Annotated in this window: 211 protein-coding genes, 3 tRNA genes and 1 riboswitch (2 of these 215 only partly in view); of the genes, 113 read left to right on the top strand and 101 right to left on the bottom strand. The window is 72.6% G+C overall.

The window, feature by feature from the left end; translation table 11 throughout:
• A protein-coding gene (locus ACY0MR_RS19805; protein WP_388801643.1) for an NADP-dependent oxidoreductase crosses the window boundary here: on the bottom strand, positions 1-183 show its 5' end (the start). The gene continues 759 nt to the left of window position 1, outside the view; the window shows 183 of its 942 coding nt (coding positions 1-183); the start codon lies at positions 181-183; its stop codon lies off the left edge, out of view.
• Positions 184-334: 151 nt separating this feature from the next.
• Between ACY0MR_RS19805 and ACY0MR_RS19800 the strand changes: the two genes are divergently transcribed.
• Complete coding sequence (locus ACY0MR_RS19800) at positions 335-2,221, top strand: serine/threonine-protein kinase (protein WP_404085999.1); 1,887 nt, start codon at positions 335-337, stop codon at positions 2,219-2,221.
• A 73-nt stretch (positions 2,222-2,294) separates the two neighbouring features.
• Here ACY0MR_RS19800 and ACY0MR_RS19795 read toward each other — a convergent pair whose 3' ends face one another.
• On the bottom strand, positions 2,295-3,578 hold the full coding sequence (locus ACY0MR_RS19795; protein ID WP_361856546.1) for an adenylosuccinate synthase: 1,284 nt from the start codon (positions 3,576-3,578) through the stop codon (positions 2,295-2,297).
• Between the two features lie 142 nt (positions 3,579-3,720).
• On the opposite strand from ACY0MR_RS19795, the gene ACY0MR_RS19790 reads away from it, so the two are divergent.
• Positions 3,721-4,518, top strand: a complete 798-nt coding sequence (locus ACY0MR_RS19790; RefSeq protein WP_473554456.1) for a diacylglycerol kinase — start codon at positions 3,721-3,723, stop codon at positions 4,516-4,518.
• 145 nt (positions 4,519-4,663) lie between these two features.
• Here ACY0MR_RS19790 and ACY0MR_RS19785 read toward each other — a convergent pair whose 3' ends face one another.
• The 18 genes from ACY0MR_RS19785 to ACY0MR_RS19700 all read right to left on the bottom strand — a co-directional run bounded on the left by ACY0MR_RS19785 (position 4,664) and on the right by ACY0MR_RS19700 (position 24,732).
• Complete coding sequence (locus tag ACY0MR_RS19785) at positions 4,664-5,851, bottom strand: cytochrome P450 (RefSeq protein ID WP_473554453.1); 1,188 nt, start codon at positions 5,849-5,851, stop codon at positions 4,664-4,666.
• A 204-nt stretch (positions 5,852-6,055) separates the two neighbouring features.
• Positions 6,056-6,718 (bottom strand): response regulator transcription factor, encoded by a 663-nt coding sequence (locus ACY0MR_RS19780; RefSeq protein ID WP_361856555.1) that lies wholly within the window; start codon positions 6,716-6,718, stop codon positions 6,056-6,058.
• Positions 6,715-8,028 (bottom strand): sensor histidine kinase, encoded by a 1,314-nt coding sequence (locus tag ACY0MR_RS19775; RefSeq protein ID WP_404083724.1) that lies wholly within the window; start codon positions 8,026-8,028, stop codon positions 6,715-6,717. The genes ACY0MR_RS19780 and ACY0MR_RS19775 overlap by 4 nt, the downstream gene beginning before the upstream one ends.
• A gap of 86 nt (positions 8,029-8,114) precedes the next feature.
• Positions 8,115-10,337, bottom strand: a complete 2,223-nt coding sequence (locus tag ACY0MR_RS19770; protein WP_451059423.1) for an FG-GAP repeat domain-containing protein — start codon at positions 10,335-10,337, stop codon at positions 8,115-8,117.
• 91 nt (positions 10,338-10,428) lie between these two features.
• Positions 10,429-11,298 carry an alpha/beta hydrolase gene (locus ACY0MR_RS19765; RefSeq protein WP_473554450.1) on the bottom strand — a complete coding sequence of 290 codons (870 nt, stop codon included), beginning with the start codon at positions 11,296-11,298 and terminating at the stop codon, positions 10,429-10,431.
• Between the two features lie 114 nt (positions 11,299-11,412).
• The gene (gene kynU, locus ACY0MR_RS19760) at positions 11,413-12,702 is read right to left on the bottom strand and encodes a kynureninase (protein WP_473554448.1); all 1,290 of its coding nucleotides are present in this window, start codon (positions 12,700-12,702) and stop codon (positions 11,413-11,415) included.
• The gene (locus tag ACY0MR_RS19755; RefSeq protein ID WP_473554446.1) at positions 12,695-13,552 is read right to left on the bottom strand and encodes a tryptophan 2,3-dioxygenase family protein; all 858 of its coding nucleotides are present in this window, start codon (positions 13,550-13,552) and stop codon (positions 12,695-12,697) included. Before ACY0MR_RS19755 ends, kynU begins: the two co-directional genes overlap by 8 nt.
• A gap of 119 nt (positions 13,553-13,671) precedes the next feature.
• A complete protein-coding gene (locus ACY0MR_RS19750; protein ID WP_473554444.1) occupies positions 13,672-14,601 on the bottom strand; it encodes a DUF3152 domain-containing protein in 930 nt (309 codons plus the stop codon).
• Positions 14,602-14,712: 111 nt separating this feature from the next.
• Positions 14,713-15,126, bottom strand: coding sequence for a DUF3151 domain-containing protein (locus ACY0MR_RS19745; protein WP_361856576.1), 414 nt, complete (start codon positions 15,124-15,126; stop codon positions 14,713-14,715).
• A 57-nt stretch (positions 15,127-15,183) separates the two neighbouring features.
• Positions 15,184-16,638, bottom strand: a complete 1,455-nt coding sequence (locus tag ACY0MR_RS19740; RefSeq protein WP_473554442.1) for an MFS transporter — start codon at positions 16,636-16,638, stop codon at positions 15,184-15,186.
• Between the two features lie 190 nt (positions 16,639-16,828).
• On the bottom strand, positions 16,829-18,016 hold the full coding sequence (locus ACY0MR_RS19735; protein ID WP_473554439.1) for a MalY/PatB family protein: 1,188 nt from the start codon (positions 18,014-18,016) through the stop codon (positions 16,829-16,831).
• A gap of 86 nt (positions 18,017-18,102) precedes the next feature.
• Positions 18,103-19,125 (bottom strand): class II fructose-bisphosphate aldolase, encoded by a 1,023-nt coding sequence (gene fbaA, locus ACY0MR_RS19730; RefSeq protein WP_187621791.1) that lies wholly within the window; start codon positions 19,123-19,125, stop codon positions 18,103-18,105.
• Between the two features lie 222 nt (positions 19,126-19,347).
• Positions 19,348-19,887, bottom strand: coding sequence for an orotate phosphoribosyltransferase (pyrE, locus tag ACY0MR_RS19725; protein WP_473554436.1), 540 nt, complete (start codon positions 19,885-19,887; stop codon positions 19,348-19,350).
• A gap of 23 nt (positions 19,888-19,910) precedes the next feature.
• A complete protein-coding gene (locus ACY0MR_RS19720; RefSeq protein ID WP_473561854.1) occupies positions 19,911-20,696 on the bottom strand; it encodes an aldose epimerase family protein in 786 nt (261 codons plus the stop codon).
• Positions 20,697-20,720: 24 nt separating this feature from the next.
• The gene (locus tag ACY0MR_RS19715; protein ID WP_473554434.1) at positions 20,721-21,701 is read right to left on the bottom strand and encodes an SRPBCC family protein; all 981 of its coding nucleotides are present in this window, start codon (positions 21,699-21,701) and stop codon (positions 20,721-20,723) included.
• 119 nt (positions 21,702-21,820) lie between these two features.
• Complete coding sequence (locus ACY0MR_RS19710) at positions 21,821-23,494, bottom strand: polyamine aminopropyltransferase (protein ID WP_473554432.1); 1,674 nt, start codon at positions 23,492-23,494, stop codon at positions 21,821-21,823.
• A gap of 75 nt (positions 23,495-23,569) precedes the next feature.
• Positions 23,570-24,088: a DUF2617 family protein gene (locus ACY0MR_RS19705; protein ID WP_361856279.1), complete on the bottom strand. Its 519-nt coding sequence runs from the start codon at positions 24,086-24,088 to the stop codon at positions 23,570-23,572.
• Positions 24,089-24,483: 395 nt separating this feature from the next.
• Positions 24,484-24,732 (bottom strand): hypothetical protein, encoded by a 249-nt coding sequence (locus ACY0MR_RS19700; protein WP_404083746.1) that lies wholly within the window; start codon positions 24,730-24,732, stop codon positions 24,484-24,486.
• Between the two features lie 100 nt (positions 24,733-24,832).
• Here ACY0MR_RS19700 and ACY0MR_RS19695 point away from each other — a divergent pair, with 100 nt between their 5' ends.
• Positions 24,833-26,002 (top strand): pyridoxal phosphate-dependent aminotransferase, encoded by a 1,170-nt coding sequence (locus ACY0MR_RS19695; RefSeq protein WP_404083749.1) that lies wholly within the window; start codon positions 24,833-24,835, stop codon positions 26,000-26,002.
• Positions 26,003-26,081: 79 nt separating this feature from the next.
• Here the strand turns inward: ACY0MR_RS19695 and ACY0MR_RS19690 are convergent, their stop codons facing one another.
• Positions 26,082-26,615, bottom strand: a complete 534-nt coding sequence (locus ACY0MR_RS19690) for a type III secretion system chaperone family protein (protein WP_361856286.1) — start codon at positions 26,613-26,615, stop codon at positions 26,082-26,084.
• A gap of 107 nt (positions 26,616-26,722) precedes the next feature.
• Here ACY0MR_RS19690 and ACY0MR_RS19685 point away from each other — a divergent pair, with 107 nt between their 5' ends.
• Positions 26,723-27,175 carry a hypothetical protein gene (locus tag ACY0MR_RS19685; protein ID WP_392868071.1) on the top strand — a complete coding sequence of 151 codons (453 nt, stop codon included), beginning with the start codon at positions 26,723-26,725 and terminating at the stop codon, positions 27,173-27,175.
• Between the two features lies 1 nt (position 27,176).
• Here ACY0MR_RS19685 and clpB read toward each other — a convergent pair whose 3' ends face one another.
• Positions 27,177-29,768 (bottom strand): ATP-dependent chaperone ClpB, encoded by a 2,592-nt coding sequence (gene clpB / locus ACY0MR_RS19680; protein WP_404083753.1) that lies wholly within the window; start codon positions 29,766-29,768, stop codon positions 27,177-27,179.
• Positions 29,769-29,890: 122 nt separating this feature from the next.
• Here clpB and ACY0MR_RS19675 point away from each other — a divergent pair, with 122 nt between their 5' ends.
• Entirely contained in the window at positions 29,891-30,295 is a 405-nt protein-coding gene (locus ACY0MR_RS19675) for a pyridoxamine 5'-phosphate oxidase family protein (protein WP_361856295.1), read from the top strand.
• Positions 30,296-30,409: 114 nt separating this feature from the next.
• Here the strand turns inward: ACY0MR_RS19675 and ACY0MR_RS19670 are convergent, their stop codons facing one another.
• Both ACY0MR_RS19670 and ACY0MR_RS19665 read right to left on the bottom strand, forming a co-directional pair.
• Complete coding sequence (locus tag ACY0MR_RS19670) at positions 30,410-30,730, bottom strand: Rieske (2Fe-2S) protein (RefSeq protein WP_030323603.1); 321 nt, start codon at positions 30,728-30,730, stop codon at positions 30,410-30,412.
• Positions 30,727-31,038: a hypothetical protein gene (locus ACY0MR_RS19665; protein WP_473554426.1), complete on the bottom strand. Its 312-nt coding sequence runs from the start codon at positions 31,036-31,038 to the stop codon at positions 30,727-30,729. The genes ACY0MR_RS19670 and ACY0MR_RS19665 overlap by 4 nt, the downstream gene beginning before the upstream one ends.
• Before the next feature lie 107 nt (positions 31,039-31,145).
• Between ACY0MR_RS19665 and ACY0MR_RS19660 the strand changes: the two genes are divergently transcribed.
• Both ACY0MR_RS19660 and ACY0MR_RS19655 read left to right on the top strand, forming a co-directional pair.
• A complete protein-coding gene (locus tag ACY0MR_RS19660; RefSeq protein ID WP_361856302.1) occupies positions 31,146-32,150 on the top strand; it encodes a helix-turn-helix transcriptional regulator in 1,005 nt (334 codons plus the stop codon).
• Positions 32,151-32,193: 43 nt separating this feature from the next.
• Positions 32,194-32,667, top strand: a complete 474-nt coding sequence (locus ACY0MR_RS19655; protein ID WP_388801700.1) for a hypothetical protein — start codon at positions 32,194-32,196, stop codon at positions 32,665-32,667.
• Between the two features lie 137 nt (positions 32,668-32,804).
• Here ACY0MR_RS19655 and ACY0MR_RS19650 read toward each other — a convergent pair whose 3' ends face one another.
• From ACY0MR_RS19650 to dnaK, 4 genes are read right to left on the bottom strand one after another with little or no spacing between them, the layout of a single operon-like run.
• A complete protein-coding gene (locus tag ACY0MR_RS19650; RefSeq protein ID WP_015034631.1) occupies positions 32,805-33,248 on the bottom strand; it encodes a heat shock protein transcriptional repressor HspR in 444 nt (147 codons plus the stop codon).
• Between the two features lie 4 nt (positions 33,249-33,252).
• Positions 33,253-34,437: a molecular chaperone DnaJ gene (dnaJ, locus tag ACY0MR_RS19645; protein WP_388801703.1), complete on the bottom strand. Its 1,185-nt coding sequence runs from the start codon at positions 34,435-34,437 to the stop codon at positions 33,253-33,255.
• Between the two features lie 57 nt (positions 34,438-34,494).
• Entirely contained in the window at positions 34,495-35,148 is a 654-nt protein-coding gene (grpE, locus tag ACY0MR_RS19640) for a nucleotide exchange factor GrpE (protein ID WP_388801706.1), read from the bottom strand.
• Entirely contained in the window at positions 35,148-36,995 is a 1,848-nt protein-coding gene (gene dnaK / locus ACY0MR_RS19635; RefSeq protein ID WP_388801709.1) for a molecular chaperone DnaK, read from the bottom strand. The genes grpE and dnaK overlap by 1 nt, the downstream gene beginning before the upstream one ends.
• A 254-nt stretch (positions 36,996-37,249) precedes the next feature.
• Between dnaK and ACY0MR_RS19630 the strand changes: the two genes are divergently transcribed.
• Complete coding sequence (locus ACY0MR_RS19630) at positions 37,250-37,738, top strand: sugar transferase (RefSeq protein ID WP_361849680.1); 489 nt, start codon at positions 37,250-37,252, stop codon at positions 37,736-37,738.
• 129 nt (positions 37,739-37,867) lie between these two features.
• Positions 37,868-40,144, top strand: coding sequence for a (Fe-S)-binding protein (locus ACY0MR_RS19625; RefSeq protein WP_388801713.1), 2,277 nt, complete (start codon positions 37,868-37,870; stop codon positions 40,142-40,144).
• Between the two features lie 88 nt (positions 40,145-40,232).
• On the opposite strand, the gene ACY0MR_RS19620 is transcribed toward ACY0MR_RS19625, so the two are convergent.
• Positions 40,233-41,063 carry a hypothetical protein gene (locus ACY0MR_RS19620; protein ID WP_473554420.1) on the bottom strand — a complete coding sequence of 277 codons (831 nt, stop codon included), beginning with the start codon at positions 41,061-41,063 and terminating at the stop codon, positions 40,233-40,235.
• A 225-nt stretch (positions 41,064-41,288) separates the two neighbouring features.
• Between ACY0MR_RS19620 and ACY0MR_RS19615 the strand changes: the two genes are divergently transcribed.
• Positions 41,289-42,182, top strand: a complete 894-nt coding sequence (locus ACY0MR_RS19615; RefSeq protein WP_388801719.1) for a Yip1 family protein — start codon at positions 41,289-41,291, stop codon at positions 42,180-42,182.
• Positions 42,183-42,270: 88 nt separating this feature from the next.
• Here the strand turns inward: ACY0MR_RS19615 and ACY0MR_RS19610 are convergent, their stop codons facing one another.
• Positions 42,271-42,768 carry a phosphoribosyltransferase gene (locus ACY0MR_RS19610; protein ID WP_015034639.1) on the bottom strand — a complete coding sequence of 166 codons (498 nt, stop codon included), beginning with the start codon at positions 42,766-42,768 and terminating at the stop codon, positions 42,271-42,273.
• Positions 42,769-42,781: 13 nt separating this feature from the next.
• A complete protein-coding gene (gene dcd, locus ACY0MR_RS19605) occupies positions 42,782-43,357 on the bottom strand; it encodes a dCTP deaminase (RefSeq protein WP_017240230.1) in 576 nt (191 codons plus the stop codon).
• A gap of 400 nt (positions 43,358-43,757) precedes the next feature.
• Between dcd and ACY0MR_RS19600 the strand changes: the two genes are divergently transcribed.
• The 3 genes from ACY0MR_RS19600 (at position 43,758) to ACY0MR_RS19590 (ending at position 45,336) form a co-directional block, all read left to right on the top strand.
• Positions 43,758-43,828 (top strand) — tRNA-Gly (locus tag ACY0MR_RS19600).
• 222 nt (positions 43,829-44,050) lie between these two features.
• Complete coding sequence (locus ACY0MR_RS19595; RefSeq protein WP_473554416.1) at positions 44,051-44,791, top strand: hypothetical protein; 741 nt, start codon at positions 44,051-44,053, stop codon at positions 44,789-44,791.
• 47 nt (positions 44,792-44,838) lie between these two features.
• On the top strand, positions 44,839-45,336 hold the full coding sequence (locus ACY0MR_RS19590; RefSeq protein ID WP_473554414.1) for a zinc finger domain-containing protein: 498 nt from the start codon (positions 44,839-44,841) through the stop codon (positions 45,334-45,336).
• Between the two features lie 127 nt (positions 45,337-45,463).
• On the opposite strand, the gene ACY0MR_RS19585 is transcribed toward ACY0MR_RS19590, so the two are convergent.
• The 5 genes from ACY0MR_RS19585 to ACY0MR_RS19565 all read right to left on the bottom strand — a co-directional run bounded on the left by ACY0MR_RS19585 (position 45,464) and on the right by ACY0MR_RS19565 (position 49,656).
• Positions 45,464-46,630: a helix-turn-helix domain-containing protein gene (locus tag ACY0MR_RS19585; protein WP_473554411.1), complete on the bottom strand. Its 1,167-nt coding sequence runs from the start codon at positions 46,628-46,630 to the stop codon at positions 45,464-45,466.
• Complete coding sequence (locus ACY0MR_RS19580) at positions 46,620-47,423, bottom strand: hypothetical protein (RefSeq protein ID WP_473554409.1); 804 nt, start codon at positions 47,421-47,423, stop codon at positions 46,620-46,622. The genes ACY0MR_RS19585 and ACY0MR_RS19580 overlap by 11 nt, the downstream gene beginning before the upstream one ends.
• 184 nt (positions 47,424-47,607) lie before the next feature.
• On the bottom strand, positions 47,608-48,759 hold the full coding sequence (locus ACY0MR_RS19575; protein ID WP_473554407.1) for a tyrosine-type recombinase/integrase: 1,152 nt from the start codon (positions 48,757-48,759) through the stop codon (positions 47,608-47,610).
• Entirely contained in the window at positions 48,759-48,977 is a 219-nt protein-coding gene (locus tag ACY0MR_RS19570; protein ID WP_473561852.1) for an excisionase family DNA-binding protein, read from the bottom strand. The genes ACY0MR_RS19575 and ACY0MR_RS19570 overlap by 1 nt, the downstream gene beginning before the upstream one ends.
• 184 nt (positions 48,978-49,161) lie before the next feature.
• Positions 49,162-49,656: a helix-turn-helix domain-containing protein gene (locus tag ACY0MR_RS19565; protein WP_473554404.1), complete on the bottom strand. Its 495-nt coding sequence runs from the start codon at positions 49,654-49,656 to the stop codon at positions 49,162-49,164.
• A 298-nt stretch (positions 49,657-49,954) separates the two neighbouring features.
• On the opposite strand from ACY0MR_RS19565, the gene ACY0MR_RS19560 reads away from it, so the two are divergent.
• From ACY0MR_RS19560 to ACY0MR_RS19510, 11 genes are all read left to right on the top strand, one after another.
• Positions 49,955-51,178, top strand: coding sequence for a DUF3631 domain-containing protein (locus ACY0MR_RS19560; protein ID WP_473561850.1), 1,224 nt, complete (start codon positions 49,955-49,957; stop codon positions 51,176-51,178).
• 187 nt (positions 51,179-51,365) lie between these two features.
• Complete coding sequence (locus tag ACY0MR_RS19555) at positions 51,366-52,169, top strand: DUF2637 domain-containing protein (protein WP_473554402.1); 804 nt, start codon at positions 51,366-51,368, stop codon at positions 52,167-52,169.
• Positions 52,170-52,438: 269 nt separating this feature from the next.
• Positions 52,439-52,885 (top strand): plasmid mobilization relaxosome protein MobC, encoded by a 447-nt coding sequence (gene mobC / locus ACY0MR_RS19550; protein WP_473554399.1) that lies wholly within the window; start codon positions 52,439-52,441, stop codon positions 52,883-52,885.
• Positions 52,886-54,544 carry a relaxase/mobilization nuclease domain-containing protein gene (locus tag ACY0MR_RS19545; RefSeq protein ID WP_473554396.1) on the top strand — a complete coding sequence of 553 codons (1,659 nt, stop codon included), beginning with the start codon at positions 52,886-52,888 and terminating at the stop codon, positions 54,542-54,544.
• 56 nt (positions 54,545-54,600) lie between these two features.
• The gene (locus ACY0MR_RS19540) at positions 54,601-55,470 is read left to right on the top strand and encodes a hypothetical protein (protein WP_473554394.1); all 870 of its coding nucleotides are present in this window, start codon (positions 54,601-54,603) and stop codon (positions 55,468-55,470) included.
• Between the two features lie 300 nt (positions 55,471-55,770).
• Positions 55,771-57,000, top strand: a complete 1,230-nt coding sequence (locus tag ACY0MR_RS19535; protein WP_473554391.1) for a helix-turn-helix domain-containing protein — start codon at positions 55,771-55,773, stop codon at positions 56,998-57,000.
• Positions 57,001-57,055: 55 nt separating this feature from the next.
• Positions 57,056-57,502 carry a hypothetical protein gene (locus tag ACY0MR_RS19530; protein WP_473554389.1) on the top strand — a complete coding sequence of 149 codons (447 nt, stop codon included), beginning with the start codon at positions 57,056-57,058 and terminating at the stop codon, positions 57,500-57,502.
• Positions 57,499-57,714 carry a hypothetical protein gene (locus ACY0MR_RS19525; protein WP_473554386.1) on the top strand — a complete coding sequence of 72 codons (216 nt, stop codon included), beginning with the start codon at positions 57,499-57,501 and terminating at the stop codon, positions 57,712-57,714. The genes ACY0MR_RS19530 and ACY0MR_RS19525 overlap by 4 nt, the downstream gene beginning before the upstream one ends.
• 115 nt (positions 57,715-57,829) lie before the next feature.
• On the top strand, positions 57,830-58,387 hold the full coding sequence (locus tag ACY0MR_RS19520; protein WP_473554384.1) for a hypothetical protein: 558 nt from the start codon (positions 57,830-57,832) through the stop codon (positions 58,385-58,387).
• Positions 58,384-59,064 (top strand): phytanoyl-CoA dioxygenase family protein, encoded by a 681-nt coding sequence (locus tag ACY0MR_RS19515; RefSeq protein ID WP_473554383.1) that lies wholly within the window; start codon positions 58,384-58,386, stop codon positions 59,062-59,064. Before ACY0MR_RS19520 ends, ACY0MR_RS19515 begins: the two co-directional genes overlap by 4 nt.
• Before the next feature lie 44 nt (positions 59,065-59,108).
• On the top strand, positions 59,109-59,534 hold the full coding sequence (locus ACY0MR_RS19510; RefSeq protein WP_341622932.1) for a hypothetical protein: 426 nt from the start codon (positions 59,109-59,111) through the stop codon (positions 59,532-59,534).
• Between the two features lie 33 nt (positions 59,535-59,567).
• Here ACY0MR_RS19510 and ACY0MR_RS19505 read toward each other — a convergent pair whose 3' ends face one another.
• Positions 59,568-60,824, bottom strand: coding sequence for an MFS transporter (locus tag ACY0MR_RS19505; protein ID WP_473554380.1), 1,257 nt, complete (start codon positions 60,822-60,824; stop codon positions 59,568-59,570).
• Between the two features lie 87 nt (positions 60,825-60,911).
• Here ACY0MR_RS19505 and ACY0MR_RS19500 point away from each other — a divergent pair, with 87 nt between their 5' ends.
• Entirely contained in the window at positions 60,912-61,766 is an 855-nt protein-coding gene (locus ACY0MR_RS19500; protein WP_473554378.1) for a serine/threonine-protein kinase, read from the top strand.
• 50 nt (positions 61,767-61,816) lie between these two features.
• Here the strand turns inward: ACY0MR_RS19500 and ACY0MR_RS19495 are convergent, their stop codons facing one another.
• Positions 61,817-62,575: a hypothetical protein gene (locus ACY0MR_RS19495; protein ID WP_473554375.1), complete on the bottom strand. Its 759-nt coding sequence runs from the start codon at positions 62,573-62,575 to the stop codon at positions 61,817-61,819.
• 546 nt (positions 62,576-63,121) lie between these two features.
• Here ACY0MR_RS19495 and ACY0MR_RS19490 point away from each other — a divergent pair.
• Positions 63,122-64,321 carry a PP2C family protein-serine/threonine phosphatase gene (locus ACY0MR_RS19490; RefSeq protein WP_473554372.1) on the top strand — a complete coding sequence of 400 codons (1,200 nt, stop codon included), beginning with the start codon at positions 63,122-63,124 and terminating at the stop codon, positions 64,319-64,321.
• A gap of 33 nt (positions 64,322-64,354) precedes the next feature.
• On the opposite strand, the gene ACY0MR_RS19485 is transcribed toward ACY0MR_RS19490, so the two are convergent.
• Together ACY0MR_RS19485 and ACY0MR_RS19480 are read right to left on the bottom strand one after the other, a co-directional pair.
• Positions 64,355-64,525 (bottom strand): hypothetical protein, encoded by a 171-nt coding sequence (locus ACY0MR_RS19485; RefSeq protein ID WP_473554371.1) that lies wholly within the window; start codon positions 64,523-64,525, stop codon positions 64,355-64,357.
• Positions 64,526-64,555: 30 nt separating this feature from the next.
• Positions 64,556-64,912 carry a PRC-barrel domain-containing protein gene (locus ACY0MR_RS19480; protein WP_055642603.1) on the bottom strand — a complete coding sequence of 119 codons (357 nt, stop codon included), beginning with the start codon at positions 64,910-64,912 and terminating at the stop codon, positions 64,556-64,558.
• A 345-nt stretch (positions 64,913-65,257) separates the two neighbouring features.
• On the opposite strand from ACY0MR_RS19480, the gene ACY0MR_RS19475 reads away from it, so the two are divergent.
• The 4 genes from ACY0MR_RS19475 to ACY0MR_RS19460 all read left to right on the top strand — a co-directional run bounded on the left by ACY0MR_RS19475 (position 65,258) and on the right by ACY0MR_RS19460 (position 66,726).
• The gene (locus ACY0MR_RS19475; protein ID WP_473554368.1) at positions 65,258-65,812 is read left to right on the top strand and encodes a DUF5994 family protein; all 555 of its coding nucleotides are present in this window, start codon (positions 65,258-65,260) and stop codon (positions 65,810-65,812) included.
• Positions 65,813-65,816: 4 nt separating this feature from the next.
• Positions 65,817-66,044 carry a hypothetical protein gene (locus tag ACY0MR_RS19470; RefSeq protein WP_473554365.1) on the top strand — a complete coding sequence of 76 codons (228 nt, stop codon included), beginning with the start codon at positions 65,817-65,819 and terminating at the stop codon, positions 66,042-66,044.
• A 101-nt stretch (positions 66,045-66,145) separates the two neighbouring features.
• Positions 66,146-66,412, top strand: coding sequence for a hypothetical protein (locus ACY0MR_RS19465; RefSeq protein ID WP_473554364.1), 267 nt, complete (start codon positions 66,146-66,148; stop codon positions 66,410-66,412).
• A 41-nt stretch (positions 66,413-66,453) separates the two neighbouring features.
• Positions 66,454-66,726 (top strand): hypothetical protein, encoded by a 273-nt coding sequence (locus tag ACY0MR_RS19460; RefSeq protein ID WP_473554361.1) that lies wholly within the window; start codon positions 66,454-66,456, stop codon positions 66,724-66,726.
• Between the two features lie 170 nt (positions 66,727-66,896).
• On the opposite strand, the gene ACY0MR_RS19455 is transcribed toward ACY0MR_RS19460, so the two are convergent.
• A complete protein-coding gene (locus ACY0MR_RS19455; RefSeq protein WP_473554359.1) occupies positions 66,897-67,727 on the bottom strand; it encodes a hypothetical protein in 831 nt (276 codons plus the stop codon).
• 312 nt (positions 67,728-68,039) lie between these two features.
• Positions 68,040-68,873 (bottom strand): L-threonylcarbamoyladenylate synthase, encoded by an 834-nt coding sequence (locus ACY0MR_RS19450; RefSeq protein WP_403315085.1) that lies wholly within the window; start codon positions 68,871-68,873, stop codon positions 68,040-68,042.
• A gap of 260 nt (positions 68,874-69,133) precedes the next feature.
• Between ACY0MR_RS19450 and ACY0MR_RS19445 the strand changes: the two genes are divergently transcribed.
• The 4 genes from ACY0MR_RS19445 (at position 69,134) to ACY0MR_RS19430 (ending at position 73,014) form a co-directional block, all read left to right on the top strand.
• Entirely contained in the window at positions 69,134-70,144 is a 1,011-nt protein-coding gene (locus tag ACY0MR_RS19445; RefSeq protein ID WP_388801746.1) for an aldo/keto reductase, read from the top strand.
• Between the two features lie 39 nt (positions 70,145-70,183).
• Positions 70,184-70,603, top strand: coding sequence for an SRPBCC family protein (locus tag ACY0MR_RS19440; protein WP_404083772.1), 420 nt, complete (start codon positions 70,184-70,186; stop codon positions 70,601-70,603).
• A 191-nt stretch (positions 70,604-70,794) separates the two neighbouring features.
• A complete protein-coding gene (locus ACY0MR_RS19435; protein ID WP_473554355.1) occupies positions 70,795-71,739 on the top strand; it encodes an RNA polymerase sigma-70 factor in 945 nt (314 codons plus the stop codon).
• An 81-nt stretch (positions 71,740-71,820) separates the two neighbouring features.
• Positions 71,821-73,014 carry an NAD(P)/FAD-dependent oxidoreductase gene (locus ACY0MR_RS19430; protein WP_473554353.1) on the top strand — a complete coding sequence of 398 codons (1,194 nt, stop codon included), beginning with the start codon at positions 71,821-71,823 and terminating at the stop codon, positions 73,012-73,014.
• 75 nt (positions 73,015-73,089) lie between these two features.
• On the opposite strand, the gene sigJ is transcribed toward ACY0MR_RS19430, so the two are convergent.
• Positions 73,090-74,022 carry an RNA polymerase sigma factor SigJ gene (sigJ, locus tag ACY0MR_RS19425; RefSeq protein ID WP_473554351.1) on the bottom strand — a complete coding sequence of 311 codons (933 nt, stop codon included), beginning with the start codon at positions 74,020-74,022 and terminating at the stop codon, positions 73,090-73,092.
• A gap of 150 nt (positions 74,023-74,172) precedes the next feature.
• On the opposite strand from sigJ, the gene ACY0MR_RS19420 reads away from it, so the two are divergent.
• The 6 genes from ACY0MR_RS19420 to ACY0MR_RS19395 all read left to right on the top strand — a co-directional run bounded on the left by ACY0MR_RS19420 (position 74,173) and on the right by ACY0MR_RS19395 (position 77,415).
• Positions 74,173-74,646, top strand: a complete 474-nt coding sequence (locus tag ACY0MR_RS19420) for a hypothetical protein (RefSeq protein ID WP_473554348.1) — start codon at positions 74,173-74,175, stop codon at positions 74,644-74,646.
• Positions 74,647-74,788: 142 nt separating this feature from the next.
• Entirely contained in the window at positions 74,789-75,199 is a 411-nt protein-coding gene (locus ACY0MR_RS19415) for a VOC family protein (protein WP_361849703.1), read from the top strand.
• A 31-nt stretch (positions 75,200-75,230) separates the two neighbouring features.
• Positions 75,231-75,671 (top strand): helix-turn-helix transcriptional regulator, encoded by a 441-nt coding sequence (locus ACY0MR_RS19410; protein WP_404083782.1) that lies wholly within the window; start codon positions 75,231-75,233, stop codon positions 75,669-75,671.
• 99 nt (positions 75,672-75,770) lie between these two features.
• Complete coding sequence (locus ACY0MR_RS19405; protein WP_388801768.1) at positions 75,771-76,262, top strand: iron chaperone; 492 nt, start codon at positions 75,771-75,773, stop codon at positions 76,260-76,262.
• Between the two features lie 453 nt (positions 76,263-76,715).
• Positions 76,716-76,919, top strand: coding sequence for a cold-shock protein (locus ACY0MR_RS19400; RefSeq protein WP_361849709.1), 204 nt, complete (start codon positions 76,716-76,718; stop codon positions 76,917-76,919).
• A gap of 127 nt (positions 76,920-77,046) precedes the next feature.
• A complete protein-coding gene (locus ACY0MR_RS19395; protein WP_473554345.1) occupies positions 77,047-77,415 on the top strand; it encodes an SCO5918 family protein in 369 nt (122 codons plus the stop codon).
• Here the strand turns inward: ACY0MR_RS19395 and ACY0MR_RS19390 are convergent.
• Positions 77,400-77,759, bottom strand: coding sequence for a hypothetical protein (locus ACY0MR_RS19390; RefSeq protein ID WP_388801774.1), 360 nt, complete (start codon positions 77,757-77,759; stop codon positions 77,400-77,402). The genes ACY0MR_RS19395 and ACY0MR_RS19390 overlap by 16 nt on opposite strands.
• Positions 77,760-77,798: 39 nt before the next feature.
• Entirely contained in the window at positions 77,799-78,398 is a 600-nt protein-coding gene (locus ACY0MR_RS19385) for an MBL fold metallo-hydrolase (protein WP_361849713.1), read from the bottom strand.
• A gap of 218 nt (positions 78,399-78,616) precedes the next feature.
• Between ACY0MR_RS19385 and ACY0MR_RS19380 the strand changes: the two genes are divergently transcribed.
• The 4 genes from ACY0MR_RS19380 to ACY0MR_RS19365 all read left to right on the top strand — a co-directional run bounded on the left by ACY0MR_RS19380 (position 78,617) and on the right by ACY0MR_RS19365 (position 82,787).
• Positions 78,617-79,579, top strand: a complete 963-nt coding sequence (locus ACY0MR_RS19380; RefSeq protein WP_473554342.1) for a GlxA family transcriptional regulator — start codon at positions 78,617-78,619, stop codon at positions 79,577-79,579.
• Positions 79,580-79,855: 276 nt separating this feature from the next.
• Entirely contained in the window at positions 79,856-81,319 is a 1,464-nt protein-coding gene (gene gadC / locus ACY0MR_RS19375; protein WP_473554340.1) for a glutamate/gamma-aminobutyrate antiporter GadC, read from the top strand.
• Positions 81,316-81,753, top strand: a complete 438-nt coding sequence (locus ACY0MR_RS19370) for a hypothetical protein (RefSeq protein ID WP_361849721.1) — start codon at positions 81,316-81,318, stop codon at positions 81,751-81,753. The genes gadC and ACY0MR_RS19370 overlap by 4 nt, the downstream gene beginning before the upstream one ends.
• Positions 81,754-81,827: 74 nt before the next feature.
• Complete coding sequence (locus ACY0MR_RS19365) at positions 81,828-82,787, top strand: D-2-hydroxyacid dehydrogenase family protein (protein ID WP_404083803.1); 960 nt, start codon at positions 81,828-81,830, stop codon at positions 82,785-82,787.
• A gap of 82 nt (positions 82,788-82,869) precedes the next feature.
• Here the strand turns inward: ACY0MR_RS19365 and ACY0MR_RS19360 are convergent, their stop codons facing one another.
• Together ACY0MR_RS19360 and ACY0MR_RS19355 are read right to left on the bottom strand one after the other, a co-directional pair.
• Positions 82,870-83,226 (bottom strand): GntR family transcriptional regulator, encoded by a 357-nt coding sequence (locus tag ACY0MR_RS19360; protein ID WP_473554336.1) that lies wholly within the window; start codon positions 83,224-83,226, stop codon positions 82,870-82,872.
• Between the two features lie 2 nt (positions 83,227-83,228).
• Positions 83,229-84,221, bottom strand: coding sequence for a hypothetical protein (locus ACY0MR_RS19355; protein ID WP_473554333.1), 993 nt, complete (start codon positions 84,219-84,221; stop codon positions 83,229-83,231).
• Positions 84,222-84,585: 364 nt separating this feature from the next.
• On the opposite strand from ACY0MR_RS19355, the gene abc-f reads away from it, so the two are divergent.
• The gene (gene abc-f / locus ACY0MR_RS19350) at positions 84,586-86,205 is read left to right on the top strand and encodes a ribosomal protection-like ABC-F family protein (RefSeq protein WP_473554330.1); all 1,620 of its coding nucleotides are present in this window, start codon (positions 84,586-84,588) and stop codon (positions 86,203-86,205) included.
• Here abc-f and cobN read toward each other — a convergent pair.
• The gene (gene cobN / locus ACY0MR_RS19345; protein ID WP_473554328.1) at positions 86,202-89,816 is read right to left on the bottom strand and encodes a cobaltochelatase subunit CobN; all 3,615 of its coding nucleotides are present in this window, start codon (positions 89,814-89,816) and stop codon (positions 86,202-86,204) included. The genes abc-f and cobN overlap by 4 nt on opposite strands.
• A gap of 58 nt (positions 89,817-89,874) precedes the next feature.
• Positions 89,875-89,968: riboswitch (cobalamin riboswitch) on the bottom strand.
• A gap of 115 nt (positions 89,969-90,083) precedes the next feature.
• Between cobN and ACY0MR_RS19340 the strand changes: the two genes are divergently transcribed.
• From ACY0MR_RS19340 to cobJ, 3 genes are read left to right on the top strand one after another with little or no spacing between them, the layout of a single operon-like run.
• Positions 90,084-91,424 carry a cobalamin biosynthesis protein CobG gene (locus tag ACY0MR_RS19340; protein WP_473554325.1) on the top strand — a complete coding sequence of 447 codons (1,341 nt, stop codon included), beginning with the start codon at positions 90,084-90,086 and terminating at the stop codon, positions 91,422-91,424.
• Complete coding sequence (locus tag ACY0MR_RS19335) at positions 91,421-92,074, top strand: precorrin-8X methylmutase (RefSeq protein ID WP_361856619.1); 654 nt, start codon at positions 91,421-91,423, stop codon at positions 92,072-92,074. Before ACY0MR_RS19340 ends, ACY0MR_RS19335 begins: the two co-directional genes overlap by 4 nt.
• Positions 92,071-93,564, top strand: coding sequence for a precorrin-3B C(17)-methyltransferase (gene cobJ / locus ACY0MR_RS19330; protein WP_388801808.1), 1,494 nt, complete (start codon positions 92,071-92,073; stop codon positions 93,562-93,564). Before ACY0MR_RS19335 ends, cobJ begins: the two co-directional genes overlap by 4 nt.
• Positions 93,565-93,630: 66 nt before the next feature.
• Here the strand turns inward: cobJ and ACY0MR_RS19325 are convergent, their stop codons facing one another.
• Together ACY0MR_RS19325 and ACY0MR_RS19320 are read right to left on the bottom strand one after the other, a co-directional pair.
• Complete coding sequence (locus ACY0MR_RS19325; RefSeq protein WP_473554323.1) at positions 93,631-95,193, bottom strand: serine hydrolase; 1,563 nt, start codon at positions 95,191-95,193, stop codon at positions 93,631-93,633.
• A 73-nt stretch (positions 95,194-95,266) separates the two neighbouring features.
• Positions 95,267-95,992 carry a cobalt-precorrin-6A reductase gene (locus tag ACY0MR_RS19320; RefSeq protein ID WP_403315123.1) on the bottom strand — a complete coding sequence of 242 codons (726 nt, stop codon included), beginning with the start codon at positions 95,990-95,992 and terminating at the stop codon, positions 95,267-95,269.
• Here ACY0MR_RS19320 and ACY0MR_RS19315 point away from each other — a divergent pair.
• The gene (locus ACY0MR_RS19315; RefSeq protein WP_388801817.1) at positions 95,987-97,132 is read left to right on the top strand and encodes a cobalt-precorrin-5B (C(1))-methyltransferase; all 1,146 of its coding nucleotides are present in this window, start codon (positions 95,987-95,989) and stop codon (positions 97,130-97,132) included. The two genes, ACY0MR_RS19320 and ACY0MR_RS19315, sit on opposite strands and share 6 nt — an antisense overlap.
• 94 nt (positions 97,133-97,226) lie before the next feature.
• On the opposite strand, the gene ACY0MR_RS19310 is transcribed toward ACY0MR_RS19315, so the two are convergent.
• Positions 97,227-97,904, bottom strand: coding sequence for a hypothetical protein (locus ACY0MR_RS19310; RefSeq protein WP_473554320.1), 678 nt, complete (start codon positions 97,902-97,904; stop codon positions 97,227-97,229).
• A 98-nt stretch (positions 97,905-98,002) separates the two neighbouring features.
• Here ACY0MR_RS19310 and ACY0MR_RS19305 point away from each other — a divergent pair, with 98 nt between their 5' ends.
• Complete coding sequence (locus tag ACY0MR_RS19305) at positions 98,003-98,077, top strand: 50S ribosomal protein bL37 (RefSeq protein WP_383431233.1); 75 nt, start codon at positions 98,003-98,005, stop codon at positions 98,075-98,077.
• Between the two features lie 103 nt (positions 98,078-98,180).
• On the opposite strand, the gene cobM is transcribed toward ACY0MR_RS19305, so the two are convergent.
• Positions 98,181-98,930, bottom strand: a complete 750-nt coding sequence (gene cobM, locus ACY0MR_RS19300) for a precorrin-4 C(11)-methyltransferase (RefSeq protein WP_404083834.1) — start codon at positions 98,928-98,930, stop codon at positions 98,181-98,183.
• The gene (gene cbiE, locus ACY0MR_RS19295) at positions 98,927-100,153 is read right to left on the bottom strand and encodes a precorrin-6y C5,15-methyltransferase (decarboxylating) subunit CbiE (RefSeq protein WP_388801826.1); all 1,227 of its coding nucleotides are present in this window, start codon (positions 100,151-100,153) and stop codon (positions 98,927-98,929) included. The genes cobM and cbiE overlap by 4 nt, the downstream gene beginning before the upstream one ends.
• A gap of 171 nt (positions 100,154-100,324) precedes the next feature.
• Here cbiE and ACY0MR_RS19290 point away from each other — a divergent pair, with 171 nt between their 5' ends.
• The 4 genes from ACY0MR_RS19290 to ACY0MR_RS19275 all read left to right on the top strand — a co-directional run bounded on the left by ACY0MR_RS19290 (position 100,325) and on the right by ACY0MR_RS19275 (position 102,960).
• Complete coding sequence (locus ACY0MR_RS19290) at positions 100,325-101,413, top strand: LLM class flavin-dependent oxidoreductase (RefSeq protein WP_361856595.1); 1,089 nt, start codon at positions 100,325-100,327, stop codon at positions 101,411-101,413.
• 4 nt (positions 101,414-101,417) lie between these two features.
• A complete protein-coding gene (locus ACY0MR_RS19285; protein ID WP_388801829.1) occupies positions 101,418-102,041 on the top strand; it encodes an FMN reductase in 624 nt (207 codons plus the stop codon).
• 61 nt (positions 102,042-102,102) lie between these two features.
• Positions 102,103-102,537 carry a universal stress protein gene (locus ACY0MR_RS19280; RefSeq protein ID WP_361856622.1) on the top strand — a complete coding sequence of 145 codons (435 nt, stop codon included), beginning with the start codon at positions 102,103-102,105 and terminating at the stop codon, positions 102,535-102,537.
• 51 nt (positions 102,538-102,588) lie between these two features.
• A complete protein-coding gene (locus ACY0MR_RS19275) occupies positions 102,589-102,960 on the top strand; it encodes a VOC family protein (protein WP_361856589.1) in 372 nt (123 codons plus the stop codon).
• 58 nt (positions 102,961-103,018) lie between these two features.
• Here ACY0MR_RS19275 and ACY0MR_RS19270 read toward each other — a convergent pair whose 3' ends face one another.
• The 7 genes from ACY0MR_RS19270 to ACY0MR_RS19240 all read right to left on the bottom strand — a co-directional run bounded on the left by ACY0MR_RS19270 (position 103,019) and on the right by ACY0MR_RS19240 (position 109,513).
• Positions 103,019-103,882, bottom strand: a complete 864-nt coding sequence (locus ACY0MR_RS19270) for an ABC transporter permease (protein ID WP_361856587.1) — start codon at positions 103,880-103,882, stop codon at positions 103,019-103,021.
• Positions 103,879-104,913 (bottom strand): ATP-binding cassette domain-containing protein, encoded by a 1,035-nt coding sequence (locus ACY0MR_RS19265; RefSeq protein ID WP_388801834.1) that lies wholly within the window; start codon positions 104,911-104,913, stop codon positions 103,879-103,881. Before ACY0MR_RS19265 ends, ACY0MR_RS19270 begins: the two co-directional genes overlap by 4 nt.
• 155 nt (positions 104,914-105,068) lie before the next feature.
• Positions 105,069-105,473 (bottom strand): hypothetical protein, encoded by a 405-nt coding sequence (locus tag ACY0MR_RS19260; RefSeq protein ID WP_388801838.1) that lies wholly within the window; start codon positions 105,471-105,473, stop codon positions 105,069-105,071.
• Between the two features lie 122 nt (positions 105,474-105,595).
• Positions 105,596-106,024 carry a RidA family protein gene (locus tag ACY0MR_RS19255; RefSeq protein WP_392867983.1) on the bottom strand — a complete coding sequence of 143 codons (429 nt, stop codon included), beginning with the start codon at positions 106,022-106,024 and terminating at the stop codon, positions 105,596-105,598.
• Entirely contained in the window at positions 106,021-107,427 is a 1,407-nt protein-coding gene (locus tag ACY0MR_RS19250; RefSeq protein ID WP_473554314.1) for an MFS transporter, read from the bottom strand. Before ACY0MR_RS19250 ends, ACY0MR_RS19255 begins: the two co-directional genes overlap by 4 nt.
• 49 nt (positions 107,428-107,476) lie before the next feature.
• Positions 107,477-107,950 (bottom strand): RrF2 family transcriptional regulator, encoded by a 474-nt coding sequence (locus ACY0MR_RS19245; RefSeq protein ID WP_392207082.1) that lies wholly within the window; start codon positions 107,948-107,950, stop codon positions 107,477-107,479.
• Between the two features lie 216 nt (positions 107,951-108,166).
• Positions 108,167-109,513 (bottom strand): aminotransferase-like domain-containing protein, encoded by a 1,347-nt coding sequence (locus ACY0MR_RS19240; protein ID WP_473554311.1) that lies wholly within the window; start codon positions 109,511-109,513, stop codon positions 108,167-108,169.
• Between the two features lie 195 nt (positions 109,514-109,708).
• Between ACY0MR_RS19240 and ACY0MR_RS19235 the strand changes: the two genes are divergently transcribed.
• The 8 genes from ACY0MR_RS19235 to ACY0MR_RS19200 all read left to right on the top strand — a co-directional run bounded on the left by ACY0MR_RS19235 (position 109,709) and on the right by ACY0MR_RS19200 (position 117,802).
• On the top strand, positions 109,709-110,551 hold the full coding sequence (locus ACY0MR_RS19235) for an alpha/beta fold hydrolase (protein ID WP_388801850.1): 843 nt from the start codon (positions 109,709-109,711) through the stop codon (positions 110,549-110,551).
• A gap of 37 nt (positions 110,552-110,588) precedes the next feature.
• Positions 110,589-111,020 carry a DUF7144 family membrane protein gene (locus ACY0MR_RS19230; protein WP_361858314.1) on the top strand — a complete coding sequence of 144 codons (432 nt, stop codon included), beginning with the start codon at positions 110,589-110,591 and terminating at the stop codon, positions 111,018-111,020.
• A gap of 13 nt (positions 111,021-111,033) precedes the next feature.
• Positions 111,034-111,471 carry a hypothetical protein gene (locus ACY0MR_RS19225; protein ID WP_361858311.1) on the top strand — a complete coding sequence of 146 codons (438 nt, stop codon included), beginning with the start codon at positions 111,034-111,036 and terminating at the stop codon, positions 111,469-111,471.
• 4 nt (positions 111,472-111,475) lie between these two features.
• On the top strand, positions 111,476-112,588 hold the full coding sequence (locus ACY0MR_RS19220; RefSeq protein ID WP_388801856.1) for an endonuclease/exonuclease/phosphatase family protein: 1,113 nt from the start codon (positions 111,476-111,478) through the stop codon (positions 112,586-112,588).
• A gap of 18 nt (positions 112,589-112,606) precedes the next feature.
• Positions 112,607-112,843 (top strand): DUF2630 family protein, encoded by a 237-nt coding sequence (locus tag ACY0MR_RS19215; RefSeq protein ID WP_319315630.1) that lies wholly within the window; start codon positions 112,607-112,609, stop codon positions 112,841-112,843.
• 108 nt (positions 112,844-112,951) lie between these two features.
• Positions 112,952-114,913: an FUSC family protein gene (locus tag ACY0MR_RS19210; protein ID WP_473554308.1), complete on the top strand. Its 1,962-nt coding sequence runs from the start codon at positions 112,952-112,954 to the stop codon at positions 114,911-114,913.
• Between the two features lie 197 nt (positions 114,914-115,110).
• Positions 115,111-116,586 carry an APC family permease gene (locus ACY0MR_RS19205; protein ID WP_388801862.1) on the top strand — a complete coding sequence of 492 codons (1,476 nt, stop codon included), beginning with the start codon at positions 115,111-115,113 and terminating at the stop codon, positions 116,584-116,586.
• 226 nt (positions 116,587-116,812) lie between these two features.
• Positions 116,813-117,802, top strand: a complete 990-nt coding sequence (locus ACY0MR_RS19200) for a hypothetical protein (protein WP_361858299.1) — start codon at positions 116,813-116,815, stop codon at positions 117,800-117,802.
• A gap of 37 nt (positions 117,803-117,839) precedes the next feature.
• On the opposite strand, the gene ACY0MR_RS19195 is transcribed toward ACY0MR_RS19200, so the two are convergent.
• Positions 117,840-119,906: a PhoX family protein gene (locus ACY0MR_RS19195; RefSeq protein ID WP_473561847.1), complete on the bottom strand. Its 2,067-nt coding sequence runs from the start codon at positions 119,904-119,906 to the stop codon at positions 117,840-117,842.
• Between the two features lie 257 nt (positions 119,907-120,163).
• Between ACY0MR_RS19195 and ACY0MR_RS19190 the strand changes: the two genes are divergently transcribed.
• From ACY0MR_RS19190 to ACY0MR_RS19180, 3 genes are all read left to right on the top strand, one after another.
• Positions 120,164-122,188, top strand: coding sequence for a VWA domain-containing protein (locus ACY0MR_RS19190; protein WP_473554304.1), 2,025 nt, complete (start codon positions 120,164-120,166; stop codon positions 122,186-122,188).
• Between the two features lie 234 nt (positions 122,189-122,422).
• A complete protein-coding gene (locus ACY0MR_RS19185) occupies positions 122,423-123,610 on the top strand; it encodes a 4-hydroxybenzoate 3-monooxygenase (RefSeq protein ID WP_388801868.1) in 1,188 nt (395 codons plus the stop codon).
• A gap of 318 nt (positions 123,611-123,928) precedes the next feature.
• Entirely contained in the window at positions 123,929-125,647 is a 1,719-nt protein-coding gene (locus ACY0MR_RS19180) for a methyltransferase (protein WP_473554301.1), read from the top strand.
• Positions 125,648-125,675: 28 nt separating this feature from the next.
• On the opposite strand, the gene ACY0MR_RS19175 is transcribed toward ACY0MR_RS19180, so the two are convergent.
• Together ACY0MR_RS19175 and ACY0MR_RS19170 are read right to left on the bottom strand one after the other, a co-directional pair.
• Positions 125,676-126,782, bottom strand: coding sequence for a HAMP domain-containing sensor histidine kinase (locus ACY0MR_RS19175; RefSeq protein ID WP_473554299.1), 1,107 nt, complete (start codon positions 126,780-126,782; stop codon positions 125,676-125,678).
• Positions 126,779-127,435, bottom strand: coding sequence for a response regulator transcription factor (locus ACY0MR_RS19170; RefSeq protein ID WP_388801876.1), 657 nt, complete (start codon positions 127,433-127,435; stop codon positions 126,779-126,781). The genes ACY0MR_RS19175 and ACY0MR_RS19170 overlap by 4 nt, the downstream gene beginning before the upstream one ends.
• Positions 127,436-127,523: 88 nt before the next feature.
• Here ACY0MR_RS19170 and metG point away from each other — a divergent pair, with 88 nt between their 5' ends.
• Positions 127,524-129,128: a methionine--tRNA ligase gene (metG, locus tag ACY0MR_RS19165; RefSeq protein ID WP_473554297.1), complete on the top strand. Its 1,605-nt coding sequence runs from the start codon at positions 127,524-127,526 to the stop codon at positions 129,126-129,128.
• A gap of 69 nt (positions 129,129-129,197) precedes the next feature.
• Here metG and ACY0MR_RS19160 read toward each other — a convergent pair whose 3' ends face one another.
• From ACY0MR_RS19160 to ACY0MR_RS19145, 4 genes are all read right to left on the bottom strand, one after another.
• A complete protein-coding gene (locus ACY0MR_RS19160; RefSeq protein WP_388801882.1) occupies positions 129,198-129,548 on the bottom strand; it encodes a DoxX family protein in 351 nt (116 codons plus the stop codon).
• Positions 129,549-129,645: 97 nt separating this feature from the next.
• Positions 129,646-130,212 (bottom strand): Uma2 family endonuclease, encoded by a 567-nt coding sequence (locus tag ACY0MR_RS19155; RefSeq protein WP_361850649.1) that lies wholly within the window; start codon positions 130,210-130,212, stop codon positions 129,646-129,648.
• Between the two features lie 167 nt (positions 130,213-130,379).
• Complete coding sequence (locus ACY0MR_RS19150) at positions 130,380-130,589, bottom strand: DUF397 domain-containing protein (protein ID WP_388801887.1); 210 nt, start codon at positions 130,587-130,589, stop codon at positions 130,380-130,382.
• Complete coding sequence (locus ACY0MR_RS19145) at positions 130,586-131,461, bottom strand: helix-turn-helix domain-containing protein (protein WP_473554293.1); 876 nt, start codon at positions 131,459-131,461, stop codon at positions 130,586-130,588. The genes ACY0MR_RS19150 and ACY0MR_RS19145 overlap by 4 nt, the downstream gene beginning before the upstream one ends.
• Before the next feature lie 154 nt (positions 131,462-131,615).
• On the opposite strand from ACY0MR_RS19145, the gene ACY0MR_RS19140 reads away from it, so the two are divergent.
• The 9 genes from ACY0MR_RS19140 (at position 131,616) to ACY0MR_RS19100 (ending at position 140,959) form a co-directional block, all read left to right on the top strand.
• Entirely contained in the window at positions 131,616-132,047 is a 432-nt protein-coding gene (locus tag ACY0MR_RS19140; protein WP_388801893.1) for an ATP-binding protein, read from the top strand.
• Between the two features lie 318 nt (positions 132,048-132,365).
• Positions 132,366-133,268, top strand: coding sequence for a helix-turn-helix domain-containing protein (locus tag ACY0MR_RS19135; RefSeq protein ID WP_473554290.1), 903 nt, complete (start codon positions 132,366-132,368; stop codon positions 133,266-133,268).
• A 180-nt stretch (positions 133,269-133,448) separates the two neighbouring features.
• Entirely contained in the window at positions 133,449-133,868 is a 420-nt protein-coding gene (locus tag ACY0MR_RS19130; RefSeq protein ID WP_473561845.1) for an SseB family protein, read from the top strand.
• Positions 133,865-134,512, top strand: coding sequence for a hypothetical protein (locus tag ACY0MR_RS19125; protein ID WP_473554288.1), 648 nt, complete (start codon positions 133,865-133,867; stop codon positions 134,510-134,512). Before ACY0MR_RS19130 ends, ACY0MR_RS19125 begins: the two co-directional genes overlap by 4 nt.
• Positions 134,512-139,209: a putative T7SS-secreted protein gene (locus tag ACY0MR_RS19120; RefSeq protein WP_473554286.1), complete on the top strand. Its 4,698-nt coding sequence runs from the start codon at positions 134,512-134,514 to the stop codon at positions 139,207-139,209. Before ACY0MR_RS19125 ends, ACY0MR_RS19120 begins: the two co-directional genes overlap by 1 nt.
• Positions 139,203-139,670 carry a hypothetical protein gene (locus ACY0MR_RS19115; protein WP_473554283.1) on the top strand — a complete coding sequence of 156 codons (468 nt, stop codon included), beginning with the start codon at positions 139,203-139,205 and terminating at the stop codon, positions 139,668-139,670. Before ACY0MR_RS19120 ends, ACY0MR_RS19115 begins: the two co-directional genes overlap by 7 nt.
• A 129-nt stretch (positions 139,671-139,799) precedes the next feature.
• Complete coding sequence (locus ACY0MR_RS19110; RefSeq protein WP_473554281.1) at positions 139,800-140,240, top strand: hypothetical protein; 441 nt, start codon at positions 139,800-139,802, stop codon at positions 140,238-140,240.
• Between the two features lie 28 nt (positions 140,241-140,268).
• Entirely contained in the window at positions 140,269-140,553 is a 285-nt protein-coding gene (locus ACY0MR_RS19105) for a hypothetical protein (protein ID WP_473554278.1), read from the top strand.
• Positions 140,540-140,959 (top strand): Imm50 family immunity protein, encoded by a 420-nt coding sequence (locus tag ACY0MR_RS19100; RefSeq protein ID WP_473554276.1) that lies wholly within the window; start codon positions 140,540-140,542, stop codon positions 140,957-140,959. The genes ACY0MR_RS19105 and ACY0MR_RS19100 overlap by 14 nt, the downstream gene beginning before the upstream one ends.
• A gap of 67 nt (positions 140,960-141,026) precedes the next feature.
• On the opposite strand, the gene aspS is transcribed toward ACY0MR_RS19100, so the two are convergent.
• Entirely contained in the window at positions 141,027-142,835 is a 1,809-nt protein-coding gene (gene aspS / locus ACY0MR_RS19095; protein WP_392206796.1) for an aspartate--tRNA ligase, read from the bottom strand.
• Positions 142,836-143,006: 171 nt separating this feature from the next.
• On the opposite strand from aspS, the gene ACY0MR_RS19090 reads away from it, so the two are divergent.
• A complete protein-coding gene (locus tag ACY0MR_RS19090) occupies positions 143,007-145,136 on the top strand; it encodes an ATP-binding SpoIIE family protein phosphatase (protein ID WP_473554273.1) in 2,130 nt (709 codons plus the stop codon).
• A 57-nt stretch (positions 145,137-145,193) separates the two neighbouring features.
• Here the strand turns inward: ACY0MR_RS19090 and ACY0MR_RS19085 are convergent, their stop codons facing one another.
• The 4 genes from ACY0MR_RS19085 to ACY0MR_RS19070 form a co-directional block, all read right to left on the bottom strand.
• Positions 145,194-147,434, bottom strand: a complete 2,241-nt coding sequence (locus ACY0MR_RS19085) for an FG-GAP repeat domain-containing protein (RefSeq protein WP_473554270.1) — start codon at positions 147,432-147,434, stop codon at positions 145,194-145,196.
• Positions 147,435-147,705: 271 nt separating this feature from the next.
• On the bottom strand, positions 147,706-148,797 hold the full coding sequence (locus ACY0MR_RS19080) for an AI-2E family transporter (RefSeq protein ID WP_473554268.1): 1,092 nt from the start codon (positions 148,795-148,797) through the stop codon (positions 147,706-147,708).
• Between the two features lie 520 nt (positions 148,798-149,317).
• Complete coding sequence (locus ACY0MR_RS19075) at positions 149,318-150,280, bottom strand: pirin family protein (RefSeq protein WP_361861884.1); 963 nt, start codon at positions 150,278-150,280, stop codon at positions 149,318-149,320.
• A 138-nt stretch (positions 150,281-150,418) separates the two neighbouring features.
• The gene (locus ACY0MR_RS19070) at positions 150,419-150,922 is read right to left on the bottom strand and encodes an SseB family protein (protein WP_361861887.1); all 504 of its coding nucleotides are present in this window, start codon (positions 150,920-150,922) and stop codon (positions 150,419-150,421) included.
• Between the two features lie 208 nt (positions 150,923-151,130).
• Between ACY0MR_RS19070 and ACY0MR_RS19065 the strand changes: the two genes are divergently transcribed.
• The 4 genes from ACY0MR_RS19065 (at position 151,131) to ACY0MR_RS19050 (ending at position 155,970) form a co-directional block, all read left to right on the top strand.
• Positions 151,131-151,562: a hypothetical protein gene (locus tag ACY0MR_RS19065; RefSeq protein WP_392867924.1), complete on the top strand. Its 432-nt coding sequence runs from the start codon at positions 151,131-151,133 to the stop codon at positions 151,560-151,562.
• A gap of 5 nt (positions 151,563-151,567) precedes the next feature.
• Positions 151,568-153,349 carry an alpha/beta hydrolase gene (locus ACY0MR_RS19060; protein WP_403315181.1) on the top strand — a complete coding sequence of 594 codons (1,782 nt, stop codon included), beginning with the start codon at positions 151,568-151,570 and terminating at the stop codon, positions 153,347-153,349.
• Positions 153,349-153,918, top strand: coding sequence for a hypothetical protein (locus ACY0MR_RS19055; RefSeq protein WP_473554264.1), 570 nt, complete (start codon positions 153,349-153,351; stop codon positions 153,916-153,918). Before ACY0MR_RS19060 ends, ACY0MR_RS19055 begins: the two co-directional genes overlap by 1 nt.
• Before the next feature lie 222 nt (positions 153,919-154,140).
• Entirely contained in the window at positions 154,141-155,970 is a 1,830-nt protein-coding gene (locus ACY0MR_RS19050) for an acyl-CoA dehydrogenase (protein ID WP_388801933.1), read from the top strand.
• 209 nt (positions 155,971-156,179) lie between these two features.
• Here the strand turns inward: ACY0MR_RS19050 and ACY0MR_RS19045 are convergent, their stop codons facing one another.
• The gene (locus tag ACY0MR_RS19045) at positions 156,180-156,755 is read right to left on the bottom strand and encodes a YciI family protein (protein ID WP_388801935.1); all 576 of its coding nucleotides are present in this window, start codon (positions 156,753-156,755) and stop codon (positions 156,180-156,182) included.
• 88 nt (positions 156,756-156,843) lie between these two features.
• On the opposite strand from ACY0MR_RS19045, the gene ACY0MR_RS19040 reads away from it, so the two are divergent.
• Both ACY0MR_RS19040 and ACY0MR_RS19035 read left to right on the top strand, forming a co-directional pair.
• On the top strand, positions 156,844-158,151 hold the full coding sequence (locus ACY0MR_RS19040; RefSeq protein ID WP_403315185.1) for a M18 family aminopeptidase: 1,308 nt from the start codon (positions 156,844-156,846) through the stop codon (positions 158,149-158,151).
• A 73-nt stretch (positions 158,152-158,224) separates the two neighbouring features.
• Positions 158,225-158,569 carry a hypothetical protein gene (locus ACY0MR_RS19035; RefSeq protein ID WP_388801941.1) on the top strand — a complete coding sequence of 115 codons (345 nt, stop codon included), beginning with the start codon at positions 158,225-158,227 and terminating at the stop codon, positions 158,567-158,569.
• On the opposite strand, the gene ACY0MR_RS19030 is transcribed toward ACY0MR_RS19035, so the two are convergent.
• Positions 158,570-160,378, bottom strand: a complete 1,809-nt coding sequence (locus ACY0MR_RS19030; RefSeq protein ID WP_392867914.1) for an NHL domain-containing thioredoxin family protein — start codon at positions 160,376-160,378, stop codon at positions 158,570-158,572.
• Between the two features lie 57 nt (positions 160,379-160,435).
• Here ACY0MR_RS19030 and ACY0MR_RS19025 point away from each other — a divergent pair, with 57 nt between their 5' ends.
• Positions 160,436-160,927: an LURP-one-related/scramblase family protein gene (locus ACY0MR_RS19025; protein ID WP_361848773.1), complete on the top strand. Its 492-nt coding sequence runs from the start codon at positions 160,436-160,438 to the stop codon at positions 160,925-160,927.
• Between the two features lie 32 nt (positions 160,928-160,959).
• Here ACY0MR_RS19025 and ACY0MR_RS19020 read toward each other — a convergent pair whose 3' ends face one another.
• Positions 160,960-162,270 carry a trans-sulfuration enzyme family protein gene (locus ACY0MR_RS19020; protein WP_473554260.1) on the bottom strand — a complete coding sequence of 437 codons (1,311 nt, stop codon included), beginning with the start codon at positions 162,268-162,270 and terminating at the stop codon, positions 160,960-160,962.
• Between the two features lie 63 nt (positions 162,271-162,333).
• On the opposite strand from ACY0MR_RS19020, the gene ACY0MR_RS19015 reads away from it, so the two are divergent.
• The 5 genes from ACY0MR_RS19015 to ACY0MR_RS18995 all read left to right on the top strand — a co-directional run bounded on the left by ACY0MR_RS19015 (position 162,334) and on the right by ACY0MR_RS18995 (position 167,482).
• Positions 162,334-163,818 (top strand): aminotransferase-like domain-containing protein, encoded by a 1,485-nt coding sequence (locus ACY0MR_RS19015; RefSeq protein ID WP_473554258.1) that lies wholly within the window; start codon positions 162,334-162,336, stop codon positions 163,816-163,818.
• A 115-nt stretch (positions 163,819-163,933) separates the two neighbouring features.
• A complete protein-coding gene (locus tag ACY0MR_RS19010; protein ID WP_361848782.1) occupies positions 163,934-164,377 on the top strand; it encodes a hypothetical protein in 444 nt (147 codons plus the stop codon).
• Positions 164,378-164,391: 14 nt separating this feature from the next.
• Positions 164,392-165,849, top strand: a complete 1,458-nt coding sequence (locus ACY0MR_RS19005; protein WP_392206780.1) for a hypothetical protein — start codon at positions 164,392-164,394, stop codon at positions 165,847-165,849.
• 115 nt (positions 165,850-165,964) lie between these two features.
• Positions 165,965-166,573: a hypothetical protein gene (locus tag ACY0MR_RS19000; RefSeq protein WP_361848788.1), complete on the top strand. Its 609-nt coding sequence runs from the start codon at positions 165,965-165,967 to the stop codon at positions 166,571-166,573.
• Between the two features lie 60 nt (positions 166,574-166,633).
• A complete protein-coding gene (locus ACY0MR_RS18995; RefSeq protein WP_361848791.1) occupies positions 166,634-167,482 on the top strand; it encodes a histidine kinase in 849 nt (282 codons plus the stop codon).
• Positions 167,483-167,531: 49 nt separating this feature from the next.
• Here the strand turns inward: ACY0MR_RS18995 and ACY0MR_RS18990 are convergent, their stop codons facing one another.
• The gene (locus tag ACY0MR_RS18990) at positions 167,532-168,329 is read right to left on the bottom strand and encodes a carbon-nitrogen family hydrolase (RefSeq protein WP_392867904.1); all 798 of its coding nucleotides are present in this window, start codon (positions 168,327-168,329) and stop codon (positions 167,532-167,534) included.
• A gap of 155 nt (positions 168,330-168,484) precedes the next feature.
• Between ACY0MR_RS18990 and ACY0MR_RS18985 the strand changes: the two genes are divergently transcribed.
• A complete protein-coding gene (locus ACY0MR_RS18985) occupies positions 168,485-169,312 on the top strand; it encodes a maleylpyruvate isomerase family mycothiol-dependent enzyme (RefSeq protein WP_388801963.1) in 828 nt (275 codons plus the stop codon).
• Between the two features lie 112 nt (positions 169,313-169,424).
• On the opposite strand, the gene ACY0MR_RS18980 is transcribed toward ACY0MR_RS18985, so the two are convergent.
• The 5 genes from ACY0MR_RS18980 to pdhA (ACY0MR_RS18960) all read right to left on the bottom strand — a co-directional run bounded on the left by ACY0MR_RS18980 (position 169,425) and on the right by pdhA (ACY0MR_RS18960) (position 175,120).
• Complete coding sequence (locus ACY0MR_RS18980) at positions 169,425-170,741, bottom strand: MFS transporter (RefSeq protein ID WP_361848800.1); 1,317 nt, start codon at positions 170,739-170,741, stop codon at positions 169,425-169,427.
• Positions 170,738-171,379: a GntR family transcriptional regulator gene (locus ACY0MR_RS18975; RefSeq protein ID WP_361848803.1), complete on the bottom strand. Its 642-nt coding sequence runs from the start codon at positions 171,377-171,379 to the stop codon at positions 170,738-170,740. The genes ACY0MR_RS18980 and ACY0MR_RS18975 overlap by 4 nt, the downstream gene beginning before the upstream one ends.
• A 138-nt stretch (positions 171,380-171,517) precedes the next feature.
• A complete protein-coding gene (locus tag ACY0MR_RS18970; protein WP_473561843.1) occupies positions 171,518-172,927 on the bottom strand; it encodes a dihydrolipoamide acetyltransferase family protein in 1,410 nt (469 codons plus the stop codon).
• Between the two features lie 31 nt (positions 172,928-172,958).
• Positions 172,959-173,939 (bottom strand): alpha-ketoacid dehydrogenase subunit beta, encoded by a 981-nt coding sequence (locus ACY0MR_RS18965; protein WP_361848805.1) that lies wholly within the window; start codon positions 173,937-173,939, stop codon positions 172,959-172,961.
• Positions 173,940-173,941: 2 nt separating this feature from the next.
• Positions 173,942-175,120 carry a pyruvate dehydrogenase (acetyl-transferring) E1 component subunit alpha gene (gene pdhA, locus ACY0MR_RS18960; RefSeq protein WP_451060696.1) on the bottom strand — a complete coding sequence of 393 codons (1,179 nt, stop codon included), beginning with the start codon at positions 175,118-175,120 and terminating at the stop codon, positions 173,942-173,944.
• Positions 175,121-175,459: 339 nt separating this feature from the next.
• Between pdhA (ACY0MR_RS18960) and ACY0MR_RS18955 the strand changes: the two genes are divergently transcribed.
• The 3 genes from ACY0MR_RS18955 to ACY0MR_RS18945 all read left to right on the top strand — a co-directional run bounded on the left by ACY0MR_RS18955 (position 175,460) and on the right by ACY0MR_RS18945 (position 177,882).
• On the top strand, positions 175,460-176,119 hold the full coding sequence (locus ACY0MR_RS18955) for a response regulator transcription factor (RefSeq protein ID WP_361848811.1): 660 nt from the start codon (positions 175,460-175,462) through the stop codon (positions 176,117-176,119).
• 179 nt (positions 176,120-176,298) lie between these two features.
• Positions 176,299-176,751: a pyridoxamine 5'-phosphate oxidase family protein gene (locus ACY0MR_RS18950; RefSeq protein WP_361848814.1), complete on the top strand. Its 453-nt coding sequence runs from the start codon at positions 176,299-176,301 to the stop codon at positions 176,749-176,751.
• A gap of 132 nt (positions 176,752-176,883) precedes the next feature.
• Positions 176,884-177,882 carry a phosphotransferase gene (locus tag ACY0MR_RS18945; protein WP_388802095.1) on the top strand — a complete coding sequence of 333 codons (999 nt, stop codon included), beginning with the start codon at positions 176,884-176,886 and terminating at the stop codon, positions 177,880-177,882.
• Positions 177,883-177,918: 36 nt separating this feature from the next.
• Here ACY0MR_RS18945 and ACY0MR_RS18940 read toward each other — a convergent pair whose 3' ends face one another.
• Entirely contained in the window at positions 177,919-179,532 is a 1,614-nt protein-coding gene (locus ACY0MR_RS18940) for a protein kinase domain-containing protein (protein ID WP_473554250.1), read from the bottom strand.
• A gap of 275 nt (positions 179,533-179,807) precedes the next feature.
• Here ACY0MR_RS18940 and ACY0MR_RS18935 point away from each other — a divergent pair, with 275 nt between their 5' ends.
• The 6 genes from ACY0MR_RS18935 (at position 179,808) to ACY0MR_RS18910 (ending at position 187,833) form a co-directional block, all read left to right on the top strand.
• Entirely contained in the window at positions 179,808-181,466 is a 1,659-nt protein-coding gene (locus ACY0MR_RS18935) for a protein kinase domain-containing protein (protein ID WP_473554247.1), read from the top strand.
• A gap of 406 nt (positions 181,467-181,872) precedes the next feature.
• The gene (locus ACY0MR_RS18930; protein ID WP_473554246.1) at positions 181,873-182,550 is read left to right on the top strand and encodes a hypothetical protein; all 678 of its coding nucleotides are present in this window, start codon (positions 181,873-181,875) and stop codon (positions 182,548-182,550) included.
• A gap of 96 nt (positions 182,551-182,646) precedes the next feature.
• Positions 182,647-183,372 (top strand): PadR family transcriptional regulator, encoded by a 726-nt coding sequence (locus tag ACY0MR_RS18925; protein WP_473554243.1) that lies wholly within the window; start codon positions 182,647-182,649, stop codon positions 183,370-183,372.
• A gap of 219 nt (positions 183,373-183,591) precedes the next feature.
• Complete coding sequence (locus ACY0MR_RS18920; protein ID WP_148003398.1) at positions 183,592-184,326, top strand: ABC transporter ATP-binding protein; 735 nt, start codon at positions 183,592-183,594, stop codon at positions 184,324-184,326.
• Positions 184,323-187,187, top strand: a complete 2,865-nt coding sequence (locus ACY0MR_RS18915; RefSeq protein WP_473554240.1) for an ABC transporter permease — start codon at positions 184,323-184,325, stop codon at positions 187,185-187,187. The genes ACY0MR_RS18920 and ACY0MR_RS18915 overlap by 4 nt, the downstream gene beginning before the upstream one ends.
• 97 nt (positions 187,188-187,284) lie before the next feature.
• Complete coding sequence (locus ACY0MR_RS18910; RefSeq protein ID WP_017240334.1) at positions 187,285-187,833, top strand: bacterial proteasome activator family protein; 549 nt, start codon at positions 187,285-187,287, stop codon at positions 187,831-187,833.
• Positions 187,834-187,945: 112 nt separating this feature from the next.
• Here the strand turns inward: ACY0MR_RS18910 and ACY0MR_RS18905 are convergent, their stop codons facing one another.
• The 7 genes from ACY0MR_RS18905 to pdhA (ACY0MR_RS18875) all read right to left on the bottom strand — a co-directional run bounded on the left by ACY0MR_RS18905 (position 187,946) and on the right by pdhA (ACY0MR_RS18875) (position 196,325).
• Positions 187,946-188,932, bottom strand: coding sequence for an NAD(P)H-quinone oxidoreductase (locus ACY0MR_RS18905; protein ID WP_473554237.1), 987 nt, complete (start codon positions 188,930-188,932; stop codon positions 187,946-187,948).
• A 37-nt stretch (positions 188,933-188,969) separates the two neighbouring features.
• Positions 188,970-190,055, bottom strand: a complete 1,086-nt coding sequence (locus tag ACY0MR_RS18900) for a potassium channel family protein (protein WP_388801987.1) — start codon at positions 190,053-190,055, stop codon at positions 188,970-188,972.
• On the bottom strand, positions 190,052-191,512 hold the full coding sequence (locus ACY0MR_RS18895) for a molybdopterin molybdotransferase MoeA (protein ID WP_473554234.1): 1,461 nt from the start codon (positions 191,510-191,512) through the stop codon (positions 190,052-190,054). The genes ACY0MR_RS18900 and ACY0MR_RS18895 overlap by 4 nt, the downstream gene beginning before the upstream one ends.
• Positions 191,509-192,549, bottom strand: a complete 1,041-nt coding sequence (locus ACY0MR_RS18890; RefSeq protein ID WP_473554232.1) for an NTP transferase domain-containing protein — start codon at positions 192,547-192,549, stop codon at positions 191,509-191,511. The genes ACY0MR_RS18895 and ACY0MR_RS18890 overlap by 4 nt, the downstream gene beginning before the upstream one ends.
• Before the next feature lie 136 nt (positions 192,550-192,685).
• Positions 192,686-194,101 (bottom strand): dihydrolipoamide acetyltransferase family protein, encoded by a 1,416-nt coding sequence (locus tag ACY0MR_RS18885; RefSeq protein WP_473554230.1) that lies wholly within the window; start codon positions 194,099-194,101, stop codon positions 192,686-192,688.
• Positions 194,101-195,165: an alpha-ketoacid dehydrogenase subunit beta gene (locus tag ACY0MR_RS18880; RefSeq protein WP_388801999.1), complete on the bottom strand. Its 1,065-nt coding sequence runs from the start codon at positions 195,163-195,165 to the stop codon at positions 194,101-194,103. The genes ACY0MR_RS18885 and ACY0MR_RS18880 overlap by 1 nt, the downstream gene beginning before the upstream one ends.
• A complete protein-coding gene (pdhA, locus tag ACY0MR_RS18875; protein ID WP_473561841.1) occupies positions 195,165-196,325 on the bottom strand; it encodes a pyruvate dehydrogenase (acetyl-transferring) E1 component subunit alpha in 1,161 nt (386 codons plus the stop codon). Before pdhA (ACY0MR_RS18875) ends, ACY0MR_RS18880 begins: the two co-directional genes overlap by 1 nt.
• A 177-nt stretch (positions 196,326-196,502) precedes the next feature.
• Here pdhA (ACY0MR_RS18875) and ACY0MR_RS18870 point away from each other — a divergent pair, with 177 nt between their 5' ends.
• On the top strand, positions 196,503-197,093 hold the full coding sequence (locus ACY0MR_RS18870) for an Lrp/AsnC family transcriptional regulator (protein WP_361853534.1): 591 nt from the start codon (positions 196,503-196,505) through the stop codon (positions 197,091-197,093).
• Between the two features lie 57 nt (positions 197,094-197,150).
• On the opposite strand, the gene ACY0MR_RS18865 is transcribed toward ACY0MR_RS18870, so the two are convergent.
• Both ACY0MR_RS18865 and ACY0MR_RS18860 read right to left on the bottom strand, forming a co-directional pair.
• Complete coding sequence (locus ACY0MR_RS18865) at positions 197,151-197,741, bottom strand: TetR/AcrR family transcriptional regulator (RefSeq protein WP_388802003.1); 591 nt, start codon at positions 197,739-197,741, stop codon at positions 197,151-197,153.
• On the bottom strand, positions 197,738-199,357 hold the full coding sequence (locus tag ACY0MR_RS18860) for a 3-hydroxyacyl-CoA dehydrogenase (RefSeq protein WP_473554227.1): 1,620 nt from the start codon (positions 199,355-199,357) through the stop codon (positions 197,738-197,740). Before ACY0MR_RS18860 ends, ACY0MR_RS18865 begins: the two co-directional genes overlap by 4 nt.
• 124 nt (positions 199,358-199,481) lie before the next feature.
• On the opposite strand from ACY0MR_RS18860, the gene paaN reads away from it, so the two are divergent.
• On the top strand, positions 199,482-201,179 hold the full coding sequence (paaN, locus tag ACY0MR_RS18855; protein ID WP_392867869.1) for a phenylacetic acid degradation protein PaaN: 1,698 nt from the start codon (positions 199,482-199,484) through the stop codon (positions 201,177-201,179).
• A gap of 91 nt (positions 201,180-201,270) precedes the next feature.
• Here paaN and ACY0MR_RS18850 read toward each other — a convergent pair whose 3' ends face one another.
• From ACY0MR_RS18850 to ACY0MR_RS18840, 3 genes are read right to left on the bottom strand one after another with little or no spacing between them, the layout of a single operon-like run.
• Positions 201,271-201,948: a TrmH family RNA methyltransferase gene (locus tag ACY0MR_RS18850; protein WP_148003386.1), complete on the bottom strand. Its 678-nt coding sequence runs from the start codon at positions 201,946-201,948 to the stop codon at positions 201,271-201,273.
• Positions 201,945-203,240, bottom strand: coding sequence for an HTTM domain-containing protein (locus ACY0MR_RS18845; RefSeq protein ID WP_392867865.1), 1,296 nt, complete (start codon positions 203,238-203,240; stop codon positions 201,945-201,947). The genes ACY0MR_RS18850 and ACY0MR_RS18845 overlap by 4 nt, the downstream gene beginning before the upstream one ends.
• Complete coding sequence (locus ACY0MR_RS18840) at positions 203,237-204,190, bottom strand: DUF5819 family protein (protein ID WP_473554223.1); 954 nt, start codon at positions 204,188-204,190, stop codon at positions 203,237-203,239. Before ACY0MR_RS18840 ends, ACY0MR_RS18845 begins: the two co-directional genes overlap by 4 nt.
• Before the next feature lie 112 nt (positions 204,191-204,302).
• Between ACY0MR_RS18840 and paaA the strand changes: the two genes are divergently transcribed.
• The 6 genes from paaA to ACY0MR_RS18810 all read left to right on the top strand — a co-directional run bounded on the left by paaA (position 204,303) and on the right by ACY0MR_RS18810 (position 209,238).
• Complete coding sequence (paaA, locus tag ACY0MR_RS18835) at positions 204,303-205,370, top strand: 1,2-phenylacetyl-CoA epoxidase subunit PaaA (RefSeq protein WP_473554221.1); 1,068 nt, start codon at positions 204,303-204,305, stop codon at positions 205,368-205,370.
• Positions 205,367-205,654 (top strand): 1,2-phenylacetyl-CoA epoxidase subunit PaaB, encoded by a 288-nt coding sequence (paaB, locus tag ACY0MR_RS18830; RefSeq protein ID WP_148003385.1) that lies wholly within the window; start codon positions 205,367-205,369, stop codon positions 205,652-205,654. The genes paaA and paaB overlap by 4 nt, the downstream gene beginning before the upstream one ends.
• A complete protein-coding gene (gene paaC / locus ACY0MR_RS18825) occupies positions 205,651-206,391 on the top strand; it encodes a 1,2-phenylacetyl-CoA epoxidase subunit PaaC (protein WP_388802021.1) in 741 nt (246 codons plus the stop codon). Before paaB ends, paaC begins: the two co-directional genes overlap by 4 nt.
• On the top strand, positions 206,385-206,882 hold the full coding sequence (gene paaD, locus ACY0MR_RS18820) for a 1,2-phenylacetyl-CoA epoxidase subunit PaaD (protein ID WP_388802024.1): 498 nt from the start codon (positions 206,385-206,387) through the stop codon (positions 206,880-206,882). The genes paaC and paaD overlap by 7 nt, the downstream gene beginning before the upstream one ends.
• Complete coding sequence (locus ACY0MR_RS18815) at positions 206,883-207,986, top strand: 2Fe-2S iron-sulfur cluster-binding protein (RefSeq protein ID WP_473554217.1); 1,104 nt, start codon at positions 206,883-206,885, stop codon at positions 207,984-207,986.
• 118 nt (positions 207,987-208,104) lie between these two features.
• Positions 208,105-209,238 carry an acyl-CoA dehydrogenase family protein gene (locus tag ACY0MR_RS18810; RefSeq protein ID WP_388802030.1) on the top strand — a complete coding sequence of 378 codons (1,134 nt, stop codon included), beginning with the start codon at positions 208,105-208,107 and terminating at the stop codon, positions 209,236-209,238.
• Positions 209,239-209,302: 64 nt separating this feature from the next.
• Here the strand turns inward: ACY0MR_RS18810 and ACY0MR_RS18805 are convergent, their stop codons facing one another.
• The 5 genes from ACY0MR_RS18805 to ACY0MR_RS18785 all read right to left on the bottom strand — a co-directional run bounded on the left by ACY0MR_RS18805 (position 209,303) and on the right by ACY0MR_RS18785 (position 215,213).
• Complete coding sequence (locus ACY0MR_RS18805) at positions 209,303-209,647, bottom strand: rhodanese-like domain-containing protein (RefSeq protein ID WP_055599075.1); 345 nt, start codon at positions 209,645-209,647, stop codon at positions 209,303-209,305.
• A 57-nt stretch (positions 209,648-209,704) separates the two neighbouring features.
• Positions 209,705-210,568 (bottom strand): J domain-containing protein, encoded by an 864-nt coding sequence (locus ACY0MR_RS18800; RefSeq protein ID WP_473554214.1) that lies wholly within the window; start codon positions 210,566-210,568, stop codon positions 209,705-209,707.
• A gap of 231 nt (positions 210,569-210,799) precedes the next feature.
• Positions 210,800-212,293 (bottom strand): DUF2252 domain-containing protein, encoded by a 1,494-nt coding sequence (locus tag ACY0MR_RS18795; RefSeq protein WP_473561839.1) that lies wholly within the window; start codon positions 212,291-212,293, stop codon positions 210,800-210,802.
• Positions 212,294-212,593: 300 nt separating this feature from the next.
• Entirely contained in the window at positions 212,594-213,253 is a 660-nt protein-coding gene (locus tag ACY0MR_RS18790) for a response regulator (RefSeq protein WP_148003380.1), read from the bottom strand.
• A 37-nt stretch (positions 213,254-213,290) separates the two neighbouring features.
• Complete coding sequence (locus ACY0MR_RS18785) at positions 213,291-215,213, bottom strand: sensor histidine kinase (protein WP_473554211.1); 1,923 nt, start codon at positions 215,211-215,213, stop codon at positions 213,291-213,293.
• A 50-nt stretch (positions 215,214-215,263) separates the two neighbouring features.
• On the opposite strand from ACY0MR_RS18785, the gene ACY0MR_RS18780 reads away from it, so the two are divergent.
• Positions 215,264-215,337, top strand: a tRNA-Met gene (locus ACY0MR_RS18780).
• Between the two features lie 154 nt (positions 215,338-215,491).
• Here the strand turns inward: ACY0MR_RS18780 and ACY0MR_RS18775 are convergent.
• Positions 215,492-215,578 (bottom strand) — tRNA-Leu (locus ACY0MR_RS18775).
• A gap of 797 nt (positions 215,579-216,375) precedes the next feature.
• Here ACY0MR_RS18775 and ACY0MR_RS18770 point away from each other — a divergent pair.
• The 6 genes from ACY0MR_RS18770 (at position 216,376) to pknB (ending at position 224,538) form a co-directional block, all read left to right on the top strand.
• Positions 216,376-217,236 carry an FhaA domain-containing protein gene (locus ACY0MR_RS18770; protein ID WP_388802038.1) on the top strand — a complete coding sequence of 287 codons (861 nt, stop codon included), beginning with the start codon at positions 216,376-216,378 and terminating at the stop codon, positions 217,234-217,236.
• 10 nt (positions 217,237-217,246) lie between these two features.
• A complete protein-coding gene (locus ACY0MR_RS18765; RefSeq protein ID WP_473554210.1) occupies positions 217,247-217,768 on the top strand; it encodes an FHA domain-containing protein FhaB/FipA in 522 nt (173 codons plus the stop codon).
• Between the two features lie 179 nt (positions 217,769-217,947).
• On the top strand, positions 217,948-219,429 hold the full coding sequence (locus ACY0MR_RS18760; protein WP_361847427.1) for a Stp1/IreP family PP2C-type Ser/Thr phosphatase: 1,482 nt from the start codon (positions 217,948-217,950) through the stop codon (positions 219,427-219,429).
• Positions 219,430-219,455: 26 nt separating this feature from the next.
• Positions 219,456-220,877: an FtsW/RodA/SpoVE family cell cycle protein gene (locus ACY0MR_RS18755; RefSeq protein ID WP_392045642.1), complete on the top strand. Its 1,422-nt coding sequence runs from the start codon at positions 219,456-219,458 to the stop codon at positions 220,875-220,877.
• The gene (locus tag ACY0MR_RS18750; RefSeq protein ID WP_392045639.1) at positions 220,874-222,340 is read left to right on the top strand and encodes a peptidoglycan D,D-transpeptidase FtsI family protein; all 1,467 of its coding nucleotides are present in this window, start codon (positions 220,874-220,876) and stop codon (positions 222,338-222,340) included. The genes ACY0MR_RS18755 and ACY0MR_RS18750 overlap by 4 nt, the downstream gene beginning before the upstream one ends.
• A 155-nt stretch (positions 222,341-222,495) precedes the next feature.
• Positions 222,496-224,538, top strand: a complete 2,043-nt coding sequence (pknB, locus tag ACY0MR_RS18745) for a Stk1 family PASTA domain-containing Ser/Thr kinase (protein ID WP_473554207.1) — start codon at positions 222,496-222,498, stop codon at positions 224,536-224,538.
• 170 nt (positions 224,539-224,708) lie between these two features.
• Here pknB and ACY0MR_RS18740 read toward each other — a convergent pair whose 3' ends face one another.
• On the bottom strand, positions 224,709-225,247 hold the 3' portion of the coding sequence (locus ACY0MR_RS18740; protein WP_473554205.1) for a class E sortase. Its footprint extends 136 nt past the window's final position; only the last 539 of its 675 coding nucleotides appear in the window; the start codon falls outside the window, past its right edge — the gene reads right to left on this strand; it ends in the stop codon at positions 224,709-224,711.

Raw genomic sequence — 225,247 nt, 5'->3', positions numbered from 1 at the left:
CTTGAGCGCACCGACCGCGTCGGCGTAGAGGCCGGCCCGGATCCGCAGGTCCGCCTGGTTCACACCGACGGCCTTGAGCCGCACCCGCACCCGGCCGGGCACGTCCCCGGCCACCGGCTCGGGCCGGCGCGCCATTCTGAGGACCTCGGGTCCGCCGTAGGCGGTCACTTCGACGACACGCATGGGGTTCTCCTCAGACTGAAGGCCCCCTCGTGGCCATTACACCCACGCTCCCCGGCACCGGCAACCTCTGATGGGCCGCCCGCGCCGGGCCCCCGGGACGGCGGGCGAACGGGCGGGACGGCCGTCCCGAGGTCTGGCATGCTCTGACGACGTGGAGCCATTGAACGCGGAAGACCCGGTCAGCATCGGCCCGTTCCGTCTGCTCGGCCGCCTCGGCGTCGGGGGAATGGGCCGGGTGTTCCTCGCGCGATCGGCCGGCGGACGGACGGTCGCGGTGAAGGTCGTGCACGCGGAACTGGCCGCCCAGGACGAGTTCCGGCGCCGCTTCGCCCGCGAGGTCGCGTCCCTGGAGCGGGTCGGCGGCACGGGCACCGCGCCCGTCCTCGGCTCGGACACCACGGCCGGCGCCCCGTGGGTGGCGATCGGCTACGTCCCGGGCCCGTCCCTGCGGACCGTGGTCGGCGACGAGTTCGGGCCGCTGCCGCCCGCGACCGTGAAGGCGCTGGCCGCGGGCCTGGCCCGCGCCCTGGTGCACATCCACGCGGCCGGGCTCGTCCACCGCGACCTCAAGCCGTCCAACGTGCTGCTCACCGTCGACGGCCCGCGGATCATCGACTTCGGCATCGCACGGGCCGTCGACACCGTCGCCGAGGGCGGCAACCTGACCACCACCGGCGCGGTCGTCGGCTCCCCCGGCTTCATGTCGCCCGAGCAGGTGCGGGGCGACCGGCTCACCCCCGCGTCGGACGTCTTCTGCCTCGGCTCGGTCCTCGCGTACGCGGCGACCGGCCGCTCCCCCTTCGGGACGGCGGACAGCGGGGTGCACGCGACCATGTTCCGCATCGCCCACGACGAACCCGACCTGACGGATCTGGCACCCGAGCTGACCGGGGTGATCCGGGCCTGCCTCGCCAAGGACCCGGAGGCCCGGCCGACGGCCGCCGAGATCGCGGAGACCCTGCCGGTCCCCGACCCCTGGCTCCCGGCGGACGTCCTCGCCCGGCTCGGCCGCCACGCGGCGCGGCTCCTGGAGGCGGAGACGGAGAGCACCACGGGGACCGGCGGCGCCGTCCGGGCCGCCGGCGACCCGACCCCGGCGACGCCCCTCCCGTCCACCGCCTCCACGGCGTCCGGGCCGCGGCCCGGACGCCGGCGCCGGACGGCCCTCGTCGCCGGTCTCGCGGCGCTCGCGGTGGCGGCCGCGGCCTCCGTCGCGTACACCTTCCGCCCCGACCCGGACGTCGGCCGGGACGACCAGCGCAACCGCGCCCCGGGCAGCACCGGCGACACCGCGGCCCGCCCCGCCGGCATCGTCCCCGCCGCGTTCCTCGGCGCCTGGGAGGGCGTCGTCCAGGGCTCGCAGGACCACCCGCGGGAGACGGCCCGGTTCGAGATCGGCCAGGGAGCGGTGGGCGCCAAGAGCGCGGTCTACGTCCAGGTCACCGAGAACCGTCTGTGCATGGGCCGCTCCCGGCTGGTCTCCGCCGACGAGGACAAGGTGGTCCTCGGCGAGTCGGACGTGACGACCAGCGTGCCCGCCGAACGCTGCGTGCCCGCCCCCCACCAGACGCTCACCCTGCGCTCCCCCGACGTCCTGGAGTGGACCTCGGGCACCGCGAAGGCCACCTTCCGCAAGGCCCCCACCGGCACGGAGGTCGTCCCCGCCCGGTTCCTCGGCTCCTGGTCGCGGATCCCCGCCCCGGAGGTCTACGGGGAGAACGACGACCGCTACACCTCGCAGGTGACGATCACCCAGGGCCCGGTCGGGTCCCCCGTGATCAGCGTCCTCGACGGCTATCCGCGGACCGTCGACGGGGTCCTGATGGACGAGGACTGGTCCTGCGGCACCACGGCCGTCCTCGCGGGCGTCGGCGACCTGCTGGTCGTCGGCCCCGCCACCCGGGACACCAACGCCTGGGACCGGGAGTGCCAGGAGGGCCTCTCCCGCTACCTCCGCGTCGACCGGCTGAACGGCAAGGAGCGGCTGCTCGTCTACCCGATGCTCGACGGCGAACCGAACGAGTACTACCGGTCGTAGTGCCGGACGGGGCCGTGAAACCGCCGTGGGCGGCCCCCCGAGGGGGACCGCCCACGTCCAGTGCCGCTGACCGCTAGAGGAACGAGTTGATCTCGATCGTCTCGGTGCGGCCGGGGCCGACGCCGATCGCGGAGATCGGGGCGCCCGACATCTCCTCCAGGGCCTTCACGTACGCCTGCGCGTTCTTCGGCAGGTCGGCGAAGGTCTTCGCCTTGGTGATGTCCTCGGACCAGCCCGGCAGCATCTCGTAGACCGGCTTCGCGTGGTGGAAGTCGGTCTGCGAGTACGGCAGCTCCTCGACGCGCTTGCCGTCGATCTCGTACGCGACGCAGACCGGGATCTGCTCCCAGCCGGTCAGCACGTCGAGCTTGGTGAGGAAGAAGTCCGTCAGGCCGTTGACCCGGGTCGCGTACCGCGCGATGACCGCGTCGAACCAGCCGCAGCGGCGGTCGCGGCCGGTGGTGACACCGCGCTCGCCGCCGATGCGGCGCAGGTCCTCGCCGTCCTGGTCGAACAGCTCGGTCGGGAACGGGCCGGCGCCGACGCGGGTCGTGTACGCCTTGAGGATGCCGATGACGCGGCTGATCTTCGTCGGGCCCACGCCGGTGCCGGTGCAGGCGCCGCCCGCCGTCGGGTTCGAGGAGGTGACGAAGGGGTACGTGCCGTGGTCGACGTCGAGCAGCGTGCCCTGACCGCCCTCGAACAGGACGACCTTGTCCTCGTCGAGCGCGTTGTTCAGGATCAGCGTGGTGTCCGCGACGAACGGCTTGATCTGCTCCGCGTACTGGAGCATCTCCTCGACGATCTGCTCCGCCTCGATCGCCCGGCGGTTGTACAGCTTGGCGAGCAGCTGGTTCTTGCCCTCCAGCGCCGCCTCGACCTTCTGGGTGAGGATCGACTCGTCGTACAGGTCCTGGACCCGGATGCCGACGCGGTTGATCTTGTCGGCGTAGGTCGGGCCGATGCCGCGACCCGTGGTGCCGATCTTGCGCTTGCCGAGGAACCGTTCCGTCACCTTGTCGAGGGTGACGTTGTACGGGGTGATCAGGTGGGCGTTGCCGCTGATCAGGAGCTTCGACGTGTCGACGCCGCGCTCGTTCAGTCCCCTCAGCTCGGAGAGCAGGACCGCCGGGTCGACGACGACACCGTTTCCGATCACCGGGGTGCACCCCGGCGAGAGGATTCCGGAAGGGAGAAGATGCAGCGCGTACTTCTGGTCGCCGACGACGACGGTGTGGCCGGCGTTGTTGCCGCCCTGGTAGCGCACTACATAGTCAACGGATCCACCGAGGAGATCGGTGGCCTTTCCCTTGCCCTCGTCACCCCACTGAGCACCGAGCAGCACAAGTGCGGGCACAGGCGTACACCCCTTCCGGGTGGGGCATGTCCAAGGTCAGGGGCCGAGGCCGCCTCACCGGTGTGCCCCGGAATAGACGAAGCCCCTGGCGCAATAGCGCAAGGGGCTCTTGCACAAAGATGCTACCCGAGGAAGGACCGAGGTGTCGGATCACGACCAGCTGCTGGTCATCGTCGACCCGGTCGCCCGCCGAAGTGACGGCGAGTCCGTGCGGATCGCGAAGGATGTGCTGTCCGCGGGCGCGGAGGCGAAGATCTGCCTGCCGGGCAGCCCGGAGGAATTCGCCCGCGCCCTGGCCCGGCGGGGCTCCCGCCGTCCCGTGGTGCTCGGCGACGACCGCGCGCTGCTGCGCACGGTGGCCCTCCTCCACCGGGAGCGGGAGCTCGCCGCGGGCGCCCTCTCGCTCGTGCCGATCGGGGCGCCCGGCGCCCTGGAACTCGCCCACGGGCTCGGCGTGCCGCGCGCCACCCCGGCGGCCGCCCGGGCCGTCCTCGACGGGTCCGTGCACCGCCTCGACCTGCTGGTCGACGACAGCGACGGCGTCGTCCTCGGCGACCTGGAGGTGCCCGCCCCGGTCGCCTCCGCGGCGGGCTCGCCGACCGTCTGGGGCACCTGCCGCTCCCTCGTCCGCACCCTGGTCCGCCCGGCGCCGACGACCCTCGCGGTCCGCACCCACCGGCTGCGGGTGGAGGCGGACGGGGTGCTGCTCAGCGATGTCGACACCCCGCTGGAGAACCTCACGGTCCGGTCCGTCGGCGGGGCGGCCGAGGTGGTCGTCCACCCCCCGGCGGCCCCCGCCCGGCACGCGACCGCCCGCATCCTCACGGTCTCGGGCCCGGACTTCCGCTACCGGGCGGACGGCCGCGTCACGGGCCCGGTCCGCCGCCGGACCTGGACGGTCCTGGAGAAGGCGTGGGGGCTGACACTGCCCCGGGGCTGACACCGACACGCACCACGGGAGGAAGGTTCCCGCGCGCGTCCGCCCGGCGACCCGGGGGTCCTGGCGAGCTCGTCCTCGCCTCCCCGGGCACGCGCGGGCACGCGGGAGTACGCCGACCTCGCCGACCGCCTCGCGGCGGCGGTCCTCACACCTCCACCAGCAGCTCCTCGAACCCCCTGATCACGTACCCGGGCTTCCGTACGGGTTCCGCCGCGAGCCGCAGGCCCGGGGCCCGGCGGAGCAGTTCGTCGAAGACCGTCGTCAGTTCGAGGCGGGCGAGCGGGGCGCCGAGGCAGTAGTGGATGCCGGCGCCGAAGGTGAGGTGGGGGTTGTCGGCGCGGGTGAGGTCGAGGGTGTCCGCGGTCGGGCCGAAGCGGGCGGGGTCGCGGTTGGCGGAGCCGAAGAGCAGCGCGACCTCGGAGCCGCGCGGGATGACCCGGCCGCCGACCTCGACGTCGTCGAGGACCCAGCGCTCGAACATCTGGAGCGGTGTGTCGTAGCGGAGGAGTTCTTCCACAGCTGTGGACAACTTTCCGGGATCCGGGCGGACGCCGTGCTCCAGGAGGGTCCGCCAGCCGTTGACCGTCGTGTTCACCGTGGCCTCGTGGCCGGCGTTCAGGAGCAGGACGCAGGTGGAGACCGTCTCCTGCTCGGTCAGCCCCTCGACCGCGACCAGCGAGGAGATCAGGTCGCCCCCCGGTTCCCTCCGCCGCCGCGCGATCAGCTCCCGCAGGTAGTCGGAGAACTCGACGGAGGCCCGCACCGCCCGGCGGGCCGTCTCCTCCGAGGGGTTCAGCTCGAACATCCCGCAGATCGCCGCCGACCAGGGCCTCAGCAGCCCCCGCTCCTCGTCTGCCTCGGGCACGCCAAGCATCTCGGCGATCACCGCGACCGGCAGCGGCTCCGCCACCGCGGCCTGGAGGTCACCGCCGCCGGCCGCCACCAGTTCCCCGACCAGGTCGGCGGCGAGGCGGCGCACCGTCGGCGCCAGGTCCTCCACGGTCCGCGGGGTGAACGCCTTCGACACCAGCCGCCGGATGCGGCCGTGGTCGGCGCCCTCCAGATCGAGGAGCCCGTGGTCGTTGAGGGTGTGGAAGGGCTCGTGCGCGGCGTCCGGAGCCTCCCGCCCGAACTCCTCGTGGGTGAAGCGGTGGGTGTACGTACGGCCGAGGCGGCGGTCCCGGAGGAGCGCGGACACGTCCTCGTGGTGCGGGATCAGCCACTGGCGCGTGGGCTCGTACCAGTGGGCCCGGCCGGCGGCGCGGAGCCGGGCGTAGGCGGGGTAGGGATCGGCGACGAACTCCGGGGACCAGGGGTCGAAGGCAGCGTCCATGACCGGACGCTACCCGCGTCTCCGGAAGGCTTCCAGGCCCTGCCGCCGGGACGGGCTCCGGGGGCAGCGGGAGGCTCTCCCAGGGCCTGCCGCCGGGCTCCGGGGAGCGGGAGGCTCCCAGGGCCCCGCCGGGCTCCCGCGTCTCCGGGACGCTCCCAGGGCCCTGCCGCCCGGCGCCCCGCCCGCCCCGCGCCTCCGGGGCTCCTAGCCGCCGACGCGGACCAGGCCCGCCTCGTAGGCGAAGACCGCCGCCTGCGTGCGGTCCCGGAGTCCCAGCTTCACCAGGATGCGGCTCACGTGCGTCTTGATCGTCGACTCGGCGACCACGAGGTGCTCGGCGATCTCGGAGTTCGACAGGCCCTGCGCGATCAGCACCAGGACCTCCGTCTCCCGTTCCGTCAGCTCTCCTATCTGCGCCATCGCGGGCGGGCGGGGGGAGCTTCCCGGGGCCTTCGCGAACTCGTTGATGAGCCGCTTGGTGACGGTCGGCGCGAGCAGCGCCTCGCCGGCCGCGACGACCCGCACCCCGTCGGCGAGCTGCCGGGCGGAGGCGTCCTTGAGCAGGAAGCCGGAGGCGCCGGCGCGCAGCGCCTGGTAGACGTATTCGTCGAGGTCGAAGGTGGTCAGGACGAGCACCTTCGCCTCCGCGTCGGCGGCGACGATCTCCCGGGTGGCGTCGATGCCGTTCAGCTCGGGCATCCGGATGTCCATGAGGACCACGTCGGGGTGGAGGGCGGCGACCTGTGCGACGGCCTCCCGGCCGTTGACGGCCTCGCCGACGACCTCGATGTCGGGCATCGCGCCGAGCAGCACGGAGAAGCCCTCGCGGACCATCACCTGGTCGTCGACGATCAGGACGCGGATCACTGGTCACTCTCCTCGCGGGTCACGGGGACGAAGGCCGTCACCTCGTAGCCACCGTCCTCGGTCGCCTCGGCCGTCATCTCCCCGCCCAGCATCGTCACACGCTCCCGCATGCCCGTGATGCCGTGGCCGGCGCCCGGGGAGGGCTTCACGAGCCCGCGCGCCGGACCGTTGGCGATGCGCAGGCCCAGCCCGCCGAGGACGTAGCTGACCTCGACCTTCGCGGCGGCGCCCGGCGCGTGCCGCAGCACGTTCGACAGGGCCTCCTGGACGATCCGGTACGCGGAGAGCTCCACGCCCTGGGGCAGCTCGCGCACGGCGCCGGTCACCGTCTTCTCGACGACGAGCCCGGCCTCCTGCACGTTGCGGACGAGCGAGTCGAGGTCGGCGAGGGTGGGCTGCGGGGCGTCGGGGGCCTCGTAGTCCTCGGCGCGGACGACGCCGAGGATGCGGCGGAGCTCGGTGAGGGCGGCGACCGCGTTCTCGCGGATGGTGAGGAAGGCCTGCTCCAGCTCCGGCGGCGGGTTCTCGACCCGGTAGGGGGCGGCCTCGGCCTGGATGGCGACCACCGACATGTGGTGGGCGACGACGTCGTGCAGCTCGCGGGCGATGGTGGTGCGCTCCTCCAGGAGGGTCCGCCGGGAGCGCTCCTGCGCCGTGACGGTCTGCTGGGCGGTGACCTCGCGGTCGGCCTGGCGGCGGACCTGGAGGACGGTGACGAAGAGCAGGAGGAGGGCGGCGACGAAGAGCAGCGGGACGGAGTCGGAGCTGCGCCCCACCCCGAGCGCCATCTCGGTGAAGAGGCAGAAGGCGGCCGTCACGAGCCACATCCAGGCCGCGGTCCGGGGCCGGGTGCGGGCGGCGACGACGCCGAGGACCACCAGGTGGGAGAAGAAGGTGATGTGCGACCAGGGCCAACCCGCGTCGAAGCCGGTGAGGTAGCCGATGACCGGCGCGGAGACCAGCGAGGCCCAGAAGGCGAGGACGGGCCGTACCAGGGTGAGGAGCACGATGGCGGGCGGGACGCAGGCCACGAGCAGCGCCAGCGGCGCGAAGCCGGCGTCGAACTCCTCGTACGCCATGGCGAACACGATCAGGGCGAGGAAGCCGACGACGGCGTGCGGGAACAGGCCGAGGTGGGGGCGTATCCCCTTCGGCGCGAAGCGCGCCACCTTGGGGTTCACCGCGATCGGCTGGAGCGGCCGGTAGGCCGACGCGTCACGGAAGAGTTCCTGCCGCAGCCCGCCGAGGACGACCTGGACCAGGTGGAACTCGGGGGCGCGACTCGTCTCGGGGGTCTGTGTCTGGGTCACCCGGACAACGGTACGGGCGGCGGGGAACCCGGTCGTCCCGCTCGATGCGGATCCTTCCGGGTCCCCCTTGAGGATGAGGTGGGTCCTCAGACCACGCTGGTGAACGTGCTGCCCTGGCCCTGGTACAGGTCCGTGGTCAGGCGGGTGAAGGGGGCGGTGGCGGAGCCGGTGGAGTGGTAGACGTACGTGCCGCCCGCCCCGTACGCGACGAGGTCGGGGCGGCCGTCGGCGTCGACGTCGCCGGCGCCGACCAGCTGGGAGAAGGCGCCCCAGCCGCCGCCGACCCGCACCCGGCCCGCGAACGTGCCGTCGCCCTTGCCCTGGTAGAGCCAGAGGACGCCGGTGGTGTCGCGGGCGACGAGGTCGCCGGCGGCCGAGCCGGCGATGTTCCCGACGGCGGTCAGCTGGTTGTAGACGTCCCAGCCGCCGCCCACGCGGACGCGGGTCGCGAACGGCTTCGCGGCGTCGCCCGTGCCCTTGTAGAACCACAGCACGCCGGAGGTGTCCGCGGCGAGGAGGTCGGTGCGGCCGTCGCCGTCGAGGTCCGAGCCGCCGGTGAGCTTGTTGTAGACGCCCCAGCCGCCGCCGACCTTCACCCGGCCGGCGAAGGTGCCGTCGCCCTTGCCGAGGTAGTGCCAGAGCACGCCCGTGCCGTCGAGGGCGACGAGGTCGGCGACCTCGTTGCCCGCGAGGTCGCCGACGGCCTCGATCTGCTTGTACGTGTTCCACCCGGCGCCTACCCGGGTGCGCCCGGCGGTCTCGACGCGGCCGTTCACCGGGCGGTCCCGCAGGTCGTCGCGCCAGAGCACGCCGGCGGCGTCCCGGGCGAGGACGTCGGTGGAGCCGTTGTTGGTGTAGTCGTGCGTGTTGACCGTGCGGACGACGTCCATGCGCCAGCCCTGGTAGACCGGGTCGCCGGTGCCGTCGAGCAGCATCGCCTCGGCCTCGACCGCGTACGAGCCGTTCGGCGCGTCCGCCCCGTCGATGACGGCGTCCCAGGTGAAGGTGAAGCGGTTGCCCTCGGCGGGGGCGTACACGCGGGTGCGGTAGACCTGCTCCGTGAGCATGTGCGTCAGGGTGACGTCCACGTAGGCCTCGCGGTGCGACAGGGTCCAGCCCAGCGTGACCTGGCCGCGGGTCTGGTCGAGGTTCACCCGGTCGGGGACGTGGACCTGCTCGATCTCCAGGTCGACCAGCGGGGCCTCGTCGGCCGTCTTGGTGACCTTCGGGGCGCCGTCCTCCGCGATCTCGACCCGGAACAGTCCCTTGCCGTCCGCGGCCGTCGCCCCGCGCACCACGCCGGTGCCGTCGCCGGGCGAGCCCGCGCCGGTGCCGGAGTCCATGAGCCGGCGGGTCTCGCCGGTGGCCAGGGAGACGGCCCGGACGGGGTTGGAGGGGTTGCCGTAGACCAGCCAGTCGCCGACGAGCGTGGAGAACCACTCGCCGTCGTGGGCGCCCAGGACGGTCCGCTTCTCCTGCCGGGTGGCGCGGTCGACGGACGCGATGTACCCGCCGGTGCCGGCCTCGTAGGCGTACCAGGTCACGTAGTCGGCGTTGAACTCCAGGCCGCCGAAGCCGTATCCGGACTCGGGGGAGGCATAGGTCTCGACGGCCTGGCCGGCCGCCAGGTCGATCACGGCCCGGCCGCCGGTCCGGGCGCCCTGCGGTCCGGTCTCGTAGCCGACGAGGACGGACCCGTCGTGGGCCGTGGAGCCGAAGTAGTCGGTGGCGCCGGCCGGCAGCCCCGCGATCTTGCGGCTGCTGGTGGTGGTGCCGTCCTTGGTCACGACGTGGAGCTCGGACTGTCCGACCGCGTTCGTCACCTGCGCGAGGACGCTCGTCGGGCTCAGCACGGCCACGTAGCTGCCGTTCAGCGCGCCGAGGTCGATGGTGACGCCCGGGGCGGCGGGGGTGGCCATGTTCCGCAGGGTGAGCGACCGCATCTCGGCCGTCCAGTTGGCGTCGCCGAGGACGACCACGTCCCCGGCGCCGATGGTCCAGCCGCCGTGCTCGGGCGTCTGGAGGGAGGTCGCGGCCCCGCCGTCGTACGGCGTCCAGAGCAGCTTCCTCGTGGTGTCCTCGGCGAAGGAGTAGGTGAGGAAACCGGAGGTGCCCAGGCCCGCGAGGTCCATGCCCTCCGGGTAGACGGGAAGGACGGCGTCGTTCTGCTGGGCCGGGGCCGCGACCGCGGCCGGGGCTGCCGCGAGGGCCGCCGGTGCGGTGGCCAGGGTGCCGGCGCCGAGGGCGGTGACGGCGAGGACGACCGTGACGGCCGTGCCGAGGCGGGTGCCGGTGGAACGGAGCTGCAAGGTGAAACCCCCACGAGGATCAGCGGACACGGGAGTGCCGTGCCCGATCAGACCCCCCACCCCGTCGAATGGTTGTACGGATGTGCGTGGCTCACCAGGCCAGTTGGGCGATCTCCTCCGCCACCACCGCGCACGCGTCGGCCGCCGGGTCGATCAGCGGGAAGTGGCCGACCTCCTCCAGGAGCGTCACGCCGACCGTCTCGCCCGCCTTCGCGGCCGCGTCGGCGTAGGCGTCGGCGACGGCGTACGGCACGTCGACGTCCGTACGGCCCTGGACGACGGTGGTCGCGATCCCGGTCGGCAGCAGCACCGCGGGGTCGGTGTGGGCCGCCCGCTCCTCGTACGAGGAGGCGCCGCCGAGCAGTTCGGCGACCGCGCCGCCGCACACCCCCAGCTCGACCGCGCGGCCGAAGTGGGCGATCGGCGCGAGGGCGACGACCCCGCGCAGCGCCGGCGGGGCCGGCAGCCGCCACGGGGAGCCGGGCGGCAGCACGTGCCGGGCGGCGGCCCAGAGGGCGAGCTGGCCGCCCGCCGAGTGACCGGTGAGGACGATCCGGCCGACGTCGGCCCGCGGCAGGTGGGCGGTGGCGAGTCCGGGCAGGGCGTCGAGCGCGGCCGCCACGTCGTCGAAGGTCTCGGGCCAGCGCCCGGCGACCGGGGCGGCACCACCCTGCCGGGGGATGTCGCTGCCACGCCGGTACTCGACGTTGGCCACGGCGAAGCCGCGCCGGGCCAGGTAGTCCACGAACGGAGTCAGGTGCTGCCGGTCGTACGGCGCCCGCCACGCCCCGCCGTGCAGCGCGACGACGAGCGGCGCCCGGGTCCGCCCGTCGCGCGGGGCGTAGAAGTCGATCACCTGGTCCGGGTGCCCGCCGTACGCGGCGGAGGCGTCCGGGGGGACGGCCGGGTGCGAGAAGGCCGACGCCTCTTCGGCGGCCGCGCGCGCGGCGGGATCCGGCATGCTGTTCCACCCTCTCGGATACGCGGCCTACTCGGCCTGACCTGCGGGGACGGTACCAGGACCGGAGCCCCCGCAGATCAGGCGATCATCGGACCGTACGCGACCGCCGGAGCCTCAGGCGGACAGGTCCGCCAGCACCTCGGAGAGGACCCGCGCCGCCCGCTCCGCGTCCGCGAAGCCGACGTACAGCGGGGTGAAGCCGAAGCGCAGGATGTCGGGGCGGCGCAGATCGCCGACGACCCCCCGCTCGATCAGCTCGGCCATCACGGCGGGCGCGTTCGCGCAGGCGAGCGCGGCCTGGCTGCCGCGCTCCGCGTGCGCCTCCGGCGTCACCGAGGTGACGCGGCCCGCCGGGACGTAGGCGCGCACGCACTCCAGGAAGAAGTCCGTCAGCGCCAGCGACTTGGCCCGCACGACCTCGACGTCGACCCCGTCCCAGACGTCGAGCGCCGCCTCCAGCGCCAGCATCGAGAGGATGTCGGGCGTCCCGACCCGGCCCCGCACGGCGCCCGCGGCCGCCTCGTACCCGGGGGTCATCGCGAACGGGTCGCTGTGCGAGTTCCAGCCGGGCAGCGGCGAGTCGAACGAGGCCTGGTGGCGCTCGGCGACGTACAGGTAGGCCGGCGAACCGGGCCCGCCGTTCAGGTACTTGTACGTGCAGCCGACCGCCAGGTCGACCCCGTGCGCGTCGAGCCCGACCGGCAGGGCGCCCGCGCTGTGGCACAGGTCCCAGACGGCGAGCGCGCCCGCCGCGTGCAGCGCGGCCGTGATGCCGGGCAGGTCGTGCCGCCGGCCGCTGCGGTAGTCGACGTGGTTGACGAGCGCGGCGGCCGTCCGCGGGCCGGCCGCCGCGGCCATGCCCGCCGGGTCGACGGGCACGATCCGGTGACCCGTCATCCGCGCCGCGGACTCCGCGATGTACCCGTCCGTGGGAAAGGTCGTCGCGTCGACGAGGATCTCGTCGCGGTCGCCGTCGCTCAGCCGGGCCGCCGCGACGACCGCCTTGAAGACGTTCACGCTGGTCGAGTCGCCGACCACGATCTGGCCCGGGGCGGCACCGACGATCGGGGCGATCCGGTCGCCGATCCGCTCGGGCGCGGTCCACCAGCCGGACTCGTCCCAGGAGCGGATCCGCAGTTCGCCCCACTCACGGGTGATGACGTCGGCCATCCGGGCGGGGACGTGGGCGGGCAGCGCGCCGAGCGAGTTGCCGTCGAGGTAGACGGTCCCGGCGTCGAGGGCGAACTTCTCCCGGTGCCTGCCGAGTTCGTCGGCGGCGTCGAGGGCGCGCGCCCGCTGGGCGAGGTCGGTCCTCACGTCGGTCGTCACGTCGGTCGTCACATCGGTCGTCACGTCGGTCGTCACGTCGGTCGTCACATCGGTCGTCACGTCGGTCTCAGACATGGCTGCGCGCCGTCCACAGCTCGGGGAAGACGTTCTTCTGGGCCCGCTTCTCCAGCCAGGCCACTCCGGCGGAACCGCCGGTGCCGGTCTTGGAGCCCATCGCGCGGCGGGTCGCCACCAGGTGGTCGTTGCGCCAGCGCCAGACCAGTTCGGCGACGTCGCTGAGCGCCTCGCCGAGCCGCACGAGTTCGCCGTTCTGGTCGGACTCGGCGTAGATCCCGGCCCAGACCGCCTCGACCTCGGCGGAGGGCTCGTAGCGCTGCGCCAGGTCGCGGCCCAGGACCGCGGCCGGCACGGGCAGGCCGCGGCGGGCGAGCAGCCCCAGGACCTCGTCGTACAGGCTCGGCTCGGTCAGCGCCTTCTCCAGCTCGGCGTGGACGCGGGGCGCGCCCCGGTGCGGGACGAGCATGGACGCGGACTTCTCGCCCAGCAGGAACTCCATCCGCCGGTACATGGCGGACTGGAAGCCGGAGCCCTCGCCGAGGGCGGCCCGGTAGGCGTTGAACTGGGCGGGGGTGAGCTGGGCGAGCGGCCGCCACGAGTGGTTGAGGGCCTCCAGCTCGCGCACGGAGCGCTTGAGCGCGTCCATGGCGACGGGGACGCGGTCCTCGCGCAGGGCGCGGCTCGCCGTCTCCCACTCGTGGACGATCACCGTGAACCACAGCTCCATGACCTGGGTGGTGACCAGGAAGACCATCTCGCCGGGGTCGTCCGAGCGGAGGTGCTGGAGATGGGTGAGGACGTCCGCCTGGACGTAGTCCTCGTAGGGCGTCGTGCCGGCGAAGTCGAGGTTCGGGGCGGCGGCGGCCGAACCTGCTCCGGAATCGGGAGAACCCGGGGAGAGTGACATTGCTGTCTCCTCGATGCGAACTACCGGGTAGCGGTCTGCTCCACCGCACGCACGTCGAGTGCCACGGGAGCCCCGGTCCCCTCGGGAGGCGGGCTTCGTCGCGCGCCGTCCCAAGCGCATCATGACACGATCGGCCCGGTGATGTAGCTCCCGTCTTCGTCATACGGAAATGCGTTCGACCGGCATCCGTCGAGGCCCTTGATCTGCTGCATCATCGCGGGCGCGAGCCTGCCCGGTCCCGGGCAGCCCATGTGCTGCCGCATGCCGATCTCGTGCCCGACCTCGTGGTTGATGATCAGGTGCCGGTACTCGGCGGGCTCCCCCGCGAAGGTCGGCGAGCCCAGCATCCACCGTCTGAGGTTCACCACGACCCCGTCGGTGGTCTCGCAGTTCAGCTCGCCCCCCGTGTCCAGGCCCTGCCGCAGGCAGAGCGCGTCGGCCGTGTCCGGGGTGGCGATCCGGACGACGAAGTCCGCCTCCTCCTCCGCGACCAGCTGGAAGCGGCCCCGGCCGTGCGCCGCCCAGCCGCGCGGATGCGCCAGGATCCGCTGGATCTCGGCGGCCGCCTCGCGCGCCGACAGCGCGATGCCCTCCTCGACCTGCACCCGGTAGCGGCGCAGCTCGCCGCCCTCGCCGACCGGTGCGCCGGAGGCGTCCGCGGTGACGAAGGTCCCGGCACCCGACCTCGGCACGGCGGGCGGCTCCTTCGGGTCCGCCTTCGACGCGGGCGGCTTCCCGGTGGTCGCCCTCGGTCGCGGCGGCGGGGTCGTCGCCCTCGGTTCCGGCGACGGCGGTTCCGGCCGTGCCGTCGTCGGCCGGGGTGCGGGCGCGGACGTCCTCGGCGGCGGGCTCACGGTGGTCTCCACCGGCACCGGAGTGGCCGCCGGGGCCGCCGCGACCTCGACGGGCGAGCCGTGGAAGTGGGCGAGGGCGACGCCCGCACCGAGCGAGCCCGTCACCAGGACCAGCACCGGCAGCGCGAACCCGCGTCCGGACCTGCGTCTCCCGCGGGTGCGTCGCCGTCCGGCCGTCACGCCTCGCTCGCCCACGACAGACCCCCCCCTCGGGTCCTGCGGTCCCGGGGATCGTACCGGCGAATCGAACGCCCTTTCACCCGTACGGGCGAAAGGGCGTGCGTCGGGTACGAGGGTCGGGCAGCGTCAGCCGAGCGTCTCCGCCGCGGTCTCCGAGGAGTCCCGCAGGAAGGTCGTGCAGCGCTCGTACTCGTCCTTCTCGCCGATCTCGCCGGCCGCGCGGGCGAGCGAGTGCAGGGCGCGCAGGAAGCCGCGGTTCGGCTCGTGCTCCCACGGCACCGGGCCGTGGCCCTTCCAGCCGTTGCGGCGCAGCGCGTCGAGGCCGCGGTGGTAGCCCGTACGGGCGTAGGCGTACGACTCGACGACCGAACCGCGCTCGTACGCGTCGTCAGCGAGCTGGGCCCAGGCGAGCGAGGAGGTCGGGTACTTCGCGGCGACGTCCGCCGGCGCGGCACCGCTCGCGAGCAGGTCGCGCGGACCCGGGTCGTCGGGCAGGTGGGTGGGGGCCGGTCCCCCCAGCAGGTTCTCATGCATGGCCATGGGGCCAGTCTGCCTCAGTCCCGCCGGCCCCAGGGCCCGCGGCGGACGGCGGGCAGCTCAGGCCGACGTGTCCGACCGCCCCGGGTCGAGCGGCGGGGCGGACACCCCGCAGTGCACCTTGCACTCCGGGTGGCAGCCCGCGGTCGGCGGCGTCCGCATCGTCGTCCAGGCCAGCACCGCGCCGACCACCAGGATCCCCGCGCACATCGGCATCGCCCGCCGGAACGTCGCCCCGAACTCCTCCGCCGACAGGTACGCCCCCGGCCCCATCCCGGCCAGCATCGGCAGCGCGGCCACCGCGAGCAGCCCGGCGGCCCGCGCGGCCGCGTTGTTGATGCCGCTGGCCAGACCCGCCCGGGACACGTCCACCGAGGCGAGGACGGTCGCGGTCAGCGGCGCCACCAGGGCCGTCATCCCGAGGCCCAGCACCAGCAGGGCCGGCAGCACGTCACGGACGTACGAGGCGTCCGCACCGACCCGCAGCATCAGGAGCATCCCCGCGGCGCACAGCAGCGGGCCCACCGTGAGCGGGATCCGGGGGCCGATCCGCTCCCCCAGCTCCCCCGACCTCGCCGACAGCAGCAGCATCAGGACGGTGGTGGGCAGCAGGGCGGTACCGGCGCCGAGCGCCGAGTAGCCGGCCACCACCTGGAGCTGGAGCGCGGCCAGGAAGAAGAAGCCGCCGAACGCGGCGTACACGCACAGCGTGACCAGGTTGACCGCGGTGAACATCCGCGACGTGAAGATCGACGGCGGCACCATCGCGCGCTCGCCGCGCCGCCGCTCCACGACCACGAACCAGGCGCCGACGAGGACCCCGGCCGCCCCGGCCCACCAGGCCTCGCCGATCAGCGCATAGGTCACGAGCGCGAGGGCCGCGGCGCCGAGCACCGCGCCGAGCACGTCGAAGCGTCCGTGCGCGGTCTCGTCGCGCGATTCGGGGACGTGCCGCAGCGCCACCGGGACGCAGAGCGCGGCGAGCGGCACGTTCAGCAGGAAGACCCACCGCCAGCCCGGCCCGTCCACCAGCCAGCCGCCGACGAACGGTCCGATCGCCGCCCCCACGCCGCCGAAGCCGGACCACAGCCCGACCGCCCTGGCCCGGTCGTCCTCGTGGAAGCTCGCCTGGATCAGCGCCAGGGACCCGGGGGTCAGCAGCGCCCCGCCCACGCCCTGGAGGGCGCGGGCGGCGATGAGCACCCCGGCGTTCGGGGCCAGCCCGCACAGGAGCGAGGCGAGCGCGAACCACACGACGCCGATCACGAAGACCCGGCGCCTGCCGAACCGGTCGCCCAGCGATCCGCCGAGCAGGATCAGACCCGCCAGGGTGAGCATGTAGGCGTTCACCGTCCACTGGAGGACGGCCAGGTCGGCATCGAGATCGGCACCGATGTGCGGCAGGGCCACGTTGACGACGGTGGAGTCGAGCAGCGCCATGCCGGAGCCGAGGACGGTCGTGAACACGATCCATCGCCCGGCCCTCGATGCCATCCGCACATCGCGCACGCCCATGCCAGCCATCGTCCTCGCGGAGACGGCCGCCTGCACCCCGGTGCGCGCATCCGCGCCGGGCGGCGCGCCCGCACGGCGCGGCACCGGGCCTCCGCGCCGGGCCGTACGCGACCGCGGGCCGCCCCGCGCGGCGGGCGGTTCTCCGTACCCGGCTCGGACCCGCCCCCACACGCACCCGCCCGCGTCCGCGTCAGGCGGTGCGCAGCCGTCCCGCCGCCCGGACCAGCGCGGCCACGCCCCGCTCGGCCTTCGCCCGCGGGCAGCCCACGTTCAGCCGGACGAAGCCGGGCGTGCCGTACACCCCGCCCGGCATGATCGCGACCTTCTCCACCCCGATCAGCTCCTCCTGCAGCCGGGTCTCCTCGATGCCGAGGGGCCGCAGGTCGATCCAGGCGAGGTAGCCCGCCTGCGGAGGCGCCCAGTCGACTCCGGGAAGGCCGTCGGCGAGCTGTTCCCGGACCGTGCTCATCGTGCCCGCCACATAGGCCCGCAGCGCGTCCAGCCAGGCCGCGCCCCGCCGGTAGGCGGCGATGTGCGCGGTCAGCGAGAGCACCGCCGGGGAGGCCAGCCCCTCCCCGGTCTCCATGCGCCGGACGAAGGCCTCGCGTTCGTCGGGGTCGCCGATGATCCCGTACGAGCCGGAGAGCGCGGGGAAGTTGAAGGCCTTGGTGCCCGAGGTGATCAGCGCCCAGCGGCGGCCCCGGCCCCGCTCGGCGATCCGGGTCCACGGGACGTGCCGCAGGCCCTCGACGGTGAGGTCGGCGTGGATCTCGTCGCTGACGACGGCCGCGCCGTGGCGCTCGGCGAGCGCGGCGAACTCCCCGAGCTCGTCCTCCGTCCATACCCGGCCGGTCGGGTTGTGCGGGGAGCAGAGCAGCAGCATGGTGCTGTCCGGCCGGGCCAGCTCCCGTTCCAGCGCCTCGGTGTCGCCGACCGGGACACCGCGCAGCTCGCGCCCGAGGCCGGTCACGGCCTTGCGGAAGCCGTCGTAGGTGGGGGTGTGGACGACCACGCCGTCGCCGGGCTCGGTCCACATCCGGAGCAGCTGGGAGAGCTGGTTGAGCACCGACGGCGCGTACACCAGGGAGTCCGGGTCGATCGCGGCGCCGTACCGGGTCGCGTACCAGTGGCGTATCGCCTCGCGGAAATCGCCGAGCCGCCAGTCGGTGTAGCCGAAGACACCGTGGTCGACGCGCTCATGCAGGGCCGCGAGGACCTCGGGCGGAGAGGCGAAGTCCATGTCGGAGATGGTGAAGGGGAGCAGGTCGGGGACGCCGAAGCGGTCCGCGATCCCGTCCCACTGGACGGACCAGGTCCCCTGCCGGTGCGTCTCCCGGTCGAAGTCGTACGTCGTCACCGCTGCCTCTCCTCCGGACATCCCTCTCCTCCCGACATGCCGAGGGCCCGGCACCCCCGCACCAGGGCGGGGGTACCGGGCCGCTCGTCCAACGCCTGACTCGGCGCTTACTTCAGCTTGGTGCCGGTCGAGCGCAGCGCCGCGCACGCCTCGGTCACGCGGACGGCCATGCCGGCCTCGGCCAGCTTGCCCCAGGTGCGGGGGTCGTAGGTGGACTTGATGCCGACCTCGCCGTCGACCTTCAGGACACCGTCGTAGTTCTTGAACATGTGGTTCGCCACCGGACGCGTGAAGGCGTACTGGGTGTCGGTGTCGAGGTTCATCTTCACGACGCCGTTCTCCAGGGCGGTCGCGATCTCCTCGGCCGTGGAGCCCGAGCCGCCGTGGAAGACGAAGTCGAACGGCGAGGCCTTGCCGTACTTCTCGGCGACGCCGGCCTGGAGGTCCTTGAGGAGCTCCGGGCGGAGGACGACGTTGCCCGGCTTGTAGACGCCGTGCACGTTGCCGAAGGAGGCGGCGAGCAGGTAGCGGCCCTTCTCGCCCAGGCCCAGGGCCTCGGCGGTGCGGAGCGCGTCGTCGACGGTGGTGTACAGCTCGTCGTTGATCTCGTGGCTGACGCCGTCCTCCTCGCCGCCGGTCGGGGTGATCTCGACCTCAAGGATGATCTTGGCGGCGGCGGCCTTCGCCAGCAGCTCCTGGCCGATGGCCAGGTTGTCGGCGAGGGTCTCGGCGGAGCCGTCCCACATGTGCGACTGGAACAGCGGGTTCTCGCCGCGGGCGACGCGCTCGGCGGAGACGTCGAGCAGCGGACGGACGTAGCCGTCCAGCTTGTCCTTCGGGCAGTGGTCGGTGTGCAGCGCGACCGTGATGTCGTACTTCGCGGCGACGATGTGCGCGAACTCGGCCAGGGCAACGGCGCCCGTGACCATGTCCTTGTTGTACTGGCCGCCCAGGAACTCGGCTCCGCCGGTCGAGATCTGGATGATGCCGTCGCTCTCGGCCTCAGCGAAACCGCGCAGGGCGGCGTGCAGGGTCTGGGACGAAGTCACGTTGATGGCCGGGTAGGCGAACTTGCCTGCCTTCGCCCGGTCGAGCATCTCGTTGTAGACCTCGGGGGTTGCGATGGGCATTCGTCCGCTCCTTGTGATGTGCGGGGTGTGTGCGTTGCTGTCCCTGACCTGGGGGCGACGTCATCGTCGACTCCCATCCTTCCAGACTCTCCCCCGGGCTCCCACGGGCCCGGCACGCCAAGGGGCGGGGTGTTTCACGTGAAACACCCCGCCCCTTGGTAAAAACGCAGGTCAGGACGGCAATCACCACTGTCCGGGACCTAAGTCACGACTTCGCGGCGGTTACGCCAGGTCGAGATCGGCCAGCTGGTAGCCCGTGAGGTAGGCCAGGCCCGCCCCGGCGATGGCCTCCGCGGCGCCCCGGTCGACGATCGTCGCCACGGCGACGACCTCGCCGCCGGCCTCACGGACGGCCTCCACGGCGGTCAGCGGCGAACCGCCGGTCGTCGAGGTGTCCTCGACGACCAGGCAGCGATGGCCCTTGACGTCGGCGCCCTCGATGCGGCGCTGCATGCCGTGCGCCTTCTGCGCCTTCCGCACCACGAAGGCGTCGAGGCGCTGCCCGCGCGCGGCCGAGGCGTGCAGCATCGAGGTCGCCACCGGGTCGGCGCCCAGGGTCAGACCGCCCACGCAGTCGAAGTCCAGGTCGGCCGTCAGGTCGAGCATGACCTGACCCACCAGCGGCGCGGCCTCGCCGTCCAGCGTGATCCGGCGCAGGTCGATGTAGTAGTCGGCTTCCAGACCCGAGGAGAGGGTCACCTTGCCGTGCACCACGGCCTTGTCCTTGATCTGCTGGAGCAGCTCAGCGCGTACGTCAGTCATGCCCCGAGCTTAAAGGCCGCCGCTCAGAGGCGGCGCCAGCGCCAGGTGCTCTCGACCTCCAGGGGGTCGATCGGGGTGACCAGGCGGGGGAGGGTGTTGAGCCCGTTGGGCGGGCCGGACTGCGGCTCGACGCAGACGGCCTCCTCCTGCTCGTCGTAGATCACGACCCACTCGGCGCGGCTGGTGACCTTCAGCTCCAGCTCCTCCGGCCAGGTGAGGGTGGCGTCGACGCCTCCGGGCATGCCGAAGCAGTCGTCCCAGGGGCCGGGCACGGGGTCGATCCGGCGCCCGGTCGGGAGGTGGTCGTCCCCGCGCTCCTCCTGCCAGGCGGGCACGAAGTCGAGCACCGCGTCCCGGCCGCCCCGGCCGAGGTTGCGCAGGAACCAGGGGTGCCAGCCCGCCTGGGCCGGGAAGGAGTCGTCGTAGGTCTCGACGCCGAAGCGCAGGGTGAGGGCGTCCTCGGTCAGCTCGAAGACCTGGGTGACCTTGCCCTTGTACGGCCACGGGTCGCCGAGGTCGCAGGTGAAGACCGCCTCGGTCGCGGAGACCCGCGCGGTCTTCCAGGCGAGGTCGCGGACGGTGCCGTGGATGGCGTGCGGGGGTGCGTTGACCGGCAGCTGGTGGCTGGTGGCCCCGTTGCGGAAGCGGCCGTTCTCGGTCCGTCCGCACCAGGGCACCATCGGGAAGGCCCCGAACCGCTCGCCCTGGCGCAGCAGCTCGATGCCGCCGATCCGCAGGCTCTCGATCCGGCAGCCGTTCTCGGGGGTGATGGTCAACTCGGCGTCGCCCGCCGTCAGTCGCGTCTGCATGCTCACGCCCCGACCCTAATCGTGTCAGCGGCGTCGGCGCAGGGCGCGGCCGACGACCACGGCGGAGGCGAGGGCGAGGGCCGCGGCCGGTGCGACCCAGCGCAGGGTGGCGCCGGCGCTCGACGCCTGCGGTGCGGGCACGGGGGCGTACCGGCCGCGCGGCGGCGCGTGGTCGACCTCCTCGGCGCTCCGTCCGATCATGGTCCGACGGGCGTGGGCGGCCTCGGCGGCGGGCTGCGGAGCGGGGAACTCGATGGGCGTGTCGCCGAAGTCCCCGCCGAGGACCGGGTCGAGGGAGGGCGGCGGGACGGGCGCGTCGAAGACGGAACCCCGGCGCGGCTCCTCGGCCCCGTCGTCGATCCCGTCGTCGATCCCGTCGTCGTCGGAGTCGAACGCGACGACGGAGTCGGAGTCGGAGGTGGGGTCCGCGCCGTCGCCGGACTCGGCATCGGCATCGGCATCGGCATCGGCGTGGGCGTCGGCTCCGGTGCCGCGGGCGGCCTCGGCGGCGGCGGTGCCGTGGCTCGGCCGTCCCGGCGCGTCCTGCTCCGCCGCCGCCGACTCCAGCCCCGCCACGAACCTGCCGAGGATCTTGGCACCCGCCGCGGCCCGGTCCTCCTCCGTCACCTCGGCGAGCCGGCCCGCCGCCGTCAGAGCGCCGGTGAAGGTCAGCCGGGTCCCCTCGGCCACCGGAGTGAGGACGACGGTGAGCGACAGCTCCGCCGTGCCCTTGCCGCGGGCCTCGGTCCCCTGCCCCTCGTACGTGATCGCGTCGTCCCGCTCGACGATCCGCAGGGCGCCCCGGTAGGTGATGGTGTGGCCGCCGACCCGCACCTTGAGCCGGCCGGTGAGCGCGCCCTCCTCCCGGGCCGCCCCCTCGGACGGCGCCGCGGCCTCGCCGGCGTCCCGCTGAAGGCCGGGCACGCAGCGCACCACCCGGGCCGGGTCCCTGAGCGTCGCACGCAGAACCTCGGCCGGGACCGGGACGAACACCTCATGCTCCATGGAAGCCGAGCCTACTCAGACGGGACGGCGGCGTCGCCCGTTCGGCGCGGATCCCGGCGCCCGCGCCGCCCGGCCGTGGGGCGCCCGCCCCGCCCCGTCGGGTCCCCCTGCCGAAACCTTCAGTCTCCGTACCGCGGGTGGACCAGCGTCGACGGGGGCAGGGCCGTCCCCCGCGCGCGCTCGGCGCGGCGGGCCGCGGCCGCCAGGGTGTCCTCGCCGAGCGAACGCAGCCGCGGCGCGTCGGGGGCGAGACCGAGGGCGGGCGGGCGGCCGCCCGGTGCGGCCAGCAGGAAGCCCCAGTCGCCGGGCCCCCGCCCCGTGGCGGCGGTCCGGTCGGCACGGTCGGGTCCGGCGGCGAAGCCCGGGGTGCGGCCGCTCGCGCTGTAGGGACGCGTCGCGAAGCCCGCGGCCCGCAGGGTGGCGTCCACGGTCCAGTAGGTGCGGGGCCGGTCGGCGACGGAGCCCGCGTGCACGGCGAACCGCCCGGCGGGCGTGAGGACCTGGGCGACGAGCCCGTAGAACTCCTGCGCGTACAGCTTGGCGCTGGGGGTGATCCCGGGGTCGGGCAGATCGGAGATCACCACGTCGTACCGTTCCTGCAGACGGCCGGTGGCGCCCCGGAGCCAGTGGAAGGCGTCCGCGTGGACCACCCGGACGCGCGGGTCGCGGAACGCCTGGGCGTTGAGCCCGGCGAGCGCCGGGTCCGTCCGGGCGAGGCGGACGACCCCGGGGTCGAGCTCGACGACGGTGACGGAGCGGACGCCGGGGTAGCGCAGGACCTCGCGGGCGGCCATGCCGTCCCCGCCGCCGACGATCAGCACGCGGCCGTGGCCGCCGTTCATCGCGGGGTGGACCAGGGCCTCGTGGTAGCGGTACTCGTCCCGGCCGGCGACCCGCAGGCGCCCGTCGAGGAACAGGTCGGGCGGGCCCTCCGGGCTCCCCGTCACGACGATCTCCTGGAGGTCGGTGTGGACGGCGACCCGCACCCGCTCCCCGTACACCGCGCGGCGCGCGGCCTGCTCGAAGTCGTCGACGAGCACGGTCGCGGTGGCGAGGACCGCGAGCACCGCCACGTTCACCGCGACGAGCAGCGCCCGGGAGCGGGCGGTCAGGTCGCGGCGGAACACCCAGAGGACGAGGCCGCCGCCCGCCACCGCGTTGACCGCGCCGGTGACCAGGGCGCCGGTGAGCTGGCCCAGCCAGGGCAGCAGCAGGAAGGGGAAGGCGAGGCCGCCGACGAGCGCCCCCACGTAGTCGGCGGCGAAGAGGTCGGCGACCGTCCCGGCGGCGTCGTCCTGCTCGCCGAGCGAGGCCTTCCGCCCGGACCGGCCCGAGCGGTCGCCCCGCTGTATGAGCGACATGAGGAGCGGGATCTCCGCCCCGACGAGCACCCCGATGGCGAGGGAGAACGCCACGAGGACGTACCGCGACTCGCCGAACCAGGCGAAGGCCGCGTACAGCACCATCGCCGAGGTGCCGCCGACCAGCGCGAGGCCGGCCTCGACCAGGCCGAAGCCCACGGCGGCGCGGCAGCGCAGCGCCTTGGCGAGGAGCGAGCCCACCCCCATGGCGAAGACCATGACGGAGAGCACCACGGAGGCCTGGGTGACCGAGTCGCCGATCAGGTAGGAGGCGAGGGCGACCAGTTCGAGCTCGTAGACCAGGCCGCAGGCGGCGCAGACGAAGACCACCGCGAGCACCGGGAACCGGACCGTTCCGCCCGGTGGATCGGGCCGCCGCGCGGGCGCCCGCCGCACCTCCTTGGGTGGCATGGTCACGGTCGGCTCGATCATGACCGTAACGCTACGTCACGGCTCGGACGCTCCCTGTCACCCACACGAGTGGATCTGGGGCGCCGAGAGGGCGTATCAGAGCGTTGCGGGCATACGTACGCCGATACGCGTCCTGGTCACCACCAACTGCCCCTCCTGCGGGTAGGCGTGCCAGGTCCGCCAGCGCACCTGGCCCTCGTGGCGCTGCGCCAGCATCGCCGTGAAGGCGTGCGGGGAACCGGGGAAGGTCCCCGCCAGCCCCTGGGGATGGTCGGCGACGAGCGCCAGCAACTCCTGCGCACGGCCCGCGAAGGAGCCGTGCGAGAGCGTCTCGACGCGGGCGGCGAACTCGTACTCCCATCCGCCGACGCGCTTGGAGACGCCGAGCGGCAGCGGGGTGCTGCTGCCGGGCATGCAGGCCACCGTCTCCGAGCAGCTGCCGCCGTCCTCTTCCAGGAGCACCTGATGAGAGGCACCGAGCAGCCTCAACTGCAGTTTTGCGCCCGTGAGTTCGAGGTCGAGCACGGCCAGGGCGGGAAGCGGCTCGCGCCCGAGGGCCCAGGCGAGGTCGGCCGCGCGGGTGTCGGTGTAGGAGGTCTTCAGGGTGGTGAGCATGGGTCGGCTCCGCAAACACGGTTTGACGGGTGGGCCGGGGGCGCCCCGGAGAATCCACGGAAGTGGGGAATCGCAGGCTCGGGTCCACACACGGTCCGAGGGCTGTCTCTGTCAGGAGCGAGAGAACCACGGACCCGGACGACTCGCAGCGTTTTTACCCAACTTGCTGTGTTTTCCAACCCCTTCGGGGAGCCCACAGTTCACTTGTTCAAACAGAACCGGTCGACGGGCAGCGGCCGCTTGCCCACGTCACGTGCCACACGCCTGCGGCCCCGCCGGCCTACGGGGCGCCGCCGCCCGGCGACGAGCCGACCGACGCCGCCGCCCGGCCCCCGCCGCCCGGGCGGTTCGGATCGTGGTGACGACCGCCCGGCCCGCCGCCCGCCCGGCCCCGCTCAGCTGCCGCCGCCGCAGCCGCCGCCCCCGCAGCTGGACGAGCCGCCGCCGCAGGAGCTGGAACCCCCGCCGCAGCCGTGTCCGCCGGAACCGCCGTCCACCCAGGCGCCGCCGCTGCTCGCCCCGGCACGCCGTCCGCGCGACCGGGACCGCGACCGCGACCGACCGCTCCCGCCGCCGAGACCGCCCCGCACGGCCATGACGACCGCCGCGACGACCAGGACCCCCATGACGATGAAGAATTCCATCTGTACTACCCCCGTTCGGTTGTGCGAGGGGGATTCCCGTCCCGACACCCCGTCAAAGCGCACTTGAGGAACTCCAGAGCTTCGCCGCAGGATGGCCGTCATGACACGACCGCCGCTCAACCGCCGCCTCGCCGAGTTCGGGACGACGATCTTCGCCGAGATGTCCGCGCTCGCCGCCAGGACCGGGGCGATCAACCTCGGCCAGGGCTTCCCCGACACCGACGGCCCCGAGGAGATCCGGGAGGCGGCGGTCCGCGCGCTGCGGGACGGCCGCGGCAACCAGTACCCGCCCGGCCCCGGCGTCCCCGAGCTGCGGTCGGCGATCGCCGACCACCAGCGGGACCGGTACGGCCTCGGGTACGACCCGGACACCGAGGTGCTCGTGACCGCGGGCGCCACCGAGGCGATCGCGGCGGCCCTGCTCGCCCTCGTCGAGCCGGGCGACGAGGTCGTCGCCCTGGAGCCGTACTACGACTCGTACGCCGCCTGCGTCGCCATGGCCGGCGGCACCCGGGTCCCGGTCACCCTCCGCCCGCACGAGGGCGCGTACGTCCTGGACCTCGACGAACTGCGGGCCGCCGTCACCGACCGGACCCGGCTGATCCTGCTCAACACCCCGCACAACCCCACCGGCACCGTCCTCACCCGGGCCGAACTGACGGCCGTCGCCGAGCTCGCCGTCGAGCGGGACCTGCTCGTCGTCACCGACGAGGTGTACGAGCACCTGGTCTTCGACGACGCCGAGCACGTGCCGATCGCGAGCCTGCCGGGCATGCGGGAGCGCACGGTCACCATCGGCTCGGCCGGCAAGACGTTCTCCTTCACCGGCTGGAAGGTCGGCTGGATCACCGCGAGCCCCGAGCTGACCTCGGCGGTCCGCGCCGCGAAGCAGTTCCTCACCTACGTGTCGTCCGGCCCGTTCCAGTACGCGATCGCCGAGGCGCTGCGCCTCCCCGCCGCCTACTTCGACACCCTCCGCGCCGAGCTCTCCGCCAAGCGGGACCTGCTCGGCGAGGGCCTCGCCCAGGCCGGCTTCGCGGTCTACAAGCCCGCCGGCACCTACTTCGTCACCACCGACATCCGCCCCCTCGGCGCCGAGGACGGCTTCGCCTTCTGCCGCTCGCTGCCCGAGCGCGCCGGCGTCGTCGCCATCCCGAACGCCGTCTTCTACGACCACCGCGAGGCCGGCGCCCCCTTCGTCCGCTTCGCCTTCTGCAAGCGGACCGAGGTCCTGGAGGAGGCCGTCTCCCGCCTGAAGCGCCTGGGCTGAGTCCGCGCCGCGCACCCGGACACGCGAAAGCCCGGCCCCCGTGAGGGGGGCCGGGCTCCGGTGGTGCCGTGGGGGAGGCTCAGGCCTCCTCGTCGCCGGCCTTGTCCTCGGGGGACTCCAGGCCGAACTGCTCGACGATCCACTTGTCGAACTCGATCGAGGCGCGGACCCAGCTCACCGTGGAGGACACGAAGTGCTCCAGGGCGACGCCGGTGCCGATCAGCATCTGGGCCTCGCCGATGAGGCGGAGGGTGGCGGAGCCGTCCTCCTCCTCGTGGAGGTGGGTGTAGACCTTCGGCCACAGGGTGCGGCGGTTCCAGTCGTCGATCGCGTCGAGGATCTTGGCGCGGTCGTCGGCCGAGTGCGGACGGTCGTAGAACGTCCGGACCGAGAAGACCTGCTGCTCGTCCTCGCCGCGGAACATGAAGTACGTGCGGAATTCCTCCCACGGCGCGGCGAGGTCACCCTCGTCGTCGATGACGTACTTCAGTTCCATCTGCTCGAGGAGCTGCTTGACGAGGTCCTGGTCGGGGACGACGGGGCCCGCCGGTCCTGCGGCCTGAGGCTGGGGCTGGCCCCCGAAATTCGGAATCGAGGACGGGTCGATGCTCACCGTGTATTTCCCTTCGTACGGATGCTCGCCATCCTCCCCCATGCCGGGCGGTACGTGGCAAGTCCCGCCTCCCGCGATCCGCTGCGGGCTGACAAGATCTGGTCCTCATGGGGGAGACATCAGGGAAGAAGGCCGGTCCGGTGAAGCCGCGGGCGTGGACCTGGGTGTGGGTCTCGGCGGCGGTGACCGTGTTCTGCGGCGGGCCCGCGGCCGTGCTGGTCTGGGGCGCGACGGCCTGGAGCGAGATCGGTGAACCGGAGCAGGTGGACTGCGCCGAGGTGATGACCTTCGCGCGGGGAAGCCTCCCGGCGAGCGCCGAGGACGCCCGCTGCACGGCGGCCCACTGGCAGGAGACCGTGGCGGAGGCCGAGTTCCGGATGCCCCGCGACGAGGTCGGGGGGTGGCTGGAAGCGACCTACCCGGCCGGGAAGCCCGCCTTCTCCTGCGAGCAGGACCGGTGCGTGGACGTGTCCTTCGACGAGGCGCTGTTCGTGCACCTGCGGGTCACGTACGAGGACGGCGGCACCGCCCTCGTACGTGTCCGGGCCTTCGACACCTGAGCTACCGCGCCGCCCCCACGATCAGGCCGTCCTCGACGCGGTCCACCCGGACGGTGTCGCCGTCCCGGATCTCGCCCGCGAGGATCTCCCTGGCGAGCCGGTCGCCGATCGCCGTCTGGATGAGACGGCGCAGCGGCCGGGCGCCGTACGCCGGGTCGTTGCCCTCCTCGGCGAGCCACTCCAGGGCCTCCGGGGAGACCTCCAGGGTGAGCCGCCGGTCGGCGAGCCGCCGGGCGAGGCGGTCGATCTGGAGCCGGGCGATCCGGCCCAGCTCCGCCCGGTCGAGGGCCGAGAAGACGACGAGGTCGTCGAGGCGGTTGAGGAACTCCGGCTTGAAGCTCGCCCTGACCACGTCCAGGACCTGCTGCTTCTTCACGTCCGCCGGGGTCAGCGGGTCGACCAGGTACTGGCTGCCGAGGTTCGACGTGAGGATCAGGATGGTGTTGCGGAAGTCCACCGTCCGGCCCTGCCCGTCGGTGAGCCGCCCGTCGTCCAGGACCTGGAGCAGGACGTCGAAGACCTCCGGGTGCGCCTTCTCCACCTCGTCGAGCAGCACCACGCTGTACGGGCGGCGGCGGACCGCCTCCGTGAGCTGGCCGCCCTCCTCGTACCCGACGTAGCCGGGGGGCGCGCCGACCAGCCGGGCGACGCTGTGCTTCTCGCCGTACTCCGACATGTCGATGCGGATCATGGCCCGCTCGTCGTCGAAGAGGAAGTCCGCGAGCGCCTTCGCCAGCTCCGTCTTGCCGACACCCGTGGGGCCGAGGAAGAGGAAGGAGCCGGTGGGACGGTCGGGGTCGGCAATGCCCGCGCGGGTGCGACGGACGGCGTCGGAGACGGCCTGGACGGCCTCGGACTGGCCGATCAGGCGCCGGCCGAGCTCGTCCTCCATGCGCAGCAGCTTCTGCGTCTCGCCCTCCAGGAGGCGGCCCGCCGGGATGCCGGTCCAGGAGCCGACCACGTCCGCGATGTCGTCGGGCCCGACCTCCTCCTTGACCATGGTGTCCTTCGAGGACTCCTGCTGCGCCTCGGCCTCGCTCGCCTCGGCCAGCTCCCGCTCCAGGGCCGGGATCTCCCCGTAGAGCAGCTTGGAGGCGGTGTCGAAGTCGCCGTCACGCTGGGCGCGCTCGGCGCGGCCGCGGGTCTCGTCCAGGCGCTCCTTGAGCTCGCCGACCCGGTTGAGGGACTGCTTCTCCTTCTCCCAGCGGGCGGTGAGGCCGCGCAGCTCCTCCTCGCGGTCGGCGAGGTCGCGCCGCAGCTTCTCCAGGCGCTGCCTGCTCCCCGCGTCGGTCTCGTTCTTGAGGGCCAGCTCCTCCATGCGGAGCCGGTCGACCGAGCGCTGGAGCTCGTCGATCTCGACCGGCGAGGAGTCGATCTCCATGCGGAGCCGGCTCGCGGCCTCGTCGACGAGGTCGATGGCCTTGTCGGGGAGGAAGCGGGAGGTGATGTAGCGGTCGGAGAGGGTCGCGGCGGCCACCAGCGCGGAGTCGTTGATCTGCACCTTGTGGTGGGCCTCGTACCGGCCCTTCAGTCCGCGGAGGATCGCGATGGTGTCCTCGACGGTGGGCTCGGCGACCAGCACCTGCTGGAAGCGGCGCTCCAGGGCGGGGTCCTTCTCGATCCGCTCGCGGTACTCGTCGAGGGTGGTCGCGCCGACCATGCGGAGCTCGCCGCGGGCCAGCATGGGCTTGAGCATGTTGCCCGCGTCCATGGCGGAGTCGCCGCCGGCGCCCGCGCCGACGACCGTGTGCAGCTCGTCGATGAAGGTGATGATCTGGCCGTCGCTCGCCTTGATCTCGGAGAGCACGGTCTTCAGCCGCTCCTCGAACTCGCCGCGGTACTTCGCGCCGGCGACCATGGCGCCGAGGTCGAGCGAGACCAGCCGCTTGTTCTTGAGGGACTCGGGCACGTCGCCCTTCACGATCCGCTGCGCGAGGCCCTCGACGACGGCGGTCTTGCCGACGCCGGGCTCGCCGATGAGGACCGGGTTGTTCTTGGTGCGGCGGGACAGCACCTGCACGACGCGGCGGATCTCGTGGTCGCGGCCGATGACCGGGTCCAGCTTGCCCTCGCGCGCGGCGGCGGTGAAGTCCGTGCCGAACTTCTCCAGCGCCTTGTACTGCCCCTCCGGGTCGGGTGTGGTCACCCGGCGTCCTCCCCTGCTCTTCTCGAACGCGTCGAGCAGCTTCGAAGCGCTCGCGCCCTGCGCGTCGAGGATCTCACCGGCCTGTCCGCCCTTGGCCGCGATCGCGACGAGGAGGTGCTCGGTGGACAGGTAGTCGTCGCCGAGCTCCTTGGCCTGCCGGTCCGCGTCGGCGATGACGGCGAGGAACTCGCGGCTGGGCTGCGGGGGCGCGACCGTGGACCCGGTGACGCTGGGCAGGGCGGCGAGCAGCCGCTCCGCGCCGGCCCGCACGACCGCCTGGTCGGCCTCGACGGCGGCGAGCAGGTCGGTGATGTTCTCGTTGTCCTGACCGGTCAGCAGCGCGAGCAGCAGGTGCGCGGGGGTCAGGTCGGCGTGCCCGAGGGACACGGCGCGGCTGCTGGCCGCGTTGATCGCGTCCCGGCTCCGGTTGGTCAGTTCGGCGTCCACGTGCGGTGCTCCTCCTGGATCGTTCGGGGTCCTCTCCCTTTATGACTCTTCCAGCGTACACAAAGTTGAGTCGATTGCGCTCAAGGTGTCGGAGGGAGCTCCGCCCCCGGTACGTTCCGTGCATGGCGACCGACCCGAGGAACCCCTCCGACTCGTACCTCAGCTTCTGGCGCGAGTACCACATGTGCACCCTGACCACCCCGCGCCCGAACGGCACCCCTCACGTCGTGGCGGTGGGCGTCACCTACGACCCCGAGGGCGGTTTCGCGCGGGTCATCACCAACCGGCACAGCCGGAAGGTGGCCAACGTCCTGGCGGCGGGCGCCGCGGGCGCGCGGGTCGCGGTCTGCCAGGTCGACAAGGGGCGCTGGGCCACCCTGGAGGGCGTCGCGCGCATCCGCACGGAGCCCGAGGTGGTCGCGGACGCGGTGGCGCGCTACGCGGAGCGCTACGGGCGCACGCCGGCCGAGAACCCGGACCGGGTGGTCGTCGAGATCACCCTGACCCGGGCGATGGGGCGCGCCTGAGGGAGGCCCCCGATCGTACGGGGGCAGCACAGCGGCGCCATCGCGTTTCAGGTCCGCGATGGCGCCGCTGTGTGGGGGAAGTGCCGGAGCGATCTACAACGACGGGGGAATCGCTCAGGCACTGCGGGGGGTGGCGGTGATGGTCTCGGGTTCGATCAGCTGGTGGTCCCGCTGGTCGAGGTTGACGAAGATCATGCCGTACCGGATGGCACAGCGGATGGGCTGTGGGGCGCCGCGGGGACGGCGGAGGCAGCGGTAGGCGCGGACGTCCTCGTCCTGCTCCCGTGCCACCACGATCGGCTCTCCGAAGAGGGTGATCTTCAGCGCGTCGCCACGGTGGGGGATGGCCGTGGCGAGGTCGACGAAGTGCCACCCGGACCGGTAGGCCGAAGCCATCTCCCGGCGGAACCTGGGGTCGTCCGGCGGCACGGTCACGCCCCCGCGCCCCTCGAATCGATCTCCCAGGACGGCTCGTAAGGAGCAGCGAGCACGACGTCCCGGGGAGAGCTCTCCCACGAGGGTTCGCCGGGTCCCGCGACCACCTCGTGCGCCGGGGTGCTCTCCCACGAGGGCTCGTCCGGCCCTGCCACGGAGTGCGCCGGGGTGCTCTCCCACGAGGGCTCGTCCGGCCCTGCCACGGAGTGCGCCGGGGTGCTCTCCCACGAGGGCTCGCCGACGGCGAGTGCGCCGAGAGCAGCCGCCGCAACGGCTATGGCGCTAAGTGCACGAACCATCCTGGTCATGGCCGATCTCCACCTCTTTTGATCACTACCTCCCCCCCGCGAGTAAGACGATGGCTCACTCCCGACCCTTTCCACCAGCCAACCCGGGCATCATGTTCCTGTAATTCATGACCCTGAGGGGGGTGCAAATGAGGCGAGAATGCGACGAGTCCGTTCATAAGCACAGTCACGGTGAACTATGCGACGTGGGCAAGGAGCTCTATGCGAGTGCCCTCCGCACCGGCCGCATAGCCCGTGCGGACGCCGAAGCCGCCCCCTGCCTGAGGGAACTCTCCCTCCTGCACCCGGACCCGGACGACAGCGAGTGCCTGCGTCCCGTGCCGCCCTCGATCGCCCTGAACCAGCTCGTGCACCCCATCGAGCAGGAGATACAGGTCCGGCGCCAGCACGCGCTGGCCCTCGCGGACGCTTTCGAGCCGTTCATGGCCATCCACACCCAGGACCCCACCGGCACCCAGGCCATCACGGTCCTCGAAGGCCTCAGCGTCATCAACGCCGCGCTCGACCGCGCCATCAACGAGTGCACCGAGGAACTCCTCACCATCCAGCCCGGCAGCGGCCGCCGCCCCGAGACCCTCGAAGCGGCCCTCCGCCGCATGGAACCGCTGCTCGACCGCGGGGTCCGGATGCGGACGCTCTACCAGCACACCGCACGGCACCATCCCGCCACCCTGGCCTACGTCGAACGCGTCGCGCCGTACGGGCTCGAACTGCGCACCCTCGAGGAGATCGTCGACCGGCTGATCATCGTCGACCGCAAGGTCGCGTTCGTGCCCGCGCGCAGCGACCGCCAGGTCGCCCTCGAACTCCGCCACGAGGGCCTCGTGCAGTACCTCGTCGGCGTCTTCGACCAGTTCTGGCTGCACGGGGTGCCCTGGGAGGACGAGATCCCCTACAGCCCCTCCGTGGACGGCATCGGCGGCGTCCAGCGCTCGATCGCCAAACTCCTCGTCGAGGGCCACGTGGACGAGGCCATCGCCCGCCGCCTCGGCATGAACGTGCGCACCTGCCGCGCCCACATCGCCAAACTCGCCGCCGCCCTCGGCAGCGGCAGCCGGGCCCAGCTCGGCTACCTGATCGCGCAGTCGGGCATCCTCGAGGGAGACACCTGACCACCGGACACCTGACCAGCGCCGAACGGGACAACTCACCACCGTGTACGTACAGATCGACCTCGACGGGCCCGCCGGGACCCTCCGCGTCTCCGGGCACGACCTGCCCACCGTGGAGCTCGTACGGGCCCCCGGGACCCGCCCGGACACCCATACGCCGATCGGCACCCGCAAGCCCGCCCTGCTCGCCCTGACGGTGGCCGGGGAACCCGCCGTCATCAAGCCGGCCCGCGCGCGGCTACTGCGCCGCTCCTACCGGGTGGACGTCCGCGTGGACGGCCTCCGCTACCGGCTCGTCCCCAGCTCGTACGTGGACAGCCGGTTCACCCGGAACGGGAAGGCGCTCGGGACCCTGGAGTCCAAGGGGGACGGCACGGTGTACCCCGACTGGGACCCGGCCGCCGCCCCGACCCCGCTCGACCACGCCGTCGGCACCGCCCTCGCCGCCGCGTTCGGCACGGGCGCGTCGCCCTGGTGGGAGACCGTCGGCGACATCGTGGCGGAGCTCATCCCGTAGCGGCGGGGTCCCGGGCCGCCGACCGCCCCGGGTCCCCGCCGCCGGCCCCGTACACGCCGAAGCCCCCTCCACGACCGTGGAAGGGGCTTCACGCGTCCAGGGGCGCCCGGCGCGGGGCCGGGCCGCCGGACGGGGGCCTACTCGCCGCGCTTGGGACGCCAGACCACCAGGGCGCTCGCCTGCTGCACGTCCTGGTACGGCACCAGGTCGCGCCGGTACGAGGCGTGCACCTGGGCCTCGCGCTGCCGCATCGCCGCCGCCGCGCCGTCGACGGCCGCCGACAGCTCCGCGATCCGGCTCTGCAGCGCCGCGACCTGGTTCTCCAGCTCGATGATGCGCTTGATCCCGGCCAGGTTGATGCCCTCGTCCTGCGACAGCTGCTGCACCTGCCGGAGCAGCTCGATGTCACGGGCCGAGTAGCGCCGGCCACGGCCCGCCGTGCGGTCCGGGGAGACCAGACCGAGGCGGTCGTACTGACGGAGGGTCTGCGGGTGCAGACCGGAGAGCTGGGCCGCCACCGAGATGACGTACACCGGCGACTCGTCGGTCAGCTCGTACGGATTGCGTCGGCGCCCGTCCACCGGGTCACGCTCCCTTCGCTGCCTGGAACAGCTCCGCCCGCGGATCGTCGGAGGCGGTCGCCTCGCGATAGGTCTCCAGGGCGTCCCGTGCCTTGTCGTCCAGCTCCTTCGGCACCGCGACCTCGACCGTCACGAGGAGGTCGCCGCGGGTGCCGTCCTTGCGGACCGCGCCCTTGCCGCGGGCGCGCATGGTCCGGCCGTTCGGCGTGCCCGCGGGCAGCTTGAGGGTGACCGCGGGGCCGCCGAGGGTCGGCACCTTGATCTCGCCGCCGAGCGCCGCCTCCGTGAAGGAGACCGGCACCGTGACGGTGAGGTTGTCGTCCTTGCGGCCGAACACCGGGTGGGAGTCGACGTGCACGACGACGTACAGGTCGCCGTTCTGCCCGCCGCGCTCCCCCGGCGCCCCCTTGCCGCGCAGCCGGATCTTCTGGTTGTCGGAGACCCCGGCCGGGATGCGGACCTGCATGGTGCGGGAGGACTTGGCCCGGCCGCTGCCCTTGCAGACCTCGCAGGGGTTCTCGGCGATCAGGCCGCGGCCCTTGCAGTCCACGCAGGGGTCGGTGAGCGAGAAGCCGCCGCCGCTGCCGCGCGAGACCTGTCCGGTGCCGACGCAGGTCGGGCACACCCGGGGGGTGCCGTTCTTGTCGCCGGTGCCCGAACACGCCGTGCACGGCTGCTGGCTGGACATCCGCAGCGGTACGGTCGCGCCCTCGATGGCCTCGGTGAAGCTGAGCGTCACCTCGGACTCGATGTCCTGGCCGCGCCGGGGCTGGGTGCGGGCACCCGCGCCGCCGCCGCGGTTGAACAGGCCGCCGAAGACGTCCCCGATGCCGCCGCCGCCACCGCCGCCGAAGCCGCCGCCCGCGCCGCCCTGGGCGCCTCCGAAGAGGTCGCCCAGGTCGAAGTTGAACGAGCCGCCCGCCCCGGGACCGCCGGCCCGGAAGCCGCCGTTCCCGAAGAGGGCGCGGGCCTCGTCGTACTCCTTGCGCTTCTTGGGGTCGCCGAGGATGTCGTTCGCCTCGGAGATCTCCTTGAAGCGCTCCTCGGCCTTGGCGTCGTTCTTGTTGGCGTCCGGGTGGTTCTCGCGGGCGAGCTTCCGGTACGCCTTCTTGATCTCGGCCTCGGTGGCGTCCTTGGGGACGCCGAGAACCTTGTAGTAGTCCTTCTCGACGAAGTCCTTCGTGCTCATCGACGTCCCTCCTTCCGGACTGCTCCGGGGTCTGTCACCGCTGTGCGGCCGGTCGCGCTACCCCTCCTCGGGGGCACCGCTCTCCTCGTCCGTGGACGACTTCGCGTCGTCCTTGGCCGGTGCCGCGCCCGGCTGGGGCTCGGCGACGGCCACGCGGGCGGGCCGGATGGTCCGCTCGCCGATCCGGTACCCCGGCTGCAGGATCGCCACGCACGTCGTCTCGGTGACGTCCGGCGCGTACGAGTGCATCAGGGCCTCGTGGATCGTCGGGTCGAAGGGCTCGCCCTCCTTGCCGAACTGCTGCAGACCCATCTTGGCGACGACGGTCTCCAGCGATTCGGCCACCGACTTGAACCCGCCCACGAGCTCGCCGTGGTCCCGGGCCCGGCCGACGTCGTCGAGCACCGGGAGCAGGTCGCTCAGGAGGCTCGCGACGGCGATCTCCTTGACCGTGACCCGGTCCCGCTCCACGCGGCGGCGGTAGTTCTGGTACTCGGCCTGGAGCCGCTGGAGGTCCGCGGTGCGCTCCTCGAGCGCCTTGCGGGCCTGGTCCAGCTGCGCCAGCAGAGCCACGTCAGTCGTGTCCCCGGCCGGGGCCGCCCCCTCCGCCTTGTCGGCGGAGGCGGCGGCAGCGGCGGTCTCGGGCTCCTCGGGCGTGCCGTCGGCGGGGACTTCGGGCTTCTCCTCGAAGCCCGGGGTCTCCTCCGACATCAGGCAGCGCCGCCCTTCGGCTTGTCCTCGTCGACGATCTCGGCGTCGACGACGTCGTCGTCGGCCGGGGCCTGCTGGCCGGCGCCGGCGTCGCCGCCCGCGGCCTGCGCGCCCTGGGCGTCGGCGTAGAGCGCCTGGCCGAGCTTCTGCGAGACGGCCGCGACCTTCTCGGTGGCGGTGCGGATCTCGGCGGTGTCCTCGCCCTTGAGCTTCTCCTTCAGCTCGCCGAGCGCGGCCTCGACCTCGGCCTTGACGTCGCCGGGGACCTTGTCCTCGTTGTCCTTGAGGAACTTCTCCGTCTGGTAGACGAGCTGCTCGCCCTGGTTGCGGGACTCGGCGGCCTCGCGGCGGCGGTGGTCCTCGTCCGCGTACTGCTCGGCCTCCTGGCGCATGCGGTCGACCTCGTCCTTCGGCAGCGAGGAGCCGCCGGTGACGGTCATCTTCTGCTCCTTGCCGGTGCCGAGGTCCTTCGCGGTCACGTGCATGATGCCGTTGGCGTCGATGTCGAAGGCGACCTCGATCTGCGGGACGCCGCGGGGCGCCGGCGGCAGACCGGTCAGCTCGAACATGCCGAGCTTCTTGTTGTACGCCGCGATCTCGCGCTCGCCCTGGTAGACCTGGATCTGCACGGACGGCTGGTTGTCCTCGGCCGTCGTGAAGATCTCGGACCGCTTGGTCGGGATCGTGGTGTTGCGCTCGATGAGCTTGGTCATGATGCCGCCCTTGGTCTCGATGCCGAGGGACAGCGGGGTCACGTCGAGGAGCAGGACGTCCTTGACCTCACCCTTGAGGACACCGGCCTGGAGCGCGGCGCCGATGGCGACGACCTCGTCCGGGTTGACGCCCTTGTTGGCGTCCTGACCGCCGGTCAGCTCCTTGACGAGCTCGGCGACGGCCGGCATACGGGTCGAACCGCCGACGAGGACGACGTGGTCGATCTCGGAGAGGTTGATGCCCGCGTCCTTGATGACGTTGTGGAACGGCACCTTGCAGCGGTCGAGCAGGTCCGAGGTCAGCTGCTGGAACTGGGCCCGGGTGAGCTTCTCGTCCAGGTGCAGCGGGCCCTCGGCGGAGGCCGTGATGTACGGCAGGTTGATGGAGGTCTCGGTCGAGGACGAGAGCTCGATCTTCGCCTTCTCCGCGGCCTCGCGGAGACGCTGGAGAGCCATCTTGTCCTTGGCCAGGTCCACGCCGTGGCCGTTCTGGAACTGCGTCACCAGGTAGTCGACGACGCGCTGGTCCCAGTCGTCGCCACCGAGGTGGTTGTCACCGTTGGTGGCCTTCACCTCGACGACGCCGTCACCGATCTCCAGGAGGGACACGTCGAAGGTGCCGCCACCGAGGTCGAAGACGAGGATCGTCTGGTCGTCCTTGTCGAGGCCGTACGCGAGGGCGGCCGCGGTGGGCTCGTTGACGATGCGCAGGACGTTGAGGCCCGCGATCTCACCGGCCTCCTTGGTGGCCTGGCGCTCCGAGTCGTTGAAGTACGCCGGCACGGTGATGACCGCGTCGACGACCTTCTCGCCCAGGTAGGCCTCGGCGTCGCGCTTCAGCTTCTGCAGGATGAAGGCGCTCATCTGCTGCGGGTTGAAGTTCTTGCCGTCGATCTCGATCTTCCAGTCGGTGCCCATGTGGCGCTTGACCGACCGGATGGTCCTGTCGACGTTGGTGACGGCCTGACGCTTGGCCACCTCGCCGACGAGCACCTCACCGTTCTTCGCGAAGGCGACGACGGACGGCGTGGTCCTGGCGCCCTCGGCGTTGGTGATGACGGTGGGCTCGCCGCCTTCCAGAACGCTGACGACGGAGTTAGTCGTGCCCAGGTCGATGCCGACCGCACGTGCCATTTCGATTCCTCCAGCTGACGTACTTGAGTGGATCTGACTCAAGGATGCACGACGACGCCGATCGCGTCAACAGACCTGAGTGGAGAGGGCTCAACTCTTCGACCTTTATCTCACTCATACGGGGGCGGGGGCGCGTCGATCCCGGGTCGGGGCGGGGAGCGCGTGAGAGAGTCCGGATGCCCCTTGCCGGGCAAAGCAGGCATATCCCACGAATATCCCATGATGCTCACACGGTCCCTCGGAAGGGTGTGGGAATGACGGCCAAGCGCACGTTCGACCTCATGGGCGGGCTCGCCCTCCTGCTCGCGCTCTCCCCGCTCCTCGCCGCCGTCGCCCTCTCGGTCGCCCTCGGCTCGGCGACCCCGGGCCGGGGCGTGCTGCGCCGGCGTACGGTGGCCGGCCTGGAGGGGCACCCCTTCACGATGCTGACCTTCCGCACCCGCGGCCCGCTGGCCGCCCTGCCCCTGCTGCTGCATGTCGTCGAGGGGCGGATGTCGCTCGTCGGACCCTGCCCCCTGTCGCCGTCGCACCGCGAGTGCGCGGGCGAGGGGCGCCGCCGGCTCTCCGTCCGCCCGGGACTCACCGGACCGTGGCAGATCAGCGGACGCTCGGACCTCCCGTGGGAGGAGCGGGAGCTGCTCGACCTCCACTACGTGGACCACCACTGGCTGGGGATGGACCTGCGGATCCTTGCGCGTACGCTTCCAGCAGTCCGCAGACGGCGCGCGGCAAGGTTTGCCTGAGCGACACAGATCACCGCGAGCGCCGCTGCATCACGAGGCCCCGAACGGGTAATCTCAGCACGGACTAGATAAGTTACCGCTTAGTAGGCTCGGCTCAGGCACTGAGCGGGCCCGCCCGAGGAGCCCGTCATGCAACTCGCCGCGATCATTGTGTCGCTGACGCTGACCGTGGTCGGCGTTGCCCTGCTCGCTCGCGCCGTCGGCCAGTTCGTCTCGTACTTCAAGCTCGGACAGCCGGTCCCGGCCGGGAGCCGTACCGACAACCCGTACCAGCGGAGCGTGACGCTCGTCCGGGAGTTCCTCGGCCACACGCGCATGAACCGCTGGGGCATCGTCGGCTTCGCCCACTGGTTCGTCGCCGTCGGCTTCCTCACCCTGCCGCCCACCCTGGCCCAGGCCTTCGGCCAGCTCTTCCAGGCCGACTGGACGCTGCCGGTCATCGGCGGCTTCCTCCCGTTCGAGCTGTACATCGAGTTCATCGGCGTGATGACGATCCTCGGCATCGCCGTGCTGATCGTCATCCGCCTGCTGAGCCTCCCGGGCCGGGCCGGACGCAAGTCCCGCTTCGCCGGCTCCAAGGCGGGCCAGGCGTACTTCGTCGAGTACGTCATCCTCACCATCGGCCTCGCCATCTACGTGCTGCGCGGCCTCGAAGGCGCGATCCACCACGTCGAGCACTACGAGGCCGCGTACTTCGCCTCGTACCCCCTGGTCCTGGCCTTCAAGGGCCTGAGCGTCCCCACCCTCCAGACGCTCATCTACTTCACCGCCATGGTGAAGATCAGCACCTCGTTCATCTGGATGATCGTCGTCTCGCTCAACACCAACATGGGCGTCGCCTGGCACCGATTCCTCGGCTTCCCGAACATCTGGTTCAAGCGGAACGCCGACGGCTCCACCGCCCTCGGCGCGCTCCAGCCGATGACGACGGCCGGCAAGGAGATCGACTGGGAGGACCCGGCCGAGGACGCCGTCTTCGGCGTCTCCCAGGTCGAGCAGTTCTCCTGGAAGGGCATCCTCGACTTCTCCACCTGCACCGAGTGCGGCCGCTGCCAGTCGCAGTGCCCCGCCTGGAACACCGGCAAGCCCCTCTCCCCCAAGCTCCTCATCATGTCGCTGCGCGACCACGCGCACGCCAAGGCGCCGTACCTGCTCGCCGGCGGCGGCAAGGACATGGAGGGCAACGAGAAGGCGACCGAGGAGCAGCTCAAGGACGTCCCCGCGTCGGCGATCGCCGAGGCCGAGCGCCCCCTCATCGGCACCGCCGAGGAGAACGGCGTCATCGACCCCGACGTCCTGTGGTCCTGCACCACCTGCGGCGCCTGCGTCGAGCAGTGCCCGGTCGACATCGAGCACATCGACCACATCGTCGACATGCGCCGCTACCAGGTGATGATCGAGTCCGCGTTCCCGTCCGAGGCGGGCACGATGCTCAAGAACCTGGAGAAGAAGGGCAACCCCTGGGGCCTGGCCAAGAAGCAGCGCGTCGAGTGGACCAAGGAGGTCGACTTCGAGGTCCCGATCGTCGGGAAGGACGTCGAGGACCTCTCCGAGTTCGACTACCTGTACTGGGTCGGCTGCGCCGGCGCCCTGGAGGACCGGGCCAAGAAGACCACCAAGGCCTTCGCGGAGCTCCTGCACATGGCGGGCGTCAAGTTCGCGATCATGGGCGGCGACGAGAAGTGCACCGGTGACTCCCCCCGCCGCCTCGGCAACGAGCCGCTGTTCCAGCAGCTCGCACAGGAGAACGTCGCGATGCTGAACATGGCGTTCGGCGAGTCCCTCGACGAGGACGGGGGCGTGGACGAGTCGACGAAGAAGCCCAAGTCGGCCAAGAAGATCGTCTCCACCTGCCCGCACTGCTTCAACACCATCGCCAACGAGTACCCGCAGCTCGGCGGCGAGTACGAGGTCATCCACCACACCCAGCTGCTCCAGCACCTCATCGACGAGGGCAAGCTGGTCCCGGTGACCCCGGTCGAGGGCCTGATCACCTACCACGACCCGTGCTACCTGGGCCGTCACAACAAGGTCTACACGCCGCCGCGCGAGATCATGTCCGCCGTCCCCGGCCTGCGCCAGCAGGAGATGCACCGCCACAAGGAGCGCGGCTTCTGCTGCGGCGCCGGCGGTGCCCGGATGTGGATGGAGGAGCGCATCGGCAAGCGCATCAACAACGAGCGCGTCGAGGAGGCCCTGTCCCTCAACCCGGACATCGTCTCCACCGCCTGCCCGTTCTGCCTGGTCATGCTGACCGACTCGGTCAACGGCAAGAAGAACGACGGCAAGGCCAAGGAGTCCGTCACGGTCGTCGACGTGGCGCAGCTGCTCCTGGAGTCGGTGAAGACCCCGGTGGACCCGGAGCCGGAGCCCGCCGAGGAGCCGGAGCCGGAGCCGGCGAAGTAGCACCACCCGGTACGTGAGAGAGGGCCGCCCCGCACACGCGGGGCGGCCCTCTCCGTGTGCGGGGGCGTCGTGCGTCGGGCCGGCCCGGTCAGGCCTTCGTGGCGACGTACGTCCCGACGAGGCTGCCCCGGAGGTCGTAGACCCAGCTGCCGGCGCCCTGGCGGGGGGTGTCGATCGCGGCGAGCCGGTAGTGGTGCCGGCCGTCGTCGACGAGCCGGTACGTCCAGCCGTGGTGGACGGCGGCCGGGTGTCCGGCGTCGAGGGTGCCGAGGCGGCGACCGTCCTTCCCGGTGAGCTCGACGTGGGGGCGGCCCGTGCCGGTGAAGAACCGGGCGACGTCCCCGGCGGGGAGGGTGACCTTGGCGTCGGGGAGGACGCCCTTGGCGTCGGCCTGCCGCGCCGTGTGCTTCCGCTGGTCCGGCGCGGGCTTGGGGGCGGGCTTCGGGTCCGGCTTGGGGGTGGGCTTCGGCGTGGGCTTCGGGTCCGGCTTCGGCGCGGTCTCGGTCCAGGAGCGGACGGTGCCGTCGGGCCGGAGGACGACGTGGAGGCCGTTGTGCTGCCCGTACGCGGGCCGGCCGCCGGTGCTGACGAGGGTGTCGACCAGGGAGCCGCCGGCGTAGATCTCGGCGGAGAAGCGGCCCGGGCCGTCCTGGTAGACCCGCGCGAGCGAACCGTCGGCGAGGTCGACGTTCCGCCAGAAGACCGACTGGTCGCCGCCGGCCGAAGTGGCGTCGTCCGAGGCGACACCGGTCCGGGCGGTGGCGGCGGGGGTCGCGTCGGCGGTGGCGGTGGTCGCGTCCGCGGCGGGCACGTCGGGGGCGGGGCCGGCGGCGAAGGCTCCCGCGGCCGGCAGGAGGAGGGCGGCGACGGCCCCGGTGGCGACGGCTGCGGTACGGGCGGAACGACGGGTGACACGCATCGGAGGGACTCCTTGCTCGACTCGCTGACGTCTCCGAAGCTACGAGTCCGACATTGAGGTGATACGTCGGATTTGTAACGGCGACCGCGCGTCTGTCCGCCGGCCGTGTCACACCACACAGGTCCCGGCCCGACCGGCGCGACACCCCCTAGGGGATGTCACAGCTCAGTGGCAAGGACAGGTCCGGGGAGCGCCCGGACGGCGGAAGCGGGTACGTTCGACGACGTGGCTGGATTCAGGAACGGACGCGGCCGGGACAACCGCCCCCCGCACAATCAACCGCAGCAGGCGCCGTACGGGTACAACGCGGCCCCGCCGCCGCACCCGCAGCAGCAGTGGCAACAGCAGCCACCGCAAGGGCAGCAGGGGCAGCAGGGGCGCCAAGGACCCCACGGGCACCAGGGGCAGCAGCCCTACGGCGAGCCCGAGTACTTCGGCGACCCCTACGGCCAGCCGCAGCACCCGCACGCGGCGACGGCGAACAACCCGGGCCACACCCAGATGTTCAGCGTCGACGACCCCTACCCGTACGGCGACGCCGCGACCCACCACGCCGGTGCCGCGCCCGTCCCCACGGGCCCCCGGCTGCCCTGGAAGGGCCTCCTGAGCGGCATCGTGCTGCGTCCGGCGGACACGTTCCTCCGGATGCGCGACCACGCCGTGTGGGGCCCGGCGCTGATCGTCACCTTCCTCTACGGGCTCCTCGCGATCTTCGGCTTCGACAAGGCGCGCGACGAGGCGATCAACGCGACCCTGTCGACGGCGATCCCGTACGTCCTGATGACGGCCCTCGGCTTCGTCGTCGGCGGACTGATCCTGGGCTCGGTGACGCACACGCTGGCGCGCCAGCTGGGCGGCGACGGGGCGTGGCAGCCGACGGTCGGCCTGTCCATGCTGATCATGTCGATCACGGACGCCCCGCGGCTCGTCTTCGCGCTCTTCCTGGGCGGCGAGAACGGCCTGGTGCAGGTGATCGGCTGGCTGACCTGGCTGGCGGCCGGGGCGCTCTTCACGATGATGGTGAGCCGCTCGCACGACCTGCCGTGGCCGAAGGCGCTCGGCGCGTCGGCGATCCAGCTGGTGGCCCTGCTGAGCCTGATCAAGCTCGGCACGCTCTGACGGCCGGGCGAGCGGAACGCGAGGAGGCCCCCACCGCATGCGGTGGGGGCCTCCTCGCGTACGGGCGCGGCGCGCGGGCCGCACGGGGTCAGGCGTCGAGGACCTGGCCCTCGCGCTTGACGACGGGCGGCTCGACCGACCAGGGGAAGTTGATCCACTCGTCGGTCTTCTTCCACACGTACTCGCACTTCACGAGGGAGTGGGACTTCTCGTAGACGACGGCGGAGCGGACCTCGGCGACGTGGTCCACGCAGAAGTCGTGGACCAGCTTGAGGGTCTTGCCGGTGTCGGCGACGTCGTCGGTGATCAGCACCTTCTTGTCGCTGAAGTCGATCGCGTCGGGGACGGGCGCCAGCATGACCGGCATCTCCAGGGTGGTGCCCACGCCGGTGTAGAACTCCACGTTCACGAGGTGGATGTTCTTGCAGTCCAGGGCGTAGGCCAGGCCGCCGGCGACGAAGACGCCGCCGCGGGCGATGGAGAGCACGATGTCGGGCTCGTAGCCGTCGTCGGCGATGGTCTGCGCCAGCTCGCGGACGGCCCGCCCGAATCCCTCGTACGTCAGGTTCTCGCGTACTTCACTCATGCCTGCGACCGCCTCACACCTGGGTCCGATGGAAGTTCATGAAGGAGCGGGAGGCCGTCGGCCCCCGCTGGCCCTGGTACCGGGAGCCGTACCGCTCGCTCCCGTACGGGAACTCGGCGGGCGAGCTCAGCCGGAACATGCACAGCTGCCCGATCTTCATACCCGGCCAGAGCTTGATCGGCAGGGTGGCGAGGTTCGACAGCTCCAGGGTCACGTGCCCGGAGAAGCCCGGGTCGATGAAACCGGCGGTCGAGTGCGTCACGAGCCCGAGCCGCCCGAGGGAGCTCTTCCCCTCCAGACGGGACGCGATGTCGTCCGGGAGGGTGATGACCTCGTAGGTCGAGGCGAGCACGAACTCGCCGGGGTGGAGGATGAAGGCCTCGTCACCCTCCGGCTCGACCTCACGGGTCAGGTCGAGCTGCTCGACGGCGGGGTCGATGTGGGGGTAGCGGTGGTTCTCGAACACCCGGAAGAAGCGGTCGAGCCGCACGTCGATGCTCGAGGGCTGCACCATGGATTCGTCGTACGGGTCGATGCGCACCCGGCCGGCGTCGATCTCGGCCCGGATGTCCTTGTCTGAGAGAAGCACGCCCCCACGATACGCAGAGGGCGCGGACCTGCCCCAATCGGCAGGCGTCCGCGCCCCGGGCGCCGGTCAGCGCCGTCCGGTCTCCACCGGTACCGCGTGCCGCAGCCGCGCACACCGCGGACACCGGATGAGCCGCCCCGGCCCGATCCGCCCGGCCCCGAGCTGCTGCAGCGGGAACGAGGCGGTACTGAACACATGCCCTTCGGCACAACGGACGACGGTGCGCTCCATAGGACCCATCAAGTCCCTTCCCCTACACATGCGGTGGACGGGAAGCCACATTAGGGGATGAACGGGACACCTCGCAGGCGGCACTCCGCCACGAAACCCCGAAGCTCCGCCGGGGGTGGGCCATGGGGTACAGTGTGCAACGATGCGGCACCGTTCACCGGCCCGCTGTGCGGATGTAGTTTAATGGTAGAACATGAGCTTCCCAAGCTTATAGCGCGGGTTCGATTCCCGTCATCCGCTCTTGAGAGAAGGCCCTGGTCAGTGACCAGGGCCTTCGTCGTTGTCTAGACCTCGCAACGGCTGCCGTGCCCTCCGCATGCCCCATCTCACACGAATGCCCTGTTCGGAGGGCACGTGCGCACCATCTCGCACCACCTGCGCCGGAGTGCCTGCCGAGAGGGTCGCCGCCTGTCTTGGGAATCGCCCCCTACGCGGCGGACCGGGTGGCTAGCGTGTGGCCTCATGACCGACGCCGCACCCTCCGGGGCGGACCTCCTGACGTATCTGAATCGTCTGGAGTTACGTTTCGACTCGTCCGCTTCCCTGGTCGCATCCGATGCCCACGACGATCCCGCAACACTGCAATGGCGCTGCCGCGCTGTCCTGCCCCTGTGGGAGTCGGACGACGAGGAGGCCATGGCCGACAACGCTCGGCTTCTGGCCCCTGGCATATCGCTGGCCCAGTCATCCCGGAGTGAGCGCGAGGAGTTGACGATCCTCACCATGTCCGGCCTCACGCTGGACCTGTGGCGCATCCGGAACGTCTACGAGTCGCTGGACTCGCGCGACGCCGACTACGAGCACTTCGCACCGCTCTTCGACAAGTCGGGGGATCTCGGCCTGCACTCCGATCTGGAGGAGTGCCTGGTGAGCGGCGACCAGGTCGTCATCATCGACCGGGTGCGGATCGCGCCTGCTTGGCGTGGGCTGAGCGGGGCAGGCCGGCTACTGATCGGCCGCCTGCTCCGCTGGGTGGCCGTCCGAGCGGCGCTCGTGGCGACACATCCGTACCCGATCGACATCCCTGTCGACGAACGGGAGGACACAGCCCGGGAGGCGCGGGAGAAGGCTGTGGTGCAACGCACTTGGCGATCCTTGGGGTTCGAGCCCTTCCGTGAGGACGTATGGGTGATGCAGCCGCATCTGAGGGCCCACGAAGACGCCGTCAAGCGCCTGGAGACCACATTCACTCAGCACCTCTGAGCCCGCCCCGTACGGCCACACCAGAAGAGAGGACGAACAGGACCACAATGCGTGAGTTCACCAACCACAGGGCGCGTTCCCAGCTCAACGCTCTTTGCCGCTTCTACCTGGAGACCCAGGTTTTCTCAGAGACACATCCAGGGGCAACGCTGGACGACTTCGAGCGGCACCTGCTTCAGCAGATTGACGGTTTGAAGGCAGAGCTGGAAGCCGGTGAAGCAGCCGCCGAGACTGCCGTTGTCACCAAGACCCTGTCGGGACCTCTCGCAGACCCCGAACGCCAGCGTTCATTCCGTCTTCGGCAGGAATCGCAGCCGCCTGCAACGGGCCACGAGAGGGAAGCCTGGTGGAACCAGCGCAGGGCTGTGATGGCCGAGATCGAGCAGCAAGGGCTGGCGGAAGCCCTGGACTGGGAGTGCCGCGATTGCGGCGCTTCGATCGGAGTAGCCTGCAGGACGGCTGGCGGCAGGCCCAAGAAGGAGCCGCACTTCCTCCGGGCCACCGATGCCCGGGCCCCCTACAACCACGCGTACGGTCTGCGCTGAAAGCCACTGGATGATGCTGGGACGTTAAGCAGCGTCCCCACCCACAGATCCATACCCGTCGAACTAGCAGGCTGGTAGCAGTCGCTGGGGAGAGGAACGGCGAGTCCTTCACCTCCCCAGCGACTCGTCAGACAAGTCTCAGCACAGGGCGGCTGTCCGGCATCCCCAGCAGCTCACGCACCCTCGCAGGCTTCCAAGCAAGTTCCGCAGCAAGCGCGCGGATCGTCAGTCCAGTGTCCTGTTCCGCCAGCTCGAATGCCTTGCGAAGCATCACGGGCTGTTCCCCCGGGTATCCGCGGACGGATTCCGGGGCGAAGCCCGGCTGTCCGCTGAGGCCCCGAAGTCGCTGGTACGCGCGGCTGATCGTCGCGTCTGAAACGAGCCCGAGTTCCCGGTACCGGTAGATGAGCGAACTCACCGACACGCCCCAGGTCTGGGACAGACCGGCCAGCTGCGCCAGGTCCACCCGCCGCGACAGCAGAGGAAGGATCGATTTCTGAGGGGTGAGGAACTCGGCGGCAAAAGCGTCTGCCTCCCGTTCCAGACGGCTGTCACCGGTGGCACCTGCGTGGAGAACCAGGTGCCCAAGTTCGTGGGCCGCGCTGAAGCGATAACGGTAGACATCATCAGCCCGATTGGGCGTGAGCACGACGACAGGCCGCAGCAGGCCCGAGCTGGAGAAGGCGTCGACCTTGGACGCCGCCTCGTCGGCCTCTACAGGTGCCACCACAATGAGGCCGTGTGACTCCATCCGACGTGCCAGGTGGCGCACAGGCCCGTCACCCAGTCCCCAATGACGCCGGAGCGCTCGCGCAGCGCCCACGGGATCGTCAGGCAGATCGATCCCGGGGTACACCTCGCCACCCGTGAAACCCGGAAGGTTCACGGGGGGAAGCTGCACCCGCTTCTCCAGAGCATGGGTGAGTTCCCATACCTGCTCGACGAATCCGAGGGCTCGTTCTCGCTGGGCCCCAGAGGTGGAACGCAGGGCCCGGAAGTGCGCCATGGAGGTATCGACCTTGCCCATCGGCCGGCCGGCGACGAAGAACTGAATCGGCACGTCCAACACTTCAGCGAGCCGAGGAATCAGTTCAGGGCGGGGGCGGTTGGTGCCCGCCTCGTACTGGCCGACAGCAGCCGCAGACACCCCGATACCGTCTGCGACCTCGCGCTTCGTGAGCCCGGCGAGACGTCGCGCCTGTGTCAGTCGGGGAGCGTGGAAGCCGTCCCAGACCGCTCTCGGCGACGTACCGCCCAGGCTCGTCCCTGGGAGTATTGGTTGCTCAATCTTCATTGTCCTCAGCAGCGCTCACGAACGCGTCGTACTCGGTCTCACTCTGTGGCGGAGTTCCCATGGCACGGGCAGCCTCGCTGCGCGTGGACAGCGTCACCTCGGGAAGATCACCAGAGGCGAAGTCATCCCCCGCACGCTGGTCCGGCACAACGTAGAGACGGCTCTCGGCACCAGTCGTGAGGAGGGACTTCTCGGTCACCCACTGAAGGTTTCCGGCCTCGTCCAGGAGATTAGCCTGTCCCCACCAGGCTCGTTGCAGGCCGCTCATGTTCATCTCGTACGGGATGAGGACCAAGCCGGGGCGCGGGTCCCGCTCGGCCAGATCGGCCAGGGATCGCCGGAGCACGAGCTCCTCGCCTTCCACCTTCAACAGCGGATCGGCGACCCAGCGTGGCCTCGGCGCGTCAGTGACCGCGAACAGTTCCCGCATCACGCGCGACAGCTTCTTCGGCCACTTGTCACTCGGCTCGAAGCCGTCGACCGACTCCACCCGGTAGGGGCAGAGGAGGGTGTTGTGCACCAACACGAGTTCGTAGAAGGTGCCCGGCTTGATCAGCTCAGTGCCCGGGATGCCGAGGTCAAGCACGTGCTCGGCGATCCGGTCGTACTGATTGGTCATGCGCGCCGCTCCTGCGGCGAACTTGTGCTTGGAGCGACCTGCCACGTGTGACTCGAGCATCGCCGACTCGGTGTCGAGAAGCCCCATCTGGATCGCCAGTCGAAGGCCAGCGACATCTTCCCCGAAGCGAGTACTGGCCCAGGCCGGCAACGGCCCGTCGACGTTCGCGTCCACGCACAACTCCGATCCACGACAGCTTGCGTTCCTTGAAGGAGGCTACCGCAGAAACTTTAGTTGATCTCGCTTTTCTTGCATATCTGCTACTTCTCGGCGACAAGTCGCCGCCACTCCAACCACGACCTCCAGCTCGTGTGGCTCGGTGGGCGTGCGGCTCAGCGCCGCACGCCCACCGGCCCCCTCAGGCTTCGCGCGTCAGAGGCGGCTTGACGGCCGCCCGCTGTCGAGCGCCACGGACCTTGGCGTCGATGCCTCCGGCGACCTCCTGCTGGCGGGCGTCGTCGGAGTGCTGATAGATCATCGCGGCCTTCTCCGAGGACTGGCCGGCGCGGACCATCGTGTCCTTGAGCGTGGCGCCGGACTGGGTGGAGAGGGTGTGGCCCGTGTGCCGGAGGTCGTAGAAGCGGAAGTCCTTGGGCAGGCCCACCGCCGCGCGGGCCTTCGCCCACTTCCGGCCGAAGGTGGTCCGTCGGAAGGGCGCTCCCTTCTCCCCCACGAAGAGCAGCCCATCAGGCTCCTTCTCGGCGAACCAGTCCAGGTGCCGCTTGACCTCGATGGAGAGGAAGGCCGGCAGGTGGATGGTCCGGACGCCAGCCGCGGACTTGGTGTCGCCCTCGGCACGGCGGCCGGTGTTCAACTCCGGGGCGGCCTCCGTGACCCGTACGGCCAAGGGGTCGAGGGTGATCGAGGTCCGGCGCAAGGCCGCCAACTCTTCCGGGCGCATCGGGCCGTAGGCGCCGAGGTACACCATCAGGCGCCAGCGGATGCCTATGACCTCGGCAAGGGCGTCGACCTGCTCGACCGTGGCCGTCGAGCGTTCCTTCGCCCTTTCGGTTCCCGCTCCCCTGATCCGGCACGGGTTGCGGCGGATCAGCTCGTCGTCCGCCGCCGTCTCCATGATCGCCTTGAGGAGGCGGTAGGACTTGGCGACGGTCGTGGCTCCGGTGGCGGCCAGGCGCTCCGCGCGCCAGGTCCGCACCGTCGGCGGGGTGATCGTGTCGAGGTCCGCGTCCCCGAAGAAGGGCAGGAGGTGCAGCCGCAGCAGGCGACGGTACAGCTCGTCCGTGGTGGCGGACAGGCCGCGCTCCGCCACCCACTTCAAGGCGTACTCCTGAAAGTTGACCGCTCCGGCCTCCGGGTCCACCCAGACGTTGCGCTGGATGTCGGCCTGCGTGAGGACGAGCCAGTCCTGGGCATCCGTCTTCGTCGCGAAGGTCTCGGGTGCTGTGCGCCGTGCACCGTCCGGTGCCCAGTAGCGGGCCTGCCAGCGGCCGGAGGGAAGCTGCCGGACGCTACCGAACTCGCGCCGCCGCTGCGGTTTGCGGGCCGCCATCAGGCCGCCTTCCCGAAGCGGGAGCGGGCTTCGCGGAGCGTGGGGACGGTGCGCTCCTCTACGTACGTGGTCAGCACGCTGTCGGCGATGCGGACGTGCTTGCCGAGCTTGACGTAGCGGATCCGGCGTTCCTGGATGAGCCGACGGATGAAGCGGACGCCGGTGCCGAGGCGTTCGGCGGCCTCGTCGACCGTGAGCAGGCGGTCGTCGCTGTTCACCTCCTTCGCCGTGCGGGGGTGGGCGGAGGCATGGGGTATCGCCGTCTGGCGCAAGCAGGGTCCTCTCCTGGCCTCGGCTGATGGGGCGGCAACCCCGGCCGGGCCTGGTCGTTCAGGGATGGGATGGGCGGGTGTGGCTGGCCGGGGCCTAGGGTTTGCGGTCCAGGGCGGCCGGAGGAGCGGGCTACGGCTGGGGCGGCGGCCCGAACTCCTCCTGGTTGATCTTCATGGTGTTCTCCGCGATGGCGTTGCTGACCATCACGTCGGCCTCCTCGCGGATGTCCGGGTGCTCGTCGAGGTAGGCGGCCAGGGCGTTGGTCGCCCGGCGCCACGCGTGCTGGGCTCTCTGGGCGGCCAGGTTGGCGGCCACGACGGTGTCGATCAGCTCCATGGCGCGGCCGGCGGCGGCCAGGGCCGGCGGGCCGACGAGGTTGGACAGCGAGACCCCGAAGACCTCGGCGAAGCCGATGGCCTCGTCGAGGTTGATGCGGCGCTTGCCGTTCTCGATCCGCCAGACCGCTGACGGGTTCATCTCGTAGCCGGCCTCGTTGAGACGTTCGGAGAGCGTGGTGGTGCTCCAGCCACGGTTCTCGCGCTCGGCCTTGATCCGCTTGGCGGCGTTGTCCTCGCCTTTGAGCAGGACGCCTTCCGGCGCCTCATCGTGCTCGTCGTCCGACATCGGCTCCCTCCTTCCTGTCGCAGCGTGCCGCTGCAGTCCGCAGGGCCAGTAAAGACAGTACATCATCCTCTGCTGCTTGCAAAGCACCTCTGCGTAGTGCATAGTGATAGACGTGCCGCACCGCTGCGATCCGCTGGAGACCGCCATCACCTAGCCCGACACACAGAAAGCCCCCCGGTGCTGAAGACACCGAGGGGCTCAAAGCGCAAACCTCACGCCGCCCATCCCTGAACGACTAGCTGCAGAGCCGGGATTGCCGTCCCGTATGGCCCGCAGATTGAGGAGCTCGATGTCCAGTATGGACGAAGCCACCCCGAAGACGCCATCGCTTCCCGTCGCGTGGCCGCCGGTCGCCAGCCCCGGCCAGCCCACTGCACCTGAGCCGGAGCCCGTTCCGCCGTCCGAGGGCGAGCAGGTCCTGTCCGACCTGCGGATACAGTTCCGGCGGTACGTGGTGCTGCCGAGCGAAGACGCACTCACAGCGGTGACGCTGTGGGTGGCGGCCACCCACCTCCAGACGGCGTGGCAGCACGCGCCGCGCCTCGCCGTCGTCGGCCCGGCGAAGCGGTGCGGCAAGTCGCGGCTCCTGGACGTGGTCACCGAGACCGTCCACGACCCGCTCATCACGGTCAACGCCTCGGCCGCCGCCGTCTTCCGGTCGATCACCGAGAAGCCTCCGACGCTGCTGGTCGACGAGGCCGACACCCTCTTCGGGTCGGCGAAGGTGGCGGAAAAGAACGAGGAGATGCGCGGCCTGCTCAACGCCGGTCACCAGCGCAACCGCCCGACTCTGCGGGTCTCCGGACCGAACCACGAGGTGTCGAAGTTCCCCACCTTCGCGATGGCGGCCCTCGCCGGGATCGGGGACCTGCCGGACACGATCATGGACCGGTCGGTCGTCATCCGGATGCGGCGCCGGGGACCCGGCGAGAAGGTCGCCGAGTTCCGCACCGTACGGGACACCCCCGCCCTGCACGCCGTACGGGACCGGCTCGTGGCCTGGCTCGGGCCGCTCCACGACACGGCCATGGGCCTCACCCCACCCATGCCGGTCGAGGACCGGGCCGCCGATACCTGGCAACCTCTCGTCGCCGTCGCCGACCTCGCCGGCGGCACCTGGTCCGAGGCCGCCCGTGCTGCCTGCCTCGCGATGACGAAGCACGAGGCCGAACAGGACCAGGACAACAGCGCCCTGAACCTCCGGCTCCTCGCCGACGTCCGCCGCGCCTTCGCCGCCGAGGGGAACCCAGCCCTCCTCCGTACCGGCCGCCTGCTCGGCATCCTCAACGAGGACACCGAATCGCCCTGGCCGGAGTACAAGGACAAGGGCCTGACCGCACGCGGCCTACAACTCCTGCTGAAGGACTACGGGATCAGCGCGTCCAGCCACCGCTTCCCCGACGGCTTCCAGGCCAGGGGTTTCGCCCGCGAGCAGTTCGCCGACGCCTGGGCCCGCTACTGCCCCGAGCCCGCACCAGCCGCCGAGCCGCTGCTCCTGCCCGGTCCCACGACCGGCGCCTGACCCGGCACCACCCGTCCCGACCCGTCCCCTCGCAGGTCAGGGCCGGGACGGGTCACCCGCCCGTGACGGGTCGACCCGACGTCACCGCCCCCACCCGTACCTGCGCTGACCAGGCATGCGACGAGTGGCGACGGGTCGCACCCGCCACCGGCCGCCTCACCTCCCCGAGCTTCCGGAGCACCTTCCCTTGATCCCGCCCAGCACCACCGCCCCACCCACCTCCCTCCCGGTCCTGATCCGCACAGGCGTCGCCCTCCTCGCCATGGCCGCCTTCGCGCTCTCGTACGACGCCCTGCGCCAGATGGCCGCCGCCAGCCACATCCACCAAGTCCTCACCTACGCCTTTCCCCTGGTGATCGACGGCTTCATCGCCATCGGCATCGGCGCCCTCCTCGTCCTGCGCACCGCGCCCCTACGGCCCCGCCTGTACGTCTCGGCCCTGGTAGGCATCGCCACCGCCACCAGCATCTGGGCCAACGTCCTGCACGCCGTCCGCCTCAACCAGCAGACGCTGCGAGGCGGGCTCGCGCTCGACGACATCACCGTCGGCGTCATCTCCGCCATCGCCCCGCTCGCCCTCGCCGGCGCCGTCCACCTCTACCTCCTCGTACAGCGCCGTCCCGCCCATGCAGACCCCTCCCCTGAGATCCGCCGCAACACAGCGGCCACGCCTCCGGAACCCGGCACACCAGCAGCCACAGAGGAGCCAGTGCCCGCCGAACACGTGGCTGAGGACGCCGACGAGCAAGTGGCTGAGCCTGAGGCCCCGCCTGCCCCTGACGGCGGCCAGCCGCCGATCGCCACGTACGAGCAGGTGATCGCCATCGGACGCACCGCTCCCCAGGGACGTGACGGCCGCGTCTCCCGCCGCCGCATGGAGACAGCCATCCGCGCCCAGGGCCTCAGGCCCGGCGGACGCGAACGCCTCGAAGAGGCCAAGGCCGAGCTCCAGGCCGAGCTGGACCGACAGCCCACCAAGGCCACCGCGTAGCCCCGGCTCCGCCGACAGGCCGCTCGCCTCGGGACCCTCCGGGGCGAGTACCGCTTGCACCCTCCCCTGCCTGATCAGAGAGTCCGCCCATGCCCGAACAGCCCACTACCGCTTCCCTGCACACCGCCCAGCAGTCGACCACCCACCCAGCCCCGGGCGGAGCAAGGTATGGCGTTGGACCGTCCAAGGGCCGGTCCCTCGCGGAAGCCTCCGCCCCAGGGGTGGTGGAGGCAGATCCCCGGCGCGAGGGCGCACCGGGGACTGGGGGTGTGCGCGCCGCCGACGAAGCCGCGCTGCACCGTGTCGCCCGCCGTCGCGCCCGCCAGGACGTGCAGCGTAAGGAGCGCGTCGACGTCCGTTACAGCATCACCGAGAAGCAGGCGATCGTCGACGAAGCCCGTCGCCTCGGCCTGGCCGGCGCACACCTTGTCGGCGCCATCGTCATGGCCCACCTGAGCGACGACCTCGCCCTGCCCGCCGAGCGCACCCCCAACGACGACCTGATCGACGAGTACGCCGCCCTGCGTACCGAGCTCTCCAGGATCGGCACGAACGCGAACCAGATCGCCCACCGCCTCAACGCCGGCGGCGATGCACACCCTGTGGACACCGCCGTGCTCGCAGAGGCCCGACGGCTGGTGGCTGTGGTGAAGCAAACGATCACCGTGGTCGACACCGCCGCGGATGTGGCCGCCACAAACCATCGGGCGGCCTGATTGATCGCGAACATCGTCAAGCCCGGCCACAAGACCCGAGGCGTCCTCAACTACCTCTACGGACCCGGCCGCGCCAACGAGCACACCGACCCCCACCTCGTCGCGTCCTTCGACGGCTTCGCCCCCGACCCCAGCCGCGACCCCGACGCCACCCTCGCCCAGCTCGCCGACGTCCTCGACCTGCGGGTCAAGCAGGCCGGCCACAAGGCGCCGAAGAACCACGTCTGGCACTGCTCGATCCGCGCCGCCCCAGAAGACCGCCACATGTCCGACGAAGAGTGGGCCGCCATCGCCCGCCGTGTCCTTGACGCCACCGGCATCGCCCCGGCCGGGGACCCCGACGCCTGCCGCTGGGTCGCCGTCCGCCACGCCGACGACCACATCCACATCGTCGCCACCAAGGTCCGAGGCGATCTCCGCCCGCCACGGAACTGGAACGACTTCCTGCGCGCCGACAAGGAACTCGTCGCCATCGAGAAGGAGTACGGGCTCCGCCAGGTCTCGCGTGGAGACCGCACCGCAGCCAAGCGCCCCACCCGTGCCGAGCAGGAGAAGACCGCCCGCGCGGGGAACGCCCGGACCTCCCGTGAGCACCTGCGCACCATCGTCCGCACCGCCGTCGCGGCAGCCACGACCACCGAGGAGTTCTTCCGGCTCGTCGAAGGGGCCGGCGCTCTCATCGATGTCCAGTGCTTCCCTTCCGGTGACGTCCGCGGCTACAAGGTCGCCCTCGACGACGACACCAACGCCCAGGGCGAGCCGGTGTGGTTCTCCGGCTCCACCCTCGCCCCCGACCTCTCCTACCCCAAGATCGCCTCACGCCTCACGGCCACCGAGACCGCACCGATGGAGCGGACCATCGCCCCGGCCTGGCGACGACTCTCCATCGCCATCGACCGGACACCCGACCACCTCGCGCACGACGAGGACGAGGCCGGACAGGCTCGCATCACCGTCCTCGCCGAAGCCCTCGACGCGCTCCCTCTGGTCGCCCCCGCCCGCCTCCGACCGCAGCTCGTCCAGGCCGCCACGGTCTTCGAGCGCGCTGCACGGTCCCGTATCCGCGCCCAGCACCAAGCGGCCCGGGGCACCCGCCGGGCGGTGAAGGCGATCCTGCGTGAGCCCGCCCCGAAGGACGGAGCCATCCTCGCGGCCGTCCTCGACGCCCTGCTGCTCGCGGTCATCGCCACCCAGCACTGGCACCGCACCCGCGACCACACCCAGCAGGCCGAAGCCGCCCGCCAGGCCGCCGCACACCTCCGCGCCGCCTACCAGGCCCAGGCCACCGAGCCACTGGCCGCGCTCCGACAGCGAGGAACACGGCTGGCCGAGTCACTGCGACGGCGGCAGGAGTTCACCCTGCGCCGAGCCCTTCCCGAACTGGCCGACCAGATCCTCGCGGAGCCCGGCTGGCCTGCTCTCGCCGCCATCCTCGACCGAGCCGAAGCCGCCGGCCACAAGCCCGCCGCTCTCCTCACCGAGGCCACCGCCCGACGGGAGACCGACACCGCCACCAGCGTCAGCGAAGTCCTCACCTGGCGACTCCACCGCCTCGCCGACCTGACCGCCATCACCACCACCAGCAGGGCCTCGGCACCCCAGTCGGCCACCTACCGCCCGACCAACACCGCCACCAGCCAGCAGCGCCGCACGCGCTGAACGTCACCCCCAAGGAGCACCCCCTGAAGGTCCACCCCGCCGCCGACATCTTCCCGATGCTCGACCCCGACGAGCTGCTCGACCTTGCCGAGTCCATCAAGACCGAGGGCCTGCGCAAGGACATCGTCCTCGACACGGACGGCGTCCTCCTCGACGGCCGCAACCGGCTCGCCGCCTGCAAGATCGCCGGTGTCGAACCCCGTTTCACCACTTACACCGGTGACAACCCGCGAGCGCTGATCTTCTCCGCCAACGTCGTCCGCCGGCACATCACCAAGGGCCAGCAGGCGATGATCACCGCCATGGCGTGTTCCTTTTCGGGACACTCCCTGCGCGGCCTGGCCAAGACCCACGGCCTCAGCCGTACCCGCCTCTCCGCCGCCAAGGTCGTCCTCCAGCACTCCCCCCACCTCGCCGAACAGGTACGCATCGGCGCCTTCCCGCTTGACGCCGCCTACGACATCGCTCGCGAAGTCAAGGCACAGGCCGAAGCCCTCCAGCAGAAGCGCGACCACCTCACAGAGAACGCCCCCGACCTCGCCAAGCAGGTCACCGAAGGCCACCTCACCCTCGACGACGCCATCACCACGCTGGAGGAACGACAGGAACAGACCCGCATCCGAAAGCAGATCGCCGAGGCCGACGAACTCCGTCTCGCCGACGGTCACACCACCCCGCCCCTGAACCGGCTCGCCGAGCAGGGAGACATCACCTGGCACCAGGCCCACCAGCAGGCCGAGCAGTACCTCACCCACCGCCGGTCCGCCATCCACCACACCCAGCAGGCCATCGAACAGGCCGCCGAGCACTGGACCACGATCCGGCCCGCCATAACCCGCCCCGACACCGCCTTCGCCCGCGAAGTCCACGCCGGCCTCTCGCCCGAAGCCCAGGAACTGGCCGCCCACCTCACCCCACTCAGCTGACACGAATCGCTCCTCGGGCCCAGATCCACGAGGTCTGGGCCCGATCCGCGTCGTCATCACCCTGCGGAGGAGAGCTCCGCCGCACGTCGTGTCCCGAGAGTGGACGTTCCCTCACTGGACATCCGCCTCGTTCCCCAAGGGAACAAGGCGGCACCGATGAGTCGAAAGCATGGCGCGTCCACCCCGCCCGGCAACTCCCTCACGCGCAGGCGGTGTCCTCGGTACCGTGCTGGTGACGAACTCTGTACGGACAGACCGGCGCACCCCGCGCGGAGGTCCGACGGTTGGGGAGGTGTCCTGATGCTGGAGGAAGCCGAGGAGATCGGCCGGCGCGTCCGCAGGGCGAGGCTGCGTCTCGGGATGCCACAGGCGGACCTCGCGACAGCGCTGGGCAAGTCGCAGGGCTGGGTGTCCAAGATGGAGCGGGGCCTGATCGAGCTGGACCGTGTCGGGCTGCTCAACCAGGTCGCCGCCGAGCTGCACGTCCACCCGAACGACCTGATCGGGCGCCCGTACAGCAGCTCCCCCGACGACAACCAGTGGCAGGTCGCCGCCTCGTCGATCCTGCGTGAACTGCGCCGCTACGACCTCTCCCCGGTCTTCGACGGGACGCCGCGGCCGACCTCGCAGTTGTGGCGAGAGGTGACCCGGCTCCACCGGCTCCGGGACACCGCTGCCAACGTGGCGATCCTCCGCGTCCTGCCGGACCTGTTCCGCGAGGCGCGGGCCTTGGCGGAGGTGTCGGAGGGGCACGAGCGGGAGGAGGCGTACGCGATCTACGCCGTGTGCTGCAAGTTCGCTCACACTGCCGCCCACTCGCTCGGCCACCCCGAGCTGGTAGCGATGGCCTGTGAGCGGGCGGCGTGGTCGGCCCGTCTGTCTGGGGACCCGGTACTGCCGGCGGTCGCGGACTGGATGCGGGTATGGGACATGTGGGCGACGGCCGACTGGGCAGACGCGCTGACGCTCTCGGACAAGGCGATCGGGTCGGTGCAGCAGGCATACGAGGACGGTGACCCGCTGGCTGTACGGGCCTGGGGTACGCTCCAGCTCCGGGCGGCGGTCTCGGCCGCCCGCGCGAGCCGCGCGTCCGAGGCGGAGGACCGGATCGGGTACGCGAAGGACGCGGCCGAGCGGATGGACGCCTACGTCGGGGCTCCGGTGTACGACCGGCACTCGCTGACGTTCTCCGCCGGGAACGTGCAGATCCACGCGATCAGCGTGGCCCTGGAGATGGGCGAGCAGGGCAAGGCTCTGGAGATAAACCGCCGCACGAGCCCGGAGCTGGTCGGCGCCCTGCCCAACTCCCGTCAGGGGCATCACCACATGGACATCGCGCGGGCGTGGCTGTGGGACGGCAACCGGGGCCAGGCTCTCGTCGAGCTGGAGACCGCCGAGCGGATCGCACCCCAGCTCGTGAGGAACCACCCCATCGCCCGCTCCACGCTGCGCAGCATCGTCTACGCCGAACGGGCAGCCACACGTGAGAAGTTGCGGCGCATGTCCGACCGCTTCCACCTGGACGGATAGGGGTCGTATTCCTCCGGCTCATATTCGGGGGCACGGCCGTCCCTAACTTCGGAGCATGACCGGACGACGCCTTCCCCATCTCCCCTCCCAGGGAGCCGAGTTAGGAACAGCGGCTCCCTTCTTCCCCCAGCTCGGGGACCTCGCCGCCGACACCGCCCGTAGCGGCCGGGTCGGCGTCGTGGTCACCCTCCCCGGCGAGGACTCCGCCACCACCTATCACCTGCGACCGCCCGGCGGCGGCCCCGCCTGGTCTGCGCCGGCGGACGGCACGACGCTGCGCCCGGTGCCGGCGCAGGTCACCCACGCCACTCTGCTGCCCGGCCGTGACGCGGTCTACGACCCGCGCGCCCGCCAGGGCTCGGTGCCCGTGGAGTTCCACCTGGAGGACGGATCCACCCGCGAAGGGGCCCTCGTCCTCACCGCAGTCGAGTTCGAGCGGCTGTACGCGCAGACCTGCCGCCTCCTCGACAGGCACGAGAACGTCCTCGGCGAGGAGTCGTGAGCAAGGCCCGCCATCGCTTCCCGCGCCCCACGCCCTTCGTACGGGCGGATCGCAGCGGCCGAATCGCCCTGACGTTCCTCACCTTCGCCGGTCTGGTCGGTCCCGCCTGGGCGTTGCGTACACACGCCGACCAGCTTCTCGGCACCGCCGGCCACCGAGTGGCCGTGACCACGCCGGACGCCGTGCCGCCGTCCCTCGCCACCGGCCACTGAACGGCCCTCCGTCGAGGAGACCCGGAGCCTCCCAGCACCGCTCCCGCACCACTCGGCGGAGGGCGACCAGTCCCGTACTCGTCCTCTTACTCCCGACACGCGAACGGTGAAGGTAGTGACCACCTCCCTAGAACCGACCACTACTGGCCGAGAGCCGGACAGGCTCCTGGGGCAGCCGCTCCTCCTGCGCACCCCGCGCGGTCTCGTCTACGCCGACGAGCGCGACGAGGACCGCTCGGTCGAGGGCGTACTCCTGAGCAGGGTCAACGCACATGCCGTGTCCGACTGGGCGGCCATGGAGGGGCTGCTGTGCCGGGACTGCTCCGTGCCAGCCGTACGGACCAACGCAGGCGTCCTGTGGCTGCTGCCGCTCCCGGCGAGCGTTCACCGGTGGGACGGCTGGCCCGAGGGCACCCTGACCACCGAGCCGCCGGTGTGCCTCCGGCACTCCGCCCCGCCCCGGTCGGGCATCGGACACCGGGCCTTCTTCGCCGCCGAGGCCGAGATCGTCGGGGTCCACGGAACGCTCCACCCGGCGCCGAGGCTCCTGGCCTCCCCGGTCGAGCGGATGCTGCGCTTCAGCGACCCGCGGATGCCGTGGATGGTCGCCACCCACTTCGTACGGCAGCTGGGGCGGCTCACCCCGGCCGACAAGCAGGGAGAGGCACGGTGACCGGCCCTGGGCCGCTCGGCCCCGACGGAGTCCGCAGGGTCAGGGGCTGGGCCACGCGGGCCGCCGCCACCGCCCGCGCCGTCCACCTGACCGCCGGCTACCGGGCCGACGGCACGGAAGTCGTCCGCAATCCGCACCTGACCGCCGAGTGGGCCCGGCACACCGTCCACTCCCCGGCCCTTCTCAGCGCCGTACGCCGGGCCATCGGGCCGGACATCGCCGTGGAGAACACGTTCCTGGTGATCAAGTGGCCCGGCCGGCCCTTCGAGGTCCCGTGGCACCAGGACGGCATCAATGACCGGATCGTGCTCGATCCGCGTCGCTCGGTCGCCGCCTGGCTGGCTCTGACCGACGCCGATGAGACCACCGGCTGCCTCCGCGTCCTCCCCGGTTCCCAGCGCTGCGGCTACCTGGCTTACGGCGCCGAGCCGAACGCGGGAGCCGTGCGCGGCCGGGCTCTCGGCATCGCCGGCGTCGACCCGTCCGAGGCCCGGCCGCTGCCTTCGCAGGCTGGGGACGGCTGCCTCATGGACGTCCGCCTCGTCCACGGCTCGGCCTCCAACACCGGGGCCGGCGTCCGCATCGGCCTCAACATCCGCTTCGTCGCGCCCGGCGGCTACACGGTCCGCGACGGCTCAGACCCCAGCCTGTACCCGGTCTCCGGGACCGGCTGGTAGCTCCACCCATCCACGAGATCCATCCACGAGAGGGGAGCACGACCGTGACCATCCTCAAGGAGTTCCTCGCCCAGGACGCGCCCGCGCGGGTCCGCGTTCTGAACGGCGAGGACACCGACGCCGCCCGCCGCGGCGACAAGAAGCCTGTCGTCCGCAGCGAGTGCACCTACTACTGCCCGGACGAGGCGACCGCCCGCCGCTGCATCGAGGCGCTGGAGGAGTCGGACCGGCGGCTGCGCGAGCGCCCGGACGAGCTGATGCTCTGGGACTGGCAGGCCACGTACTTCGAGGCCGAGCAGGACAACGCCAACGGCGGCGGCACGGTCATCCTCGGCGTCGCCTGGTACGACGAGGAGTTCTTCACCGACCGGCGGGACGCCTGGTTCGGCGTCATGCACCAGCGCATCTACAAGGACCTCGGGATCCCGCTGGAGAACATCGAGGTCTCCCACTGGCGGCTGATCGCCTGACGACCGGCCGGTGAGTGAGCGGGCCCGGGGCAGCTAGCGGCCCCGGGCCCGTTCGCTCGCGCCCGTCCCGACGGGCTCCTGGACGGGTCCGGAACCGACGGGAGCCCAGCGGGCGGCCATCACCGCGCCGAGCAGCCCGAAGCCGACCAGGCCGAGGCCGGCCACGGCGAACGCGAGGCTCGGACGGTCGGCGGCGAGCGCGGGCACGAACAGCATCGAGGCCGTCCCGGCGGTGCGGATGACCGTGAGGTCCACGGACATCAGGCGCAGCCGGTGGGCCGGAGGAAAGCCCGACAGGTGAGTGACGAGAGCGACTTGGACGAACGGATTGACCGCCCCCAGCAGGACGGACAGCGCCAGCAGGGCCGGGACCGACCCCGCGAGCGCGATCGCCGCGAGGGCCGCTCCGGATACCGCCCAGGCCAGGCAGTAGAAGGCCGGCAGGTTGGGCGGCAGGCGGAGGTTCCCGGCGAGACCGTTCGCCGCGAGGGCTCCAGCGCCCGTGGCGGCGAGCGCGGCTCCGTACGTCCCGGCGCCGGCGCCGAGCTGGAGCGTGATGAAGGCCGGCAGCGCGAGGGCGACGGTGTGGGCGGCGATGCCGACGCCGTGGATGCTGATGGCGACGGCTGTGTCCGGTCGCGTGCGCAGCAGCATCCGGGCCTGGGCCGGGGCCGCTTCCTTCCCCTGAGCGCGGTCCCGCCGCACTACTGGGCTGCGGCGGGCCAAGACGGCGAGGGCGACGGCGGAGAAGAGGAAGGTGGCCCCATCCAGCCAGAACAGAGTGGTCATCGGCATGACCGCGAGCAGCAGCCCGGCCGCGCCGGGCCCGGCGATCCGCGCGATCCGGCCCGACAGGTCCATCAGCCCGCTGACCGCCTGGACGTCCCGCTTCTCGACAAGCTCGGGGGTCAGTGCACCGAGGTTCGGATCGAACACGGCCCCCGCGAACCCGGCCACGAGCACCAGCGCGAGCGCCCCGACCAGCCCGAGATGCGCCCACGCCAACGGAAGAACGGCCACCAGCCCGGCCCGTACGACGTCGACCGCCGCCAGCGCCCTGAGCGAGCCGAACCGGCCCACGAGGCGGCGCCCGACCGTGCCGAGCACGATGTACGGGACGGACTCGGCGATCGCCACGAGGCCCATCGCGAACGCCCCGGACTCCTCGAAGGCGATCCACATGACCGCCATCGCGTACAGCCGGTCCCCGAAGACCGACAGGGCCTGCCCCACCCACAGCGTGAGCACAGAGGGGCTCCGCAGCAGCCGCACGTAACCCAAGATCACCACCGGTCCAGGAACGAACAGAACCCGGCGACACCACAGAGCACCGGGAACGCACGTCACCCTAGAGCACCACGACAGGAGAGTCAGTCGATGTCCGAAGAAATCAGGATTCCCAGTGAGGCCATGGCCTCCGTCGAATCCCACTGCGGACGACCGGTGCTCTGGGAGATCGTCAGCAGCCGCCGCGGCTCCACCGTCTGGAAGGGCACTGGCCCCGTTGCCTCGGTCGCCCTCAAGGCGGGCAAGGACGAAGGCACCCCGATCACCTCCCGAGAGATCACAGTCGCCGAACACATGCCGGGCCACAGCCCGCTCATCGCCTCCGGCAGCACGAGGACCACCTCCTGGCTGATCACCCCGTGGCACGACGGCCCGTCCACTTGGGACGTCTTCCACACGGTCCGCACCACCCATCAGGGCACGGAGGAGGCGCGGGAGGCAGCAGTCGACCTGTGCCACGCCGTCGCCGACCTCCACCGCCAGGGCTGGGTCCACGGCGACCTCCAGCCCGACCACGCGATCCACACCAAGACCGGCGTCCAGCTCATCGACTGCACCTGGGCCGCCTCTCCCGGCCTCGCCCCCTCAAGGACCTTCCAAGGCGGCCTTCCCCACCTCCTGGCCCCCGAACTGGCCGCCGAGATCGAAGCCGGCCACCGCCCGGTCAAGGTCACCCCGACTACAGAGACCTACACACTCGCAGCGACCCTCTGGCGTGCTGCCACCGGCAGGTGGCCGTTCGACTACACCGCCGCGGCCAACGCCGAGGGCCCCATCACAGGCCCCAGAGCCCGGCAGCTGATCGCCGGTGGTCAGCTCCCACCGGCGCTCGCCCCACAGTGGCCCGCCTTGCTCTCCGTCCTGCGGACCGCCATGGCCGCACCTGCCGAGGCGCGCCCCTCTGCCCATGACCTTGCTCTACTCATCCCGGATGGCTCGCTCTGACATGGGCGTCCTGAGCGTCCGAAGGGCAAGCTGATCACTGTCGGTCCCGTTCAGTCCCCCCTCTGCGCCGGCGGGCTGAGCAGTGGAAAGTCACAGTCCTGGGGTCGGCGGCCGAACCGCTGAACTGTCAGCGCCGCCAACAGCGCAGGCCCTGGCCCCCTAACAGGCCGACGTTGTCTGCCGATGTAGAGGATTCCTTCTGCATCCGCCTGGCTCTCCGCCACATCCCCCTCGGCGATCAGTGCCACATTGAAGCCCCACAGGTCCGCCCTCAGCCCACTGGGGAGCCGGGAATCCACCCAGGCGAGCGGGCATCGCCTGCCTGCCTCGTCGTAGCCGAAGGCAATGACGGCCCCCACCTCTACGGGCAGGGGGTACGCGCCTTCCGGGATGTCCTCAGCGACCCCGCCCAGCGGTTCCCCGACGAAGGACCGCAGGGAAGCGATCACCGCCTCGTCATCCCGCCAGCCGTCCATGGGCTCCCATTGGCTCCCGGCGTACAGCGCTCTGATGTCCATCGCACGGAACCGGGACGCCCGTCTCCCCGAGCCGACAGCCTCAGCGAGGTACGAGAACAGCAGGTCACGAACCAAGCGGTCCCGTTCGACCGGTGGCAGACCACTCTGGACAGCGATCAACCTGCCACCCGCCTTCCGGAACGGCAGGGCGGAGGAGCCCTGTGGAAGCTCTAGCTCGACCACCCCGACCTCCATGACCTCGGTCAGTACCTCGACCGGCAGCGCCCAGAGATCGTGCGCTCGAAGAAGGCCCCAGTCCGGACCGCACTCGACATTCGTCAGACCAGACACCGCCGTACCTCCCAGAGGAGATTCGCCTCGTATGGCCATGCTCGCCCTAGTGAAGATCGAAGTCAGCAGAGCTAGCGACGCATTCTTTGATCTTGATTGCGGTCGACTCCAAGGTCAGCGCTGACGAGCAAGCGATCCCGCGTCGAGCGACAAGAGAGCCCTGCTCGCCCCGCGCCCCAGCCGTGCCCTCCACCAGTACGGGAAAGAGGGGTCAACACCGGCATCATCACGCTGCCAGAAGGCATCACATAGGAGCATGGTTACGCAGGTCAGACCACAGATGATCTTCCTCGGTGGTGGTGATTCCCAAGCGTATGGCGCGGGTTCGATTCCCGTCATCCACTCTTGAACGAAGGCCCCGGCAGTGACCGGGGCCTTCGTCGTCGCGTGGCGTGCCCTGCCGCCGAGGAGCATCCTGATGGCGAGACCGCCGCCAACGGGCCCGGCCCCCGCGCCTGCCGGGCGCCGGCTGCCACCGGCCTGCGTCAGCCCCTGGTACGGCCAGGCGCTGCGCAGCCCGTCCGTCGCCCTGTGGGAGGGAGCGGGATGACAGTCCGATCGGCCGGTGATCCTGATCGCTCGGAGAGCTTCGGGGAGGGGCTGCTGGGCGGGCTCCTTGATCGGGCCCACGAGCTGCCACCGCATCTGGTCGGGCCGGTGCTCGCCGACACGGTGGCGCGGCTGGGGGGCCGGGATCCGCAGATCCTGCTCCAGGACTACGGGCAGCAGAGGCTGGTCCCCCTGCCGGGTGAAGGGCTGGCGGGCGGGGAACCGCAGGTCATCGACGGCTCCGAGGCGGGCCGGTGCTTCCTCACCTCGCGCCCGGTGGAACTCGTGCTGGCCGACGGCGTACGGGTCCTGCTGCCCTTGCTGGACGGGGGCGACCAGTCGGGCGTTCTGGCGGTCACGCTGGACGCCGTCGATGACGACGACCGCCGCCTGCTGCGCAGGATCGCCGAGCTGATCGCCGACATGATGCAGACCAAGAACGGCCATACCGACCTCTTCTTCCGTACCCGTCGCAGCGAACCGATGAGCGTCGCCGCCGAGATCCAGTGGTCGCTGCTGCCGCCGCTGTCGATGGTGACGCCGCGCGTCACCGTCGCCGGCGTCCTGGAGCCCGCCTACGACGTGGCGGGCGACAGCTTCGACTACGCCCTGAACGGGGACACCTTCCACCTCGCCATGATCGATGCCATGGGCCATGGCCTGGACGCGGCCACGATGGCCACCGTGGCCATCGGCGCGTACCGGCACGCCCGCCGGATCAGCATCGAGCTGTCCGAGATCTACCTCTTCATGGACCGGGCCATTGCCGAGCAGTTCGCCCCCGACCACTTCGTGACCGCGCAGATGATGCGGCTGGACACGAACACCGGCCGCCTCCAGTGGGTCAACGCCGGGCACCCCGCCCCCCTTCTGATCCGCAGCCACCGCGTCGTAGGCCGCCTGGACAGCCCCACGACCCTGCCCGTCGGCTTCGGAGGAGCACAGCCGCAGATCAGCGAAGTGACGCTCGACGCGGGGGATCGCGTCCTCTGCTTCACCGACGGGCTCGTCGAGGAACACGAGAGCGGACAGGAGGAGTTCGGGGAGGACCAGCTGATCGACTGGGTGAACCAACTGGAGCGGGCGGACCGAGAGGTCCGAGCAGTGGTACGGGACCTCTCCCACACCCTCAAGCGGGCACGCGGCGGAACCACCTCGGACGACGCGACGCTCGTCCTGTTCGAGTGGCGCGGATGACGGCTTCCGGACGAGTGCGCCCCGTGCCTCGGGTCACCGGAGCGGGCGGTGGCGAGCGGAGCGGCGTGTGCGCAGGGAGAGGTAGACGAGGTCTGCCACGAGCAGCACGATGCCGATGAACAGGAGGAAGAGCAGTCCGTCGGCCACGACGCCGATGATGCCCAGCACGATCGCCACGATGATCAGGGCCAGGAAGAGCGACACGAGGGCCACCTCCTCGGTCGGTCGGGGGGCTCAGCGGCGGGCCAGCTGCCGTTCACCGTTCGCCCCGGGCTCGTAGGGAAGGTCGTAGTGCCGGAAGACCGCTTCCTCGTCCCCTGCGGGAAGGACGTCGTCGGTGCCGATCGAAGGGCTTTGCCTCACCAGCGCCTTGTCGTGGACGACCTTCACATAGCCCGGCCCCACCGTCGCCCCTTCCAGGGGGACGAACACCAGACGGTGCCGGGTGGGCAGGCCGACCCGAATCGTGGCCATGGCCGGCTCGTCGGTGCTGGTGTCGACGTAGATCGCCTCCAGCTCTCCGATCCTGTGGCCCCGCGCGTCCACCACGTCGTGGGTTCGCCACTCACGGATGTCCGCCATCTGGATCATGCCGACTCCTCTAGTCCGGAAGGAGCTTCGGAGGGGTGGGGCGTCTGACTCGACCATGGCAGGTTCGCCTGACTGCGCGGCGCCGCAGACACCTCACGGCCGACGAGATACCGCACCGCCGTGGTTCTCACGGTACCCGCGTGCCCGCGGTGACGCCCGCGACCACCGGCCGGCGGGCGTTCCCGGTCGGAGATCGGTCGGGCGGAAACCGCTCGTCCGGTTCCGGCGCGGAGTACGCTGAAGATACCGGGAGTAACTCGAACACCCGCTCCCACGCGGACGTCGTTTCCGGCGATCAAGACACTGGGCCGCCCTGCAGGGCGGCCCGGGGACGGGTCCGCGATCATGACCACCACCGTGGCACCCCTGCTTTCGGCGCGCCTTTCACTGACACCGAAGACCACACTCGCCGGCCTCCTGGACGGCGCCTGGTGGCCTCGCTCGCATGACCTGGCCGCCGAACTTCCCTCCCTGGTCGACGCGCTGGAGGAGCACTTCGGACGCATCACGCGCGTCGCGGTGAACCCCACCCGCTGGCCCGTCGTCCCGCACAAGGTCACCGTCACCGGGCACACCGTGCACGTCGGCTGGTTCACCGAACAGGATCCCGACAAGATGATCCTGCTCTCCTACACCGTAGGCCGCTGCGATCTCCTGGTGATCCCGCCCGAGACCGAACCCGCCGCAGCCGCCCGGCTCATGACCGCCGCCGCCATACCCGGCAGCGTCCTGGCCGCCGGTGCCCTGATGTCCGACGAGGCCGCGACCGGCCGCCGCATGCGCGACGCCCGAAGCAGCGAGGACGCCTGGGAGACCGACGGCGGGGCCGCCCCGGCGAAGCTGCGACACCCGCTCATCGGCGCGCGGATGATCCCCATGCCGAGGAACATGCGGAGGTGACCCCATGGAAACCCTGATCACCATCGCCGTCATCGCCCTGCTGATCGCGCTCGGCACGCGCCTGATCCACCGGCTCAACGACCAGCACGACGCACGCATCGCCGCCCACCACTTCGGCGACCCCTTCCCAGCCATTCGTCGGCCGCCGGGCCACAGCCACCCCACCCCGACGGAGAAGGACGTGTCGGCAGGACAAGCCTCCCGCCGCAGGCTGACGGGCACCTGGCCCTGATCTCCCAGACCATTCCTCCGGCCGAAGGCCGCGGGTGGGGCACCCGACACCCGGGACAACCCACCCGCCGGCCTCTCGCTCCCTCGAAGGGACCACGCACCTTGCACCCCACCGACACCGCGGCCCTGCCGTCGGCCGGACACGCCGAGATCCGTATCGTCGCCGCCACCCCCGAAGCCGCCCGCGCGGTCGCCCAAGTGATCCGATGCTCCTTCGCCGGGGCGGAACAGCGCAGCTATCCCGTGCCAGAAGGCGGCACACGGCTCCACCTCACCGTCGACACCGGATCCGGCGCGGAACCCGCCCTCTCCTGGCTCGCCACCAGCAGACCGTCCTCTCGCACCGGCACCCACGTCGACGAGGTGTGAGGGGCGTCGGCCGTTCCGCATCCGCATGAAAGGACCCGGTCATGGCGACACTCCACGAGCGACAGACCTACCGCGAACGGGTCCTGACCGCCCTCTACGAAGCCACCGAAGGCAACCGTCTCCTCGGAGTGCCGGGGCGGAAGCTGCGGAACGACCTGCGGATCCCGGAGGAGGACCTGGCCGCCGCCTGCACGTACCTCGCCGGCGAGAACCTGATCACCGTCGACTGGGAACCGGGCAACACCCCCGCGATGGTCTCCCTGACCCACCAGGGAATCCGCCGCATGGAGGCCGAAGAGGAAGAACGCGGCTGAGCCGGACTGCCCACGGCCCTGCTCTCCCTCTCGGCCTGTCCAGCCCGCAGTCGTATGATGGAAGTGGATCGAGCACGCTCACGTGTGGCGATCCGGAAGGGCGGCCTCGGCGGAGTGAATGCGCTGGGGCCGTTGTCACGACCGCCGCGACGAGGCCCGCGCACCCGGCGTCATGTCGCCGCCCGGTGCTGGTGACCCACCTCGCGCGCGAGGTCCAGTCCGAGGACGCGGTCGAGGAAGGCGAACGTCTCGAACTTGGCACCGGCCGGTACGTCGGCGCGCGTCGCCACGGTGCGCAGCGCGTCCAGGACGTCGGGGACGCCGAGATCGTCAGCCAGCACGTCATGGGCGTGTCGCACCACATCGGCAGGGATCGGCCGGGACGGCTCCTGTGCCCAGTCGGCCACCAGCTGTCGCCAGTCCCTCAGCGTCCGCCGGGCCTCTTCGAGCGCATTGGCAGTGACGAGGACCGGCGTGCGGTAGGCGTGGCCGAGCATCAACATCCTCATGGCCAGCGGATCGGCGCCCTCCGGGGCAACGGCCCCCAGGAGCCCTGGGGACGGGAGGTGGGCACAGTCCGAGGCGCCCCTCTCCCCCAATGCCGAGCCGACCTGGCCCACGTCGATACGGACCCCGCCGACCGCGTCCTGTGCCGCGGTCCCGTACGGGTGGACGTGAACGTCGGCAGCGGCGCAGAGCGTTCCGTTCCGATGGTGGACACCGCCGGTGTCGGGCGGGTGGATACCAAGAGCGGACCTGGCGTGATCAAGCTCCCGGGCCTGCTCGTGCGGCAGGTCCGGCGTGGTGAGGAACGTGCGGGACTGCAGGCCGTGCAGCTCCGCCGTGCGCGCCAGTACGTCACCGACCAGGAGCGCCCGCAGGTCCACCGGGCCGATCCCGGCGTCGCCGGCCGGCAGGTGGACGCAGATGCTCAGCAGATGACGGCGTACGGAGGGAATCTCCACGAGGTGGCCGGTACAGGTGTCGACGATGCGCAACATGATGCGGAGGCTAGCCGCGGAATCCGCCGGCACCGGGGAGGACCCGACCAGGCGCCCGGCATCGGCAGGGCAGCGGGCACGTGCCCCATCCGTGCCCTCAGCGGCGGTGAACAGCGGTCAACATGGGCGCGTCAGAGTCCTCGCCACGAGTCGCCTGAGGGCCGATATGCGCAGGTCAGAGGGAACATCGACACCTCAGGCAGCGGTGATTCCCAAGCTTATAGCGCGGGTTCGATTCCCGTCATCCGCTCTTCTACGAAGCCCCAGGTCAGCGACCTGGGGCTTCGTCACTTCCCGGCGCCCCCGCCCCGTTCAGGCCCCGTACGTGCGGGTCGGGAGGCGGTGTTCTGCTCGGGGGTGGACGACCAGGGCGAAGCCGTGGTTCGCGGCGATCGAGCGGGTGTGGTCGGCGGAGAGGGAGCCGTGCCGTTCGAGGGCCAGTGCGGGGAGGCCCGAGCGGCCGTGGCCGGCCGTGCGGTGGAAGGACAGCACCGTGGTCGAGGTCGACGCGTGGTGCGGGTGCCGGCGGCGGGCAGCGGCCTCGTCCTCGTGGGCGAGGAGGCGGACGTCCGGCTCGGCGCCGAAGTCCTCCGCCACCCCCTCGGCCCGCCAGTGGGCCGGTTCGTGGGCCGCGCCGGTCAGATGGCGGGAGCGGTTGACCGAGGTGATGGAGAGGAAGCCGCCGCCGGTGCGCTCCAGCGCCTCGTCGAGGAAGCCGTTAGAGGGGCAGCGGTAGCCGGGGCCGATCAACTGCACGGTGTTCACGCCGTCCTGGACGGTGGTGAGGTGCGGCGGGACGTGCGGCGCCGCGGCGCCGCGGAAGCCGAACGGTCCCAGCGTGAACAGTTCCTCCATCAGGTCCTCGATCTGCCTGCGGGGCAGCTGGTCCGGCAGGCGGGTCCAGTCGAAGACCGAGCGCACCCGGGCGCGGACGGTGGTGACGCTGCCGACCTGGGCGGCCGGGCGCCCCTTGATCCGGTTGATCCGCTCGACGACGTCCCGGTCGGCGCGGGCCGTCATCGCGTAGAAGTTGCCGAAGCCGTGTGCCACGGCGGCGCCCTCGCCGAGTGCCTCGACCGCCCTCCGTACGTCCTCCGCCCGGCCCAGGACCAGTTCCCGAGCCGTACGCGTCCGCTGTCCGCCCACCGCACACCTCCCGCAAGTATTCGTCGATGCTCCGGCAACGAGCCGTGCCCCCGGCGGTCACCCGCGGAGCGGCCACCCGGGGAGCCGCCCGCCGCGCCCGGGGAAGAAGATTAGGGAGCGCGCGCTTTCATGCCGCTCTTGCATTAGTCCGCGTCTGCAAGTAATGTCTTCTTCTGTCAGGTGTTCTCGCCGGACCCGGACCCCTCCTCGCCGGGACACCGCGCGACCTCCCCCACCCCCCACACAGGCAAGGCACTTCCATGTCTCTCACGCACCTCCTGCCCGGCCGGCTCGGCTTCGGGACCGCCCCGCTCGGCAACATGTTCCGCGCGATCCCCGACGACGAGGCCCGCGCCACCGTCGAGGCCGCCTGGGACCACGGCGTCCGCTTCTACGACACCGCCCCCTTCTACGGCGCCGGACTCGCCGAGGAGCGGCTCGGCGAGGTCCTGGCCGCCAAGCCCCGCGACTCCTACGTCCTGTCGACCAAGGTCGGCCGGGTAGTCCTCGACGAGCACGAGACGGACGTGCCGGACTTCGGCGAGAAGGGCGGGCTGTTCGAGCACGGCAACCCGAACCGGATCCTCCACGAGTGGACCGCCGACGCCACCGAGCGTTCCATCGAGGGCAGCCTCAAGCGCCTGGGCACCGACCGCCTCGACATCGTCTGGGTCCACGACATCGCCCAGGACTTCCACGGCGACGCCTGGCTGGGGAAGTTCGAGGAGGCCCGCACCGGCGCCTTCCGGGTCCTGTCGCGCCTCCGCGACGAGGGCGTCATCAAGGCCTGGGGCCTCGGGGTGAACAGGACCGAGCCCGTCGAGCTGACCCTCGGTCTGGACGAGCCGCGGCCCGACGGCTTCCTCCTCGCCGGCCGCTACACCCTCCTCGACCACGAGCACGCCCTCACCCGCCTGCTGCCGCTGGCCCAGGAGCAGGGCGTCGACATGGTCGTCGGCGGCCCGTACAGCTCCGGCGTCCTCGCCGGCGGCACCCACTTCGAGTACCAGCAGGCCCCGGCCGGGATCGTCGAGCGCGTCGGCCGCCTGAAGGCGCTGACCGAGAAGCACGGCATCGGCATCAAGGCCGCCGCCCTGCAGTTCTCCCTCGCGCACCCCGCGTCCGCCGCCGTCGTCCCGGGCGCCACCCGGCCCGGCCGGATCGCCGAGGACGCCGCCGCGCTGGACGAGAGCGTCCCGGCCGCGTTCTGGACCGACCTCCGCGCGGCCGGCCTGGTCTCCCCGGCGGCCCCGCTCCCGCACGGCGCCTGACGCCCGCATCCCCCCACACCGGCACCAGGAGAGACGACCATGGCCTCCACGTCCGTATCCCGCACCGTCCCCGCACCGCCCGACGCGGTGTGGCGCCTCGTCGGCGGCTTCGGCGCGCTGCCCGACTGGCTCCCGTACATCCCGGAGAGCACCGCGCTCGAAGGCGGCCGGGTCCGCCGGCTGACCAACCCCGACGGCGACGTCATCGTCGAGCGCCTGGTCTCCTTCGACGAGGCCTCCCGCCACTACAGCTACGCCATCCTCGAAGCGCCGTTCCCCGTCGAGGACTACGTCTCCACCCTCCGGGTCCACGCGGTCCACGGCCGCGACGACCTCGCCGAGGTCCAGTGGTCGGGCCGCTTCACCCCGCGGGGCGCCACCGAGGAGGAGGTCGTCGACCTCTTCACCGGCATCTACACCGACGGCCTCGACGCCCTCCACCGGACGCTCGCCGCCTGAGCCCCGGCCCGCACGGCCCGGACACGCCCCCGCGTGCCCGGGCCGCGGCCGTGCAGAGCGCCGGGTGGCACCCGGTGGCTTCGGTCGGACGGGCGGGCCCCGGCCTCCGACGCCGGGCCGCGCCCTCCGGCCCCTTCCGGCCCGTGCGTCGGCGGTGGACGCGGCCCGGGGGCAGGCCCGATCATGGGGCGATGTCGCTCCGTACGTACGAGGCCGATCTGTTCGAGCGTTCCCGGGGACGCCTGGAGGCGATCGCCTACCGCATGCTCGGCTCCGCCGGCGACGCCGAGGACGCCGTGCAGGAGACGTACCTACGGTGGCACGCGGCGGACCGGGAGCACATCGAGACGCCCGAGGCGTGGCTGACGAAGGTGCTCACCAACCTCTGCCTCAACCAGCTCACCTCCGCGCGCGCCCGCCGCGAGACCTACGTCGGCCAGTGGCTCCCCGAGCCCGTGCTGGCCGGCGACCGCATGCTCGGCCCGGCCGAGACCGCCGAGCAGCGCGAGTCGGTGTCCCTCGCCGTCCTCACCCTCATGGAGCGGCTGACGCCCAACGAGCGGGCGGTGTACGTCCTGCGCGAGGCCTTCGGGCACCCGCACCGCGAGATCGCGGACATCCTCGACCTCACCGAGGCCAACTGCCAGCAGATCCACCGGCGCGCCAAGCAGCACCTCGCCACCGACCGGGCCCGCACCGAGGTCGACGCCGCCGCCGCGCGGAAGGTCGTCGAGGAGTTCCTCGCCGCCGCCCTCAGCGGCGACACCGAGCCGCTGATCCGGCTCCTCACCGTCGACGCGGTCGGCGTCGCCGACGGCGGGGCCAAGGTCCCGGCCCGCCGGACCCCGGTCCTCGGCGCCCTCGGCATCGCCCGCTACCTGCGGGGACTGTTCCGGCCGAACGCCGCCAAGCGGGCCGTCGCCGGCGGCGAACCCGTGGTCCACTCCGCCGTCGTCAACGGCGGCCCGGCCGCGCTGGTCGCCGTCGGCGACCGCATCATCGGCGTCATCTGCCTCGACCCGACGCCCGAGGGCGTCGAGGCGGTCCACCTCCAGGTCAACCCCGACAAGCTGGAGCGCATCACCCGCCGGTGGGCCGCCGCGGGCCCCCACGAACCGCCCACCAGGATGTGGTGACCCACGTCACACCCGACGGGTGTCAGGGATCGCGCGGCTGTCCGGTTCAGGAGGTGAGTCCAACCGGATAGGGAGCCCGCCATGAAGCACCGCATCGTCGTCCTCGGAGCCGGATACGCCGGAGCGATCGCCGCCGGCCGCCTCGCCAGGCGGCTGCACCGCGACGACGTCGAGATCACCCTCGTCAACGCCGAGACCGACTTCGTCGAGCGGGTGCGCCTGCACCAGCTCGCCACCGGACAGGACCTGCCCAGCCGCCCGCTCCGCGACATCTACGCGGGCACCGGCGTACGGCTCCGGCCGGCCCGGGTCACCTCCGTCGACGTGGACCGCAGGACCGTCGACGTCGCCGGCGAGCAGGGCGCCGAGACCCTCGGCTACGACAGCCTCGTGTACGCCCTGGGGAGCACCGCCGGCGCCCTCGACGTCCCCGGTGCCGCCGAGCACGCCCACGGCGTCTCGGGCCGGCAGGACGCCCTGCGGCTGCGGGCGCGTCTGGCCGGGTTGGAGCCGGGCGCCACCGTCCTGATCGTCGGCGGCGGCCTGACCGGCATCGAGGCGGCCACCGAGATCGCCGAGGCCCGTCCCGACCTCGACGTCGCCCTCGCCGCCCGCGGCACCGTCGGCGGCCGCCTCAGCGAGAAGGCCCGGAACCACCTGCACACCGTCTTCGAGCGGCTCGGCGTCACCGTCCACGAGAACGCCGACGTCGCCCGCGTCGAGGCCCACCGGGTCGTCACCGGCGAAGGCCGGGAGATCCCGGCCCGGTTGACCGTGTGGACCGCGGGCTTCGCCGTCCACCCGATCGCCGCCGCCACGACGCTGGAGGTGTCCGACACCGGGCGGATCGTGGTGGACGCCGGCATGCGCTCGGTCTCCCACCCCGATGTGTACGCCGTCGGCGACGCCGCGCTCGCCGAGGGGCCGGGGGGCAGGCCGCTGCGGATGTCCTGCGCCACGGCCAGCCCGATGGCCTGGCAGGCGGCGGACTCGCTCGCCGCGCGGCTGACCGGCCGCAAGGTCCCCGAGAACACGATCGGCTACGCCGCGCAGTGCATCAGCCTGGGACGCCGGGACGCGGTGTTCCAGAAGGTGACCCACGCGGACGAGGTCACGTCCACGGTCGTCACGGGCCGCCTCGGCGCCCGGATCAAGGAGTTCATCTGCTCGGGCGCGGCCTGGAGCGTCTCCCACCCGACGATGCTGATGCCGAGCCGCCGGCGGCGGCTGGTGCCGAGCGCCGCGCCGGCCGCGCCGCGCCTCGCCACCCGGTGAGGCGGCCTCTCCGTCGACCGCCGGGCGGCCCGGCCCGGCCCGCCGCCGGGGCCGCGGGTCCGCGGCGCGCCCGGCTCACTCCGTCCAGGCCTGGAGCTTCTCCGGGTTGCGGACCGCCCAGATGCGCGTGATCCGGCCGTCCGCGAGGCCGAACGCCGCCACCGTCACGACCGTGCCGCCGCGGCGGGCCACCAGGCCGGGACGGCCGTTGACCGACTGGAGCCGGAGGGTCGTGCCGGGCGCCATGTCGCCGATCGCGACGAGGTACCGGGCGATCTCCCCGGCGCCGGTGATCGGGCGCAGCGCCGCGCCGACCAGCCCTCCGCCGTCCACCACCACGGTGGCGTCGGGGGTGAGCAGGCCGACGAGGGCCGCGATGTCCTGGGCCTCCCACGCCTGCTTGAAGTCCTTGACGACTCGGGCCTGCAGCCCCGTCGGCGGCACGGGCGTCCGGGCCGCCCGCACCCGGCGGCGGGCCGAGGAGGCGAGCTGCCGGCACGCCGCCGGGGTGCGGCCGATGATCGTGGCCAGCTCCGTGAAGGGGTAGCGGAAGACGTCGTGGAGGACGAACGCCACCCGCTCGGCCGGGGTCATGGCTTCGAGGACGACGAGGAACGCCATGTCCAGCGACTCGTCGAGGGCGATCCGCTCGGCGGGGTCGGTCCCGGCGTCGCCCGACCGGCCGGTGGGCCGGCCCAGCGTGTCGGGCAGCGGCTCCGGGATCCACGCGCCCACGTACCGCTCGCGCCGCGCCCGCGCCGAGCCGAGGACGTCGAGGCAGATGCGCCCGACCACCGTCGTCAGCCAGGCGCCGGGCACCTCGACGGCCGCCCGCTGCCGGTCCGGCAGGGCGTACCAGCGGACGAAGGCCTCCTGGACGGCGTCCTCGGCCTCGGCGAGGGAGCCCAGCAGCCGGTAGGCGACGTGGATCAACTGCCGGTACTCGCCCTCGGGTCGGGCGGTGGCGGGCGGGAGCCCGCCTGCCGGTTCCGTACGGCCGCTGCTCATGGTGATGGTGTCCCCCTCGTTCGTTCCCGCGCCCGCCATGATCGGCGAGACGCACGTCACTCCGTAACCCCGCCGCGGCGCCTCACATTCTCGGGGGCTGCGTCGTCGGACCGTCGAGAGAGCGACCGACGGCGGAAGGATGGGATCATCATGGCCACGCGGACGACGGAGCAGACGGCGGGCACGGCGGGCACGGCGGGCACGGCAGCGGCGGTGACCGCGGCGGCGGGGCGGGGGGACGGCGGCCGGTTCGCGGGGTTCGTACGCGTCTCGGTCGGCCTGCAGACGGTCAGCATCCTCTTCCAGGCGGTCACGGCCGGGATGGCGATGTCCTCGCAGGTCGGAGCGACCCTGCACGACATCGGGTCCCGCGGCATGTACGCGATGTCGATGCTCTACCTGCTCGCCGCGGTGCTGGCGTGGCGCCCCGGCGGCGCCCCGGCCCGGCCGGTCCTCTTCGCGACCGGCTTCCTGGTCCTCGGCACCCTCCAGGTGGTGGCGGGCGTCCTGCACGTGATGGAGGTCCATCTGCCGCTGGGCGTGCTGATGTTCGGCCTGAGCATGCTCGACCTCGGCCGGGTCGCGCTCCGGCGGACGCGGCCGGAGGAGGCGCGGGCGGAGTAGGCACGGGCGGAGCAGGCAGGGGCGGAGCAGGAGGGCCGGCGCGACGGCCCGCGGGCCGGGGGACGGGAGCCGCCGCCCCCCTCCGCCGTACACGTCAGGAATCGAGAAGCGGCGCCGGACGGCCCCAACTAGCGTGGTGGGCATGGACATCACCATTCACACCACCGTCCTCCCGCACGAGGACCCCGACGCCTCCCTGGCCTTCTACCGGGACGCCCTCGGCTTCGAGGTGCGCAGCGACGTCGGCCAGGGCCGGACCCGCTGGATCACCGTCGGGCCCGTCGGGCAGCCCGGTACGTCGATCCTGCTCGCACCGCCCGGCGCCGACCCGGGGGTCACCGACGCCGAGCGGCGCACCATCGCCGAGATGATGGCCAAGGGCACCTACGGCTGGATCCTGCTCGCCGCCCCCGACCTCGACGCCGTCTTCGAGAAGGTGCAGGCCGGGGACGTCGAGGTGGTCCAGGAGCCGACCGACCAGCCGTACGGCGTGCGGGACTGCGCCTTCCGCGACCCCGCGGGCAACCTCGTCCGCATCCAGCAACTCCGCTGAAGGGACTCCCGCCATGTGTCATCCTGCGTGGATGAGCGCACTGACCGAGGCGCAGCGCCTCAGCGACCTGGCGCGACTGCGCCGCGTTCGCGACCGGATCGACCGGGAGTACGCCGAACCGCTGGACGTCGAGGCGCTCGCCCGCGGGGTGAACATGTCGGCCGGGCACCTCAGCCGGCAGTTCAAGCAGGCCTACGGCGAGGCCCCGTACTCGTACCTGATGACCCGGCGCATCGAGCGCGCCATGGCGCTGCTCCAGCGGGGCGACCTCAGCGTCACCGACGTCTGCTTCACGGTCGGCTGCTCGTCGCTCGGCACCTTCAGCACCCGCTTCACCGAGCTCGTCGGCGTCTCGCCCGGCGTCTACCGGCGCCAGGTCGCCGGCGGCGAGGCCGGGCTGCCCTCGTGCGTGGCGAAGCAGGTCTCGCGACCGGTCAGGAATCGAGAAGCGGCGGTCACCGCCCGCGCCTAGCGTGGTTCCCGTGGACGCGCTCGCCCCGGTCGCCCTTCAGGGGGCGGACCGGAGGCCGCGTCTCCCTCCCCACCCCAGCCCTGCGAGAGGAACCCCGTCATGCCGAACACGCGGTCGTCCACCAAGAGCACCGGCAGCGCCGCCGAGGCCGGGAGCGGCGCGAAGTACGACGGCTTCACCGAGGAGGAGCGCGAGGCGATGAAGGAGCGCGCCTCGGAGCTCAAGGGCACCGCGCGGCGCGCCGGCCGCTCCTCCAAGGCCGACGGCGAGGCCGACGTCCTGGCGAAGATCGCCGAGATGACGGAGGCCGACCGCGCGCTGGCCGAGCGGATCCACGCGCTCGTCAAGGAGCACGCGCCGGAGCTGGCGCCGAAGACCTGGTACGGGATGCCCGCGTACGCCAAGGCCGGCAAGGTCGTCTGCTTCTTCCAGAGCGCGGAGAAGTTCAAGGCCCGCTACGCCACCCTCGGCTTCAGCGACCTCGCCCGGCTCGACGAGGGCAGCATGTGGGCGACCAGCTTCGCCCTGACCGAGCTCACCCCCGCCGACGAGACCCGGATCGCCGCGCTCATCGCGCAGGCCGCCGCCTGACCGCGCGGGGCGCCCGGTCGGCGGGTGCCGTCAGGGCCGTGACCGGCGGTCGCGGCCCGCGACCGCCGGGGCAGGTCCGTGACCACCGGACCCGGTCCGCGACCGCCGGGCCGTGGCCCTCGCCGCGTACCGCGCGCGGCGGGACCCGCGCCCGCCGCGGGCGAATGCCCGGCCCCGGGCCGGGGGAATTCCGGGCTACGCGCGGTGAATATTCGTCGTGTAAACACACGGGATAACACCGGGGGAATTCTTCGCCCCGCACGCCCGGGCCCACCGTGCTAGTGTCGATATCAGTTGCAGTTGTGGGTCCCGAACGTACGAGTGCCCGTCCGGTCCTTCCGGCGCCGGGCACCCTTTTTCTTTTCCGGGCTTTTTCCGGACGGGGCGATCATCGCAGCAGGACGGGGCGCACACGAGGTGCGTTCCGCGCAAAGCCCCGAAGGAGCGTCTGGCATGGCGACCGGTACCGTGAAGTGGTTCAACTCTGAAAAGGGCTTCGGTTTCATCGAGCAGGACGGCGGCGGTCCCGACGTCTTCGCGCACTATTCGAACATCGCCGCCTCCGGCTTCCGTGAACTGCAGGAGGGCCAGAAGGTGACGTTCGACGTCGCACAGGGTCAGAAGGGCCCGACCGCCGAGAACATCGTCCCCGCCTGACGTCCGGCGCCGACGCACAGACAGACTGGGGCCCGCACCTTCGGGGTGCGGGCCCCAGCCCTTTGCCAGCCCGGCTGCGGGAATCGCCCGCCGGCCCCTTCCGGCCCCTCCATCCGCAGGAGTCACCATGCGTTGTGTCATCGCCCGCTTCCCGTTCGAACTGACCAAGGCGGGCGTCATCGCGTCCATGAAGGGGATCAAGCCCGAACCCGCCGTCGGCGACGTCGTCGTCATCGGACGGCGCCAGTACCCCGTGAAGCAGGTCGGCGAGGCCGTCACCCGCCAGGACCGCCGTGACTTCAGCGCGGGCGAGGTCGTCCGGGCCATGACGAAGCTCGGCTTCACCTGCACCACGGTCACCGCGGGCGAGCAGGCCGCACCCGCCGCCGGGCCGACGGAGACCGCCGACGCGGCGGAGACCGCCGACACGACGGGGGCGGCCGGGGCGGCCGACGCGACGGGGACGGTCTTCTCCGACCCTCAGTGGTCGGAGTAGCTGAAGTCGCCCACCGTCCACGCGCTGACGTCGTCGAGGGCGACCCGGTACATACCGCCGGTCTCCGGGATGCCGACCGTGCCCTGGAGGATGCGGGCGAGGTGGAAGTGCAGGTGGGTGGGCGGCCCGTCGGCACGGGCGGAGGGGCTGAAGACACCGGAGAACTCGCCCAGCCGGGCGGAGTCCGTCAGGACCTCGGACACCCGCTGCCGCCACAGGGCTTCGGGGGCCAGCCGGCCGGTGAGGACGACCCCTCCCACGACCACCGTCAGGGACATCTGATTGCTCTGCCCGGACTCCACCGTGGCGGCAAGGTCGACGAGCAGCTCGTCAGGCTTCGACATGGAAGTCCATTCTAGGCGGCCGCCCGGGCGGGGCCCCCGCTACAGCGGCGCCGACTCGTCCGCCGGGAACGCCGGGCCGTGACCGGGCACGATCACGTCGGCCGCGGCCAGGACGCGGAGCCGGGAGTCCTTGAGGAGCGTGTGGTCGGGGGCCACCGGGTCCTCGACCGGGCCGTTCGGCCGCCACCACAGGTCGCCCACGAAGGCGACGACGCCCTCGGCGGTGCCGGCGAGCAGGGTGATGTCCTCCGGGCTGTGTCCGGGGGTGCGGATCAGCCGCAGCGAGGGGGACAGTTCGTGGCCTTCGGCGTCGCGGTCGGTCCACTGGTCGTTCCGGTAGATCGCCTTGTGGTCGTGGACGCGGGCCCGGCCGAACAGGCCGACGTTCATGGTGTTGTCGGGGTGGTGGTGGCTGAGCACCACGTCGGTGATGTCGTCCGGCCCCAGGCCGAGTTCGGCGAGCGGGCCGAGGATCCGGTCGCGGCTCGCCACCATGCCGGGGTCGACGACGACGTGCAGGTCGCCGTCCCGCACGTACGAGACGGTGGCGGCGACCCCGGGCCCCGTGGAGAGCGTGTAGCCGGTGGTCAGGACGGTGTGGGCGGCGGTGCGGGCGGCGGGTGCGTCGTGGTTCGTCATGGCCCCAAGTCTTCTGCGGACGGCGTTCGTTCACGAGTGGCCGTGCTGCCACCGATCGCGGGAATCGTGCCAACCCCGGAACGGGCGGCCGTAGCTCCGGGCGTACGGCCGGGCCGGACGCGCCGCGGCCCCGCACCGGACGTACTCCCGCCCCCGCCCCCGGACTCCGCCCCGGACGCGGCCCGTCGCCGTGCGGGCCCCCGTGCCAGACTCGGCCCATGCCGCCCTTCGTCACCGTCGCCGCCTACGCCCCGCACGGGGTCGGCATGCTCGGCGCGGGCATCGTCTCCGAGGTGTTCGACGCGCGCGGCGGGGGACTCCCGCTCTTCGACTTCGCCCTCTGCACCGACCGGCCGGGAAGGGTCCGCACCGACGTCGGCCTGCCCCTCGTCGTGGAGCACGGACTGGACCGGCTGGCCGCCGCCGACCTGGTGATCGCCCTGCCCTGGGCGGAGTTCCGCACGCCTCCGGCTCCCGCCGTGCTCGACGCGCTGAACGCCGCCCGCGCGCGCGGGGCGCTCGTCGCGGCCCACTGCGTCGGGGCGTTCGCGCTCGCCGCCGCCGGGCTGCTCGACGGCCGGCGGGCGACCACGCACTGGCGGTTCGCCGCACTCCTGGCCGAGCGCCACCCGGAGGTCACCGTCGAGCCCGACGCCCTCTACGTGGACCAGGGCCCCGTCGTCACCGGCGCGGGCGCCGCCGCGGGCTTCGACCTCTGCCTGCACCTGCTGCGCCGGGAGTACGGGGCCACCACGGCCAACGCCATCGCCCGGGACCTGGTGCTGCCCTCCCACCGGGACGGCGGCCAGGCCCAGTACCTCGCCACGCCCGTACCCGAGGACAGCCGTGACGAGCGCCTCACCGACGTCCTCGCCTGGGCCCGGGAGCACCTCCACGAGCCGCTGCCCGTCGCCGAGCTGGCCCGCAGGGCGCTGATGAGTCGCCGCTCCTTCGCACGCCGGTTCGCCGCGTCCACGGGCACCACCCCGCACGCCTGGCTGCTCTCGCTGCGCCTGAGCCGGGCCGAGGAGCTCCTGGAGACCACGGACCTGCCCGTCGAGGAGATCGCCCGCGCCGTCGGCTTCGGCAGCGCCGCGGTGCTCCGCGCCCAGTTCGTCCGGCGCCGCGGCGTGCCGCCCCGGTCGTACCGCCGCTCGTTCACCCGCACGCCCGGCGGCTGAGCCGCCGGGCTCAGACCAGGGCGGCGGCCGCCAGGGCCAGGGCCGAGCCGGCGAAGACCACGGTGTGGCGGACGTTCTGGAGGGTGCTCCTTCGGCTCCTTCGGCTCCTTCGGCTCGTTCGGCTTGTTCGGCTTGTTCGGCTTGTTCGATGGACTTGCACTCCGCCCGGGAGTCCCCCGTCCGGCTCCGGACTCCCCCGTCCGGACCCCCTCCGCTTGTGACGGATCCCCGTGCGCCCGAGCGTGGGCTCATCGTGCGACCAGAGGGAGGGCTCCGATGAGCAGCATCGACACACCGGCCGAGGTACCCAGACCGCGGACGGCGGCCCGACCCGCGCCCGCGACCCTCACCTGGGTGACGCTCGCCCTGATGACCACCGCCTCGGTCGCCAGTCTGCGGGCCGCGCCGACCATGGCCGTCTACGGCCTGGCCTGCGTGTTCCTCTACCTCGTCCCGGCCATCGTGTTCCTGCTGCCGACCGCCCTGGTCTCCGCCGAGCTGGCCTCCGGCTGGAACGGCGGTGTGTACCGATGGGTGTCCGAGGGACTGTCGAAGCCGCTCGGATTCCTCGCCGTGTGGTGCCAGTTCGCGATGACGATCTTCTACTATCCGAGCCTGCTCGGGTTCGTCGCGTCGACCATCGCCTTCATCGTCGACCCGGCGCTCGCCTCCAACGGCCCGTACACCGCGATCGTGATCATGGTCCTCTACTGGACCGGCGTGTGGATCTCCTCGCGCGGTACGAAGGCACTGGCCGGACTCGCCAGCTGGGGGCTGATCATCGGCACCCTGATCCCCGGCACCCTGCTGGTCGTCCTCGGCATGGTCTTCCTCGGCCAGGGCAACCCCTCGGCCGCCCCGATGACCGCCGCGAACCTGTTCCCGCAGTGGACGGGCCTCGCCAGCCTCGTCCTGATCGTCAACAACTTCCTGTCGTACTCCGGCATGGAGATGAACGCCGTGCACGTCTCCTCGCTCAAGAACCCGGCGAAGGAGTACCCCCGGTCGATGTTCCTGGCGATGGGCCTGGTGCTGCTGATCTTCATCCTGCCGGCGCTCGCCATCAGCTGGGTGGTCCCCGCCGACCAGCTCAGCCTCACGGCGGGCGTGATGCAGGCGTTCGACGCCTTCTTCTCGTACTTCGACATCGGCTGGCTCACCCCGATCGCCGCCGTGGCCCTGGTGTCCGCCTCCCTCGGCGGCATGCTCACCTGGCTCGCCGGCCCCTCGAAGGGCCTGCTGGAGATCTCCCGCCAGGAGGGCTACCTGCCGCCGTTCCTGCAGAAGCTCAACAAGAACGGCATCCAGCAGAACATCCTGGTCACCCAGGGCGTCGTCACCACGGTCATCGCCCTCGGCTACGCGCTGCTCCCGAACGTCTCCAGCGTCTACTGGATCTTCTCGGTCATCACCACACAGGTGTACCTGATCGTCTACCTGCTGATGTTCGCCGCGGCCATGCGGCTGCGGAAGACCCAGCCGGACCATCCCCGCGGCTACCGCGCGCCGGCGCTGGGCACCCTGTGCGTGGTCGGCCTGCTCGCCTCGCTCGCCGCCCTGTGCATCGGCTTCGTCCCCAGCTCGCAGTTCGGCAGCGGCAGCGTCTGGTCGTACATCGCCATCGTCGGCGGCGGCCTCGTCATCCTGGGCCTGCTGATCCCCTGGGCCTTCCTGAGGTTCCGCAAGCCCAGCTGGAAGACGTCCCCCGCCACCACCCCGAGCGAGGGAGAGCAGGCATGAGCCCCACCCGCTTCGCCTCCGAGCACAAGTGGATCTACTGGGGCGCGATCGTGATCCTCGTCGGCCTCGTGATCACCGGAATCGTCCGGTACCAGGCCGTGCGGACGAACAACGAGACCGCGTCCAAGGCCAGGCAGCTCCAGGAGGCCCTGGTGAAGGCCGGATACCCGTCGCCCGACACCGACACCGTCGAGCGGGTGCTCGGCACCGACGGCGGCCCGGTCTGCGACGACCCGGACAACGCCCTGAAGACCGCCCTGTGGAAGATCCAGCAGGCCAACGGCGCCACCGGCCCGGGGATGCGGCCCGTCATCACCGACTCCAAGGCCGTGCAGGCCGAGCGGATCGTCCTCCAGGTCTACTGCCCCGACCAGGTCGACGACTTCGACGACACCGTGGACGACCTCAAGACGGACGACACCGTACGGCGCTGAGGCGCGGGGCGCCGCCGGCCCCGGCGGACGGCCCCCCGCGCCGGAGCCGGGGGGGCGTGCGCGATCATGCCGTCATGAAGCTGCGCTGCGCCGTCCTCGACGACTACCAGGGCGTCGCCCTGACCTCCGCCGACTGGAGCCCGCTCGCCGACCGCGTCGACGTGCGCGTCCTGCGCGAGCACCTCACCGACCGGGACGCCCTCGTCGCGGCCGTCGAGGACTGCGAGATCCTCGTCGTCATGCGGGAGCGGACCCCCGTCGACGCCGCGCTGCTGGCCCGTCTCCCCCGGCTCCGGCTGCTGATCACCTCGGGAATGCGCAACGCCTCCGTCGACGTCGCCGCCGCACGCGCGCGCGGGGTCGTCGTCTGCGGCACGGCCAGCAGCTCCGAGCCGCCCACCGAGCTCACCTGGGCGCTCCTGCTCGGCCTGGCCCGGCACGTGCCCGCCGAGGCGCGGGCGCTGCGGGAGGGCGGACCCTGGCAGTCCACGGTCGGGGCCGACCTGGCGGGCCGGACCCTCGGGCTCGTCGGCCTCGGCAAGATCGGCTCCCGGGTGGCCCGGATCGGGCTCGCCTTCGGGATGGACGTGCGCGCGTGGAGCCCGAACCTGACGGAGGAGCGGGCCGCGGAGCACGGCGCGCGGTTCACGGAGGACAAGCGGGAGCTGTTCGCGGGCAGCGACTTCGTCTCGCTGCACATGGCGCTCTCGGACCGCACCCGAGGCCTGGTCGGGGAGGCGGAGCTGCGGGCGATGCGCCCGCACGCGTACCTCGTCAACACCTCCCGGGCGGGTCTCGTCGACGGCGGTGCGCTGCTGCGGGCGTTGCGCGAGGGATGGATCGCGGGGGCCGGGCTCGATGTCTTCGAGACGGAGCCGCTGCCCCTGGACGACCCGCTGCGGTCCCTGCCGAACGTGCTCGCGCTGCCGCACCTCGGCTATGTGACGGAGGGGAACTACGGGCGCTACTTCGGGCAGGCGGTGGAGGACGTCGAGGCGTTCCTGGCAGGTGCGCCGGTACGGGAGCTGGGCTGATCCGACGGGTGAGCCGTGGGCGCTCGGCCGGTCCCGGCTGGGGTCCCGCCGGGCCGGGCCCGGCCGGTCCGAGCGCCGCGGTCTAGGTCAGGCTCGTGCGGGCCAGTTCGACGAACTCCTCGTCCGTCAGGCCCAGCTCCCGGGCGTCCGACGCCACCTCGCGCAGCCGGGAGACCAGCCGCGCGCGGTCGGGGGCGGTGGCCCCGGGGACGATGAGGGCCCCGCGGCCGCGGCGGAGTTCGATCAGGCCCTCCTCGCGGAGCCGCTGGTAGCCGCGGAGGACGGTGTGGACGTTGACGCCGAGGGAGTCGGCGAGTTCCCGGGCGGCCGGGAGGCGCTCGCCGGGCACGGCGGAGCCGTCGGCGAGGGCGCCCCGGACGCAGGAGGCGATCTGGTCGCCGAGGGGCGCGGCGGAGGCCGGGTCGACACGGAAGAGCACGGTCAGACCTTCCCATGCCGTTCGGCGAGGGTGTTGAGGAGGGCGGCGGCGGTGTGCGCGTCGGGCACGGTGACCGCGAACTCGCGGCCGCTGTCCCGCCGTACGACGAGGGCCTCGCCGGCGTGCAGCACCACGCCCGTACGGGACGCCCGGACCCGGTAGCCCCAGCCGCCGTAGTCGGCGAGCACGGTGGCGGTGTCGAGCTCGCGGACGCTCGCGCCCGTGACCCCGTCGAGCGGCACGCGCACGCGTGGCCGGGAGACGAACGAGGGCCGGACGGTGACGCCGCGCCGGTCGACGGTGACCCGGACCCGGGCGAGGGCGAGGCCGGGCAGGCCGACGACCAGACCGAGGAGGGCGAGCAGGGCGCCGGGCCAGGGGGCGAGGACCAGGCCGACGGGGACGGCGACGAGGGCGAGCACCGCGAGGACGGTCAGCGGCCGGGAGGTGGTGGCGCGGGTCCAGCCCGCGACCTCGCTCGCGCCGAGGGCGAGGCGGGGCGCGTCGGGTTCGCCCGAGGGCGCGTCCGGTCCGGCGCCGGCCGGTACGAGGCGGGCGAGGGCGAGGCCCGCGAGGGCGGACAGGGCGGCCGCCGCGGCGGCGGCCGCGAGGTTGGTGAGCGGGGAGACGACCTGGGCCGGGTCGGTGGCGTCCAGGTTGTCCCGCAGGAGGAGGACGAGCAGCGTCGCGGCGAAGGCGGCCGTCGCCCACGCGCCCCAGAGCGCGGCGCGGCGGACGAGGAGCGTCCAGGCGGCGCCGAGGCCCAGGAGCAGGGCGACGGAGACGACGGTGAACGCGGTCCGGCCGGTGAAGCCGTCGGCGCGGCCGCCGCCGGCCCCGGTGAAGTGGGTGGCGAGGGTGTCGGGCGTCCGGTCGGCCCAGACGGCGAGCAGGGTGAGGTGGCCCGCGAGGGCGAGGAGGAACGGGAGCGCGGCGAGCGCGCGGAGACGGAGTGTGGCGGCCGCGGTGGGCGCGGCCGGCCTGGATCGGTTCATGGAAGACCCCCTGTTGTTCGCATCAGGATAGAACAAGTTGTTCGCACTTCGCTAGAACAACTCGCACTCTGCTGGAACAACTCGCCTCTCCCGCGGGGGAACCGCGCCCGGCCGGCCCGCCCGGCAGGTCGGCCGGCGTGGTCGGCGAGGACGGCCCGCAGGGCCTCCGCGACCTCCGCCAGGACGCCCTGGCGGCCGATGAGTTGCGGCGGGCGGGCGGCCGGCTCCGCAGCTCGCCCGACCGGCAGCCCGCCCTCACGAGACGGAACGTCTTGCGTGGTGCGCGCGAGTGGAGTACCGTCGAGAATCCAAGACGAGACGTCTCGTCTTGGATCTATCGTCGCCGACACACGGGGGTCACCCTTTGTTCCGTGCCCATCTCACCGACGTCACCAAGCGCTACGACGACCGGCACGTCCACCACCGGACCGTGCTCGACCGGATCTCCCTCACCGTCCGCCCCGGTGAACGCCTCGGCGTCGTCGGCGACAACGGCTCCGGGAAGTCCACCCTCCTCCGGCTCCTCGCCGGCCTGGAGACCGCCGACAACGGCACGGTGACCGTCACGTCCCCCGGCGGCATCGGCCACCTCGCCCAGACCCTGGACCTCCCCCCGACCGCGACCGTCGGCGACGCCGTCGACCACGCCCTCGCGGACGTGCGGGAGCTGGAGCGGGCGATCCGGGCAGCCGAGACCGAGTTGGCCGAGACCGGGGACCTCACCGGGTACGCGGACCTGCTCGCGGCCTACGAGGCCCGCGGCGGCGCCGGGGCCGACCGGCGGGTCGAGACCACGCTGCGGCGGCTCGGCGAACCCGGACCGCTCGACCGCACCCGCCCCCTGGGCACCCTCTCCGGAGGGCAGCGGTCCCGGCTCGCGCTCGCCGCCGTCCTCGCGGCCGAGCCCGAACTGCTGCTGCTCGACGAGCCGACCAACGACCTCGACGACGAGGCCGTGGCCTGGCTGGAGGAGCGGCTGCGCGACCACCGGGGCACGGTCGTCGCCGTCTCCCACGACCGGGTCTTCCTCGACCGGGTCGCCACCGCCGTCCTGGAGGTCGACGAGGACCGCCACACCGTCCGCCGCTACGGCAACGGCTACGGCGGCTACCTGGCCGGACGCGCCGCCGAACGGGCGCGCAGGCAGCGGGAGTACGAGGAGTGGAAGGAGGAACTGGCCCGCCACCGGGCCCTCGCCGACACCCACATCGACCGGTTCTCCGCCATCCCGCGCAAGGCACCGGCCGCCTTCAGCGGGGCGGGCGCCTTCCGCGCCCGGTCACGGGCGCACGGCGCGATGAGCCGGATCCGGGCCGCCCGCGAGCGGATCGACCGGCTCACCACCGACCCGGTGCCCGCGCCCCCCGAGCCGCTCCGGTTCCGCGCCCGGCTCGACGGCCGGGGCGCGCCCGTCGACCTGACCGGCGTACGGGTCGACGGCCGGCTCCACCTCGACGCCCTGCACCTCGACCCCGGCGAGCGCCTCCTGGTCACCGGCCCCAACGGCGCGGGGAAGACCACCCTCCTCCGGGTCATGGCAGGCGAACTCGCCCCGGACGCGGGCGCGGTGAGCGCACCCGCCCGGGTCGGGCTGCTCCGCCAGGACACGGCCCCGCCCCTCGACCCCCGTACGGTGGGCGAGGCCTTCGGAGAGGGTCGCGAGGACGAACTGCTCGCCCTCGGGCTGTTCGCGGCCCGGGACCTGACGACCCCGGTCCGGCTGCTGTCGACGGGCCAACGCCGCAAGCTGGAACTGGCCCGGCTGGTGACCTCCCCCGCCGATCTGCTGCTGCTCGACGAGCCGACCAACCACCTGGCACCGGGCCTGGTGGAGGAGATCGAGGCCGCGCTCGCGACGTACGAGGGCACGCTGGTCGTGGTCAGTCACGACCGGCGCCTCAGGCAGGGCTTCCGGGGCCGACGCCTGGAACTGGCCCCGGCCCCGGCCCCGGCCCCGGCCCCGGCAGGGACCGTGCGGGCCTAGTCCTCGTCGGAGGAGCCGCCTTCGAGGTCGCCCTCGGTCTCCAGGAACACCTGGCGCAGCGCGGCCAGGGTCTCCGCGTCCGGCTTCTCCCACATGCCGCGCGACTCGGCCTCCAGGAGCCGCTCCGCGATGCCGTGCAGGGCCCACGGGTTGGCCTCCTTCAGGAAGGCCTGGTTCTCCGGGTCGAGGACGTACTCCTGGGTGAGCTTGTCGTACATCCAGTCGGCGACGACGCCCGTCGTGGCGTCGTACCCGAAGAGGTAGTCGACGGTCGCCGCCAGCTCGAACGCGCCCTTGTAGCCGTGGCGGCGCATCGCCTCGATCCAGCGCGGGTTGACCACCCGGGCACGGAAGACCCGGGAGGTCTCCTCGACGAGCGTGCGCGTGCGGACGGTCTCCGGGCGGGTGGAGTCGCCGATGTACGCCTCGGGGGCCGTGCCCTTGAGCGCGCGGACCGTCGCCACCATGCCGCCGTGGTACTGGAAGTAGTCGTCGGAGTCGGCGATGTCGTGCTCGCGGGTGTCGGTGTTCTTCGCCGCCACCGCGATCCGCTTGTACGCCGTCTCCATCTCGGCGCGGGCCGGGCGCCCTTCGAGCCCGCGGCCGTACGCGTACCCGCCCCAGACCGTGTACACCTCGGCGAGATCGGCGTCCGTGCGCCAGTCCCGCGAGTCGATCAGCTGGAGGATGCCCGCGCCGTACGTGCCCGGCCGGGAGCCGAAGATCCGGGTCGTCGCGCGCCGCTCGTCGCCGTGCTCGGCGAGGTCGGCCTGGGCGTGCGCCCGGACGTGGTTGTCCTCGGCGGACTCGCCCTCCAGGCCGGCGACCAGCCGCACGGCGTCGTCGAGGAGCCCGATGACGTGCGGGAAGGCGTCCCGGAAGAAGCCCGAGATGCGCAGGGTGACGTCGACGCGGGGGCGGCCGAGCTCGGCGAGCGGGATCGGCTCCAGGCCGTTCACCCGGCGCGAGGCCTCGTCCCACAGCGGGCGGACGCCGAGCAGGGCGAGCGCCTCGGCGACGTCGTCGCCGGCGGTGCGCATCGCGCTGGTGCCCCACAGGGAGAGGCCCACCGACGTCGGCCACGTGCCGTTGTCGGTGCGGTAGCGCTCCAGGAGCGAGTCGGCGAGCGCCTGGCCGGTCTCCCAGGCCAGCCGGGACGGCACGGCCTTGGGGTCGACCGAGTAGAAGTTCCGGCCGGTCGGCAGGACGTTGACCAGACCGCGCAGCGGCGAACCGGACGGGCCGGCCGGGACGAACCCGCCGTTCAGGGCGTGCACGGCGTGGCCGAGCTCGTCGGTGGTGGCGGCCAGCCGCGGCACGACCTGCTCGCAGGCGAACCGGAGCACGGTCCGCACCTCGTCGCCGTACGCGGCGGCGACCGCCGGGACCGCCTCCACGGACCAGTCCGCCGCCTCCATCGCCTCGACCAGCTCGCGGGCCTTCGCCTCCGCCTCGTCGGCGGTGGTGCGGGTCGCGGCCGACTCGTCGAGGCCCAGGGCCTCGCGCAGACCGGGCAGCGCCTGCGTGCCGCCCCAGATCTGGCGGGCGCGCAGGATGGAGAGGACCAGGTTGACCCGGGCCTCGCCCACCGGGGCGCCGCCGAGGACGTGCAGGCCGTCGCGGATCTGCGCGTCCTTGACCTCGCACAGCCAGCCGTCGACGTGCAGCAGGAAGTCGTCGAAGCCGTCGTCCTCCGGACGCTGCTCCAGACCCAGGTCGTGGTCGAGCTTGGCGGCCTGGATCAGCGTCCAGATCTGGGCGCGGATCGCGGGCAGCTTCGCCGGGTCCATCGAGGAGATCTGCGCGTACTCGTCGAGGAGCTGCTCCAGGCGCGCGATGTCGCCGTACGAGTCGGCGCGCGCCATCGGCGGCACCAGGTGGTCGACGAGCGTCGCGTGCACGCGCCGCTTGGCCTGGGTGCCCTCGCCCGGGTCGTTGACGAGGAACGGGTAGATCAGCGGGAGGTCGCCGAGGGCCGCGTCGGGGCCGCAGGCGGCGGAAAGGCCGGCGTTCTTGCCGGGCAGCCACTCCAGGTTGCCGTGCTTGCCCAGGTGCACCATGGCGTCGGCGCCGAAGCCGCCGTCCTCGGCGCGGGCGGCGATCCAGCGGTAGGCGGCCAGGTAGTGGTGGGACGGCGGGAGGTCGGGGTCGTGGTAGATCGCGATCGGGTTCTCCCCGAAGCCGCGCGGCGGCTGGATGAGGACCAGCAGGTTCCCCCGGCGGAGGGCGGCGAGGACGATGTCGCCCTCCGGATTGCGCGAGCGGTCGAGGAACATCTCGCCGGGCGCCGGGCCCCAGTGCTCCTCGACGTGGGTCCGCAGCTCCTCGGGGAGCGTCGCGTACCAGCGCTTGTAGTCGGCGGCCGGGATCCGGACCGGGTTCCTGGCGAGCTGCTCCTCCGTCAGCCAGTCCTGGTCGTGGCCGCCGGCCTCGATGAGGGCGTAGATCAGCTCGTCGCCGTCGCCGGAGACCACGCCGGGCAGGTCCGCCTCGGGCCCGAAGTCGTACCCCTCGGCGATCAGCCGGCGCAGCAGCGACACGGCGGAGGCGGGGGTGTCGAGGCCGACGGCGTTGCCGATGCGGGAGTGCTTCGTCGGGTAGGCGGAGAGGACGAGCGCCAGCCTCTTCTCGGCGTTCGGGATGTGCCGGAGGCGGGCGTGCCGCACGGCGATCCCGGCGACGCGGGCGGCGCGCTCGGCGTCGGCCACGTAGGCGGGCAGGCCGTCCTCGTCGATCTCCTTGAAGGAGAACGGCACGGTGATCAAGCGCCCGTCGAACTCGGGGACGGCGACCTGTCCGGCGGCGTCCAGCGGGGACAGGCCCTCGTCGTTCTCCTCCCAGGCGGCGCGCGAACCGGTCAGGCAGAGCGCCTGGAGGATCGGCACGTCGAGCGAGGCCAGCGCGCCCGCGTCCCAGGCCTCCTCGTCTCCGCCGGCCTGCGCCTCGGCGGGCTTGGTGCCGCCCGCCGCGAGGACGGTGGTGACGATCGCGTCGGCGGTGCGGAGCCGGTCGATCAGCTCCGGCTCGGGGGCGCGCAGGGAGGTCACGTACAGCGGGACGGCCCGCGCACCGGCGTCCTCGATCGCGTCGCACAGGACGCCGACGAACGCGGTGTTCCCGCTCATGTGGTGGGCGCGGTAGTAGAGCACGGCGACGGTGGGGCCGGTGGTCGCGCGGGCGGTGCGCTCCAGCGGGCCCCAGGTCGGGGCGGCCGCCGGGGACTCGAAGCCGTGACCGGTGAGCAGCACGGTGTCGGAGAGGAAGCGGGCCAGCTGCTCCAGGTTCGCCGGGCCGCCGTGCGCCAGGTAGGCGTGCGCCTCGGTGGCGACGCCGACGGGGACGGTGGACGCCTCCATCAGCTGCGCGTCGGGGGCCTGTTCGCCGCTGAGGACGACCACCGGCTTCCCGGCGGCGCGCACCGCGTCGAGGCCCTCCTCCCAGGAACGGAGGCCGCCGAGGAGGCGGACGACGACGAGGTCGGCCTCGGCGAGGAGGCCGGTGAGGTCGGCGAGGGGGAGCCGGGAGGGGTTGGCGAAGCGGTACTCCACCGGGCCGCCGGCCGCGCGGGCGCTGAGCAGGTCGGTGTCGGAGTGCGACAGCAGCAGAAGCATGGCGAGCGCAGGCCTTCCTCGGGGTTGTCCGCGCCCCGGGTGGTCGTGTGGATGGCGGGAGTTCCTGACTCACCTGCCCGGGGCGTGCAGAACGCACAGCCCGGGCCGGCTCACAGTGGCGGGACCGCGCCGGATTCTCACCGGGCTTCCTCCCCGGGGTCCTGGGACCCCATGCCGATCTGCATCCTAGATCGTGGCGTCGGCGGGCCCCAGGGAGCGGCGGAGTCGACCGGATCACACCCGGTGGCCGGCCGGTTCCCCGTCGGTATGCTCGCCGCCATGCCGCCCACCCCGCCCCCGACGCCCGAACCGGGCGAACCTCGCACAAGGGACCGTGGCGACGCGTGCCCCGGGGCGCTGCGCCTGCACTCCGCCGACGACGGCCGTCTCGCCCGACTCCGGCTGCCCGGCGGGCGCCTGATGGCGCATCAGGTCGAGACTCTGGCGGCCGCCGCGGAGCGTCTGGGCGACGGACGGCTCAGCGTCACCTCCCGCGGCAACGCCGAGCTGCGGGGCCTCGCCGACGACTGCGGGGCCGAGCTGGCGGCGCTCCTCGCCGAGGCCGGGCTGCTGCCCTCCCCCACCCACGAACGCGTCCGCAACATCGTCGCCTCGCCGGCCTCGGGCCTCGACGGACTCGGCGCGGCCGACGTGCAGTTGTGGGCCCGGGAGCTCGACACCCACCTGCTCTCCGCGCCCTGGGCGGCGGCGCTCTCCGGCCGGTTCCTCTTCGTCCTCGACGACGGGCGGGGGGACGTCGCCGGACTCGGCGGCGATGTGACCTTGGTCGCAGTGGGCGGCGGGGAGGCGGAGCTGCACGTCGGCGGGCGGGCCGTCCGGCTCGCGGCCTCCGCCGCGCCCGCGGCCGCCCTGGCCGCGGCGGGCGGGTTCCTGGCCGCCGCCGCCGAGGCCGGCACCGGCGCCTGGCGGGTCCGCGAGCTGCCCCCGGGGTACGGGGTGGACCTCGCGGAGTGCGGGGTCACCGGGGAACCCGTCCCCGCGCCGGCCCTCCCGCACGGCCCTCCCCCCGCGCCCGGCGTCCTCGGACCCGCCGCCCTCTCCGTGCTCGCCCCGCTCGGCCGGCTCACCGCCGACCGGCTGCGGGCGCTGCTCCCCGCCGACGAGGTGCGGCTCACGCCCTGGCGCGGGGTCGTCGTGGCCGGGACGGACCCCGGCCGGCTGCCGCTGCTCGACGCGGCCGGGCTGATCACCCGCCCCGACTCCCCCTGGGCCGGGGTCACCGCCTGCACCGGGCGGCCCGGCTGCGCCAAGTCCCTCGCCGACGTCCGCGCGGACGCGGCACCGGGACCGGCCCAGGGCTCCGGCTCGGGATCCGGCTCGGGCTCGGGACCGGCCCAGAGCTCCGGCTCGGGCTCGGGCTCGGGCTCCGGCTCCGGCTCGGGATCCGGCTCGGGATCCGCCCCGCGCCGATCCACCCCGCCGGTCCTGCCCGTGCACTTCTCCGGGTGCGAGCGACGCTGCGGACACCCGCACGGCGCCTGGACCGACGTCCTCGCCACCGCCGGCGGCGACTACCTGGTGGACGGCGTCCCCACCCCCCGTACCGCCCTGCCCGAAGCCGTGACCGCGGCCCGCACGACGAGATGAGCGAGAGCAACAGGATGTTCGACTACGAGAAGGACGGGGCGGAGATCTACCGCCGGTCCTTTGCCACGATCCGCGCCGAGGCGGATCTGGCGGGCCTGCCCGCCGACGTCGCCCAGGTGGCGGTCCGGATGATCCACGCCTGCGGCATGACCGACCTCGTACGCGACATCGCCTGGTCGCCGCAGGTCGTCACGCGGGCCCGCGCCGCCCTGCGGGCCGGGGCGCCGATCCTCTGCGACGCGCAGATGGTCGCGAGCGGGGTCACCCGGCGGCGGCTGCCCGCCGACAACGACGTGGTCTGCACCCTCTCCGACCCGTCCGTGCCGGCCCTCGCCGCCGAGCTGGGCACCACCCGCTCCGCCGCCGCCCTCGAACTGTGGCGGGACCGCCTCGAAGGCTCGGTCGTCGCCATCGGCAACGCGCCGACCGCCCTCTTCCACCTGCTCCAGATGGTCGCGGACGGCGCCGGGAGGCCCGCCGCCGTCCTCGGCATACCCGTCGGCTTCATCGGCGCCGCCGAGTCCAAGGACGCCCTGGCCGCACAGGACCTCGGCCTCGACTACCTCGTCGTGCGGGGCCGGCGCGGCGGCAGCGCGATGACGGCCGCCGCGATCAACGCGATCGCCCACGAAGCGGAGATCCAGGCATGACCACCGTGACCGGAAAGCTGTACGGCGTCGGCCTCGGGCCCGGCGACCCGGACCTCATGACCGTCGCCGCGGTGAGGGCGATCGCCGCCGCCGACGTGATCGCGTACCACTCGGCCCGCCACGGCCGCTCCATCGCCCGCTCGATCGCCGCCGAGCACCTCCGCGAGGACCACATCGAGGAGCGGCTGATGTACCCGCTCACGGTGGAGACCACGGACCACCCGGGCGGCTACCGGGGCGCCCTGAACGACTTCTACGAGGAGGCCGCCGCCCGGCTCGCCGCGCACCTCGACGCCGGACGCACCGTCGCGGTCCTCGCCGAGGGCGACCCGCTGTTCTACGGCTCGTACCAGCACATGCACAAGCGGCTCGCCGGCCGCTACGACACGACCGTCATCCCCGGCGTGACCTCGGTGTCCGCCGCCGCCGCCCGGCTCGGCGAGCCGCTGTGCGAGGCGGAGGAGGTCCTCACGATCATCCCCGGCACGCTGCCGGAGGACGAGCTGACGGCCCGCCTCGCGGGCACCGACTCGGCGGTCGTGATGAAGCTCGGCCGCACCTTCCCCACCGTGAAGCGGGCCCTGGACCGGGCCGGCCGCCTGGACGACGCCCGGTACGTGGAGCGGGCGTTCATGGCGGGCGAGCGGACCGGCGACCTCGTGGACGTCGACCCGGAGACCGTGCCGTACTTCTCGGTCGCCGTGCTCCCCTCCCGCGTCGACCGCGAGCCCGCCGTACGGGAGCGGGGCGAGGTCGTCGTCGTCGGCACCGGCCCGGCCGGCGCCCCCTGGCTCACCCCGGAGTCGCGCGGCGCCCTCGTCAACGCCGACGTCCTCGTCGGCTACACCACCTACCTCGACCGGGTGCCGGTGCTGCGGCCCGGGCAGATCCGGCACGGCTCGGACAACAAGGTGGAGTCCGAGCGCGCCGAGTTCGCCCTCGACCTGGCCCGCCGCGGCCACCGGGTCGCGGTCGTCTCGGGCGGCGACCCCGGCGTCTTCGCGATGGCCACCGCCGTCCTGGAGGTGGCCTGCGAAGCGGAGTACGCGGACGTGCCCGTACGGGTCCTCCCGGGGGTGACCGCCGCCAACGCGGCCGCCGCCGCCGCGGGCGCCCCGCTCGGCCACGACTACGCGACGATCTCCCTGTCCGACCGGCTCAAGCCCTGGGACGTCATCGAGGCCCGGCTGCGCGCCGCCGCCGGCGCCGACCTGGTCATCGCCCTCTACAACCCGGGCTCCAAGTCCCGTACGCACCAGGTCGCCGCGGCCCGCGACCTCCTCCTCGAACTCCGCTCCCCGGAGACCCCGGTGGTCGTCGCCCGTGACGTCGGCGGCCCCGAGCAGTCGGTGCGGGTGGTCACCCTCAAGACCCTGGAGCCCTCCGAGGTCGACATGCGGACCCTGCTGCTCGTCGGCTCGTCGCAGACACGGGCCGTGGAGCGGGCGGACGGCCGCACGATCACCTGGACGCCGCGCCGCTACGGCTGACACCCGGGCGGGCGGGGCGCGGGACTCCGGTGCCCGGCGACGGGCGCGGCCGCGCCCGTCCCGCGGTCAGCCGCGGGTGAAGGTGCCGAGTCCCGTCTCGTCCAGGTACTCGACGCGGACGGTCCGGCCGTCCGCGGAGAAGGTGACGGCGGTGGGGCCGACGGCGTTCTCCCCGCGCGTCTCGAAGCTGAACGTGTCGCCGTCGTAGTGCGTCAGCCGGTACGTCTGCGGTTCCGGCCCCAGGCGCAGCACCAGCCCGCCGTCCGCCTCCGCCACCGTCAGACGGCCGTAGTAGTCGCTCTCGTACGTGCCGGCGTAGGCGCCGTTCGCCTTCGCGGGCGTCGCGTCCGCCGGCTTCTTCGCGAAGTCCGTGTCCGAGCGGCCGGCTTCGGCCTCCTGCTCGTACAGGGCGTCGACCAGCGGCAGCCAGTCCCGGCTCGGCTTCCCGTCCTGCGCGGTGTCGAAGAAGTCGAGGGCGACGGTGTCGGCGACGCCGACCGGAGCGCCGTTGGTGAGGACGACGATGCCGAGCTGCTCGCCCGGCAGCATCGTCACGTTGGTGTGCGCGCCGAGCGCGAACGCGCCCGTGTGGGAGAGGCGCAGGCGTCCCTCGTCGTCGTACGACACGTTCCAGCCGAGGCCGTAGAAGCCGGTCCGCGCGGCGGGCGCCTGGGCCGGGACGGCCACCGCCTCGGGGTGGTGGGTGAGGTCGAGGGCGTCCTCCGCGACGATCCGCCGCCCGTCGAGCGAGCCGTTGGCGAGCTGGAGCCGCAGCCAGGTCGCCATGTCGGTGGCCGAGGAGCTGACACCGCCGGCGGGGGACTGGGCGTCCGGGTCCCGGACGAACTCCGCCTTCCAGGTCCCGTCGGGCTGCTTGACGTGCCCGTGTGCCCGGTCGGGGTTCGCGAGGAAGTCCTGGAAGCGGGAACTGGTGTCGTTCATGCCGGCGGGCTTGTAGAGGGTGTCCTCGGCGAGCTTCGCCCAGGACACGCCCTTCTCCGCGGCGACGGCCTCGGCGGCCGCCGTCAGACCGAAGTTGGTGTACGCGTAGCTCGCGCGGAACGGCGCGAGGGGCTCGTACCGCAGGTGCGACAGGATGTACTCCTGGTCGTAGCCGAGGTCCTCCAGCAGGTCGCCCGCGTGGTCCGGCAGGCCGCTCCGGTGCGAGAACAGGTCGGCGACCGTCACGTGGGACGTCACCCACGGGTCCTTCAGCCGGAACCCGGGGACTTCGGGCGAGACCGGCTTCTGCCAGCCCTCCACGCCGACCGCGCCGGAGACGACGGTGGAGGCGATCGGCTTGGACACGGAGGCCAGCTGGAAGACGGTGTCGGCGTCGACCGCGCCCTCCTTGCCGACCTCGCGGACGCCGTACCCCTTGATGTGGACGACCTCGCCCCGGTAGACGACGGCGACGGAGACGCCGGGCACGCCGGTCTTCCGCATCAGCTCCGCGACGTCCGGGTCGATCCGGTCGACGGCCCGGTCCACGTCCGCCCGGTCGAGCAGGGCGGGCGGCTGCGCCGGGGGAGGCTCGGGCGTGGGGCTCGGGCTGGGGCCCGCGGTCCCGAAACCCGTGCCCAGTACCGACACGAGCCCCGCCGTGACCAGCCATCGGACGGTAGCCATTCCTCCATTGAACGCCCGGCCCGGGCACCTGTCGCGCGGGAGCGGCGGCCCCCGGGGAGGCCCCGGCCGGTCCTCACCTCTCCCGGGCCCAGGCCGCGGCCTCCCCGGGGGTCGCCGCCACCGGGACGCCCTCCGGGACCGGGGGGCGGCGGACCACGACGACCGGGAGGCCCGCCTCGCGGGCCGCGGTCAGCTTCGGGGCGGTCGCCGCGCCGCCGCTGTCCTTCGTCACCAGGACGTCGATCCGGTGGCGGGCGAGGACCTCCCGCTCGCCGTCCAGGGTGAACGGCCCGCGGTCGAGGAGGATCTCGGCGCGGCCCGGCACGGGGGCCTCCGGAGCGTCGACCGAGCGGATCAGGAACCACTCGGGGCGGTCCGCGAAGGCCGCGAGGCCCATGCGGCCGGTCGTCAGGAAGACCCGGTCGCCGAGGCCGTCGAGGGCCGCGGCCGCCTCCTCCTGGGAGGCCACCGGGTGCCAGTCGTCGCCCGCGACCGGGACCCAGCCGGGGCGGCGCAGCGCGAGCAGGGGAACATGGGCGGTGGCGGCCGCACGGGCCGCGTGGAAGCTGATCCGCTCGGCGAAGGGATGCGTGGCGTCGATGACCGCGTCCACGGCGTGCCCGCCGATCCAGTCGACGAGCCCGTCGACGCCGCCGAACCCGCCGATCCGCACCTCTCCGTCGGGCAGCCGGGGGCTCGCCACCCGCCCCGCGAGGGAGCTGGTCACCCGGGCCTCGCCGTGCAGCAGGGCCGCGAGGGCGCGGGCCTCGGTCGTCCCCCCGAGAATGAGTACGTGCACAGGAGTCCCTTCGTGACGGCAGGCGGCGGGCGTGAGGCCCAACTCAAGCACACGGGTCTGCGCCCGGGGTGGACGACGGGCGCCTGCGCGACGGCGGCCACGACGGCCGCGTACACGGCGCTGCTGACCGGCGGATTCCCGGATCCGGTGACCATCACGCTGCCGAAGGGGCAGACGCCGGCCTTCGCCCTCACGGCGGAGTCCCTCGACGGCGGTACGGCCATGGCCGCGGTGACGAAGGACGCGGGCGACGATCCGGACGTCACGCACGGTGCCGTGATCCGTTCGACGGTACGGCTCCTGCCCGCGGGCTCGGGCGTCGTCTTCCGGGCGGGCGAGGGCGTCGGCACGGTCACCCTGCCGGGCCTGCCCCTGGAGGTCGGGGAGCCCGCGATCAACCCGGTGCCGCGGCAGCTGATGCGGGCGCACGTGGCGGAGGTCGCGGCCCGGCACGGCGGCGGGGGCGACGTCGAGATCACCGTCTCCGTCGACCACGGCGCCGAGATCGCCCGCTCGACGTGGAACCCGCGCATCGGGATCCTGGGCGGCCTGTCGATCCTCGGCACCACGGGGGTCGTGGTCCCGTACTCGTGCTCGGCGTGGATCGACTCGATCCGCCGGGGCGTGGACGTGGCCCGCGCGGGCGGTCTGACGCACGTGGCGGGCTGCACGGGCTCCACGTCGGAGAAGACGGTCGCCGGGCTGTACGACCTGCCGGAGATCGCGCTCCTCGACATGGGCGACTTCGCGGGCGCGGTCCTCAAGTACGTCCGCCGCCACCCCGTCGACCGCCTCACGATCTGCGGCGGCTTCGCGAAGCTCTCCAAGCTGGCGGCCGGCCATCTGGACCTGCACTCGGCCCGCTCCCAGGTCGACAAGGGCTTCCTGGCGGAGCTGGCCCGCTCGGGCGGCGCGCCGGAGGCCCTCGCCGCGGAGATCGCGGACGCCAACACGGGCCTCGCCGCGCTCCGCCTCTGCGAGGCCGCGGGCGTGCCCCTGGGCGACCTGGTCGCCGCGCGGGCCCGCGACGAGGCCCTGACGGTGCTCCGGGGCGCCCCGGTGGCGGTGGACGTGATCTGCATCGACCGCGCGGGCACGGTGGTGGGCCGGTCGGAGACGGCGGGGCCGGGGGCGCCCTGACGGCGCCCCCGGGGGCTCCTCCGTGACCGTCACGCCCTCGGGCGGTCGCGCGCCGAGCCGGGCGTACGGGTCCGCCGGCGCCGACCGGTCCGCGTCAGGCCTCCGGGTAGCCGATCTCCCGCACGTCCTCGGCGAGGTCCGCGAGCGTCACCGCGGGGTTGAGCGCGGCGACGACCTCCGCCGTCAGGGGGCGCAGGGCGAGCACGTGCCGCACCGCCCCGAGGTCGACGGGGCGCTCGTAGTACTCCTGGGCGAACTCCGCGTACGCCTCGGCCGAGCGGTCCGTCAGCAGCCGCAGGAGGCGGACCGAGCCGTCCGGGTCCTCGTCGGCCTCCAGGTCGCCGAAGTCGACCGGGCCCGTGTGCCAGGCCGTGTCCGCCGGCTCGCGCCACAGGCAGGCGGTGGTCACGTGGACCCCGTCCTCGTCCGTGAAGGCGGGCTCCGTCAGGTACTCCCGGAACGCCTCCGGGACCCCGTCGATCGCTCCGGGCCAGGTCACCCCGTCCGCGAGCGGCCCGAACGGGCTCATCGGCGACTCGTGGGCGAAGGCGCGCGCGAACGCCCCCGCGGGGGAGAGGACGATCGTGTACTCGTCGCCCGAGCCGTTCTTCATCGAGGCCAGCTGCTCGGTCTCCGACCAGTGCGCGTCGAAGGAGTAGTACCGGCTCTCCCACTCCGGGCTCAGCACGGCCTCCACCATCGCGAGCCCCCGGCTGTGGTCGCGCAGTTCCTCGATGCCCGGCAGCGCCCGGGCCACGTCGTAGACAGTCACCCCTCCATGAGACCGCACGCCTCCGGCGGCCGATATGCGGCCCCCGGGTCACGAACCTAGGCTTGCCAGCACGTCACCCCCGAGCGAGAGGGAGTCCCATGGCCAAGCGAGGCAACAAGCGGCGCGCCCGCAAGAAGAAGAGCGCCAACCACGGCAAGCGTCCCAACGCCTGACCGTCCGGCGTCCACGCGCCGGGGCCCCCGGGATCGGACTCCCCGGGGGCCCCGGCGCGTGGACGGCGCGGGGCGGCTCGGCAGGTGCGGCGCGGGGGGCGGCTCAGCAGGTGTGGCGGTCGCGCGCCGGGTCGTAGAGGTGGCTGTCGCGGAACTCCGAGGCGCCCAGCGTGCGGCCGACGAGGATGACGGCCGTCTTCGTGATGCCGGCCTGCTTCAGCTGGTCCGCGATGTCCTCCAGCGTGCCCCGCAGCACGATCTCGTCGGGGCGGCTGGCCATCGCCACGACCGCGGCGGGGCAGTCCGCGCCGTAGTGGGGGACGAGCTCGGCGACGACCCGGTCCGCGTACCGCGCGGCCAGGTGGAGGACGAGGAGCGCACCGCTGCGGCCCAGGGTCGCCAGGTCCTCGCCCTCCGGCATGGGCGTGGCCTGCTGCGCGACCCGGGTGAGGACGACCGTCTGGCCGACCGTCGGGACGGTGAGCTCCCGCTTGAGCGCGGCAGCCGCGGCGGCGAAGGCGGGGACGCCGGGCACGACCTCGTACGGGATGCCCGCGGCGTCCAGGCGCCGCATCTGCTCGGCCATCGCGCTGAACACCGACGGGTCGCCCGAGTGCAGCCGGGCCACGTCCCGGCCGGCCTCGTGGGCCGCGGTGATCTCGGCGACGATCTGGTCCAGGTCCATCCGGGCGGTGTCGACGAGCCGTGCCTCCGGCGGGCACTCGGCGAGCAGCTCGGTCGGCACGAGGGAGCCGGCGTACAGGCAGACCCCGCACTTCGCGAGCGTCCGGGCGCCGCGCACGGTGATCAGGTCGGCCGCGCCGGGACCCGCGCCGATGAAGTAGACGGTCATCGCTCTTCAGAACCTTTCGTTACGGACCACTGCGTGACCGGCATCGCCTGGCGCCAGCCGGTGAAGCCGCCCACGGGGACGGCCGTGGCCACGGCGAGCCGGACCAGTTCGCCGCCGTGGCGGCGGTGGCGTTCGGCGAGCTGTGCCTCGGACTCCAGGGTCACGGTGTTCGCGACGAGCCGGCCGCCGGCGGGCAGCGCGTCCCAGCAGGCGTCGAGGAGGCCGGGGGCGGTGAGGCCGCCGCCGATGAAGACCGCGTCGGGGACGGGGAGGCCGGCCAGGCCGGCCGGTGCCGGTGCCGTCACCACCCGCAGGGCGGGCACGCCGAGGCGGTCGGCGTTGCGGGTGATCCGCTCCGCGCGTTCCGCCGACCTCTCGACCGCGACCGCCCGGCAGGTGGGGTGGCTGCGCATCCACTCGATGCCGATGGAGCCCGAGCCGCCGCCGACGTCCCAGAGGAGTTCGCCGGGCGCGGGCGCGAGGGCGGCGAGGGTGGCGGCCCGCACGTACCGCTTGGTGAGCTGGCCGTCGTGCTCGTACGCCTCGTCCGGCAGTCCGGGCACCGCGCCGAGCCGGAGCGTGCCGGGGTCGCGCACGCAGTCGAGGGCGAGGACGTGGAGCGCGTCGGTCCGCTCGTACGGCCAGTCGGCGGCCGTGCCGTCGAGGAGCCGCTCGCGGTCCCCGCCGAGCTGTTCCAGGACGCGGACGCGGGTGCCGCCCCAGCCGGTGTCCCGGAGCAGGGCCGCGACCCGCGCGGGGGTCTCGGGGCCTTCGCCGAGGACGAGGAGCCGGCGGCCGGGGTGGAGTGCCGCGGAGAGTGCGCCGAGGGGGCGGGCGACGAGGGAGAGGGTCTCGACGGCCTCCAGGGGCCAGCCGAGCCGGGCGGCCGCGTAGGAGACGGACGAGGGGTGGGGGTGGATCCGGAGGCGGTCGGCGCCGACGGTCTCGGCGAGGGTGCGGCCGATGCCGTAGAAGGACGGGTCGCCGCTGGCGAGGACGGCGACGGTCCGGCCCTGGTGGGCGGCGAGCAGTCCGGGGACGGCGGGGCGGAGCGGGGAGGGCCAGGTGACGCGTGCGCCGGGGCAGTCGGCGGCCGGGAGGAGATCGAGCTGGCGGGGGGCGCCGATCAGGACCTCGGCGGTCCGCAGGACGCGGCGGGAGCTCTCGGGGAGCCCGTCCCAGCCGTCCGCGCCGATTCCGACGACCGCTATCGCACCGTTCACCTGCGCGACTCTACGGGAGGGCCGTTTTCCGGCGGTACGTGGCGGGCCCCACGCCGCCCCCGGCGCGCGGTCCGGCCGTGGCGGGAATAGCGCAGGGGGGTGCCCCGTTGTAGCGGACGGTCCAGATAGTTTACGATTCAACCAACAGCCCCCAGGCGAGAGGTGAGCACGATGCAGTTCGGGATCTTCACCGTCGGCGACGTGACGACCGACCCCACCACCGGCCGCACCCCCACCGAGCACGAGCGGATCAAGAACACCGTCGCCATCGCGCTCAAGGCCGAAGAGGTCGGACTGGACGTCTTCGCGACCGGCGAGCACCACAACCCGCCGTTCGTGCCCTCCTCCCCCACCACCCTCCTCGGGCACATCGCCGCCCGCACGGAGAACCTGATCCTCTCCACCTCCACCACGCTGATCACCACCAACGACCCGGTGAAGATCGCCGAGGACTACGCGACGCTCCAGCACCTCGCCGACGGCCGCGTGGACCTGATGACGGGCCGCGGCAACACCGGCCCGGTCTACCCGTGGTTCGGCCAGGACATCCGGCAGGGCATCCCGCTCGCCATCGAGCACTACGCGCTCCTCCACAGGCTGTGGAGGGAGGACGTGGTCGACTGGGAGGGCAGGTTCCGCAGCGCCCTCCAGGGCTTCACCTCCACCCCGCGCCCGCTCGACGGCGTCCCGCCGTTCGTCTGGCACGGCTCCATCCGCTCCCCCGAGATCGCCGAGCAGGCGGCCTACTACGGCGACGGGTTCTTCGCCAACCACATCTTCTGGCCCAAGCAGCACACCGAGAAGATGGTCCGCCTCTACCGCCAGCGGTACGCCCACTACGGCCACGGCACCCCGGAGCAGGCGATCGTCGGCCTCGGCGGCCAGGTCTTCCTGCGCAAGAACTCGCAGGACGCGGTACGGGAGTTCCGCCCGTACTTCGACAACGCGCCGGTCTACGGCCACGGCCCCTCCCTGGAGGAGTTCTCCCGGGAGACCCCGCTGACCGTCGGCTCGCCGCAGGAGGTCATCGAGCGCACCCTGTCCTTCCGCGACTACGTGGGCGACTACCAGCGGCAGCTGTTCCTGGTCGACCACGCGGGGCTGCCCCTCAAGACGGTCCTGGAGCAGCTCGACATCCTCGGCGAGGAGGTCGTCCCGGTACTGCGCAAGGAGTTCGCGAACCTGCGCCCGGCCGACGTCCCCGCCACCGCCCCGCTCCACCCCGCCGTCCTCGCCGCCCGCACCGACAAGGAGCAGTGACGTCATGCAGACCCTGAAGCTGGTCGCCGTCTCCGCCGGCCTCAGCTCCCCCTCCTCCACCCGGCTGCTCGCCGACCGGCTCCTCCAGGCCGCCCGGTACCGGCTGGCCGAGCAGGAGTACGCCGTCGACGTCCAGGTCGTCGAACTGCGCGACCTGGCCGTGGACATCGCCCACCACCTCGTCACCGGCTTCCCCTCCGGCAAGCTCCAGGACGCGCTCGACGCGGTGACCGGCGCCGACGGCGTGATCGCGGTGACGCCGGTCTTCACCGCCTCCTACAGCGGCCTCTTCAAGTCGTTCTTCGACCTGGTCGACCCGACGGCACTGACCGGCACCCCGGTCCTGATCGGCGCGACCGGCGGCACCGCCCGGCACTCCCTGGTCCTGGACCACGCGCTGCGGCCGCTCTTCGCCTACCTGCGGGCCCACGTCGTCCCGACCGCCGTCTACGCGGCGTCGGAGGACTGGGGCGCGGGCGGGGACGCGTACACCGAGGGGCTGCCCGGCCGGATCACCCGGGCGGGCGGCGAGTTCGCGGACGCGGTCGCGGCCCGGCCCTCGCGGCGCGCCGACGAGGACGAGGTCGTCCCGTTCGCGCGGCAATTGGCCGATCTGCGGATGGATTGAGCACTTTGTTACGTTGGAGGCGCAGGATTCAGATGTGCCGTACAACGAACGGAGTTCCGTGATGGCCGGCAGGATCGTGGTGGGCGTGGACGGGTCGGAGCCCTCCCTGAAGGCGCTGACGTGGGCGGCCGGGCAGGCCGCCCTCACCGGGGACGCCCTCCAGACGGTGATCGGCTGGGAGTACCCGGCCTCCTGGGCCGCGCTCATGCCGGGCGTGCCGCCGGAGTTCGACCCCGAGCGGCTCGCGAAGCAGATCCTCGACGAGGCGATCGACCAGACCCTCACCCCGGCGCAGGCCGCCGCCGTCACCCGTACGGTCGTCGGCGGCAACGCCCCGCAGGCCCTGCTCGACGCCGCCGAGGGCGCCACCCTGCTGGTCGTCGGGGACCGCGGCCGCAGCGGCTTCACGGCGGCCGTGCTCGGCTCGGTCTCCCTGCACGTCACCCAGCACGCCCCGTGCCCGGTGGTCGTGGTCCGAGGCCGTACCGGCGCGTAGCGGCCGGGCGCCCGCCGCGCGGCGGGCGGTGGCCGGACGCATGATGCCCTCATGGACATCAAGCTGGAACTGGTCGCCGTCCCCGTCACCGACGTCGACCGCGCCAAGGCCTTCTACGAGCAGGTCGGCTTCCACGCCGACCACGACGTGCCCGTCAGCGAGGACATCCGGTTCGTGCAGATGACCCCGCCGGGCTCCGCCTGCTCGATCGCCCTCGGCAAGGGCCTCACCGAGATGGCCCCGGGCTCCCTCGACAACATGCAGGTCGTCGTCACCGACATCGAGGAGGCCCACCGCGAGCTCAGCGCGCGCGGGATCGCGGTCAGCGACATCGCCGACATGCCGTGGGGCTCGTTCGTCTTCTTCGCCGACCCGGACGGCAACCGCTGGGCCGTCCAGCAGACCAAGCCGCGCGGCGCCTAGGCCGTCTCCTTCGGATCGCCCCGCACCGCCAGGTGCGGTGAGTGGGGGACCCGCGCCGTCACTTGCGGTTGTAGAGCCGCATCGTGACCGCCCCGAAGACGAGCACGAGCACCGCCGACCACCCGAGCGACCAGGCGATGTCCGCGGCCGGCCAGTCGCCCGCCATCAGCTCCCGTACGGCCGTCGCCAGATGGGTGACCGGGCTGTTGTTGACGAAGGCCTGCAGCCAGCCCGGCATCGTGCTGGGGTCGACGAAGACGTTCGACAGGAACGTCAGCGGGAAGATCACCATCATCGACACGCCCATGACGGACTTCTCGCTGCGCAGCAGCAGACCGAACATGGTCCAGATCCACGAGAACGAGAACGAGAAGACCACCAGCAGCGCGACCCCGAGCAGCACGCCCGCGATCCCGCCGTCCGGCCGGTACCCGATGATCATGCCGACGGTCAGCATCACGGCCGAGGCGATCAGATAGCGGACGACGTCGCCGAGGAGATAGCCGACCATCGGCGCCGGACGCCAGATCGGCAGCGTGCGGAAGCGGTCGAAGACGCCCTTCTCGATGTCGGTGTTGACCGAGATCCCGGTGTACATCGTGATCATCACGACGCTCATCACCAGGATGCCGGGCAGCAGGAACTGGATGTACGACGAGACGGAGCCGGCCAGCGCACCGCCGAAGAGGTACGTGTACATCAGCACCATCATGATCGGGAACGCCGTCACGTCGAACAGCTGCTCCGGCACGTGCTTGATCTTCAGCATGGCCCGCCAGCCGAAGGTCATCGAGGCCGAGAGCGCGCTGGGGCGCGGCGGGCGGGTGTGGCCCACGAGCAGCGCCGCGAGTTCGTCGGCCTTCGGGGCGACGAAGTCGAGCGTGTCGGCCGTCCGGCCGTCCTTGGTGGTGACGGTGGTCATGCCGCCGGTCCCTTCCGGTCGGTGTCGGTGCCGGTCCGGGGGCCCGTTCCGGTGCCGGGCGCGGGTCCGCCGGACGCGGACCGGTCCGTCAGCGCCAGGAAGACCTCGTCGAGACTGGGCTGGCCCAGCGCGAAGTTGTCGACGGTGATCCCCGCCCGCGCCAGTTCCGCGAGCGCCCGCGCGGCCTGCTCGGCGGCCCCCAGGTCCGTCCCGTGGCCGTCGACGGTGGCGGTGAGCGCGACCGGGTCGGCGTCGAGCTTCACGGTCGCGTTCAGGGCGCCCACGATGACCCGCTCGGCCTCGGGCCGCTGCTCCGGGTCCCGGAGGCGGACGTGCACCGAACCGGAGCCGACGGAGGCCTTCAGCTCGCCCTTCGTGCCCTCCGCGATCACCTTGCCGTGGTCGATGACGGCGATCCGGGAGGCCAGCTGGTCGGCCTCGTCCAGGTACTGGGTGGTGAGCAGGACGGTGGTGCCCTGGGCGACCACCGCGCGGACGATGTCCCAGACCTGGTTGCGGCTGCGCGGGTCGAGGCCGGTGGTCGGCTCGTCGAGGAACAGCAGGTCGGGGGTGTTGAGGATGGACGCGGCGATGTCGATGCGGCGCCGCATGCCGCCCGAGTAGTTCTTGACCTGCTTGTCGGCGGCCTCCGCGAGTCCGAACGCGGCGAGCAGCTGCGCGGAGCGGTCGCGGGCGGCCGGCCGGGTGTGGCCGAGGAGCCGGCCGAGCAGGACGAGGTTCTCGGTGCCGGTCAGGTCCTCGTCGACGGAGGCGTACTGCCCGGTGAGGCTCACCCGGCCCCGCACGGTGTCGGCGTCCTTGACGACGTCCTTGCCGAAGACGCGGGCCCGGCCGGCGTCGGGGCGGAGCAGGGTGGCGAGCATCTTGACGGCGGTGGTCTTGCCGGCGCCGTTGGGCCCGAGGACCCCGTACACGGTTCCGGCGGGCACCCGGAGGTCGATGCCGTCGACGGCGCGGTTGCTGCCGAAGACCTTGACCAGGCCCTCGGTCTCGATGGCGAGGTCGGTCATGCCGTGGATCCTCCTGGAGAGAGGGCGCGGAGCAGACGCGCGCGGGAAGAGGGCGCTCCTCCCAGTCTCCGCCGCCCACCGCCGGGGCGCCAGGCCGGCGCGCGGGCCGGCGCCGGGGCGGCGCGGGAGCCGTGCCGGCGCCGGCACGGCTCCCGTCAGTAGGCCGCGGGACGGCCGCGGCCGTCCTCGTGGGTGTAGAAGAGGTAGTACGAGGCGGCGCCGTTGAGTGCGCCGAAGGCCAGTCCGAGTCCGCTCGACGACAGGACGCTGGCGCCCGAGAGGCTGTAGAGGAAGCCGGCCGCGATGCCCGCCAGGGCGCCCCAGGCGGCGGCCCGCAGCTCGCGCGGAAGGACCCGGCCGAAGCGCCGGAGCACGTAGATGCCCGCGCCGAGGACCACGGCGGAGACCAGGCCGAGCCACCAGTCCCCCGCGGTGGTGGTGCCGCCCTGGCGGGCCGTGGTCGCCGCGTAGAGGCCGTAGAAGACGCCGATGACGACCGGGGTGGCCAGGCCGTGCGTGCCGAACGGCTTGCGGACGGGTATCGCTGCGTGTGCGGCCATGGCAGGAGCTCCTTCGTCTCTCGCCCCCCTGCTGCTTCCCGCACCCTCCAGGGCACACCCCCGCCCGGCGCCCCGCAAGTGGATCAGGCGCGGCGGGCGGGGGCGCGCCGTGGGCGGCCGGGTCAGCCGGCGGGCCGGACGGCGACCGCGTCGATCTCGAAGAGCATCCCGGGCAGGGCGAGCGCCGCGACGCCGCTGAGGGTCTGCGCAGGGAGCCGCTCGCCGAAGTGGGCGTGCAGACCCTTGCCGAGCGCCTCCAGCTTGGCCGTGTCGTGGTCGACGACGTACGAACCGAGGCGGACGACGTGCTCCAGGCCGAGGCCGACGCCTTCGAGGGCGAGCCGCAGGTTGGTCAGGGAGAGCTCGACCTGGGCGGCGAAGTCGCCGGGGACGGGGGAACCGGACGCGTCGGAGGCGTACTGGCCGCCGATGAAGACGAGCTCGCCGGGCGCGGAGACGGCGTGGCTGTAGCCGAAGGGGGTCGGGTCGTGGAGCGTGTCGGGGTTGGTGATGACCCGCTGGTCGGCGGCGGAGGGGGGCGTGGCGGTCATGAGGTGGCGTTCCTTCCGGAGAGTACGGCCACGGGCAGCGCGGCCAGGGTGAGGACGGCGCCCGCGAGGAGCACCGTGCCGAGCGGGTACGCGTCGGCCAGGAGCCCGCCGAGGAGGGCGCCGAGCGCGATCGCGAGGCAGAAGACGCTGACGTTGAGTCCGGTGGCCGTCTCGACCTCGTCGGGGGCGGCGGCCATGAACCAGGACTGGAGGGCGATGGAGACGCCGCCGTAGGCGAGTCCCCAGAGGAGCAGCAGCACGGCGCCGGCGGCGGCCCCGTCGCCGAGGAGGAAGGCGGCGAGGAGGACGGCGCCGAGCGCGCCCGCCACGGTCGCGAGCGCCCGGGCCGGGGTGCGGGCGGCCCGGGGCCCGACGAGGAAGTTCCCGGCGACGCCCGCGACCCCGTACCCGAGGAGCAGGAGCCCGAGCAGCGAACCGGGGATCCCGGACCGGTCGGTGAGCAGCGGACGGACGAAGGAGTACGCGAGGAAGTGCCCGGTGACGAGGGCGAGCGTGAGCAGCAGTCCGGTCCGCACGCGCCGGTTGCGGCGGGGGAGCGAGAGGAGTCCGGTGGGGCCGTGGCGGGGGGCCTGGCCGCCGGGCGTCCCGCCGTCCGCGGCCTCTCCCTCGGGGCGTGCCGCGGCGGCTGTCCCCCTTCGTCGGCCCGCGGCGGCTGTTCCCCTCCGTCGGCCCGCGGCGGCTGTTCCCCTCCGTCGGCCCGCGGCGGCTGTTCCCCTCCGTCGGCCCGTGCCGGCCGCCCTCTCGCCGTCCGGGCCGGTTCCGGCCGCCGTGGCGGCTCCCGGCAGGCGCGGCAGCAGGGCGCGGAGCGCGGCCGCCGCCAGCAGGGCGAGCAGGCCGGTGGCCGCGAACGCCCAGCGCCAGCCCGCCCGTTCGGTGAGGAGGGTGCCCGCGGGGACGCCGAGGACCGAGGCGGCCGAGACGCCGCCGAAGACCACGGCGGTGGCGCGGCCGACCGCGCCGGCGGGCACGAGCCGCGGGGCGAGGCCGCCGGCCAGGGCCCAGAAGCCGCCGATGGCGATGCCCAGGAGGACCCGGGCGGCGAGGACGGTCGCGAGGTGCCCGGCGAGGGCCGACACGAGGTTCGCGGCCGCGGCCAGGAGCAGCAGGCCGACCAGGAGCGTGCGGCGGTCGGCGCCGGCCGCCCGGACCGTGACGAGCGGTGCGGCGAGGGCCGCGACGAGGCCGGGGACGGTCACCGTCAGCGCGGCCGAGCCCTCGGAGACGGCGAGGTCGGCGGCGGCCGGGGTGAGCAGCCCGACGGGCAGCAGTTCGGCGGTCATGACGGTGAAGATCCCGAGCGTCACGGCGGCGACGGCGGGCCGGCCGCCGCGCGCCGGGTCCCGCGTCCCCGACCGCCTGTTCTCTAACTGGACATCCGACATCCAGAATTACCCCCTTCGGAAGCCTCCCGGACCCGGGAGGCTGCTCGTGTCAGACGGTGGCGAACCAGCGGCGGATGCGCTCGGGCGCGGCCGGCGCCTGGAGTTCGGCCCGCGCCCGGACGTCGTCCAGGGTCTGGGCCATGAGCTCCCGGCGCCAGGCCAGGTCGGCCCGCCCCATGGCCCCGGCGATGGCGCACTCGGCGGCGTGGCTCCCCGGCGCGCCCGCGCCCGGCCCCTGCTGCCGGATCTCGGTGCAGCGGAAGGCCTCGTCGGGCCCCTCGACGGCGGCGACGACATCCATCAGCGTGATCCGGTCGAGGGCGCGGGCCAGCCGGAAGCCGCCCTTGGGGCCCGAGACGGAGCTGACGATCCCGGCGCGGGCGAGCGCCTGGAGCTGCTTGTTGAGATACGCCGGGGGCAGCTCGTGGTAGGCCGCGAGACGCGCGGCGGTGACCGCCCGGCCGGATCCGATCCAGGCCAGGTTCAGGCAGCTGTGGAGCGCCCACTCCACGCCCTCGCTCATCCTCATATCCTGGACTCTACATATCCAGAATAGGAAGGGCAAGGCCGGCCCGCCCGGGCCCGGGCACCCACGCCGGGCACCCCGGGCACCCACGCCGGGCACCCCGGGCCCGTCGACCCGAACCGGAGGACCCCGCGCCCGAACGCCCCTCGCCCTCGGGGCGGTTCGCCGCCCTCGGCGGCCGCCCGCGTCCGCGCCCGCCGCGGGCTCCCCCGGTCACTCAGGTCCCGCGGCGGCCAGCGCGGCGAGCCGCCCCAGGGCCTCGTCGAGGACGGCCGGCGGCGGGGAGGCGAGCCCGATGCGGACCGCGTCCGGCGCCGTCCCCGTACCGTCCCGGCCGCCCACCGCGAACGCCCCGCCCGGGGTGACCGCCACGCCCGCGCGGGCGGCGGCGGCCGCCGCGAAGGCCTCGGCCCTCCACGGCGCGGGCAGCTCCCACCAGCAGTAGTACGCGTGCGGGGAGGTCCGGACCGCCTGTCCGGCGAGCCGGCGGCGGACCAGGGCGTGCCGGGCCGCCGTGTCCGCCCGCTTCGCCGCGACCACCTCGGCGACCGTCCCGTCCTCGGTCCACCGGGTGGCGGCCGCGAGGGCGAGGCCGCCGGCCGTCCAGGCGCCGCAGCGCAGTGCCTCCGCCACCGCGGCCCGCGACCGGCCGGGCACGACGAGGTAGCCGACGGTCAGCCCCGGGGCCAGCCGCTTGGAGAGGCTGTCGACGAGGAGGACCCGCTCGGGGGCGTGCGCGGCGAGCGGCGCGGGCGCGTCCGGCCGGAGGAAGGCCCAGGTGGTGTCCTCGACGGCGGTGAGGTCCGCGCTCCGCAGCAGCTCCGCGAGGGCGGCCCGGCGGTCCTCGCCCGCGGTCGAGGAGAGCGGGTTGTGCAGCGTGGGCTGGAGGTAGACGGCGGCCAGCGGCGCCGCCCGGTGGGCCGCCGCGAGCGCCTCGGGCCGTACCCCCTCGTCGTCGAGGGCGAGCGAGACGAGCCGGATGCCGAGCGTCTCGGCCACCGCTTTGACCAGCGGATACGTGAGGGCTTCGACACCCAGCCGGCCGCCGGGCGGCACGAGCGCCGAGAGGGCGGCGGCGAGGGCCTGGCGGCCGTTCCCGGCGAAGAGCACGCTCTCGGGATCGGGCGCCCAGCCGGGCCGGGCGAGCACCGCCGCCGCCGCCTCGCGCGCCTCGGGGGTGCCGGTGGCGGCGGCCGGCCGGGCCACCGCCTCGGCCAGCACGTCGGACCGGGCGAGGGCCGCGAGGGCCCGGGCCATCAGGGCGGACTGCCCGTCGACGACCGGGTAGTTGAGCTGGAGGTCGACGGGCGCGGCGCCGGTCGCCTCGGCGAGCGCGGGCCCGGGCAGCGGGGGTGCGGCCCGGACGAACGTGCCGCGCCCGACCTCCCCGACGACGAGGCCGCGGCGGGCCAGCTCGCCGTACACGCGGATGGCGGTGGAGTTGGCGATGGCGTGCCGCCGGGCGAAGACCCGCTGCGGCGGCAGCCGGTCGCCGGGCCGCAGCCGGCCGTCCCGCACGGCGGCCTCGACCCGGTCGGCGATCCTCCGGTACTCCTCCACGCCCCGTCCCTTCCGTCTCCTCGGCCCCACCCCGCCCGACGCACCGGAACGGACGCCCCCGGAGGCGCCCGGACCGGAAGCGGCCCGCCCCGGAGGCACGCCGCCGTCCGGACCGGACAGCGCCCCGCTCCCCTCATTGCACCGAGAGCAAAGAAAGTATTGCACCGAGCAATCGGCGCTGCCTAGCCTGCGGACATGCCCGTCCTCCACACCCCCGCCACCGCGATCCACTACGCCGAGAAGGGCGAGGGCCCGGCCCTCCTCCTCGTCCACGGCCACCCCTTCGACCACACCATGTGGCAGCCCCAGATCGACCGCTTCGCCCGCACCCACCGGGTGATCGCCCCCGACCTCCGCGGCTACGGCGCGACCCCCCTCCGGACCGCGCCCGGCCCGGGCGGCGCACCGCGGGACGCGGAAGCGCCCGAGGCGACGGGACTCGACGCCTTCGCCGCCGACCTGGTCGCCGTCCTCGACGCCCTCCACGTCGACGACTGCGTCGTCGCCGGCCTCTCCATGGGCGGCCAGATCGCCATGGAGCTCTACCGCGGCCACCCCGGGCGCGTCCGGGGACTCGTCCTCGCCGACACCTTCCCGGCCGCCGAGACCGACGAGGGCAGGGCCGCCAGGAACGCCATGGCCGACCGGCTGCTCGCCGGCGGCGCGGCGGCGATGCGCGGGTACGCCGACGAGGTGCTGGACCGCATGGTGGCCCCGTACAACACCCACGCCGCCCCGCACGTGCACCGGATGATGTGCGCGACCGACCCGGCGGGCGCGGCCGCCGCCCTGCGCGGCCGGGCCGAGCGCCCCGACTACCGGAAGACCCTCACGACCGTCCCGTTCCCCGTCCTCGTGGTGGTCGGCCGGGACGACTCGTACACCCCGGTCGCGGACGCGGAGGAGATGCACGCGCTCCTGCCCCACGCCACGCTCGCCGTGATCGAGGAGGCCGCCCACCTGCCCAACCTGGAGCGCGCCGACGCGTTCGACGCCGTACTGGAGGAGTACCTCCGCTCACTCGGACGGCCCCGCTGAAGGTTCGCGACGGCGCGAACGCTCCGACGATGGGGCCATGAGCCAGAACACGGCACCACCCCGCAGACCCGAACCGGCCTCCGCCTCGTGGGCGAGCGGCGGCACGCTCTTCGCGGGCGTCCTCCTGCTCGTCACCGGCTTCATGGACGTCTTCCAGGGCATCGCGGGCATCGCCGAGGACGACGTCTACACCCGCGTCGGCGACTACGTCTTCAAGTTCGACCTCACCACGTGGGGCTGGATCCACCTGATCCTCGGCATCGTCCTCGCGATCGCCGGCTACGGCATCCTCAAGGGCGCGGAGTGGGGCCGGGTCGCCGGCATCGCGCTGGCGTCCCTGAACATCCTGTTCCAGTTCCTCTTCCTGCCGTACCAGCCGTGGTGGGCGCTGTTCTCGATGGCCATCTCGGTCTTCGTGATCTGGTCGCTGGCGACGGACGAGGCGTACGGCCGCGACGATGCGTTCTGAGAGGCGGCGGACGATGAGACGCACGACGGCGGCGGCCCTGTCCCTGGCCGCCACCACCGCACTCGCCCTCACGGCGAGCGGGTGCGACACCGTCAAGGAGACGGCCGGCACCATCGCCTCCTCCGCGACGGCGGCGGTGGCCTCGGCGGCCGAGCAGAAGATGAACGAGGTCAAGGACGGGGTGAACGCCACCGGCGACGTCAGCGCCGGTCCGACGAGCACCGACGGCGACCGGACGGTCGCCGAGATCACCGCGACCAACCCGAAGGACGCGAACGCCGACTACACGGTCATGGTCACCTTCCGGGACGCCGACGGGAACTTCCTCGACTCGGTCGTCCTGAGCATCGACGGCGTGGCCCCCGGGAAGTCCAAGACCGGTACCGCACGCAGCAATCGGACGCTCTCGGGCGACCCCGAGGCGGAGATCGCGCAGGCCCTGCGACACTGACGGAGTGGACCGAGCCCAGACCGCAGCGACCGCAGCGAGCACGGAGACCGAGCAGACCGCGGAGACCGAGCAGACCGCGGCGCACGGGGAGACGGTGCGACCCGTGAACGACGGCACCGCCGGACCGGCCCCCCGGGCGGACCCCTCGGCGACCCCGCCGCCCCTGCGGCCCAGGCACCCCCTCGCGGCCTGGGCCGCCGGGCTGCTCATGGCGGTCCCCGCCCTGGTCGCGGCCTGCCGCGCCCTGGACACCGACGCCATGACCCCCGTCCCCCAACTCCTCTCGCTCCTCCCCTGGCTGACGCTCCCCGCCGGCCTCGCCCTGCTCCTCGCCGCCGCGACCCGCCGCCGGACCCTGACCTTCGTGTCGGTCCTGGTCCTCGGCGCGACCGCGTGGGCCACCGTGCCGTACATGCCGCAGGCCGTCATCCCGTACGGACTGCCGCTCGCGCGGGTCAAGGTCATCACCGCGAACGTCGAATTCGGCGAGGGCACCGGGTCGTTGGCCGACGCGGTCCGCCGCGAGCGGCCCCAGCTCGTCTTCGTCTCGGAATGCGACCGCGCCTGCCGCTCCACCCTCATCCGGACCTTCGCCGAGGAGCTGCCGCACTACGCCTCCGTGGACGGCGAGGGGCCGATCGGCTCGATCCTGCTCAGCTCGTACCCGCTCCGCGACTGGCGGGAGATCCCGGCGACCATGGGCATGCCGGGGGCCACGGCCGAGATCGCGGGCGTGCCCGTACGGGTCCAGCTGACGCACCCGATGCCGCCGATCCCCGGGCAGGTGTCCCTGTGGAAGCGGGAACTGGGCCGGGTGAAGAGCGCCGTCGCCGCCGCGCCGACCGGGCCGATGCTGGTCGCGGGCGACTTCAACGCCTCCCAGGACCACGCGGCGTTCCGCGCGATCCTCGCGGCCGGCGGACTCCAGGACGCGGCGCGCCGCGCGAACGAGAGCCGGCTGCCGACCTGGCCGACGGAGGGGCCGCTGCCGCCGTTCGTCCAGATCGACCACGTCCTGGTCCGCGACTTCAGCGTCCGCGGGGTACGCGTCCTGGACCTCCCCGGCTCCGACCACCGGGCCGTCGTCGCCGATCTCGACCTGCGCGGGCCGCGCTGATCGGCGACGCTGGAGGACATGGAGAACGAGGAGATCCTGGACGACATCGGCGCCCTCGTCGAGGAGGAACGCGCGCTGCGGCAGCGCACGGGCGGCCTCCTCCCCGAGGAGCGGGCCCGCCTGTCCGAACTGGAGGTCCGGCTCGACCAGTGCTGGGACCTGCTGCGGCAGCGGAGGGCGAAGGCGGAGTTCGGCGAGGACCCGGACACGGCGACCCTCCGCCCGGCCACCGAGGTCGAGTCCTACCGCAACTGACCCCGGGCGCCGCGGGCGCCCGCCACCCCCGGGGTCGCTTCCCCCGGCGCGGCGGCCCGCGTCGTCGCCGTCGGGGGGCCGGCGCCCCCGGCCGAGTACGTTGGGCCCATGCCCTCGCGCGTCCGTCCCGCCGGCCCCACCCGTCTCACCCCACCCGCCTGGCTGACCGCCGGGCTCCGGCCGGACTCCGCGCCGATCCCCTGGGCCGCCGTCGCCCGCGCCGCCGTCGCGCTCTCCGCACCGCTCGCCCTCGGTCTCGCCCTCGGCCGGCCCGCCTACGGCGCCCTCGTCTCCATGGGCGCCCTCTCCGGCGTCATCGGCGACACCGCCGACGCCTACCGGATGCGGATCTTCAACATCGCCGTGCCGCAGCTGTTCGGCGCCGTCGGCGTCACCCTCGGCACCCTCGTCTTCGGGCACGGCTGGGTCGCCGTCGCCGTCCTCACCCTCGTCGCCCTCGTCTCCGGGATGATCTCCTCGATCGGCGCCGTCGCCTCCGTCTCCGGACTGCTGCTCCTCCTGAACGCCGTCGTCGGCGCGGGCCTCCCCATGCCCGACCCCTGGTGGACGGCACCGCTGCTGCTCACCCTCGGCGGCCTGTTCGTCCTCGTCCTCACCCTCCTCGGCTGGCCGCTGCGCCGGACCGCGCCCGAGCGGTCCGCCGTCGCCGCGACCTACCGCTCCGTCGCCGAGCTGTACGAGGCCGCCGGCACCGCCGCGTACGAGGAGAGGAGGCAGGCCGTCACCGCCACCCTCAACCAGTCCTACGACCTCGTCCTCGCCCGCCGCGCCCGCGAGCACGGCCGCTCGCCCGCCCTCGTCCGGCTCCTCGCACAGCTCAACGTGGCCGTCCCGCTCGTCGAGGCCGCCCCCGCCGCCCACCTCCGCGCCCGGCTCTTCGGCCCGCTGCCCGCCTCGATCCCCGAGGCCGTCCGCGACCTCGCCACCGCCGTCGAGGAGGGCCGCACCGGGGAACCCCTACTCGACCTGCCGACCCCGGAACGCCCCGCCGAGAAGGCCGTCGACCACGCCCTGCGGTACGCCGCGGCCGTCGTCCACCAGGCGGATCCCGACCCGCACAACGTCGACGACCGGCTCGGCCGGCCCGCCGCCCTGCGGGTCCGCGTCCGCCGGACCACCCGCGCCGTCCTGTTCTCCGAGGCGTCCTGGCGGTACGGCCTCCGCCTCGCCCTCTGCATCGGGCTCGCGCAGGCACTCGTCTCGCTGATCGCCGTGCCCCGCTCGTACTGGGTCGCGCTCACCGTCACCTTCGTCATGAAGCCCGACTTCGGCTCGGTCTTCTCCCGCGCGGTGCTCCGCGCGTTCGGCACCGCCGCCGGGCTCCTCCTCGCCGCCCTGGTCCTCGCCGAAGTCCCCCGCGGCTGGTGGGACGTGCCCGTCATGTGCGTCCTCGCCGCCCTCATCCCGGCCTTCTCCGCCAAGGGGTACGCCTTCCAGACGGCCGCGATCACCCCGGTGATCCTGCTGCTCTCCGACACCCTCAACCAGCAGGGCTTCGACCTCGTCATGCCCCGCCTGTACGACTCCCTCATCGGCTGCGCGATCGCGCTGGTCGCCGGCTACCTCCTCTGGCCCGAGTCCTGGCACTCCCGGATCGGCGACCGGCTCGCGGACGCCGTCGCCGACACCTCCGCCTACGTGCGCTGCGCGTTCGGCGCCGCGGAGGACCAGGACGCCCGGATGCGGGCCCGGCGGAAGCTCTACCGCGACCTGTCCACGGTCCGCTCCGAGTTCCAGCGCGCGCTCACCGAGCCCCCGCCGACGGGGACGCGCGCCGCCGCCTGGTGGCCGCTGGTCGTCGCCGTCGAACGGATCGTGGACGCCACGACCGCCGCCCGGCTCCGGGTCGACCACGGCGCCCCCGGCCCCGACCCCGCCGAGGTCGCCGCCGTCGAGCGCGAGCTGCGCGAACTCGCGGAGGGGATCCGCGCGTCGGACACCCTCGTCGAGGTCCGCAGCGAACTCCCCGGGGACGAGAACGGAGTCCTCGCACCCCTCCGCCAGGAGGTCAGCGCGGCCCGTGCGATCGCCGGTCCCGACCTGCGGTAAACCTTCCCCCGGGGGCGTACGGGAGGACTTACCGGCGGTCACGGAACGGAACCCTCCCCACCGCCGTTACCCGGAGCCATCCGGGCGACTACGATGCGCTCGATCTCACCGTGATCCGCGCCCGCCGCCGTCGGCAACCGGCCCGGCGGACGGGACACTTCGTCCTGCCTCACCCCCCGCGCCCCGAGGACACCGCCATGCGCACCACCACGAACAGAGGGCTCCAGCCCAATGTCCTCGGCACCTTCGACACGATCGTGATGGCCGTCGCCGGCAGCGCCCCCGCCTACTCGATGGCCGCGACCACCGCCGTGCTCTTCGGGGCCGTCGGGTACGCGGGGCCCGCCGCCCTGCTCTACTGCGCGATACCGATGTTCGGCATCGTCCTCGCGTACGCCCGCCTCGGGCGGATCGACGTCAACGCCGGTGCCGGCTACTCCTGGGTGGGCCGCACCCTCCACCCCTTCCTCGGCTTCCTCTCCGGCTGGGCCCTGGTCTTCGCCGCCACCGTCTTCATGGTGGCCGGTTCGCTGCCCGCCGGCTCCCTCACCCTCGCCCTGATCGACCAGGACCTCGCCGACAGCACCCCGCTCGCGGCGGTCGTCGGCGCCGGCTGGTTCCTCATGATGCTGCTGGTCGTCCTGGGCGGCGCGCGGCTGACCGTACGCGCCCAACTCGTCATGTCCGGCGTCGAGATGCTGATCCTGGTCGGCTTCATCCTGGCAGCCGTCCTGCACCGCGGCCGGGCGACCGCCTTCGACTGGTCCTGGTTCGGCCTCGGCCACTTCGACGGCACCCACGGCTTCGCGGCCGGCGCGCTGATCGCCGCGTTCTACTACTGGGGCTGGGACGTCACCAGCAACCTCAGCGAGGAGACCCGGAACAGCCGCAGGACCGCCGGCCTCGCCGCGCTCGTCGGCGTCGGTTTCGTCTTCCTGCTCTTCGTCGCCGTCACCGTCGTCGTCAACGTGCTGCTGACCGCGGAGGAGATCCGCACCGCCGGACCCAACGTCCTCGCCGTCATCGGCCAGGAGGTCTGGCCGGGCGTCGGCGGCAGGCTCCTCGTCGTCGCCGTCCTCCTGTCCACCGTCGCCACCCTGGAGACCACCCTCCTCCAGGTCACCCGCTCGCTCTTCGCGATGGGCCGCGACCGGACCCTGCCCTCCGCGCTCGGCACCGTGCACCGGCGGTGGAACACGCCGTGGGTCGCCATCGTCGCCGTCGGCGGCGCGGCCCTGCTGCTGTTCGCCGCGGCCGCGGCGGCCGGCTCCGTGCAGCAGATCCTCCGCGACGCCGTCTCCGCGATCGGACTCCAGATCGCGTTCTACTACGGCCTCGCGGGCATCGCCGCCGTCGTCGCCTACAAGTCGCTGCTCCTGCGCTCCGTACGGAACCTGCTGCTCGGCGGCGTCTGGCCGCTGCTCGGCTCCGCGTTCATGCTCTGGACCTTCGTCGAGTCGATCGGCGAACTCTCCACCACCGCCCTCACCATCGGCCTCGGCGGCCTGCTCCTCGGCGTCGTCCCGCTGCTCGTGTACTGGCGCCGGGGCAGCGACTACTACCGCCCCGCCCGCCTGGACGCGGCCCGCGCGATCGCCGCCGCGGAGGGCGCGGGCCCCGCGACCCGCGCCCGCGGCGGAACCAGGGACAAGAGCTACGCAACGGATTTCTGATCCCGGCCGTCACCAAGGACACAGGGCCACCCGCGCGGAACCGGGAACGGGACGGCGCGAGGGGGCCGCGGCACGACGCACGCAGGACGACGCGACGCGGGACAGGGCGGCGCGGCGCGAGGCAGCACGACGCGACGCGGCACCGAGTGCGACGCGGCACCACGAGCACGGGAACACCGACGAGTCACCCACTTCTGACGGCAGCCGAACCCGAAGGAGGCCCCCGATGGCCGTACGCCGCCGCTCCGCGCGCCCGGCACGTCCGGAGCGCTTCGTCCCCGACTTCGACCCGGACTTCGGGGACCGCGCACTGACCGAGGCCCGCCACGACATCGTCATCGGCCGCTGGCAGGGCGTGCGGGACCTGCTCGCCGCCACCGGCGACCACTGGGCCCGCCGCACCCACCGGCTGCGGCTCCTCTCCCACGCGGCCGCGGGCAGCTCCACCGTGGAGACCTGGCGGGCCGCCGAACCGGGCAACCCCGACGCGGCCGTCCTGCGAGCCGCGACCGAGGTGGTCCGGGTCTTCGACGCGGCCATCGCGGCCGGCCGGGGCGCGGCCGTCGAACGGGCCCGGATCGACGCCGCCGTCGACGCCTGCCGCGGCGCGGCCGAGGCGGCCCCCGCCGACCCGATGCCCTGGGTGTCGCTGCTCTCGGTCGCCCGGCTGTACGAGGGCGGGGTGCCGCGCCGCGAACTGCGCCACTGGTTCGACGAGTTGCGCCGCCGCGACCCGTACAACACGGAGGGCCACATCCAGGTGCTGCGCTACTGGTCGGCCCGGTGGCACGGGACGCACGGCAGCATGTACGACTTCGCCCGCGACGCGGCCGGGGTGGCCCCGCCCGGCTCCCCGCTGCCCGTGCTCGTGCAGGTGGCCCGGGTGGAGGAGTACCGGTACATCGCGGACGGGGCGCTCGGCCGCGGCCCGGTGCGCGGCTTCGACCAGCACTGGAAGCACGAGCTGGCGGTGACGGAGCTGCGGCGCACCCACGCGCGGTGGATCGGCGGCCGGGACCCCGCCGCCCCCGTCGCCCCCGAGGAGGTCGGGGACCTCCACTTCCTGGTCCACGCGGCCTGCTACGCCGGGCAGGTGGAGATCGCACGCGAGCTGCTCGGGATGCTCGGCGCCCGGGCGGCGTGGGTGCCGTGGGCGTACACCGGGGATCCCGAGGAGCAGTTCGTGCGGTTCAGGGAGGGCCTGGGAGTGCGGTGAGCGGGCGCGCGGCCGGCCCCCGGGCCCTCCCTGCGGCTCAGACGCCGATGTCGCCGCCGTCCGTGCGCCACACGGCGACGACCGACGGGCGGACGATCCGGCCGGGTCCGTCGGGCCACTCCGACTTCGGGTTCTCGACGGACGCGCCGTCGATCTCGCCCGGGTGCTGCACGGCCACCAGGACGCGGCGGTCCTGGATGAGCGGGCCGCAGGTCTCGGCGCCCCTGGGCACGGTCAGGAACTGCTTCAGCTCACCGCGGCGCTCGCCCTGCGTGGCGACGCCGAACAGGCCGTCGTGCGAGCCGAGCTGGGCGCCGTCGGTGGAGATCCACAGGTTGCCGTGCGGGTCGAAGGCCACGTTGTCGGGGCAGGAGATCGGGGAGACCTTGTCCTTGGGGTAGCCCGCGAAGTAGGTGGCCGGGTCGTTCGGGTCGCCGGCGACGAGGAAGAGGCGCCAGGCGAAGCCGTCGGAGGACGGGTCGTCCCAGTGCTCGGCGAGTTCGAGGATCTGCCCGTGCTTGTTGAGGTTGCGCGGGTTGGCCTCGTCGACACCGGCCTTGCCGGGCTTGCCGCGGTCGGTGTTGTTGGTGAGCGCGACGTAGACGCGACCGGTTCGCGGGGACGGCTCGACGTCCTCGGGGCGGTCCATCTTCGTGGCGCCGACCTTGTCGCCGGCGACGCGGGTGAAGACGTACACCTCCTCGGCGGTCATGCCGGGGACGTGCGAGACGTCGCCGGTGGCCAGCGGGATCCACACGCCGGAGCCGTCGAACTCGCCGTCGGCGGGGTGCTTGCCGGAGCCGTCGATCTCGGCGGCCGGGGAGTCGCCGGTCAGCTTGGCGACGTACAGCGTGCCCTCGTCGAGCAGGGTGAGGTTGTGTTCGCGGGCGGCCCGCGAGTTCCCCTTCTTCATCCGCCTGCTGGAGACGAACTTGTAGAAGTAGTCGAACCGCTCGTCGTCGCCCATGTAGACGACGGGACGGCCGTCGGCGGTGAGCCGGGGCTGGGCGGCCTCGTGCTTGAAGCGGCCGAGCGCGGTGCGCTTCTTGGGGGTGGACTCGGGGTCGTACGGGTCGAGTTCGACGACCCAGCCCTGGCGGTGGACCTCGTTCGGCTCCTGCTTGAGGTCGAAGCGCTTGTCGAACCGCTCCCACTTGCGCTCGGTGGCGCCGGTGCCGACGCCGTAGCGCTTGTCGGTGGCGCTGGAGCCGTTGGCGAAGTACTGGTTGAAGTTCTCCTCGCCGTGGAGGGTGGTGCCCCACGGGGTGGTGCCGCCGGCGCAGTTGTTGAGGGTGCCGAGGACGAAACGGCCCCGGGGGTCGGCGGAGGTCTTCAGCAGGTCGCTGCCGGCGGCGGGGCCGGTCAGCTCGAACCGGCTCGTGGTGTGGAGGCGGCGGTTGAGGTGGTGGCGGGCGACCGGGGTGAGCCTGCCGGTGCGGCGCTCCTCCTGGACCACGACGACCGACAGGCCGTGCGCGGCCCAGGCGATCTCGACCTGCTCGCGGGTCGGGTTCGCGGCGTCGTAGCCGCGGAACATCAGGACTTCGTCGGTGTACTCGTGGTTGGCGACGAGGACCTGGCGGTCGTGCTCCCCGCGCAGCGGCAGCAGGGACAGGAAGTCGTTGTTGTAGCCGAACTGCCCGGCCTGGGCCTTCGCCGTCTGCTTCTCGGAGTCGAAGGCCGGGGCGCCGCGGAGGATCGGCTCGCCCCAGCGGATGACCACGTTCTGCGCGTAGCCGGAGGGGACGGTCACCTTGTCGGCGGTGTTGGGGGCGACGGGGGCGAAGCGGAGGCCGCGGGCGCCGTCGGCCTTGCCGTGACCGTGACCGTGCCCGTGCCCGAAGGTCTCCTGGCCGGCGACGGCCTCGGGCGCGGTGCCGAGGGCGACGGCGCTTCCGGCGGCCGAGGCGACCGTCACGACGGCGGCGGCGCGGAGCGCCGAACGGCGGGAGAGGACACCGGCTATGACGTCGCCGGCGTACTCGTTGTCACTGGTGTTCGGGACCTCGTGGAAGCAGGCGTCACCGCAGCGGTAACGGCAGGTGAGAGCGGAACGACCGCTTCCGTGCGGGTTCGTGCTCAGCAGCGGCAGCAGTTTGCGCACTTCGTCCTCCTCCGGCGCACACTGCGCCGACATGGTGTCGGGTAATCCTTCGGCGGCGACGCTAAGTGCGCACATCTGCACGGGGACTGCGCTGGGGTGAACGCCGAATGAATGCGCGGCAACCGGGGGCGACCGGGTCACCGAGGAGGGGAGGGGCGGCCGCTAACCTTACGTGTCCGCCCTGGCCAGGGATGAACGTCCCGAAACGCCCAGTACGGACATTCACACGCACCCCACTCATGCGAAAGGGTTCGCCCATGGGTATTCGGAGCATGCTGCGCAAGGTGTTCGGCCGAGACCGCGAGGAATCCCCGGCGACCTCCTCCGTCGTCCCGCCCCAGACGCGTGAGACCACGTCGGCGGGGACGGCCACGGAGCCCGCCGCGGTGACGGTGCCGGAACCGGCGAGGTCGACGGAGTCGTCCGGGACCGCGGACACGTCGGACGCGGTGGCGCGCCAGGCGGCGGACGACCTGGTGGCGGCGTCGTTCGACAACCCGCAGATCCCGCGGGCACGGGCGAAGACCCCGTCGGCGACGCCGGAGCCGGTGGCCGCGGCGGAGACGCCCGCGGCGACCGGGACGAACACGCCGGAGGCCGCCGGCGCGGACGCGCCCGCCGCCACCGGGGAGACCGCGCGCACCGAGGCCGCCAGGCCGGCGCCTGCCGACACGGCCGAGGTGCCCGCCGGGGACGAGGCCGCGGCCGACGCGCCCGTCGAGGCCGCCGCCGAGAGCGGGACCGACGCGGTCGAGGTGCCCGCCGGGGACGAGACCACCGCCGACGCGCCCGTCGAGGCCGCCGCCGCCGAGAACGAGACCGACACGGTCGAGGCCGGGGCGACCACCGGAGCCGACACCGCCGCAGCCGACGCACGCGGTGACGCCGCCGGGGACGACACGGCCGCTGACGCGGAGGCGACTCCCGTCGCCGAGACGGAGCCCGAGGCCGCCGTCGTCGCCGAGGAGACGGAGCAGGCCGGGGCCCCCGCGGAGCCGGAGGCCGCGGAGGAGCCGAAGGCGACGCCGGTCGAGGCCGTCGCCGCCGACGCCGCCCCGGTCGAGGAGCCCGAGGCCGAGGCCGAGGTCGTCGAAGAGCCGCAGGCCGAGACCGTCGCACGCGTGGCCGAGCCGGAGCCGGAGCCGGCCGCCGAGGAGCCGCAGGCCGAGGCGGCCGACGCGGTCGCCCCGGCCGAGGTCGTCGAGAGCGAGCCCGCCGCGGAGCCGGTCGAGGAGCCCGAGGCCGAGCAGGCGGCCCCGGCCGAGGCCGTCGTCACCGACGCCGCCCCCGTCGATGAGCCCGAGGCCGAGACCGTCAAGGTCGCCGAGCCCGTCGCCGCCGCGCCCACCAACGAGCCGGAGCCGGCCGTCGAGCCGGAGCCGGCCTTCGAGGAGCCGCAGGCCGAGACCGCCGAGGTCGTCGAGCCCGTCGAGGTCGTCGAGGTCCAGGCCGAGCAGCCCGAGCCCGTCGCCGCCGCACTCGCCGCCGAGCCGCAGGCCGAGACCGCCGACGTCGTCGAGCCCGTCGAGGTCCAGGTCGTCGAGCCCGAGCCCGTCGCCGCGCCGCAGCCCGCCCCGGCGGAGCCCGTCGCCACGCCCGTCGCCGCGCCGCAGCCCGCCCCGGCGGAGCCCGTCGCCGCGCCGCAGGCCCCCGTTCCCGCGCACCTCGCGGACGCCCACGCCGCCGCCGCCGTGCAGCTCGGGGCGCAGGGGCTCGCCGGAGCGCGGGCCGCCGTGTACCTGGTGGTGGACCGTTCCGGTTCGATGCGCGGGTACTTCAAGGACGGGTCCGTGCAGCGGCTCGCCGAGCAGGTGACCGCGCTCGCGGCGCACCTCGACGAGGACGCCACCGTCACGACCGTGTTCTTCTCCACGGACATCGACGGGACGGTCGACCTGACCCCCGCCGGCCTCACGCCCACCCGCATCGACGAGGTGAACGCCACCCTCGGCCGGCTCGGCCGGACCAACTACCACCGCGCCGTGGAGGAGGTCCTCGCCCACCACGAGAAGGCCGACCCGTCCCGTACCGCCCTGGTCGTCTTCCAGACCGACGGCGCGCCCGAGTCGAAGACGGCCGCCGCCCAGGCCCTGGCCGAGGCGGCGGAGCGTCCGCTGCACTGGCGGTTCGTGGTCTGGGGCGAGGAGGGCAACAAGGCCTTCGACTTCGTCCGGAAGCTCGACGGCACGCCCCGTACCGGCACGTACTTCGCGGGCACGGACCCGTCCGGGACCGCGCACGCGGCCTTCTACGGCGGTCTGCTCGCGGGCCTGGAGCTCTGAGGGACCCCGAGCCGTCGGCTCGAACGGCGCGGGCCGGGTCCGGGATCTTCCCGGACCCGGCCCGCGGCCGTACGCGCGGTCCGCCGGCGGCCGGATACGCTCCGGACGGCCCTCCTCGGCAGAATCCTTTTCTCGCTGTGCGGCATTCGGGTGATATTCAGCGCCCGCTGAGTTTCCCCGCCCCTAAGATCCATTCTCGTGACAGAACGTCAAAGCCCTTTACGCGCAACGGACATGACCCGCTCCGCCGACGTGGTCATCCTCGGCGCGGGCCCCGCCGGACTGGTCCTCGGAAACCTCCTCCTCCGCAGCGGCGTCGACTGCGTCGTGCTGGAACGGGCGAGCCGCGAGCACGTGCAGCAGCGGGCCCGGGCGGGCTTCCTCGTCCCCCACACGGCGCGGGTGCTGGCCCGGCACGGTCTCGACGAGGGACTGCGGAAGCGCGGGCAGGAGCACGGCGTCTGCGAGTTCCGCACCGAGGCCGGCCGCTTCCGCCTCGACTACGCGCGCCTCGGCCCGCGCGAACCGCACACCGTCTATCCCCAGCACGACCTCGTCACCGACCTCGTCCGGCTCTTCCTCGGGGCCGGCGGACGGATCCGCTTCGACACCGAGGCGGTCGACGTCACCGGCCTCGACGGGCCGCGCCCCTCGGTGGCCGTGCGGGAGCCGGACGGCGGCACCGCGCACTGGCGGGCGCGGTACGTCGCCGCCTGCGACGGCCGGTACGGCGCGGGCCGCCGCTCCCTGCCGCCGGGCGCGGTCCGGCGCCACCACCGCGACCACGGGGTCTCCTGGCTCGGCCTGCTGGCCGAGGCGCCCCCGAGCCTCGACGCGGTCGGCTACGCCACGCACGCCCGGGGCTTCGCCGGCCACATGGCGCGCTCGCCCGAGGTCACCCGCTACTACCTCCAGTGCCCGCGCGGCACCGTCCCGGACGACTGGTCCGAGGAGCGGGTGTGGGACGAGCTCGACCTGCGGATGCGTGCCGGGGAGTTCGGGCCGCTGACCCGGGGGAGCATCCTCCAGCGGACGGTGGTCGACTTCGAGTCGGACGTCCTCGAACCGCTGCGCCACGGCCCGCTGTTCCTGGTCGGTGACGCCGCGAGCCTGATCAGCCCCTCCGCCGCGAAGGGCGCCAACCTCGCCGTACTGGAGGCCGAACTCCTCGCCGAGGCCCTCGCCGACGACCTGCTGCGCGGGGCCCCGGACGGGCTCGACGGGTACTCGGAGCGGTGCCTCGCGCACATCTGGCGCGCGCAGGAGTTCTCGCACTGGATGATCCAGCTGCTCCACCGGGCGCCCGGACCCGACGGCGCCACCTCGTCCTTCCAGGAGGGGCTGCGGCACGCCCGGATGGCGGCGCTGCGGAGCTCCCCCGCCCAGCAGGACTGGTTCGCCGAGAACTACGTCGGCGTCTGACCCCTGGGGCAGGGGCAGGCCCCCCGCTCCGCCCGCGGATGCGGCGCGCGCTCCCGCCGCGCGGAGCCACCGGCCCCGCCCCGCGCTGCCCGCACGCGTCCGCACCCGGGGCCCGCCCCTGCCCTCCCCCACCGCACACCCCCGCCCCGCCCGGCCTGCACCCCCCCACCGCACACCCCCGCTCGGCCCCGCCCTGACCGGAGCCGCCCCACGACGACCGAGCCCGCCCCTCCCCGGGGCCGCGGCTCCCCCTCCCCTGCCGTCCACCCGCCCGACTTCATCCGATTCTTCCGTTTCTCCCTCGAAGGAAGCCCCACGATGACGAGCACCACCCCGGCCCAGGTCACCGGCGTCCCGACACCCGCCGCCTCCGCGGACGTCGAGCGGCTGCGGGCCGCCGCCGAGTTCGTACGGGAGCAGGAGACGCCCGATCTGCTGGCCCGCGTCCTGCCCGGACTCGACGGCCCCGAACTGCGGGCGACGGCCGAGCGGTGCCGGTTCGCGCACGCCGCGCTGCTCGTCTCCCCGCCCGACGACCGGGTCCTGCGGGCGGAGCTCGCCGCCGCCGGCCTGTCCCCGGACGGCGAGGCGCGGCCGAGCGTCGTGGTGCGGGAGCGGCTGGCCGCACGGCACGCGCTGGACGCCGGGGAGCTGGACGTCCGGATCGTCCGCCCGGCGGTGCACGGGCCGGGCGGCGAGCGGCGCGCGGTCGAGGTGTTCGTGCTGACGGATCCGGCGGGCACGGTGGCGGCGATCGCCGCCGAGGAGCGGACCGCCGACCGGGAGGCGCACCTGGCCTTCGACGTCGGGCAACCGGACCCGCTGGTGCTGCGCGGGCTGCGGGCGGGCTTCCTGCGGCACGGCGCGACGCCGGACGGCGGCGGCTACAACCCGCACGAGGACGGGACCGTCTTCTACTTCGCCGCGCCCGAGGAGACGAAGACGCCCTACCGGCGGGTGGAGCTGTACGCGCGGGGCGACCACCGGGACGTGCTGGCCGAGCACCTCGTGGAGCGCCGGGACGGCCACCCGGCGGAAACGCTCCTCCGCCTGCTGACCGGCGCCTGGACGACTCAGGCCCTCGCGGCCTGCGCGGAGCTGCGGCTGCCGGAGGCGATGAGCCCGTCCACCGCGCGGAGGCCCGAGGAGCTGGCGCCGGCGGTGGGGGCACGACCGGAGAACCTGGCGACGCTGCTGCGCTACCTCGCGATGTCGGGCGTGGTGGCGGAGGACCCCGGCGCGCGGGGCGCGTTCCGGCTGACGGAGGCCGGGGCGCTGCTGCGCGAGGACGCCGAGGGCTCGGTGCGGGCGCTGGCCCTGATGTACGGGGGTCCGTTCTACGAGTCCTTCGGACGGCTGGCGCACACCGTGCGGACGGGGGAGCCGGGATTCGAGGCCCGGTACGGCGAGAACCACTTCGACCACTTCGCGCGCGACCCCGAGCTGGCCGCCCGCTTCGACCGGTCCATGACGGCGAGCGCCCCGATGTTCGACCCGCTGCCGCGGCACCCGGTCCTCACGGCGGCCGCCGCCGCCCCCGGCGGCCGTACCGTCGTGGACATCGCCGGCGGCACCGGGGAGCTCCTCGGGCGGCTGCTGACCGCGCACCCCGCCCTGCGCGGCGTCCTGCTCGAACGGGCCCACGTCGTCGAGGCGGCCCGGGACCGGCTCGGCGTGCTGGCGGACCGGTGCGACTTCCGGACGGGCGACTTCGCGGACGTGCCGCCGGACGGGGACGTGTACGTGCTCTCCCGGGTCCTGCACGACTGGGACGACGAGCGGTGCCGGGCGATCCTGCGGCACTGCGCGGCCGCGATGCCGCCGGAGGCCGATCTGCTGATCGTGGAGCGGCTGCTGCCGGTGGACGCCTCGCCGTCCCTGGCGACCGCGTGGGACCTCCACATGATGTGCAACACGGGGGGCCGGGAGCGCACGGCCGCCGCGTACGCCGGGCTGCTCGCCGACGCCGGCCTCACCCTCGTCGGCCACAGCCCGCTCCCCCTGGAGGCCCACGTCCTGCACGCCCGGCGGCGGTAGGGCGTCAGGCTGCGGTGGCGGTAGGGCGTCAGGCTGCGGTGGCGGTGACCGGCAGCGTCACCGTCACCACCAGCCCGCCGCCCTCCCCCGCGCCCCGGGCGACCGCCCGGACCCCGCCGCCGTGGGCCACCGCGATCGACCGGACGATGGACAGTCCGAGCCCCGCGCCCGGGCCCATCCGGTCCCGCCCCTCGCCGCGCCGGAACGGCTCGAACAGCCCGGGCACCTCGTCGGGCGGGACGACCGGCCCCGTGTTGGTCACGGTCAGCACCCCGCCCTCGGCCCGTACGTCCACGGTCCCGTCCGGCAGGTTGTAGGCGACGGCGTTCGCGACGAGGTTCCGCACGAGCTGCCCGAGCAGCACCCGGCTGCCCCGGACGAGCCCGCCGTCGCCCACCACGTACGCGTCCGCCCACTCCTCCCCGGCGAGCTCCCCGAGCGGCACGTCCTCCCGTTCGGCCAGGCCCCGCTCGCTGCGGGCGAGCAGCAGCAGGCCGTCGATGAGGCGCTCGCTGCGGCGGTTGGCGTCGAGGAGCACCTGCCGGACGTCGCAGTCGTCGTCGAGGCCGACCTGGATCGCGGCCCGCTGGGTGGCGAGCGGGGTGCGGAGCTCGTGGGAGGCGTTGGCGATGAACCGGCGCTGGCTGTCGAAGGCGGCCTCCAGCCGGCCGAGGAGCGCGTCGATCGTGTCGCCGAGCTCCTTGAGCTCGTCGTCGGGCCCCCGGACGGCGATCCGGTCATGCAGATTGCGTTCCGAGAGGCGCCCGGCGCGGGCGGTCATCTCGTGCACGGGCCGCAGCACGCGCCCGGCGGTCCACCAGCCCACGACGACGGCGCAGCAGGCGGTGACGAGGAGGGCGAGGCTCGACCACATGAGCATCTGCTCGCCGGCGGCCCGGCCGATGTCCTCGCCCAGCTCGTCCGCCGTCACGAAGGCCGCGGCGTCGCCGGCGCCGCCGGCGCGCGCCACGATCGCGTCGGTCTCGTCGTCCGTGCCGGCGAGCACGAGCAGGTTCACCACGAGCAGCAGCACGGTCCCCAGGACGAGGAAGGCGCCCCCGTACACGAGCGCGATCCGCGTCCGGATGGTGGAGCCGGCCCCCAGGTACCCGGCCGCGCCGCCGCCCGGCGTCACAGCTGGTACCCCACGCCCTGCACGGTCCTGATCAGGGCCGGGACGCCCAGTTTGGCGCGCAGCTTGCTCATGCAGACGCGGACGGCGCCGGTGAAGGGGTCGGCGTGGGCGTCCCAGGCGCGGTCGAGGAGCTCCTCGGCGGAGACGGCCGCTCCGTCGGCCTCCAGGAGGATCTGGAGGACGGAGAACTCCTTGGGGGAGAGGTCGAGGTCGCGCCCGTCGCGGTGGGCGGTGCGCCGGACGGTGTCCACGCGGAGCCCGTGGCGCTCCAGGAGCGGGGGCAGCGGCGGGCGGGCGGAGCGGCGCCGCAGGGCGCGGACCCGGGAGACCAGCTCGGGGAACTCGAAGGGCTTGCCGAGGTAGTCGTCGGCGCCCAGGTCGAGGCCGGTGACGCGGTCCTCGGTGGCGGTGGCGGCGGTCAGCATGAGGATGCGGGTCGGGGAGCCGTCGGCGACGAGCCGCCGGGCGACCTCGTCGCCGTGGACGCGCGGCAGGTCGCGGTCGAGGACGAGGACGTCGTAGGGATGGAGTCCCAGGTGGTCGAGGGCGGCGTCGCCGCTGTGGACGGTGTCGACGGCGAAGCCCGCGCGCCGCAGGCCGGTGGCGAGGAGCTCGGCGAGGGGGCGTTCGTCCTCGGCTACCAGTACGCGCATGCCCGCCATCCTCCTCGGGCCCGGCCGGTCGTCCGCCCCCGGGTCATCGATGTGAGTGGATCTTCGTACGACCGTTAGGATTTCGACCATGGCGGCCACTGGATCCGAGAAGCAGGGGGCGAAGGCGTTCTACGTCACGACCCCCATTTACTACGTCAACGACGCTCCTCACCTGGGCCACGCCTACACGACCGTCGCAGGCGACGTGCTCACGCGCTGGCACCGTCAGCGCGGCGAGAAGGTGTGGTACCTCACCGGCACGGACGAGCACGGTCAGAAGATCATGCGCACGGCCGAGGCGAACGACGTCACGCCCCAGGCCTGGTGCGACAAGCTCGTCGAGGAGGCGTGGAAGCCCCTCTGGGAGCACCTGAACATCGCGAACGACGACTTCATCCGCACCACGCAGAAGCGTCACACCGACCGCGTCCAGGAGTTCGTGCAGGACCTGTACGACAAGGACGAGATCTACAAGGGCGGCTACGAGGGCCCGTACTGCGTGGGCTGCGAGGAGTACAAGCTCCCCGGCGACCTCATCGAGGCCGAGGACGGCACGAAGCTGTGCGCCGTCCACAAGAAGCCGGTGGAGATCCTCAAGGAGGAGAACTACTTCTTCAAGCTGAGCGCGTACGGCCCGAAGCTCCTGGAGTTCTACGAGGCGAACCCGGGCTTCATCCAGCCGGAGTCGGCCCGCAACGAGGTCGTGAACTTCGTCAAGCAGGGCCTGGAGGACCTCTCCATCTCGCGCTCGACGTTCGACTGGGGCGTCCCGGTGCCGTGGGACGAGAAGCACGTCATCTACGTGTGGATCGACGCGCTGCTGAACTACGCGACGGCCGTCGGCTACAACGAGAACCTGGAGAAGTTCGACGAGACCTTCCCGGCGAACGTCCACCTCATCGGCAAGGACATCCTGCGCTTCCACGCGGTGATCTGGCCGGCGATGCTGATGGCGCAGGGCCTGCCGGTCCCCGGCCGGGTCGCGGCCAACGGCTGGCTGATGGTCGGCGGCGAGAAGATGTCGAAGTCGAACCTGACCGGCATCAAGCCGCAGGACCTGACCTCGCACTTCGGCGTGGACGCGTACCGCTGGTACTTCCTGCGGGCGATCGCGTTCGGCCAGGACGGCTCCTTCTCGTGGGAGGACTTCTCCGCCCGCTACACGTCCGAGCTGGCGAACGACTACGGCAACCTGGCGTCCCGCGTCGCGGCCATGGTCGGCAAGTACTTCGACGGCGCGCTGCCGGCCTCGACGGCCGACGGCGACGCGGAGAAGGCGATCCACGAGGGCCTGGCCAAGGCCGTCGCGACGGCCGACGCGAAGATCGGCGAGGAGCTGGACTTCCAGGGCGGCATCCTGGCGATCTTCGACTTCGTGAAGCAGGTCAACGGCTACATCACGGAGCAGGAGCCGTGGAAGGTCGCGAAGGACGAGTCGGAGGCGGGCCGCGCCCGCCTGGCGACCATCCTCTACACGGCCGCGGAGTCGCTCCGCGCGGTCGCCGTCCTGCTGAACCCGATCATGCCGGAGACCTCGCAGGCACTGTGGGACTCGCTGGGCGCCGAGGCGTCCCTGGGCGCCCTGGCCGCGCAGCCGGTGCAGTCCGCCGGCACGTGGGGGCAGCTGCCCGCGGGCGCGACGGTGACGAAGGGTGCGGTGCTGTTCCCGCGCCTGGAGGAGAAGAAGGACTGACGTCCGCAGGTCGTACGAGGAAGGCCGCCACGCCCCGGGTGCTCCGGGGGTGGCGGCCTCTTTCGTCTGTCAGGCGAGGACGAGGGCGGCGACGGCGGGCGCCATGTAGACGAGCGGGAAGGCGGCGTGGCCGTAGGCGCGGGCGCGGAGCACGGTGATCACGGCCCCGGCGAAGTAGAGGACCAGCCCGATCGCGGCGAGGGTCCCGATCACCGGCACCCAGAACCCGACGACGAGCCCGAGGGCCCCGGCGACCTTGGCGGCGCCGAGCGGGTTCCACCAGGACCGGGGCACCCCGTACGCGGCGAGCGGCTCGACGACGAACGCCGCCCGGAGGAAGACGGAGGCCCCGGAGAACCCGGCCATGAACGCGGCGACGGCGGTGACGACGACAGCGGCGGTGGACATCTCGGTGAACATCGCGGGCTCCTTCAGCCTCTCCGTGCCCGCCTCGACCGAGCCGGACACAGCACTGACGGAGCGGGGAGGGGATGTGTGACGGCCCGCGCGAAGAAACTCAGCGAACCCAGTCCTTGAGCGGTTCGGTGTCCAGCTCCATCCCCACCGGCTCCGGCAGGGTGACCGTCTTGCCGAAGGGCACGGTCGCCACCATCTCGTACCGCTCGCCGTCGGGCTGGGAGTGGACTTTGACCTCGCAGGTGGTCCGGTCGATGAGCAGGTAGACGGGGATACCGGCCTCGGCGTAGGCACGCGGCTTCTCGACACGGTCGCGGTGACCGGTGTCGGAGTCGCCGGAGGTCACTTCGACGACCATCAGGACACCGTCGGCACTCGCCCATTCGCCCTGCCCGACGAAGGCGTCCAGAGGAACGAGGCAGCCGTCGGGCCGGGCGTTGCCCTTGCGGTACTTCTCGACCCTCAGCCCTTGATCGGGGTAGAGCCACCGGTCCGGGTCGGCCTGCATGCACAGTCGCGTCAGCCAGGCGATGATCCGCCCGTGGTCGCCATCCGGCACAGCCTTCTCCCCGATCTTCCCGTCGATGAACTCCAGACGCAGAGATTCGTCCACGCGCTCGCCAACACGAGCGAGCTCTTCGAACCCCTCCTGCGTCAGGACGCTCACGGCAGACTCCTCCCAGATCGGTGGTGCCTTCCACGGTACGTGCTCCCCAGTCCGGGGAGCCGGGTTTGTCGCAGTCGCCATGCCGACACCGTGGCATATGCCAAGAGCCTGAGACCGAGAGATCCGGGCTCCTCACTCATGTGGGTTACGGAGACGGGGTGGCGGGATCAACCCGCCGTCGCGTACGCGACGAAGCCGGCCCAGGTGCCGGGGAGAAACGCGAGCTGCGGGCCGCCGAGGTTCTTGGAGTCGCGGACGTGGACGGTGGCGGGGGTGGTGGCCACCTCGACGCAGGAGTCACCCTCATTGCCATCGCTGTAGCTGCTCTTGAACCAAGCCAGTTCGGAGGCGTCCCCGGCTGCGACCTTGTGGATCATGTCTCTCCCAGCAGTTGCTCAATGAAGGCCAGCGACTCCCGGGGCGGGAGAGCCTGAGCCCGGATCGTGCCATAGCGCAGCTCAAGGATGCGTACCTGCCTCGGATCCGTGACAGGCCGACCGTTGAACGCACCGTCGGAGCGGCCCGTCGCAGTACCGTCCGCGAACTTCAGCAGCTCGATCTTGCCGTCCAGCCCGGGATGGACCTCTACGTGCGTCGGCATCACCTGAAGCGTGACGTTACGCAACCTGCCTACCTCCAGCAGACGTTCGAGTTGTCCCCGCCACGCCATTGTGCCTCCGAGCGGGCGCCGCAGCAGCGCCTCTTCCAGCACGAAGCCGAGCGAAGGCGCCGGGTCCCGCTCGAAGACAGACTGCCGAGCCACCCGAGCCGCCACCAACCGCTCCACCTCAGCCTGTGAGTAGGGAGGTTGCCGCGACTCGAATGCGGCACGAGCATGGTCGGGCGTCTGCAGTAACCCACTGATGCTGTTGCAGACGTACACACCGATCTCAGCGGCTCTCGCCTCGACATGACCCAGATCGCGCACCTTCTTCGGGTACCGAACCTTGGCGATGTCCTCCTTCATGGCCGAGAGCAGGCCAGCGGCGCCCAACACCTCGTCCGCCTTGTCCAGGAGCTCCGGGCGGGGGATCCGCTTGCCATTCTCGATCTTGTAGATGAGGTCCTCGCCGTATCCGGTGGCCGTGCCCAGCTCGGCGGCCCGCATCCCGACCGCCTCCCTCCGCAGCCGCAGCTGCCGCCCCACGGTGGCAACCACGGCCACACCCCAGTCGTCGTCCGGGTCGACCTCCCACCCCGGCTCGTCCGCCTCGGTCTTGAGCCGCTGTGCCGCACCATCCACCGACATACCGCACCCTTCCCTCGCCCCTTCATGGCGCGACGCCCCTACCCGTGAAGAGGGTCCGGACAGCCCGGACAGCAGTGGACAAGCACCGGACAGTCACCGTACGCATCGGCGTCGTGACTGTTCAGGCTATGCGGGGGCAGCCACGCTCGGTGATGTGAATCAGCAGAACATCACCCAAGTACACGCGCCCATCCGGCACTTCAGCGTGCTCCTGTCCCCCACGCCCCGAGGGGCCCGGCTCGCCCGGCTGCTTGCCGTCGAGTGGATGCGGGATCAGGAGGTGCCGTACGGCGTGACGGATCCGGCGACACAGGTGATCGCCGAACTGGCCGCGAACGCGGCAACACACGGCCGGGTCGCCGGCCGGAGCTTCCGGCTCGCGCTCCTGTCACGACCGGGGGTGCTCCGGGTGGAGGTGACGGACACCCGGGGCGAGAAGCCGCCCCGGGCTCGACCGGTCGGCGTGGAGGGCGAGTCGGGGCGAGGGCTGCTTCTGGTGGAGGCGCTGGCCGACCGGTGGGGCGTCGAACGCGGCCCCGTACCCCGGAAGACGGTCTGGGCGGAACTCGACCTGCCGCCCCGCTGACCCCGCTGACCCCGCCGACCGCGCTGACCTGCGCGAAGGGCTTGGTCACCGTACCCCGCGATCGCGGCCTCCGGTCGGCTGGACGGTCTCCCAAGAAACGACCACCGGGGGAAAGAAACCGAACCACACCCCACCCCTCCTCCCGCTGGAGCGGGCCTCACTCGCGAGGGTGAATATGCCCAAGTCGGCTGGCTTTGTGGTGGGTTGCTTGATCTACGCTCTGCCCAACAGACCAGGACGCAGACATGCGTCGGCCCTCGCCCGGGACGGCAATCCCGATGCGAGGGCCTCACCAGCAAGGAAGAAAAAGGCTTCCCGATGGATGAAGAAAACCGTAGCGCGATGACACCCACCCTGTCCGGTGACAGGGCCAATAACCGACTCTCGCGGGGGATTTCCCGTGGGGTGGTGCACGAGAACGCCCGCCACACCACGCAGTTCACGGTAGTCGGCAACCACCTGGCGCAGCACCTCGCGCTGTCGCTCGTCGCGATCGGACTGGCGACACACATCCAGTCGCTGCCGGCCGGATCGCCGGTGGACATCAGGAGCCTCGCAGCCCGATTCCCCGAGGGAGCGACCCGCATCGCCGGGGCGCTCAGGGAGCTGGAGGCCCACGGCTATCTGCGGCGCACGAAGGAACGGACGCCGAGCGGGCGGGTGGTGACGCGCACGGTCTCGTGCAACCGACCGGGCCGAACGGGCGGCGGCCCGCGCCGCACGAGCAGTGCCGCGCCGCGCCCGGCGAAGGGCGACGGCCCGCCGCAGAGGCCCGAGGCGGACCCTCCGCCACGGCGGCGCGAGCAGGGCGCACCGCGTCGGAGGGCGGCATTGCCGGCCGTTCCCCAGCCCGCCTACCCGACGCCCGACCTGCTCCGGAGGGCGATCGGCGTCCTCTCCGGCCTGCGCCGCACGGATCCCCGCCTCCTGGTCTCCGCGACCGACGCCGAGCACCTCGCGCCGGGCGTCGTGACCTGGCTGGAACGGGAGTACCCACCCGAAGCCGTCCACCGGGCACTGACCGCCGCGCTCCCTCAGGAACCCCTCAGGCGCCCCGCGGCGCTCCTGGCGCACCGCCTGACGGCCCAACTACCGCCGCTGCCACCCTTCCGCGCGGAGAGACCGTCGCCGAGACACCCGCTCCAGAACTGCGACACCTGCGACCGCGCGTACCGAGGCCCGGAACCGGGCAACTGCGGTGACTGCGCGGCAGTGACGTAATCGGACCTCTGTTCGTTGCTCGTGCGAACGAGCACGTGGCAGCATGCGCGGGTGAGTGAGAACGGGGACGACATACCGGGTTCTCGGCAGGTGTCGAGACTCGCAGAACTGGCCGACGCACCCGCGGAGGCGACGAGTCCGGGCGGGCGCGAGACTCCGGCGGACCCGGCCGCGCCGGCCATGCCGGCCGTGCCGCAGGCGGAGCCGGCCGACGGGATCGCCGAGGCCCGGCGGGAGTTTGCGCGGTTGCTCGGCGAATTCCGGCGTACGGCCGTGCTGGTGCCGTTCGACGACCAGGACAGCCTGTGGACCGCGGACTTCAACGGGGTGCGGTGGATCTGCGCCTTCTCGGACGAGGAGGCGCTGGCGCGGTTCGCGGACGCACGCGGGCAGTCGGAGCGGGAGTGGCCGTACCGCACGATCCTGGGCGCCCGTCTGCTCGACGTGATGGTGCCGATGCTGCCCGGTCCGGGCGGAGTCGCGCTGGACGCGGGCAGCGCGGACGGGATGGTCTTCCCGCCGGTGGCGGGCATCGTCCCGGACGAGGCGGCGGTGGATCTCGGAGAGACGACCGAAGTCGGGGGAACGGGGACACGATGAGCGGAAACGAGCCTGATCTCGCGGCGCCTGCGGCGGCGCTCGCGGAGGTCGCGAAGGGCATCGATCTGGCGCACGCCGAGCTGAAGGAGCTCGGCATGGTCGGCGAGGCGTCGGCGGGCCGCGGGTTCTCCGATCTCGCGCTCTCGGGACTTGAGCTGGGGCACGGCGGCCTGACGTCCGAGTTCGAGACGTTCTGCGAGCGGTGGGAGTGGGGCGTCCGCGCCCTCACCCTGCGAGGAAACGGCTTCGCGCAGGCGGTCGGGCTGTCGGCTGGCTCGTTCGCCGAGCAGGAGCGCTACATCAAGGACTCCATCAAGATCGGGGTGAACTCCCTCAATGGAAACCCGCACCTCTCCGAGGACGAGGTGAAGCAGAAGAGCTGGGACAGCATCCGCGACCAGCAGACGTGGGACGGCGCCGACTGGAGCCCCGAATCGTTCGAGGGCGCCCACCAGGAGGTCAAGCAGACCTGGAAGAACACCGCGTACGACGTCGAGGACTCGATGCTCGACGGACTGGAACGCTCGGGGGTGATCGACTCGGAGCGGCGGGACGGCGCCGACCAGAGGCTCAAGGACCTCCTTGAGCCCGATCAGGCGACCATCGACCAGGCCGAACAGCCGCGCTGGGGGGAGAGCCGCTGATGGTGGACTGGGGAGGTCTGGTCGACAAGGGCATCGACAAGATCGGTGACGGCATCGACAAGGGCAAGGAGATCGTCGGCGAAGGCGTCGACTACGTCACCGACAAGGCCGGCCAGGGGCTGGACAAGATCGGCGCGCACGACATCGCGGATTCGGTCGAGGACTGGGGCGACGAGACCGCGTCCTCCCTCGGCGCGTCGGTCGGGGAGCAGCAGCTCGGGCAGACCGAGGAAGCGGACGAGCTGATCCACGGGAAGCCGGAGAAGATCGCCGAGGCGGTGAAGAACCTCCGGGACTTCCAGAAGGCGTTCGACCTGGTCGGCAGCGGCATGCGGAAGCTGGACTCCGGTCACTGGAAGGGCGAGGCGGCCGACGCGTTCCGGGAGAAGTTCTCGACCCTGCCGACGGACTGGCTGCACGCGGCGGACGCCATGGAGAACGCGGCCAAGGCGCTGGAGACGTACTCCCGGGCCGTCGTCGGAGCGCAGGGCAAGGCGCGGGAGGCGATGGCCCTCTACAAGGAGGGCGAGCAGGACTCCAAGGCGGCGGTCGACTCGTACAACAAGAAGGTCGACGCGTACAACGCGGCCCGCACCGGGGACGATCCGCTGCCGGACCCGGGGGCCTTCTCCGACCCGGGCAAGGCCAAGCGGCAGCGGGCCAAGGAGATCCTGAACGACGCGCGGAAGGCCCGGAACGAGGCCGGGGACACCGCGAAGGCGGCGGTCGCCGCCGCGCTCGCCCACGCGCCGAAGGAACCCACGGGCCGCGAACGGGCCAAGCTGGAGCTGATGGACTACAGCCTGGGCCAGAGCATCGAACTGGCCCACTTCGGCGGCGGAGTGGTCAAGGGAACGGCCGGCCTGCTCAACTTCGTCCGCTCGGTCAACCCGGTGGACCCGTACAACCTGACCCACCCGGCGGACTACTACAAGGGCGTCAACACGACCCTCGCCGGTCTGGTGTCCACGGCGGCGAACCCGGACCGGGCCCTGAAGAACGCCTGGGACGCGGCGAAGGGCGACCCGTCGGAGTTCCTCGGCCGACTGGCACCGGAACTGCTGGGGACGAAGGGCGCGGGAGTGATCCGGGGCGGTCTGCGCGCCGGGCTGAAGGACGCGGTCAAGCACCGCCCGGACACGGGGAAGACGATCGCCGACGGTCCGGGCAGCAGCCGGAAGGACCACGAGAAGGACCCGCCGACCGCCTGCAAGCAGGGCAAGGAGACCCGGTGCGAGAAGGACCCCGTCGACATCGCCTCGGGTCGGGTCCTCCTGCCGCAGACCGACATCACCCTGCCCGGGTCGCTTCCCGTCGTCTTCCGGCGCACCTTCGACTCCTCGCGCAGGTCGGGCCGCTGGTTCGGTCCGACCTGGTCGTCGACGGTGGACCAGCGCCTGGAGATCGACGCGGAGGGCGTGGTCTTCAGCTGCGACGAGGGGAGCCTGCTCGCGTACCCGCACCCGGCCCCCGGTGTCCCGGTCATGCCGAGCCACGGCAGGCAGTGGCCGCTGGACCGGGTCGAGGACGGCTACACCGTCACGGACCCGGACAGCGGCACGGTCCGCCACTTCGCCGACCACGGTCATGGACTCGCTCTCCTGGCCCAGATCGACGACCGCAACGGCCGCTGGATCGCCTTCGAGCACGACGAGACCGGCGCCCCGACGGCGATCGTCCACCACGGCGGCTACCACCTGAAGCTCACGACGGACGAGGGCCGGGTGACGGCCCTCCACCTCGCGGAAGCGGCGGCGGACGGCTCCGACCAGGAGATCCTGCGCTACGGCTACACGGACGGCCACCTGACGGAGGTCACCAACTCCTCGGGACGCCCGCTGCGCTTCGGCTGCGACGAGCACGGCCGCATCACCTCGTGGACCGACACCAACGACAGCCACTTCGACTACGTCTACGACGACCGGGACCGCTGCACCTACCAGTCGGGCACGAACGGACACCTCGAGACCACCTTCACCTGGGACGACGTCGACCCCGCGACGGGCCTCCGCACGACGTCCCTCACCGACGGCCTGGGGAACACCCAGCGGCACCTGATCAACGACCTCCAGCAGGTCGTCGCGGAGATCGACGCACTGGGCGCGGTCACCCGCTTCACCTACGACCGCCGCAACCGACTGCTGTCTCGGACTGATCCGCTGGGGAACGTCAGTCGCTCCACGTACGACCAGCACGGGCGCACCACCCTGGCCGAACGCCCGGACGGACGGCAGGCCCGGGCCGAGTACGACGATCTCGGTTTTCCGATACGCGTCGTCGGCACCGACGGCAACGTCACCCACCAGACCTTCGACGAGCGCGGCAACCGCACGTCGGTGACAAACCCCATGGGCGCCCGTACGGAGTTCCTGTACGACGAATCGGGTCGGCTCACGTCGATGACGGACCCGCTCGGCGCCACCACCCGGCTCGTCCTGGACCGCAGGGGACTCCCCGTCCAGATCACTGATCCGCTGGGCGCCACCACCCACTACGAGCACGACGCCTTCGGCCGTCCCATCCGGTTCACCGACGCTCTCGGCTCCGAGACCCGGATGGAGTGGACGGTCGAAGGCCTGCCGTCCCGCCGGACGGCACCCGACGGCACGACGCAGTCCTGGACGTACGACGGCGAGGGAAACTGCCTCAGCCACACCGACGCGAAGGGCGCCACGACGCGTTTCGCGTATACCGACTTCGATCTGCTGACGTCCCGAACGGGCCCGGACGGTGTCCGCTACGAGTTCTCCCACGACTCGAACCTGCGGCTGACCCGGGTGACCGATCCGCAGGGCCTGACCTGGGACTACACCTACGACCCGGCGGGCCGACTGGTCGCCGAGACGGACTTCGACGACCGGACACTGAACTACGCGTACGACGCGGCTGGACATCTGGTTTCACGTACGAACGGTCTCGGGCAGTCCATCAGCCTCACACACAACCGACTCGGGCAGGTCGTCCGCAAGGAGGTCGACGGCAGGGCGGTCACGACGTTCGAGTACGACATCTCGGACCAGCTCGCGGTTGCGACGGGCCCTGACGCGCGGTTGGAGCGTCTCCGGAACCGTCATGGCCTTCTCGTCTCCGAAACCGTGAACGGCCGGACGCTCTCCTTCAGCCACGACTCGGTGGGCCGGCGGACCGGGCGGGCCACCCCGGGCGGCTCGACGAGTACGTGGTCGTACGACGAGGCGGGACGCCGGACGGCGCTGATCACCTCGGGCCGTACCCTGACTTTCGACCTTGATCTCATGGGACGCGAAACCTCCCGACACGTCGGCGACTTCGCAGCCCTCACCTTCTCGTTCGACACGATGGGCCGCCTCACCGCGCAGGACGTCACCGGCCGCGCGGGTAACCGGCTCCAGCACCGTGAGTACGCCTACCGCGCGGACGGCGGACTCGTGGGCATCATCGACGGACTCTCGGGCGCCCGCCGGTTCGAACTGGACGTGGCGGGCCGCGTTACGGCCGTGCGCGCGCCCGACTGGACGGAGCGGTACGCCTACGACGGCGCCGGCAACCAAACGGAGGCATCCTGGCCGTCCGCCCACCCGGCCCACTCCTCGACGGGCCTTCGCACGTACCAGGGCACCCGCATCACGGGTGCGGGGTCAGTCCGCTACGAACACGACGCCCAGGGCCGCATCGTCCTGCGCCAGAAGACCCGCCTGTCCAAGAAGCCGGACACCTGGCGCTACGAGTGGGACGCCGAGGACCGAATGACCTCGGTGACCACCCCGGACGGCACGGTCTGGCGGTACGCCTACGACCCTCTGGGCCGCCGGATATCGAAGCAGTCCCCTGTCGAGACGGTCCACTTCACCTGGGACGGCACGACCCTCTGCGAGCAGACGACCGACGACATCACGCTCACCTGGGACCACGCGGGCCTGCGGCCCCTGGCACAGACAGAACGCCGCGTCGACTCCACCGATGAGCGCTTCTTCGCCATCGTCACGGACCTGATCGGCACCCCGTCGGAACTCATCGACGAGTCGGGCGAACTGGCCTGGCGTACCCGCAGCACTCTCTGGGGCACGACGACGTGGAACCGCGACGCAACGGCGTACACGCCACTCCGCTTCCCGGGACAGTACTTCGACGCGGAATCGGGGCTCCACTACAACCACTTCCGCTATTACGACCCGGAATCGGCCCGCTACCTCTCCCCGGACCCGCTGGGCCTTGGGCCCGCCCCCCACCCGGTGACGTACATCCACAACCCACTCACGTGGAGCGACCCGCTGGGGTTGGGACCCTGCCCGCCCAAGGGCGAGCACTCCAACCCGTTCGACCAACGGGCTGATGCGGAGCGGGCCGCCTTTGAAGCGGCGGGCGTCCCCTACGGCACAGCACCTGACGCCGAGTGGATAGTGACGGGAGACATCACCCGCTCCCACATACCTGGCTACTTCTATTCGTCAACCGAGTCTCATTGGGGGCGATTCAGGCAATTCGAGACACCCGAAGGGTCCCGAGTCGTCGTTGAGCACACATTCGATCGAGCGGGTCCACACTTCCACGCTGGAAGGCCGAAGCTCGACCCGAGCCTGACCGAAGTAAACTTCGGCTGGGACAACCTTCCTGGAGACTTTTTCCGCTACAAGGACTCGTTTCAGAAGTACGCGGCGATAGATAAACCAGGAGGAGATCATCACTTCTTCTACAAGGAAGGTTGGGGAACATGGTGAAGCGTCGCGACGAGGAAGTCCGCAGCGCGGCTGAACTGCTGGAGGCTCTCGGTCGACAAGCGCTTCATGAGGTGGTCGGCGCGGTGCCCGAGGATGTGCCGAGCCCGGAGCAGGCGAGTGTCGCCGTGACGGGAGGCTTCGTCCAACCCACCGTCCGAGTCTCCCTTTCCGACCCCTCCGCACGGGATCTCCTTGACGACCTTTGGCACGACGAAGCGGATCGGTTGGGCATTCTTGACGCAAACGGAGAGTTTCTGCTTCTTGCCACATATCCCGGCAGCCTCACTCGGGGATGGATCAGAGTAAGGGACTCCATCGGGGGCCATCTCCCCTCACGCATTGCCGCCGCAAGCGGATCCCGCGAGTTCATCGCCATCGCCCTCGACGGGACAGCACTGTGCGCCGTTTCCACCGAAGAGTACGAGGACTGGATCGTGGCTCGTTCCTACGAAGGACCCTGACCATGGCCGCCCCGATCACCCGTCGCCTGAAGATCTCCCTCGCGCCGAGCGAGCCCCGGCACCAGGAATGCGGAGCCCGCACGTGAGCAAGTGCCTCCGTTGCGCCGTCGTAGGAAGGAGCTACGACCCGTGATCACACTGAGGTTCAGCGTGCGCCCCGAGCAGGGGGAGGCCGACGAGTTCGACCTCGGTGACGTCCAGTGCGAGGGAGAGCGCGGAGCGGTGGGGTCGGCGGGGCATGTTCCCGATCAGGGAATGATGATCTACCTGTCCGTGGCGGTGCTCCTCGACTCGGTCCGGCCTCTCGTCTCCGGGGAGATGACGACGGCCTCGTTCGTGGGCACCGGTTCCTCGTTCCGGCTCGACTTCCGGCGTGACGGCGACGGAGTGGTGACGGTGTCGGCGAACGGGACCCCCGTGGGGAGCTGCCGGCCCGGCGAGTTGGCCGAGGCGGTCCTGCGGTCGGCCGTGGAACTGGAACGGAACCTCCTCTCACGGCTCCCGGCCGAGAGCGGCGCGGCCCGTGACCTCGCCTCCTCGCTGGAGCGATTCCGGACCGCGTCGGCGTGAGCGTCCGCGGAGACGCGAGCGCCTCGCGGTGGAGGAGCTGTCGCTGACGGAGTGGAACCCGCCCGTGCACCGGGCCGCCCTCGCGGTGGATCTCCAGGACGAGCGGCGGAGAATGCGGGTGCGGGTGACAGGGGCCGGGGTGGACCTCGGGTTCACCAGCAGTGATTCCGTCCTGGTGGGGCACGTGAGCGCGTTCAGGGCCTCGGGGGACGGCGGCGATGACGGCCGTCATGTGTTCTCGCGACGGATCGACGCCCTGCGCTTCCAGACCATCCCCGCCACGGAGGAGAAGACCTTCCATGGACGACTCTGACTGGACGGCACTCGTCGACTCCGCCGAGGCGATCACCGACCTCTACGCGAGCCCTCCGCGCCTGAACGGTGGCGTGTGCGAGGTGTTCTACGTACAGATCGACGAGCGGGGTACGTCGGTGACGCTGGGCTTCGACACGAACGTCCTGCCCTCGCGTCCACCGGCCGCGTGGGCCGAGAAGGCGTACAACACCGTGGAGTTCCACCTGAAGTTCACGGGAGTCGAGGGCCTCCGGATAGCGGGCTGGGATGCCGGCGCCCGCCACGCGACGGTCGGACTCCGCCGTGGCCCCGCCACCACCGGCCTCGTGGTCACCCTGGAGGGACCGGGGTCGTTCCTCGGTTTCACCGCGTCCACGTCCGGCGTGACCCGAGTCCGCCCCTATCTCGCTTCGGCGGCGCCGTGAGCGGGTACGACGGAGGGCCCGAACTCCGCGAGGAGTCCGGGCCCCTTCGGCCGCTCAAGGCGAGTGACTACCGCGCCGCGTCCGGGTGGACCGCGTCCGTGATGTCGACCGTCTTCTTCTCGACCGGCTTGCGGAGCTGGATGTTCAGCTCGCGCAGGCGGGCCTCGTCCAGTTCCGTCGGGGCGCCCATCAGGAGGTCCTGGGCGTTGCCGTTCAGCGGGAAGGCGATCGTCTCGCGGATGTTGGGCTCGTCGGCGAGGAGCATGACGATGCGGTCGACGCCGGGGGCGATGCCGCCGTGCGGCGGGGCGCCGTACTCGAAGGCGCGGAGCATGCCCGCGAACTCCTGCTCGACCGTCTCGCGCGAGTAGCCCGCGATCTCGAAGGCCTTGAACATGATCTCGGGCTCGTGGTTCCGGATCGCGCCGGAGGAGAGCTCGATGCCGTTGCAGACGATGTCGTACTGCCAGCCGAGGACGTCCAGCGGGTCCTGGGTCTCCAGGGCCTCGAGACCGCCCTGCGGCATCGAGAACGGGTTGTGCGAGAAGTCGATCTTGCCGGTCTCCTCGTCCCGCTCGTACATCGGGAAGTCGACGATCCACGCGAAGCGGAAGACGTTCTCCTCGAAGCGGCCGGCGCGCTTGGCGGCCTCGACCCGGACCGGGCCCATGATCTTGGAGACCTCGTCGAACTCGCCCGCGCCGAAGAAGATCGCGTGGCCGGGCTCCAGACCGAGGCGCTCGGTCAGGACCTTGACGTTCTCCTCGGTGAGGAACTTGGCGATGGGGCCGGTCAGCGCGTTGCCCTCGCCGACGCGGACCCAGGCCAGGCCCTTCGCGCCGAGCGAGACCGCGAAGTCGCCGAGCTGGTCGAAGAACTTGCGCGGCTGGTCGCCGGTGTCCGGTACGGCCAGCGCGCGGACGTGCTTGCCGGCGAAGGCCTTGAACTCCGAGGCCTCGAAGACGTCGGAGATGTCGACGAGTTCGAGGTCGGTGCGCAGGTCGGGCTTGTCGTTGCCGTACTTGAGCATCGACTCGCGGAACGGGATCCGCGGGAACGGGGAGGTGACGTGGCGGCCGCCGCCGAACTCCTCGAAGAGCTCCGTCATGAGCTTCTCGATGGGCTGGAAGACGTCCTCCTGCTCGACGAAGCTCATCTCGACGTCGAGCTGGTAGAACTCGCCCGGCGAACGGTCCGCGCGGGCGTCCTCGTCGCGGAAGCAGGGCGCGATCTGGAAGTACCGGTCGAAGCCGGAGATCATCAGCAGCTGCTTGAACTGCTGCGGCGCCTGCGGCAGCGCGTAGAACTTGCCCGGGTTCAGGCGGGACGGGACGACGAAGTCGCGGGCGCCCTCGGGGGAGGTCGCGGCGAGGATCGGGGTCGCCATCTCGTTGAAGCCGAGGGCCACCATCTTGGAGCGGATGGCGGCGATGACGGCGGAGCGCAGCATGATGTTGCGGTGCATGCGCTCGCGGCGCAGGTCGAGGAAGCGGTACTCCAGGCGCCGCTCCTCGTTGACGCCGTCGTCGGCGTTGATGGTGAAGGGGATCTGCTTGGCGGCGCCGAGGACCTCGACCGTGGCGGCCTCGATCTCGATCTCGCCGGTCGACAGCTCGGGGTTGACGTTCTCCGCGCCGCGGGAGACGACCTTGCCGTCCACGCGGACGACGGTCTCCTTCGTCAGCTTGTCGAGGACCTCGGCCGCGGCGGTGCCGGGGCGGGCGACGAGCTGCGTGATGCCGTAGTGGTCGCGCAGATCGATGAAGAGGATGCCGCCCAGGTCGCGCCGATTGTGCAGCCAGCCGCTCAGCCGGACGTCGGTGCCGACGTCAGAGGCGCGGAGCTCGCCGCAGGTGTGGGACCTGTACCGATGCATCGTCGTTCATCCAGTCTTCGGGATCTCGGGTCTGGGGCGACCGCCCTGTGGCCCCTGTCACAGACGTCACAGGACACACGGGCAGACCCACCCAGAGTACCGGCCGGGCCAAGATCGGTTTTCGAATACGCTCAGTGGCGATCTGGTGTCCGATATTCATAAAGTGGGGCAATGCGCACCGAGGACGTCCTGGCCGCGATCGCGACCGGCCTGTGGCGCTGGGACAACGCGTCCGGGATCGTCTCGCTCGACGCCGAGGCCGCCCGGCTGCTGGGGCTGCCCGCGGAACCCGTCCGGCTCACCGAGGCGGCCGTGCGCTCGCGGTTCCACCCCGTCGACTGGAACGAGATCGACGGGGTCGTGAACCTCGCCGTCGCCGAGGGGACGCTCGCCGAGGCCCGGCTGCGGATCATGGACGAGCACGGCCGGGTGATCCGGACCGTGCGGAGCCGGTCGAAGCCGCTCGTCCGGGGGAACGACTACGAGCTGGTCGGCACCCTCCAGGAGGTCGCCGAGCAGGTGCCGGGGACCGCGGCGCGCACCCCCGTCACGGGCGACTGGCGCCGGTCCCGCGAGGCGTTCCTCCTGGACGCCGGACGGGCGCTCGCGGAGGCCCGGTCGACGGCCGAGGTGCTGCGCGTGGCGGCCTCCCTGTCGATGCCGGGGTTCTCGCCGGACGGGCTCGCGGTCTTCGGGGTGGCGGGGGACCGGCTCACGGTGATCGGCCACCACGGGCACAGCGAGGGCGACGAGGGCCCGTTCTCGTCGATGTCGCTCGACACCGACTACCCGGCGGCGGAGGTCGCGCGGACGGGCCGGGCGATCTACCTGCCGAGCCCGGACGAGTACCTGCGCCGCTTCCCGGTCACCTGGCCGCTCGCGCAGCGCTTCGGGCGCCGGTCCTGGGCCTTCGTGCCGCTGGTCGTCGCCGGCCGGACGATGGGGGCCTGGATGGCGGCCTTCGAGCATCCGGTGGCGTTCACCCCCGACGAGCGCTCCGTGCTGACGACGGTCGCCCGGATGCTCGCGCAGGCCCTCGCACGCGCGGGCGTGGCCGAGTCGGAGCGCGAGCTGTCGCTGGGACTGCAGCGGACGATGATGCCGGTCCTGGGACCCGGCATCCCCGGCATCCAGGTCGCCGCGCGGTACGTGCCGACCGGCGGCGGGCTCCAGGTCGGCGGCGACTGGTACGACATGATCCGGCTGCCCGGCGGCACCTCCCGCACCGGCGGGCGCGGCTCCGGGCGCATCGCCCTCGTCATCGGCGACGTCCAGGGTCACGACGTGCGCGCGGCCGGGCTGATGGGCCAGCTGCGGATCGCGCTGCGCGCGTACGCCTCCGAGGGCCACCGGCCGGACGCCGTCCTCTCCCGCGCCTCGCGCTTCCTGTACGGGATCACCGACGGCGACGACGGGGAGAGCGGGGCCGGGCCGCGCTTCGCCACCTGCCTCTACCTGGAGGTCGACCTGGAGAGCGGGACCGTGGAGATCGCGCGGGCCGGGCATCCGGACCCGGCGGTGCGGATGAACGACGGAACGGTTCTGCTCCGACCGACGGCGGGCGGTCTCCCGCTCGGCATCGACCCCGACACCGACTACCCGACGACCCGGCTCACCCTCGAACCCGGCGAGACCCTGATGATCTGCACCGACGGCCTCCTGGAGACCGGCGGACACGACCTCGACACCGGCTGGGAGCGGGTCCGGGGGCTGCTGGAGTCCCACGACGGCGAAGACCTGGAGGCGCTCGCCGACACGCTCGTGGAGGCCGTCCACGGCCCCGGTTCGCACCACACGACGGGGCCGCTGGCGGACCGCCGCGAGGACGACATCGCCGTCCTGCTGCTGTCCCGCCGGCCGGTCGGCACGCTCACGGAGGCGCCGCGCCGCACGCTGATGACGATCGCGCAGGCCGAGCCGGAGCGGATCGCCGCGGCGCGCGAGCAGGTGCGGCAGCTGCTGCACGACTGGCGGGACGAGGAGCAGCTCGACTCGGCGGTCCTGATGGTCTCCGAGATGGTCACCAACGTGCTGGTCCACACGGACGGCGACGCGCTGCTCGTCGCCGAGGTCGCCTGCGGGGAGAAGGCGCGGCGGCTGCGCGTCGAGGTCTCGGACGGGAGCGACGAGCTGCCGCACAAGCGGCACCCCGGCGAGATGGCGTCGAGCGGGCGCGGGCTGGTCCTGATGGAGATGCTCGCGGACGCGTGGGGCGTGGACCCGCGGGGCGAGGGCAAGGCGATCTGGTTCGAACTCAACGAACCGAACGCGTCGGACTCGGGACGGGGCTGCTGCGGGTAGCCCGGGGGCGCCTGAGGGGGACGGGCCGGGCCCGCCCCCCACAGGAGGGTGGTTCGGTCAGACGACGTCGTTGTAGGCGCTGCCTTCTCCGGGGCCCGCGTAGAGCTGCGTGCTCACCCGCGTGAAGGGGCTCTGCCAGTTGCCGGTGGCGCGGTAGAGGTAGGTGCCCTGCGGGCCGTAGCCGATCAGGTCCGGGCGGCCGTCGTTGTCCACGTCCCCGGCGCCGACGAGCCGGCTGAACATGTTCCAGCCGCTGCCGACGCGGGTGCGCGGGGCGAAGGTGCCGTCGCCCTTGCCGAGGTACAGCCACAGGACGCCGGCGGTGTCGCGGGCGACGAGGTCGCCCGCGGCGGCGCCCGCGATGTTCCCGACGGCGGTGATCTGGTTGTAGACGCCCCAGCCGCTGCCGAGACGGACCCGGGAGGCGTAGGGCTTCGTCCAGTCGCCGGTGCCCTTGTAGAGCCACGCGACGCCGTCGGTGGCGGTGGCGACCAGGTCGGACCTGCCGTCGCCGTTGAGGTCGGAACCGCCCGTGATCTTGTCGTAGGCGTTCCAGCCGCCGCCCACGCGCGCGCGGGGCGCGAAGGTGCCGTCGCCCTTGGCGAGGTAGGTCCACAGGTCGCCCTTGGCGTCGACCGCGACGAGGTCGCCGTGGGCGGCGCCGCCGATCTGCCCGACCGCCTCGATGTGCTTGTACGTCATCCAGCCGCCGCCGACGGCCGACCGGCCGGCCGAGGTGTACCGGCCGTCCACCGGCCCGTCGGACAGGTCGTCCCGCCAGAGCGTGCCGGAGGAGTCCCGCGCGAGCAGGTCGGTCGATCCGTTGTCGTTGAAGTCGTGCGGGTTGGCCTGCCGGGTGACCCGGAACGTGCCGGTGGCGCGCGCGGCGCTGCCGATGCCGTTGGGGATGGCGACGAAGTGCCAGGTGTAGGCCCCGTTCGGGGCGACGACGCCGTCGATGGTGCCGTCCCACTCCATCACCGGCCGCGTGGAACGGTCGTCCGGGCCGGGCAGGGTGATGTTCTTGCCGGTGGCCACGTGCGTCAGCGTCAGCATCGCGAAGGCGGGGCGGGAGATCGTCCACTCCCACCGCACCGGGGTGCCCGGCTGCTGGAGGTCGACCGTCGTGGGGATCTTCGAGTCCAGGACGGTGACGGCGAAGTCGCGGCCCGTGCTCGCGACCCGGGTCACCTCGGGGGCGCTGCCCTGGACGCCGCCGAACAGCCGGTAGAGACCGTCGGCGTCGTCCTTGACGCCCCGCACGTGCACGGCGCCGTCCGGAGCGTGGGCGACGCTGGAGAAGCGCTCCAGGAGCTCGTACGGCTGGGCGTCGGCCTTGAAGAGGTCCACGGCGTACAGCGGGCTGATCGACTCGCCGGCCGCCTCGCCCGGGACGCCGTACAGCAGCACGTCGCCGACGATGCCGACGACGACGGCCTTCTGGTGGAAGGTGCCGAGCGGGATCTCCTTGGGGAGCCTGCCGGCCCTGTCGACGATGATCCTGTTGCCGTCGGACCGGGCCTCGACGCGGGCGAAGTAGTCGAGGGTGAGGGCGCCCCCGGCCGCCGTCACGAGCTTGCCGGTGTCCCGCTCGTGCCGGAGGGACGTGCCGTGGACGTGGTCGACGAGTCCGAGCGAGTCCTGGTACCGGAACGTGGCACCGGACTCGTACCGGGTGGTGACCAGGACGAGGGCGTCGTTCCCGGCGGAGGCGACGACCTTGAAGCTCACGTGGTTGCCGTATCCGGAGAGCTTGACCTTCCTGGTCTGCTCACCGTTCGGGGTGTACAGCCACAGGTCGTGGTAGTTCCCACCGCGGGGGACCTGCACGAACAGGTCCCGGCCGATCACGCCGACCAGCTTGGCGCCGGCGGCGAACTCGGCGGCCAGGTCGACCGTGACGGGGGCGGCGGAGCCCGTCATGTCCCGGACGGTGATCGGGCCGACTTCCTCGCCCGTGACGAGGAAGTCGGACCTGCTGTCGTGGCCGACGGTGGCGCCGCCGACCGGCTCCACCGAACCGTCCGCCTTCCGCCACTCCAGGACGGTCGCGCCGGCGGCGTCCTCGCGGGACGTCAGGTAGCCGGTGTCGCCGACGCTGACGACGTCGGTGCCGACCGGCAGGGTCGCCGCGGCGGCGGCCTCGGCGACGGCCGCGGGGACGACGGCGGCGGCCGGGACGGTGACGAGGGCCCCCGTCACGGCCGTGACCGTGGACAGGGTGAGAACCGCGGCGGCGAGCCGGCGGCCGGAGGTGCGGTGCTTCACGCGTGCAGTGCCTTCCGAAGGTGGTGACATGGGGGAGCGGCGCGGGAGGCGTCCGGTCCCTGCCTCGGAGCACGCGGCCCCGGGGACGCGGCGGTGAAGGCCGTACGCGAGGGGACCCGGCGGCGCCGTCTGCGACCGCGCGAGCCCCCGGAAGCGGCGGGAACGGCACGGCTGCCCGCACGCACCGCCTGGTACGACCGCCGGGGCGTGCGAACGGTTGTACGGGGAATCGGATCTTCCGCTCGCGGGCCCGTCCCGCCGGCGGATCGTGCGCGGGCGGGCCCGTCCCGCCGCGGCCCCGTCAGGGCGCCGGCGGACTCGGCAGCGCCCCCGGAGGCTCGGGGGACTCGCGGGAAGCCCCGTACCGCGTCCGGAGCTCGCCGAGGATCCCGGTCGCCGCGGCCGTCAGGGGTACGGCGAGGAGCATGCCGAGGATGCCCGCGACGGATGCCCCGGCCGTGATCGCCAGCATCACCGCGGCCGGGTGCATCTGCACGGTCCGGCTCTGCACCATCGGCTGGAGCAGATAGCCCTCGATCATCTGGACGGCGAGGACGATGCCGAGCACCCACAGCGCGATCGCGAAGCCGCGGTCGGCGAGCGCGACGAGGACGGCGATCGCGCCGGAGAGGAACGCGCCGAGGTACGGGATGTAGGCGGTGACGAAGACGAGCGCGGCGAGCCCCACCGCGCCGGGCACGTCGAGGACGACGAGACCGAGGCCGATGAGGACCGCGTCGACCAGGGCGACGAAGGTCGTGCCGCGCATGAACCCCTCGACGGCCTCGAAGGCGCGGCGCGCCATGGCCTCCACGAGGTCGCCGGTGGCGCGGGGGGCGAGGGCGCGCAGGGCGCCGGCGGCGCGGTCCGAGTCGCGCAGGAAGAAGAAGATCAGCACCAGGGACAGGGCGGCGGTGGCGAGCATCCCGCCGACGACGCTGAGGCCCGTGAGCACGCCCGACGCGGCCGTTCCGCCGAACTGCTTCAGCAGCCCCTCGGCGTTCCTGGCGAGGTCGTCGAGGGAGGTTCCGGCCGGGCCGAGGTGCTCGGCGATGTCGGCGGCGGCCTGCCGGAGCGAGGCGACGATCTGGTCGCCGGTCTCGATGAGGGCGGCGACGACGATGTACGTGGCCCCGCCGACGACCGCGAGGACGGCGACGACGGTGAGCCCGGCGGCGAACGACTTCCGGACCTTCATCCGGAGCAGCCGCCGGTAGAGGGGCCCGAGCAGCGCGGTGCCGAGGATGGCGAGCAGGACGGGCGTCACGACCGTCTCGAAGACGACGCACAGCCAGACGCCGACGGCGGCGACCCCGGCGGCGAGGAGCAGGACGACGCACCAGGCGGCGACCCGGCGCGCGGGTTCGGGAAGGAGCGGGGACGACGTCTGCACCCGACCACCGGACCACGCTCCCCGGCGTGTCGTCGCGCGCGGACCGACCGTACGGGTGACGGGGCGTCAGCGTCCGCCCCCCGCCCGGGGACGCTCGGTGCGGCGGGGCCGAGTCCGGGTGGGGCGCGTTCACGGGTGGAGCGCGTGCGGGTGAGGCGCGTACGGGTGGAGCGCGCGTACGGGTGAGGCGCCCGAAGCCACGGTGTACGCGCACCGCCGAGCCACGCGGACGCACGCCCACCGCGGAGCCACCCCCCGTCGCCCCCGTACCGCGGAGGCACGCCCACGCGTGGGCCGGCCCCCCGACGCCACGGCCGCGTGTGGGGCCGGCCCCCCGACGCCACGCCCGCGCGTGGGCAGGCCCCCCGACGCCACGCCCGCGCGTGGGGCCGGACCCCGCCACACGCCCGCGCGTGGGGCCGGACCCCGCCACACGCCCGCGTGGGGCCGGACATCCCGTCCGGCCCCACGCGCGTCGTACCGCTCCCGCTCCCGCTCCCGACCCCCGCTCGCGGGGGAGCTACTCGCCCATCCCGTGCACCGCCGGGATCGTGCCGAGTCGGCCCGCCTGGAAGTCCTCGAAGGCCTGGCGGAGTTCGGCCTGGGTGTTCATGACGAACGGGCCGTAGTGGGCCATCGGCTCACGGATCGGCTGTCCGCCGAGGAGGACGACCTCCAGGTCCGGGGTGTTCCCGTCCTGCTTCTCGTCGGCGCGGACGGTCAGCGAGCCGCCCTTGCCGAAGACGGCGGTCTGGCCCGTGTGGACCGGGCGCCGGTCCTCGCCCACGCTGCCGCGTCCGGCCATGACGTACGCGAGGCCGTTGAAGTCCTCGCGCCACGGCAGGGTGATCTCGGCGCCGGGGCGCAGGGTCGCGTGGATCATCGTGATCGGGGTGTGGGTGATGCCCGGCCCCTCGTGGCCGTCGAGCTCGCCCGCGATGACGCGGAGCAGCGCGCCGCCGTCGGGGGAGGTGAGCAGCTGGACCTGGCCGCCGCGGATGTCCTGGTAGCGGGGGGCCATCATCTTGTCGGCGGCGGGGAGGTTCACCCACAGCTGGAGGCCGTGGAAGAGGCCGCCGCTGACGACGAGGGACTCCGGCGGCGCCTCGATGTGGAGGAGGCCGGAGCCGGCCGTCATCCACTGGGTGTCGCCGTTGGTGATGGTGCCGCCGCCGCCCTGGGAGTCCTGGTGGTCGAAGGTCCCGTCGATGATGTAGGTGACGGTCTCGAAGCCGCGGTGGGGGTGCCAGGGCGTGCCCTTGGGCTCGCCGGGCGCGTACTCCACCTCCCCCATCTGGTCCATCATGATGAACGGGTCGAGGTACTGGTAGTTGATCCCGGCGAAGGCGCGGCGGACCGGGAAGCCCTCGCCCTCGAAGCCCGAGGGGGCCGTGGTCACGGCCAGGACCGGGCGGGGGGCGGCGTCGGCCCGTGCTGCCACGCGCGGCAGGGTGAGCGGGTTCTCGACAGTCACTGCGGGCATGACGGACCTCCTAGAGCGGCCTTCTGCGACCTTGTGCGTCCACTTTAGTTGAACGATGAACTTCTTGCCACCCGGAACGCGGAACGCCCGGGAGGAATTCCTCCCGGGCGCTCTCCCACGTCTCGTCTCCAGCGTGCGTCAGCCGTACATCCGGCGCATCGCGAAGTCGACCATCTGCTCCACGGCCTTCGCGTCGAAGACCATGCGGTGGTCGCCCTCCATGTCGAGGACGAAGCCGTACCCGGTCGGCAGCAGGTCGATCACCTCGGCACCGGTGATCACGAAGTACTTCGACTCCTTGCCCGCGTACCGCCGCAGTTCCTTGAGCGAGGTGAACATCGGGATGACCGGCTGCTGGGTGTTGTGCAGGGCCAGGAAGCCGGGGTTGTCGCCGCGCGGGCAGTAGACCTTGGAGGTCGCGAAGATCTGCTGGAAGTCCTCGGGCGCGAGCGTGCCGGTCGTGAAGGCGCGGACCGCGTCGGCGAGGGAGGGCGGCGAGGGCTCCGGGTAGAGCGGGGGCTGCTGCCCGTACCCGCCCTGCATGCCCCCCGGCATCCCGCCCTGCATGCCGGCCTGCATCCCGCCCTGCTGCGGCGGGGCGTACTGCTGCTGGGCACCCGGATTCTGCTCGTAGCCGTACATGGGGGCCAGCCTATCGACCCGGGACCGGGCGCAGCACGGCACAGGGGCGACTCCCGGCCCCGCCCCGCCCGGGCCTCACCTCCACCGCGCGCACACGCCTCCTCCACCCCGCGTACGGTTCCCCGCCCCCGCTCGTACGCCTTTTCGCGCACACCGCCTCCTCTTGCTAGGTTCGCGGCAGCAATGTCGGGCACCACGGGGGTGGAACATGGCGCTGAACGCCGCTTGGGAAGACCTGTTCGGCGGGACCGCACCGCCCGGACAGTCCGCGACGATGACCCTCGCGGGCGTGCCCGCTCCCGACTCCGGCGGCGGCGACGCGAACCTCAAGGCCGACGAGGGGCCCTGGCACCAGGCCGGGAACACCGCCGGCGAGCTGCGCACCTCCACCACCACCTCGCTCACCGACCTCGACACGGCGAACGAGGGCGTCGGCGGCGGGACCGCCGGCTTCGACTCCTCCGGCGCCCTCACCGAGATCCTCGGCACCTGGAAGACCCGCCTCACCGCCGTGCGCGACGAGTGCGGCCGGCTGGAGGGCGCCCTGAAGAGCGCCGGCCGCGACTTCGGCGAGCGCGAGGACACGACCCGGCGGAAGATCGCCGCCGAAGCGCCCGCGCCCAGGCGCGAGGAAGGCTGAGGCCCGTGCCCACCTGGCAGCAGCTGCGCGACGCGAAGCTCGACGAGTACACGGACGCCGCCGACGGCTGGGGCAAGATCAGCTCCCGCTCGAACGCGGACAAGGACCGGGTCGACAACGGCATGTTCGCGAAGATCCACGAGACGCAGAAGGGCGAGACGGCCACCAAGGCGGGCGGCGACGTCCAGCAGCTCTCGCGCAACTACCAGTACCTGCACACCGAGTGCGGTCTGATCCGTACCGCACTCAACGGTCTCGCCAGCGAACTCGCGTCACCCCAGAAGAAGTTGAAGCAGGCCCTGGAGGACGCCGAGAACCTGAAGTTCACGGTGAAGCCCGACGGCTCGGTGGAGTACCCGACGGACTCCTTCGTCCTCGCCCCCGGCAGCAACACCGCCGAACACGGCGCCCCCGTCCCGCTCGCACCCGGCAAGGGCGAGGGGGTCGGCAGCGCCGACGCCAACAAGGGCAAGGCCGAGGACATCGCCCAGCGCATCGGCGACGCCGTCCGCGAGGCGGCCGAGATCGACGGCCGGTACGCCGCCGCCCTGCGCAGGCTCAAGGCCGGCCCCGGCCTGGACGTCAGCTCCGCGGACCTCGTCGACGCCGCCGCCGACACCAAGGCCCTCCAGCAGGCCGCCGGGAAGTACGCCGACGACGACCGGATCCCGCACGGCAAGTCCCCCAAGGAGAACGCCGACTGGTGGAACGGGCTCACCCAGGAGCAGCGCGACGAGTACGCCACGCTCTACCCGGCGTCCGTCGGCGCCCTGGACGGCATCCCGTCCTCGGTCCGCGACGACGCCAACCGGACGGTCTTCGCCGAGACCAGGGCGCAGATCCTGACCGACCTGGCCAAGCCCGCGCCGAACCAGTACATCCCGAACCCCAACGGCAGTTACCCCGCCGCGGTCGTCAGCCCCGAGTACCGGCAGTGGCAGAAGGACCAGGAGCGGCTGAAGGAGCAGCTCGCCGGGAGCGACTCGATCCAGGCCCGGTTCGACGCCACCGGCCGGGAGGGGCTGCCGGAGGCGTACCTCCTCGGCTACGACGCGGACGGGATCGGCCGGGCGATCATCGCGAACGGCAACCCCGACACCGCCGACCACACCGCCGTCTACGTGCCGGGCACGACGACGAACCTGAAGGACTTCGACGGCGACATCTCCCGGATGACGGACCTCTGGTACCAGTCGCAGGCCATGGCACCGGGGCAGAACGTCTCGACGATCACCTGGTTCGGCTACGACGCCCCGCAGTCGCTCGCCCCCGATGCCATGCAGAAGGACTTCGCGTACGAGGGCTCCCCCAAGCTGCTCCGGTTCATGGACGGTCTGGAAACCGTGCAGGGCGGCCCCGACGAGAGCCACACGACGATCGTCGGCCACAGCTACGGCTCGACGGTCGTCGGCGACGCCTCCAACAAGGGCGACCTGGCCGCCGACGACATCGTCGCGGTCGGCAGCCCCGGCATGCTCACCGGCAGGGCGGAGGACCTCGACGTCGGCAAGGACCACGTGTGGTCCGAGGCGGCGACGAGCGACGTCGTCCCGGCGGGCGGCAAGATCGCCGGTCTCGGCGGCTACACGTGGGGCGTCGAGACCTGGAACGGGATTCCGTTCAACGCCGGATACGTGCAGACCGTGCCGTCGGACGAGCTGTTCGGGGCGCACCGCATGGACGTGGACACGAGCGGTCACAGCGACTACTGGACCCGCGAGTCCGAGAGCCTCAAGAACCAGGCGAAGGTCGTGACCGGACGGTACGACGAGGTGAACGAGGACTGATGAAGACCGGAAACCACCCCAGCAGAGTGCGCGGGACGGCGCTCGCCGCCCTCCTCTGCCTGACCACCCTCGCGACGGGATGCTCCATGAACGACGCCGACGGTGCCGACGACCTCGGCTACACCCCGACGACCCTTGAGGTCGAGAAGGCGCGGACGCGCACCAAGGAGGTCTCCAGCCAGGTCTTCGACATGATCGGGCTGCCGGGCGCGAAGACCACGCCGGGCGGTGCGGGCGCCTCCACCTGCAAGGAGGACCCCGAGCACCTCTTCATGATCCGGCACCCCTGGTCGGTGTACGACGCCACGGAAGAAGAGCTGAGGCAGGGCTTCGAACGGCTCCACAAGGCGCTGCCCGCCAAGGGCTGGAAGGTCGTCTCGTACGGGCCGAACAGCAGCAAGGCCCAGAGTCTGGAGCTCACGGCGGAGTCCGGGAAGGAGCACTTCGCCGTGAACGCCGAGCTGTGGGTCGGCAGCACGGACCCCGAGAAGAAGAACCTGATCGCCGTCTCCGTGGTCTCCGGCTGCTTCCGGGCCCCGGAGGGGACGGACCTGAAGGGCCTGTACTGAGCGTCGCCGCCGCGCGCGCCCGTCGGGTGCGCGAGGGGCCCGGGGCACATGCCCCGGGCCCTTTTTCTGCGGCTCGTGTCACAGATGGCCGGATAGGGGTTGCTCTTATTACCGGTGGGTAGCATCATCGTAGGGAAGCGTGGGCTACTCACCGGTAGTACGAGCACGGCCACGCACGCGTACCCGACATCCTCCTCCCCGAGCCTTTACGGAGCCGTCGCCATGGGGCACTACAAGTCGAATCTCCGCGACATCGAGTTCAACCTCTTCGAGGTCCTCGGCCGCGACAAGGTGTACGGCTCCGGGCCGTTCGAGGAGATGGACGTCGAGACCGCCAAGAGCATCCTCGACGAGATCCGCCGCCTCGCCGAGAACGAGCTCGCGGAGTCGTTCACCGACGCCGACCGCAACCCCCCGGTCTTCGACCCGGAGACCAACACCGCCCCGGTGCCGGCCACCTTCAAGAAGTCGTACAACGCCTTCATGGAGTCCGAGTACTGGCGCCTGGGCATCCCCGAGGAGATCGGCGGCACCGTCTCCCCGCGCTCCCTGATCTGGGCGTACGCGGAGCTGCTGCTCGGCTCGAACCCGGCCATCTGGATGTACTCCTCCGGCCCGGCGTTCGCCGGCATCCTCTACAACGAGGGCAACGAGGCGCAGAAGAAGGTCGCGCAGATCGCCGTCGAGAAGCGCTGGGGCTCCACCATGGTCCTCACCGAGCCCGACGCGGGCTCGGACGTCGGCGCCGGCCGCACCAAGGCCACCCAGCAGGAGGACGGCTCCTGGCACATCGAGGGCGTGAAGCGCTTCATCACCTCCGGTGAGCACGACATGGAGGAGAACATCCTCCACTACGTCCTCGCCCGCCCCGAGGGCGCCGGCCCCGGCACCAAGGGCCTCTCCCTCTTCCTCGTCCCGAAGTATGAGTTCGACTGGGAGACCGGCGAGCTGGGCGAGCGCAACGGCGTCTACGCCACCAACGTCGAGCACAAGATGGGCCTCAAGGCCTCCAACACGTGCGAGATGACCTTCGGCGACCAGCACCCCGCCAAGGGCTGGCTGATCGGCGACAAGCACGACGGCATCCGCCAGATGTTCCTCATCATCGAGTTCGCCCGCATGATGGTCGGCACGAAGGCGATCTCCACCCTCTCCACGGGCTACCTCAACGCCCTGGAGTACGCCAAGGAGCGCGTCCAGGGCACCGACCTGGCGAACTTCATGGACAAGGCCGCGCCCAAGGTCACCATCACCCACCACCCCGACGTCCGCCGCTCGCTCATGACCCAGAAGGCGTACGCCGAAGGCATGCGCTCCCTCGTCCTCTACACGGCCTCCGTGCAGGACGAGATCGCGATCAAGGAAGCGGCCGGCGAGGACGCCAAGTCCCTCCACGGCCTGAACGACCTGCTGCTCCCGATCGTCAAGGGCTACGGCTCCGAGAAGGGCTACGAGCAGCTCGCGCAGTCGCTCCAGACCTTCGGCGGCTCCGGCTTCCTGCAGGAGTACCCGATCGAGCAGTACATCCGGGACGCCAAGATCGACACCCTCTACGAGGGCACCACGGCCATCCAGGGCCAGGACTTCTTCTTCCGCAAGATCGTCCGCGACCAGGGCGCCTCCCTGAACGCGCTGTCCGAGGAGATCAAGAAGTTCCTCGCGGTCGGCACCGGCGGCGAGGAGCTGGCCGGCGCCCGCGACGCGCTGGCCAAGGCCGCCGTCGACCTGGAGAGCATCGTCGGCACGATGATCACCGACCTCACCGCCACCGGCGAGGACGTCAAGAACATCTACAAGGTCGGCCTCAACACCACCCGCCTGCTGCTGGCCTCCGGCGACGTCGTCGTCGGCTACCTGCTGCTGCGCGGCGCGGCCGTCGCCGCCGAGAAGCTGGCCGCCGGCGCCACCGGCAAGGACGTCTCCTTCTACCAGGGCAAGATCGCGGCCGCGAAGTTCTTCGCCGCCAACGTCCTGCCGGGCGTGAGCGCCGAGCGCGCCCTCGCCGAGGCCGTCGACGGCTCGCTGATGGACCTGGACGAGGCCGCGTTCTAGGAACGCGTCGAAGGCGCCCCCGGGCGCTCTCGTCCACACCGGCACGGCCCGTCCCCGGGGAGGGGGGCGGGCCGTGCCCGGTTCCGGGGGAGGAAGGCCAGGGCCCGGACCCGGGGGGGGCGGGCCCGGCCCTCCTCCCCCGGACACCGCCGGACACCGCCGGACACCGCCGGACACCCCCCGCATCTCCCGCATCTCCCGGACACGCCCTACGAGGGACGGCCGCCGAACTGCCAGTCGTGCACCTCGATGTCCGCGTACCGCCCCGGAGACGCCAGCACCGCACGCGCCGCCCCCGGACCCGCCGCCCGCACCAGCGCCGCCGTACCCAGCCACACCGCACCGTCGTCCGACAGCAGCGGCCCGTACGCGATCAGATCGCCCCGCTCCTCCCAGCCCGCCGGGACACCCACGTCCACCGCCCGCTCCACCGGCGTCGCCGACCCCAGACCGAGCACCAGGAACCGGTCCCCGCCGGCCCGGCCCCCGGGAAAGTCCCACATGGTCCGCCCCAGGACGTTGCGCCACCGCCGCAGCAGCACGTCCCGGTAGACCCCCGCCCGGTGGTTCGGCTCGTCGAAGGCGAACGCCCGGGCCGCCGCGACATCGGGAAGGTCCAGCACGTGGACACTGCCCGTCACCGTCTCACCGTCCTCGCCGAACGTCGGCCCCCGCGCGATCATCCCCGCGGCGAACCCGTCCATATAGGCCCAGTGGGCCTCCAGCAACTCGTCGCGCAGCGCCCGGGAACCGCTCCGGTCGCGGTGGTAGCAGAGGAATTCCATACCGAAGGATCTCCTCCCCCCGAGGCCCCGCGCGAACGCTTTGCGGGGTCCCGTATTCGTATTCCGTGCTCTGCGTAAGGTGGAACCCATGAGCAGCGCAGCCTCCCGTCCGACCGCAGGCCCCTTCGACCGCGGACACACCGACGACCTGATGGCCTTCCTGACGGCCTCGCCCTCGCCGTACCACGCGGTCGCGAGCGCCGCCGAGCGGCTGGAGAAGGCCGGGTTCCGACGCGTCGAGGAGACCGCGGCCTGGGACGCGACGAGCGGCGGCAAGTACGTCATCCGCGGCGGCGCGATCATCGCCTGGTACGTGCCGGAGGGCGCCTCCGCCCACACCCCGTACCGGATCGTCGGCGCCCACACCGACTCCCCCAACCTCCGCGTCAAGCCGCAGCCCGACATGGGCGCGCACGGCTGGCGCCAGGTCGCCGTCGAGGTCTACGGCGGCACCCTGCTCAACACCTGGCTCGACCGCGACCTCGGCCTCGCCGGACGCCTCACCCTCCGCGACGGCAGCCACCACCTCGTCAACGTCGACCGGCCCCTGCTGCGCGTCCCGCAGCTCGCCATCCACCTCGACCGCGGCGTCAACGACGGCCTCAAGCTGGAGCGCCAGCGCCACATGCAGCCCATCTGGGGCATCGGCGACGTCCACGAGGGCGACCTGATCTCCTTCCTCGCCGCCGAGGCCGGACTCGACGCCGAGGACGTGAGCGGCTGGGACCTCATGGTCCACGCCGTCGACGCACCCGCCTACCTGGGCCGCGACCGCGAACTCCTCGCCGGACCGCGCATGGACAACCTGCTGTCCGTGCACGCCGCCGTCGCCGCCCTCGCCTCCCTCGCCGGCCGCGACGACCTCCCCTACATCCCGGTCCTCGCCGCCTTCGACCACGAGGAGAACGGCTCCGAGGCCGACACCGGCGCCCAGGGCCCCCTCCTGGGCAACGTCCTGGAGCGCTCCGTGTACGCCCGCGGCGGCTCCTACGAGGACCGCGCCCGGGCTTTCGCCGGCACCGTCTGCCTGTCCTCCGACACCGGCCACGCCGTCCATCCGAACTACGCCGAGCGCCACGACCCCACGCACCACCCGCGCGTCAACGGCGGCCCGATCCTCAAGGTGAACGTCAACCAGCGGTACGCCACCGACGGCAGCGGCCGGGCGGTCTTCGCCGCCGCCTGCGAGAAGGCGGGCGTGCCGTGGCAGTCGTTCGTCTCCAACAACGACATGCCCTGCGGCACCACGATCGGCCCGATCACCGCCGCCCGGCACGGCATCCAGACCGTCGACATCGGCGTGGCGATCCTCTCCATGCACAGCGCCCGCGAACTGTGCGGCGCCGAGGACCCCTACCTGCTGGCCAACGCCCTCGTCGCCTTCCTGGAGGGCTGAACCCCCGGCCGGGGCCCGTGCCGGAGCCCCGGCGAAACATCCGCGAAAGGCCCCGGACGGCAGCCTCGTCCCCATGCATCGCCATGAAGGACCCTCCCGGGGCCGGTTCGCCGCAGGAGTCGGCACCGCCGTCGTGCTCGCCACGGCGGCGGCCGGCCTGCTGATCCACACGTACGACGACCGGCCCCCGTGGGGCACGGACATCGCCTACGAGGGCGGCTTCATCCTCGCCTCCCGCATCCGCGGCTACGACGTCGACGGCTCGCGCACCAAGGCGCTGCTCGCCGGGGAGTGCGCACTCATGCAGCGGCAGGGCATGGGCGGCGACCGGGCCGTCCACGACCCCGCCGCCTGGGTGGCGGGATGCCTGGACGGGGCCGCGGGGCGCCCGTCCAGGAACCAGGGGATCGTCCGCTGACTACGCGTCCATGCCCGCGAGGATCAGCGGCAGCCGGGACACGCCCGCCTCCGTGACCTTCACCGGCACGCCCCAGTCCTGCTGGTGGACGTGGCAGGCCGGGTACTCGTTCTCGGGATCGTCGTCGCAGGACGCGGCCATCGCCGAGACGTGCAGGACGCCCTCGGTCAGTTCGGGGTTCAGGTCGAGCTCCCGGAAGAGGTCCGTACCCGTCCCGCCGCCCGCGAGGAGCAGCTCCGGCGGGGTCGAGGAGACCAGCAGCCGGGTCGAGGGGCCGTAGCGCTCGTCCAGCTTCTGGCCGTTCGGGGCCTGGAAGACCACGTCCAGACGGAGACGGCCCGGAGCGACCTCGGTGGCCTCGCGCCGCGTGCGGTGGGCGACGGCCTCGACCTGGACGGCCTCCTCGGGCAGACGCAGCCGGGTCAGCCGGTGCCGGGCCGACTCGACGACCACGATGTCACCGTCGACGAGGACCGCGTCGCTGGGCTCGCGCAGGTCGGTGGCGAGCGTCGTCACCTCGCCGGACGCGGGGTCGTAGCGGCGCAGGGCGTGGTTGTACGTGTCCGAGACGGCGACCGAGCCGTCCGGGAGGGCGGTCACGCCCAGCGGGTGCTGGAGCAGCGCCTGGCCGGCGTCGCCGTCGCGGTGGCCGAAGTCGAAGAGCCCGGTGCCGACGGCGGTGTGGACCACGCCGTCGGGGTCGATCCAGCGCAGGGCGCTGGTCTCGGAGTCGGCGATCCACAGCCGGTCCTCGGTGGCGGAGAGCCCCGAGGGCTGGGCGAACCAGGCCTCGGCGGCGGGCCCGTCGACGAGGCCCTCGTTGGTGGTGCCGGCGGCGACCTCGACGGTCCCGGTGGCCGGGTCGTAGGTCCACAGCTGGTGGACGCCGGCCATGGCGATCCACACCTTGCCCCGCCACCAGGCGACGTCCCACGGCGAGGACAGGTCGACGTCGAGGGCGGGCCCGGAGGTGGGGGAGCCCTGCCACCACTGCTTCCCGGTGCCCGCGATCCGCTCGATCACGCCGGTCGCCGGGTCGTAGCGGCGCAGGGCGTGGTGGACGGTGTCCGCGACGACGATCGACCCGTCGGGCAGCTGCGCGAGCCCCTGCGGCTCCCGGAAGACGCCCTCGCCGATCCGCCGCACGACGGTCTCGCCGTCGGCGGCCAGCTCGACGAGCTGATGCCGGGTGGTGTCGGAGACCAGGAAGTTCCCGGAGGGCAGCAGGACCGCCTTGCCGGGGAAGCGCAGATCGGTGGCGACGGGCTCGGGCGCCACGTACGGACCGTCCCCGCGCCGCAGGGTCCCCTTGGCCTCGTGCTCGGCCTCCAGCTCCTCGACGAGGGTCCGGATGGCGTTGGCGTGCCCCTCGCCCGCGTGCTGGGCGACGACGTACCCCTCGGGATCGATCACGACCAGCGTCGGCCAGGCCCGCACGGCGTACTGCTTCCAGGTCGCGAGCTCCGGGTCGTCGAGGACGGGGTGGTGCACCTCGTACCGCTCGACGGCGTCGACCACGGCCTGGTGCTCGGCCTCGTGCACGAACTTCGGCGAGTGCACGCCGACGATGACGAGCGTGTCGCGGTGCTTCTCCTCCAGATCACGCAGCTCGTCGAGCACGTGCAGACAGTTCACGCAACAGAACGTCCAGAAATCGAGAAGAACGATCTTTCCTCGCAGGTCGGAGAGGGTGAGATCGTCCCCGCCGGTGTTCAGCCAGCCGCCCTTGCCGAGCAGCTCGGGGGCACGGACACGGGCACGGCGGCGGGGCTCGGGCGCGGGGGTGGGCGCCGGGGCAGCATCGTTCATCCTTCAAGCTTGCCATCCGGGGTGAGAAGCGCCGTAGGTACGGGCAGGCATAGCGGCGTGAAATATCTCGTACGGGACAAGATCTTCGCGATCGGTGACGACTACTGGATCGAGGACGAGCAGGGGCGCCATGCCTTTCTCGTCGACGGGAAGGCGCTGCGGCTGCGCGACACGCTGGAGTTGAAGGACCCCGACGGGCAGGTCCTGATCACCCTGCGGCAGAAGATGTTCAGTCTGCGGGACACCATGACGATCGAGCGGGACGAGCGGCCGCTCGCGACCGTGCGGCGCAAGCGTCTGTCGCTGCTGCGCAACCACTACCGGGTGACGCTCGTCGAGGGCACCGAACTCGACGTCAGCGGGCGGATCCTGGACCGGGAGTTCGCCGTGGAGTACGAGGGGGAGCTCCTGGCCCACATCTCCCGGCAGTGGTTCCACGTCCGCGAGACGTACGCGGTGAACGTGGTCCGGGAGGACTCGGACGCGGCGCTGCTGGTGGCCGTCGCGGTGTGCGTGATCCGGATGGCCGAGCGGGAGCGGGAGGACTAGGGGCGGGTCGGGCGTTCGGGTGGGGCTGCCGGTCAGGCCGTCCGGGTGAGGGCCTGTTCCAGGTCCGCCCACAGGTCCTCCACGTGCTCGATGCCGACGGAGATCCTGACCGTGCCGGGGCCGATGCCGGCCGCCGTCAGGGCCGCCTCGTCGAGCTGGTGGTGGGAGGTGGACGCCGGGTGCATCACCAGGGTCTTCACGTCGCCGAGGGAGACGCTCAGGGAGGCGAGGCGGACCGCTTCGACCAGGGTGCGGCCCGCCTCCCGGCCGCCCGCCAGGTCGAGGGAGATCACCCCGCCGCCGCCCGCGGGCAGCAGCCGGGCGGCGATCGCCCGGTCCGGGTGGTCCGCGAGGGCGGGGTGGCGCACCGTCGCCACCGCCGGGTGCGCGGCGAGCCGGGCCGCCAGGTCGGCGGCGCTCGCGCACTGGCGTTCCATGCGCAGGGACAGGGTCTGCATGCCGCGCAGGGTGAGCCAGGCGGCGAACGGGTCGGTGGACGCGCCCTGTTCGACGGCGTGGCGGCGGACCCGGCGGTAGAGGGCGTCGTCCTTGAAGACGGCGACGCCGCCGAGGACGTCCGCGTGTCCGGACAGGTACTTGGTCGCGGAGTGGACGACGATGTCGGCGCCGTGGTCGAGGGGCCGGAAGAGCAGCGGTGAGGCGAAGGTGTTGTCGACGGCGACCGGGACGCCCGCCTCGGCGGCGACGGCGGCGAGCGCGGGGACGTCGGAGACCCGGGTGGTGGGGTTGGCGATGGTCTCCAGGTAGAGCAGCCGTGTCCGGGGGCGCAGGGCGGCCCGCACCTCCTCGGGGTCGGTGCCGGAGACGTAGGTGACGTCGACGCCCCAGCGGGTGGCGAGGTCGGTGAGGACGGCGTAGGTGCCGCCGTACAGGCAGGTCTGGGCGATGACGTGGTCGCCGGCGGCGAGCAGGCCGAGGAGGACGCCGTTCACGGCGCCCATGCCGGAGGCGAAGGCCTGGCCGGCGATGCCGCCTTCGAGGCGGGCGACGGCGTCCTCCAGGGTGCGGACGGTGGGGTTGCCGAGGCGGCTGTAGAGGAAGGCGTCCCCGGAGGTGAAGGCGGTGGCGAGGGCTTCGGCGGAGTCGAAGGCGAAGACGTGGCCCTGGTGGAGGGGGACGCCGAGCGGCCGGCTGCCGGTGATCTCGACGTGCGGGGGGTGGACGGCGAGGGTCTCGGCCCGGGGGGTACGGGTGCGGGGCGCAGCGGGGGCGGGGGAGGGTGCGGGGGTGGTGGGCGGGAGCGGCGCCGTGGCGGGCCGGGGCAGGGACGTGGCGGCGGCCGGGGGCGCCGGGGCGGTGGGGTGGGAGGCGGTGTCGGTCATGGACTCAGTCTGTGGACGGGCCGTTTGCCTTCCCAGGTCCAATCCCGGCAGATTGGTCCGGCCATGAAGCACCTCGCTCCGCCTCCGGCCACCGACGACCTCGTCTCCCGGCTCGGCCGCTGGTCCGCCGGCCGCGGGCCCCTGTACCTGCTGCTCGCGGCCCGGCTGCGTCGGCTGGTCGACGAGGGCGCGCTGCCGCCGGGGGCCCTCCTGCCGCCGGACCGGCGGCTGGCGAAGGCGCTGGCCGTGGGCCGTACGACGGTGGTCGCGGCGTACGACACCCTGCGTCAGGAGGGGCGGCTCGTGCGGCGGCAGGGCAGCGGCACCCGGGTCGCGCGGGCGGCGCTCGCGCCGGAGGAGCCGCGGGTGGTGGAGACGTCCAACCCGTTGTTCCTGCACCTCCTGGAGGCGCCGGACGACGTGATCCTGCTGAGCTGTGCCGCTCCCGTGGAGCCGCCGCCGGAGCTGGCGGAGGCGTACCGCTCGCTGGTGCTGCCGGGTGGGGACCTGGGGTACCACCCGGCCGGACTCGGGGTGCTGCGGGAGGCGGTGGCCGGGCGGTACGCGGAGCGTGGGGTGCCGACGGATCCGGGGCAGGTGCTGGTGACGACGGGTGCGCAGCAGGGGCTGGCGCTGCTGGTGCGGCTGCTGCTGGCGCCGGGGGACGGGGTGCTGCTGGAGGCGCCGACGTATCCGGGGGCGCTGGACCTGTTCCGGGAGGCCGGTGCGGTGCCGCTGCCGGTGGCGGTGGGGCCGGACGGTCTCGACGTGGCGGGGGCGGTGGGGGTGCTGGAGGCGCGGCGCCCGGCGCTGGCCTATGTGGTGGCCCGGTTCCAGAATCCGACGGGTGCGGAGCTTCCGCCGCTCGCGGGGCGTCGGCTCGTGGAGGCGGCGAACGCGTGGGGGGTGCCGCTCGTCGACGACGAGGTGCTGGGCGATCTGGGGTTCGGGACGGCGGGGGATCCGCCGCCGCTGTGCGCGTACGGCGAGGTGGTCTCGGTCGGTTCGCTGAGCAAGGTGGTGTGGGGCGGGCTGCGGATCGGCTGGGTGCGCGGTCCGGCGCCGCTGATCGCGCGTCTCGCCCGGTTGAAGGCGGTGCACGATCTGGGCTGTGACGTGGCGTCGCAGCTGGTCGCGGCGCGGCTGCTGGCCGGGTTCGGGTCCGTGCGGGCGGCCCGGCTGCGCGATCTGCGGGCGGGGCACGCGTTCCTGCGGGCGGAGCTGGCCCGGTGGCTGCCGTCCTGGTCGTGTCCGCCGGCGGTCGGCGGTCAGACGGTGTGGGTGCGGCTGCCGCACGGGGACGGGGTCTCGTTCGCGCAGGTCGCCCTCCGGCACGGGGTGGCCGTCCTGCCGGGTGCCACCGCCGACGCCCTCGGGGGGAGTGTGCGGCATCTGCGGTTGCACTTCCTGCTGCCGCCCCCGGTGCTGTCGGAGGCGGTGCGGCGTCTCGCGGCGGCCTGGGCGGAGTACGCGCCGGCGGCGGGGCCGGGTCCGGCCGGGCCGCGGGGTGCGGGGCCGGGTGACTCCCCGCGGGGGATCACGCGGTGACGGCCGGGCGCTGACCAGGGAGGAGCGCTCCAGCCTTGCATCCGGGGCGCCGTCACGGAAACATACGGTGCACCTGCAAAGTTATGATCATTCTTTTCCATGGGGGCGCAGCGGCATGGGTTTTGACGAGGACTGGGCCGGGATTCGGTCCGGCACGACCGAACAAGCCCCCGTCGGCACGCGGTTGAACCAGCTCGACGGCGGCGGCGGTGGCGGCGGCACGTCCGGCGGGCCGCCGAATCTCGCTACCGCACCAGCAAAGAAGAAGGCCGCGGCAAACACCATCGAGAACGAGCTGGAGCCGGACACGGCGAAGGCGGCCAAGGTGGCCGACGCCGCCACGACCGCCGCCGTCGGCGGCTTCGAGGGATGGGCGACCGCGGCCGGCCTCAAGACGGTCGAGACCACCTGGGACAGCCAGGTGAAGAACCTCCTCGCCCGCCTCGCCTCCGAGAAGACCGCCCTGCGCAGCACCGCGGTCTCGTTCAGCCAGCAGGAGCTCGACAACCGTGCCCGGCTCGCGGGGGTCCGGCCGACCTCGCGCATCGAGCAGTACTGAGGGGGCGGACGTACATGCTGACGTACTCCGAGATCATGACGACCGACCTGGGCAAGCTGTCCAGCACCGCCGACAAGTGGACGGAGATGGCGGGCGACCTGAAGAAGGTCGAGGAGCGGTACCGCGACAGCGTCGAGTCGCTGACGACCTCGCAGGCCTGGCTGGGCGAGAGCGCGACCGCCGCGCAGACGAACTTCGCGGGCACCCGCTACGAGTACCAGGCCGCGCAGACCCAGGCGAAGGCCACCGCGACGGTGCTGCGCAACGCCCACGAGCAGTTCACCGAGCTGAAGAAGCAGCTGGAGAACGCCCGTGCCGACGCCGTCAAGGCCGGGATGAAGGTGTCCGAGCAGGGCCGGGTGGCCTACGACTACGACCGGCTCTCGGCGAGCGAGCGGAGCGCCCTGCACCACGACCCGGACGGCGCGAAGAGCGTGCGGGAGGCCGAGACGGCCTGGACCGAGCACATCGACGGCTGCGTCAAGGCCTTCGACGTCGCCGACCAGGACCTGAAGAAGGACCTGGAGGCCGTGGTCAAGGACGGCCAGGGCAACAAGAACGACGCCACCGCCGGCACCGGGTTCAACGGTGACGCCGGGAAGGTCGCCGCGGCCGACGACAAGGCCAAGGACGACCGGATGAACCTGGCCTGGCTCAAGATGAAGGACAACGAGACGCTCGACGACTACGTCCAGCGGCTCCAGCGCGACGGCATCGCCAAGCTCACCGGCAACGAGAAACTGGCCGACCTGGTCGCCAAGTTCACCAACGGCACGATCACGGCCGGTGCCTTCGCCGGTGCCCTGACCGCGGCCGGCCTGTACTCGTACAAGCTGTCCAAGGCGATCCGGCCGCCGTTCGTCCACCCGACCGCGCCCGGCACCTTCCTGTCCAAGCACTTCAACATGCGGCTGGCGGGCGCGGCGCCCGGCAGCCTGCTCACCAAGATCCCGCCGGGTCTCGCGACCGCGCTGACCGGCTCGGACGAGGCCGCCATGCTCGGCGGGTTCATGCGCAACGGCGCCTTCTTCATGCCGACCGCCGCCGAGGCGAACCTCCTGAAGGTCGCGCAGAACGGCGGTCTCGCCAACGCCGCCAAGGCGGCCGGCGTGCTGCGGGGCGCGGGTGTCGTCGGCGGCGTCGCGGCCACCGCGTACGGCATCGCCAACCTCACCACGTACAACACGGACATGATCAAGGCGGACCCGGCGAAGTTCGCCTCGGACCTGACGGGGACGGCGTTCAGCGCGTCGATGACGGCGCTGACCGTCGCCCCGAACCCGGTCACCCTCGGCCTCGCCGTCGGTACCGGCGTGGCCTACGGCGCCGCGCTGATCTGGGACAACCACGAGGCGATCGGGAAGGGTATCGAGCAGGCCGGGGACTGGATCGGCGACAAGGCGTCCGACGTGGGCTCCGGCATCGCGAGCGGGGCGAAGAAGCTGGGCAGTGCGCTGAACCCCTTCGACTGACCCGACCGCGAACACCCGAGATCACGGGATCCCGAGATCACGGGATCCCGGGATCACCTGAATCCCGAGATCGCCGAGATCGCCGAGATCTTCCCGACCGAAGAGGATTGCGTCCATGCACACCCAGGTCAGCCCGTTCGAGCTCCACGCGTGGAAGGAGGGGGACCGGCACCACTACAGCGCGGGCTGGAAGGGTGTCTCGCCGGAGTTCGGCGAGATCACGCTGACGGCTCCCCTCCCCCGTACGAACCCCGAGACGCTCGTCTCGGAGGTGCGCGGCGGGCTGCTGCCGGTGGCCTCGGTCGAGGCCCGCGGGATGCACGCCGAGGGGCTCAAGCTGCCGACCCTGAACCGGTTCACGCTGCGCGTCGGCGACCGGATGGTGTACGTGTCGCGGAACCGGTTCGGTGCCACCCTCGACCAGCGGGCCCTCACCATGAAGTACGCGGGCGACCGGTACCGGCTCGCGGCCCTCGACAAGAACGCCTACGTCCTCACCCGTGAGCCCGACGACGAGGACCCGGGGGTCCGGATCACCGTCCGCGAGTCCGGGCGCGGCAAGAACCGCCGGCTGTCCGTGCGGGTCGAGGGGCGCGCCGAGGGCGGGGACCTGGCCCTCGGGCTGATCTTCGCGGGTGTCGACCGGGCGGCCCTGACCCGGATCGGCGCGGTGAAGGCGGGCATCTCCCGCGTGACCCACTTCTGGACCGAGGCGGCGTACTGAGCCGCCGCCGGTCCCCCTCCGTCGTACCTGACCTGACCGCCCTACCCGAGTGAGCGACACATGCCTTCCTTCGACGTGACCCGATCCCGTTTCCGGCTGGCCGACGACGAGGTCTTCGTCCTCGCGCAGCTGGCGACCGGTCAGCCGGTCCCGGAGTCCATGGCGCCCGCCGAGGCGCGGCTCCGGGACGCCGGACTCATCAACGGGGCCGGGGAGCTCTCCGCGCTCCTGCTGCCCCTCATGCAGACCCTCGTCAACCCGTCCGTGATCGTCTCCCTCGAAGCGGGCGGCCGGCAGGGCACCCTGCACCACGGGCTGCTCGTCGGCGACGAGCACGTCGTGTGCCACGAGACCTGGCCGGGCGAGGAGGAGGCCGTGTACCGGCTCGTCGAGCCGCGGACCGTGGTGTGGACGCTGGCCGACCTGATCGCGCTGCGCCAGTCCGACGCGGCGGGCCGGGACGGGGCCGACGAGGTCGTGGAGACGACCGTCGGCGTCCTGGAGGCCGGGCTGCAGGCCCTGGAGAAGGCGGCGTCGACGCCGGGCGCGGACGAGCGGTCCCTGGTCGTCGAGGCGCTGCGGGCGGCCGGCGCGGCGGAGGTGACCGCCACGCGGCTCTCGCAGCTGATCGTGGAGGTGCGGTCGAACTGGCGGATGACCGCGGCGTGGCAGGGCCGTCAGGACGGGGTGCCCGGCGTGACGGCCCGCGCGGTCGCCGCGTGGGACTGCGGCCCGCACGGCCAGTGGCTGCGCGAGCTGCCCGCCGAGCCGATGGCGGAGGGCGGCGCGACGGCCGGCAGCCCGTTCCGGCTGCGCCGCGTCGCGTCGAAGCGGATCTGGCAGGAGCTGACCGGCCTGCTGCCGGACGAGTCGGAGATCACCCGCCGCCCGGCCCCCGAGCAGGCGTAGCGGAGCGGGGGGCGGATCACCCGCGCCCCACGCCCCCGTCGTCCTCGGGTCAGCCCCGCTTCGGCGGGGCCGTTCCCAGGACGCGGTCCTTCAGGGCCGGGAACTGCTCCCGGGTCGCCGTGACCTTCGCCGGGTCCAGGACCGCCCGGAGTACCTCCTCGTCCGGGCCGGCCTCGGCGAGGGTCTCGCCCCAGGGGTCGACGACGATCGAGTGGCCGGCCTGCTCCACGCCGGCGTGCGTGCCCGCCGTACCGCAGGCGAGGACGTACGCCTGGTTCTCGACGGCGCGGGCCCGGGCGAGCAGGCTCCAGTGGGCGCGGCGGCGGGCGGGCCAGCCGGCCGGGACGACGAAGGCCTGCGCGCCCGCGTCGACGAGCCCGCGGAACAGCTCGGGGAAGCGCAGGTCGTAGCAGGTGCCGACGCCGACGGTGAAGTGCGGGAGGTCGACGGTGACCAGGTCCTCCCCCGCGGCCATCAGCACCGCCTCGCCCTTGTCGAAGCCGAAGCGGTGGATCTTGCGGTAGGAGGCGGCGAGCTCGCCGTCGGGGGAGAGGACCAGCGAGGTGTTGTACAGCGCGCCGCCCTCCGCCTCGACGAAGGACCCGGCGTGCAGCCACACCCCGGCGTCGCGCGCGGCCGCGGCCATCGCGCGGTGGGTGGGGCCGTTCAGCGGCTCCGACTCGGCGGCGAAGGACTCGTACGCGAAGGCCCCCATGGGCCAGAGTTCCGGCAGGACGACGAGGTCGGCGCGGCCGGACTCCTCCCGTACGAGACGGGCCACGCGGGCCCGTCGGGCGTCGACCGGTTCGTCCGGGTCTACCGCGATCTGGATCAGCGAGGCGCGCACACTACCACCGTCCTGGCATTCGAGCCGTCAACACCGGCCTACGATCGTCACACGAAAGCACTGCCGGGGTGCCTTCGGGCAGCGTAACTTAGCGTCCGAGCCTCCCACCCAGTCGTGTTTTCAGCCCGCGCACCGAAGAACCGCCGAGGGGTCCCGTGACCGTCCATCCCAGCCTCCAGAACTACGCCGACGCCTGGACCCACTCCATCGAGGCGATAGCCGAGCTGGTGCAGCCGCTCGTGGAGGGCGAGTGGAACCGGCCCACACCGTGCCCAGGCTGGTCGGTGCGGGACATCGTGTCGCATGTGATCGGCATGGAGACCGAGATGCTCGGCGACCCGCGCCCGATCCACTCGCTGCCGCGCGATCTCTACCACGTGCGCAGCGACTTCGCGCGCTACATGGAGGTCCAGGTCGACGTGCGGCGACACCACACCGCGCCCGAGATGACCTCGGAGCTGGAGTACATCCTGATCCGCCGGGCCCGGCAGCTCCGCAACGAGAACCGCTCCCCCGAGCACCTGATCCGCGCGCCGCTGGGCGCCGAGCAGTCGCTGGAACTGGCCTACCGGATGCGTGCCTTCGACGTGTGGGTGCACGAGCAGGACCTGCGGACCGCGCTCGGCCGGCCGGGCAACCTGGACTCGGCGGGCGCGCACGTGACGCGCGACGTGCTGTTGGAGGCCCTGCCGAAGGTCATCGCCAAGGACGCGGGGGCACCCGCCTCTTCGGCCGTGGTCGTCGACGTCAGCGGTCCGCTGGAGTTCCTGCGGACGGTGCGGGTCGACGCGGAGGGCCGGGGCTCCATCGACGGCGCGCCCTCGCTGGGGCCCGCGGTGACGCTCGCGACGGACTGGGAGACGTTCGTCCGCCTGGCCTGCGGCCGGGTCCGGGCGGCCGATGCGGCCGACCGGATCAAGACCGAGGGCGACGAGGCGCTGACGCAGGCGATCCTCGACAACTTCGCGGTGACGCCGCGGTAGTTCCGCGGACGCGGCGACCGAGGCGTGGTTCCGGACGCGGCGACTCGGGGATGGTCCGGACGCGGCGGCACCCCGGTGGTTCCCTGACGCGGCGACACCGCGGGCCGTCCCCCTAGACGGGGACGTGGACGGCCTCCACCCGGCTGGCGACGAGCCGCTCCCGCTCCCTGCGGTGGGTACGGGCCTTGAGACGCAGGATCTGCACGACGCCCAGGGCCTCCAGGACGAAGACCGACGAGAACGCGATCCGGTAGTCGTCGCCGGTCGCGTCGAGCAGCACGCCCACGGCCAGCAGCGTCGTCATCGAGGCCACGAAACCGCCCATGTTGACGATGCCGGAGGCGGTGCCCTGGCGCTCCGGCGGGTTCGCCGGGCGGGCGAAGTCGAAGCCGATCATCGAGGCCGGCCCGCAGGCGCCGAGGACCAGGCAGAGGGTGACGAGCAGCCACATCGGGGCGTGCTCGCCGGGGTAGGCGAGGGTGGTCGCCCACAGGAGGGCGGTCGCGGCGACCGTGCCCAGGGCGAGCGGGGCGCGGGCCGCGTGGTGGCGGGCGATGATCTGCCCGTACGCGAGGCCGACGACCATGTTCGACAGGACGACCAGGGTGAGCAGGGTCCCGGCCGTCGACCGGGACAGCCCCTGCGCCTCCACCAGGAACGGCAGCCCCCAGAGGAGCAGGAACACCATGGCGGGGAACTGGGTGGTGAAGTGCACCCACATCCCGAGCCGGGTGCCGGGCTCCCGCCAGGACTGGGCGATCTGACGGCGCACGTAGGCGGCGCCCGCGTGCTCGGCGGGCTGCGGCTCGTGGCCCTCGGGGTGGTCCTTGAGGAAGAGCAGCAGCAGGACGAGGACGAGCACGCCGGCGAGGGAGCTGCCGACGAAGGTGGCCGTCCAGCCGAGTCCGCTGAGGGCGCGGGCGATGAAGACGGTGGAGACGAGGTTGCCGGCCATGCCGAAGAGGGCGGCGACCTGGCCGATGAGCGGGCCCCGGCGGGCCGGGAACCAGCGGCTGCCGAGCCGCAGGACGCTGATGAAGGTCATGGCGTCGCCGCAGCCGAGGAGGGCGCGGGAGGCGAGCGCGGTGCCGTACGAGGGGGAGAGCGCGAAGCCCAGCTGGCCGAGGGTGAAGAGGACGACGCCGAGGACGAGGACCTTCTTGGTGCCGAGCCGGTCGACCATGAGGCCGACGGGTATCTGCATGCCCGCGTAGACGAGCAGCTGGAGGATGGAGAAGGTGGAGAGCGCCGAGGCGTTGACGTCGAAGCGGTCGGCGGCGTCGAGGCCGGCCACTCCGAGGGACGTGCGGAAGATGACGGCGACGAAGTAGACGGCGACGCCGACGCCCCAGACGAGGGCGGCCCGGCGGCCGCCGGGCGGGTCGCCGGGGAGGGTGACGGCCGCGCCGTATCCGTTGCGGTTGCTCATCGGTGGTCCCCCCGGACCAGGACCTTGACCCAGCTGAGGTGCTGGCGCACGCAGTGCGCGGCGCCCTCGGTGTCGCCGGCCTTGATGCGGTCGAGGATCTCGGCGTGCTCGGTGATGTTCTTGGCGACGCGGTCGGGCTGGGACTGCATCACGGCGACGCCCATCCGCAGCTGGCGGTCGCGGAGCTGGTCGTAGAGGCGGGAGAGGATCTGGTTGCCGGCGTGCTGGACGATCTCGGCGTGGAAGCACCGGTCGGTGACGGCGACCTCCGCGAGGTCTCCGGCCGCGGCCCGCAGCTTCTGCTCCTCCAGGAGTTCCTCCAGGCGGGCGATCAGCGAGGCGGGCGCGGGTACGGCCCGCCGGACGGCGAACTCCTCGACGAGCAGTCGGGTCTCGACGACGTCGGCGATCTCCTGCGCGGAGACGGCGAGGACGAGGGCGCCCTTCTTCGGGTAGAGCTTGAGCAGCCCTTCCATCTCCAGCTTGAGCAGCGCCTCGCGGACCGGGGTCCGCGACACCCCTACGGCGAGGGCGAGTTCGCCCTCGGTGAGGAGGGTGCCCCCCTCGTAGCGCCGGTCGAGTACGGCCTGCTTGACGTGCATGTAGACACGGTCGGCTGCGGGGGGTGCGGATGCCATGCACACAGCATAGATACAACAGGGGTGCAACAGAGGGCCCCGTCCACATCGTGGACGGGGCCGTCGGGGTCCTGCCGCCGGCCGGAGGCGGTGTCACCCCCGGCCGGTTGTTTCACGTGAAACGGCGCAACTCGGACCTCACGCCCAGGTGATCAGCCGCTTCGGCTGCTCCAGGATCGCGGCGACGTCCGCCAGGAACTTGGAGCCCAGCTCGCCGTCGACCAGGCGGTGGTCGAAGGAGAGCGCCAGCGTGGTGACCTGACGCGGCTTCACCTTGCCCTTGTGGACCCACGGCTGGAGCTTGATCGCGCCGACCGCGAGGATCGCGGACTCGCCGGGGTTCAGGATGGGCGTCCCGGTGTCGACGCCGAAGACGCCGACGTTGGTGATGGTGAAGGTGCCGCCCTGCATCGCCGCCGGGGTCGTCTTCCCCTCGCGGGCGGTGGAGACCAGCTCGCTCAGCGACGCCGAGAGCTCGGGCAGGGTCTGCGCGTGCGCGTCCTTGATGTTCGGCACGAGCAGGCCGCGCGGGGTGGCCGCGGCGATGCCCAGGTTCACGTAGTGCTTGAGGACGATCTCCTGCGCCGCCTCGTCCCAGGCCGCGTTGATCTCCGGGTTGCGCTTGACCGCGACCAGGACCGCCTTGGCGATGAGGAGCAGCGGGTTGACCCGCAGCCCCGCCATGTCCGTCCCGGCCTTGAGCTCGTCGACCAGCTTCATCGTGCGCGTGATGTCGAAGGTCACGAACTCGGTGACGTGCGGGGCGGTGAAGGCCGAACCGACCATCGCCGCCGCCGTGGCCTTCCGTACGCCCTTGACGGGCACACGGGTCTCCCGGGCGTCGGTGGACACGGCGGGAGCCGCCTGGACGGGCGCGGGGGCGGCCACGGGCTCGGCGACGGGCACCGGGGCCTGGACGGCCGGCGCGGGCGCCGGGGCGGCCGCCGCGTGGACGTCCTCCCGGGTGATGACGCCGTCCGGGCCGGTCGGGGTGACCGTCGCCAGGTCGACGCCGAGGTCCTTGGCCAGCTTCCGGACCGGCGGCTTGGCCAGCGGGCGGCCGGCGCCGGGGCCGTGCCCGTTGAGCTGCTCCGGCACGGTGACGGGCACCGGGGCCGGCGCGACGACCGGGGCGGCCTGCGCGGGAGCGGCCGGGGCCGCGCCCTGCGCCGCCTTGCGGGCGCGGCGCTTGGTGGAGCTGGCGGCCACGCCGTAGCCGACGAGGACCGGCGTACGGCCCTGGGGCGCGGCCTCCTCGGCGGCGGCCGGGGCCGGCGCGGCGGCGACCGGAGCGGCCTCGGCGGCCGGCGCCGCGGGCGCCGTCCCGCCGCCGACGTTCACCGAGATGATGACCTGGCCGACGTCGACCGTGGTGCCCTCGGGGAACAACAGCTCGTGGACCGTGCCGTCGAACGGGATCGGCAGCTCGACGGCGGCCTTGGCCGTCTCGACCTCGCACACGACCTGGCCGTCCTCGACCGTGTCACCGGGCTGGACGTACCACTTGAGGATCTCGGCCTCGGTCAGGCCCTCGCCCACGTCGGGCATCTTGAATTCGCGGATCGTCACGGTGCTCTCCTCAGTACGCCAGCGAGCGGTCGACGGCGTCGAGCACGCGATCGAGACCCGGCAGGTACTCCTCCTCCAGGCGCGCCGGCGGGTACGGCGCGTGGTAGCCGCCGACCCGCAGGACGGGGGCCTCCAGGTGGTAGAAGCAGCGCTCGGTGATCCGGGCGGCGATCTCCGCGCCGGAGCCGAAGAACACCGGGGCCTCGTGGACGACGACCAGGCGGCGGGTCTTCTCGACCGACGCCTGGATGGTGTCGAAGTCGAGCGGCGAGATCGAGCGCACGTCGACGACCTCGATCGACTTGCCCTCCTGGGCGGCGGCCTCGGCCACCTCCAGGCAGGTCTTCACCATCGGGCCGTAGGCCGCCAGGGTGAGGTCGGTGCCCTCGCGGGCGACCCGGGCCTTGTGCAGCTCGCCGGGGATGGCCTCGGTGTCGACGTCGCTCTTGTCCCAGTAGCGGCGCTTGGGCTCGAAGAAGATGACCGGGTCGTCGCTCTGGATCGCCTGCTGGAGCATCCAGTAGGCGTCGTTGGAGTTCGCCGGGGTGACGACCTTGAGGCCCGCGACGTGCGCGAAGAGCGTCTCGGGGGACTCGGAGTGGTGCTCGACGGCGCCGATGCCGCCGCCGTACGGGATGCGGATGACGATCGGCATCTTCACCGTGCCGAGCGAGCGGGCCCGCATCTTCGCCAGCTGGGACACGATCTGGTCGTACGCCGGGAAGACGAAACCGTCGAACTGGATCTCCACGACGGGGCGGTAGCCGCGCAGGGCGAGACCGATCGCGGTGCCGACGATGCCGGACTCGGCGAGCGGGGTGTCGATGACCCGGTCCTCGCCGAAGTCCTTCTGCAGCCCGTCGGTGATCCGGAAGACGCCGCCGAGCTTGCCGACGTCCAGACCCATGATCAGGACCTTGGGGTCGGTCTCCAGCGCCTTGCGCAGCGACTCGTTGAGCGCCTTCGCGAGAGGAAGCTTCTGAACAGCCATGATTACTCGGCCTCTCCGCCCTCGAAGGACGCCTGGTAGGCGGCGAACTCGGCCCGCTCCTCGTCGACGAGCGCGTGCCCGTCCGCGTACACGTTGTCGAAGATCGCCATGTGCTCCGGGACGGGCATGGCGCGGACGACCTCGCGGACGTGCTTGCCGAGCGCCTCGCTCTCCGTCTCCAGCTCCTCGAAGAAGGCCGCGTCGGCGTGGCCCTCGTTCTCCATGTACGTCCTGAGGCGCTGGATCGGGTCCTTGGCCTCCCACTCCTCGCGCTCCGCGTCCCGGCGGTAGCGGGTCGGGTCGTCCGAGGTGGTGTGCGCGGCCATGCGGTAGGTGTAGGCCTCGATGAGCGTCGGGCCCTCGCCGCGGCGGGCGCGCTCCAGTGCCGACCGGGTCACGGCCAGGCACGCGAGGACGTCGTTGCCGTCGACGCGGACGCCGGGGAAACCGAAACCGCGGGCGCGCTGGTAGAGCGGAACGCGGGTCTGCTTCTCGATGGGCTCGGAAATGGCCCACTGGTTGTTCTGGCAGAAGAACACGACCGGGGCGTTGTACACCGCGGAGAAGACGAAGGACTCGTTCACGTCGCCCTGGCTGGAGGCGCCGTCACCGAAGTACGCGATCACGGCGGAATCCACGCCGTCCTTGGCGACGCCCATGGCGTAACCGGTGGCGTGCAGGGTCTGCGCACCGAGAACGATCGTGTACAGGTGGAAATTGTTGGTGCTCGGATCCCAGCCGCCGTTGTTCACACCGCGGAACATGCCGAGCAGGTTCGTGGGGTCGACCCCGCGGCACCAGGCGACCGCGTGCTCACGGTAGGTGGGGAAGACGTAGTCGTCGTCCCGCAGGGCACGGCCGGAGCCGATCTGGGCGGCCTCCTGGCCGAGCAGCGAGGCCCACAGGCCCAGCTCGCCCTGCCGCTGGAGCGCGGTGGCCTCGGCGTCGAAGCGACGGCTGAGGACCATGTCGCGGTAGAGCCCGCGCAGTTCCTCGGCACTCAGGTCGATGTCGTAATCGGGGTGCTGGACGCGCTCTCCCTCGGGCGTCAGCAGCTGGACGAGCTCGGGCTCTGCGCCCTGCGCCGCCGGTGCCTTCTTCGCGCCTGCGGCGCTGGTGGTGCGCTTGGCGCCGCTGCTGCGTCGCGTCGTCTTGCGCGCGGCAGTGCTCTCCACGGTCACGTGCGTGCTCCTCCGTCGGTCCGGCCTCCGGGTTCGCCGGTAAGACCAGTGCGGCTCCGCCTTATCCGTACCCTTCGCACGGGGTGGGTGCGACGCGGCCGGAGTCGGGCGTGACAGGTGCCCCGGCGAGCGCCGTCATAGGCACGTTACCCATAGTGCAGCATTCCCGCGAAACCCTCCTTGACCTGCGATTTTGCTTGGATTTCCAAGTAAATCGAGAAAAGAGGGACTCGCTGCTGGTCAGCGCGTGGACAACGGCCCGACGCCGTCGTCGGAACATCCGGCACGTTATCCCGCGCACCCCGGGCGCGGGAAGAGCCAATATGTGAGACTGGCAGCGTGCGCGAAGAAGGAAAAATCCGGGTATTTCTGCTGGATGACCACGAAGTCGTCCGGCGCGGCGTCCACGAGCTGCTCTCCGTGGAGGACGACATCGAGGTGGTCGGCGAGGCCGGGACGGCGGCGGACGCGCTGGTCAGGATCCCCGCGACCCGCCCCGACGTCGCCGTGCTCGACGTCCGGCTGCCGGACGGCAGCGGCGTCGAGGTCTGCCGCGAGATCCGTTCGCGGGACGAGGACATCAAGTGCCTGATGCTGACCTCGTACGCGGACGACGAGGCGCTCTTCGACGCGATCATGGCCGGAGCCTCGGGGTACGTCCTCAAGGCCATCCGCGGCAACGAACTCCTGAACGCGGTGCGGGACGTGGCCGCGGGCAAGTCCCTGCTCGACCCGGTGGCGACCGCCCGCGTCCTGGAGCGGCTGCGGGACGGCAACAACCCCAAGGGCGACGACAAGCTCGCCAACCTGACGGAGCAGGAGCGCAAGATCCTCGACCTGATCGGCGAGGGTCTGACCAACCGGGTCATCGGCGAGCGGCTCCACCTCGCGGAGAAGACCATCAAGAACTATGTCTCCAGCCTGCTGTCGAAGCTGGGCATGGAGCGGCGCTCGCAGGCCGCCGCCTACGTGGCGCGGCTCCAGGCGGAGCGCCACTGACGTCCTCCGACGTCCTCCCGGGGGCGGAGACGGCCCCGGGCACCGGTGGCGCCGGGCCGGCCGACCGGCCCCGCCCCGTCCCGGGTGCGGCCGACGGTCCCGATTCGGGACCTACGTCCCCGTGAAAGCGGGGCAGGGGCCCCTTCTCCGACAGGTGGCGGTGGCGGAGAGTGGAGGGCATGTCCACCGACGAGATCCGCGCCATCGAGCTGCTCGGCCGCGTCGCGTACGGCCGGGTGGCGACGAGCATGCGGGCGATGCCGTTCGTCGCCCCCGCCCGCCACATCGTGGCCGACGGCCGTGTGCTGCTCCGGCTGCACCGGGGCCTCGGCTACCACCGCGCCTGCAACGGCAGCGTCGTCGCCTACGGCGCGGACAACTTCAGCTCCGGGTCGGCGAACCTCTGGTCCGTGCAGTTCACCGGCACCGCCGAGATCGTCGAGCCGACCGCCGAGGAGCTGAGGGAGTTCGGCACCGAACCGGAGCGGGTGGACGGCGAGGCCTTCGACCCGGTCTACATGCGGATCGAACCGCAGTTCGTGACGGTCCACGCCCTCGACTACGCGAGCGAGACCCCGGTGACCCGTGCCACCACCCACTCCGTCCGGCGACACCTCCACCACGTAGCGTGATCTAACATCTGGCGGGTGCCGCGCTCATCTGAAACGCTCACTCCTCCGGGCGAACCGCCCGCCCCGCGGCCCGGTCGACGACCGGGCGCCACCCGCCCCGCCGGCGCCCCGCCCGCCCCACCGGTCGGCGCCCTGCTCCGCCGCCACCGGCACGCCGGGGAACCCCTCTCCTGCGTGCCCGTCGCCGAGGGCCTGCTCAACCGCGGCTTCCGCCTCTCCACCACCCGCGGCACCTACTTCCTGAAACAGCACCTCGACGCCCCCACCGCCGACCGCGCCACCATCGCCCGCCAGCACCGGGCCACCCAGCGGCTGCACGCCCTCGGCCTGCCCGTCGCCCCGCCGCTGCCCGACGGCAGGGGCCGCACCGTCGCCGTCGTCGACGGCCACTGCTACGCCCTGCACCCCTGGGTCGACGGCCGCCACCGCGACGGCGCCCAGCTCTCCACCGGCTGCTCCCGGCGCCTGGGCACCCTCCTGGGACAGGTCCACACCGCCCTGGACCGGGTCATGGAGCCCCCGGGACCGGACGGGACACCCGGCGCCGTCGCGGACGGCGGGCGCGCCAGCGCCGACCTCCAGGACACCTTCCGGGCCATCGACGAGCTGATCCGCCTGGCCCGCGCGCACCGCCCCCGCGACAGCTTCGACGTCCTCGCCCTGCACCGGCTCAGGGAGCGCCGCCGGCTCCTCGCCCAGCACGCCCACCACCGGCCGCCGCCCGCCGAGGCGGCCGGCTGGGTGCACGGCGACTTCCATCCGCTGAACCTGCTCTACCGGGGCGCCGAACCCGCCGCGATCGTCGACTGGGACCGGCTCGGGGTCCGCCCGAGGGCCGAGGAGGCGGTCAGGGCCGCCGCCATCTTCTTCGTACGGCCCGGGGGCGAGCTGGCCCTGGAGAAGGTACGGGCGTACGCCCGCGCGTACCGGCGGGCGAGCGGCGCCGACCGCGCCGAGCTGGCGGCGGCCGTGCACCGGGTGTGGTGGGAGCGGCTCAACGACTTCTGGACCCTGCGGTGGCGCTACCAGCTGCACGACCGAAGGGCCGACCCGCAGTTTCCCGCGATGTCGGCCCTGGCGGTCTGGTGGACCCGCGAGTACGCGGCGGTGAGCGACGCGTTCGCGGGGTGAGGCGGCGTCCGGGCCGGTGCCCGGACCGGGCCCGGGTCAGCCGGACTCGGTGCCGTCCGTCGGCGGCGGGTCCGAGTTGTTGCCGCCGGTGGGATCGGTGGGCGTCCCGGTCTCCGGCGGATCCGTGGCGTTCGTCGGCGGATCCGTGGGCTGGGTCGGCTCGTCCGTGGGCTCGGTGGGCGGCTCGGTCGTCGTCGACGGGTCGGTCGTCGGCGGAGCCGTCGTGGGCGGCTGCGTCGTCGGCCGGTACGTCGTCGGCGGCGGCCACGGGTCCTGCGTGACGCCCCCGTCGGAGGTGCCCGGGTCGGTCGACGGCTGCTCGGACTCCGTCGACGGCGAGGGCGAGGGCTCCTCGGACTGCGTCGACGGCGAGTTGCTCACCGTCGGCGTCGTGCCGCCCGTGGTGCCACCGGGGTCGCCGGCCTTGTCCAGGGCGTAGACGACACCGGCGACGACCGCGATCAGCGCGAGCGCGGCGAACAGCCAGATCTTGCCGCGGCGGCCGTTCCCGCCGTGCGAGCCGTACGAACCGTCCTGGCCGTAGCCGCCGTTGCCGCCCGTACCGCCGTCGTATCCGCCGTACCCGCCGTCCTCCGGGTTCATCGGGGGCAGGATCGGGCCCTGCGAGGTGTCGCCGTGCACGGGGTGGCCCATCGCGGTCGTCGCGGCCATGCCGCCGACCGGGGTGTGACCGCCCTCGTGCGCCTCCACCGGCCCGGTGTTCCACGTGCCGGTGTGGCCGCCCTGCTGCTGGAGCATCTGCAGGCCGTACTGGATGAGGCCGCGCATCTCCTCGGCGCTCTGGAACCGGTCGTCCGGGTCCTTGGCGAGCGAGCGCATCACCAGGCCGTCGAGCTCCGGCGGCACGGACTGCGTGACGTCGGACGGCGGCACCGGCGCGTCCTGGACGTGCTGGTACACGACGGACAGCGGCGTCTCACCGGTGAACGGGGGCCGCAGCGCCAGGAGTTCGTAGAGGAGGCAGCCCGTCGCGTACAGGTCGGAGCGGTGGTCGACGGCCTTGCCGAGCGCCTGCTCGGGGGAGAGGTACTGCGGGGTGCCCATGACCATGCCGGTCTGGGTCATCGTCGACTGCGCGCCGTGCAGGGCGCGGGCGATGCCGAAGTCCATGACCTTCACGGCGCCGCCGTGGGTGATGATCACGTTCGCCGGCTTGATGTCGCGGTGCACGATGCCGTGCTGGTGCGAGTAGGCCAGCGCCTCCAGGACCCCGGAGACGATGATGAGGGCCTGCTCGGGCCCGGGGGCCTCGGCGCTGAGCAGCAGGTCGCGGATGGTGCGGCCCTCGACCAGCTCCATCACGATGTACGGCACGGGCCGGCCGGCCACGATGTCCTCGCCGGAGTCGTAGACCGCGACGATGGCGTGGTGGTTCAGCCCGGCGACCGACTGGGCCTCGCGGGTGAAGCGGGCCTTGGACACCGGGTCCTCGGCGAGGTCGGCGCGGAGGAGCTTGACCGCGACGGTGCGGCCGAGCCGCACGTCCTCGGCCGCGAAGACCTCCGCCATGCCGCCGCGTCCCAGACGGTGCGTCAGGCGGTACCGGCCGTCGCCGACGACCCCGCCGACGCCCCAGGACTCCGCCGACGAGTCCGGCACGCCGCCGCCTGCTCCGGATTCGGGTGCCATCAGTCCTCGCCGTCGTCTGTCGTGCCGTGTCCAGTCGTCACGCTACAGGCTCCGTACGACACCACGGTCCGAGATGGACCGGCCATCCAACCCCTTCCACGTACACCTGTGCAAATTCGACAGGATTCCTCCGCCCCCGCGGAAACGGTTCGGAGAAGCTTCCTGTGCGGAGGGTCACGGAACGGGCACCTGGCTTGACGTGTCACTGCCCTCGGGCAGACTTGGCCGAGAAATTCCGGATCAACGCCGCCTCGCGCGCGTAGGGGGAAGCACAGATGAGCCAGGACGGCGCACAGGGCCGCTATGCGGGCGGTTCGGTCGCGGGCGGCCGGTACCAGCTGCGCGACCTTCTCGGCGAGGGCGGGATGGCGTCGGTCTACCTCGCCTACGACAGCGCGCTCGACCGCCAGGTCGCGATCAAGACGCTGCACACCGAGCTGGGCCGCGAACAGTCCTTCCGCGAACGTTTCCGCCGCGAGGCGCAGGCGGTCGCGAAGCTGTCGCACACCAACATCGTCTCGGTCTTCGACACCGGCGAGGACACCCTCGACGGCGCCGTCATGCCGTACATCGTCATGGAGTACGTGGAGGGGCAGCCGCTCGGCTCGGTCCTCGCCTCGGACATCCAGCAGTACGGCGCGATGCCGGCCGACCGGGCGCTGAAGGTCACCGCGGACGTGCTCGCCGCGCTGGAGGTCAGCCACGAGATGGGCCTGGTCCACCGCGACATCAAGCCCGGCAACGTGATGCAGACCAAGCGCGGCGTGGTCAAGGTCATGGACTTCGGCATCGCCCGCGCCATGCAGTCCGGGGTCACGTCGATGACCCAGACCGGCATGGTCGTCGGCACCCCCCAGTACCTCTCCCCCGAGCAGGCCCTCGGGCGCGCGGTGGACGCCCGCTCCGACCTGTACTCGGTCGGCATCATGCTCTTCCAGCTGCTGACCGGCCGGCTGCCCTTCGACGCCGACTCCCCGCTGGCCATCGCCTACGCGCACGTCCAGGAGGAGCCGGTCGCCCCGTCGACCGTCAACCGGGCGGTGACCCCGGCGATGGACGCGCTCGTCGCCCGCGCGCTGCGAAAGAACCCGAACGAGCGGTTCCCGAGCGCGGCCGCGATGCGCGACGAGTGCCTCCGGGTGCTCTCCGCCGGCCAGACCGCCGCCCCGTCGATCGTCCCCGGCAACCCCGTCAGCAGCGGCGCGGGCGTCGGCTCGGCGGTCTTCCCGCCCGTCGGCCAGACCCCGCCGCCGGCCCCGCACACCGGACCGCACGGGGTGCAGCACCCCTACCAGCCGCCGACGCCGGGACCGTACGGTCCGGCGACCCCGGCGCCCTCCCCCTCGTACGGGTACCCGCAGCAGGCGCCGACGCCCGTCTCCGGGTACCAGACCCACCACGCCCCGCAGAACGCGTACCAGGCGTCCACCCCGGCTCCGTACTCCACCGCGCACCCGTCCGCGTCGAGCACGGCCGGCGGTTCGCGACGGAACACGCCGGTGATCGTCGGCGCGGTCGTCGTCGCCCTGCTCGCGGTCGGCGGCCTGCTCGTCGCCCTGAACCTCGACAAGGGCGAGGACCCCGAGGCCGGCGGCACCGGCGGCACGGGCACCCAGCAGAGCCAGACCGCGGCCCCCGGCCACAAGGGCCCCGACCTCACCAAGACGATCGACCCGAAGAAGTGCAGCCAGCCGACGGAGTCGAGCGACGACCCGGAGAAGTTCGAGGTCCCGAACTTCACCTACAAGAACATCCAGTCGGTGAAGGCCTGCGTCCAGGCCGGCGGCTGGAAGATCATGACGCAGACGCCCGTGGACGAGTCCACGTACGGCGAGGGCACGATCCTGGAGCAGTACCCGCCGGCAGGCGAGGACATCACCGACAAGGACGCCGAGTTCACCCTCAAGATCTCCACCGGCAACCCGCCGCAGTAGACGGGCGCCCTCCCCTCTGTCGGACGAGGCCCTCCCCACCGGACGCGGTCCGGCGGGGAGGGCCTCGTGCAGGGAGGCTTCGTGCCGGGGGCCTCGTGCCAGGACGGCCTCGTTCCGGGAGGGCCTCGTGCCGGGGGGGCCGTGCACCGGAGGTCCCATCCGAACGGGGGACTCCTCTGTTCCTCCCCCGATTCCGGCTTCGGAGCCGTTCCTCCTGCTCCCGGGCGTCGCCGTCACCCTTCCTGACGCTCCTTTACGTCGACCGCCCCCGTCCCGGATGCCGGACTCGCCCCGGCATGTGACGCTGAGTTCACTATCTCGGCGGCTCGGTACGGGAGGGGGTCACCCGGTGACTCCAGCACTCCGCAGGGCGCGGGCACGGGTCCTCGGATCCGCTCTCACCTGCTTGTTCGCCGGCACGTGCGCCCTGCCCGGGGGGCCGCTCGCCCACGGAGCCGAGGCACCGGCCGGCTCCGCGGTGATCGTGGCACCGACCACGCCCCCGGCCGCCACGCCGCCCCCGCCCTCCACGGCGCCGCCCACCCCGTCGGCCTCCTCCGTCGCACCCTCCTCGACGGTCACCCGCTCCCCTTCCGCCATCTCCCCCTCTCCGGGACGCACCGGCGCCGCGGGCACGCACGCACCTCCCGCGCCCGCCCCTGCCGGCACGGGCGCGGCGGCGCCCGCCGGGCCGAGCGCCGAGCCCAGCGACGCGCCCTCGCCCGAGGGCTCCGCCTCGCTGGCGGGCCGGCCCGCGGGTGAGGGGCGCCCGCGGCCGGGGCGCTCCGTGGCCCCGGTGCCCGCGGGTGACGCGCCCCGGCAGCCGGAGTCCCCTCGTACCGAAACTGCAACAGACCCGGAGCGCCCCGAGGCCGTCGAGGAGGAGGCCCGGGAGGTACGCGAGGAGGAGGCCGTCGCACCGGAGGCGGCACCCGCGAGCCGGCCCGGCGCCGCGCCGGGGATGGCCGCCGAATCCGCCGAACCCCTCGTCGACCAGCGGATTCCCGTGCTCACGCTCGGGGTCGGCCTGGCGCTGATGGGGCTCGGGATCGGCTTCCTCGGGCTCCGGATGCGGCGCCGCTGAGCCCTGGCGGACCCCCGGGGTCCCCCTTGAGGCGGATGCGGCCCTTCCGTCTCAGGACGGTTGTCCGTCCCGGCATACCCGGTATACATACTGAGTATGTCCATCCGCCACGGGCTTCTCGCCCTCCTCGAACGCGGCCCTCGGTACGGCTCCCAGCTCCGTACGGAGTTCGAGTCGCGCACGGGTTCCACCTGGCCCCTCAACGTCGGCCAGGTGTACACGACCCTCAACCGGCTCGAACGCGACGGCATGGTCGCCCAGGGCGGCGAGGACACGGCCGGACACACCCTGTACACGATCACCGACAGCGGCCGCGCCGAACTGCGGACCTGGTTCGAGAAGCCGGTGGACCGCACCAGCCCCGCCCGTGACGAGCTGGCCATCAAGCTCGCCATGGCCGTGGGCGCCCCCAGCGTCGACATCCGCGACGTCATCCAGTCCCAGCGCCGGCACACCGTGAAGGCGATGCAGGACTACACCCGCCTCAAGGCCCAGGCCCTGATCGCCGTCGAGAGCGGCGGAGCCCGGGAGCGGGACGACGTCGCCTGGCTGCTCGTCCTGGAACAGCTGATCTTCCAGACCGAGGCCGAGGCACGCTGGCTGGACCACTGCGAATCCCGGCTGATCCGCCTCTCGACGACGGCCGCGGAGGTCGGCGCCGCCCCGGGGGCCGCGGCGCCCCCGACCCGGAAGGCCCCCGGGTCCGCCGACGGACCCGGTGCCGCCGACGGTCCCGGCACCGGCGCCCGGCCGGGCGCCGACGCGGTCCGCACCGGCACCGCACCGACCGAGACCGCCCCACCCTCGGCCCGGGGACGCTGACCGCGACCCCGCGCCCCACACGTACCTCTCGCCCCACCCGTACCTCTAGCGACGCGCGCCCCACGTGCGCGCCGCATCCGGCGTACGGCCCGCGCACCGCCCGCCGTACGGACCGCACACCGTCCGCCGAACGGCCCGCGCCGCACCGGCCGTACCACCTTTCCACCGCTCGCTCCCGTGTCCGGCCGACCGCCGGGCACGCCCAAGGGGGGACCCCTCATGTCCGCACAGCAGCCCGTGCTGCAACTCAAGAACCTGACCCGCGTCCACGGCGCGGGTGCCACCGAGGTGCATGCCCTGCGCGGCATCGACCTCGCCGTGTACCCGGGTGAACTCGTCGCCGTCATGGGCCCGTCCGGCTCCGGCAAGTCCACGCTGCTCACCATCGCCGGCGGCCTCGACGCCCCCACCTCGGGACAGGTGATCGTCGAGGACACCGACATCACCACGGCGAGCGTCAAGGAACTCGCGGCCCTGCGCCGCCGCAGCATCGGCTACGTCTTCCAGGACTACAACCTCATCCCGGCCCTCACCGCCGCCGAGAACGTCGCCCTGCCGCGCGAGCTGGACGGGACCTCCTCCCGGAAGGCGCGCGTCGAGGCCCTCAAGGCACTGGAGGAGATGGGCCTCGGCCACCTCGCCGACCGCTTCCCCGACGAGATGTCCGGCGGCCAGCAGCAGCGCGTGGCCATCGCCCGCGCCCTCGTCGGAGAGCGCCGCCTCGTCCTCGCCGACGAGCCCACCGGCGCCCTCGACTCCGAGACCGGCGAGTCCGTGCTCGCCCTGCTCCGCAGCCGCTGCGACGCCGGCGCGGCCGGTGTCCTCGTCACCCACGAGCCGCGCTTCGCGGCCTGGGCGGACCGGGTCGTGTTCCTGCGGGACGGCGCCATCGTCGACCAGACCGTGCGCAGCGAGGCCGATTCCCTGCTGACGGGCCAGGTGGCTGAGGCGTGAAGACCTGGTTCCACTCCTGGCGGGCCGCGATACGCATAGCCCGCCGCGACGCCTGGCGCTCCAAGGGCCGCAGTGCTCTCGTCCTGGCGATGATCGCCCTGCCGATCCTGGGCGTCAGCGCCCTCGATCTGACCTTCCGCAGCTCCGAGCTGTCCCCCGCCGAGCGGGCGGATCGCTCGATCGGCGCGGCCGACGCCCGCTTCAAGGACTCCGGCTACGGCGGGGTGCCGATCCTCCAGGACCCGTCCGGGGACCTGAACACCCCGGCCAAGGACTACGCGGACACGGTCTGGCCGAGCGGCCCCACCGATGTCACCAAGACCTTCCCCGCGGGATCCACGGTCCTCACGGACAGCTCCGGCAGCGCCAAGCTGACGACGAAGCACGGTCTGCTCGTCACCGAGGTGCGTGAGCTCAAGGCCGCCGACCCGATGGCGCGCGGCATCACGACCCTCCTGGAGGGCCGCTACCCGGAGAAGAACGACGAGGTCGTCGCGACCTCGCACTTCCTGGAGAGCAGCGGTCTGTCGGTCGGCTCGACCCTTTCCGCACGCAACTTCGACCGCCCGTACCGGATCGTCGGCTCCTACGAGATTCCCGACCAGCTGAAGGCCGACCAGGTCAACGTGCTCCCCGGGGCCTTCCACGCCCCGTACGCGAAGGCCGTCGAGAAGGCCGGGCTGCAGAAGCCCGACACCAGCACCACGTACCTGGTGCGCGCGTCGGGTGGTTTCACGTGGAACATGGTCAAGGAGATCAACACCAAGGGTGTGATCGTCTCCTCCCGTGCCGTGATGATCGACCCGCCGGCCAAGTCCGAGGTCCCGCTCTTCCAGAAGCAGGGCTGGGGCGACTTCGAGTCCAGCGCGGTCGGCAACGCCGCCGAGCTCGCGGCCGTCGGCACGGTCGTCGGTCTGGCGATGCTGGAGATCTGCCTGCTCGCCGGACCCGCCTTCGCGGTCGGCGCCCGTCGCTCGCGCCGCCAGCTCGGTCTGGTCGGGGCCAACGGCGGTGCCCGCAGCCACATCCGGGCCATCGTGCTGAGCGGCGGTCTGGTCATCGGTGTCGCCGCGGCGATCACCGGTACGGTCCTCGCCCTGATCCTCACCAAGGCGCTCCAGCCCTTCCTGGAGGAGACCATGGGGCAGCGGTTCGGCGCCTTCGACGTCCGGCCGCTGGAGATCCTCGGCATCGCGCTGCTCGCCGTGCTGACCGGACTGCTCGCCGCCATCGTGCCGGCGATCACCGCCTCACGGCAGACCGTCCTCGCCTCGCTCACCGGCCGGCGCGGTATCCGCCGCAGCAGCCGGGTCCTGCCCCTGATCGGCCTCGCGGCGCTCCTGATCGGCGGCGCCATCGCGCTCTTCGGGTCCATGGTCAGCCAGCAGTTCATCATCGTCGCCGGCGGCTCCGCGATCGCCGAGCTGGGCGTGGTCGCCATGACCCCGGCGCTGGTCGGCCTGTTCGGCCGGACCGGCCGCTGGCTGCCGCTGTCCCCGCGTCTCGCGCTGCGGGACGCCGTGCGCAACCGGGGCCGTACGGCTCCCGCCGTCGCCGCCGTCCTCGCCGCCGTCGCCGGCACGGTCGCCGTCTCCACGTACATGGCCAGCGAGGAGGCCCAGCGCAGGGCCGAGTACACGGCCCAGCTGCCGCACGGCACCGTCGCCGCGTTCGTCAACGAGGAGGGCGGCCGGGACGTCCCCGCCGTCCGCGACGCCATCCAGCGGTACGTCCCCGTCGACGTCCGCGCCGACGTCCAGCGCGTCGCGGTCGGCAAGCCCAGCTGCATGCCCTGGGACAGCGCCGCGGGCTGCGGCCGCTTCGAGATCGTCGTCCCCCCGGCGAACGAGTGCCCCATGTACGCCTCGGTCCCCGGCGGCGGCGACCCCGCCGAGAAGTTCACCCCCGATCAGCGCCGGAAGATGCTCAGCGAGGACTGGCGGTGCAAGGAGGGCCGCAGCAGCGGCATGTACGTCTCCGACGGCGGGCTCCTCGTCGGTGACGCCGCCCTGCTCCAGGTGCTCGGCCTCGACGCCCCCGCGACCGTGAAGGCCCTGGCCGACGGCAAGGTCGTCAGCTTCAACCCGGTCAACGTCGACAAGAACGGCAGGTACGGGATCAAGCAGATCACCGACCTGGCCGCCGCCGACAAGGCCTCCCAGGACGGCAAGCCCACCCCCGGCAAGGTCACCCTGCTGCCCGCGTACCAGGTCCCCGGGGACACGCAGTCCTACGGCGTCCAGGCCCTGATGACCCCGGCCACCGCCAAGGCCGCCGAACTCACCACGGTGCCGCTCGGCAGCTACGCCAGCACGGACCGGCTGCCCGACACCGAGGCGCGCCAGAAGCTCGACGGCGAGCTCACCAAGCTCGGCAGCAGCGTCGAACTCCACGTCGAGGAGGGCTTCGTCAACTCGTACAGCCTCATCCTGCTGTCCCTGGCGATCTTCGCGGGGCTCGTGACCGTCGGCGCCGCCGGTATCGCCACCGGGCTCGCCCAGGCCGACGCCGAGGCCGATCTGAAGACGCTGGCCGCCGTCGGCGCCCCGCCGCGGGTCCGCCGGACCCTCAGCGGCTTCCAGTGCGGTGTCGTCGCCGCGATGGGCGTCCTCCTCGGCTCCGCCGCCGGAGTGCTGCCCGCCGTGGGACTCCGGCTGAACGAGGAACGGCAGCAGTTCCGCTGGCACGAGGAGTCCGTCGCCCAGGGCTGGAGCACGGCCGCCGACGCACCGTACGTGCCGATCGTCATCCCCTGGGAGACCCTCGCCGGCCTGCTCGTCGCCGTACCGGTCGGCGCCGCGCTGCTGGCGGCCCTGGTGACCCGCTCCCGCGGCGCGCTGGCCCGGCGCGAGGCGACCTGACGGTCTTCGTTGTCGTCCCGTGCCCCCGTACGAGGGTGGATCACCCTCGTACGGGGGCACACCCCGTGGTGACGCATGTGTACGAGAGAATGGCGGCATGGAGATGCCGAGGAATGACAGGTCGCAGGAGAGCCCCCAGGTCCTCATCGTGGGACAGGACGGGATGGCGCTCGGCGGCACTCAGGGCGACGACGAACCCCGCGAGGTCCCGGTGACGGAAATGGTCGAGCAGCCTGCGAAGGTCATGCGGATCGGCAGCATGATCAAGCAGCTCCTGGAGGAAGTACGCGCGGCACCTCTCGACGAGGCCAGCCGGGTCAGGCTCAAGGACATCCACGCCAGCTCCGTGAAGGAACTGGAGGACGGGCTCGCGCCCGAACTGGTCGAGGAACTGGAGCGGCTCTCCCTGCCGTTCACGGACGAGGCGATCCCCTCCGAGGCGGAGCTGCGCATCGCGCAGGCGCAGCTGGTCGGCTGGCTGGAGGGCCTCTTCCACGGCATCCAGACGGCGCTCTTCGCCCAGCAGATGGCGGCCCGCGCCCAGCTGGAGCAGATGCGCCGGGCGCTCCCGCCGGGCGCGTCGCACGACGATGACGACGACGACCGCGGCCACGGCCACGCGGTCCGCTCGGGGCCGTACCTGTAGCCCTCGGCGGAGCACGGACGAGGAGGGGCCCGGCACACCGCGTGCCGGGCCCCTCACGCATCCGTGACGCCACCGCGGGTGAGGCCCGGCATGCTCCGGGGAAGCGGGCCCGTCAGGCCCGCGGAGCCAGCAGCAGGACCTTGCCGACGTGGCTGCCCGCCTCCAGCGCCCGGTGGCCCTCGGCGGCGTCGCTCAGCGACAGCGTCCGGTCGACGACCGGGCGGACCGTTCCCGCGCCGATCAGCGGCCAGATGTGCTCCCGGACGGCCGCCACGATCGCCGCCTTCTCGTCCGCCGGGCGGGCCCGCAGCGTGGTCGCCATGACCGCGGCCCGCTTCGCGAGCAGCGCCCCGAGGTTCAGCTCGCCCTTGACGCCGCCCTGCAGGCCGATGACGACGAGCCGGCCGTTCACGGCCAGCGCCTTCACGTTCCGCTCCAGGTACTTGGCGCCGACGATGTCCAGGATGACGTCCGCCCCCGCCCCGTCCGTCGCCTTCGCCAGCTCCTCGACGAAGTCCTGCTGGCGGTAGTCGATGAGGATGTCCGCGCCGAGCTCGGCACAGCGCGCCAGCTTCTCGGGGCCGCCCGCGGTGACCGCGACCCGCGCCCCGATCGCCTTGGCCAGCTGGATCGCCATCGTGCCGATCCCGCTCGCCCCGCCGTGCACGAGCAGCGTCTCCCCCGGACGCAGGTGGGCGATCATGAAGATGTTGGACCAGACGGTGCAGGCCACCTCGGGGAGCGCCGCGGCCGTGGCCACGTCGACGCCCTCGGGCACCGGGAGCAGCTGGCCCGCGGGGACGACGACCTTCTCCGCGTATCCGCCGCCGGCGAGCAGCGCGCAGACCTCGTCGCCGACCGCCCAGCCCGCCACCCCCGGGCCGAGCGCGGAGATCCGGCCCGAGCACTCCAGGCCGGGGTACGGCGAGCTGCCCGGCGGCGGGTCGTAGAAGCCCTGCCGCTGGAGCAGGTCGGCGCGGTTGACGGCACTCGCCGCCACCTCGACGAGGACCTCGCCCTCGCCGGGTACGGGATCGGGCACCTCCGCCCAGACGAGGGCTTCGGGACCACCGGGTTCCGGAATCGTGATCGCATACATGCCGGCGAGGCTACTCCCGGCGCCGGGCGGGCCGTGCTCAGTCCTCCGGCGGTGTCCTGAGCGGGGTGACCGGCGCGGCACGGACGATGGTGATCACCCGGTCGGTGAGCTGGAGCGGGCTGGCCGCGGGGTCGTCGTATCCGAGCAGCCGGTGGCCGCGCAGCACGCTCACGACCAGGTCACCGGTCTCGCGGACGCTCTTCCCCACCTCGCTCTTGGTCACCGGGCGCTCCACCAGGTCGAGGCCGGAGCCCTGCTGGATGAGGTCCTCCATGACCGTGCCGGCGCTGGGGCTCAGCACGGACAGGCCGAGCAGGCGTCCGGCGGCGCTGGCGCTGGTGATGACCGCGTCCGCGCCGGACTGGCGCAGCAGCGGCGCGTTCTCCTCCTCGCGGACCGCGGCGACGATCTTCGCGCCCCGGTTGAGTTGGCGGGCCGTGAGGGTGACCAGGACCGCCGTGTCGTCGCGCTGGGTGGCAATGACGATCTGCCGGGCGCGCTGCACCTCGGCGCGGAGCAGCACGTCACTGCGGGTCGCGTCGCCGACGACACCGACGAAGCCGTCCGCGTTCGCCGTCTCGATCACCTTGTTGGAGGGATCGACGATGACGATCTGCTCCTTGCTGAGACCGGTGGCGCAGAGCGTCTGGATCGCGGACCGCCCCTTGGTGCCGAAGCCGACGATGACGGTGTGGTCGCGCAAGGTGGACCTCCAGCGGTTCAGCCGGAACTCCTCGCGGGTCCGCTCCGTGAGGACCTCGAGGGTGGTACCGACCAGGATGATCAGAAACAGCACGCGCAGGGGCGTGACCAGCAGGATGTTGGCGAGCCGCGCCGTGTCGCTGTACGGGACGATGTCGCCGTATCCGGTGGTGGAGAGCGTGACGGTCGCGTAGTAGGCGCAGTCGAGGAAGTCGAGCGTCCCGTTGGCGTTGTCGTGGTACCCCCCGCGGTCGACGTAGACGATCATGATGGTCACGGCCAGCACGCCGAGGGCCATCAGGAGCCGCTTGCCGACCTGGCGCAGGGGCCGCTCGACCTCGCGGCGGGGCAGCTTGACCTGCGGGCCGGAGATCCGTTCCTCCGCGTGGCGGGCCATCGCGTCACGGCTGGGAAGTTTCACGTGAAACACGCTCCTTGGGCCGGTACGGCCCCCTCTGCCGCCGGCCAGGAAAGGTCGAGGACATCCAACTCTTGGCCGGGGCGGGCGCCGCCGGGCGGGACGACGGCCAGTCCGTCGGCGGCGGCGATGCCGCGCAGCATGGCCGGTCCGTTGTAGCGCAGGGGTACGGCCCGTCCGCCGCGGCGCACGACCGGGACCAGCCGGGTGTCGTACGGGTGGCCGTGCACCTCGTCCTGCACGGGGACCCGCGGCGGCTCGGGCACGGCGGCCGCGGCCCCGGTCAGGGCTGCCAGAAGCGGCTCGGCCAGCGTCAGGAGCCCGGAGACCGCCGCGAGGGGGTTGCCGGGAAGCCCGACGAGATGACGGACGCGCGGGGCCGTGGCGCCCGCGGCCGGGGCGTCGGCGGCCGGAGCACCCACGGCCGGGGCGTCGGCGGGCCCGAAGGCCCCGGACGGCGTGGCAGAGGGCCCGGAGGCCCCGGACGGCACGGGCTCGGGCGGCTCGGAGTCCGACGGGCCGGGCTTGACCGCCTCGGGCAGCGCGTTGAGGCGGGCGAGGAGCATCGGGTGGCCCGGGCGGACCTTCACCCCGTCGACCAGGAGGGTCGCACCGGCCTTCTCCAGGACTCCGTGGACGTGGTCCACGGGCCCGGCGGCGGTCCCGCCGGTGGTGAGCACCAGATCGGCGGCGGAACCGGTGACGGCCGCGTACAGCTCCTCGGCCTCGTCGCCGATGCGGCGGACGGCGAGGACGTCGGCGCCGAGGGCCGCCAGCCACGGGCCCAGCATCGGGCCGAGGGCGTCGCGGATGAGGCCGTCGTGGGGGAGCCCGGCGGCGAGCAGCTCGTCGCCGAGGACCAGGATCTCGACCCGGGGGCGGGGCGGCACGGGAAGCTCGTCGTAGCCGGCGGCCGCGGCGAGGCCCAGCACGGCGGGGGTCACGACGCTGCCGGCGGGCAGCAGCTCCTCGCCGGAACGGCACTCCTGGCCGCGGGGCCGGATGTCCTGTCCCGGCACGACCTCGCGCAGGGCGTGCAGCAGGGTGCCCTCGGTGCGGGCGTGCTCGCTGCGGACCACGGCGGTGGTGCCGGCGGGGACGCGCGCGCCGGTGGCGATCCGCACGGCCTCGCCGTCGTGCGCGGCGGCCTCGGACGCGCGGCCGGCGAGGACGGCGTCCCGGGCCCGTACGGTCCACGGCCCCGGCCCCGCGACGGCCCAGCCGTCCATGGCGGAGGTGTCGAAGGACGGCAGGTCGGTGAGGGCCAGCAGCGGCACGGCGAGGGCCTGGCCGAGGGCCTGCGCGAGCGGTACGCCGATCGGCGCCCGGACGGCCCGGGCGGCGGCCCCGGCGCGTACGGCCGCGGCGCGCGCCTCGGGCCAGGCGGTGGCCCGGTGCGCCTGCCCGGACCGCGCGTCGCCGGTTCCGGGGGCCACCGGGAGGGGCTCCTGCAGGGTCATCCGGCCTCGTCCTGCTCGGTGGCCCAGCGCTGGGCCAGTGCGGCGGCCTTGCGGGCGGCCTCGGCGACCGCCTCGGGACCGCCCCCGTCGGCCGCGCGCGCGGCCGCGTAGCCCACCAGGAAGGTGGTCAGGGGAGCGGCGGGGCGGGCCACGCCGTGGGCGGCGTCGCGGGCCAGATCGAGCAGCACGCCGGTGTCGACGTCCAGCTCGATACCCAGTTCGTCCTTGACTGCGGTGATCCATTCATCCAGCACGGTCCCATGCTCCCTGATGCGGGCCCGGGCCGTGGCGATGTCCTCCCAGGTGTCGCAGTCGAAGGAGGCGTGCGGCGCCGCGGCGACCCGGACGAGGCGCAGGGCGCCGGTGAGCCGCCGCAGCGGACCGCCGGCGAGGGTGCCGCGTTCCTCGGCGATGCGCGCCAACTCCCGTCGGAGCGGGGTCGTTCGGTAGGCGGCGACGAGCGGCTGGTCCCGTTCCTCGGCGTCGGTGAGGAGCGCGGCCTCGGCCTCGGGGTGGTCGGCGAGCGCGCCGAGCAGCCGGTGGACGGTGTCCTCGTCGAGGAAGGGCAGGTCGGCGGAGAGCACGAGCAGCACACGGCCGCCGGCCCCGTCCGCCTGAGCGCCACCGGTCGGCGTCCCACCCGCCTGGGCACCACCGGTCGGCGTCCGACCCGCCTGGGCACCACCGGTCGGCGTCCCACCCGCCTGGGCGCCGTTCGTGCCCTGGTCATCGCTGCCGGCGCCGGTGCCGGTCCCGGTACCGGTCGCCGGGCCGTCGGTGTCCGCGCCGATCGCGCGTACTCCCGCGTCCAGAGCGGCGAGCGGGCCCCCGCCGGGCGGGTCCTCCCTGGTCCAGTGGACGGGACGGACGGTCGGGCGGGGGGCGCCGACGACCACCGTCCGCTCCGCGCCGCGGCACGCGGCGAGGACCCGGTCGAGCAGCGGCCGGCCGCCGACCCGTACGCCGGGCTTGTCGGCGCCGCCGAGGCGCCGGGCGGCGCCTCCGGCGAGCACGACGGCGTCATGGGGGGTGGTCACCCCAGCAGTATGGTCCGCCGCCGCTCCCCGTCGCCGGGTGCGTCTCCCTTGGTGAGACGGCCCGGCAGGCGGGACGGTCGGCGGACGGGCCCGAGACGGGCCGGCGGGACCGGGCGGGTCCCGCCGGAGCGCCGCGTCAGAGCGTGCGGAGCAGGACCGCGGGCTGCTCGACGCAGTCCGCCACGTACCGCAGGAAGCCGCCCGCCGTGCCGCCGTCGCAGACGCGGTGGTCGAAGGTGAACGAGAGCTGCACCACCTGACGCACGGCCAGTTCGCCCTGGTGGACCCACGGCTTGGGGATGATCCGGCCGACGCCGAGCATCGCGGCCTCGGGGTGGTTGATGATCGGCGTGGAGCCGTCGACCCCGAACACCCCGTAGTTGTTCAGGGTGAAGGTGCCCCCGGTCAGATCGGCCGGGGTGAGCGCCGACTCCCGTGCGGCCTCCGTGAGTCGGGCGAACTCCGCCGTCAGCGACTCCGCCGTCCGGGTCCCCGCGTCCTTGACCACGGGCACGACCAGGCCCCGCGGGGTCTGGGCGGCGAAGCCGAGGTGCACGTCCGGCAGCCGGACGATCTCCCGCGCCGCGGTGTCCACGGTGGAGTTCAGCTCGGGGAACCGCGCCAGGGCGTGCACGCAGATCCGGGCGAGGAGCGCGAGGAGCGAGATCTTCGGCCCGCCCGACGCGTTCATCGCCGTGCGTGCGGCCATCAGCTCCGTCGCGTCGGCGTCGACCCAGCAGGTCGCGTCCGGGATCTCCGTGCGGCTGCGCGAGAGCTTGTCCGCCACGGCGCCGCGGACCCCGCGCAGCGGGACCCGCTCCCCGGCCGGTGCCACGACCGCGGAGGAGGCCGCGGGGGTCGCCGCGCGGGCGGGGGCGGGCGCCGGCGCGGCCGCCGGACGGTCGAGGGCCGCGAGGGCCGACTCGACGTCGGCCCGCAGGATCAGGCCCTCGGGTCCCGATCCCCGCACCTCGCGCAGATCGAGCCCGCGGTCCCTGGCCAGCTTCCGCACCAGCGGCGAGATGACCGGCACCGGTCCCTCGCGGCCGGTGCCGGAAGGGGCGACCGGAGCCGACCCGACCGGGGCGACCGGAGCCTGCGCGGCCGGGGCGGCGGGCGCGGGTGCCTTCGCCACGGCGTGGCTCTCGTGGCGCACCCTGCGCCGCCGGGCGGCGGGACCGGCCGTGCCGTACCCGACGAGCACATTGCCCGAGTACTCCGACGACACGGCGGACTCGGCAGCACCCTCCCCCGCCGTGGGCGCGGTGCCGGGAGCGGCCTCGGCGAGCTCCTCCGGCGCGCCCGTGCCGCCCACCGCGACCGTCAGCAGCGGCGCGCCGACGGGCAGTTCGGTGCCCTCCTCGCCGTACCGGGCGGTGACGACACCGCCGTACGGGCAGGGCACCTCGACCATGGCCTTGGCCGTCTCGACCTCGACGACCGGCTGGTCGATGGCGACGACGTCGCCGACGCCGACCAGCCAGCGGACGATCTCCGCCTCGGTCAGTCCCTCGCCGAGGTCGGGCAGCTTGAACTCCAGCACCTGCGCCATCAGCTTCCCGCCTCCCACTGCAGCCGCGCGACCGCGTCCAGGACCCGGTCCACGCCCGGCAGATGGTGCCGTTCCAGCATCGGCGGCGGGTAGGGGATGTCGAAGCCCGCGACCCGCAGCACCGGCGCCTCCAGGTGGTGGAAGCACCGCTCGGTCACGCGCGCGGCGATCTCCGCGCCGGGGCCGCCGAAGCCCGTCGACTCGTGGACGACGACGGCGCGGCCGGTGCGCCGCACCGAGGCGCAGACGGTCTCGTCGTCGAAGGGGACGAGCGAGCGGAGGTCGACGACCTCCAGGTCCCAGCCCTCGGCCTGCGCGGCCTCCGCCGCCTCCAGGCAGACGGGCACGGAGGGTCCGTAGGTGATCAGCGTGGCACCGGTGCCGCGCCGCCGCACCACGGCCCTGCCGATCGGCTCCACGGCCGCCGGCGCCTCGGGGGACCAGTCGGACTTCGACCAGTAGAGCCGCTTGGGCTCCAGGAAGACCACCGGGTCGTCGGAGGCGATGGCCGCGCGCAGCAGCCCGTAGGCGTCCTCCACGGTGGCCGGGGTGACGACGTGGAGTCCCGGGGTGGCCGTGTAGTAGGCCTCGGAGGAGTCACTGTGGTGCTCGACGCCGCCGATCCCGCCGCCGTACGGGACGCGGATGACGATGGGCATCGGCATCGCGCCGCGCGTGCGGTTCCGCATCTTCGCCACGTGGGAGATCAGCTGCTCGAACGCCGGGTAGGCGAACGCGTCGAACTGCATCTCGACGACCGGCCGCAGGCCGTACATCGCCATGCCGACCGCAGCGCCGAGGATGCCCGCCTCGGCCAGCGGGGTGTCCGTGCAGCGGTCCTCGCCGAACTCCTTGGCGAGCCCGTCGGTGACCCGGAAGACGCCGCCGAGGGTGCCGACGTCCTCACCCATCACGTGGACGGTGGGGTCCTCGGCCATCGCGTCGCGCATGGCGCGCTGGAGCGCCTGCGCCATCGTGGCGGGCTTGGCCTTCCCGGCCCCGCCGCCCTTTCCGGGGTTCCCGGCGGTCCTGTCCGCCGTGGATCCGGTCGTCGCCGTCGTCATCACGCCTCACCCTCGGCTTCGAGCTCGGCGCGCAGCTGCGCCGCCTGTTCCCGCAGCTGCGTGGTCTGCTCCGCGTACACGTGCGCAAAGAGGTCCATCGGGTTCAGCACCGGCTCGGCGTTCATCCGCTCCCGCAGCTCCGCGGCCATCGTCTCGGCGGCCTCGGCGGCCTCCCGCCGGCCGGCCTCGTCGAGCAGGCCGCGCTCGGTCAGCTCCCGCTCCAGGATGAGGATCGGGTCGTGCGCCCGCCAGGTCTCGACCTCGGCGGCCGCGCGGTAGCGGGTGGCGTCGTCGGCGTTGGTGTGGGCGTCGATGCGGTAGGTGACGGCCTCGACGAGCGTGGGGCCGCCGCCGCGCCGCGCTCGGGCCACGGCCTCGGTGAGCACCTGGTGGACGGCGATCGCGTCGTTCCCGTCGACGAGCCGGCCGGGCATCCCGTATCCGACGGCCTTGTGGGCCAGGGACGGGGCGGCGGTCTGCTTGGCGAGCGGTACGGAGATCGCGAAGCCGTTGTTCTGCACGAGGAAGACCACGGGGGCCTGCCAGACGGCGGCGAAGTTGAGCGCCTCGTGGAAGTCGCCCTCGCTGGTGCCGCCGTCGCCGACCATCGCGAGGGCGACGACGTCGTCGCCCTTGAGCCGGGCGGCGTGGGCGAGGCCCACCGCGTGCGGGAGCTGGGTGGCGAGCGGGGTGGAGAGCGGCGCGATGCGGTGCTCGTGCGGGTCGTACCCGGTGTGCCAGTCGCCCCGGAGCAGGGTCAGCGCCTGCACCGGGTCGAGACCGCGGGCCACCGCGGCCAGGGTGTCGCGGTACGAGGGGAAGAGCCAGTCCCGCTCCTCCAGGGCGAGGGCGGCGGCGATCTCGCACGCCTCCTGGCCGTGGGTGGACGGGTACACGGCGAGCCGGCCCTGCTTGGTGAGGGCGGTGGCCTGCGTGTTGTACCGGCGGCCGCGGATCAGCTCCGCGTAGAGCCGGAGCAGCAGCGCGGGGTCGGCGTCGGCCACGGCGTCCGTGCCGAGCACGCGCAGCGGCTCGGTGTCGGGCAGCAGCGGGGCGGGGTCGGTCCGCGGCTGCCAGGCCGGCGGCGGGGTCGGCCGGTGGGCGGGAACGGCACCGGGCGGCTCTTGGACTGTCGAACTGCGCTGTTGCAACGAGTCCACCTCCTCGTGGGAGCGGGCATAAGACCCGAAGGCGGGTGGCGCGAGTGTGGCGCGCCTCACCTACCGATTGTTCGGTCGTGGAGGCATTTTGGCTACAGGCACCTTCAGCCTGTGGACAAACGGTTCTCCACAGCCTGGGATGAGTACAGGTCGTCCACCGGAGAGAGGCGGGGGGACATGGCGGATGAACAAATGGCCGTCGACCGGAGCGGGGCTCCGGACGGCGACACGGGCGGCGAGCCCCGCGGGACGGGGAGCGAGGTGCCCGGCGAGACGCTGAGCGCCCCGATCGGCACGCCGACGGGCGCGCTTCCGGCACGCCCGCTGGACGCGATCGACCGGGACATCCTGCGGTTGCTGCAAACGGACGGCCGCGCCTCGGTGCGCTCCGTGGCCGAGCGGGTGCACGTCTCCCGGGCCAACGCCTACGCGCGCATCAACCGGCTCATCGACGACGGGGTGATCCGCGGCTTCAGCGCCCGGGTCAACCACGAGCGGGCGGGCCACGGCGCCTCCGCCTACATCACGCTCAAGATCGTCCAGAACTCCTGGCGCACGGTCCGCGAGCAGCTCGGCGCGCTGCCGGGCGCCACGCACATCGCGCTGGTCAGCGGTGATTTCGACGTCCTGCTGCTGGTGCACACGCCGGACAACCGGACGCTGCGGGAGCTGGTGCTGACCCGCATCCAGGCGATCCCCGAGGTGCTGTCCACGCGCACGCTGCTGGTCTTCGAGGAGACGGACCTCAACACCGACCCGCACGCCTGAGCCCGCCCCCGGAAGGCGGGCGGGCCCCCCGGGAGCCGTACGCCCCCGGGCGGCCTCTCAGCGGGCCGTCCGGAGCCCGTCGAAGGCCAGGTGGGCGACGGTCTCGGCGAGCTGCTCGCGCTCCGCGGAATCCGGGTGGGGCCGGTACCACTCCACGAGTGAGTTGATCATGCCGAAGAGCAGCCGGGTCGCGAGCCGGATGTCCACGTCGGCCCGCAGATCGCCCTCCTCGGCGGCCGCCTTCAGGAGGTCGGCCACCCTGTGGTCGAACTCGCGCCGCCGCTCCATGGCCCACCGCTCGGTGCCGGTGTTGCCGCGCACCCGCAGCAGCAGCGTCACGTAGGGGAGCTCCGCGATCAGCACCTCGACCGTGCGGCGCGTGACGTACTCGACCCGCTCGACGGCCCGGCCGCGTCCGGCGTCCGGCTCGTCGAGGACGGCGAAGAGCCCGTCGAGCGCCCGGCTGACCGCCCGCCGCAGCAGCTCCTCCTTGCCGGACACGTGGTGGTAGATCGACGACTTGGAGATGCCGGCCGCCTTGGAGAGGTGCTCCATGGACGTGCCGTCGTAGCCGCGCTCGTTGAAGACCCGCACGGCCACCGAGAGCAGCGTCTCGGGGGTGTACGTGTCGCGCTTGGCGGTGGTCATCGGGCGTCCTCCGCATCGGCGTCGGCGCACCGGCGGGCGACGGCCTGGCTCGGTCCGTACCTGCCCGTCGGGTAGCGCTCGTGCAGGCCCCGCAGCAGGTCGCAGACCCGCCGGTGCCCCAGCTTCTCCGCCCACTCCAGCGGTCCGGCGGGGTAGTTCACCCCGAGCCGCATCGCCGTGTCCACGTCCTCGGCGGTGGCGACGCCCCGGTCGACCGCGTCGGCCGCGAGGTCGGCCAGCATCGCGACCGTGCGGGCGACGATCATGCCGGGCACGTCGCCGATCACGGAGACCTGCTTGCCGAGCGCCTGGAAGAGTCCCACGGCCTCGGCGAGTGTCTCGGGCGCGGTGCGCCGTCCGGTGGAGAGCACCATCCGGCTCGCGCGCGCGTAGTCGAGGGCGAGGTCGAAGTAGACGATCTCCTCGGGAAAGAACTCGAAGGAGCTGTCGCCGTCGGCGAGCATCAGCCTGCCGCCGCCCGGCAGCACGATGTGGCCCTCGCCCCGCTTGCGGCGGACCGTGATCCCGGCCTCCTCGACGAGCCCGATCAGCGGTTCGGCCGGGCCGAGGTCGCCTTGGACCACGATCCGCTTCGGCGCCTCCGCCGGCGCCGCCGTGTGGGGTGCCGGCCGCTCGGCGCCGTCCGCGTACGAGAACCAGCCGTGGCCCGTCTTGCGGCCGAGCCGCCCCGACTCCACCAGCCGCCGCTGGGCGAGCGAGGGCGTGAACTTGGGGTCCTGGTGGAAGGACTCCCAGACGGAGCGGGTGACGGCCTCGTTCACGTCCTGGCCGATGAGGTCGGTGAGCTCGAAGGGGCCCATCCTGAAGCCGCCGCACTCGCGCAGGGCCGCGTCGATGGTGGCCGGATCGGCGGCGCCCTCCTCGAAGACCCGCAGCGCCTCCGCGTAGAAGGGGCGGGCGACCCGGTTCACGATGAATCCGGGGGTGTCCGCGCACCTGACCGGGGTCTTGCCCCAGCCCTTCACCGTCTCGTACGCGCGCGTGGCGACGTCCGGATCGGTGGCGAAGCCGCTGACGACCTCGACGAGGGGGAGCAGCGGCGCCGGGTTGAAGAAGTGCAGTCCGACGAACCGGCCGGGCAGCCGCAGGCCTCCGGCGATGGCGGTGACGGAGAGCGAGGAGGTGTTGGTGGCGAGGACGGTGTCGTCGCCGACGACCTTCTCCAGGTCGGCGAAGAGCTGCTGCTTGACGGGCAGCAGCTCGACGATCGCCTCGACGACGAGGGCCGCGTCCGCGAGCTCCGCGAGGTCCCCGGCGGCGTGCAGGCGTCCGATCGCCGCCTCGCGCGCGGTGGCGTCGAGCCGGCCCTTCTCGACGAGCCGGTCGAGGCGCGCGGTGAGGGCGGCCACGGCCTCCTCGGCGCGGCCGGGGGCGCTGTCGTAGAGGCGCACGGGGTGGCCGGCGACCAGGGCGACCTGGGCGATGCCCTGCCCCATGGTGCCGGTGCCGACGACGGCGACGGTGCGGTCCCGCCCGACGGGCTCGGGGACCGGTCCGGACGCGGCCTCCGCCGCGGTCCCGGTCGCTTCCACGGCGGCGGCAGGCTCACTGGCGGTCACGTCGTCGCTCCCCCTGACGGTCACGTTGGCGCTCATAGGAGTGATCCTCCCCGATGGGTTCTCCACAGGATCGACAGGCCCCCTTGTCCCGACCGATCGTTCGGTTACTCTAACTCCGTACGTGTCTCCCTGCCCAGCTCGACGAGGAGTTGGTCCACCCATGGCCACCGCTCTGCCGACCACCGACCGTCTGGCCGAGAAGCACCGGTCCACGCTCGACCAGGCGCTCGACACCATCCGGACCCGCGCCTACTGGTCGCCGTACCCCGAGCACCCGAAGGCGTACGGCGAGGACGGCTCGCTCGACGCGGCGGCCGGCCTCGCCGCCCACCAGGCCCTGCTGAACACCCGGTTCGAGCTCGACCAGCCCGGCACGGACGGCTGGACCGGCGGCGAGACCTCGCCGTACGGCCCGGAGCTCGGCATCGAGTACCCGCACGCCGACATCGACGTCCTGCTCCCCGCGATGCGCGCCGGCACGGCCGCCTGGCGCGACGCCGGGGCCGAGACCCGCGCCCTGGTCTGCCTGGAGATCCTCGCCCGGATCTCCGCCCGCACCCACGAGTTCGCCCACGCCGTCATGCACACCAGCGGCCAGGCGTTCATGATGGCGTTCCAGGCCGGCGGCCCGCACGCCCAGGACCGCGGCCTCGAAGCCGTCGCCTACGCGTACGCGGAGCAGACCCGCACCCCCGCGGGACGGGCCGACTGGTCCAAGCCGCAGGGCAAGCGCCCGCCCCTGGAGCTGAGCAAGGAGTTCACCCCGGTCGGCCGCGGCATCGCCCTGGTCATCGGCTGCAACACCTTCCCCACGTGGAACGGCTACCCGGGCCTGTTCGCCTCCCTCGCCACGGGCAACCCGGTCCTGGTCAAGCCGCACCCGCGCGCGGTGCTCCCGCTGGCCCTGACCGTGCGCGTCGCCCGCGAGGTGCTCGCCGAGTCCGGCTTCGACCCGAACCTGGTCGCGCTCGCCGTCGAGCGGCCCGGGGAGGGCATCGCCAAGACCCTGGCCGTGCGCCCGGAGATCCGGATCATCGACTACACCGGCTCGACCGCCTTCGGCGACTGGCTGGAGGCCAACGCCCGCCAGGCCCAGGTCTACACCGAGAAGGCCGGCGTCAACACGGTGGTGGTCGACTCGACCGACGACTACCGGGGGATGCTCGCCAACCTGGCCTTCTCGCTGTCGCTGTACAGCGGCCAGATGTGCACCACCCCGCAGAACCTGCTGATCCCCCGCGAGGGCATCGCCACCGACCAGGGCCCCAAGTCGTACGACGAGGTCGTCGCCGACCTCGCCTCGGCGGTCGGCGGCCTGCTCGGCGACGACGCCCGGGCGAACGGCCTGCTGGGCGCCCTGGTCAACCCGGACGTGAAGGCGCGTCTGGAGGCGGCCGCCGGCCTCGGCGAGGTGGCGCTCGCCTCCCGTGAGGTCGTGAACCCGGAGTACCCGGACGCGGTGGTCCGTACGCCGGTCGTGGTGAAGCTGGACGGCTCCAAGCCGGACGCCGAGGCCGCGTACTTCTCGGAGTGCTTCGGGCCGGTCTCGTTCGCCGTCTCGGTCGACTCCACCGCCGACGCCCTGGAGCTCCTGCGGCGCACGGTCCGCGAGAAGGGCGCGATGACGGTCGGGGCCTACACCACCTCGCCGGACGTCGAGCGCGCGGTGGAGGAGGTCTGCCTGGAGGAGTCGGCCCAGCTCTCGCTGAACCTCACGGGCGGGGTGTACGTGAACCAGACGGCCGCGTTCTCCGACTTCCACGGCTCCGGCGGCAACCCGGCGGCGAACGCCGCGCTGTGCGACGGCGCCTTCGTCTCCAACCGCTTCCGGGTGGTGGAGGTCCGCCGCCAGGCCTGAGGCACCCGCCCGCGTGGAGGCTCCGGAGAGCCTCCACGCGGGACTCGTGCACGGCCCCGGGGTCGTCCACGGCCCCGGGGGCTCTCACGCCCTACGGCGTCTCGATCTCCGCATAGCGCTGGATCCAGGCGTGCATGGCGACGGCCGCGGCCGCTCCGGCGTTGATCGAGCGCGTCGAGCCGAACTGGGCGATCGAGCAGACCATCTCCACATGGGCGCGGGCCTCCTCGGTGAGCCCGGGGCCCTCCTGCCCGAAGAGCAGCACGCACCGGCGGGGCAGCACGGTCCGCTCCAGCGGCACCGCCCCCGGCAGGTTGTCGATCCCGATGACGGGGATGCCCTCGGCCGCCGCCCACGAGGTCAGCGACTCGGTGTCCGGGTGGTGCCGGACGTGCTGGTAGCGGTCGGTGACCATGGCGCCGCGGCGGTTCCAGCGCCGCCGGCCCACGATGTGGACCTCCTTCGCGAGGAAGGCGTTGGCCGTCCGCACCACCGAACCGATGTTGAAGTCGTGGCCCCAGTTCTCCACAGCCACGTGGAAGTCGTGCCGCCGGGTATCGAGGTCGGCGACGACCGCCTCCCGCGTCCAGTACCGGTAGCGGTCGACGACGTTGCGCCGGTCACCGCCGGCGAGCAGCTCGGGGTCGTACCGCTCGCCCTCGGGCCACGGCTCGGGGTGCGGCCCGACGCCGATCTCGGTGCCGAAGCCCTCGTCGTACTGGACCGGCTCGGACGCCTCGGGCGCTGCCGTCTCTTCGGTGGTGCTCACCCGACGAGGGTACGGGGACCGTGCTCCTCACCCCTACGGCGCTGCTCGGGCAGCGCCCCCTCGGGCGTCCGCCGCCGCAGCCGGTCCCCGGCCCGCGCGGCCCGTGCGCCGAGCGCCACCAGGAACGCCGTCGGCAGGAACACGGCGTCCGCGGAGATCATCGCGAGGGAGAAGACCGGCAGTCCGAGGAGCACCGCGATCCCGGCGTGCTCCAGCATCATCACGACGAGCAGGACGTTCTTGACCTTGCGGTGGAAGAGCGTGAACGGGAACGCGACCTGCACGATCACCGTGCCGTAGGTCAGCAGCATCACCATGACCCCGCTGCTCCCGAGCAGCTCGGAGAGGGCGGGCCAGGGCGTGAAGTAGTCGAGGTGGAGCGGGTAGAACAACGCGGTGCCGTCCTGCCAGCGCGAGCCCTGGATCTTGTACCAGCCCGCCGTGGCGTAGATCAGGCAGACCTCCGCCATGATCACGACGAGGGCGGCGTTGTGCGCGAGGTTCGCGAGGGCGTCGAGCAGGGTGCGCGGCTCCCCGGGCGCGTACCGGCGGACGAGCCACCACAGGCCGTTCCCCAGCCACAGGACCCACAGCAGCACCGGCAGCCACCACTCGCCGGTGATCTCGCTGAACCAGGTGGTGGCGAGGAGGAAGCCCCCGAGCACCGTCCACAGCAGGGGGCCCACGCGGTCCTCGGGAAGCGGCTCGCCCGCGTCCGCCGCGCGGGCCTCCCGGGCGGCCCTCCGGGCGTCCAGCGACCACACGCGGGAGCAGCGGGTCAGCACGAGGTAGATCGCGGCCAGGTGGAGGACGTTGTCGCCGCCGTCCCCCACGAAGACGGACCGGTTCTGCAGCGACAACACCCCGACCATGAAGACCACGGAGACGGCGCGGGTGCGCCAGCCGACGAGGAGGAGGACGGCCGAGAGCACGGCGAGCCCGTAGACGCACTCGAACCAGAGCCGGCCGTCCGACCACATGAGCACGGTGAAGGACCGGTTGTCGGCGATCAGCCGCCGGGCCATCTCCCAGGACCAGGGCCCGTCGGGGCCGTACAGCTCGTGGCGGAACGGCAGCTCGCGCAGCAGGAAGACCAGCCAGGTCAGCGAGAAGCCGATGCGCACGATCGCGGTCTGGTACGGGCCGAGGGCGTGGGCGGTGACGTTCTGGACGGCGCGGGCGAGCGTGCGGTCGAAGGGCTCGCGGGCTCGGCCACGCGCGGGCGTGCCGCCGGAGGAGGGCGCCGGGGCGGGGCCGGGGGCGGAGGAGGAAGCGGGGCCGGGGGCGGTCATCGGTCCGCCTCCGGACGGCTCGCGCCGGCCGCCGCGCGGCTCCGGTCGGCCCCGGTGGGCCGGTCGGCGTCGGTGACCCGCCACCACGGGAAGTCGCGGTAGGAGGGGGCGGTGTCGGTCTTCTCGGTGCTCCACCGGGGGGCGGGGACCGCCCGGGTGACGGTGCGCAGCTGGATCCGCCGCACGTCTCCCGGCCGGTCGGCGAGGCGGAGCATGGCGATCCGGCGCATGTACTCCTCGGAGAGCCGGCCGCGCATGCCGTTGGGGGCGTGGTCCTCGGTGTGCGAGTTGAGGTAGAAGTCCACGGCCCTGCGGAGTTCGTTCTGCTGGGCGTGGCTGGGCATCGGGTTGTGCCGGACGGCCGCGGCGTCCTCGGCGGTCAGGTCGATCCAGCCGGTCGTGCGGCGACCGCCGGCCCCGTCGGCGAGCTCGGCGCGCACCTCGACGGAGACGTTCTGCTGGAGCGGGTTGGGCGCGAAGAGCTTCCAGTTCTGTTCGAACTCGGGATAGATCCAGTCGTCGACCGCCTGGCCGTGCCGCTTGGTGAGCGTGTTGGACGGCGCGACGTGCAGGAACACCATCGCCAGATGGACGCAGGCGAAGACGCCGACGACGGCGAGCGCCACGGCGAGGACCACCTGGTAGGGCATCGACAGGGCCATGATCCCGCCCCCCTCGCGCGGGGCGGCGGGTGCCGGGTGAGGGGCGGGAACGGCGGCAGTCTCCGGTGCGGGCGCGGTGGCCGCATCCGGGGTGGGAGCGGCGGCCGCGTCCGGGGTGGGAGCGGCGGCCGCGTCCGGGGTGGGAGCGGCGGCCGTTTCCGGTGCGGGCCCGGGGGCCCCGTCCGGTGCCTCCGTCGCGGCCTCGGGGGCCTCCGTCAGCGGGTCGGCCGGGGGTCTCGGACGGCCGTCGTCCGCGTCCGCGGCGCCCTTCTCGACGTATCCGTCCATCCCGCCCCGATCCCGATCGGCCCACCCCGGTTATCCACAGGGTTGACACCATACGGGCCGCCGACTCACCATTGAAGTCATTCAACCGAACGATCGGTCGGTAGGGAGTCCGATGACCGCAGTGACGGCAGGGACGGCAGGGACCACGGGCGCGCCCGGTGTGTCGGACGCGGCCGTGGCGGCGGAGCAGGCCGCCCACGAGGCCGTGTTCGACGCCGCAGTGGCCGCCGACGAGCGGATCGAACCGCGCGACTGGATGCCCGAGGCCTACCGCGCCTCGCTCGTCCGCCAGATCGCGCAGCACGCCCACTCCGAGATCATCGGCATGCAGCCGGAGGCGAACTGGATCACCCGCGCGCCCTCGCTGCGCCGCAAGGCCATCCTCATGGCCAAGGTCCAGGACGAGGCCGGCCACGGCCTGTACCTGTACAGCGCCGCGGAGACCCTCGGCACCAGCCGCGACGAGCTGCTCGACAAGCTCCACTCCGGCCGCCAGAAGTACTCCTCGATCTTCAACTACCCCACCCTGACCTGGGCCGACGTCGGCGCCATCGGCTGGCTCGTCGACGGCGCCGCGATCACCAACCAGGTCCCGCTCTGCCGCTGCTCCTACGGCCCGTACGCCCGCGCGATGGTCAGGGTCTGCAAGGAGGAGTCCTTCCACCAGCGCCAGGGGTACGAGGCACTGCTCGCCCTCTCCCGCGGCACCGAGGCCCAGCACGCCATGGCCCAGGACGCCGTGGACCGCTGGTGGTGGCCCTCGCTCATGATGTTCGGCCCCCCGGACGACGAGTCGACCCACACCGCCCAGGCGATGGCCTGGAAGATCAAGCGCCACTCCAACGACGAACTGCGCCAGCGCTTCGTCGACATCGCCGTGCCCCAGGCCGAGGCCCTCGGGCTCACCCTCCCCGACCCCGACCTCCGGTGGAACGAGGAGCGCGGACACCACGACTTCGGCTCCATCGACTGGACCGAGTTCTGGGACGTCCTCAAGGGCAACGGCCCCTGCAACGAGCAGCGGCTGAGCCGCCGCCGCCAGGCCCACGAGGACGGCGCCTGGGTCCGCGAGGCCGCGGCGGCCCACGCGGAGAAGCACCGCACCCGAAAGCACGACGCGGACCCGCACCGCACCCAGCAGCACCAGCACACCGGCACGCACGGGGAGGCACAGGCATGACGAGCGACGGTTGGCCGCTGTGGGAGGTGTTCGTGCGCTCCCGCCGCGGACTGTCCCACACCCACGCGGGCAGTCTCCACGCCCCCGACGCGGAGATGGCCCTGCGCAACGCCCGCGACCTGTACACCCGCAGGAGCGAGGGCGTGTCGATCTGGGTCGTCCCCTCCGCCGACATCACCGCCTCCTCGCCCGACGAGAAGGACCCCTTCTTCGAACCGGCCGCGGACAAGCCCTACCGCCATCCGACGTTCTACGAGATCCCCGAGGGGGTGAAGCACCTGTGAGCACCACCCCGGCCACCGGCCCCACCACCGCGACCACCGGTGCCGCCCTCGCCCTCGGCGACGACGCACTCGTCCTCTCCCACCGCCTGGGGGAGTGGGCCGGCTCCGCCCCCGTCCTGGAGGAGGAGGTCGCCCTGGCCAACATCGCCCTCGACCTCCTCGGCCAGGCCCGCGTCCTGCTCTCCCTCGTCGGCGACGAGGACGAACTGGCGTACCTCCGCGAGGAGCGCTCCTTCCGGAACACCCAGCTGGTCGAGCAGCCGAACGGCGACTTCGCGCACACCATCGCCCGGCAGCTCTACTTCTCCACCTACCAGCACCTCCTGTACGGGCAGCTGGCCGCCGGCGACGGCCCCTTCACCGGCCTCGCCGGCAAGGCCGTCAAGGAGGTCGCCTACCACCGGGACCACGCCGAGCAGTGGACCCTCCGCCTCGGCGACGGCACCGACGAGAGCCACCGCAGGATGCAGCAGGCCTGCGACGCCCTCTGGCGCTACACGGGCGAACTGTTCCAGCCCGTCGACGGCATCGACGTGGACCACACGGCCATGGAGAGCGCCTGGCTGGCCTCGGTCACCGACGTCCTCGGCCGCGCCACACTCACCGTCCCCGCAGGACCCCGCACCGGCGCCTGGGCCGCCGGCGCCGGTCGGCAGGGACTCCACACCGAGTCCTTCGGACGGATGCTCGCCGAGATGCAGCACCTGCACCGCAGCCACCCGGGGGCGACATGGTGACCATGACCGCCCTCGAAGAGGAACTGAGCCGGATCGCCGGCGCCGTCCTCGACCCCGAGCTCCCCGTCCTCACCCTGGCGGAACTCGGCGTCCTGCGCGGCGTCCACGTCACCGGCCCCGGACGGGTCGAGGTCGCCCTCACCCCGACGTACACCGGCTGCCCCGCCGTCGAGACCATGTCCTCCGACATCGAGCGCGCCCTCCACGAGCACGGAGTGCCGGAAGTCTCCGTCGTCACGGTCCTCGCCCCCGCCTGGTCCACCGACGACATCAGCGAGGAAGGCCGCCGCAAACTCGCCGAGTTCGGCGTCGCACCCCCGCGCCCCCAGGGCCCGGCCGACGGCCCGATCCCGCTGACCCTGGCCATCCGCTGCCCGAACTGCGGCTCCACCGACACCGAACTCCTCAGCCGCTTCTCCTCCACCGCGTGCAAGGCCCTGCGCCGCTGCGCCGCCTGCCGCGAACCGTTCGACCACTTCAAGGAGCTGTAGATGGAGTCCTCAGGCGTGGGCGCCCGGGCCGGCGGACGGGCCGGGTTCCATCCCCTCAGGGTGAGCGAGGCCGAACGACTCACGGACGACTCCGTTGCGGTCGCCTTCGCCGTCCCGCCCGAGCTCCACGAGACCTTCCGCCACCTCCCCGGCCAGCACCTCGCGCTCCGCCGCACCGGTGGGAACGGCGAGGAGATCCGCCGCACCTACTCGATCTGCGCGCCCGCCACCCCCACTGGCGAACCTCCCGTCCTGCGCGTCGGCATCCGACTCGTCGACGGCGGCGCCTTCTCGACGTACGCCCTCAAGGAACTCGCCGTCGGCGACCTCGTCGAGGTCATGGAACCGACCGGCCGCTTCTCCCTCACCCCGCGCCCCGGCCGCTTCGCCGCCGTCGTCGGCGGCAGCGGCATCACCCCGGTCCTGTCCATCGCGGCCACCCTGCTCGCCCGCGAGCCCGAGGCACGGTTCTGCCTGATCCGCAGCGACCGCACCGCCGCGTCCACGATGTTCCTCGACGAGGTCGCCGACCTGAAGGACCGATACCCCGACCGCTTCCAGCTGGTCACCGTCCTCTCCCGCGAGGAGCAGCAGGCCGGCCTCCCGTCCGGCCGCCTCGACCGCGAGCGCCTCACCGCGCTCCTGCCCTCGCTCCTGCCCGTCGGGACCGTCGACGGCTGGTTCCTCTGCGGCCCGTTCGGACTCGTCCAGGGCGCCGAGCAGGCCCTGCGCGGACTCGGCGTCGACCGCGGCCGTATCCACCAGGAGATCTTCCACGTCGACGACGGCTCCGCACCCTCCCCGGTCGCCCCGGCCGACACCCCCGCGCACGCCACCCTGACCGCGACACTGCACGGCCGCTCCGGCACCTGGCCGGTGGACCGCGGCGAGACCCTCCTCGACACGGTCCTCCGCTCCCGCGCGGACGCCCCGTACGCCTGCAAGGGCGGAGTGTGCGGCACCTGCCGCGCCTTCCTCGTCGGCGGAGAGGTCCGCATGGACCGCAACTTCGCACTGGAACCGGAGGAGACCGACGCGGGCTACGTCCTGGCCTGCCAGTCCCACCCGGTCACCCCCGACGTGGAACTCGACTTCGACCGCTGACGCAGGACGCCGGCGCCCCGCCAGGACCAACCGCGGCGCCGGCATTCCCTTCCACTAGAACCTGTTCTATCTTGACGAACCGTCAGGATCAGCAGGGGCACAACGGGAGGGCAGGGCAGTGGACTTCACCTTCACCGAAGAGCAGCAGGCGGCCGTCGAGGCCGCCAAGGCGGTCTTCTCGGACGTCGCACCGGACGCCGTACCGAGCCCCGCCCTCACCGCGGGCGCCGTGTCCGAGGACCTCGACCGACCGCTCTGGTCCCGCCTCGCCGCCGCCGACCTCCTCGGCCTCACCCTCTCCCCGGAGCACGGAGGCGGCGGCCTCGACCCCGTCGCCCTCTGCCTCGTCCTGCGCGAATCGGCCCGCGTCCTGGCCCGCGTCCCCCTCCTGGAGACCAGCGCCGTCGCCCACACCATCGACCGGTACGCACCCCCCGAGACGGCCGCCGACCTGCTCCCCCGGGTGAGCCGCGGCCAACTCGTCCTCACGGCAGCCGCTCAGGGACGCACCGGCCACGACCCGGCCGAACGCGCCGTCACCGCCCGCCGCGACGGCACCGCCTGGGTCCTCGACGGCCTGCAGACCGCGGTCCCCTGGGCCCACGGCGCCGACCTCATCGCCGTACCGGCGCACACCGCCGACGACACCACCGTCCTCGCCCTGCTGCCCCGCGCACACGACGGCCTGACCCTCACCGCCCAGTACTCCACCAGCGGCGAACTCCTCGCGGAGCTACGGCTCGACGCCGTCCGCCTCGACGCCGCCGACGTCATCGACGCCGAGGGGGCCTGGGACCGGCTCCGCGGACTCCTCACCACCGGCACCTGCGCGCTCGCCCTCGGCCTCGGCGAGGCCGTCCTCACCATGACGAGCCAGTACACGGGCAAGCGGGAGCAGTTCGGCCACCCCGTGGCCACCTTCCAGGCCGTCGCCGTCCAGACCGCCGACCGCTACATCGACCTGCGTGCCATGGAGGTCACCCTCTGGCAGGCGGCCTGGCGCCTCTCCAGCGGGGCCGACGCGGCACTCCCCGCCGAAGGGGACATCGCCGTCGCGAAGATCTGGGCCTCCGAGGGCGTACGACGGGTGGTGCAGACGGCCCAGCACCTGCACGGCGGCTTCGGCGCCGACACCGACTACCCGCTGCACCGCTTCCACGCCTGGGCCAAGCACCTGGAGCTGTCCCTCGGCCCCGCCGCGGCCCACGAGGAAGCCCTGGGCGACCTGCTGGCCGCCCATCCCCTCGACTGAGACCCGGGAGAGGCACTCTGGGAGCCCCGGAGCGTCGGAGCCGGGCCGGGAGCCCCGAAGGACGTCAGAGAACGAAGGCCGGGCTTCCGGTGCCCGTCACCATCGGACGCCCGGCACCGTCCCAGGCGAGCATGCCGCCCTCGACGTTCACCGCGTCGAAGCCCTGCTGCACCAGGTACTGCGTGACCTGGGCGGACCGGCCGCCCACCCGGCACATCACATAGGCGCGACCGCGCTCGGCAACCGCCTCGGTCACCTCACCGAACCGCGCCACGAAGTCGCTCATCGGCACGTGCAGAGCGCCTTCGACATGCCCGGCCGCCCACTCGTCGTCCTCCCTGACGTCCAGCACCAGGGCATCGGCCGGCACGGAAGCCGCGTCCACCGAGGGCAGAGGGGAGAAATTCATGGGACAGGCCTTCTCTCGATCAGTGGCGCCCGAGGGATCTCGAACGCACGGAAAAACCTACTGCACCAGCCCGGCCAGCTCGCTCTCCCGCTCGGAGACCTGCGCGAGCAGCTGCTCCGCGATCTCCTCCAGGAGGCGGTCGGGGTCCTCCGGCGCCATCCGCAGCATCGCGCCGATGGCGCTCTCCTCCAGTTCACGGGCCAGCGTCGACAGCATGTCCTTGCGCTGCGCGAGCCACTCCAGGCGCGCGTACAGCTCCTCGCTCTCGCTGAGCCGCTCCTCGGCCGGCACGGGGCCGGCCTCCCACTCGGTGGAGAGCTCGCGCAGGGCGGCCTCGTCACCGCGGGCGTAGGCGGCGTTCACCCGGGTGATGAACTCCTCGCGCCGCTTCCGCTCGTCGTCCTCGCGGGCCAGGTCGGGGTGGGCCTTGCGGGCCAGCTCCCGGTAGAGCCTGCGGACCTCCTCGCTGGGCCGGACCCGCTTCGGCGGCCGCACGGGACGGTCGGTGAGCATGGCCTCGGCTTCGGGGGAGAAGCCGTCCGAGTCGATCCAGTCGTGGAACAGCTCGTCCACTCCGGGCATCGGCATGACGGCGGCCCGCGCCTCCTGCGCCCGCCGCAGGTCCTCGGGGTCACCGGTCCGCGCGGCCCGCGCTTCGGCGATCCGGGCGTCGAGCTCGTCGAGGCGCGCGTACATCGGGCCGAGCTTCTGGTGGTGGAGCCGCGAGAAGTTGTCCACTTCGACGCGGAAGGTCTCGACGGCGATCTCGAACTCGATCAGCGCCTGCTCGGCCACCCGCACGGCCCGCTCGAGCCGCGCCTCTGGCCGCTCGTCCCCGGCCGGCGACGGCTCGCCCTGCGACGGCTCGCCCTGCGGCCGCTCGCTCTCGGGGCCCTCGTTCGCACCCTGGTCCACGCTCACGTCTCCGCCCGCCCACGTCCTCGTTCCGGCTCGTCCCACCCAGCCTAGGTCCTTCGGGAGGGGGCCTCCCCCCTCCCTCCCCCTCCCCACCCTCCCCCTCCCGCCCCTCGACCCCTCGCGCCCCTTCGCCCCCCTCCACGGGCACACCACAGCCGCACAGCGGCCTCCCCGCACCGAGGCGACGCCCCGACCATCGGCCGGGCGCACCCGTACCGAGCCGGACCGGTCGGGTCAGACGCCCGATTCGGCGGCTATGCGGCCGGCGCGGACGGCGGTGAGCAGGTCGGCGTGGTCGGCCGTGGTGCGGTCCGCGTAGGAGACGGCGAAGGCGGCGACGGCCTCGTCGAACTCCTCGTTCTTCCCGCAGTACCCGGCTATCAGGCGGGGATCGGCGCTGTGGGCGTGGGCGCGGGCGAGCAGGGCCCCGGTCATCCGGCCGTAGTCGTCGACCTGGTCGACGGTGAGGGCGGCAGGGTCGACGCTGCCCTTGCGGTTGCGGAACTGGCGCACCTGGAAGGGGCGCCCGTCCACCGTGGTCCAGCCGAGCAGGATGTCGCTCACGACCTGCATGCGCTTCTGCCCGAACACCACGCGGCGGCCTTCGTGGACGGGCTCCGGCACCGTGAATCCGGCGGTCGGCAGGTGGGGCAGCAGGGCGGACGCCCGTGCCTCCTTCACCTGGAGGACGAGTGCCTCGCCGCGGTGGTCGAGGAGCAGCACGACATAGGAGCGGGTTCCGACGCTGCCGGTGCCGACGACCCGGAAGGCCACGTCGTGCACGGCGTACCGCGCGAGGAGCGGCAGCCGGTCCTCGGACACGGTCTCCAGGTAGGGGCCGAGGGAGGCGGCGACGGCGGCGGCCTCGGCGTCCGGGACCCGGCGCAGGACCGGGGGAGCGTCGACGAAGCGGCGGCCGCCGCCCTCGGGGTCGGTGACGGCTTCGGTGGAGCGGGCGGCGAACCGGGCGCTGGTGTTGTTGCGGGCCTTCGCGGAGACCCGTTCCAGGGTGCCGAGGAGATCGCGGGCGTCGGTGTGGGAGACGAGTTCCTCGTCGGCGATGGCGTTCCACGCGTCGAGGGCGGGGAGCCGGGCGAGGAGTCTCATGGTGCGCCGGTAGGCGCCGACGGTGTCGAAGGCGGCGGCCCGGCACAGGTCCTCGCTCGCGCCGGCTTCCCGGCCGACGAGGACGAGGGAGGTGGCGAGCCGCTTGAGGTCCCATTCCCAGGGTCCGACGACGGTCTCGTCGAAGTCGTTGAGGTCCATGACGAGGCGGCCGCGGGCGTCTCCGTAGAGGCCGAAGTTGGCCGCGTGGGCGTCACCGCAGAGCTGGGCGGCGATCCCGGTGACGGGGGTGCCGGCGAGGTCCTGTGCCATGAGCCCGGCGGCTCCGCGCAGGAAGGTGAAGGGGCTCACCGTCATCCTGCCGACCCGTATGGGTGCGAGTTCGGGGACGCGGTCCCGGTTCGACTCCTCGACCGCGCGGACGGCGTCGGGGCGGTCGGCGGCGAGGGCGGGCCGTGCGTGGGCGGAGCGCGGGACGCGCTCGCGGAGTGCCTTGCCGCGCTGCTTGGGTGAGGCGGCGGAGTCGGCGGTCCGGCCTCCGACGGCGGCGCGGCGGGCGAAGCCCGGTACGTGGGGCACGCGCACGCCGTCCGAGTCCGCTCCGCCCTGCCGTGCTGCGTCCGTGCCGCGCTGTCCCGGCACGGCGACCTGGTCGTCGCCCATGGCCTGCCCTCCCCCGATGTGAACGTCCAACATCATCCGGCCCTGAAGGTACCGCCGTACCCGAGGGGCCGTCTCCCCCTGTGGACAAGCACCTGTGGACAACTCCCCAAGCCGTGCCCAAGCCGTCCTCGGGCCATCCTCCACCCCTTCCCGGACCGCCCCGGGCGGGCCCCCGCGAAACCGCCCCGGGCGGCCACGCACCCGGCGAACAGCCTGTCCGGCCGGCCCCCCGCGCCGGCCGGACAGGCCGCCCTCCCGGTGCGGCACCGCCGCCCCTCCCGGAGCCGCGCCGCCGTCCTCCTACAGGCCCGCGTCCCGGGCGAGGAGGGCCGCCTGGACCCGGTTCTCGCAGTCCAGCTTGGCGAGGATCCGGCTCACGTAGGTCTTCACCGTGGCCTCGCTCATGTGCAGCCGCTTCCCCGCGTCGGCGTTGGAGAGCCCTTCGCCGAGCAGCGCCAGCACATCGCGCTCCTTCTCGCTCAGCCCCGCGACCCGGCCCCGCGCCTCCTCGGCGCGGGCCGCCTCCCGGCCCGTGGCGAGCCGCTCCACGACGTGCCGGGTCGCCGCCGGCGACAGGTACGCGTCGCCCACCGCAGCCGCCCGCACGGCCCGGATCAGCTCCGCGGGCGCGGTGTCCTTCAGGAGGAACCCGGCACCGCCGTGCTCCAGGGTCCGCAGCACGTTGTCCCGCTCGCCGAAGGTCGTGAGCACGATCACCCGGGCCGTCGGCGCCGCCCGGCGCAGCTCCGGGAGCGCCGAGAGGCCGTCGAGGACCGGCATCTGGATGTCGAGCAGCACCACGTCGGCGGCGTGCGCCCGGGTCGCCTCGACCGCCTCCCGGCCGTTGGCGGCCTCGGCGACGACCTGGATCTCCGGGTCGGAGGTGAGGATCATCCGGATCCCGGCCCTGATCAGCGGCTCGTCGTCGGCGATCACGACCCTGATGGGCTGCCCTGCCACAGCTTCTCCCCACGGCTCCGGTACGGGCGGGTCGGCGCTAGCGCGCCTCGACCTCGTACGACTTCTTCTCGATCAGCTTGCCGTCCTTGAAGCAGAAGCGGAAAACGGGCTCCTTCTCGAAGGAGTCGCTCACCTCCGAGGACATCAGGACCAGGCAGTCGGCGCCTTCCGGCTGGGCGGGTCCCTTGCCGCTGAGACCGGCCGTGGCGATCGTGTCCCCGGACGGGAGTTGACCGCGCACCTCCTTCTCCGGCGCCCCGACCTTCACCGCGTCGTACTGCGCGGGCTCGATCATGCCCTCCTTCAGCGAGCCCATCAGGAAGTAGATGCCGAAGCCGGCCGCCACCAGCAGCAGGACGAGCGCGGCGAACGCGATCCCGCAGCCCAGCGCGATCGAACCGCCCGTGCTTCTGCCTCGGCCCCCGTGCACCGCCATGGCCAACTCCCGCTCCGTGAATGTCCAGTCGGCCGGTCCGACCACGACCGGACGACCATCGCCCACGAGCGGTTTCGTAGTCTGCTGCCGGAAGTCGTCGGCCGCATCGACCAAAGGTGCTGCCTCCGCGAGGGGGGCCGCCCCGTACGGCAGCATCCCGGCCACCCGGAAGCCGCCGCCGTCGGCGGGACCGGCGTGGCACATGCCGCCCACCAGCCGGGCCCGCTCGGCGAGCCCGGTGAGGCCCTGGCCGCCGCTCACCACGTCCTTCGCGGGCTTCTCGGTGGGCTTCTCGTTGAGGACCTCGACGACGAAGGTGTCCGGCTCGTACCGCAGGTCGACGCCGATCGGCGCTCCCGGCGCGTACTTGTAGGCGTTGGTGAGGGCTTCCTGGACGATCCGGTACGCGGCGTGGTCGGCGGCCGGTGCGAGTGACCGCTCCTCCCCCGAGCGTCTCAGTCCGACCGAGGTGCCGGCCGTCCGCGCCGCCTCGACGAGCCCCTCGATGCCGGCGATCCCCCGGGCCGCGCGGCCCGTCTCGTCCGCGGTGCCCCCGGGGGCCGCCGCCGTGCCGTGGGGTGCCTCGATGCCGTCGCGGAGGATTCCGACGACCTCCCGCAGCTCGTGCATCGCGGTCACCGACGCGTTCCGCAGGACGCCGACGACCTCGCGCTGACGCTCGCTCAGCTCCCGGTCCACCTCCAGGGCCCCGGTGTGGACGGCGATCAGGGCCAGTTGGTGCCCGAGGCTGTCGTGCATGTCCTGGGCGATCCGCTGGCGCTCGCGGAGCCGGGCCTGCCCGACCACCATGGTCCGCTCCCGCAGCAGCTGGGCGTTGCGCTCCTGGAGCGCGTGCAGCAGGGTCCGCCGCTGGGTCCAGTACCGGTGGGCGAGGCCGGGGGCCAGGGTGGTGCCCAGGTAGTAGAGGGTCGCCGTGAGGGCGATGGTGAGCAGCCGGCTCCCTTCCCAGGGGCCGATGAGGCTCGCTCCGACGTTGACGACGAAGGCGAGGATGAACGCGGCGAGCGCGCGCCCCGCTCCCGCGATGTAGCGGCCGGAGGACCAGCCGACGACGAGCAGGAGGGGTCCGAAGCCGGGCACGAGGGGTGCGAGGCCGGCGGTCAGGACGAGCACGCTGGCGGGAAGTCTGCGGCGCACCAGGGACAGCAGGGCCGATCCGGCGGCGACGGCGGCCAGGACCCATCCCTCGCCGCCGAGGAGGTCCTCGGTCCCGGCGCCGAGCAGCGCGAGGACCCCGGCGAGTGCCAGCTCCCCGGTGGTCCTGCGGCCCGACCACTGTCCCGGCACCGCGAACCAGGCCCACCACGCGGCGAGCCTGGCCCCGATCCCGTGCGAACTCCGGTCCCCCGACTTCGAGATAACGTCCACGCTCGCACCGTAGGCGGCGGCACGGTCCCGGGTCGTCCCTCTTTCGTCGCACCCCGGGACGACAAAAGTCTCGGCCTCCGGACCGGCCCGCGTCCGGACGGTCCGCGCCCCGCCCTCCGGTGTGACGTTGGTCATGGCGGGCGGGGACGGGGCGGGTGAGGACGTGTGTAGAGTGGGATCACCGACGCGGGGTGGAGCAGCTCGGTAGCTCGCTGGGCTCATAACCCAGAGGTCGCAGGTTCAAATCCTGTCCCCGCTACGAAGGGAAGGGGCCCGGCTGATGCCGGGCCCCTTCCGCGTTCCCTCACCCGTGGCCCGCGGTGTACGGCTCCACGACCCCTGCGCAGCAGGGGGATAAACGAAACGGTCGGCATCGTGATCACGATGCCGACCGTTTCCTCGGTTTCCCGAGATGGTGCGCGAGGGGGGAGTTGAACCCCCACGCCCTTTCGGGCACTGGAACCTGAATCCAGCGCGTCTGCCTATTCCGCCACCCGCGCATTGGGTGTGCTCCGGACTCTCTCACTTTTCGGTGGGAGCGCCTGGCGACATCTGAAGATTAGCACGTCGCAGACCGTGGATTCACATCCGTTGTTCGGCCTCCGCTCAGCCGGACCAAGGTGAGGGAGTGACAGACGGACGGAGGAGGGAAGGAGGGTCCTGGCAGCGCGTGCGGGAAGGCTGCGGGAGGGCCGTGCGAAGGCCGTGCGTCGGCGCGGAGAGGACACGGGCCGTGAGGAGCGGGGAGAGGGATGAAGAGGACGAGCCGGGAGAAGAGCGGACTCGGGAAGGAGCGGGATGTGTCACACCGGCCGACCGCGGCCGTGCCGACCCGCGTGCCCGGGCGTCCCCGTCTCGGATCGTCCCGCTCAGTCCCGGGGCCGGCCCCGGCCCACTCGCCGCAGCCCTCTCACCCACCGCTCGGCCCGGCCCGGCTCGCCCCGCTTCGGCCCGGCCCGGCCCGCTTCGGCTCGGCCCGGCTCGGCCCCGCTTCGGCTCGGCCCCACCCCGCCCCGGCCCGTCCCGGCCTCGCGCCGGTCCGATCACACCGATCCGGCCCCGGTTCGACCCCGGAACGTCCCAATCCGCGCTCGATCCGCGCGCGGACACCGACCGAGCCCCCGCTCCCACAGCCGGGTGCGGGACACTGTCCACAGGCCGCCTCTACGATCCGTGGGGGAAGCCTGTGAGAGGTGACACTCGTCCACAGGGCAGAGAAGGGGAACCAGCCGATTTCCCGACGCGTGGATACGATCAGTAAGCAGTACCAGGACGACAACGACGGAGGAGGTGCCCCATGGGAGTGATGAAGCGTTTCGAGCAGCGTCTCGAAGGTCTGGTCAACGGCACCTTCGCCAAGGTGTTCAAGTCCGAGGTCCAGCCTGTCGAGATCGCCGGCGCGCTCCAGCGCGAGTGCGACAACAACGCGCAGATCTGGAACCGCGAGCGGACGGTCGTCCCCAACGACTTCATCGTGGAGCTGAGCGCGCCGGACTACGAGCGCCTCAGCCCCTACTCGGGTCAGCTCGGCGACGAGCTCGCCGGCCTGGTCAGGGACTACGCGAAGCAGCAGCGGTACACCTTCATGGGGCCGATCAAGGTCCACCTGGAGAAGGCCGAGGACCTGGACACGGGTCTGTACCGCGTGCGCAGCCGCACCCTGGCGTCGAGTACGTCACAGCCGCAGCCGCCCGCGGGCGGCCAGCAGCCACACCAGCAGCAGGGCCAGGGACAGGGCCGCGGCGGATACGGGTACCCCCCGGCCGGCGCGCCTCCCATGCCCGCCTCCCCGCCTCCCGGCGGCCATCGGCCGGCGGCCGCGGCAGGAGGCCGTCCCACGGCCCCCGGCCCCGGTACGCACGGGGGAGCGGGCAGTCAGGTCCGCCGCTGGATCGAGATCAACGGCACCCGCCATCAGATCTCCCGCCCGACCCTGGTCCTCGGCCGCAGCACCGACGCGGACGTGAGGATCGACGATCCCGGCGTCTCCCGCCGGCACTGCGAGATCCGGACCGGAACGCCCTCGACGATCCAGGATCTGGGTTCCACCAACGGCATCGTGGTGGACGGGCAGCACACCACCCGCGCTACGCTCCGCGACGGCTCGCGGATCGTCGTGGGCAGCACCACCATCGTTTACCGGCAAGCCGAAGGGTGAAGCGGGGGCAATGTCAGAGCTGACCCTTACGGTCATGCGGTTGGGTTTCCTGGCCGTTCTGTGGCTGTTCGTCATCGTGGCCGTGCAGGTCATCCGCAGCGACCTCTTCGGTACGCGGGTCACCCAGCGCGGTTCGCGGCGCCAGGAGGCGCGACCCCAGCAGCAGGCGCGGCAGGCCGCCGCGCCTCCGCAGCAGCGCGGCCAGCAGAGCGCGGGCGGTGGGCGGCAGCGCCGCGGCGCCCCGACCAAGCTGGTCGTGTCCGAGGGGACCCTCACCGGCACGACCGTCGCCCTCCAGGGGCAGACGATCACGCTGGGCCGGGCCCACGATTCGACGATCGTGCTGGACGACGACTACGCGTCCAGCAGGCACGCCAGGATCTACCCGGACCGGGACGGCCAGTGGATCGTCGAGGATCTCGGGTCCACGAACGGCACGTACCTCGACCGGGCCCGCCTCACCACCGCCACACCCATTCCGCTGGGCGCGCCGATCCGCATCGGCAAGACCGTCATCGAGCTGCGGAAGTAGTGCTACATCATGAATAGGCGCGAGCGGAGCGAGCGAGTCGGGACGGTCCCCGCCACAGTCCGTGGCGCGGCCCCGACCGGAGCGACTGGAGCGACCGGCGTGACCGGAGCGACCGGAGGGTGGGCAGTGTGGGTCGAGACCGGCTGTACCCCGATGCAGCGTCGACAGGGCAGGTGCGCATGACTCTGTCCCTGCGATTCGCCGCGGGTTCGCACAAGGGCATGATCCGCGAGGGGAACGAGGACTCCGGTTACGCCGGGCCCCGGCTCCTCGCGATCGCCGACGGCATGGGCGGCCAGGCCGCCGGCGAGGTCGCCTCGTCCGAGGTGATCTCCACCCTCGTCACGCTCGACGACGACGTGCCCGGCTCCGACATCCTCACCTCGCTCGGCACGGCGGTGCAGCGCGCCAACGACCAGCTCCGGATGATGGTCGAGGAGGACCCGCAGCTGGAGGGCATGGGCACCACACTCACCGCCCTGCTGTGGACCGGCCAGCGGCTCGGTCTGGTGCACGTCGGCGACTCGCGCGCCTACCTCCTCCGCGACGGTGTGCTGACCCAGATCACCCAGGACCACACCTGGGTCCAGCGGCTCGTCGACGAGGGCCGGATCACCGAGGAAGAGGCCACCACCCACCCGCAGCGCTCGCTCCTCATGCGGGCGCTCGGCAGCGGCGACCACGTCGAACCCGACCTCTCCATCCGTGAGGTCCGGGCCGGCGACCGCTACCTGATCTGCTCCGACGGCCTGTCCGGCGTGGTGTCGCACCAGACGCTGGAGGACACCCTCGCCAGCTACCAGGGCCCCCAGGAGACCGTGCAGGAGCTGATCCAGCTCGCCCTGCGCGGCGGCGGCCCCGACAACATCACGGTGATCGTCGCCGACGTCCTGGACGTCGACGGCGGCGACACCCTCGCCGGCCACCTCAGCGACACCCCGGTCATCGTCGGCGCCGTCGCCGAGAACCAGGCCGCGCAGCTGAGCGACGGCGGTGCGATGCAGACCCCGGCCGGCCGGGCCTCGGGACTCGGCCGCCCCGCCCCGCACCAGCAGCCGCCCGCCGGCGGGTTCGGCCCGCCCGGAAGCGGCGAGGGCCACGGCTACGGCGGGATGCCCCCGCAGGGCTCCTTCGAGTCGTACACCGAGGACGACTTCGTGAAGCCGCGCAAGGGCCGCAAGTGGCTCAAGCGCACCTTCTTCCTCGTCCTCGTCCTCGCGATCATCGGCGGCGGCCTCTACGGCGGCTGGCGCTGGACGCAGACCCAGTACTTCGTCGGGTCCAAGGACCAGCACGTGGCCCTGTACCAGGGCATCAGCCAGGACCTGGCCTGGGTCTCGCTGTCGAAGGTCGAGAAGGACCACCCCGAGATCGAACTCAAGTACCTCCCCGCCTACCAGCAGAAGCAGGTCGAGGACACGATCACGGGCGGCAGCCTCGCCAAGGCCCGGACGAAGATCGCCGAGCTGGCCGTGCAGGCGTCCGCCTGCAAGAAGACCGCGGAGCGCCGTGCCGCCGCCGAGAAGGCGGCCGACCAGGCGAGCAAGCCGCCGGCCGACGGCGCCACCCCCGACCCCAAGCCCACCACAGCCGCTCCGACCCCGGGTCCCACCCTCACCGCGGAGGAGCAGAAGCTGGCCTCGAACTGCGGCAAGCAGTAAGCACCCGTAGGGGGCCTTTCACCACCATGAGCGTTGTCACCAACACGACCACCATCGGCGCGATCGAAGCGCCGAGCCGCCGCAACACCGAGCTGGCGCTGCTGGCGTTCGCCGTCGTCATCCCGGTGTTCGCCTACCTCAACGTGGGCCTGGCCATCGACGGCAAGGTCCCGGCCGGCATGGCCGGATACGGGCTGGGACTCGCCCTGCTGGCGGGCGTCGCGCACCTGGTGGTGCGGAAGTGGGCCCCGTACGCGGACCCGCTGCTGCTGCCCCTGGCGACCCTGCTCAACGGCATGGGCCTGGTGCTGATCTGGCGGCTGGACCAGTCTCCGCGGCTGATCGCGAAGTCCATTCGGGACTTCGGGAGCTTCAGCCCCGACGCGCCGAAGCAGATGCTGTACTCGGCGATCGGCATCGCCATGTTCGTGGGTGTGCTGCTGCTGCTCAAGGACCACCGCGTCCTGCAGCGCTACACGTACATCTCCATGGCCGCGGCCCTCGTCCTGCTGCTGCTGCCGCTCGTTCCCGGCCTCGGCACCCCGGTCTACGGCGCCAAGATCTGGATCAACATCGCCGGATTCTCCATCCAGCCCGGCGAGTTCGCGAAGATCGTGCTGGCCGTGTTCTTCTCCGGATACCTCATGGTGAAGCGGGATGCCCTCGCACTCGCCAGCCGCCGTTTCATGGGGCTCTACCTTCCCCGTGGGCGCGACCTGGGCCCCATCCTGACGATCTGGGCGATCAGCCTTCTCATCCTGATCTTCGAGAACGACCTCGGAACCTCGCTGCTGTTCTTCGGCATGTTCGTGATCATGCTGTACGTGGCGACGGAGCGGACCAGCTGGATCGTCATGGGTCTGGGCATGTCGGTCGCCGGCGCGGTCGGGGTGGCCTCCTTCGCGAGCCACGTCCAGGCGCGTGTGGACGCCTGGGCCGATCCGTTCGCCTGCGCCAAGACCGTCCCCGCCTGTGACCAGATGACGCAGGTGCTGATGTCCTTCGGCTCCGGCGGCATCCTCGGCACCGGCCTCGGGCAGGGCAACTCGGACCTCATCGGCTTCGCCGCGAACTCCGACTTCATCTTCGCCACGGTCGGCGAGGAGCTCGGTCTCGCCGGCGTGATGGTCTTCCTGCTCCTCTACGGGCTGATCATCGAGCGCGGTGTCCGCACCTCCCTCGCCGCCCGCGACCCCTTCGGCAAGCTCCTCGCGATGGGCCTCTCCGGCGCCTTCGCGCTCCAGATCTTCGTCGTCGCCGGCGGTGTGATGGGCCTCATCCCGCTCACCGGTATGACGATGCCGTTCCTCGCGTACGGCGGATCGTCCGTGATCGCCAACTGGGCCCTGATCGGCATCCTGATCCGGATCAGCGACACCGCGCGCCGCCCGGCGCCCGCGCCCGCCCCGTCCCCCGACGCCGAGATGACCCAGGTGGTCCGTCCGTGAACAAGCCGCTGCGCCGGGTCGCGATCTTCTGCGGCCTGCTCATCCTCGCCCTGCTGCTGCGGGACAACTGGATCCAGTTCGTCCGCGCCGACGAGCTGAACACCCACGCGTCGAACAAGCGCGTCCAGATCGAGCGGTACGCGAACGTCCGGGGCAACATCATCGTGGACGGCAAGCCGATCACCGGCTCCGTCGACTCCAAGGACCCGTTCTACAAGTTCAAGCGCACGTATCTCGACGGCCCCATGTGGGCCCCGGTGACCGGCTACGCCTCGCAGGCCTACGACGCCAACCAGATCGAGAAGATCGAGGACGGCATCCTCACCGGCAACGACGACCGGCTCTTCTTCGACCGCACGCTCGCCATGTTCACCGGTGAGAAGAAGAAGGGCGGCGACGTCGTCACCACCCTCAACGGGGCCGCCCAGAAGGCGGCCTTCGAGGGCCTCGGTGACAAGACCGGCGCCGTCGTGGCCATCGAGCCGTCCACCGGCAAGATCCTCGCGCTCGCCTCCACCCCCTCGTACGACCCCTCCTCGTTCGCCGGCTACTCCGCCAAGGACGAGAAGGCCTGGGTCGCCCTCGAGAAGGACAAGAACAAGCCCAAGCAGAACCGCGCGATCCGTGAGATCTACCCGCCCGGATCCGTCTTCAAGGTCGTGACCGCCGCCGCCGCCCTGGAGAACGGCAAGGTCAAGGACATCGACGCGAAGACCGACACCCCCGACGGCTGGAAGATCCCCCTCTCCAACCGGGAGATGATCAACCACGCCCAGGGCTGCGCCAACGCCAGCCTGAAGCGCGCCCTCGACATCTCCTGCAACTCCGTCTTCGCGAAGCTCGGCGACGACGTCGGCGTCGAGAAGATGAACGAGATGGCCGAGAAGTTCGGCTTCAACGCCGAGCAGTTCACCCCGGTCCGCTCCTCCGCCTCCGTCTACGACAAGAAGGCGGACCGCGGCGGCAACGCGCTCTCCTCCATCGGCCAGTTCAACACCGCGACGACCCCGCTCCAGATGGCGATGGTCACAGCGGCGATCGCCAACGACGGCAAGCTGATGAAGCCGTACATGATCGACGAGCTGCGCGCCCCCAACGTCGACCTGCTCAAGAAGACCGAGCCGGAGGAGATGAGCCGCCCGGTCTCGCAGGAGAACGCGCAGCTGCTCCAGGAGATGATGGAGAGCGTCGTCACCAACGGCACCGGCGGCAACGCCGACCTGAACATGGACGGCGTCAAGGTCGGCGGCAAGACGGGTACGGCCCAGCACGGCGACAAGAACGCCAAGCGCCCCTACGCCTGGTTCATCTCGTACGCGAAGACCGCCGAGGGCTCCCCGGTCGCGGTCGCCGTGATCGTCGAGGACTCGGCGGGCACCTCGCGTGAGGACATCAGCGGCGGCGGCCTCGCGGCCCCCATCGCGAAGGCCGTGATGAAGGCGGTTCTGAAGACCCGGAGCTGACGTCCCGGCTCCGTTCATGCCAGGTACCGGTCAGGTATCAGCTACCGGCCCCGGGCGGAACGTCTCCCCGGGGCCGGTACCGTATCCGCGAACAGCACACACCGCCGGACCACCCATGGGTGCGGTCGGGACAGACGGAGAGGGCTGGATTAGCTATGGAAGAGCCGCGTCGCCTCGGCGGCCGGTACGAGCTGGGCTCGGTGCTCGGCCGTGGTGGCATGGCCGAGGTGTACCTCGGGCAGGACACCCGGCTCGGCCGCACCGTCGCCGTGAAGACGCTGCGGGCCGACCTGGCCCGTGACCCGTCCTTCCAGGCCCGGTTCCGCCGTGAGGCACAGTCCGCCGCCTCGCTGAACCATCCGGCGATCGTCGCGGTCTACGACACCGGCGAGGACTACGTCGACGGGGTCTCCATCCCGTACATCGTGATGGAGTACGTCGACGGGTCGACCCTGCGTGAGCTGCTGCACTCCGGGCGCAAGCTGCTGCCCGAGCGCACCCTCGAGATGACGGTCGGCATCCTCCAGGCCCTGGAGTACTCGCACCGCGCCGGCATCGTGCACCGTGACATCAAGCCCGCGAACGTCATGCTGACGCGCACCGGCCAGGTCAAGGTCATGGACTTCGGCATCGCGCGCGCCATGGGCGACGCGGGCATGACCATGACGCAGACCGCCGCGGTCATCGGCACGGCCCAGTACCTCTCCCCCGAGCAGGCCAAGGGCGAGCAGGTCGACGCCCGCTCCGACCTGTACTCCACGGGCTGCCTGCTGTACGAGCTCCTCACCGTCCGTCCCCCGTTCATCGGGGACTCCCCGGTCGCGGTCGCGTACCAGCACGTGCGCGAGGAGCCGCAGCCGCCGAGCAACTTCGACCACGAGATCACGCCCGAGATGGACGCCATCGTCCTCAAGGCGCTGGTCAAGGACCCCGACTACCGCTACCAGTCCGCCGACGAGATGCGCGCGGACATCGAGGCCTGCCTCGACGGTCAGCCGGTCGCGGCAGCCGCCGCGATGGGCATGGGGATGGGCATGGCGGCGCCCTCGTACGGCGGCGGCTACGGCGGCTACCCCGAGGACCAGCCGACGACGGCGCTGCGCCAGGCCGACCCGGCGGGCCAGACCTCGATGCTGCCCCCGATCAACGGGGACGACGGCGGCTACGGCTACGACGACCGTCCGGACCGCCGCCGCGGTGGCCCGAAGAAGTCGAACACCTCCACGATCCTGCTGGCCCTCGCGGGCATCCTGGTCCTCGTCGGCGCCATCTTCATCGGTGTCTCGCTGTTCGACAAGAAGGACGGCACCCGCCAGATCACCGTGCCGCAGCTGGTCGGCCAGACCGTCGCGGTGGCGACGGAACGGGCGACGAACGCCGAGGTGAAGGTGCAGGAGGCCGGCACCGAGCGCTGCGACCAGCCCAAGGGCACGATCTGCCGCCAGGTGCCGGTCGCGGACAACACCGCGAAGATGGACACCGGCAGCACGATCCAGGTGTTCGTCTCCGAGGGCGCCCCGCTGGCCGAGGTCCCGGACGTGCAGGAGCAGTCCCAGGAGCGCGCCGAGAAGACCCTGAAGGACAAGGGCTTCAAGGTGAAGGTCGAGCAGGAGGAGTCCGACGAGGACCCCGGCACGGTCCTGCGCCAGAACCCCGACGGCGGCACCAAGGCGGAGCGCAACTCCGAGGTGACGATCACCGTCGCGAAGCAGAAGCTGCTGCAGCTCCCCGACGTGAAGACGCGGAGCTACGACCAGGCCGTCCAGCAGCTGAACGGGGTCGGCTTCACCAACATCACCAGGGAGGACGTCGACTCCGACCAGCCCGCGGGCACCGTCGTCGACCAGACCCCGCAGGGCCCCTCGGACCAGTCCAAGGAGACCCAGATCACGCTGAAGGTCTCCAAGGGCCCGCAGCAGACGCAGGTCCAGATCCCCGGCGGCCTGACCGGCAAGCCGTTCAAGGAGGTCAGGGACATACTGCAGGGCATGGGTCTGACCGTCGTCCAGAAGGGTTCGGACAAGGAGGACGCCATGGTCCTCAGCACGAACCCGCCGGAGGGCTCCACGGTCCCGACCACGCAGCCGATCACCGTCATGACGCTCGGCGGCGGGGGCGGCGGCAACGGCGGGAACGGCGGGAACGACGGCAACGGAGACAACGGGGACAACGGCGGCGTCGGCGGCATCTTCGGCTGACGCCCGAGCAGTGACCCGCGGGAACGCAGAGGGCCCCGGCAACCACTGGTTGCCGGGGCCCTTCCCTGTCTCCGCGTGCCGCCCCGGGGCGCCCGCCTCCGCTCCGGCCTGCGCGCCTGCCCCCGCTCCGCCCGGCCGCGTCCGGCCCAGGCCGCCCGGCCGCGTCCGGATCAGCGCAGTTCGGCCGGCGGCGTCCGGTCGCGGTCGACCTTCTCCGTGCGCGCCAGCTCGCCCCAGACGATGTACCGGTAGTCGGAGGTGTACATGGGGGTACAGGTCGTCAGCGTGATGAAGCGGCCGGGCTTCGTCTTCCCCGACCCCTCGGGGACGGGCTGGAGGACGTCCACGTTGTACTTCGTGGTCTCCGACAGGGTCTTGTAGACCTTGTAGACGTACCAGGTGTCCTTGGACTCGAAGACGATCGGGTCGCCGTTCTTCAACTTGTGGATGTTGTGGAACTTGGCGCCGTGTCCGTCCCGGTGCGCGGCGAGCGTGAAGTTGCCCTGCTTGTCCTGCGGGAGCGCGGACTTGATCGGATCGGTGTAGTAGCCGGCGACGCCGTTGTTGAGGATGGAGCTCTGGGTGCCCTGCTTGACCAGGACCTCGCCGTTGCCCATCGCCGGCACGTGGAGGAAGCCGATGCCGTCCTTGGTGTCGAGCGCGCCGGGTCCGTCGGCCCAGCGGTCGCGGACCTGGGCGCCGTCCTTGT

Source organism: Streptomyces sp. JN8 (assembly GCF_055808075.1).
The sequence above is the reverse complement of the archived record's forward strand: the minus strand, read 5'-3'. Positions and strand labels throughout refer to the sequence as shown.

Excerpts from the sequence above, each read along its gene's own strand:
- ACY0MR_RS18840 (WP_473554223.1), bottom strand. The coding sequence starts at position 204,190 with ATGGACGGATACGTCGAGAAGGGCGCCGCGGACGCGGACGACGGCCGT.
- ACY0MR_RS19030 (WP_392867914.1), bottom strand. The coding sequence starts at position 160,378 with ATGAACGATGCTGCCCCGGCGCCCACCCCCGCGCCCGAGCCCCGCCGC.
- ACY0MR_RS19245 (WP_392207082.1), bottom strand. The coding sequence starts at position 107,950 with ATGAGCGAGGGCGTGGAGTGGGCGCTCCACAGCTGCCTGAACCTGGCC.
- ACY0MR_RS18995 (WP_361848791.1), top strand. The coding sequence starts at position 166,634 with ATGCCTTCCTTCGACGTGACCCGATCCCGTTTCCGGCTGGCCGACGAC.
- ACY0MR_RS19260 (WP_388801838.1), bottom strand. The coding sequence starts at position 105,473 with ATGGCCGCACACGCAGCGATACCCGTCCGCAAGCCGTTCGGCACGCAC.
- ACY0MR_RS19270 (WP_361856587.1), bottom strand. The coding sequence starts at position 103,882 with ATGACCACCGTCACCACCAAGGACGGCCGGACGGCCGACACGCTCGAC.
- ACY0MR_RS18795 (WP_473561839.1), bottom strand. The coding sequence starts at position 212,293 with ATGGGCGACGACCAGGTCGCCGTGCCGGGACAGCGCGGCACGGACGCA.
- metG (WP_473554297.1), top strand. The coding sequence starts at position 127,524 with ATGGCGGCCACTGGATCCGAGAAGCAGGGGGCGAAGGCGTTCTACGTC.
- ACY0MR_RS19735 (WP_473554439.1), bottom strand. The coding sequence starts at position 18,016 with ATGTCCGGAGGAGAGGCAGCGGTGACGACGTACGACTTCGACCGGGAG.
- ACY0MR_RS19040 (WP_403315185.1), top strand. The coding sequence starts at position 156,844 with ATGAGCAGCGCAGCCTCCCGTCCGACCGCAGGCCCCTTCGACCGCGGA.
- ACY0MR_RS19160 (WP_388801882.1), bottom strand. The coding sequence starts at position 129,548 with ATGTTCACCGAGATGTCCACCGCCGCTGTCGTCGTCACCGCCGTCGCC.
- ACY0MR_RS19560 (WP_473561850.1), top strand. The coding sequence starts at position 49,955 with ATGGACGAAGCCACCCCGAAGACGCCATCGCTTCCCGTCGCGTGGCCG.
- ACY0MR_RS19235 (WP_388801850.1), top strand. The coding sequence starts at position 109,709 with ATGCCCGTCCTCCACACCCCCGCCACCGCGATCCACTACGCCGAGAAG.
- ACY0MR_RS19765 (WP_473554450.1), bottom strand. The coding sequence starts at position 11,298 with ATGCCGGATCCCGCCGCGCGCGCGGCCGCCGAAGAGGCGTCGGCCTTC.
- ACY0MR_RS19660 (WP_361856302.1), top strand. The coding sequence starts at position 31,146 with ATGACCCTGAGGGGGGTGCAAATGAGGCGAGAATGCGACGAGTCCGTT.
- ACY0MR_RS19535 (WP_473554391.1), top strand. The coding sequence starts at position 55,771 with ATGCTGGAGGAAGCCGAGGAGATCGGCCGGCGCGTCCGCAGGGCGAGG.
- fbaA (WP_187621791.1), bottom strand. The coding sequence starts at position 19,125 with ATGCCCATCGCAACCCCCGAGGTCTACAACGAGATGCTCGACCGGGCG.
- aspS (WP_392206796.1), bottom strand. The coding sequence starts at position 142,835 with ATGCATCGGTACAGGTCCCACACCTGCGGCGAGCTCCGCGCCTCTGAC.
- ACY0MR_RS19045 (WP_388801935.1), bottom strand. The coding sequence starts at position 156,755 with ATGGAATTCCTCTGCTACCACCGCGACCGGAGCGGTTCCCGGGCGCTG.
- ACY0MR_RS19215 (WP_319315630.1), top strand. The coding sequence starts at position 112,607 with ATGGAGAACGAGGAGATCCTGGACGACATCGGCGCCCTCGTCGAGGAG.
- ACY0MR_RS19225 (WP_361858311.1), top strand. The coding sequence starts at position 111,034 with ATGAGACGCACGACGGCGGCGGCCCTGTCCCTGGCCGCCACCACCGCA.
- ACY0MR_RS19000 (WP_361848788.1), top strand. The coding sequence starts at position 165,965 with ATGCACACCCAGGTCAGCCCGTTCGAGCTCCACGCGTGGAAGGAGGGG.
- ACY0MR_RS19785 (WP_473554453.1), bottom strand. The coding sequence starts at position 5,851 with ATGGACGCTGCCTTCGACCCCTGGTCCCCGGAGTTCGTCGCCGATCCC.
- pknB (WP_473554207.1), top strand. The coding sequence starts at position 222,496 with ATGGAAGAGCCGCGTCGCCTCGGCGGCCGGTACGAGCTGGGCTCGGTG.
- ACY0MR_RS19205 (WP_388801862.1), top strand. The coding sequence starts at position 115,111 with ATGCGCACCACCACGAACAGAGGGCTCCAGCCCAATGTCCTCGGCACC.
- ACY0MR_RS19275 (WP_361856589.1), top strand. The coding sequence starts at position 102,589 with ATGGACATCAAGCTGGAACTGGTCGCCGTCCCCGTCACCGACGTCGAC.
- ACY0MR_RS19340 (WP_473554325.1), top strand. The coding sequence starts at position 90,084 with ATGCTCGCCGCCATGCCGCCCACCCCGCCCCCGACGCCCGAACCGGGC.
- ACY0MR_RS19745 (WP_361856576.1), bottom strand. The coding sequence starts at position 15,126 with ATGGCCATGCATGAGAACCTGCTGGGGGGACCGGCCCCCACCCACCTG.
- ACY0MR_RS18785 (WP_473554211.1), bottom strand. The coding sequence starts at position 215,213 with ATGACCAACGTCACACCGGAGGGCGGGGCGCGGACCGTCCGGACGCGG.
- ACY0MR_RS19015 (WP_473554258.1), top strand. The coding sequence starts at position 162,334 with ATGAAGCACCTCGCTCCGCCTCCGGCCACCGACGACCTCGTCTCCCGG.
- ACY0MR_RS19250 (WP_473554314.1), bottom strand. The coding sequence starts at position 107,427 with ATGTCGGATGTCCAGTTAGAGAACAGGCGGTCGGGGACGCGGGACCCG.
- paaN (WP_392867869.1), top strand. The coding sequence starts at position 199,482 with ATGGCCACCGCTCTGCCGACCACCGACCGTCTGGCCGAGAAGCACCGG.
- ACY0MR_RS19740 (WP_473554442.1), bottom strand. The coding sequence starts at position 16,638 with ATGGGCGTGCGCGATGTGCGGATGGCATCGAGGGCCGGGCGATGGATC.
- ACY0MR_RS19470 (WP_473554365.1), top strand. The coding sequence starts at position 65,817 with ATGGAAACCCTGATCACCATCGCCGTCATCGCCCTGCTGATCGCGCTC.
- ACY0MR_RS19255 (WP_392867983.1), bottom strand. The coding sequence starts at position 106,024 with ATGACCGCCACGCCCCCCTCCGCCGCCGACCAGCGGGTCATCACCAAC.
- ACY0MR_RS18845 (WP_392867865.1), bottom strand. The coding sequence starts at position 203,240 with ATGACCGCCCCCGGCCCCGCTTCCTCCTCCGCCCCCGGCCCCGCCCCG.
- ACY0MR_RS18975 (WP_361848803.1), bottom strand. The coding sequence starts at position 171,379 with ATGGCATCCGCACCCCCCGCAGCCGACCGTGTCTACATGCACGTCAAG.
- cobN (WP_473554328.1), bottom strand. The coding sequence starts at position 89,816 with ATGCTTCTGCTGCTGTCGCACTCCGACACCGACCTGCTCAGCGCCCGC.
- ACY0MR_RS19005 (WP_392206780.1), top strand. The coding sequence starts at position 164,392 with ATGCTGACGTACTCCGAGATCATGACGACCGACCTGGGCAAGCTGTCC.
- ACY0MR_RS18920 (WP_148003398.1), top strand. The coding sequence starts at position 183,592 with ATGTCCGCACAGCAGCCCGTGCTGCAACTCAAGAACCTGACCCGCGTC.
- ACY0MR_RS18885 (WP_473554230.1), bottom strand. The coding sequence starts at position 194,101 with ATGGCGCAGGTGCTGGAGTTCAAGCTGCCCGACCTCGGCGAGGGACTG.
- ACY0MR_RS18760 (WP_361847427.1), top strand. The coding sequence starts at position 217,948 with ATGACTCTGTCCCTGCGATTCGCCGCGGGTTCGCACAAGGGCATGATC.
- ACY0MR_RS19035 (WP_388801941.1), top strand. The coding sequence starts at position 158,225 with ATGCATCGCCATGAAGGACCCTCCCGGGGCCGGTTCGCCGCAGGAGTC.
- ACY0MR_RS19625 (WP_388801713.1), top strand. The coding sequence starts at position 37,868 with ATGCAACTCGCCGCGATCATTGTGTCGCTGACGCTGACCGTGGTCGGC.
- ACY0MR_RS18905 (WP_473554237.1), bottom strand. The coding sequence starts at position 188,932 with ATGTATGCGATCACGATTCCGGAACCCGGTGGTCCCGAAGCCCTCGTC.
- ACY0MR_RS19280 (WP_361856622.1), top strand. The coding sequence starts at position 102,103 with ATGGCCGGCAGGATCGTGGTGGGCGTGGACGGGTCGGAGCCCTCCCTG.
- ACY0MR_RS19575 (WP_473554407.1), bottom strand. The coding sequence starts at position 48,759 with ATGGCGGCCCGCAAACCGCAGCGGCGGCGCGAGTTCGGTAGCGTCCGG.
- ACY0MR_RS18940 (WP_473554250.1), bottom strand. The coding sequence starts at position 179,532 with ATGGCACCCGAATCCGGAGCAGGCGGCGGCGTGCCGGACTCGTCGGCG.
- ACY0MR_RS18870 (WP_361853534.1), top strand. The coding sequence starts at position 196,503 with ATGGCGGATGAACAAATGGCCGTCGACCGGAGCGGGGCTCCGGACGGC.
- ACY0MR_RS19135 (WP_473554290.1), top strand. The coding sequence starts at position 132,366 with ATGGATGAAGAAAACCGTAGCGCGATGACACCCACCCTGTCCGGTGAC.
- ACY0MR_RS19150 (WP_388801887.1), bottom strand. The coding sequence starts at position 130,589 with ATGATCCACAAGGTCGCAGCCGGGGACGCCTCCGAACTGGCTTGGTTC.
- ACY0MR_RS19445 (WP_388801746.1), top strand. The coding sequence starts at position 69,134 with ATGTCTCTCACGCACCTCCTGCCCGGCCGGCTCGGCTTCGGGACCGCC.
- ACY0MR_RS19720 (WP_473561854.1), bottom strand. The coding sequence starts at position 20,696 with ATGCAGACGCGACTGACGGCGGGCGACGCCGAGTTGACCATCACCCCC.
- ACY0MR_RS18860 (WP_473554227.1), bottom strand. The coding sequence starts at position 199,357 with ATGAGCGCCAACGTGACCGTCAGGGGGAGCGACGACGTGACCGCCAGT.
- ACY0MR_RS19410 (WP_404083782.1), top strand. The coding sequence starts at position 75,231 with ATGAGCGCACTGACCGAGGCGCAGCGCCTCAGCGACCTGGCGCGACTG.
- ACY0MR_RS19075 (WP_361861884.1), bottom strand. The coding sequence starts at position 150,280 with ATGCCCGCAGTGACTGTCGAGAACCCGCTCACCCTGCCGCGCGTGGCA.
- ACY0MR_RS19325 (WP_473554323.1), bottom strand. The coding sequence starts at position 95,193 with ATGGCTACCGTCCGATGGCTGGTCACGGCGGGGCTCGTGTCGGTACTG.
- ACY0MR_RS19065 (WP_392867924.1), top strand. The coding sequence starts at position 151,131 with ATGGCGCTGAACGCCGCTTGGGAAGACCTGTTCGGCGGGACCGCACCG.
- sigJ (WP_473554351.1), bottom strand. The coding sequence starts at position 74,022 with ATGAGCAGCGGCCGTACGGAACCGGCAGGCGGGCTCCCGCCCGCCACC.
- ACY0MR_RS19400 (WP_361849709.1), top strand. The coding sequence starts at position 76,716 with ATGGCGACCGGTACCGTGAAGTGGTTCAACTCTGAAAAGGGCTTCGGT.
- ACY0MR_RS19385 (WP_361849713.1), bottom strand. The coding sequence starts at position 78,398 with ATGACGAACCACGACGCACCCGCCGCCCGCACCGCCGCCCACACCGTC.
- dnaJ (WP_388801703.1), bottom strand. The coding sequence starts at position 34,437 with ATGAGCACGAAGGACTTCGTCGAGAAGGACTACTACAAGGTTCTCGGC.
- ACY0MR_RS19370 (WP_361849721.1), top strand. The coding sequence starts at position 81,316 with ATGAGCCCCACCCGCTTCGCCTCCGAGCACAAGTGGATCTACTGGGGC.
- ACY0MR_RS19355 (WP_473554333.1), bottom strand. The coding sequence starts at position 84,221 with ATGAACCGATCCAGGCCGGCCGCGCCCACCGCGGCCGCCACACTCCGT.
- ACY0MR_RS18815 (WP_473554217.1), top strand. The coding sequence starts at position 206,883 with ATGGAGTCCTCAGGCGTGGGCGCCCGGGCCGGCGGACGGGCCGGGTTC.
- ACY0MR_RS19395 (WP_473554345.1), top strand. The coding sequence starts at position 77,047 with ATGCGTTGTGTCATCGCCCGCTTCCCGTTCGAACTGACCAAGGCGGGC.
- ACY0MR_RS19055 (WP_473554264.1), top strand. The coding sequence starts at position 153,349 with ATGAAGACCGGAAACCACCCCAGCAGAGTGCGCGGGACGGCGCTCGCC.
- ACY0MR_RS19710 (WP_473554432.1), bottom strand. The coding sequence starts at position 23,494 with ATGATCGAGCCGACCGTGACCATGCCACCCAAGGAGGTGCGGCGGGCG.
- ACY0MR_RS19180 (WP_473554301.1), top strand. The coding sequence starts at position 123,929 with ATGACGAGCACCACCCCGGCCCAGGTCACCGGCGTCCCGACACCCGCC.
- grpE (WP_388801706.1), bottom strand. The coding sequence starts at position 35,148 with ATGTCGGAGGAGACCCCGGGCTTCGAGGAGAAGCCCGAAGTCCCCGCC.
- ACY0MR_RS19715 (WP_473554434.1), bottom strand. The coding sequence starts at position 21,701 with ATGGAGCATGAGGTGTTCGTCCCGGTCCCGGCCGAGGTTCTGCGTGCG.
- ACY0MR_RS19190 (WP_473554304.1), top strand. The coding sequence starts at position 120,164 with ATGGGTATTCGGAGCATGCTGCGCAAGGTGTTCGGCCGAGACCGCGAG.
- ACY0MR_RS19230 (WP_361858314.1), top strand. The coding sequence starts at position 110,589 with ATGAGCCAGAACACGGCACCACCCCGCAGACCCGAACCGGCCTCCGCC.
- ACY0MR_RS19695 (WP_404083749.1), top strand. The coding sequence starts at position 24,833 with ATGACACGACCGCCGCTCAACCGCCGCCTCGCCGAGTTCGGGACGACG.
- ACY0MR_RS19480 (WP_055642603.1), bottom strand. The coding sequence starts at position 64,912 with ATGATCCAGATGGCGGACATCCGTGAGTGGCGAACCCACGACGTGGTG.
- ACY0MR_RS19365 (WP_404083803.1), top strand. The coding sequence starts at position 81,828 with ATGAAGCTGCGCTGCGCCGTCCTCGACGACTACCAGGGCGTCGCCCTG.
- ACY0MR_RS18910 (WP_017240334.1), top strand. The coding sequence starts at position 187,285 with ATGGAGATGCCGAGGAATGACAGGTCGCAGGAGAGCCCCCAGGTCCTC.
- ACY0MR_RS19490 (WP_473554372.1), top strand. The coding sequence starts at position 63,122 with ATGACAGTCCGATCGGCCGGTGATCCTGATCGCTCGGAGAGCTTCGGG.
- ACY0MR_RS19125 (WP_473554288.1), top strand. The coding sequence starts at position 133,865 with ATGAGCGGAAACGAGCCTGATCTCGCGGCGCCTGCGGCGGCGCTCGCG.
- ACY0MR_RS19090 (WP_473554273.1), top strand. The coding sequence starts at position 143,007 with ATGCGCACCGAGGACGTCCTGGCCGCGATCGCGACCGGCCTGTGGCGC.
- ACY0MR_RS19335 (WP_361856619.1), top strand. The coding sequence starts at position 91,421 with ATGAGCGAGAGCAACAGGATGTTCGACTACGAGAAGGACGGGGCGGAG.
- paaD (WP_388802024.1), top strand. The coding sequence starts at position 206,385 with ATGGTGACCATGACCGCCCTCGAAGAGGAACTGAGCCGGATCGCCGGC.
- ACY0MR_RS19290 (WP_361856595.1), top strand. The coding sequence starts at position 100,325 with ATGCAGTTCGGGATCTTCACCGTCGGCGACGTGACGACCGACCCCACC.
- ACY0MR_RS18935 (WP_473554247.1), top strand. The coding sequence starts at position 179,808 with ATGAGCCAGGACGGCGCACAGGGCCGCTATGCGGGCGGTTCGGTCGCG.
- ACY0MR_RS18805 (WP_055599075.1), bottom strand. The coding sequence starts at position 209,647 with ATGAATTTCTCCCCTCTGCCCTCGGTGGACGCGGCTTCCGTGCCGGCC.
- ACY0MR_RS19050 (WP_388801933.1), top strand. The coding sequence starts at position 154,141 with ATGGGGCACTACAAGTCGAATCTCCGCGACATCGAGTTCAACCTCTTC.
- ACY0MR_RS19170 (WP_388801876.1), bottom strand. The coding sequence starts at position 127,435 with ATGCGCGTACTGGTAGCCGAGGACGAACGCCCCCTCGCCGAGCTCCTC.
- ACY0MR_RS19440 (WP_404083772.1), top strand. The coding sequence starts at position 70,184 with ATGGCCTCCACGTCCGTATCCCGCACCGTCCCCGCACCGCCCGACGCG.
- ACY0MR_RS19415 (WP_361849703.1), top strand. The coding sequence starts at position 74,789 with ATGGACATCACCATTCACACCACCGTCCTCCCGCACGAGGACCCCGAC.
- ACY0MR_RS19585 (WP_473554411.1), bottom strand. The coding sequence starts at position 46,630 with ATGAAGATTGAGCAACCAATACTCCCAGGGACGAGCCTGGGCGGTACG.
- cobJ (WP_388801808.1), top strand. The coding sequence starts at position 92,071 with ATGACCACCGTGACCGGAAAGCTGTACGGCGTCGGCCTCGGGCCCGGC.
- ACY0MR_RS19185 (WP_388801868.1), top strand. The coding sequence starts at position 122,423 with ATGACCCGCTCCGCCGACGTGGTCATCCTCGGCGCGGGCCCCGCCGGA.
- ACY0MR_RS19115 (WP_473554283.1), top strand. The coding sequence starts at position 139,203 with ATGGTGAAGCGTCGCGACGAGGAAGTCCGCAGCGCGGCTGAACTGCTG.
- ACY0MR_RS19435 (WP_473554355.1), top strand. The coding sequence starts at position 70,795 with ATGTCGCTCCGTACGTACGAGGCCGATCTGTTCGAGCGTTCCCGGGGA.
- gadC (WP_473554340.1), top strand. The coding sequence starts at position 79,856 with ATGAGCAGCATCGACACACCGGCCGAGGTACCCAGACCGCGGACGGCG.
- ACY0MR_RS19405 (WP_388801768.1), top strand. The coding sequence starts at position 75,771 with ATGCCGAACACGCGGTCGTCCACCAAGAGCACCGGCAGCGCCGCCGAG.
- ACY0MR_RS19460 (WP_473554361.1), top strand. The coding sequence starts at position 66,454 with ATGGCGACACTCCACGAGCGACAGACCTACCGCGAACGGGTCCTGACC.
- ACY0MR_RS19475 (WP_473554368.1), top strand. The coding sequence starts at position 65,258 with ATGACCACCACCGTGGCACCCCTGCTTTCGGCGCGCCTTTCACTGACA.
- ACY0MR_RS18925 (WP_473554243.1), top strand. The coding sequence starts at position 182,647 with ATGTCCATCCGCCACGGGCTTCTCGCCCTCCTCGAACGCGGCCCTCGG.
- ACY0MR_RS19590 (WP_473554414.1), top strand. The coding sequence starts at position 44,839 with ATGCGTGAGTTCACCAACCACAGGGCGCGTTCCCAGCTCAACGCTCTT.
- ACY0MR_RS19085 (WP_473554270.1), bottom strand. The coding sequence starts at position 147,434 with ATGTCACCACCTTCGGAAGGCACTGCACGCGTGAAGCACCGCACCTCC.
- ACY0MR_RS19665 (WP_473554426.1), bottom strand. The coding sequence starts at position 31,038 with ATGACCAGGATGGTTCGTGCACTTAGCGCCATAGCCGTTGCGGCGGCT.
- ACY0MR_RS19020 (WP_473554260.1), bottom strand. The coding sequence starts at position 162,270 with ATGACCGACACCGCCTCCCACCCCACCGCCCCGGCGCCCCCGGCCGCC.
- ACY0MR_RS18980 (WP_361848800.1), bottom strand. The coding sequence starts at position 170,741 with ATGAGCAACCGCAACGGATACGGCGCGGCCGTCACCCTCCCCGGCGAC.
- ACY0MR_RS19285 (WP_388801829.1), top strand. The coding sequence starts at position 101,418 with ATGCAGACCCTGAAGCTGGTCGCCGTCTCCGCCGGCCTCAGCTCCCCC.
- ACY0MR_RS19500 (WP_473554378.1), top strand. The coding sequence starts at position 60,912 with ATGTCCGAAGAAATCAGGATTCCCAGTGAGGCCATGGCCTCCGTCGAA.
- ACY0MR_RS18965 (WP_361848805.1), bottom strand. The coding sequence starts at position 173,939 with ATGGCTGTTCAGAAGCTTCCTCTCGCGAAGGCGCTCAACGAGTCGCTG.
- ACY0MR_RS18765 (WP_473554210.1), top strand. The coding sequence starts at position 217,247 with ATGTCAGAGCTGACCCTTACGGTCATGCGGTTGGGTTTCCTGGCCGTT.
- paaB (WP_148003385.1), top strand. The coding sequence starts at position 205,367 with ATGACGAGCGACGGTTGGCCGCTGTGGGAGGTGTTCGTGCGCTCCCGC.
- ACY0MR_RS18950 (WP_361848814.1), top strand. The coding sequence starts at position 176,299 with ATGTCCACCGACGAGATCCGCGCCATCGAGCTGCTCGGCCGCGTCGCG.
- ACY0MR_RS19755 (WP_473554446.1), bottom strand. The coding sequence starts at position 13,552 with ATGTCACTCTCCCCGGGTTCTCCCGATTCCGGAGCAGGTTCGGCCGCC.
- ACY0MR_RS19530 (WP_473554389.1), top strand. The coding sequence starts at position 57,056 with ATGACCGGACGACGCCTTCCCCATCTCCCCTCCCAGGGAGCCGAGTTA.
- ACY0MR_RS19700 (WP_404083746.1), bottom strand. The coding sequence starts at position 24,732 with ATGGAATTCTTCATCGTCATGGGGGTCCTGGTCGTCGCGGCGGTCGTC.
- ACY0MR_RS19455 (WP_473554359.1), bottom strand. The coding sequence starts at position 67,727 with ATGTTGCGCATCGTCGACACCTGTACCGGCCACCTCGTGGAGATTCCC.
- ACY0MR_RS19705 (WP_361856279.1), bottom strand. The coding sequence starts at position 24,088 with ATGCTCACCACCCTGAAGACCTCCTACACCGACACCCGCGCGGCCGAC.
- kynU (WP_473554448.1), bottom strand. The coding sequence starts at position 12,702 with ATGTCTGAGACCGACGTGACGACCGATGTGACGACCGACGTGACGACC.
- ACY0MR_RS19620 (WP_473554420.1), bottom strand. The coding sequence starts at position 41,063 with ATGCGTGTCACCCGTCGTTCCGCCCGTACCGCAGCCGTCGCCACCGGG.
- ACY0MR_RS19265 (WP_388801834.1), bottom strand. The coding sequence starts at position 104,913 with ATGACCGACCTCGCCATCGAGACCGAGGGCCTGGTCAAGGTCTTCGGC.
- ACY0MR_RS19420 (WP_473554348.1), top strand. The coding sequence starts at position 74,173 with ATGGCCACGCGGACGACGGAGCAGACGGCGGGCACGGCGGGCACGGCG.
- ACY0MR_RS19675 (WP_361856295.1), top strand. The coding sequence starts at position 29,891 with ATGGCGACCGACCCGAGGAACCCCTCCGACTCGTACCTCAGCTTCTGG.
- ACY0MR_RS19210 (WP_473554308.1), top strand. The coding sequence starts at position 112,952 with ATGCCCTCGCGCGTCCGTCCCGCCGGCCCCACCCGTCTCACCCCACCC.
- ACY0MR_RS19565 (WP_473554404.1), bottom strand. The coding sequence starts at position 49,656 with ATGTCGGACGACGAGCACGATGAGGCGCCGGAAGGCGTCCTGCTCAAA.
- ACY0MR_RS19595 (WP_473554416.1), top strand. The coding sequence starts at position 44,051 with ATGACCGACGCCGCACCCTCCGGGGCGGACCTCCTGACGTATCTGAAT.
- ACY0MR_RS19630 (WP_361849680.1), top strand. The coding sequence starts at position 37,250 with ATGACGGCCAAGCGCACGTTCGACCTCATGGGCGGGCTCGCCCTCCTG.
- ACY0MR_RS18895 (WP_473554234.1), bottom strand. The coding sequence starts at position 191,512 with ATGACCCTGCAGGAGCCCCTCCCGGTGGCCCCCGGAACCGGCGACGCG.
- cobM (WP_404083834.1), bottom strand. The coding sequence starts at position 98,930 with ATGACCGTCTACTTCATCGGCGCGGGTCCCGGCGCGGCCGACCTGATC.
- ACY0MR_RS18770 (WP_388802038.1), top strand. The coding sequence starts at position 216,376 with ATGGGAGTGATGAAGCGTTTCGAGCAGCGTCTCGAAGGTCTGGTCAAC.
- ACY0MR_RS19610 (WP_015034639.1), bottom strand. The coding sequence starts at position 42,768 with ATGAGTGAAGTACGCGAGAACCTGACGTACGAGGGATTCGGGCGGGCC.
- ACY0MR_RS18755 (WP_392045642.1), top strand. The coding sequence starts at position 219,456 with ATGAGCGTTGTCACCAACACGACCACCATCGGCGCGATCGAAGCGCCG.
- ACY0MR_RS19130 (WP_473561845.1), top strand. The coding sequence starts at position 133,449 with ATGCCGGCCGTGCCGCAGGCGGAGCCGGCCGACGGGATCGCCGAGGCC.
- ACY0MR_RS19145 (WP_473554293.1), bottom strand. The coding sequence starts at position 131,461 with ATGTCGGTGGATGGTGCGGCACAGCGGCTCAAGACCGAGGCGGACGAG.
- dnaK (WP_388801709.1), bottom strand. The coding sequence starts at position 36,995 with ATGGCACGTGCGGTCGGCATCGACCTGGGCACGACTAACTCCGTCGTC.
- ACY0MR_RS19430 (WP_473554353.1), top strand. The coding sequence starts at position 71,821 with ATGAAGCACCGCATCGTCGTCCTCGGAGCCGGATACGCCGGAGCGATC.
- ACY0MR_RS19010 (WP_361848782.1), top strand. The coding sequence starts at position 163,934 with ATGGGTTTTGACGAGGACTGGGCCGGGATTCGGTCCGGCACGACCGAA.
- ACY0MR_RS19390 (WP_388801774.1), bottom strand. The coding sequence starts at position 77,759 with ATGTCGAAGCCTGACGAGCTGCTCGTCGACCTTGCCGCCACGGTGGAG.
- ACY0MR_RS19100 (WP_473554276.1), top strand. The coding sequence starts at position 140,540 with ATGGACGACTCTGACTGGACGGCACTCGTCGACTCCGCCGAGGCGATC.
- paaA (WP_473554221.1), top strand. The coding sequence starts at position 204,303 with ATGACCGCAGTGACGGCAGGGACGGCAGGGACCACGGGCGCGCCCGGT.
- ACY0MR_RS19380 (WP_473554342.1), top strand. The coding sequence starts at position 78,617 with ATGCCGCCCTTCGTCACCGTCGCCGCCTACGCCCCGCACGGGGTCGGC.
- ACY0MR_RS19120 (WP_473554286.1), top strand. The coding sequence starts at position 134,512 with ATGGTGGACTGGGGAGGTCTGGTCGACAAGGGCATCGACAAGATCGGT.
- ACY0MR_RS18880 (WP_388801999.1), bottom strand. The coding sequence starts at position 195,165 with ATGACGACGGCGACGACCGGATCCACGGCGGACAGGACCGCCGGGAAC.
- ACY0MR_RS19070 (WP_361861887.1), bottom strand. The coding sequence starts at position 150,922 with ATGTACGGCTACGAGCAGAATCCGGGTGCCCAGCAGCAGTACGCCCCG.
- ACY0MR_RS18970 (WP_473561843.1), bottom strand. The coding sequence starts at position 172,927 with ATGCCCGACGTGGGCGAGGGCCTGACCGAGGCCGAGATCCTCAAGTGG.
- ACY0MR_RS19200 (WP_361858299.1), top strand. The coding sequence starts at position 116,813 with ATGGCCGTACGCCGCCGCTCCGCGCGCCCGGCACGTCCGGAGCGCTTC.
- ACY0MR_RS19540 (WP_473554394.1), top strand. The coding sequence starts at position 54,601 with ATGCTCGACCCCGACGAGCTGCTCGACCTTGCCGAGTCCATCAAGACC.
- ACY0MR_RS19685 (WP_392868071.1), top strand. The coding sequence starts at position 26,723 with ATGGGGGAGACATCAGGGAAGAAGGCCGGTCCGGTGAAGCCGCGGGCG.
- pyrE (WP_473554436.1), bottom strand. The coding sequence starts at position 19,887 with ATGACTGACGTACGCGCTGAGCTGCTCCAGCAGATCAAGGACAAGGCC.
- ACY0MR_RS18865 (WP_388802003.1), bottom strand. The coding sequence starts at position 197,741 with ATGACCACCGCCAAGCGCGACACGTACACCCCCGAGACGCTGCTCTCG.